Origin of the sequence: Corynebacterium sp. LaCa78, assembly GCF_046717505.1 — a bacterium.
GTDB lineage: Bacteria > Actinomycetota > Actinomycetes > Mycobacteriales > Mycobacteriaceae > Corynebacterium.
Genome location: NZ_CP177112.1, coordinates 740,906 through 969,245, shown reverse-complemented (window position 1 = coordinate 969,245; position 228,340 = coordinate 740,906). Strand labels below are relative to the sequence as shown.

Here is a 228,340-nt window from a genome sequence, read left to right as displayed (position 1 = left end):
CGAACGCAGCAAGCATCACGCCGATGCCGTAAATGAAAAATGGCCAGCGAAAACCCAAGAAGGACAGGCTGGCGCCGAGCACTGGGCCGGCGACATTGCCCAGCAGGAATGCCGTGGCATAGGTGGCGGAGCACTTACCGCGAATCGACGGTGGAGACAGGCGCACGATAAGGCCCATCGCGGAGACGGTAAACATGGTCGAGCCCAGCCCCGCCAATGCGCGCAGCACCACGATGTGCCAATACTCCTGGGCAATAGCAACCAGGCCCGTGGTCACGGCCACGGTCATCAGGCCCACCAAGTAGACGCGGCGCGAGCCGACGCGGTCCACCAACGAACCGGACACGGGCGCGAAGATCAGCCGGGAGGCGGCGAAGATGGAGACCACGAGACCTGCGGCGGCCATCGATACATCGAAACTGACCACGAACTGCGGCAAAAGCGGGGCGATAAGGCCATAACCTAAGGCGATAATGAACGCCGCCGTCACCATTACCCAGATTTCCCGCGGCACCTTGGGCTTTTCGTAGGGCGCCGGTTCGGCATTAGCACTCTTCATAGCACGTGCAACCTTATGCCTTTGAAGGTCTGAAAGCTATTTAGGCTACTTGTTCGAACATTCGTTTGCATTGTTCGAGTTCATGTCGGCCCTGCGGTTTAGAGTGAGTGCCATGCACAACGTAGATAAGAACTTTTCACACACAGTACCCAGTCAGCCCAGCGCCACGGCGACGGAAATCGCCGCCAACTTGGCCTATCACCACTATGAGACCGTCAGCTCAATTTCCGCCATTATGCACCACCCGCGGTCCTTGGCTCGTCCCACCCCGACGTGGCGTCCGCCCATAAAACAGCTGCCACCCACACCTGACGGCGCGGACTACAGCATGAGCATTACCCGCCACCGCGTGGGAGCACGAGTGAAGGCGCGGATCCGCGGGTTCGGTGAAAGCCGCGTCCCTGCCTACCTCATCACCATTCGCATCACCGATAACTTTGGGCAGGTCGTCGATCCCGCCACGGCGGAAGGGTGGGTACGCACGCTTGTCCCTGCTGAGTTAGCTGGCGCCGTCCATGAGATCTCTCGCGGGCCAAATGCCACCTACGTGTGGCTGGTGGATAGCGCCTTTAAGCCCGTCCACTCGCCGGAATCCTTGTTCGCGGGATTCCAGCAAGCCGCCTAGGGCTTAGTTGTTGTCGCCCTCTTCGTCGTCGGCGTCAGCATCGTCGTCTTCGGTGAAGGTGTCGAAGAACTCAAGGTCCTCATCGTCGTCATCATCGGCGTCTTCGCAGAAAATGTCGTAGACGTCTGGTTCCTCGAAATCGTCCTCATCAAAGTTGACGAGCTGGGCCTCCCAGTCCAGAGCCTGTTCCGAGACCAATCCGAGCACGTCAAAGAGGCGGTCGAAATCGGTGTAGGTGCCCAGTTCCAGGGCCTCAGCGGGGACTTCCACGATGGGGATGTCATCAGAATCGGTGTTGCCAAAGAGGGCAAGGCGCTCGTTCTCATCGAGGTCCTCGTCTTCCTCGTCCACCTGCCACATCTCCGTGACAGCCTCATCCTCGAGCTCTTCCATGTCTTCTTCATCGAAGTCGAAGGCCAAGAAGCGCACGATGGCAGAGGGCACGCCGTCGATGGTTTCTACCAATACGCGCAGCTCAGAATCGTTGCCTACTTCCGCGACCACCAGGTGCGGGTTGAGTTCATCCTGGTCAAACTCCAATTCCGCGATGCGCTCATCGGTGCCTTCCAAGAGGTCCCGCAAGACGGTGACAACCTGGTCGGTGGCGATGTGGCGGGAGACGGCTTCTACGGCGTCGTCGACGGAAAAGGCGACGGAGACTAAGACGGCCTCGAATTCTTCATCGTCTTCATCCACATCCGCCGCAGCGATGTACACGTTGGCGGCAGGCAAGAGAGGATCGATTTCAACAAACTGGATTTCCAAATCAGAGGTGATTGGAACGAACATGACGTCTTCGTTGACGCGGGACTCGATGCCCTCGGCGTCCAATGCGGAAGCGATATCTTCGAAAAAGCTCATGGTGGTGAAAATCCATCCTTCGGAAGCAGAGGTCTCCGCGGTGGGCAAGACGCCGCCCGCGGTCACTCTGGATTCTACCGCTAATCCCGCCTGTGTGGTTGGAAACCAAGGGAGCGCACGAGCTCTGGGCGCCCACTTCCCCACTCCACCATGTGGTAATCCTCCCACGCTTTGCGGCGACCGTCATTGGGGGCGTGCACGATATAGGCCTGTTCATCAAAAATCATGGTCGCGCGATCGCCGCCGTCATAGCGCGGCCACTGCGCCTTGGGGCTGCCGCCGTGGATGAACGCGGCCCAGTGATCTTGCATGGTGGAGGTCAATTCCTCCATCTCAGCGCGCGAGCCCCAGCCGGTTAGCAGGGAAGCGCGCGAGGATTGGGGATCGCCAAAGACATTGCCCAATTCCATCGAGTGCATGGCGCCTAGCCCCAGCCACTTTAAGACGGCAGAAGCGAAGTCGAAGCGGTACATCCAGGTATCGGCTACTTCAGAGTGGGCGCTGGCGATGCGGGTGGAGGGTGCCCAGAAGAGGGCATCGGCAAGCAGGTGCGCAAAGTCCTCCCGTCGGACCGCACCGCGATAGGCGGCGACGACCTCAGGGGCGTGGTGGGGATCGTAGGAGGCCAAGAGCCGGAGGGCGGCGCGCTCTCGGGCGCTTTGGCGCTGAAAGAGGAATTTGCCAAAGCTGGCTTCATCCGAATTCGTGCCAATCAACAACGGAATTTTGTGCTGATGGCCCTGCTCAAAGGCAGTGATGGGGTGCTCGGGCAAAAGTTCGCCGTCCACCGTGGACGCATAGCAGGAGTTTAAGTGCAGTAGCTCGCCGGCGCGCCACATCATGGATTGGCCGGAGCGCACCACATCCGCGCAGTCCTCCTGGCGCAGATCATCCACGCTCCCCCGGCGCGGCAAGCCCACCCGGCGCGCAAGTTCGCGGGCCCACAAGGTGGATTGAGCGCGGGAATGCACCAGCGCGATGGGTGGAGATTGGGCAATGGCGCGGTGGAAGAGCCCCTCGGCCGGCGGGCTGGTCATCAGCGCCAGCACCGCAGCACCACCCGCGGATTCGCCCATGAGGGTGACCGAGTCTGGGTCACCGCCAAAGGCAGCGATGTTATCTCGCACCCAATTAAGGGCCAGAATTTGATCCGCCACGGCGGGGTTAGCGCTGCACTCGCCGCCAAGGCTGCGCAGATCGAGATATCCCAGGGCGTTGAGGCGGAAGTTGATGGATACGTAGACCACGTTCATGCGGGTGGCGAGCTCAAACCCGCGCAACATAAGCATGTGGGACGAGCCCATGATGAAGCTGCCACCGTGCAGATACACCACGACGGGCAGCTTGTCCTCCGTGCGGGGGCGCACGATGTCGAGGTACAGGCAATCCTCGAAGCCGACGATGCGGTCGGTCCAGGAGTACGTGGGCTGCGGAGCGATTGGCCCGAATTGGTTGCAATCGCGCACGCCATCCCAGCGCGGTGCCGGGCGTGGGGCGCGGAAGCGGTTGTCGCCGGCCGTAGAGGCGCCGAAGGGAATGCCGCGCCACGTCCGCACCGGCCCGGCGCTAATGGGGCGATCTACTCGCAGGTCTTCCTCGATTACTCCGCGCACCCAGCCGGAGGTCGTGCGCACCGTGAGTTCATCCGCGTAGGCATTCTGTGCCCGCTCGTGGGCCTTACGGGCGCGCTCGTGTGCGCGCATGGCCCGCAAGCGCGCGGCAGCGGTGGACTCTTCGGAATAAAAGTCCCCAGTGTCACGTTGATCTTCCTGCGGGTAAGGCATACTCCCTACCTTAGGTAGATTGCACGCCGGCCGCGATCCGAATCGCACATGGCCGCCCCCTTCTTTCAAGGCCAGGGCTATGCTAGGTAAAAAATCAATTAATACTACTGCCCCAACAAATTAAGGATTGGTGTGGGAGAAGGCATGTCCATATTTAAAAAGTCCGCCCCAGATGACGCAGCTACTGACACATATGACATCGATCCGGAGCACAGCGGCCGATTTACCAAGGCGCTGCTGAACTCTTTGGACCGCGCCGTATCCGTGCAATCTGGTGTTATTTCCAAATACGTCAAGAGCCTCAAGAAGCACCACCCAGAAGCCACTGACCAAGAGTTGCAGGGCTTTATTAACAAGCACTTCATCAATATCACTTCCGGCACGGGCGCGGCCGCTGGTGCCTCCGCATCCGTGCCCGGCATCGGGCTATTTACGGGTGCTGCCACCATTGGTGCGGAATCCGTGGTCTTTCTTGAAGCCGCTGCGTGGTACATCCTGGCGTCCGCGTACCTGCGCGGCGACGATATCTCCTCGCCCGAGCGCCGCCGCGCCCTGGTGCTGGTGGTACTGACTGGCTCGAAGGGTTCCGCGGTGGTTGATACTTTCGTGGGGGACCTCGGCACGGTCACGGGGGCGCGTTCCGTAGCCTCCCTCTCCCGCTTTTCCGGTCCCACGCTATCTGGCATCAATGGCCGCCTGACCAAGGTATTTACCAAGCAAATCACCAAGCGCATGAAGTGGGCATGGGTGGGCAAGCTCATGCCTATGGGCATCGGCGCGGTCATTGGCACGAAGGCCAATCGCAAGCTGGCCAATCAGGTCATCGAACACGCCCGCCACCAGCTCTCCCCTCTTTCCCACACTGAGGCGGGTACCCAATGATCGTTTAGAGCGAATTCAGTACCCCTGACATAGTGAAGGTTAGGGATTGGCCCGTATCATATAGGCAGACACTTTGGCGGGTGATAAATGCGCTCGTACAAAGTCCGGACTAAAGTCGAATAAACGACCATTTTAAAGCAGAGAAATGAGGCGAAAACCTGCCGTGAGCACATCGAGCATCTTCGGCCCGAATGCGTGGCTGATAGACGAGCAGTTCCAGCAGTACTCCAAGGATCCTAGCTCCGTAGACAAGGAGTGGCGCGACTATTTCGAAGCAAACGGCGCGCCCAAGGCGCAGCCAGAAGCTGAGGCTCCATCTAAAGCATCTAAGCCACAGCCACAGAAGGCAAAGGCAGAGTCCACGTCCTCGGCCAAGAAGACCGAAGGCACTACCACCGCCCGCAAGCAAGAGGCCCGCGATACCAACGTGAAAGAGTCTGTATCTAAGGCCAAGGAAAAGTCCGCGAAGGCGAAGCATTCTGCGGGCAAGAATGCGCAGTCTCCGCTGAATGACCTAGAAGATTATAAGGGCGGCGACGAGCGCCAGCTCAAGGGCATGTTTAAGGCGATTGCTAAGAACATGGAAGAATCCCTCGAGATTCCTACCGCTACCACCGTGCGCGATATGCCGGTCAAGCTCATGTGGGAAAACCGCTCCATGATCAATGACCACCTGAAGCGCACCCGCGGTGGCAAGATCTCCTTTACCCACATTATCGGCTACGCCATGGTCAAGGCCGTGCAGCTGCACCCTGGCATGAACGTGCGCTACGAGGAAAAGGACGGCAAGCCCTTCGTCGTCCAACCTGAGCACATCAACCTGGGCCTGGCCATCGACCTCCCGCAGAAGGATGGCTCCCGCGCCCTCGTGGTCGCCGCCATCAAGGAGTGCGAGACCAAGTCTTTCGCCGAGTTCATTGAGGCTTACGAGGACATCGTTACCCGTTCCCGTAAGAACAAGCTCACCATGGATGACTTCTCTGGGGTCACCATTAACCTGACCAACCCAGGCGGCATCGGCACCCGCCACTCCATTGCTCGCCTGACCAAGGGGGCAGGCTCCATTATCGGCGTTGGTTCCATGGATTACCCGGCAGAATTCGCCGGCGCTTCCGCTGACCGCTTGGCTGACTTGGGCGTCGGCCGCCTGGTCACCTTGACCTCCACCTATGACCACCGCGTTATCCAGGGTGCAGAGTCCGGCGAGTTCCTGCGCACCATCGGCAAGCTCATTGTTGATGACGCCTTCTGGGACGAGCTCTTCGAGTCCATGGGCGTTCCTTATGAGCCCTTCCGCTGGGCACAGGACATCCCCAACTCTGGCGTGGACAAGAACACCCGCGTCATGCAGCTCATCGAGTCCTACCGCTCCCGCGGGCACTTGCTTGCCGATGTCAACCCGCTCGGCTGGTCCCAGCCCGGCCTGCCTAGCCCGGATCACCGCGACCTCGACATCGCTACGCACGGCCTGACCATCTGGGACTTGGACCGCGTCTTCAACGTCGGCGGCTTCGGTGGCAAGGAACAGATGACCTTGCGCGAGGTGCTTTCCCGCCTGCGCGCTGCTTATACCCTGAAGGTCGGCTCCGAATACACCCACATCCTGGACCGCGACGAGCGCAGCTGGATGCAGGACCGCCTCGAGGCCGGCATGCCAAAGCCGACCAATGCCGAGCAGAAGTACATCCTGCAGAAGGTCAACGCCGCCGAGGCATTCGAGAACTTCCTGCAGACCAAGTACGTGGGCCAGAAGCGCTTCTCCCTCGAGGGCTCTGAAACCCTTATCCCGCTTTTGGATTCCATCATCGATACCGCTGCGGGCCAGGGCCTCGACGAGGTTGTCATGGGCATGCCGCACCGCGGCCGTCTGAATGTGCTGTTCAATATCGTGGGCAAGCCGCTGGCAGATATCTTCGGCGAGTTCGACGGCAACTACAAGGGCGGCCAGCTCGGCGGCTCTGGTGACGTGAAGTACCACTTGGGCTCCGAGGGCGAGCACCTGCAGATGTTCGGCGATGGTGAAATCAAGGTCACCCTTGCAGCCAACCCGTCCCACCTCGAGGCTGTGGACCCAGTCATGGAGGGCATCGCCCGCGCCAAGCAAGACATCTTGGACAAGGGCAAGGACGGCTACTCCGTCGTTCCCGTCATGCTCCACGGCGATGCATCCTTCACCGGCCTCGGCGTCGTACAGGAGACCATCAACCTGTCCCAGCTGCGCGGCTTTACCAACGGCGGTACCATCCACATCGTGGTCAACAACCAGGTGGGCTTTACCACCACCCCGGATTCCGGCCGTTCCACCCACTACGTCACCGACTTGGCCAAGGGCTTTGACTGCCCGGTCTTCCACGTCAACGGTGATGACCCAGAGGCCGTTGTCTGGGTTGGCCAGATGGCCGCAGAATACCGCCGCCAGTTTGGCAAGGACGTCTTCATTGACCTCGTGGTCTACCGTCTGCGCGGCCACAACGAGGCCGATGACCCATCCATGACCCAGCCGCAGCTGTACTCGGTCATTGAGAACCACGAGCCTGTGCGCGAGCACTACACCAACGAGCTCATCGGCCGTGGCGACCTGTCTGCCGAGGACGCCGAGGCAGCGGCACGCGACTTCCACGACCAGATGGAGTCAGTATTCACCGAGCACAAGGAAGCCGAAAAGGCCGGCCCCAAGGAACAGACCGGTATTACCTCCTCGCAGGATCTCACCCGCGGCCTGGATACCTCCATCACCGCTGAAGAGATGGTCGAGCTTGGCGATGCCTACGGCAACCCACCCGAGGACTTCGAGTACCACAAGCGCGTGGCCAAGGTGGCCAAGGACCGTGCGAAGTCTGTTCGCGAAGGCGGCATCGACTGGGGCTGGGGCGAGCTGCTCGCCTTCGGTTCCTTGGCTAACCAGGGCAAGGTCGTGCGCCTGGCCGGTGAGGATTCCCGCCGCGGTACCTTCACCCAGCGCCACGCCGTGACCTTCGATCACCGCAATAGCAACGAGTACAACCCGCTCAACTCCCTGGCTGTGTCCAAGGACAACGGCGGTAAGTTCATGGTCTACAACTCCGCGCTTACCGAGTTCGCCGGCATGGGCTTCGAATACGGCTACACCGTGGGTAACCCCGACGCCCTCGTGGCGTGGGAGGCTCAGTTCGGTGACTTCGCCAACGGTGCCCAGACCATCATCGATGAGTACCTCTCTTCCGGTGAGGCCAAGTGGGGCCAGCTGTCAAGCCTGGTTCTCCTCCTGCCGCACGGCTACGAAGGCCAGGGCCCGGACCACTCCTCCGCCCGCATCGAGCGCTATCTGCAGCTGTGTGCGGAAGGTTCCATGACCGTGGCTCAGCCGTCCACCCCGGCTAACCACTTCCACTTGCTGCGCCGCCAGGCTTTGGGTGAAATGAAGCGCCCGCTGGTCGTCTTCACCCCGAAGTCCATGCTGCGCAACAAGGCCGCTACCTCCTCCGTTGAGGAGTTCACCGAGGTCAAGAAGTTCCGCTCTGTTATCAATGACCCCCACTTCGTGGACGTCAATAACAAGAAGGTCGGCGATACGGACAAGGTTAAGACCATCATGCTGGTCTCCGGCAAGCTCTACTGGGACTTGGAGAAGAAGCGCGAGGCTGACGGCCGCGATGACATCGCCATCGTCCGCGTGGAAATGCTCCACCCGATTCCGTTCAACCGCCTGAGCGAGGCATTCGAGATGTACCCGAACGCCACCCAGGTCCGGTTCGTACAGGACGAGCCCGCCAACCAAGGCCCATGGCCGTTCTACAACGAGCACCTGCGCAACCTCATTCCGGATATGCCGGAAATGGTCCGCGTTTCCCGCCGCGCCCAGTCCTCTACGGCTACGGGTAACGCCAAGGTGCACCAGATTGAGCAGAAGAACTTGCTTGAAGAGGCCTTCGACGTTTAATCGCTTTTAATCGCCGAAGCCGCACCTAGCGCAGTACAGCGCTGAATGCCCCAGTGAGGTTATTTCCTCACTGGGGCATTTTCATGCTTAATGCTATTTCATGGACGCTGTTGCCTTCGCCTCGCTAGGTTCGCTTCCAGCCAGCCGCCTACCCGCCCTTCGCGCTCACCGGCGAGGTGGAGGGGCATCGGCAAGCACCGCCCGTGAGCGTCAAGGGGCGCGGTGCAGCTATCGCAGAAATGGTGCGACGATTAGATTCACCAGTTCGCCTACCCCACCCTTCGCGATCACGAAGAGGCCGAACGCACGCTAAAGCGCGCCTGCCGGTGAGCGCGAAGGGCGGGTGGTGGGTAGAACGAACCGCACCGATACCTTAGGAACTGCTCAGATCCGAGCCGCCGGAGGAGCCGGAATCGCTTTCTTCATTGACAATGTCCATTCCGGAAGCTTCCATCCATTCGTGGACGACCTTCTTCAGCTCTTCGCCATCCTCTATCGCCTCCACCATGTCAGAGATATCTTTTTGTGTGATGAATTTGGTGACCGCGGCGACGGATTTTTCCTCTTCGCGGTCAAAGAGGCTATCGCTATAGATGACCACGAAGTTTTCTGGCAGCTCTGGTTGCGCATCCTCACAACCGTGAGCGCCGGAGGGCTCGACGGTGGCAAGTTGAGTGGGCAAGGTAGACATGAGTGCAATGTGGGTGCGGGCTAGGAAGTCCTCCCCGCCCGGCTCACTGTCTTCTTCTGCCTTTTTATATTCCGCCGAGATATCGCGCGCCTCACCGGGATTAAAGTGGCTTAAAAAGCTGCCAGTGCACCCAACGTAAAAATTGCCTTCCGGGTTTAGGGAACTGCCCTTGCCTCCATGTGTTTTGAAGGTTTCTTCTTTCTTCAGCTCGGCTATGCGTCCTTCCTCCAAGAGCGACTGCCGGAATACCTCGCCTAAGATGAGCTGATCTGTTTCTGCAGGGTCAACGACGATCTGCACCTGTTCCGGTTCGGATTGTGCCGCAGCGGGGCTGGTCTCGACCTTGTCGGAGCAGCCAGCAAGCAGCGCAGCGCCTACCACCGCGGTAACAGTAGCGCGGGCATATCGACGGGCGGGGCTGCGCTTCACTGAGGGTGCTCCTTCTAATTTTTCTAGTTCACCGATACAAACGGATGGATTTAAACGTCCCACAGAGTCTACCGTGCAGGCGTGTTTACCTGAGGTAGCGCCGTGACTAAGATGGCAAGAGTTATGTCTAGCTCTATTACCGAATCAGCCGTACGCGAGGCTCTTTCCCACGTACAGGATCCAGAAATCGGCCGCCCCATCACCGAACTCAATATGGTGAAATCGGTCGATATCGAAGGAAACGACGTCACCGTTGGCATTTATCTGACCATCGCGGGCTGCCCCATGAAGTCCACCATCGAGACCAATACCCGTGCCGCGGTCGAGGATATCGACGGCGTTGGCAAGGTCACCGTGACCATGGACGCGATGAGCGATGAGCAACGCCGCGAGCTGAAGCAAAAGCTACGCGGCGGCAAGGCCGAACCCGAGATTCCCTTTGCGAAGCCCGATTCGACGACCCGCGTATTTGCGGTGGCGTCGGGTAAGGGTGGCGTCGGCAAGTCCTCGATGACCGTCAACCTTGCCGCAGCGCTGGTGGATAAGGGCCTGAAGGTCGGCATTGTCGATGCCGATATTTACGGCCACTCCGTGCCCAGCCTGCTCGGCTCAACCGACGGCCCCACCGTGCTTGATGATGAAATGCTGCTGCCCCCCATCTCCCACGGCATTAAGCACATCTCGATTGGGCAGTTCGTGGAGGGTAACGCGCCCGTCGTCTGGCGCGGGCCCATGCTCCACCGCGCGCTGCAGCAGTTCTTGGCGGACGTATTCTGGGGCGACCTCGATGTCCTCCTCCTCGACCTGCCTCCGGGTACCGGCGATGTAGCGCTGTCCGTTGCGCAGCTCATCCCGAATGCGGAGCTGCTCATCGTCACCACGCCGCAGGCCGCTGCAGCAGAGGTAGCCGAGCGCGCCGGTTCCATCTCCCAACAAACGCGCCAGCGCGTGGCCGGCGTGATTGAGAACATGAGCGCCATGGTCATGCCGGATGGCTCCACCATGGATGTCTTTGGTGAAGGCGGCGGCCAGATCGTCGCAGACCGCCTCGGCGTCATCCTGGGCCACGAGGTGCCGCTGCTGGCGTCCGTACCGCTGGATCCGTCACTGCGCTCGAATAGCGACGCCGGCACACCCATCGTGCTCGAAGCACCCGACTCCCCTGCCGCAAAGGAAATCAGGGCAGTTGCTGATAAGCTCGCCATCCGGTCCGATTCCCTCGTGGGCAAGAGCCTCAACTTGGGCGTGAACTAAGAGCGCGTTGTATTAGGTAACGTCGCTCCACTCAGAGCCGCCGCCGGTGGAATCTTCCCCACCGCGCTGCGGCTTTTGTTGTTGCTGGGGCGGCTGCTGGGTGGTTTCGGTGGTATCGCCATATACCTCGGCATAGTTAAAGGTGGGCCGGGCGGGGCCATTGTTGTCCTGCGCGCGCTGTTCGGGTTCTTTCGGCGCGGTGCCGGATTTAATGTCTTCGGCCATCTTCTGGGGATTGAAGTCGTCCCAGGCGGAATCGTCGCCATCGAAAAGCGCCTTGGTAATAGCACCCTTCGGTCCTAACCGCGTCCACTGTGCAGCTTGGTTGAGCGGGCCACGGATATCGTCGAATTCCGCGGAGATGGACCCCATCTCGCCGTTGAGCTCGGCCTTCGCATTATTGATGGCCTTGCGGGCGGCGTAGATGGCCGCGCGCACGTCCTTGATGACTTCCGGCATGCGCTCCGGGCCGATGATGACGATGCCGAGGAGGACAATGACAATAATCTCGGGCCAGCCAATGGAAGAAAACACGGTTAAATCCTCGCCCTCCGTTTAGTTCTGTCCGCGCTGATTGTGTTTAATCGCGCGTACCACCGTCTCGACTTTATCCAGGAAATCCTGCTCCGGCCGGTGCGCCGGGGTCGACGCATCGGGGCCCGGGGCCACGCCTTCCGTAGCCATTCCCGCCAGCTTGGCCAATAAGGACTGCGGGGCCTTCACCGCGGAATCATCGCTGCAGTGACGCACCCACTCAGAGGCATGGCGCTGGTGGTGCACGTCGGCGCGGCATTCCGCGCAGTGGACCAGGTGGATGCGCACGCGGTGCATGGCTTTGGGCTCCATCTCCCCGTCCACGAAGGCAACGACGGCCTCTGGGCCGAGGTGGCCGATGGAATCGCTGCGCCGCGCCCGCGCCTTTGCCTTATCCCGGGCCTTCGCCTGCGCGGGGGTAAAGTCACCCCGCACGCTGAGCCTGGAGAGGGTGCGGCGTCCGCGCAGTGAGTCCATCGACACCCCTCCTCACGTTCATGCCACAGCCGGATTACTCACACTTAATCCCCCCCCTGCCACGCGGCAGGGGAGCTAACGATTCGATTCTAGCGCGTGCGCAACAAGATGCGCGCTTCCGCATTGGTCTGTGCCTCTTTTTCCAGCGCCGCACGCAGTTGGGAGCGGCCGCGGTGGATGCGTGAGCGCACCGTGCCCATCTTCACGCCGAGGGTTTCGGCGATTTCGTCATAGCTCATGCCTTCGATATCACACAGAACCACGGCGACACGGAAATCCGGCGCCAGGCTATCCAGCGCGGACTGCAGCACGGGATCCAGGTTGGCCACGGTATAGGCCTGCTCCGGGGTCATATCCGTACCCGGAACGCGCTCATAATCCTCAGGTAGGGACTCCATGCGGATCTTGGAGCGGTGGCGCACCATATCCAAAAAGAGGTTCGTGGTGATGCGGTGCAGCCAGCCGCCAAAGGTACCCGGTTGGTACTTATCCAAAGAGCGGAAGACACGCATAAAGGTCTCTTGGGTGAGATCCTCGGCATCCTGCTGGTCACCGGACAAGCGGTAAGCCAAGCGGTACACGCCATCGGCGTGCTCTGCCACCAATTCGGCCCACGAAGGCATGGTGGCTTCCCCAGCATCGAACGCCGCGGTACCGGTCAACTCCACGTTCGGATCGGTGGAGGCAACGGACTCGGCATCGCGCTTCGTTTCTGTCATGGGTGTCATTTTTCTATACTCGGCGCGGAAACTCCAGCTGCTGCGCTGATAATATCCTGTGAGTCCGTCACATACTTCCCACAGACCACAATTTCGCTGGCTAGGCGCGTTTTTGCCACCCTTTCGCGCAACTTTACCTATTGTCTTAATCGTGACTACTACCGCATATGACGCACTGCGCTCCTATATCGATTCCACCAGTGAGCCTTCGGCGGCTCTCCGCGGCGCCCGCGACCACGCCGAGGAATACGGCCTGCCCGTCCCGGATGAATCCACCGGCCAGCTTCTCACGACGCTGACGGCGACGTCTTCCGGTGTGGTAGACCGCCCCCAGGCCGTGGCGATTACCCCCGCCGCCTCCGTCGTGGGCCTCTACCTGTTCGCGGGCATGCCGGATAACGGCATCCTCACGTGCATCGACCCTGAGGCCGAGCATCAGCGCAGCGCCAAGGCCGCCTTCCGCGAGGCCGGCTACGCCCCCACCCGCGGTCGCTTCCTTCCCTCGCGCCCCCTCGACGTGCTCGGACGCCTGGCTACCGAGGCCTACCAGATCATTTACGCGGACGTCGCTGCCCTCGACCTCCCTGCCCTCATCAAGGCGGCCTGGCCCCTGCTGCACCAGCACGGCACGCTGGTGCTTGCCAATGCGCTTCTCGATGGCACCGTTGCCGACACCTCCCGCACCGACCGCGATACCGCCGCCGCGCGCGAAGCCGATGAATACCTCCGCGAGCTCGAAGGCGCCACCGTGACCCGGCTCCCACTGGGATCGGGGCTGACATTGGTGACGAAGCTTTAAGGGAGCATCGGCAAGCAAGGGCCCCTGCACGCGCTAAAAGATATCCGTATTCTGGGTGTACATGACAGCCGGACACTGGCCCATAAAGTTCGCGAAAGCACCGCGTGGCAGGTCAACGAGTTTCCTCCCCGGCGTAGCTGCCACCCCAACCCAAGCTTGTAACCCGCACCTGATTTAAGAGAGGAATGCCGTGACGACTCACCGCCCCGAACTCCACTTCATCCCCGATGCCGGCATCCTAGACGCGCCCGCCGGCGTCCTTCGTGATGGCGATACATGGCACATGTTCTACCAGTACCGCCCCACTCCCGATGCCCCGGCCCGCTGGGGACACACGTACTCGGAGGAAGTACCGTTTAACTGGCTGGACTGCGATGACGTCCTCGCGCCCGTCGGCGGCGAGCTCGCCCTCCGCGCGGGTTCCGTGGCCCAAGGTGAGGACGCCATCAACCTCTATTTCACCTCTGTGACCGCGACCGGCACCTCCATTCGCCTCGCGCGCTATTCCGGCATCGACGATGTCTGCGAGGTCTCCGATGACTCCTCAGCCCTCGACCCCAACGTCGTGCGCTTTGGCGAGGTGGCCGGCAATACCACCGACCACACCCGTTTCCGCTCGCCTTCCGTCGTGCCCGATTGGGCCACCGATGACCGCGAAGACGGCCACATGGGTTGGCTCATGCTGGCGCTATCCGGCCGCACCGAAACCCCGCAGCCGGTCATTCTAGAAAGCCACGACGGCATCTCATGGTCCCTGCGCGGCAGCCTCACCTTCGAGGGTGACCCAGGCTTCCTCGACGGCGAGGTGCCCGCCGATTCCCCCATTCCCCCAGTGGTTTCCCCGCGCATCGTGCGCCTGCGCGATGAAATCGACGAGGAAATCTACGACGTGCTTTTCGTCACCCTCGAGCGCGACGGCCGCGATGTCTCCGGCTACCTCGTGGGCCAGCTGGAAGATACCACCTTCACGGTGGTCTCCGGTTTCCGCCGCGTGGACTTCGGCCACGATTTCTCCCGCCCGCGCAATACCAACGCCACCGCAGGCACGATTCCTGAAGAAAGCCGCTACGAGCGCGCCGTCATCCTCGGCCTGCTCAACGGCAACGGCCGCGGCGATGACGCCACCCAGCACGCCTCTTGGGATGCCGAGGGCTGGTCGAATGCCCTCTCCCTGCCGCGCCAGGTCACGCTCGAGGGCGGCGTCTTGTACCAGGCACCGGCCACCGGCCTGCCCGAGGCGGTCAAGCTTTCGGATTACGCGCGCTCCTGGACCGGCGTCATGGAGGTTCCCACCGGCTCCAGCGTCACCATCACCCTTCGCGATGGCAACGGCAACCCCGCCGCCACCATCTGCCACTCCGGCGAGGAAATCAGCCTCGATCGTTCCATGAACAAGGCCTTCGATCACTTCTTCGCCGATTCCGCTCCCGCCACCGCCACGCTTGCCGATGGCGACTCCGACACCCTCACCATCATCCAAGACGGCTCCACGGTGGAGGTCTTCGTCGACGGCGGCCTCATCGCCATGGCCTCCCGCGTCTATTTCGACGGCGGCTGCTCCGGCATGGATGTCGAGACCACCGGCGACGCAGTCATCGAACAAGACTGGCAGCGCTCCGGTTCCAAGCTCTAATACTGCTACCCTCCCCCTGCCGCCACGCGCCTTTTGGCCAGCCTCTCGCCACCCGCCTTTCGGCGCCCGCCCTTCGCGCTCACCGGCGAGGCGTCGCGACATCGGCAAGCAGCTCCCCGTGAGCACCAAAGGAGGCAACGGTGGCTGGCTGACTCCACACCCACCCTTCGCGCTCACCGGCGAGCGACTCCGGCCATCAGAATGTGCTTGCCGTGAGCGCGAAGGGCGAGTATTCCTTCCATCTGTCCCTAGGACCGACCGCACGAGTCAAATGATGCCGTCCTTAGCCGCATTCTGCACCCTCGTTTTCCGTCAGCCACCGCCCTGCCGATGCCACCAGCTCTTCGCGCTCACGGGCAAGGTGGAGGGGTATCGGCAAGCTGTTCCCTGTGAGCGCCAAGGGAGGGTACGGTGACTGGCCTATTCCACACCCGCCCTTTGCGCTCACCGGAAACACAAATGAACCGCCCCGGGCGCTGCTGGTGAGCGCGAAGGGCGGTATGTATGCCGAAGGCGAGGTGAACCTGCGTTTATTAAACCGCGCGGAGGCGGTCTAGGCGAGCGCGGGCGGTGACCGTCAGCGTGGGAGGAAGGGCGGCCATTCGCTCGGCGAGCTCATCGGCGCTGATGTGGCGGGCGGACGGGCTCATTCCTACCTGTGCGGCGATGGCCGCTTTATCCAGGTGAATGGGGAAGGAAATATCGACCGGGTCGGCCGCTTGCTCGAGGTGGCCTTCTGCCTGCTCATACATGCGCTCGACCTTGCCCTCTTCCACGCCGAGGATGCCGAGGGGTTCGCGCAGCTCATCGAGGTGCCCCGCGCCCGGGGTCAGAACGATGACCTGGCCGCCGGGGGCGAGGACGCGCTGGAATTCGGATGGGTTGCGCGGGGCGAAGACCACGGAAATCGCGTCGATGGATTCATCGCGGATGGGAAGTTGCTGCCAGACATCGGCAACCACGGCGCCCACGCGCGGGTGGCACTTGGCCAAGTGCTTGGCTGCGTGCGGGGAAATATCGAGGCCGACGCCGCGCGCGCCGTCGATGGAGTCAAGCGTGTGGGCCAGATAGTAGCCGGTCCCGGCGCCGACCTCGAGGAGCGAAGCGGGCGTAGAGACAGACAGCGAGCTGGCATCGAGCGCGTCTTGCACCGCGCCGGTCACAGACTCGACGAAGGGCGCGAAGTGGCCCGTGGCCAGGTACGCCTCGCGGGCGTTGACCATGTCCATGTCATCGCCCTTGTGCTTCAGGCCAGCACCGGCCGCTAAGGTCACATACCCTTGCTTGGCCACATCAAAGGAATGGCCAGACTCCGAAACGAGGCGGGAAAAATCACCGGCGCCGGAAAGCGCCGTGCCGTCGTTTGGATCGGCCAGAATGTCGACGATATGAGAAAGCATGTATCCAGACTAGCTAGAAACCTCGGTCAACAAAGAACCGAGCTCCGCGGCCTCTTCTTTGTTCAGCTCAATAACGATGCGCCCGCCGCCGTCAGAAGGGATGCGCATGACGATCTTGCGGGATTCCACCACCGCTTCCATTTCGCCGCCAGTGGTACGTGGCTTCATTGCTGCCATAGTAGGGCTCCTTAACTATCTTCGTTTCTATCCAGCTTAGTCCCTTTTTGCCCGCTTTTCCGCGCAGCCGCTAATTCTTGCTCAAGTTGCGCGAGCAGATCATCGACCTGATCCTGGCGGTACCCGCGCGGGACGACCTCGAATTGCACGTCCTCAAAACGGCCCTGAGCTGCGGCGGCGCGGTTATTTTCCAGCACCTTCTGCGGCTCATCGGGCGGGTCCATCACGGTCCCGGGCCCAAATATCGAGCCCCACAGCCACGTTCCGATCACGATGAACGCAATGAGCACCACGATGAGCACAATCCAGGACAGCATGGCTTAAATCCTACCTAGCAGCGGCGGGCGCTGAGCAATTGGCGCTCCCACCCCGGCGCGCGAGAGCAGCGTGCGCGCCACGATATCCGCCATCGGTGCCAGCTCATGAAGCGGCCGGTTGCGGTGGACTCGAGTACCTAGGTCTACTTCTGTCAGCCCGCCGCGCTTGCCGATGTCCACCAGCAGCCCCGCTTCCACCCCATAACCTTCCACAAAAGGCACCTCTAGCGCGGCTGTGCGGCGGATCGCGTACTCGCCGCCCAGGGGCTGGTCGATGTGGGCTAGCTCTGGGAAGAACTGCCGGATGAGTGGCTTTGCGGTGAGTTCGGTCACGCGCCCGCCGCCGGTGGGTTGGCCGTTGAGGCTGCGGCGATAGCGGGCCTTGACCATGTTTACGCGGGGATCCTCAAAGGGCGCCGCGAGTGCTGTGACCATGCCGGGCGCAGCGGATTCTAGGTCGGCGTCGATAAAGACAACGATGTCCCCGCGCGCGGCGGCGACCCCGCGCCAGAGGGATTCGCCCTTGCCGGGACGCGGCGGTTCGGGCAGGATATCGCGCCAGTTGCGCACATCGGCGCCGGCTGCGCGCGCGACTGCGGCGGTGTCGTCGGTGGAGTCGGCGTCGATGACGAGCACTTCGAGGGGGTCACCGGCAAGGCAGGCGCGGATAACGCCGGCCACGGTGGATTCCTCGTTGAGCGCAGGGATGATGACGGAAACGCTCATGCGAGCCCGCGGGTGGTGTCAAGGGGCGCGGCCGTGCCCTGGATGGCGGCAGTCATGCGGATGACGTCGACAGTCTCAGCAACCTCGTGGACGCGGAAGGCGGCCACCCCGTGCGCTGCGGCCCAGGCTGTGGCGGCGAGCGTTCCGGCAACGCGGTCTCCTACCCCGCGCGCGAGGGTCTCACCCACGAAGTCCTTATTGGATAGCGCCATAAGCACGGGCCAGCCGGTGTCGACGATCTCGTCGATGCGCCGCAAGAGTTCAAGGCCGTGATAGGTGTTTTTGCCAAAGTCGTGCGTGGGATCGATGAAGGTGAGCTCTTCCGGGCAGCCAAGCCCCGCGGCTTTTTCCGCCAAGGCGGTGGTCTCAGCAATGACGTCAGCGACGACATCATCAAAGTGCACGCGGTGCGGGCGGGTGCGCGGGGTAATCCCGCCGGTATGCGAGCACACGTAGCCCACACGGTAGTGGCCGGCGACCTCGATAAGCTGCGGATCCCACCCGGCCCAGGTGTCATTGACCAGCCCCGCCCCGGCGGCGATGGCGGCCTCGGCGACCTCGCTGCGCCAAGTGTCGACGGAAATAAGTACCTCCGGGTGGCGCTCGTGCACGCGGGCGATGGTGGGCACGACGCGGTCGATTTCCTCCGCGCTATCCACCTCCTCGCCCGGTCCGGCCTTGACCCCGCCGATATCGATGATGGAGGCTCCCGCCGCAATGGCCTCATCGCAGCGCTTGAGGGCGGGGTCCATGTCAAAGGTGGCCCCCTTGTCATAAAAGGAATCCGGGGTGCGATTGACTATCGCCATCACGCGCGCGAGGCTCAACGCGGCTCCCTAATGCGCTTATCGCTCATGACCTTGTGACGCTCGATGATATGGGCGACGGCCTCATCGGGGTCATCGGTAAGCAGGAAAAGCTCTTGGTCATCTTCGTTGATGTACCCGCCGGCGGCGAGGGTATTTTTCATCCACTCCAGCAGGCCAGACCAATAATCGGTGCCCATGAGCACGATGGGATAGTTGGTGACCTTACCGGTCTGAACCATGCAGAGAACCTCGAAGAACTCATCCATGGTGCCCATGCCGCCGGGCAGGCAGACGAAGGCCTGCGAGTACTTCAAGAACATGGTCTTGCGGGCAAAGAAGTAGCGGAAGTTCAGGCCCAAGTCCACGTACTCGTTGAGGCCCTGCTCGTGCGGCAATTCGATGCCGAGTCCCACCGAGAGGCCATCGCCCTCGTGCGCGCCCTTATTCGCCGCCTCCATGATGCCGGGGCCGCCGCCGGTGATGACGGCGTAGGCGCACTCGGCGAGCTTGCGGCCGAGTTCTTCGGCCATCTGATAGCTCGCATCCTCAGGCTTGGTGCGCGCGGAGCCAAAGACCGTCACTGCCTTGGGCAGCTTGGCCAGCGCATCGAAGCCGGCGACGAATTCGCCTTGGATGCGCAGCACGCGCCACGGATCGGCGTGCTGCCACTCGTGGTCCGCGCCGGATTCCAGCAGGCGTTGGTCAAAGGTGGAGCCTTGTTCTCCCTCGCTGCGCAGCAAGAGCGGGCCGCGCAGGGTACGCATGTGGTCAGGGGTCATTTTTATCCCTTCAAGTAATTAAGCAGTGCGGTAGAAACTTCGGTGATTTGGGCCGTGGGCACCTGCTCGTCCTTCTTATGCGCAAAGCCCGGATCGCCGGCGCCGAAATTCACGGCGGGAATGCCCATCTCAGCAAAGCGCGAGACATCGGTCCAGCCGAACTTGGCGCGGACGTTGCCGCCGACGGCATCGACAAGCGCGCGTGCCGCAGGCTGCCCCAGGCCAGGCAGGGCGGCACCGGCGATGTCATCGATCTCTATGGTGACGTCCTCATGCTTGCCGATGACCCCCTTCATGCACTCCAACGCCTCCTCCGTACTGCGGTCCGGGGCGAAGCGGAAGTTGACGAACATCCATGCCTCGTCCGGCAAGGTATTGGTGGCCACGCCGGCCTCCAGGTGGACGATGTTCAGGCCCTCGCGGTAGGTGCAGCCATCGATGGTGACCTCGCGCGGCTCGTAGTCCGCAATGCGGGTCATGACGGGGGCGAGCTTGTGCGCGGCGTTGGAGCCGAGCCACGCGCGGGCCGAGTGCGCGCGGGTGCCATGCGCCGTCACGCGCAGACGAATCGTGCCTTGGCAACCGGCCTCGACCATGGCGCCGGAGGGCTCACCGAGGAGCGCAAAATCGCCCTGCAACCACTCGGGGTGATCCTTTTGCAAGTGGCCCAGCCCATTAAATTCAGTGGATACCTCTTCGCCCTCATAAGCAATGACGGTCAAATCATGCTGGAGTTCTTCCGATTCATGCAGGTGAGCAAAGGCGTTGAGGTATACTGCCATGCCGGATTTCATGTCCACGGTGCCGCAGCCGAACATGATCTCGCCACCATCTTCGGCGGTGTCCATGCGATGCGGTACGTTATCTGCCAATGGAACGGTATCGATGTGGCCTGCAAGAATCACGCGGGAATCCATCCCGCGGTTCGTGCGCGCACACACGGTATTGCCAAAGCGGGCGACCTCCACGTCTAGACCACGCAGGGCTTCTTCCACCGCATCCGCGATGGCCTCCTCGTGGTGGGAGGGGCTTGGGATATCGACGAGCGCCTTGGTCACTTCAATGGGGTCGGCATATAGATCTAAAGTCACAAGCCGCCATGGTAGCGCCCCGCTGGGTCCGTTGCATTGTGTAATGTTCACTTCACTGTAAAAAATAACCTCTCACAAGGTGGTAATTATGGCCGAAGCCACACAATTGAAATCGCGACACCTCACCATGATGGGCCTTGGCTCCGCGGTGGGTGCCGGTCTCTTCTTGGGCGTCGGATTGGGAATCCAAATCTCCGGCACCTCGGTGCTCATTTCTTATGCCGTCGCCGGCGTCCTCATCGCGCTCATCATGTGGATGCTCGGGGAAATCGCTGCGGCCCGCCCTTCCCTGGGTTCTTTTTCCACCTACGCCGGCCAGGCCTTCGGCCACTGGGCGCGCTTTACGATGGGCTGGATCTACTGGTTCATGCTCATCATGGTCATGGGCGCGGAAATCACCGGTGCCGCAGCAATCATCGGCAATTGGTTCGACATTGCACCGTGGATTCCCGCGCTTATCGCGGTGGCCTTCTTCGCCATAGTGAATTTCGCCGCCGTGCGCGGTTTTGGTGAATTCGAGTTCTGGTTTGCCATCATCAAGGTCGCCGTCATCATCGCCTTCCTCGTTGTCGGCATCCTCATGGCACTCGGCATCCTGCCCGGCATGGATCTCTCCCGCGCTGGAACCAACTTCACCGATAACTTCCTACCCAATGGCATGCCCGGCTTCGCAGCGGGCCTGCTGGCCGTGGCCTTCGCCTTCGGTGGAATCGAGCTGGTGACCATCGCCGCCGCCGAGTCCGAGGATCCAGCCCGCAACGTGGCAACCGCGGTGCGCGCCATCATTGTGCGCATCATGATCTTCTACATCGGCTCCATCGTGGTCATCACCATGGCCTTGCCGTTTAGCCAGATCCAAGATGCCGACGCCGCCGCCAATTCACCGTTCACCTTGGTGCTCGAGGCCGCCAAGATTCCTTTCGCCGCCGGCTTCATGGAGGCCATCATCGCGCTGGCCCTCCTGTCCGCCTTCAACGCGCAGATCTACGCCACCTCTCGCCTGGTCTTCGACATGGCCAAGGACCACTGCGCGCCAAAGTTCTTCCTCAAGACCAACCACTCCGGCTCCCCCATCAACGCCGTCATCTTGTCCATGATCTTCGCCTTCGCCTCGGTGGGCCTCCAGTTCTGGAACCCGCCGGGACTGCTGGCCTTCCTCTTCAACGCCGTCGGCGGCTGCCTCTTGGTGGTGTGGACCTTCATCGTCGCCTCCTTCCTCAAGCTGCACCCGCAGTTGAAGGCGAACGGCGAGCTCACGGACATCCGCGTGCCCGGCTACCCCTGGCTACCGTGGGCGACCGCCACCGCGCTGGCCGCGCTGACCATCTTCATGCTCTTTGACCCCTCCGCCCGCAACCAAGTCATCGCCGTCATCATCCTCTTTGCCGCGCTCGTCGCCTTGTCCTTCGTGGTTCCCGCGGACAAGCGCGAACAAGTTCGGCAGTAATTGCTAAGCTAGCCACCATGACTTCTGCATCCGCACGTGGCCTGGCAACCATTACCCACGACGGCACCGTCTTGGACGTTTGGTTCCCAGCAGTTCATACCGATAAGCAAGTAGAGACCACCGGCACGACGCGTCTGGAGGAGACTCCGCAGCAGTTCTCCGCCCTCGTCGGCCCCGATGAAGAGCGCGGCGTGGCTCGCGTGGCGGTGGAAACCACCATCGCTGACCTCGACGAGGCACCTACCGATACCTACAACGCCTACCTGCGCCTCCATCTGCTCTCCCACCGTGAGGTAAAACCGCACGGCCTCAACATGGACGGCATCTTCCGCCACCTCAACAACGTGGTCTGGACCAACTACGGCCCCTGCGCCGTCTCCGATTTCCAGATGGTGCGCGGCCGCCTCGCCTCCCGCGGCCCCGTCGTGGTCTACTCCGTGGATAAGTTCCCCCGCATGGTGGACTACGTTGTTCCCTCCGGTGTGCGCATCGGTGATGCCGATCGCGTCCGCTTGGGCGCCCACCTGGCAGAGGGCACCACGGTCATGCACGAGGGCTTCGTCAACTTCAACGCCGGCACCCTGGGCGCTTCCATGGTGGAAGGCCGCATTTCCGCGGGCGTCGTCGTGGGCGATGGCTCCGATATCGGCGGCGGCGCCTCCATCATGGGCACCCTGTCCGGCGGCGGCAAGGAAGTTATTTCCATCGGCGAGCGCTGCCTGCTCGGCGCCAACTCGGGTATTGGCATTTCGCTTGGCGATGACGCCGTTGTCGAAGCCGGCCTCTACGTCACCGCCGGCACCAAGGTCGCCGTCTTTGGCAAGGTGGCTGAGGCCTTGGGCGTCGGCAATGGCGAGGCCGTCAAGGGCTCCCAGCTCTCCGGCGCCTCCGGCCTGCTGCTGCGCCGCAATTCCGTCTCCGGTGCCGTCGAGGCCGTGGAGTGGAATGCCGAGGCCGTCGCGCTGAACGAGGACCTCCACAAGAACTAACGCCACCCCAATTCCCGTGCCCTGAGGCCGAGAAATACCATGGAGAAGTGTCTGATAACTCTTCTACCCTTGGTTCTGGCCTGAAGGTCCGCCACCTGACCATGATGGGGCTTGGCTCCACCATTGGCGCCGGTCTCTTTCTCGGCACGGGCGTCGGCATTTCCGCCGCCGGCCCAGCGGTGATCATCGCCTACGCGATCGCCGGCTTCCTCGCCATCCTCGTGATGCAAATGCTCGGAGAGATGGGAACGGTCATTCCCGCCTCCGGCTCCTTTTCCGAATACGCCGAGCACGGCATCGGCCGCTGGGCGGGCTTTACCCAAGGGTGGATCTACTGGTGCGCCACCGTCGCCGTCCTCGGCGCCGAAATCACCGGCGCCGCGGGCTTCATCGGCTCGTGGTTCGACGTCCCGCCCTGGATCCCCGCCGCCATCTGCGTCGCCGTCTTCGGCCTCGTCAACTTGCTGCGCGTGCGCACCTTCGGCGAGTTCGAGTACTGGTTCGCGCTCATCAAGGTCGTCGTCATCATCGCCTTCCTCATCATCGGCGTCCTCCTCATCTTCGGCCTCCTGCCCGGCCACACCTTCGTGGGCACATCCGTCTTCCTTGCCGATGGCTTCATGCCCAACGGCCTCGGCGGCGTCGCCGCCGGCCTGCTCGCCGTAGCCTTCGCTTTCGGCGGCATCGAGGTCGTCGCCATCGCGTCCGCCGAATCCGAAGATCCCGAAAAATCCCTGGTCAACGCCGTGCGCTCCACCATCTTGCGGATCTCCGTGTTCTACCTGGGCTCCGTCCTGGTCATCACGTTCCTGCTTCCCTATTCCAGCCTGGACGCCGCCTCCACCGCCGCCGAATCGCCGTTCACCATGGTCCTCGACCGCGCCGGCATTCCCGGTGCCGCCGGCATCATGGAGGTCATCATCGTCCTCGCGCTGCTATCCGCTTTCAACGCGCAAATCTTCGCCTCCTCCCGCATGATGCACTCGCTCGCCTCCCGCGGCGAGGCCCCGCGCATCTTCGCCGCCACCAATACCGAGGGTGTGCCCACCACCGCCATCGCCCTATCCGTCACACTTTCCGTGCTCATGGTCGTCCTCAACTACGCCGATACCGGCTGGTTGCTCACCTTCATGCTCAACGCCGCCGGCGCCTCCCTGCTCATCGTGTGGGTCTTCATCGCCGTCAGCCAGCTGCGCCTACGCCGCCAACTCGAGGCCCTGCATCCACTCCCCATCCGCATGTGGGCCTTCCCCTACCTCACCTGGTTCGCCCTCGCCCTCTTCGCGGCCATCGCGGTGCTCATGCTTACCGATGCCACCGCCCGCACCCAACTCCTCTCCGCTGCCGCCATGTTCACGGTGCTCGCCATCGCGGGTGTGCTCAATTCCAAGGTTCGCGGCATCGACCCGACCTCCACGCTCCCGCTGACCTAGCGGCCGCTCCCCGCCTCCGGCCCACCATCACTGCCTCACACCCCGTTACCCCGCCCGCACGCCCTACCGCTGACACCCGTCCCTGCCCTCACGCCCCATTACCCCGCCCTTCGCGCTCACCAGCGCTGGGCGGGGCACTGCGTTTTCACCTCCCGGTGAGCGCGACGGGTGTGGGACCGCCCCTCGCGGTCACGGGGATGAGGAAATGGACATCGGAAAGCGTGGGCGTGAGCGCAAAGGGCGGGCTGGGACCACACTCGCCCTTCGCGCTCACCAGGGGACGCTCCAGCGCATCTAAGTGGCCCCCGGTGAGCGCGAAGGGGACGTCGAGGGAGGCATGGAGGGAGTTATCCACAGGGCGGCGACGAAAATGGACCGTGGGACCGTGAAATGGGACGGTTATCCACAGGCTGGCGAAAGCCGTATGGACGGGGAGGCGGCTGCTTCTTTAGGTTGAAGCCATGGGGGCATGGACGACTGCGCAGTTGCGCGAGCAGGGGCTGGGCAAGGACGCGATTCGCCGGCGGGTGCGCGCGGGCAAGCTGCACCGCGTTCACCGGGGAATTTATACCGACGAGTGGTCGCCGCTGGCGGTGGCGAAGGCGCTAGTGCATGGGCTGAGCCGCATTCATTTTACGGGGAAGACCGCGCAGGAGATTCACCTTGACCGGCCGCTGACCTTTCCGCTGGAAGCGGAGGGGCCGCGGACGCTGAGGGGCAAGAATTTCCGTGTCTCGCATTCCCGGCTCAAGGCAACGAGCCTGGTCAAGGGGCTGCCGGTAGTGCAGGTCCTGTGGGCCGCTCGGAAGATTGCTAGGGCCTGTAGCCCGCTGCTGGAGGAGTTTTATCGCGGAGAGAAGGGGCCCGGCCGGCTGGAGCGGGACCGCAAGCGAATGGGCCGGACACCGCGCGCGTTGAAGGAGACGATTCGGATTTCGGCCATCGGCGCGGATAGCCCGCCGGAGCGAAAAGTCAGCCGCGCGCTGCGCGCAGAAGGCATTTTCCCTGTTCACAACGCCCTGGTGTGTGGGTACCGGTTCGACCTATTGATGGGCAAGCTCATCGTGGAAATCGACGGCTGGACCTACCACAGCCACAGCGTCGCGTTTCAGGCCGACCGCTCCAAGCAGAACGCCGCAACCGCGCACGGGTACACGGTTTTGCGCTTTACTGCCGATGACGTCACGCACCACCTTGACCAAGTCATTCTCCTCATCAAAGCCACCCGTGACCTGCTCAAAGGCCGCAAGCCACAGCTGCCTATATCCGCCACCCAGCCATATTGGCGCTGGCATCTGTGCGTCTAACCCTTGCCATAATGTAAAGTTTGCTTTACATTAGGTCATGTAAACACGACACGAGAGGTGATGTTGTGGCCGGACAACCCAACATGGTCCGCAAGTGGCGGCGCTGGCGCGAATGGTCGCAAGGCGAACTAGCAGAGCGCGTCGGCGTCTCCCGGCAAACTATCGCAAATATCGAACGCGGCAACTACTCCCCGTCCGTGCACCTCGCATTGGACATCTGCCACGAACTAAACAAAACAGTCGAAGAAATCTTTGGAGCTGAACAACATGATTAACGCCATCGCCAACATATCCCTCAACCAGATGGAGCGCGCCTCCACCGACGAGTTCGAACGTGACATCCTCACCAAGGCCTCCGCCATCACCCTCACCCCAATCACCTTCCTCGAGCTCATCGTCGCCGCCATCCTCGCCTGGTCCCTCCCCGGCCGCCTCAGCCTCCTCGCCCCCTCGCCATCGTCCCTTCCCTCGCCGGCACGTCCCTCAGCGCCGCCTGGATGCGCAGGCACATCGCCACCCCCACCGTCCACTCCAACTGGACTTTGACCGCCCTCTACCTCATCCCGATGTTCCTCTGCTTCGCCGGCATCGCCTACCACGCCTTCACGCTTTCCGATGTCCCTGCCGCCCCCCCTACCTCATCTGCTCGACCGTAGGCGCCGTCACGGCCGTCCTCATCTCCCCCGCACTCCGACGGAAACAAAACCGCCGCGACCAGTCCCGCCTCGACGCCGAGCTCGAGGACTAATGCTCACTCCCACCGCTATCACGCACTCCACCACCCGCCCTTCGCGCTCACCGCGGACGGCGGGTGGTTTCCGTTTTCTACGCCCCGTGAGCGCGAAGGGGTGCTAGCGTCAGCGGCTCCCGGCCTCCCCACCCTTGCCGCTCACGGGGAGGAGATTTCGCCGACGGCAACCGTTGGCGGTGAGCGCGAAGGGCGAGGCCTCCCGTGCCGCTCACCGGGGGCGAGCGCTGCGCACGAAGTCCACCTCCCCGTGAGCGCGAAGGGAAGGGTGCCTCACACGCACCTGCTTGGCGATGCCCCTCCCTGCCCTTGCCGCTCACCGGCGGGCACAAAAAGACCCCAGCGCCCCACGCTGGTGAGCGCGAAGGGCGGCTGGGGCGGCTGGGGCTGTGCGGATGGCAGGGCCGTGGCCGGCGGCGAAGGGCGGGTAGTTAAACCGGCGCGACCTCGTCGACGACGACTGGCTTATTGGGCTTGGAGCGGAACGTCCAGAGCTTGTTGATGATGAAGTTGATAGGCATCGCCACGACGATGGAAATGGCCTGCGCCCAATAGGACTTGGTGCGCAATCCGGTGGAGTTATCAAAGACATCGGTGGGCAGGCCCACGGGCGAGTTGGGGTTCATTAGCAGCGTCAGGATGACCTGGCTGACGATAAACGCTCCGATTCCCGCCAAAAGGAACGGGAAGAAACCGCGAATCCAGGACACTTTGGACACGGTCCGAAAGGTCCACATGCGGTTGAGCTGGTAGTTCCAGGTATTGGCCACGAGGAAGGAGATGGTGGCAAAGACGTGGTACCAGCGGATGTGGAATGCAGAACCGAAGAGGTTCATGAAGGGGTCCTCGGCAAAGATATCCGCCGCACCAAAGAGTTTCTGCGCGAGAAAATACACGAAGAGGTTAACCGCGGTACCCGAGCCGCCGACAAGACCGAACTTAAGGAATTGCCCAAAATTGGACGCAAAGCGCGCAACGCTGAGGTCTGCCATGGGCCGCCTTTCTTGCCGGAGGTTAGTAATTACCTGATTGTAGTTCCTAAGCCCCGCGAACTGAAAAACTGACGCTCCGAATGTGATAAAGGATCTCTAAAAGATATAGTTTCGTGCAGCAAGGAAAGCGGGCGCGAGAAATCGTAGAGGCTGAGCGGACGCGGCGTGGGATAGGTGTCATCGCCGATGAGCGGGCGCCCAAGATGGTTCAGTAGCACCCGCAGCTGGTGCGTATGCCCCGTCCGCGGCCACATGGTCACCTCCCGCCCCGCAGCGCGCACATACGTCGAGGTCGGCGTGCCATTATCAGCCACGAGCACCTGCCTGCTGCCCCGCGGCTTGTGCATAGGCAGCCTGATTTCCTCATCGCAGAAAAGCGGCTGCTTGACGATGCCCCTATACCTCTTCACCGCCCTCCCCTCCAGGAAGATGCGCTGGTAGGGCGCGCGGGTCGCGGGATTGCGCGAGCAGATGACAAGGCCTGCGGTGAGGCGGTCAAGGCGGTGGAGCGGCACGATTTCGTCTTCGCCGAAGTCCACGCGCAGGCGAGTTTGCAGGGTTTCGCGCTGCAAACGGCCATTCGTGGTGGTGGGAAGAAAGTGCGGTTTATCGGCAACAATGATGTTTTCATCCGCGTGGACGACGGTGTAGACATAGGGGATCGGTTCCTCCGGCGGGACGAAGGGGTGATACCACGCGGGAATGGGCCGCGAAAGTACCGTGTCCGCGGGAAGGAGGGTTCCCTCCGGAAAGGGTGAGTCCCCGGCACGGGCGGCCCAGTACTCGCCTTCTAAAGGAACGCGATCGCGCAAGACCACCTTGCGGGGAGAAATCCCCTCCCGCGCAGGCGGGCGAAACGCGCGAGGCGAGTTAGGCACTGGCGAGGCGTTCGACAGCGGCGCGCACCCGCTCGTCGGTACCGTTTAAGCCGATGCGCACGTGTTGCGCACCCGAGGGGCCGTAAAAGTCGCCAGGTGCAGCGAGGATGCCCAAGGAAGCCAACCAGTCGATGGTCTCGCGGCAGCCTTCGCCGCGGGTGGCCCAGAGATACAGGCCGGCATCCGAGTGGTCGATGGTAAAGCCCGCTTTGATAAGCGCCTGCATCAATTCGGCGCGGCGCGCGGCGTAGCGCTGGCGCTGGAGGGCTTCGGTGGGGTCATCGTCAAGCGCGGCAACCATGGCCGCCTGAATCGGGCCTGGCACGATGAGGCCGGCGTGCTTGCGCAGCTCCAAGAGCTCCGCGATGAGGTCGTTATCGCCGGCGAAGAATCCGGCGCGGTAGGAGGCCATATTCGCGGACTTGGACAGCGAATGCATGGAGATAAGGCCGGTGTTATCGCCGTCGGTCACGCGCGGATCCAAGATGGATACCGGCGGGTTGTCATCGTTCCAGCCCAAGCCCATGTAGCACTCGTCGGAGGCGATGATGGCGCCCGTCGAGCGGGCCCAAGCCACGATGCAGCGCAGCTCCTCTACCCCAGCGACGCGGCCGGTAGGATTGGACGGGGAGTTGATAAATACCAGGGAGGCGTCCTGGAAGTCGTCGTCGGCTCGCAGCGGAGTGGCCCCAGCGAGGAGGGCGCCGACCTCGTAGGTGGGATAGGCCACCGAGGGGAAGGCGACGGTCTCGCCGCGCATGCCCAACAGGGTGGGCAGCCACGCGATGGCCTCCTTCGTGCCCACCACGGGCAGGACGCGGTCCACGTCCATGTGATAGCGGCGGCGGAGAGCGGAGGCGATGGCTTCGCGCAGCTCGGGCGTGCCCTGCGTTTGCGGATAACCGGGGGTCTCGGCGGCAGAGGACAGCGCCAGCTGCACGCCAGGGGCGACCGGATCTACGGGGTTGCCTACCGAAAGGTCAACGATTCCATCTGGATGCGCCTGGGCCTTCTTCTTGGCGCCAGCCAGCGAGTCCCAGGGGAAATCTGGAAGCGATTGTCCTAGCGGTGTGCGGGCCATGAATTACTCCTGATTCTGTGGGGGCAGCGCGGCTACCATTGACGCATCGAAATCTTGCGGGCCGAGGGCTGCCGCTCCACCGGGAGAGCCCAAGTCATCGAAGAATGCTGCGTTGGCTTCGTTGTAATCGATCCACTCATCGGGAACGTCATCCTCGTAGAAGATGGCTTCTACCGGGCATGCGGGCTCGCAGGCGCCGCAGTCCACGCACTCATCTGGGTGGATGTAGAGCATGCGCTTGCCTTCGTAAATGCAATCGACGGGGCATTCCTCAACACAGCCGCGGTCCATTACATCAACGCAAGGTTGAGCGATTGTATAAGTCATGGAGAATCCTTGAATCTTCCTGATTTCATGGGTTTGGGGATGAAATATAGTATGTCACTTCTGCTTTAGGAAAGGCCAAACGCCGCCGCCGATTCCGGCCAAAAGCAGGAGCAAGCTGAGAATATTATTGCCGACGATGACATCACCGGTAATCGGAACCAGCAGCATAAGCGCGAAAAATCCCAGGCCCCACACTATGAGCGGGATGGCCACGATATAAGTTCGATCACTCCACAGCCGCGCCGTACGGGTTAGCACCACGTTAAAGGCGGCGGCGATGACGATGGTGATGGGAAACGCGATGCTCGCGCCATCAGCCAGGGGAATCCGGGCGGTAAGGTAAATGACCTCTAGGAACAGCGATAGCAGGGCGCCGAGGGAGAGCCAGATGAGGCCGGTGACCTGCTCACCGCGGCTAAAATCAGTGCGCATTACAGCTCCCCTAGGAGGTCGGTTGCGGGCTCGCCCCGGCCGAGTTGAAAGTATTCGGCGCGCAGCAACGGCATCAGTAATCTATTGGACAGGCAGTAGGCCCCTGGCACAGCGGCTGGGTCGTGCACGGCGGCCACGGCGGCCTCGGGGTTGGTGGCGGTGGTGGTGCCATCGGCCAGCCAGATTTGCGTGGCGTGGGCGCGCATGGCGGCGCGTTTGGCGTTTAGGGCAGCATCGTCAAGCGCGAAGGCCAGATCCGCGCCGGCGGTGGTGAAGTTATCCAGGTACGCGGCATCGGGCTTGCGCCAACCCGCGGGCGCGTCGAGCGTGTCCAGGCCGGCGTAATTGGCGGCGCGGTCAAAGATCGCCCACCAGATGCGCGTGCTTGCCGATGCCGCCTTCTCCACCACCCTATGCACCGCCACGTGGTCCGGGTGGTTATAGCCACCGTCTGGCCCATAGGTCAGGATGGCGTGCGGCTGGAGAACATCTAATTCCGCGCGGAGCAGGTCTACGGCCTCATCCAGGCGATTGACCAGCGCGCGGGGGTTGTCATGAGAAGGAGAACCCACCATGCCGGAATCGTGGAAGTGGCCGAATCCGCCCAGCTGTATGCCTTCTACTCCTAGGGCGGAGAGGGCACAGGCCAATTCGCGGGCACGGAAGCCACCGAGCTGGTGGTGCTCGGCCAGGCCTTGATAGGGCGCACCGATGACCTCGCCGTCCTCGCCAAGGGTAAGGGTGATGACCGTGACCTGCGCACCGCGCGCGGCCAGGGTGGCAAGGGTGCCGCCGGTAAAAAGCGTCTCATCATCAGGGTGCGCGTGCACCGCAACAACGCGGTAGCCCGCCAAGTCCTTAGTCCTCATCTTTCCTCCAAACCGGCGCTGTGACCAGCCCTTTATCCCAATCATCAATACTTTGGCCGGGGCCTACAATACCCTCCCCTAGCGCGTGCACACGCGTTTCATCTAAGAGCGGGACGTACAACACGTCCTGGGCATTGATCTCGCGGATTCGGCCCAGCGCGGTTGAGGGGCTGATTTTTCCGGAGAGAATGTCCATGCGCGTCTCGGCGGCGTTGTCGGGGCAGAATCCGGAGAGGTCCCCGGCGAGCGGCTGGTCTTCGGCGCAATTGAAGATACTCGCCGCAGAGAGCGAAGTTAGGGTGATATCCTCCCAGGTCACCACCGCATCCACCTTGCCTTCAGGAAGCAGCTTAGAGGTAATTGTGGTAAGCCTATCGGTGGTGACCTCAGCGGGGATGCCGTGGGCCTCGAGGACATCGTAAAGCGTATTTGCCGCAGCCAAAGCCGTGGGGCTGGTCGGATCGACGGCGAAGCGGATGGGCTTCTTGCTGGCGCGCTCGCGCAGCGCCGTCAGGTTTGCTTCCCCGGAGACCGGATTATGCCCGGCCTTCAGGTTAGAGGCGCGGCCGGTGGCCAGCCGGGCAACCTGCCCGGTATCGATAAGCGAGGCCAGACCGCGCCGCGCAGCCGCATCCTCTAACGCACCCTGCTCGGTGGACATGTGCAAGCGCAGCTGGCGCGGGCGGGTGACCGTCTTATCGCTTACGTGGCCCAGCAGTCCGAGCGCTTCCTGCGAGGTTTGGTCCGGGGTAAAGTCCGCGAACCCAATTTGACCGGAACGCAGCATATTCAGCGCCTGGGTGCTATCGCGTACCTCGCGCAGCTGGACGACATCGATGTGGGCGGGGTCAGCGCCCCAAAAGCGATCATTGCGGTTGAGCGTGATGACCCCGCGGCTGCGGTCCACGCTATCGACCGCGAAGCGGCCGGCGGAGGCAGGGATGTCATTGGCCAGCACCGAATCAAAATCGGCATTTTGCAGCAGGTGCGAGGGAAGGAGCTGGTTGAATAGCTGCTTCCAATCCTTAACCCGCTCGGCAAAATCCACCGTGACCACGCGGCCGCCATCGGATGTGGTCACCGCGGAAATGGCGCGGTAGCCCGCCGGGTCCTTGACGCCTGCGGTCGTGGTCATCTTCTTCCACAAGTAGTTGAAATCCGCACCGGAAATCGGGGTGCCGTCAGACCACTGCGCGGGAGAGGCAATAACGTAGCGCACCCGTTGGGCCACGCCCTCCGGCGCGGTGACCTCCGTGGCAGATTCCAGAACGTCTGTGTCCATGCGGCCCCAGTGGAATGTCGAGGGCAAGACCAGCTCCGCGATTTGATCCACGAGCTCGGAGTTATTGGCCACCAAGTGTGGGTTAAGGCCAGCGCGCAGTGGATCGACGCCGATGGAAATGGTGGGCCGCGAATCGTCTTCCTCCGCGCGCGGCGGACCATCGTCCGTCGCGGCCGTGGTTGATTCCGTTTCTTGGACGGTAGATTCCTGGTCGTCCGAATCTTCTACCACCGGCGGTGGGCCAGGATTGGCCGAACACCCGCTGACAAACGCGAGGCCGATGGCGGCAGTGGCAGCAAGTGCACGAGCCTTGAGACTATTTTTCATCGCGGACTACTTTAGTACCTACTTCCCGCCACACGAAGATTCTGCGCGCTAAACTCGGACAAAATCACTGTTGAAGGGATTACCCCACCATGCTTATCTGCCAAGAAATGTTCCTCCTGCTGACCAAGGACAACGGTAAAAAGGAGGCAGTGACCAATAACGAGACCGCCTTGAGCGCCGGCCTTTTTAGCGATTTACTCATGCATGACGCGGTTGGCATAAGTGCAAAGAATAAGGTGCACGCCACGGATAAAAAGCCAGAGCACCCAGTGCTTGCTTGGGCGTGGGATGGCCTGCACGAGCGCCGGACCAGCTCGGTCAAGACGCTACTGCAGGCGAGGTGGTTCTCCCCGCGCGAGAAGATTGCCCAGGATTTTAGGGACCACGGCCAATTGGAGATTGAGGATGCCGCGTGGTGGCAGCTGGGTGGCGACCGCTACATCATGACGGACACGGCGCTAGAAGATGAGGTGCGCGAGAGGCTCGCTGCGGTGCTTGATGGCACCCAAAACCCAAGCGTCAAAGACATGATTATCTTGGATATTCTCCGCGAGGTTAAAGGGGCCTATCCCCTGCTCAAGGAGGACGCGCCCGAAATGAAACGCCGAGAGATGCGCAACCGCATCAAAGAATTAAAACAACAGGTGGATTACGACGATGCCGCCGCCTCTGCGGTAAAAACCATACTGCAGGAGACGACGGCGATTATCACGGCGGTTGCGGCATCAACCGCAGCCACGACTTAGACCGAGGGCAGATTACTTCTTCATCTGCTTAGCGCGGGAGGCGGCGCGCTTGCGGTCGGTGGCGGAAAGCTCGAGCTTGCGCACGCGCAGCACGTCTGGAGCAACCTCGACGCACTCGTCGTTGCCACAGAATTCCAGCGCTTCTTCCAGCGAGAGCGTGTGGGCCTTGGCCAGGGTGACCGTGGCGTCTGCGGTGGCAGAGCGCATATTGGTCAGCTTCTTTTCCTTGGTGATGTTGATGTCAATATCCTCATCGCGGTTATTGGCACCCACCACCATGCCTTCGTAGGCCTCAGCACCTGGCTCGACGAAGAAGTTGCCGCGGTCAGCCAGCTGCATCAGTGCGTACTGGGTGATCTGGCCGGTGCGGTCAGCCACCAGGGAGCCGGTGGCGCGGGACTTGATTTCGCCGGCCCAGACATCGATGCCATCGGAGATGGAGTTGGCGATGCCGGCGCCACGGGTTTCGGTCATGAACTGGGTACGGAAGCCGATGAGGCCACGGGCGGGAACGCGGAAGATCATGCGCACCCAGTCGCCCTCGCGCACGTCCATGGACTGCATCTGGCCCTTGCGGGAAGCCAGCAGCTGGGTGATGGCGCCTTGGTGCTCCGACGGGGAGTCGATGGTGAGGATCTCGTAAGGCTCGTAGGTCTTGCCATCGATCTGCTGGGTAACAACCTGCGGCTTACCGATGGTCAGCTCGAAGCCCTCGCGGCGCATGGACTCGATGAGCACGGACAGAGCCATCTCGCCGCGACCCTGAACCTCCCAGGTATCTGGGCGCTCTGTGGGCAGCACGCGCAGGGAGACGTTACCGATAAGCTCCTGCTCCAAGCGGGCCTTGACCATGCGGGCGGTCAACTTGGTGCCGCCCCCGCGGCCTGCCATCGGCGAGGTGTTCACACCGATGGTCATGGAGATGGCCGGCTCGTCAACGGTGATGCGCGGCAGAGCCTCTGGGTTTTCCGGATCTGCGATGGTGTCACCAATCATGACATCGGAAATACCAGAGATGGCGACGATATCGCCGGCGATGGCCTCTTCGGCCGGCTGGCGCTCGAAGCCGACGGTGCGCAGTAGTTCGGCAACCTTGACGGTCTTGGTGTGCTGGTTGCCCTCATCATCGTAGTGGATCCAGGCCACCTGCTGGCCCTTCTTGATGCGGCCGGCGTAGATGCGCAGCAGCGCGATACGGCCGAGGAAGTCGGAGGCGTCAAGGTTGGTGACGTGCGCCTGCAGCGGGGCATCGACGGTAGCGGAAGGCTCTGGCAGGACGTTGTAGATGACATCGAAAAGCGCCTGCAAGTCCTTGCTATCGGGGACGTTGCCGTCGCCCGGGTTCTCGGTGGAGGCAACGCCGGCGCGGCCGGAGGCGTACAGAACCGGGAGATCGAGCAGCTCTTCAGCGGCGGCTGCGGCTTCCTCGTCCTCGAGGCCAGCTGCGATTTCCAGCAGCAGGTCCTGGGACTCGGTGACAACCTCGTCGATGCGGGCATCGGGGCGGTCGGTCTTGTTCACGCAGACGATGACCGGCAGTTTGGCCTCTAGCGCCTTGGTCAGGACGAAGCGGGTCTGTGGGAGGGGGCCCTCAGAGGCATCGACAAGCAGCACGACGCCGTCCACCATGGAAATGCCGCGCTCAACCTCGCCGCCAAAGTCGGCGTGGCCCGGGGTGTCGATGACGTTGATGATGAGGTCTGCGCCGTCCTTGCCCAGACCCTGGCGGCGGATGGCCGTGTTCTTGGCCAAAATGGTAATGCCGCGCTCGCGCTCCTGATCGTTGGAGTCCATGACGCGGTCCGTGTGCTCACCGTGTTCGCCAAAAGCACCGGACTGCTCCAGCATGCCGTTGACCAACGTGGTCTTGCCATGGTCAACGTGCGCGACAATGGCAACATTACGGAACTCGGTATTACTCACTAGTTGGGTTCTCCTTCGGAGGATCTACAAGCGCTGGTGCGCGAGAAATGTTCTTGAACGACGTCCTACGATACCCCCTAACAGGGCATAGTGCAGCATTGGGGAGCCAAGACGCGACCCAGGCAACCCCGTAACGTCACGCGCGCCTGAAACGACCTACTACTTGACACTTCCCAGCGGATCACTATCGTTACTAGAGTTATTACTGTTACTGCTGTGACTGGTGGGACTATACTGCTTCCCCTCCGCGAGACAATAAGGACCTGATACCGTGAGCCACGCCCGAACTTCCTGGCGCCTAAGCGGACGCACCGGCTACATCGCCGCTGCCACCGCCGCGCTTATTGGCCTCGCTTCTCCCCTGGTAGCGCCCGCACAGGCCTTCGCCCCGGATCTCTCATCGCTGGCACAACAACACATGCCCGCCAGCCCGTTGGATGAGCTCGGCCGCCCCACTCAGGAGACCCAAGACCGCGTGCGCGCCTTTGCCGCGCAGCCGTGGATCCCCGAAGAGGCCCGCAATGCTATCTTGTCTGCCTTGGACTTCTTTGCCGGCAACGGCGACGGTAGTGGCGGTGTCGCTATGCCGCAGGGCGATAATCCACACTTCCGGCAGTTTTATTGGCCTACCGTCTCCGCGCACTGCATCGGTGGCACCAACGCCGCCACAGGCTCTGCCATCGCGGTACCTGGCCCTACGGAAATTCCTGCCCCCGGCGCCGGCGAGGGCGAGACCGCCTTCCTCTTTACCGCCCTGGGCACCCCTCCGGCAGCACCGGACCAAGAAGGCATGAACGTGCAGTGGTTTAATATCAACACCCTGCAAAGCGGCATTACCCCGCTGCACAATAACGGTATCAATCAGGATGGTCCGACGACGCTGTCCGGCACGGCCCACACGGGCAAGGGCCTGGTCGTCGCGCTGCTCTCCGGTTCCGTGAATACCACCGAAGCGCGCTGCGATTTCGCCCCCACCGCCGCCTTCCTAGAGGTGAAGTAATGGCCGTTGATCTCCACCCAGTCAAGCGGGAGACCTTTAATACCGGGAACTTCACCAATACCGATCCCAAGGGCTACCTGCGCCAGGTCGATACCTACACCGAAACCGAGTTTGGCCTGTATATGGCACGCGGTGCCGATCACCCGCGCTTTGGCTACCTCGAATCCTGGCTGCTGCCCAGCCTGAACCTGCGCGCGAATATCTTCCACTTCCGCCCCGGCATCGAGGTGGAGCAGGACTTTTATATCGACGTCGCCGAGATCCAGCGCCAGGGCAACGAGTGGACCACCCGCGATCTCTACGTCGACCTGGTCACCACCACCGGCGAGCCGATTACCGTCCTCGACATCGACGAGCTCTCCGCGGCGACGTCCGCGGGCCTCATTTCCGCCGAGGACGCCGAGCTCGCCATCGACACCACCCTGGACGCGGTCGAGGGAATTACCCGCCACGGCGACGATGCAATGGCCTGGCTTGCCCACCACGGCATAGACTTGTCCTGGTCAGAAAACGTAACTTTAGCCCCCGAAGGATAAGCCATGGCCGGTGGCCTTTTCGCCCTGCTTGACGATGTCGCCCTCATAGCCCGCGCCGCCGCCTCCAGCGTCGACGATGTGGCCGCCTTAGGCGGCAAGACATCTATGAAGGCCATCGGCGTCGTCGTCGATGATGCCGCAGTAACCCCGCAATACGTCGAGGGAATTAAACCGCAGCGCGAGCTGCCGATGATCTGGCGCATCACCAAGGGCTCGCTTATCAACAAGCTCGTCATCATCTTGCCGATTGCGATGATCCTGTCTTGGATCGCCCCATGGGCGCTCACGCCCATCTTGATGTGCGGCGGTACCTATCTGTGTTTCGAAGGCGCGGAAAAGATCCTCTCCTTCTTCAACTCCTCCCCTAGCGATGCAACCGATACCGTCCAGCACAAGGGTCCAGAGGCCGAAGATAGCTTGGTGAAATCCGCCATTACCACCGACCTCATCCTGTCTGCTGAGATCATGGTGATTTCCTTAAATGAAGTCATCGATCAGCCCTTCTGGCTGCGTCTCGGCGCGCTTATCGCCGTTGGCATCATCTTGACCTTGAGCGTCTACGGCGCCGTGGGATTGCTGGTCAAGATGGATGACATCGGCTTGGCCTTAACCCGGCGCCGCGATGGCAACTCCCCGCTGGGCAATGCCTTGGTCAAGGGTATGCCGATCGTGCTGGACATCATCGGCGTCATCGGCACCGCCGCCATGTTATGGGTAGGCGGGCATATCGTCACCACAGGCCTGCACGAATTCGGGGTAGACCAACCGCATGGACTTATCGAGGCCGCCACTGAACACATCCACAACGGCGCGCTGAGCTGGCTCGCCGAAACCGGCTTGTCCATGGTGTGCGGGCTCATCCTCGGCCTTGTCATCGCCAGCATCGTCATGGCCGTTAAGGCCTCGACCGGCTCGCCCTCTGCCACCTCGGCAGCGCAGCACTAAATTACATAAACAGCATGAGCGATACCGCCATAATGGCCATGCCGGCAATAAGGCCGTAGATGGCGTAGTGGTGCTCGCCGGTTTCTTCCGCGGTGGGAAGCAGCTCATCCAGCGAAATAAACACCATGATGCCAGCCACTGCGGCAAAGCTAATGCCCATGGTGGCCGGCCCCAATACCGGTAAGAGCAGGCCAAATCCGATGAGCGCGCCGAGCGGCTCAGCAAGCCCAGAAAGCGTGGCCCACCAGAAGGCCTTCTTGCGCGAGCCGGTCGCCTCCCGCAACGGCACCGCGACGGCGATGCCTTCCGGAATATTGTGGATGGCAATCGCCACGGCCACCGGCACCGCAATCTCCTTGGACTCCAGGCCCGATAAGAAAGTGGCAAAGCCCTCCGGAAAATTGTGCAGGCCCAGCGCGACCGCGGTAAATACGCCCGTCTTCATCAACCTGCCGCGCCGGGCATCTTCTTCCGTCGTGCCGGGTTCGTGCGGGTTAATTTCTTCTGGCACCATTCGGTCAATAATCGCGATGACCGCAATACCGGCGAAGAAGGCCCCTACCGCGGCCCAGGTGCCGGGTTTCTCGCCCCCGAGGGCGTCGCTAAGCTGCTCTATACCCTCCCGCAGGATTTCCATGAAGGAAACATAGAGCATCACACCCGCCGAAAGGCCCAGGGCCGCGGCCATAAATGCGGGCCCTGGCTGGCGCTTTCCCACCGCCAGCGCCCCGCCAATGGAGGTGGACAGGCCCGAGAGCAGCACCAATCCAAAGGCGAAGGCGAACGTGGACAAGGTCATGGTCTGTGACTGTACCTAACTAAAATTATCGAGCCTTAATGAGCGGGCGGGGTCTGTGCATCGTCATCGGTGGAGCCAGAGACGAACTCGCCATCGGCCACCGAAGGATCATCATCCACGTAGCGGCCGGCTTCATAGTCATATCCGATGGCGTGGCCTTCCTCATCGGTACGCGCGTACCACTCGGTGACCTCGGCGGCGGTGGAATCGAATTCGCCGCCGGTGGCGTAATCGGAGTCTCCCGCAGTGGGCTCGACCGACAGGGCAAAGTTATCGCCGTATTCGCGCACGCCGTGAATGACCGCATTGGACACGGCTTGGTGCTCGTAATAGTGGCGGATGGAGGCCGGATCGTGGCGCAGTTCCCTAATCAGGGCAATACACATCAACACGATGATGACGGCAAAGGGAAGCGCCGTAATGGTGATGAGGTTTTGCAGGCCTTGCAGCGCGTTTTTGCCACCGGACATGAGGATGACCACGGCGATGCCCGCCATGCAAATCACCCAAAAGACAGTAACAGTGGCTTTCGGCTGTGGGTTGCCGCGCTGGGTGAGCTGGGAGTTGACCAGCGAGGCTGAGTCCGCAGTGGTGATGAAAAATACCACGAGCATGACAATGACCAGCGGGGCCATCCAATTGGATCCGGGGAAATGGTCCAAGACGTTAAAGAAGATGTCTTCGGCCGCCGGCATGGAATCGATTGTGCCATCGGGGGCGATATCGCCATCGCGGCGCTGCAGCCAAATGGTGGTGCCGCCCAAGATGGTAAAAGCGGCGATGATGATAGCGGAAGGAATAAACAGCACGCCAAGGACGAATTGGCGGATGGTGCGACCGCGGGAAATCTTGGCCACGAATACGCCGACGAACGGCGACCAGGATACCCACCACGCCCAGTAGAACGTGGTCCACGAGGATAGGAAGGAGACCATATCTTCGCCCTCGCCCATGTTGGCGGACAACATTTCGGGGGTGTTATCGAGGTACTCGATGATGACCGCGGGCATCATATTGGCCAGCAAGGCGGTTGGTCCGATGACGAAGAAGAAGATGGCGATGCCCAGCGCCAATGCCAGGTTGATATTGGATAGCCACCGCACGCCCTTAGCCACACCAGACACTGCGGAAAAGATGGTGCCGATGGACAGCACAATGATGATGACCAACGCCGCGGTATTGCCGGCGGTGGACCAGCCGCTGACGATTTCCACGCCGCGGCCGATCTGCAGCGCGCCAATTCCCAAAGTGGCCGCGGTGCCAAAGAGGGTGGCGATGATAGCCAGGCCATCGATAATGCGCGCCGGTGTGGAATCGGTGGAGCGGTTGCCAAAAAGCGGCATCAAGATAGAGCTCATCAGGGGTACGCGCCCGCGGCGGAAGGATACATAGGCCACGCACAGCCCGACGATGGCGTAGATGGCCCACGCATTAAGGCCCCAGTGCATGGCCGATTGGGCCAGCGCGCCAAGCACCGCTTCATCGCTGGCGGCCTCATAGGCACCTGGGCGCGGCGAGAGATAATGGGTAAGCGGTTCGTAGGGTCCGAAGAAGATAAGCCCGATGCCGATGCCCGCACCAAAGAGCATGGCGGCCCAGCTAATCGTGGAAAACTCCGGCTTTTCGCCATCCACGCCGAGTGGGATTTTCCCGTACTTGGAAAAGGCCAGAATCAGCAGCAGGAACATCAGGAAGGTGGCCAGCGCCGTAAAGATCCAGCCTAGGTTGCGCATAACCCAGTCCAGGGCCGTAGAGGAGGTATTAAAGACCTGTTCGGGGGCGAGCACTCCCCACACCACGAAGGCGATAACGAGCCCACCGACGACGCTCAGGATGGTCTTATCCACACCGTATTTAACCTTTTGGTCCTCGATGGATACGCCAGGGACCAAGGCGGGGTGGATATTGTGCGGGTAGATGATGTCGTGCAGGATGCGCTTGGCACCGCGCACGCGCTTTTGGCTTTCTTCCGTATTATTAACGTTTTCCAGCCCATTGGTGGTTCCGTTATCGGGCCGGGGCGATGAATTAGATGACAAAGCCCTACTCCTATTTCGTTATGCACTTTTCAACTTGAGGGAATCATTAATACGTTAACGAACATTGGCTAAAACCACCGACTAAGCGCTGTTTTACCCCCACATGCGTAAAATGAGATCCGTACGTTACGCCCCGCTTTAAAGCTTTGGAGTTACTTTTCCTATGGTGCCCTACCCGCTTGCGACCAGCTACTTCGGCGTCGAACACGTCGCCATCTTGGAACATGTCATCTCCGGCACGGTGCTGAGCATTCCTGGCGTGGGTAGTCAGCCTGCTCTTATCGATGTCTCTTTAGAGCCCGATACCTACTCCAACGGCTGGCGGGTGCGTTCGGAGTTTGGCTTCATCGGTTTTCTCGATGAGGTTGAGGCGGCCGAATACCCTGACCTGCACCGATTGAAGGCCTCACAGGCCACCCCGCAGACGGTGGCCACGGTCGGCATCGTTGACGGCGAACTCGAGGTCGCCGTCTCCCTCGGGCTGTGGCCGTGGCTGCTACCGGTCAATGACCAACCGGCCGAATCAGTACTTCTTGCCGGCGGCCATGGTGCAGTGATTGATACTGGGGCAGGCGATCTGACCGATGAGCAGCTATCTCACTTTGATACGCAGCAATTCTTTGTCACGCTCAAGGTCATCGATAACGCCGTCGTGGCCTCCTGTGGCGATACTGTGCTGGGACCGTGCGGGGCATTAAGCCAGCTGCCGGGCCTGCGCACCGCGTATGCGGCGGCGCAAGAGGCCGGTACTGTGTTGGCCGCCCGTGCCTATAGCGGCGGCGGGATGATCGCGATAGATATCCCGGTAGCGGATGCCACAGAAGCCGAATTATTCTCCCCTGCGGTACCGCCCCTGCGCGTGCCGTCCGGCCGCACCGTGCTGCCTAATGCCACCACTTCCCGTCCTACCACCCCAGCCCCGCCCGAGGAATGGGAGTTCGCGCTGGAGTCCGCCGACATTGCCGGCGATCTTCCCACCGGCTCCCGCCGCCCGGTCAGTCCCGATACCAATGTAGACACTGCGGTCACTGGTTCTGCCGAAGCCTCGCCCGCACCTCGTGCCCGCGACGAGGGCGAGGCTGCGGCACCGCCTGCTAGCAGCGGCTTGGCTGACTTGGTCTCGTCCATGCCGGGCTCACAGAACCTGAGCTGGCGCGCGCTTCCCGTAGCGGAGGAACCGGGCCGCTTTTCTTCCGAGTCCGCCCGCGTGCGCGCCCGGCGCGTGGCGCGCGAGCAGTCCCGCCCGCGCGGCGGAAACCACCGCAAATAGGTCGGCCGCCTCTGTTTAGCGCAGCGTGCGCTTGCCGCCCTCGCCGCGGCGGGTAATGCCGTGGGCATCGAGGTATTCCAGCAGAGGTATGGCCACCCGGCGGGTGGTCCCCAGCGCTTGCCGCGCGGCGGACAGGGTAAAGGGCTGCTCGAGTTCTTCTAGGAGCTCCCGTGCCTTGCCCGGTGCGTCCGGTAAGAGGATGATGCCGTCTTTGAGGCGTAGCAGGCGCCCGGCGCGCTCGGCGGCGGCCAGTTCTTTCTCGCTCAACCCCAGCTCTTTAAGTTCGTGCGCCTCTGGTGCCGCGAAGGGATCCTTATTTAACCTGCTCTCCAATTCGGCCACGGCGGTCTCGGCGGCGCCGAGATCCACGCTGTGGCCGGGCAGGCGGATAAGCCCTTCGGATTCCTCCGCGTGCGCGGCGGCTACCGCCAGGCGCAGGAGCGCGTTGTCCGTGAGCCCCAAGGCATCGAGTGCCGCCTTGCGGGGCATCCCGGGTGCGAGCGGGTTAGCCGCGGCGTGTTCCTGCAGCGCGGTAGTCAGCGCTTCTTTCCAGCGCGTTACCTGGCGGGCGGCAATCCACCACTGGTCGAAGTTAATGACGCCCTGCGGGGCGGCGTCGGTGTCATAACCATCGAATTCCAAGTCCACGCGCCGGGCATAGCCCACGCGCTGCAGGTAGGAGGAAGGATTGCGGAAGGAGCTTAACTCAGCCAGTGCGTTAGCCCGCTTGCGGGCGGCACCGCGGCGGTCTAACTCCGGCGGGCGCACGTCGATGACCTCCACGCCGGCGCTGACATGGCGGCCACCGGGGCTGCGGACAACCAAGCGATCCAGGAGGACTAGCGGCAGAGCGCGCGTTAGGCGCAGGCGGGCAAAATCCGCTGACAGCGGCCGCAGATGCGCTTCTATCCCGGCGGTGCCGCAGTGGACCACGAGGTTATCGGGCAGTTCATCAAGCGCGGTGCCAAAGGTGCGGTGGACGTCCACGGTATCGACGCCGCGCCACGCATCGGGGCTCAGCAGCAGGTCACCGCGGTGGATATCGGCGGCATCGACCCCGCGCAGGTTAACCGCGGCACGTGTTACGGGGCCCAAGGATTCCTGCGCGGTATTTTCGCTGTGCAGGCCGCGGATCTCCACGCGATTGGCGCCCTCTGCGGTGGAGAGCACCAGGGCATCGCCGGTGCGCAGCGTGCCAGCGCTCAGCGTCCCGGTCACCACGGTTCCCGCGCCCTTGACGCTAAAAGCGCGGTCGATCCACAGGCGCACAGGGGCATCGGTGTCGGGTGCGGGCACGCGGGCGACCAAATCATCGAGCGCCGCGCCCAGTTCCGCCAGGCCCTCGCCGGTGTGGGAGGAAACGGGGATGATGGGGGCATCGGCAAGCGGCGTGGCAGAAAACTGCGTGCGCACTTGGGCGGTGACCTCCGCGCGGCGCTTTTCATCGGCGCGGTCGCTGCGGGTCAGGGCGATAATGCCGTGCTCGATACCCAGCGCGTGCAGCGCGTCGCGGTGGTCGGTGGATTGGGCCTGCCAGCCCTCGTCCGCGGCGACCACGAAGAGCACCACGGAGGCAGGCCCCACCCCGGCGAGCATATTGCCAAAGAACTTTTCGTGGCCGGGGACATCGACAAAGGCCACGTCCGCACCGGAAGGCAGCGACGTCCACACAAAGCCTAAGTCAATGGTCAGCCCGCGGCGCTTTTCCTCAGCCCACCTATCCGGATCCATGTCCGTTAAGGCGCGCACCAGGCTGGACTTGCCGTGATCGACGTGGCCGGCGGTCGCGATGACGTACACCTACATCACCGCCCGGATGGCCGCGATGAGCTCCTTGTCCTGGGCCTCGGGCACGCAGCGCACGTCAATGAGGCAGCGGCCTTGGTGCTGGCGCGCCACCACCGGTGGGGTGTGCTGTCGCAGTTTTGGCGCAAGTTCCTCCGGCAGCGCCACCGCAACGCCGGGCAGCGGGTACTCGGGGGCTCCTCCCCCGCCCACGCGGCCAGCGTGCTCAACAATCTCGCCGCCCACCGCCGCGGCGATGGCCTCGGTGCGCGCGCGGTGGCGCGCCGGGTCAAGGTGGAGGGCCTGCTGCACCGCATTGGCGGGCGTTGTGATTGCAGCCTCCAGGGCATTAAGCCGCAGCTTATCTATGCGCACCGCCCGCGCCAACGGGTGCTTTTTCACCGCCGCAATCGCGTCCTTGGTGCCCAATAAAATGCCGGCCTGCGGCCCGCCCAAAAGCTTATCGCCCGAGGCGATGACGATATCCGCCCCGGCCTTGAGCTGCGCATGAATATCGGGCTCGTCTGGCAGCACCGGATCGTGGGTGAGCAAGCCCGAGCCGAGATCCACAATGAGGTGTGTACCCTGCTTCTTCGCCAGGCGCGCCAGCTCGCCCACGCCCACCGAGGAGCTAAACCCCTCAATCCGAAAATTGGACGGGTGCACCTTCACAATCGCACCGGTCTCCTCCCCCAGCGCGCCTTCATAATCGTGGAGGTGCGTCCGGTTGGTCGCGCCCACCTCGCGCAGGCGCGTCGCGGTGGATTCAATAAGTTCCGGCAGGCGGAACCCCGCACCGATTTCAATGAGCTCGCCGCGCGAGATGATGACCTCCTTGCCCGGCGCCAGCGCGGCCGTGGCCAGCAATAAGGCCGCCGCACCGTTATTGACCACCAGCGCATCCTCCGCGCCGGGGCACGCCGCCAAAAGCGCCTGGGTGGCACCGGCACCGCGCCGGGACGAGCGCCGCCCGGTGTCTAGATCCATTTCCACGTCGGTATATCCGGCCGCTGCCTGCAGCGCGTCGATCGCGGCATCAGGCAGCGGTGCGCGTCCCAAGTTCGTATGGATGATCACGCCGGTGGCGTTGATGACCGGCTGCAAGGAATGGGTGCTGTGGTCTGCCAAGCGCCGCGCTATTTCTTCCTCCACGCCGGCAACGGGCACGTCCCCGCGGCGGGCGGCGGACAGCACGCCTTGAATCATGGCGCGGATGGCATGTTCGGCGATTATCTCCCGCGCGCTTTCTACCGCGGGGAGCCGCAAGAGCTCATCCATGCGGGGTAAATTCCGGCGGGGATCACGGGCATTATTCGCGGGGCGACCAGCGTTATGGCTCGGCACTCGTTTTCCTCCTTGCGCGCTTTTGGCAGAGACGGACAGGAATCGAACCTGCCAGACCGAGATGCTCGGCCTCACCGGTTTTGAAGACCGGGGCGCCCACCAGGACACGTACGCCTCCGCCTGGCTACTTTACAGATCCCGCGCGCGGCCCACCGCCGCCGCCCCACCACTTTCCGACGGGTAAAATGACCAGCATGACGGAGCAGATTAATCTAACCTCTTTCGCAGCCGGTGGCGGCTGCGCCTGCAAGATTCCCGCCGGGGAATTGGAATCGGCGGTAGAAGGGCTCATCGGCAAGGCCGATCCCAACGTCTTGGTCGGCCTCGACGATGGCGATGATGCCGCAGCGGTCAAGATCGACAACGGCCTCGCCGTGATTTCTACCGCAGACTTTTTCACCCCCATGGTCAATGATCCCTATACCTGGGGCCAGATCGCCGCGGCCAATGCGCTATCTGATGTCTACGCCATGGGTGGCACCCCCATTACCGCCATCAACCTCGTGGGCTGGCCCAATGAGAAGCTCGGCTTGGACGTCCTGCGCGAGGTGCTGCGCGGCGGCATGGATAAGGCCACCGAGGCGGGCATTTCCATCACCGGCGGCCACTCCATTACCGCCCCCGAGCCCTTGTACGGCATGGCGGCGACGGGCATCGTCGATCCCGATAATCTCATGCGCAACGATGCCGCTGAGGCCGGGCTGCCCATTACGCTGACCAAGCCCATCGGCGTGGGCATTTTGAATAATAAGCACAAGGCCACCGGCGAGGTATCCCAGGCCGCCATCGATTCCATGACCGCGCTCAACCGCCAGGCCGCCCAGGATGCGGTCGCCGCCGGTGCGCGCGCGGCCACCGATGTCACCGGATTCGGGCTGCTCGGCCACCTGTACAAGATGTGCCGCGCCTCCGGGGTGTCGGCCGAGCTGGACTTTTCCGCCGTGCCCACCGTAGACGGTGCCACCGACGCTCTCGCGGAAGGCTTTATCCCAGGCGGTTCGCGCCGCAACCTGGATTGGGTGCGCCCACACCTGCAGCCCTCTTCCCTCTCGGAGGAAGAGCTAGTGCTGCTTGCCGATGCCCAAACCTCCGGCGGCCTCCTCATCATCGGCGAGGTCCCTGGCTACCCGGTCATCGGTCGCACTACGCCGCTTTCTAACGATGCCTACATCACCATTTCCTAAGATGAAACACCGTATTTTTAGCCTGCCCCTTGCCACCCTCGCCCTCGGCGCGGGCCTTGTCGCCTGCGCCGACGAGACCACCAACCGCAGCTGCTCGCCCATCGAATTATCGGAACTGCGCACTTCCCTGCCAGACACCCTCATAGGCGCTAACCAGGATCCCGATTCCACCAGCGAGGAGGATGATTCCTTTTCCGTGCTCTACGGCGGCGATTCGCCGGAAAAGATTAGCGTGCTGGGCACGAAATACGAGTCCGATAATGAGGCCGTATGCCCCGATGACCCAGATGCGGCGGCGGAGCGCTACTTGGAACTGGTCAATGAGGACATCGATAAGCAAAATGCCGCCCAAGGCCGCGCGGGAAATGAGTACAAGCCATTCGATTTCACCGCCGCGGACCGGCATTTTTATTGCTCGGCCTGGGAGGTCGAGGATGCCATCTCGACCACCTGCGTGACCACGGTCCATGACGCGGCGGTGAACTACTACCTCCACCGCGATTCCGAGTCCTTAGAGGCCGAGCAATCGCGCATGCAGGAAATCGGCGAAGAACTCGCCGATTCCTTTGCCAACCTCGACTAAGCCTGGCTCGCCCTCGCTAGCCTGCGCTGAGCACGTCGGTGGCAAGCCCCTGCTCGCGCCGGCGCCGCTCCGCGCGGCGTTTTTGCGGGCCCATCGTGGTGGCCGGGTTCTTGACTGCTTCCAGGCCCGCGTTGAGCACGCCAAAGCGCGTGCACGCGGATCCGGCAAGCAAGGCTAGGCCCGAGGCCACAGACACGGCGCGGGACTTCGTCGCCGCCGCCACCGCGCTGCCCACGCCGCCAGCGGCGATCAGGTATTCCGAGGCGCGCATGAGCTTTCCCGGCGTGCCGTGATGCAATTCCTCGCGGGGCTCCGGCTCCATGTTGTTTTCTAGCACCTTCGTCGCCGCGATATCGCTGGCTGCGGCCGCCATGCCCAAGGCCCGGGCGGGACCGGCGTATTTCACCGGGGTGGTCACCATGGCCAGGCCGGACGCCGCTGCCGAGGCAGAGGATACAAAGACATAGGGCAAGTGCCGCTTCATGTCATTCCATACCGGGTTGGACGTATTAGACAACAATACCGCCGTATATCCGGCCAGCGGGCCACCGAGCACACCGGTGACCACTCCGGCCGGAGTCGCGGCCTTCCCTAGGCTCGCGCGCAGCCACTTCGGCAGCGGCAGCTTCCGCTTGGTCGCGTCATCCACCTCTACCACGGCAGGAATGGCCGCCGCGGTGGAAAAGCCCGCGAGCAGCCACGATCCGAGCGACATCGGCGAGGTCACCTTGAATACGCGGAACATATTTAACGCGCGCTCCGGTCGGCCCAGATCCAAAATCAAAAAGACCGATCCAGCGGCCGCCGCGCCAAAGGCCGCTACCCGCGTGGCCCGGCGCAAGGGCGCGTTGCCCGCGGCCTGTGCACCGGTAGCCAAAAGGCCCGAACCGCCGGCAATGCCGCCCAAGAAGAAATACCCACCGATGGGCCACTCCCACGGCGGGGCCTTGACTACCGGCCTGCCGTAATAGGAAGAAAACTCGAAGTCTTCTGCCATCCGCTCCTCTTTGGAGCCATCCTGCGCACCCGCCCCCGGGCGCTTGCGCTTCTTCTTGCGCTTCGGCCCGTCGAAGTTGCGGTAGCGATTCGGCCGCTCCGGCTGCGGTGGCCGGTACTCATCAAAACCGCTCATTTGCGCCCTCCAATCAAAAAGGAACCCGCCACGGCCAGCGCCATCCCGCCGATGGCCTTCGCCGCGGTTTTATACATGCTCGGCAAATCCGCGGTGGGCACACGCGGATCCGGCGGCAAGCCATAGACCTCTGGCGAATCCAGCAATAAGAAGATAGAGCCGGTTCCGCCCACGCCATCGTTATCATTGGCGCCATAGAGCCGCGCCTCCGTCATGCCTTGTTCGTGCAGGACGCGCACGCGCTCCTTCGCCGCGGCCAGCATGTCCTCATAGGTACCGAATTGGATGGAATCGGTAGGACACGTCTTGGAGCACGCCGGCTGCTCGCCCTGTTTCAGGCGGTCATAGCACATGGTGCACTTCTGGGCGACGCCCACATTCTTAATCGGCATTGCCTCACCCGGCGTGTGGTCCGCGCCTTGGGGCTTGCGCTGCTTGAGCTTTTTCAGCACATTAATACCGGCGTGCGAATTATCCTGATAATCCACCGTCGCGGTCTTATCGTATTTCAGCGATACCCCGCCATCATCGCGGCGTTCGATGACGCCGAAGGGGCACCCCGCCACGCAGGTTCCGCAGCCATTGCACACGTCATCTTGGACGACCACAGTGCCAAACTCTGTGCGGAAGAGCGCGCCCGTGGGGCACACGTCCAAACACCCCGCATGCGTGCAGTGCTTGCAGACGTCCGAGGACATCAACCACCGGAACGTATCCGTATCCGGCGGAGTGGTATCGACTTCGTCCGGTGTGCCACCGATGGTAGGCATGCCAAGGGAAATAAGCTGTTTTCCCTCTTCGCGCGCCTTCTCAATGCGGTCATTGTTTTGCTCCACAAAGGCCACGTGCCGCCACGTATTAGCACCTAGCGCGCCGGTGTTGTCATAGGAATCACCGGTGACGTCATATCCTTCTACCGGGTTGCGGTTCCATTCCTTGCACGCGACCTCGCAGGCCTTGCAGCCGATGCACACAGACGTATCGGTGAAAAAGGCCATGCGGCGGTAGGAATCATAGCCGTGCCGGCCCGCGTCCTCGGTCAGTAGATTAGTCATTTACTTACCTTCTTCGCCATTACTCGCCGTATCGCCGTCACTACTTTCCGCCCCAGGCTGGCCATGCTTTTCGGGCTCCGGGTTATAGGTAAACGAGTCCGGAACCGACAACAAATCATTGCCAGAATCCACGCTTAACTGAGCCCGCTCCTGATACTGCTTGAGCAGCTTCAAGCGGCCTTCTCCCCTAGGTCGGCGGCCCGGCTGGATATCGCAGGCGCCGATCTTCGAGTTCTGAATAAACACATTCGGCTCGAGCGTAAGGCCCAAGAGATCGTTAACGCCGTCGCCTGCCACAGCGGTGGTCTCGGACTCGCCGTAGTGGAAGGGCAGGCCAATCTGGTGGAATTCTTCCCCATTGATCTTCAACATCTGCATGCGATCGGTGACCAAGACCTGCGCCTCAATCACACCGCGCGGCGAGATAATCGTCGCCCACTCGCCATTTTCCAGGCCGCGCTTTGCGGCCAAGTCCTTATCCACCTCGCAGAATAGGCCTGGCTGCAGCTCCGCCAAATAAGGCAGGCGGCGCGACATCGCACCCGAGGTATACATCTCTGTTAGGCGGTAAGTAGAAAATACGAACGGGAAAACCTCCGCACCAGGCATACCCGGTTCTGGGCGCTGCAGGTTATCCGGGCGCTTGATGGCCAAGCGCGTCGGCGATTGCTGCTGCTTATACAGCACGTTCGTAACCGGGGACTCCTGCGGCTCATAGTGGGTAGGCAAGGGGCCATCGGAAAGCCCGGAAGGCGCAAAGAGCCAACCGCGACCGTCCGCCTGCATGATGAAAGCGTCCGTGCCATCGAGGGCGTCTGGACCGACGGCATCGGCAGGTGCCTTGTACTCCGGCGACTTCGTCACAGGGAAGTCAGGGACGTCATCGCCTACCCACTTGCCCTGGGCCTCGTCCCACCACACGTACTTCTTGCGCTCGGACCACGGGGTGCCATCCGGCTTGGCCGAAGCGCGGTTATACAAAATGCGGCGGTTAGCAGGCCAAACCCAGCCCCACTCGGGCGCGACCTCGTTCTGCTCCGACCCCGGGACCTTGCGCGCGGACTGGTTAACGCCATCCTTGTACACGCCGGTGTAGATCCAGCAGCCGCCGGAAGTCGTGCCGTCATTCTTCATCTCCACGAAGGTGGGCAAAAGCTGGCCCTTCTTGGGACCATCCAAGTAGTAGCCGTTGATCTCTTTGAGGACGTCCTCAGAGTTCGGCTCGCCTTCCTCATTTTCCGCATAATCCCACGTCACCTTCTGGAGCGGGAGATCGCGCGGATCAGTGGAATCGCGCAGGCGTTCCTTGAGCTTCTTACCCAGCTGGTAGAAGAACCACAGCTCGCTCTTGGCATCGCCTGGCGGCGGTGCCGCTTGGAAACGCCACTGCAGCATGCGCTGCGTCTGGGTAAAGGTACCAGCCTTTTCCACGTGGGTGGCAGCGGGCATCAAGAAGACCTCGGTTTCGATGTCTTCCGTCTTCAGCTCGCCGTTTTTAATCTCCGGCGCGTCCTTCCAGAACGATGCGGTTTCGATTTCCTGGAAATCGCGCACGACCAGCCACTTCAGCGATGCCAAACCGCGGCGCTGCATGCCACCATTGGACTGCGCCACCGCCGGGTTCTGCCCGAAGACGAAGTAGCCATCTACCTGACCATTGAGCATGGCCTGCAGGGTTTCATAGGTAGAATGCGCGCCGAAAATGCGCGGCATGAGGTCATAGCCCCAGTTATTTTCCTTGGTCGCCGCATCTCCCCAGTAGGACTTCATCAAGGACACGGCGTAATTCTCGCCAATCTGCCAGAAGCCCTTTTGGGACTCATCCCGGATCTCATCCACAAATTCCGGCCACGTCTGCTTTTCCACGCTCGGCATGGGCAGGTAGCCAGGCAGGGAGTGGAAGAGCGTCGGAATATCGGTGGAGCCCTGAATGGAGGCGTGCCCGCGCAGGGCCATGATTCCCGAGCCCGGGCGACCCACATTGCCCATCAAAAGCTGCAGGATCGCAGCGGTGCGGATGAATTGCGCGCCCAAGGTGTGTTGGGTAAAGCCCAAGGCATAGGCGAAACACGTGGTGTGTTCCGGATCGGAATTCTGCGCAATGGAATCCGCCAGGTAGAAGAAGTCTTCCTGGGCGATGCCGCAGGTTTCTTCTACCAGCTCAGAGGTATAGCGCGCATAGTGGCGCTTGAGAATCTGGAAGACTGAATTCGGGTGCTCCAGAGTGTCATCGCGCTCGACATTCCAGGAGGAACCTTCCGGCTTTTGCACGTACTGCCACGAATCGGTCACGTACGTGCCGGTTTCTGGGTCATATCCAGAAAACAGTCCGTCCAGTTCCTCGGTGTCCTGGTAGTCCTCCGAGATAATCATCGGCGCATTGGTATATGCAACGACATAGTCGCGGAAGTACAGCTCATTTTGGAGCATATGGTTGATAACCGCGCCTAGCAGCACCACGTCGGTACCTCCGCGAATGCCAATGTGACGGTTGGAGAACGCAGAGGTACGCGTATAACGCGGGTCCACGTGAATAATGCGGGCACCACGCTTTTTGGCTTCTACGACCCACTGGAATCCCACTGGGTGGCACTCGGCCATATTCGAGCCCTCGATGACGATGCAATCAGCATTCGCCATATCCTGCAGCGGTTGGGTTGCGCCGCCGCGGCCAAACGAAGTTCCTAAACTAGGAACTGTGGCGGAGTGTCATATGCGCGCCTGGTTTTCGAGCTGCACCGCACCGGCAGCGGTAAAAAGCTTCTTAATGAGGTAGTTTTCCTCATTATCCAAGGTCGCGCCACCAAGTCCAGCGACACCCATCGTGCGGTTTAGAGTCCGCCCCGAGTCATCGGTGTCTTGCCAGCCCTTCCGGCGCGCCTCCAAGAAGCGATCCGCGATCATGTCCATCGCGGTGTCTTCATCCAGCTCCTGCCACTCGGTGGAGTGCGGTGCGCGGTACTTAATCTTGGTCAATCGCGTTGCGGAATTGACCAACTGCTCCGATGCCGAGCCCTTGGGGCACAAACGCCCGCGCGAAATCGGCGAATCCGGATCGCCCTCAATCTGGATGACTCGGTTATCTTTGACGTATACGCGCTGGGCGCAACCAACCGCGCAATATGGGCACACGGATTGCACCACGCGGTCAGCTTCTACCGTGCGCCCGTGCTTTTCCTTACTCTTGGTTGATTGCGTATTGATATCCCTGCCAAAGGGATCGCCGCTACGCAGCTGGCGCACAACCGGCCAGTTGAGAGGACTTAAGCGAGACATGACTTTAAATCTATATTTGGGCGGAAAATTTCTCTAGCAAGGTGACCCTAAGCGTTTTTCGCCACTGCGCCAATCGCGCGCTCCACGCCCTGAACGACCTCCGTAAGCTCCAGCATCGGGCTGTGTTCTTTAGCCTGTTCCTTAATAAACGGCACGTGGATAAAGCCTACCTTTACCTGCATATCTTTGAAATGGTGCAACAGGCCGTAGAGCAGATGGTTGCAGACGAATGTTCCCGCGGTAGTCGAGACCCGTGCCGGAATCTCCGCCTCCTGAATCGCTGTGACCATTGCCTTAACCGGCAGGGTAGAAAAGTACGCGGCAGGGCCACCTTCAACCACTGACTCATCGCTGGGCTGGTTACCAGCATTATCCGGAATGGAGGCATCCGCCAAGTTGATACCTACTCGTTCCGGAGTGATATGGCCGCGCCCAGCGGCTTGCCCCAGGCAGACCACCGCGTCCACGTCTTCTTCCTCGGCCACAGCAATCGCCTGCTTCAGTGCTTCACCGAACACTGTTGGCACAGGGTGCTTAATAATCTGCGCTCCGCCAATTTCGTCCGGCAGCTTATCCAGCGCGCGTTCCGTAGGGTTAATTTCTTCGCCACCAAAGGCATCAAAAGCAGTTACCAGAATCTTCATCGTTCCAGTATGGCAGCTGACGGTGCCCCGCTGCATTGATTCAGCGCTGTTCTCTTAGTTTCCTCGTGGTGCACCACCGACCTTCGCGCTCACGGGCGGCGGTCTTTAACGGGGCACCGTGCTCGCGGTGAGCGCGAAGGTGAAGTGAACGAATTCGAGCGGGCGAACAGTGTGTTCAATCGAAACCTTATGAATCGCCCCGCCGCCCTTCGCGCTCACGGGGAAGCGCTCAATCGGGCCATCCGACTTTCGCGGTGAGCGCGAAGGGCGGGTCTGCAGGATGAGGGAATAAAAGGCGGGGATGGAGGTCGCGGCTGAAGGCGAAAGCGAGAGTAGGTACTGAACTGCTTTGTCTGCAAAGCGGTCTTTGCGATTCCCCTGCTGCAAACGAGACCCTTTTTCTTTGCGGTTTGACGTGTGGAATAAAGTGAAACTAGTTGAAGTTGAACAGAACCGTACTCAACAAATAGTCAGACCTGTTCAGTTGATTTCTAAAGGACGTTCTATGACACAAAAAGTTTCCTCTCGCCCCAAGCTGCCTAGCTGGGCAACGGGGTTTGGCGCGCAAGTCATTGCGGGCCTTATCATCGGCCTTATCCTGGGACTGATTGCATCTGGAATGGATACCGATCCAGATAATCCAGGGTGGCTGACCAGCCTGCTCAGCGGAGTTGGTGGCGCCTATGTCCAACTATTGAAGGTCATGGTTCCGCCGCTCATCTTCGCCGCGGTAGTCACCTCGGTGGCCAACCTGCGCAAGGTTGCCAATGCAGCGTCACTGGCCATTTCTACGTTGGTGTGGTTCGCCATTACGGCGTTCTTCTCCGTCCTTGTGGGCATCGTCGTGGCATTAGTCTTGAAGCCCGGTGCTGGCACGAGCGTCGATGCATCCACTGCGGGGGATCCGTCTAGCGTTGGTTCGTGGACTGCCTTCTTCGAGCAGCTGCTCCCTGAAAACTTCATCGGGCTTACGGCCTCTGCTAGCGATGGCGAAGTTACCCTCAATTTCGGTGCGCTTCAGCTGCTGGTTATTTCCTTGGCCATTGGCATCGCCGCCGTACAGACCGGTAAGGCTGCCGATCCCTTCCTGCACTTTACGGAGTCCTTCCTCAAGGTCATCCAGAAGGTCCTGTGGTGGATTATCCGCCTGGCACCGATTGGTACCGCAGCGCTTATCGGTAAGGCCGTTGCTACCTACGGTTGGGACGCACTTGGCTCGCTGGGCAAGTTCGTCTTGGCAATGTATGTGGGTCTAGCCATCGTCTTCGCCGTGGTCTACCCTGCAGTGCTGAAGTTCAACAATATTCCGGTCAAGGGCTTCTACAAGCGCATCTGGCCGGTAACGTCCTTGGGCTTTGTCACCCGTTCTTCCATGGGTGTTATGCCCGCAACGCAACGCTTTAGCGAACGTGCCTTGGGCGTTCCCACCGAGTATGCGTCCTTTGCAGTGCCACTCGGCGCTACCACGAAGATGGATGGCTGCGCCTCCGTCTACCCCGCTGTTGCTGCGATCTTCGTCGCGCAATTCTACGGCGTAGACCTGGACTTCACGCAGTACCTACTCATCATCTTCGTCTCCGTCATTGGTTCCGCGGCTACCGCGGGTACCACTGGCGCGACGGTTATGCTCACGCTGACCCTGTCCACGCTGGGACTGCCGCTGGCTGGCGTCGGTTTGCTGCTGGCCGTTGAACCCATCATTGACATGGGCCGTACGGCGCTGAACGTCACGGGTCAGGCATTGTGCGCGACGGTCGTCGCCAAGCGCGCAGGCATCCAAAACCAAGAGGTGTGGGATGAAGCCGAAAACGGCGTCAAGCACATCATGGAGGAAGACTCCGACGAGGAAGTAAGCGTCAAGGCTTAATAAAACGCGAATAAAGGCCCCGGGCAGTACGCCTTGGACCTTTATTTATTGCCGGAATGGAAGTGGGCGGCGATGTGCAACGCCGGCCGGCTCCACGTGAATAAACACACTGCATCCGGGGAAAAGCTGGTCAAGGGCGACTTCGACGTCATCGGCAATCTCGTGCGAGTATAAAACGCTCCAGTTCGCCGGCACCTCCATGGTCAGGTAGACCATTCTTTGCCTGCCAGAGGCTACCGTGCGCCGGTCCGTGAAGGTCACGGACTTTTCTTTTTCCAGTTCAGCTAAAAGATCCCAAATTTGATCTTGCTCTTCTTGCGGAAGGGCCTCAGAAAGCAGGCTGCTGACAGAATCGCGCAAAATCTTAAATCCAGTCCACAAGATATTGATGCCAACGGCCAAGGCCACAAGCGCATCGAGCCACAACCAGCCCGTGAGATACACCGCAGCCATGCCCGCGAGGACGCCGGCGGAGGTCCACACATCCGTAATCAGGTGATGCCCATCCGCATTTAGCGTCGCAGACCGGTAGCGCTTACCCGCCTTGATCAAGGCTAGACCGACGCCCAGATTGAACAACGAGGACAAGAGCGACAGCGCTAAACCCCAACCGCCTTCTTCAACGGGCTGGGGAGTAAAAAGGCGTTGGACCGCGGTGTAGATGATGGCCCCTGCTGCGAGGAAGATCATCGCCCCTTCTACCAACGCGGAAATATACTCCGCCTTGCCGTGGCCAAAGTGGTGATTATCATCGGCAGGCTTAGCGGCAATGCGCAAAGCGCAATAGCCAGCGATGGCTGCCACGAGGTTCACGAGGGATTCGAGGGCATCAGAGAAGAAACCAACCGAGCCCGTCAGCCACGCCGCCAAGGATTTCAGGACAATTGTCGCCACCGCCGCGGCGATGGACAACATCATAAAGCGCTCTAAAATACGCTGCTCAGTACTTAAAGAAGACAAGGTCCACTACTCTCCCTTCGGCAACCAGAATCAGTCCGAAGGTCTCGTTCGCATCGATGCATCGATGCTGAGTGGCCGGGCTATTAAGCCAGTGTGTCGACCAGTCATCGCGGCGCGGGTGGGCACCGTAGGAACTACTCCCCTTCTGGGTTCATAGGTTAGCAGACGGCGAGAATCCTTAAACATTCAACCAAATCCTTGATCCGCCCTAGCGAGTTCAAAAATGCCGCTATAGACGAAAAATCTCCCTACGAACCAGGAGGTTTCTCACCATCTGGCGCGTAGGGAGTAATGAAGGCTCTAGCCTAATTTAGTGCTGGCCCTCGGCGAACTCTTCAACCAACTTCGCGTTGAATGCAGGCAGGTCATCCGGGGTACGGGAGGAGACCAAGCCCTGATCGCAGTGGACCTCTTCATCAACCCAGGTAGCACCTGCGTTGCGGAGATCGGTCTGCAGGGACGGGAAGGACGTCAAGGTGCGACCCTTGAGGGCCTCTGCATCGGCTAGAATCCAACCGCCGTGGCAGATGGCGCCCAAGGGGCGGTCCTCGCCCATGTGCTTGCGCACGATGCTAACGGCTGCCTCATCCAGGCGGATGAGGTCAGCGTTATTGGTGCCGCCAGGCAAGATGATGCCGTCGAAGGTCTCACCCTCGGAGTCCTTGGTCGTAGCATCAACGTTAATCTCGGTACCGTTCTTGCCCGTAATGGTGCCAGCCTTAGGCGCCAGAACCTTCACGGTAGCGCCGGCCTTCTGCACAGCCTCTAGCGGAGAGGTCAGCTCGGAGTCTTCAAAGTCATTCGTAGCAATGATTGCGATCGTCTTGTTTTCTAGCTCAGCCATTATTATGATCTCCTTATTGTTGTTGGGTACGCAAATAGGATAACTCTACATTCGCGCGCTCGCCACGTTTACTTTCGCAACCTGCAACAAGCTAGGATTTAGCCACCGATCTTGAAGTCACACACGTCGCCATCGTGCATGATGTAGTCCTTGCCTTCTTGACGGACCTTGCCGTTGGCGCGCGCCTCGGCCATGGAGCCGGCGGCAACGAGATCGTCGAAGGAGACGATTTCAGCCTTGATGAACTTCTTTTCAAAGTCGGTGTGGATAACTCCAGCGGCCTGGGGTGCGGCAGCGCCTTGCTTAATGGTCCACGCGCGGGCTTCCTTTTCACCAGCGGTGAGGTAGGTCTGCAGGCCCAAGGTGGAGAATCCGGCCTTGGCCAGGGTAGCCAAGCCGGGCTCTTCTTGGCCTACTGCCTCGAGCAACTCGCTTGCCTCGTCCTCATCCAGCTCCAAGAGCTCAGACTCGGTCTGTGCATCGAGGAAGACGCAATCTGCTGGGGCGACGAGCTGGCGCAGCTCTTCCTTCTTGGCGGCATCGGTAAGCACAGCCTCATCCGAGTTAAAGACATAGAGGAAGGGCTTAGCCGTCATCAGGTGCAGCTCGCGCACGAGGGAAAGATCAATCTCGCCGGTCTTGGCGGCGGCGAAGAGGGTGCGGTCATCCTCTAGGATTTCCTGCGCCTTCTTGGTGGCCTCCACCACAGGCGCCAAGTCCTTATTCTTCCGGGCATCCTTTTCTAGGCGCGGCAGGGCCTTCTCGATGGTCTGCAGATCCGCCAGAATCAGCTCTGTATTAATAACGGAAATGTCATTGCCGGGATCTACCTGGCCATCGACGTGGATGACATTGTCATCAGAAAAGGCGCGGACCACCTGGCAGATAGCGTCGGCCTCGCGGATATTGGCTAGGAAGGCGTTTCCCATACCCTCGCCCTGCGAGGCACCTGCGACGATGCCGGCAATATCCACGAAGGACACGGTTGCCGGCAAGATGCGCTCGGAGTTGAACATCTTAGCGAGGGTGTCCAAACGGGGATCCGGCAGCTCCACCAAGCCGACGTTGGGCTCGATGGTGGCGAATGGGTAATTAGCCGCCAAGATTTCGGAACGGGTCAGGGCATTAAACAAAGTGGACTTGCCCACATTGGGCAAGCCGACGATTCCTAGTGTAAGACTCACGGGGCTAATCCTAACGCACCTACCGCGTTATGAGGCAAGATGGTGGGGTGAGTTCTGATAAGCAACCAACACCCGAAAAGCCGCAGGCGAGCCCGGGCGATAAGATGGACGGTGACTTCGACACCAGCCAATTGGACGACGTATCGCCACATCCCCCGGGCAATCAGGTCGATCGCTCCGTCATTGCGGGCGAAATGGTGAAATCGACCTCCCTGTGGGCCGTGCGCCTGCTGATAATCGGCGTTTTCCTTTTTGCTGTATATCAGGTCCTGGGTAGCTTCTGGCAGGGCATCCTTCCAGTGCTCTTGGCTCTTATTATCTGTACCGTGCTTAACCCCATGGCGCGTTGGATGCGAACAAAGGGACTACCCGCGGGCCTGGCAGCGATTGTGACAATCCTGCTCTCTTCAGCCGCCGTCGGTGGGCTCATCGCCTCGGTGGCACCGGACTTCATGCGGCAATCCCAGTCGCTCTACTTACAAACGGTCTCGGGCATCCAGCAGCTCCAGGTTTGGGCCCAGGGCCCACCCTTGAACCTCGATAGCGACGATATGAGCACCTATATCGACGAGGCCGCAGGCTGGTTGCAGGAGCGTGCGGGCGTTATCGCCGGGTCTGTATTTACGGGCATCGGCAATGCCACCTCATTTTTCGTCACGGTGTTCATTGTCTTGGTGCTCACCTTCTTCTTCCTCAAGGACGGCACCAAATTCCTGCCGTGGCTGCGCGATGCCACCGGGCGACGTGCCGGCTGGCACCTCACGGAATTGCTCACGCGCGCCTGGAATACCCTGGGCGGATTCATTCGGGCACAGGCGGTGGTCTCGCTTATCGATGCCATCTTTATCGGCCTCGGCCTCGTGCTTATCGGCGTGCCCTTGGCGATGGCCCTGGCAATCATCACCTTCATCGCCGGCTTCATCCCGTTCGTCGGCGCCATTGTCTCCGGCGCGCTCGCGGTGGTTATCGCCTTAGTGTCTTTGGGCTTTACCCGAGCACTGTTGGTCTTGGGTCTCGTTCTTTTGGTCCAGCAACTTGAAGGAAATGTCCTCTCGCCGTGGCTGCAGGCGAAGGCCATGAACCTGCACCCAGTCATTGTTTTGGTCTCCGTCATCGTCGGCTCCGCGCTCTTTGGACTCATTGGTGGATTCTTGGCCGTGCCGACCGCCGCCATGATCGCGGTGGCTTATCGCTACGTGCAGGACATGATGAAGCTGCAGTCCGGCGAAAAGCACTCCTCCGAGCTCAACTACTCCACCGTCGCGGGCTACCTCATCGGCCGCTATACCGAAGAGCAAGCGCAGTACAAGCGCGAGCAATGGCGCAAGGTCCCAGAACACGCCAACCCCGATATCGCCGGCGCCGACGCGGCTTCCGATGGCGATCCCACCACGCTCGACGCCTCCGTCGACGTCGATTCCACCCCGGAGGACTATGACGAACCGAGCATGCGCTCCAACCTGCGCCGGGCGCGGGATGCCTTTGAAAATCTTTTGAACGGAGATTCGAAAAAATAGTGTGCTGTGTCGGCAGCACGTGTCATAGTGGATTCCATGACATCCACTTTGCCCGTGCTGCTGCTGTTTATCGGTCTCCTATTGGGCGCCGTTCTGGGATGGTTGGCCCACTCTCATTCCGCTTCCCGCTCCGCGCCGAGCGAGGAGCACCGGGCGCTGCAAGAATCCCAGCGCCGCCAGGCCGAGCTGCAACCGCTGGAAAAGGCCATGGATAGGCTTGGATTCCAGCTCCAAGAATTGGAAGAAGATCGCACCGCCCACTTGGCCTCCCTGTCCAGCCAAGTGCAGGCGGTGACCCGCACCTCGTCCCGGCTAACAGAGCGCACGGATCAGCTCGTTACGGCTCTACGCTCACCCAATGTGCGCGGGCGGTGGGGCGAGATTCAGCTAGAGCGCGTCGTCGAACTCGGCGGCATGAGACGGCACGTGGACTTCGATTCCCAAGTCTCTGCCCCCTTAAATGGCCGCATCGTGCGCCCAGATATGCTCATCAACTTGGCCGGTGGCAGGCATATCATCGTCGATGCCAAGGTTCCGTTCTCTTCATACCTCGATGCGCTAGAAACCGACGATCCAGAAGAACACGCCGGCTACCTGCGCCGCCACGCGCATCAGCTGCGCAGTCACATCCAGGCGCTATCCCACAAAGACTATATTGAGGCCTTCCAACCCACCCCGGAATTCGTGGTGCTCTTCGTACCCGCGGATCCTTTCCTCGATGCTGCGTTATCGGTCGATCCTGAGCTCATCGAGTTCGGTTTTGAACGCAACGTCGTCATCGCGACCCCGAGCTCACTCTTCGCGCTCTTGCGCACGGTAGCTATGGGGTGGCACCAGGAAGATATTTCCGCCAAGGCAAAAGAAGTCCAACGCTTGGGACGTGAGCTCTATTCGCGTCTCAATACCCTTTCGGAGCACTATGGCAAGGTGGGCCAAGGACTCGAAAAGGCAGTAGAAGCCTATAATTCCACGCTCTCCTCGCTTGATTCGCGCGTGGGCGTGACCGCCCGCAAGCTGCACGAAATGGAGATTCCCGGCCGTACGAACAGAGCGCCGCGCGAGCCCTCCCCCATTGATACGTGGCCGCGCGGGACAAATTCTTCTTAAAATCTAGGCAGTTTTACTGCGTGGATATAGCCATTGGCCCGCGCCAGACGGTAGGATTTTGCGACGTGTCACTAGCCAAACAACGAAAGCCTACCGCCGCGCAAAGCCTGAGCATGCCGAGCATCTCGCTGCTGAAGGGCCTTGGACTATTGGCGGCACTTTTGCTCACCGGCGCATTGATTTCCATTCTTGTCGGCTCCATAGGCTGGATGTACTTTGCCTTTCTCATCATCAGCTCCCTGCTCATAGCGCTCATCGTTGAGGAGCGAGGATTATTCCTGTCCATCGCGTCCATCCCCATTTTGTACGCGGTAACCGTGGTGACGGCGGGAATCTTCATCACCAAGTCCAATGCTCCGGAAGGCACCAGTTTTTCTAAAACGTCCCTGCTGACCTCCGTGTATCCGCTGGTCCAGAACTTCCTGTGGTTGCTTATCGCGGTTCTCGGCGCGACCGCAATCGGCGTCTTGCGCTGGATGCGCTTCCGCAAGGCCGCCCAACGCGCTGTGAATCAGCAAAAGGTCGCGCGGCGCGCGGACATGAAGCGGGATCGCCAGAACCGCGCTGAACGGCTTTCCGTGGCGGAACTCATGGCGCGCAATAGATCCGAAAACCCGCAGGCCCCCTCTCCACGCGCCTCCCGCCGCAGATCACACGCACAGGCGCAACCTCCGCGGAAGCCGCAGGACCGCATCCGTGGCCGCGACCGAGAAGAGCGCCGTCGCGAGCAACAGGCGGAACGCGAAAATCGCTTGCAACCGGATCCGCACCGGCGCGCAGGGGACGTGATACCACCGGCTCCCGAACCAGATCTCGCTTCCTCGACAAAAGACACTGCCAAGAAACAGCGTTGGGACGATAACCTCTACGAATAAACTAAACCGTGAGCCCCGGCACTCTTTAAGAGGCCACCAGGCTCACGGTTGTTGTCGTTTTAGGCGTTGCAGCGCTAGGTGCGGGCAGGACGCAGATCGCGCGGCAGCGCGAAAGTAATGGATTCGGTGGAGGTGGTCACTTGCTCCACGTCATTAAAGCCGCGCTCATCCAAGTATTCGAGCACCTCGCGCACAAGAAGTTCTGGCACGGAGGCGCCACAGGTCACGCCAACGGTCTCTACGCCGTCTAGCCACGATTCATCGATCTCGTCGGCAAAATCCACCAAGTGGGAGTCGCGTGAACCCGCCTCGAGCGCGACTTCTACGAGGCGCACGGAGTTGGACGAGTTCTTAGACCCCACCACGATCATAAGATCGCACTTCGGTGCAATGGCTTTGACGGACTCTTGCCGGTTTTGAGTGGCGTAGCAGATATCATCTGACGGCGGGTTTTCTAGGTGCGGAAAACGCTCGCGCAGCTTATTGACGATGACAACGGTCTCATCCACCGAGAGTGTGGTCTGCGAAAGCCAGATGAGTTTCTCATCCTGCAGGTAGTCTGGCAGCTTGTCCACGCCGTCGACGCCATCGACCAGATGCGTAACATCGGGGGCCTCGCCCGCGGTGCCTTCTACCTCCTCGTGGCCTTCGTGGCCCACGAGGAGGATGTGGTAACCATCGCGCTCGAAACGCTGGGCTTCCTTGTGCACCTTAGTCACCAAGGGGCAGGTAGCGTCCAAGGTCAATTGCTTGCGCTCCTGTGCCTGATTGCGCACCGCCGGGGAGATGCCGTGGGCGGAAAAGACGAGGTGAGCACCCTCCGGGGCCTCGGCGGCCTCTTCAACGAAGATGACTCCGCGCTTGGCCAAAGATTCAACGACATAACGGTTGTGGACGATTTGCTTGCGCACATAAATGGGTGCGCCGTATTTTTCTAGCGCCTTTTCTACGGTCTCGACGGCGCGGTCCACTCCAGCGCAGTAACCGCGCGGTGCCGCGAGGAGAACATTTTTACCATCAGTCATGCCTCCCAGAGTATCGAAAGGTAAAGCAAAACAATAGTAAGGGCTATCCAGCAGGGAAAGCGCCCATCTAGGCCACCCAAGCGGGGCGCCACGTGCCTTGAGCACCTACACTAAAGGGCACCGTATGGCGCTGTAGATGGAAAGGGTGGCTGCGTGAATCAACCGGCAAATACTCCAGAGACCCCGTGGCCCGTGGGCCAGGTCAATGACCAGGTGAAGGGATGGATCGAGCGCCTTGGATACCTGTGGGTGGAAGGCCAATTAACGCAGATCAATTACAAGCCCACCTGGAAGCTGTCCTACCTCACCCTGCGCGATGTGCAGCAGGAAAAGTCGGTGCAATTGACCTGCTCTTCCTCAATGCTGCACAACTTGCCCACGCCGCTAAAAGACGGCGACCGCGTCATCGTGCACGGCAAACCCGCCTTTTATGCCGGCCGCGGATCCTTTTCCCTGTGGACCACGGAGATTCGGCACGTGGGCATCGGCGATTTATTGGCGCGCATCGAAAAGCTGCGCGCGCAGCTTGCCGCAGAAGGCCTCTTTGATCCCGCGCGCAAGCGCCCGCTTCCCTACCTCCCGCAGAAAATCGGCCTGATTACCGGCCGCGGTTCTGCCGCCGAGCGCGATGTCGTGGCGGTAGCCCGCGACAGGTGGCCGGCCGTGCAATTCCGCGTCATTAATACCGCTGTTCAGGGGGCGAATACCGTCCCCGAGGTGATTTCCGCCTTGCAGGAGCTCGACGGCGATGCGGAGATCGATGTCATCATCATCGCCCGCGGTGGCGGTTCCGTCGAAGATCTCCTTCCCTTTTCTGAAGAAGCCCTGCAACGCGCCGTCGTGGCCGCCAGCACCCCGGTGGTCTCCGCGATTGGCCACGAGCCGGATAGTCCGGTGCTCGATAACGTCGCAGATCTGCGCGCGGCTACCCCGACGGACGCCGCCAAGCGCGTGGTCCCGTCGGTGGCAGAGGAACGCGCGGTCATCGCTGAGGCGCGATCCCGCATGGCGGCGGCCTTGCGCGGCTGGGTAGAACGCGAGCGCCGTGGATTGGATAATATCCGCTCGCGCCCAGTGCTGGCCGATCCGATGACGCCAATCCGCGCTCGGCGCGAAGAGGTCGAGCGCATGCGCACGAGCATGCGCCGCGAACTGCGGGTGCTCTTAGACCGTGAGACCCGGCACGTGGAGTCCCTTCGCGCGCGGGTTTCTGCTTTAGGTCCTTCGGCGACGCTTGCCCGTGGGTATTCTATTGTCCAGGTCTTGCCCAAAGATGGCAGCGATCCGGAGGTCGTTAGCTCTTATGAGCAATCACCGCCCGGCGCGCAATTGCGCATTCGCGTGGGCGATGGTTCCATCACCGCCGTGTCCATGGCCTCCCAGGCCGCCGATTAGCCAGAAATAGTAGGAGAATGCTGATGTCAGATGAAACCATTGGTTCCGGCCAGCCAGGCCAAGATGCCTTTACTCCCGTAGAGGAATTGAGCTACGAACAGGCGCGCGATGAGCTCATTGAAACTGTCAAGATTTTAGAGCTCGGCCAAATGGGCCTGGACGAGTCCCTGAAATACTGGGAGCGCGGCGAGGCGCTTGCTCGCACGTGCGAGTCCCACTTGGATGGCGCCTCCAAGCGGGTGGAGGATGCCCTTGAAAAGGCGGAACACAGCGAGCAGCAGGCTGAGGAGGGTGAAGAGTAATGCAGATTTATGGTTACCCGGGAAGGCGGATTGATTTCGTCTCCAAATCGGCATCGGCAGGCTCCATCATGGGCGGCGATTCCCGCGCGCTGGTAGAGGAATTTTTCGGGCCGGCGCATACCAGCACCCAGGTTTCGGCCACAGAAGAGGAATTGAGTTACTTTTCCCGGTCCATCGTGCTGCTGCTTGCCGATGCCAAAGTGGTCCAAGTCTCCATCTACCCGCGCCGTTCCCAGCGCGAGCGCGTGGACGTCTACCTAGAAAAGACGCGTTTGAGCGGGCTGGATGCCGCTGCCTTGGACGAAGCCACCGGTGACACTGAGGGAATCACAGTGGAAGCGGACGCCGAGGGGCTCAGCGAGGTTACTTTCCGCTTATAGGTTTGGCCTCGATAAAGGCCTCGGTGGCGGCGGCGAATTCTTCATCGGGGGCTGCACCGGAGATGATGAGGCGGGCATCGCCCAAGTCGGCGATCCACAAGCGGCGCACAGAATCGTCGTCACTTGCCAGCACGCGCACCTGATGGCCGGCTACCTCGCGCATTGAGTTCAGCCCGCGATAGTTAGCGTCGTATTTTTCGCCCGCCTCTTCTGCAGAAACCTGGGTTTGGGTGGATTCCACGTAGTTTCCATCCGCGGTAAGCCAGCTGACGACGGTGACTGTGTCGCCGCCTAGCTGCGAACGGCGGGCCGCATTGGCCTGCCAGCCTTCGGGCATCTGGGGATCTCGGATAGCACCAATACCGGCGCGAGCCTGCGTATCCAGGAAGGTCTCCTCGTCTACCTCTTGAACTGGGCCTTGCTCTGTTTCCGGATTCACCGAGCAAAGCCCCGTCGCGCCCACCACGAGCAACATCATGACCACCACTACGGAAAGGGACAAAATGATGTCGCGAGCGCCTTCGAAAATCTTCGGTCTTTGTTCTGCAGCCACGCGCCTTAGTATCGCATGAGCCACCGTGAAAGTGCCACATGCCTCCCGCGTGCGCACATTCGCGCCGATAATGCTGCCTAGAGAAAGGAAAAACCCCGCAAAAGGGGCCCCAAATCGGACCTATTGACGCCAAAAAGTGCCAGAATAGGACAAGTAGAACACTAATCGCGTGGGAATTACCCCCACGGTGAGAAAACATGGAAGGCAACCACTACACATGTCCGAAAATACTTCTTATTTGCCCGACCGTAACTTGGCCATGGAGCTGGTGCGCGTGACCGAAGCCGCCGCCTTGGCCTCTGGCCGCTGGGTTGGTCGTGGCATGAAGAATGAGGGCGATGGCGCGGCAGTCGATGCCATGCGCAAACTGATTAACTCCGTGGCGATGAAGGGCGTTGTCGTCATTGGTGAGGGCGAAAAGGATGAGGCCCCGATGCTCTTCAACGGTGAAGAGGTCGGCACGGGCGAAGGCGCGGCGATGGACATTGCTGTGGACCCGGTAGATGGCACGCGATTGATGGCCGAGGGCCGCCCCAATGCCATTTCCGTAATCGCCGCCGCAGAGCGCGGCACCATGTATGACCCATCTGCGGTCTTCTACATGGAAAAGATCGCCGTGGGCCCAGAAGCCGTCGGATCCATCGATATCAACCAGTCCGTGCAATGGAATATCGAGTCCGTGGCCAAGGCAAAGGGCCTGCGCACCGCCGATATCACCGTGGTGGTATTGGACCGCCCGCGCCACGAAAAGCTCATCCAGGAGATCCGCGAGGCAGGCGCAAAGGTGCGCCTCATTATGGATGGCGATGTGGCAGGTGCCATCGCCGCCTGCCAGGATTCCAACTCCATCGACATAATGATGGGCATTGGAGGTACCCCTGAGGGCATCATCACCGCCTGCGCCATGCGGTGCATGGGTGGCGAGATCCAGGGCAAGCTGTGGCCGAAGGATGAAGAAGAAGCAGAAAAGGCCCGCGCTGCCGGACACGACTTGGATAAGGTCTTGGGCACCAATGATTTGGTTTCGTCGAAGAACTGCTACTTCGCCGCTACCGGCGTGACCAATGGTGACATGCTGCGCGGTGTTTCCTACCGCAATAATGGTGCCTCCACCCGTTCGCTGGTCATGCGTTCCAAGTCCGGCACCATTCGCTACGTCGATTCCTTCCACAAGCTGGCTAAACTGCAGGAATACTCAGTGGTGGACTACTCGGACCCCACCAAGAACTAAACCTCACCCCCAAATGGCGGGGCAGGCTCGGGCTTTTCACCCACTGACTTTTAGCTTTTCGCCATACTGGGGGTAGGTGCACACAATCAATCAACCGAGGTGATTCTCATGACCGAATACCGTACCGAACATGACACTATGGGCGAGGTTAAAGTTCCCGCTGATGCCCTGTGGCGCGCACAGACCCAGCGCGCGGTAAACAATTTCCCTATTTCCGGCCGCGGCTTGGAAGATGCGCAGATTCGTGCGCTTGGCCTGCTCAAGGCTGCATGCGCACAGGTCAACAAGGACTCCGGCAGCCTGGATGCAGAAAAGGCAGACGCCATTATCGCCGCCGCACAGGAAATCGCGGATGGCAAGCACAACGATGCCTTCCCCATCGACGTATTCCAGACCGGCTCCGGCACCTCTTCCAATATGAACACCAACGAGGTCATCGCCTCCTTGGTGCATAAGCAAGGCGTAGAGGTTCACCCGAACGATGACGTCAACATGGGCCAGTCCTCCAATGACACCTTCCCCACCGCCACCCACGTGGCGGCTACGGAAGCGGCTGTCAATGACCTCATTCCGGGCCTAAAGGTCCTGCACGAGTCCTTGACTAAGAAGGCGAAGGAATTCGCGGACGTCGTCAAGGCCGGGCGCACCCACCTCATGGACGCCACCCCAATCACCTTGGGCCAGGAGTTCAGCGGCTACGCCCGCCAGGTGGAGCTCGGCATCGAGCGCATCGAGGCTACCCTCCCGCGCTTGGGAGAGCTCGCCATCGGTGGTACCGCCACCGGCACCGGCCTGAATACCTCCGCTGATTTCGGCGGCAAGGTGACCGAGGAGCTCAAGAAGCTCACCGGCGTTGAGAACCTGAAGGAAGCAGAAAACCACTTCGAGGCACAGGCTAACCGCGACGGCCTCGTAGAATTTTCCGGCGCCATGCGCTCGGTGGCCGTATCCTTCAACAAGATTGCCAATGACCTGCGTATGCTGGGCTCCGGCCCACTGACCGGCCTGGCAGAAATCCACCTGAAGGACCTGCAGCCTGGTTCCTCCATCATGCCGGGCAAGGTCAACCCGGTTATCCCTGAGGCGGTTACCATGGTGGCCGGCCAAGTTGTGGGCAATGACGCAGCCGTTGCCTTCGGCGGCGCGCAGGGACAGTTCGAGCTCAACGTCTTCATCCCGATGATGGCGCGCAACGTGCTCGAGTCCGCTCGCCTGCTGGCCAACTCCGCCCGCGTCTTTGCTGAGAAGTGCGTCGACCACATCGAGGCCAACGAGGAGCGAATGAAGCACTTCGCGGAGTCCTCCACCTCCATCGTGACCCCGCTGAACTCCGCCATCGGCTACGAGAATGCCGCCAAGGCCGCAAAACACGCCCTCAATGAGAAGATCACCGTCCGCCAGGCCGTAATCGACTTGGGCTTTGTTGACGGCGAGAACCTCACCGAGGAAGAGCTGGACAAGCGCTTGGACGTATTGAGCATGACCAACCGCGAGCGCGACAATATCTAACCTCAGCCGCCTTTAGCGCTGCAACCCCGCTCGGAAATCGCTTCTGAGCGGGGTTTTGCATGCCCGGGAACATGACCGGGTACGGGAAGTGCGCGCAAAGAAAAGGGGCATCGGCAAGCACATGCCGTGACTTGCGCCATAAATTCAGCGTACACATCTACAAAATCACTCATTTTGCACTTGGTGCAAGTTTGCACCGAGTGTAAAGTTGCATTCTGTGCAAGAAGAACTATCACTACGCGAGCAGAAACGCCTAGAAACACGGCTACGCATTGAGGATGCCGCCACCGAACTGGTGGATAAGCATTCCTTTGGCGAGGTCACTATTGAAGAGATCTGCGAACTAGCCGGTATTTCTCGGCGCACATTTTTTAATTATTTCGATTCGAAGGAATCCGCCGTGCTCGGGGCACCAAGCGCTGACTTCACCGCGGAAATGCGCGAGTATTTCCTCCACGAGCCCACCACCAACATCATGGAGCTCGTCCTTAACCTGGTGGAGCAGCACATGGAGGGCCATCACGTTAATCCCACGATTCGGGAGCGACGCAAGCGCATTGCTAATGACCCGGAGGCGGCCGCCGCCTCCATTAGTCGCAAGCGGGCGAAATCCATCGAGCTTATTGGACTCATTGAGGAGCGCCTTGACCGGGAACCGGAACTGCGCATCCTGGAGGGTCATTCCACGGCAACGGAGGCCATGGTCATCGCCGGTGTGGTCCGCGAGGCCCTGTGGCTTTCCATCGCCGCCCCCGATAGCGATTGCAGCGACGCCCTGAGTTCGCGTCTGAATGATTCACTGACTTTGATTAATGATGTTATGAAAGGAATCCGATGGTAGATACAGTCGAAAAGGCTCCTGCGCAGGGCCAGTCGCGGGCGGATAACCTGGGGCTCATCTTCTCTGCGCTGGTGCTCACCATGTTGATGAGCTCGCTGGGCCAGATGATTTTCTCTTCCGCTTTGCCAACGATTGTTGGTGAGCTTGGCGGCGTTGACCACATGAGCTGGGTCATCTCCGCATTCCTGGTCACCATGACCATCGCCATGCCGATTTCCGGCAAGCTGGGTGACATGCTGGGCCGCAAGTGGCTCTACATTGGCGGCATCGCCGTCTTCGTCGTGGGCTCCGCCATCGGCGGTTTCGCCGATTCCATGACGGTGCTCATCATCGCCCGCGCCGTGCAAGGCTTCGGCGCCGGGTTCATGATGATCTCCTCGCAGTCCATCATCGCCGAGGTCACCTCCTCCCGCGAGCGTGGCAAGTTCATGGGCATTATGGGCGGTGTCTTCGGCCTGTCCTCCGTCCTTGGCCCCGTCTTGGGCGGCTGGTTTACTGATGGCCCCGGCTGGCGCTGGGGCATGTGGATGAATATCCCGCTCGGCCTGCTGGCCATGGTGGTCTGCATCCTGGTGCTCAACCTGCGCGTGGGCCAGGCCGATATGAAGCGCTTTGACTGGCTCGGCGCCACCTTCATCGCCATTACCACCGCTTCCCTAATCCTCATGACCACCTGGGGCGGCACCGAGTACGACTGGGATTCCTCCATGATCCTCACCCTCGGCGCCATCACCCTCGTCGGCGCGATCATTACCACCATCGTGGAATTGCGCGCTGCCGAGCCGCTCATCCCGGTTCGCCTCTTCAAGAACCGCAACATGGCCCTAACCACCCTGTCCGGCGTCATCTTGGGTCTGGCCATGTTCGGCGTGCTGGGCTATATGCCCACCTACCTGCAGATGGTCCACACCCTATCGCCCACCAACGCTGGCCTGATGATGATTCCAATGATGGTTGGCCTTATCGGCACCTCCACCGGAGTTGGCTTCATCATCGCCCGCACCGGCCGCTACAAGATCTACCCCTCATCGGCCTAGCCATTACCGCAGGCGCCCTGTTCTGGATGTCCCGCCTCTCGGTAGACACCTCGCTCACACAGCTCGGCTTCGAGTTCCTCGCCTTCGGCATCGGCCTGGGCATGGTCATGCAGGTGCTCGTGCTCATCGTCCAGAACTCTTTCCCACTGTCTCAGGTGGGCACGGCCACCGCGGCGAATAACTTCTTCCGCCAGATCGGTTCTGCCCTGGGCGCTTCCCTGGTCGGTTCCATGTTCATCAACAACATGCAGGATGAGATGGCCAACCGCCTGCCGCGGGCCATCCAGCAGCTGGGCCCCGAGGGCGCGGCCTATGCTGAAAAGTTTAATAACGCCAATGGCAATGCCAATAGCCTCACCCCGGATATGGTTTCTTCCCTGCCAGAGCCCCTCGAGCAGGCGATCCTCAATTCCTATAACGATGGCCTCACCCCGGTCATCGCGCTGATGGTCCCGCTCGTCATCATCGCCCTGATCGTCCTGCTTCCCCTGCGCGAAGAGCGCCTGAAGGAGACGATCGATTAGGGGAGCTGCATGCGCTGCGCGATAGCCTGCTGCTTGCCGATGCCCCCATCGAGTCCGCCCTCGGCTACCCACCCGGCGGCCTCGCGAAGTAGAAAACGACTAAAGGCCGTAGCGGCCGAGATTATTAATTCCCTCGGCATCGCTACGGCCTTCGTGGTTACTAGGCACAGTGTATTTAGCGGTTCTTTTCCTCCGGCTTGGGGAGCAGGAGCTCGTAGACATCGGTATCGCGCCACTGACCGGCCAACTCGCCATAGGTCATCTTGGCCATGTGGGAGTAGGTGCCGACCTTTTCAAAGCCGCGGGACTTGTGCAGGCCCGCAGAGCCTTCATTTTCCGGGAAAATCCAGGAGTGGATGGCCCACTTGTGCAGATCCTTGCACACCTCAATGAGGCAATCGAGCAAGGCCCCGGCGATGCCACGGCCTTGGGCATCAGATCCCAAGTAGATGGAATCCTCCACCACGCCGTGGAAGACGGTGCGCGATGAAATCGGGGCGGCCGAAACCCACCCCAATACCTTGGAATCATCGTCCGCCTCAACGGCTACGTGCACCGAAGCCATGATTTTGGAGTTCGTAAACTCCTCATAGGTCAAGGAACGGGTCTCATAGGTGGCATGGCCGGTTTGCAGGCCCTGCTCGTAGATCTCCCGCATCTGCGGGTAATCGGCCGACGTGAAAGGCCGGATACGGAAATCCTTTTTCTTTTCGTCCGCAGACGTCTGCTTGGCGTTCTCGCTCATAGGCACCATTATTACTGGTCTTAGGTGATTTTTGCCATATAAATTTGATTAAATTCGCTGTCTGCGAACACGCTTTCATCTCTCCCTTAATCATTGCCCTCCAATAGATCCGTTACTAGCTCCGCAATGGCAGAGCGCTCCGATCGCTGAAGGGTAATGTGCGAGAAAAGCTCATGGCCCTTGAGCTTTTCGATGACCGCCTGTACCCCATCGTGGCGGCCCACCCGCAGGTTATCGCGCTGGGCAACGTCATGGGTGAGCACTACTCGCGAGCCTTCCCCCAAGCGCGAGAGCACGGTAAGCAAAACATTGCGCTCCAGCGACTGCGCCTCGTCCACGATAACGAAGGCATCGTGCAAAGAACGGCCGCGAATATGGGTTAGGGGCAGGACCTCGATGAGCCCGCGTTCGTGGATCTCCTCCAGCACGTTGTCAGAGACTAAGCCTTCCAAGGTGTCATAGACCGCTTGGGCCCACGGGTTCATCTTCTCTGACTCAGAGCCCGGCAGGTAACCCAGCGACTGCCCGCCGACGGCGTACATCGGCCGAAAGACCACGATGCGGCGATGTTCACCGCGCTCTAAGACCGCCTCCAAGCCGGCGCATAAGGCCAGCGCGGATTTGCCGGTGCCTGCCCTACCACCGATGGACACGATGCCGACTTCCGGATCCAACAGGAGATCGAGGGCGATGCGCTGTTCCGCCGAACGCCCCTGCAGGCCAAAGGCATTTCGATCGCCGCGCACCAGGCGCACCGCCCCGTCCGGCAGAATGCGGCCCAGGGCAGATTGCGCGCCGCCGACCAAGGTGATGCCGCAGTGCACCGGCAAGTCTTCCACTGGGGTGTCATCGTCCGTGACGACCCCATCGAGCAGCACTTCCCCATCGCTGTAGAGGGCATCGATGACATCCGTGGTGGTATAGGCGGTGGCCATACCGGAGTACCCGGTCAAAATGACGTCCTGAGCGTGATATTCATCGGCCTGCACGCCCACGGCGCCAGCCTTAACGCGCAGCGGCACGTCCTTGGTAACAAGAACCGTGTCCTTGCCTTCGTGTGCCAGGTTCAAGGCGCAGGCCAAGATGCGGTGGTCTCCTTCCGGCCCGCGGAATGCGGCCGGCAAGAGCGATTGGTCTTGGTGGTTGAGCTCTACCCGCAAGGTACCGCCGTCCACGTTGACCGGAACGGGCTGGTCGAGCGCCTCATAGGTAGCGCGCAGCTCTTCCAAAAAGCGAAGAGCTTGGCGGGCGAACCAGCCAAGCTCTGGGTGATGACGTTTTCCTTCCAATTCAGAGATAACCACGACGGGAAGGACGACCTCGTGTTCGGCAAATTTTCGCAGCGCCCACGGGTCAGATAATAAAACCGAGGTATCAAGCACGTAGGTCTTGGTAGCGACGTCATTTTCCGTGGTGCCTAGTGCAGTAGAAAGTACAGAGGGGCGAGTCATGATGGCAGGAATCTTCCTTTGTAAAGCGGTAGAAAGCTGTTCTTCCTTGTCTGCCCCCTAGAGCCGCTAGTGCTGCGAACTCTTAGGGGCTGCCACCCAACCTAAGCACCCAAGGTTGAAATCACATGGGTGGAAGATGAACTTTAAGAAAACGACAGATCCCTGCGGGAAAGCCGCAGGGATCGTGGCGAGAGGTAATCGACGCGCCGCGTGGGCAGGGCGCCGACTTTTAGCTTTTAGGCGTTGATATCGGCCGCGAAGGTGCCGTCTTCACCCTCAGTCCAGGAGATGGTGCCGTTGCTAAACTCCTGGGTCCAGCCGTTCGCCTCGACTGCGTCAGCCTCTGGCTTGGTAGGCAGGCCAACGGAGGAAGCGAGTCCACCCTCGTTTACCCAGGTTTCAGCAATCTTGCCGATGACCGGCTGCGCACCAGTCTCCTCAGAGTATGCCAAGTACTTGCCACCCTCGAAGGTAGCCAGGGTGCCTTCATCGGAGGACTCTATGCTCTGCACGTCGCCCCACTCGGCCTGCTTTTCCTCGATGGCAGCTGCAAGATCAGCGGGAACTTCTTCTTCGCCATGTGCAGTGGTGATGGTCTGGGTTTCGCCCTTGGCGCCCTCTGCATCACCGTCCTTGGAGCCGGTTGCCTCTTCGGCGGCGGAACCAGCGGCGTCGGTGGCATCGGATGCGGCAGAGCCGGCAGCATCCGAGGCGTCTGCGGCTACGGAGCCAGCGCTATCCTTAGCGTCATCGGCGGCGTCCTCTGCGTCCGAGCATGCAACGAGAGCAACGGAAAGGGTTGCGGCCGCGAAGCCACCTGCAATACGACGAGTCATCTTGCGCATTTCTGGATCTACCTTTCGATTTTCAGCTGAAAAATTAGTTCGTTGTAGGTTTAAGCCGCCATTGTGGCGAGCGCAGCCAACGGTATACCCCAAATGCACTTCCTTGCCACCGTGTGCAACGGGGTTAGCGCGGATCAACCCTCATATCATCGTCGTTTGCGCTGCTTAGGGCACTTCTTTTGTTTCTGTAACGGATTGTTAACAATCCTTCGAGACTGTTTGGCTTTAGCTTTTTCACGGGCGGTGCGCTTCGGCTTTTCCTGCCTGGAGGAGCGAGCGGTGCGGCCCTTAGCGATGCCCACAAAGTCCTGGATGGCCTCGCCATCCTCCGCCTTCCGCCAAACCAAGGCAATTTCCGTCACCGGCACGCCGCTATCCTTGAGCGCGAGCGGAACCACCTGTTTCTTGCTGAGGATTTTTAATAGCGGCAGCGGTGCGATGGCGATGCCCACATTGGCCGCGACCACCTGCAGGGCCTCTCGTACGGCGGCGATATCGACCTCGCCGGCATCGGTGAGGCGGTAGTTGAGGTGCTCATCGGAGACATCGGCAAGCGCAAGCGCCTCACCCACCTCCGCATAGACCGAGTCTTTTGGAACCGCAAGGCCGGGGGCCTCCTCATAAAGGCGCACCACGTGGAAAGAGTCATCCACCCGCGGATCCGGCAGGCGCGTTAGCGCCAGATCCACGTGACCTGCGAGCAATTCTGCCATGCTGTCATCCGCATCGACGGTGGATAAACCGCCGTGGGCAGTATTGTCCTGAAATCTCTGAAACCATTTTCCAGGTTCCGTACCGGTCACAAAGGCTAAGCGCAGCATGGAGCACAGTCTACTGAAAGTGCTACGGTTAAACCGTGAGTGAACAACATAACCAACAGCAACCGTCCGGTACCGCGATGCGCGCGCAGACCGCCGCTAAGAAGCTGAATATCTATCTGCCCGCCGCGCCTGAAGAATTTCAAAATAGCGCGGTCAGCCACGAGGAACTGCGTGAGCTGCAGCACAATCCCCCGCAGTGGCTGCAAACGCTGCGCCGCGAAGGCCCCCACCCCCGGCAAGAAGTTGCCCACAAACTGGGCATTTCCGTTACCGCGCTAAAGAAGAACGACATGGATAAGCCGCTGACCACCGCGGAAATCAGCGAGCTTTTGGAAAAGCAGCCGGAGTGGCTGCAGCAAGCCCGCGCCACGCTGGCGCAGGCTCGCGGCCACGACGTTCACAAGGACGCCGCAGAGGATGCTTTAGAAGATAAGGACTAAACCAGCTTCCAGTCCTCGAGGCCCTCATACAGCGGGTAGTCCTCCGCGATCTTGTCGACGCGCCGGCGAAGTGCCTCGACATCGGCGTTATTGCCCTGCGCCAAGGCGGTACCGATGACATCGGCAACCTCGGTGAAGGCTTCCGCATCGAGGCCACGGGTGGCCAGGGCGGAGGTGCCGATGCGCAGGCCCGAGGTGACCATCGGCGGACGAGGATCGTTCGGGACCGCATTGCGGTTGACGGTGATTCCTACCTGGTGCAGGAGGTCTTCTGCCTGCTGACCATCGAGCTGCGAGTTGCGCAGATCGACCAAGACGAGGTGGACATCGGTGCCGCCGGACACAACGTCCACGCCAGCTGCCTGAGTGTCTTCTGCCAAGAGGCGATCGGCCAGAATGCGGGCGCCCTCAAGGGTGCGCTCCTGCCGCTCCTTGAATTCCTCGCTGGCCGCAATCTTCATGGAAATGGCCTTTGCCGCCACCGCGTGCATCAGCGGTCCACCCTGCTGACCCGGGAAGACGTTGGAGTTCAGCTTCTTTGCGTACTCCTGCTTGGCCAAGATCATGCCGGAGCGCGGACCGCCCAAGGTCTTGTGCACGGTGGTGGAGACGATATCGGCGTGCTCGACAGGGTTCGGGTGCAGGCCCGCGGCAACCAAGCCCGCGAAGTGGGCCATATCAACCCACAGGTAAGCGCCCACCTCATCGGCGATTTCGCGGAAGGCCGCGAAATCCAGGGTGCGCGGGTAAGCGGACCAACCGCCGATGATAACCTTTGGCTTCTCCTTAAGTGCCTGCTCGCGCAGCTTATCCATGTCCACGCGCATGGTCTCTGGGTCCACGCCATAAGCTGCGACATCGTAAAGCTTGCCGGAGAAGTTCAGCTTCATGCCGTGGGTCAGGTGTCCACCGTGGGCCAAGGACAGGCCGAGGATCTTATCGCCCGGTTCCGCGATGCTGGACAGGACTGCGGCATTAGCCTGCGCGCCGGAGTGCGGCTGCACGTTGGCAAATTCCGCGTTGAAGAGCGCCTTCGCGCGGTCGCGGGCAAGATCCTCAACGACGTCGACGTGCTCGCAGCCGCCATAGTAACGACGCCCTGGGTAGCCCTCGGCGTACTTATTGGTCAGGACAGAGCCCTGTGCCTGCAAGACGGCGCGCGGCACGAAGTTTTCAGACGCGATCATTTCCAGGGTTTCGCGCTGGCGGGAAATTTCTCCCTGGATAGCACCGAAAACATCTGGGTCAAGATCGCGCAGGTCAGTATTAAAAGAAGCCATAAAAGACTAGTCCTCTTCTCGGTAGGAAGCAGTATGAACTATTACATATCATAACCTTTCGGCTACCTTACAGGGGGCAAATTTTTCATTCCCTTATCGCCGCGTGCGACAATTAAGTTATGGCGCGCAACCTGGATTCAAGCCCCTACCTCGACTTTGACCGTGAAACCTGGCGTGAACTCCGCAAATCCATGCCGCAGGTGCTGACAGAAAACGAGCTAGAAGAGCTACGCGGCATCGGCGACCGCATTGATTTGGACGAGGTGGCAGACGTCTACCTCCCCCTCTCCCGCCTTATCCACATGCAGGTCACCGCCCGGCAGCAGCTCACCGCCGCCACCGAGGCCTTCTTGGGCAACCCACCCACGCACGTGCCCTTCGTCATCGGCGTGGGCGGTTCCGTGGCCGTGGGTAAATCCACCACCGCCCGCCTCCTCCAAGTGCTCCTACAGCGATGGGACTCTCACCCGAAGGTGGACCTAGTGACCACGGACGGGTTTCTCTTTCCCACCCAAACGCTTAAAGACCGCGGACTGATGAAGCGCAAGGGTTTCCCCGAATCCTATGACCGCCGTGCACTTATGCGCTTTGTTACCGACGTCAAATCCGGAAAACCCGTGGTCAAAGCGCCGCTGTATTCGCATATTACCTATGACATCGTCAAAGATCGCTATCAAGAGGTCAATCAGCCGGATATCTTGATTTTGGAAGGCCTCAACGTCCTCCAGACCAGCCCCACCTTAACCATCGCGGATCTATTTGATTTCTCCGTCTACGTCGACGCCCGCACGGACGATATTGAACAGTGGTACATCGACCGCTTCCTCACGCTGCGCCACACCGAATTCCGCCGGCCCAATGCCCACTTCGCTGCTTATGCCGATATGAACGACGAGCAGGCGCGCGCCCAGGCCCGCGAGATTTGGCAATCCATTAACCTGCCAAACTTGGTGGAAAATATCCTACCCACCCGCGTGCGCGCATCGCTGGTATTGAAGAAGGGATCGCATCACCTGGTTGAACAGGTCCGCATGCGAAAAATCTAGCCGCTACTTACCAAAGCGGCGCGAACGCTGCGAATAATCACGCAGCGCGCGCAGGAAATCTACCTTCCGGAACGCCGGCCAATAGGTATCGGTGAACCAGATTTCTGAATAGGCCGCTTGCCACAGCAGGAATCCGGAAAGACGCTGCTCGCCGGAGGTGCGGATCACCAAGTCTGGGTCCGGCAGGCCCTTGGTATATAGGTGTTCCGTGATCGAGTCTGCGGTGACTCGGTCCGCCATCTCGGCAGCGCTGGTGCCCTTTTCAGCCTCGCTGCGCACCAGCTTCTGAACGGCATCAACGATTTCTTGGCGCCCACCGTAGCCCACAGCCACATTGACGATGACCCCTTGGTTATCCTTGGTTTCCTCGGCGGCATCGACCATGCGCTGTGTTACCGGCGCGGGCAACAACCCTAAGTTACCCACAAGACGAACCTGGCAATCCAGATCTCCCTGGGACAGATGCGTGACCACATCAGAGATGATGTCAAAAAGTAGCTGCACTTCCTGCTGGCTGCGCTTCAAGTTCTCCGTGGATAAGAGGTAGATGGTGACTACCTCAATATCGGTATCGCGGCACCACGCGATCATCTCTCCAATTTTCTTCGCCCCTTGGCGGTGGCCGTGGCTAATATCTGTAAACCCGGCTTCCCGCGCCCAGCGGCGGTTGCCGTCAGCCATGATCGCCACGTGCTTCGGCTGCGGTCTGCCCTTGATAAGCCGCACGAGGCGTGCTTCATACAAGGGGTACATCAGCCGCTTGAGAAATGTCACGTTGATTACTCCAGCCGCTTAGAAAATCGACTTCTTGCGGTTATCGTAAAGGCCAGCTTCCTTGAGCGCCGCATCCACTGCTTCTTCGTCGAATGGATCGATTCCGTGGTCTTCAGCGAACATGGTGCGCCGACGGAAGCGCGAATAGCGGCGGTGGAAGTTCCAGCCCGCTACCAGCACGGCAACGCCCAAGATGGCCAAGATGAGCAGTCCGATGGGCGAGGCTTTGCCAAACTCGGGCCCCATTGGCCCACCCTCAGCACCTTCTGTGCCTTGCGCAAGGACAGTGACATCGTGCGCAGCCAAGAAAAGGGAGTCATAGACGCTCATGCTTTAAGTCTCCTCGTTCTTTTCAATGCCCGCAAATAAATCATTTTCCGGCAGCGACGTCGATACTCGGGTCTTAGCTAATTCAAACTCTTCTGTAGGCCACAGACGCTGTTGAACCTCCACGGAGGTGGCCAAGAATGCGCCCGCAGGATCGATCTGCGTCGCGTGCGCCCGCAGCGCATCGTCGCGGTTTTGGAAGTAATCGGCGCACTCCACCTGCGTGGTAACGCGAGCCATGATATCGCCAAAAGCCGTATCCCAGCGCGCCAGCATAGGACCATACGGGCTGGGTTTGCCCTCCTCAAGGAGGAGATCGTGGAACATCTTCATGCGCTGGTACACAAAGCCATGCGAGTAGTACAGCTTCAGCGGCTCCCAGGGCTCGCCCAATTCTGGGTGGTAGTCAGGGTCACCGGCTTTTTCCCACGCAATCATAGATGCTCGGTGGACCATGAGGTGGTCTGGGTGCGGGTAGCCGCCATTTTCGTCATAGGTAATGATGACCTGCGGGCGGAACGAGCGAATAACGCGCACCATTTCCTGGGCCGCCGCATCATCACCCATCAGGGCAAAGCAGCCTTCCGGCAAAAGGTCTTCCATGCTCTTGCCTTCCTCAGGATCCGGCAGGCCGGAATCAACGTGGCCTAACCACTGGTGTTGGACCCCAAGCGCGCGGGCTGCCTTAGCCATTTCCTCGCGGCGTACCTCAGCCATGTTTTCCTTAACGCCAGGACGGTCCATAGCCGGGTTAATAATGTCACCGCGTTCACCACCGGTGCAGGTCAGCACCATTACATCCGCACCTTCTGCAGCGTAACGGGCCGTAGTCGCAGCACCCTTAGAGGATTCATCGTCCGGGTGTGCGTGGATTGCTAGGAGGCGAAAGTCGCTCACTGAAAATCCATCCCCTTTAAAACTAGCTTTTAGAACAGATCACTATCTTAGTAGATAATGGGAAAATGGTACTCCTCGGTTAAAGTAGGGCTATGACTTCCGCCGGAAATTCTCGCTCCGCCGCGCGCTACGGCTCGCGCGATAAATCACAAAAGAACTCTGGTAGCTGGACCAATAAGGCGCTGGTGTTGATTTTCGCCGCCATGCTCGTCACCCTTCTTTATTACGGTTTCCAGTATTTTCGGGAAAAAGAATCCGTCAATGCTCAGATCTCTATGGTCACCCAGGAGGTTCTCAGTGATGACACCACGCGCGTCTGGGTCGATGTGACCCGCAATCACACCGATGAAGACGCCTATTGCATCGTGCAGGCCTACGATTACTCCAAATCCGAGGTAGGCCGCCGCGAATTTGCCGTTCCCGCCGGCGGAAAAGAAACGCATCGCATTGCCGTCGATGTCCCCACCAATGCCCGCGCCGTCGCCGGTGGCGCCTATGGCTGCTCCGGCAATATCCCGGATTACCTGGATATGGACAACCCCGACTACGCGGAAAGTCGCTAGCTCCATGTGCTAGGATTTGTACAGCCTAGAACTGGGCATTTGCCTGGTTGCATACTTAACTTCGGTCCCGCCACCATCGCGGGGCTTTGACCACTATTCCACAGCACGGAAGGTTTTAGAATGGCTGAGCAGCAAAAGCAGTACATCACCCCAGAAACCAAGGCAAAGCTCGAGACCGAGCTGCAGGAGCTTATCGATCACCGCCCTGAGGTTGCAGCGGAAATCAATGAGCGCCGCGAAGAGGGCGACCTGAAAGAAAACGCCGGCTACGATGCCGCCCGCGAGATGCAGGACCAGGAAGAGGCCCGCATCAAGCAGATTTCTGAGCTGCTGGCTAACTCCACCACCGAGCGTGGCACCATGCAGGAGGGCGTTGCCTACACCGGCAGCGTCGTTCACGTGTACTACAACGGCAACAAGGACGATAAGGAAACCTTCCTCATCGGCACCCGCGCTGCTGCGACCGATAACAAGGACTTGGAGACCTACTCCGAGCAGTCCCCGCTGGGCGCCGCCATCATCGGCGCACAGGAGGGTGAAACCCGCGAGTACTCCGCACCAAATGGTAAGACCATCTCAGTAACCATCGAGTCGGCCGCCCCGTACGATTCCGCCAAGGCTGCCACCCCGCGCGAGTCCTAATTCCCTCCATCTACCCCACTACCGCCTTCACTACTCTGGAGAAAGAGCACATCCCCATGAAGAAATTCTCCCGTTTCGCTACCGCTGGATTAGTATTTGCCGCCGGCCTTTCCTTGGCCGCATGCCACCCGCCGAATCAGCAAGATTCTGAATCCGGCAAGATCGACAATGCATCGACCTTTACCGGCGAAGCACCGGCGCAGAAGGATGCCGAGACGTCCTCGTCTGCTGCCACCACCGAGACCGAAGTGGATCCGGAGGGCCTGCAAAACGGGGTCGAGGAACCTGAGCAGCAGCCAAAGGCCACCGCGACGCAACTGCCGCAATAAAAGAAGTGGGCTGAAGGATTATTTCCTTCAGCCCTTTTTCTTTCCACAATTCACTGGCTAGGATTCTCGCGCCCAATTGCCGATGACCCCAGGCACGACCGCCGGCGGCTCGCCCAACAGATCCCGCTTATTCGGATCGCGCTCCACCTGCGTGGTTACCGCCTTCACCCGGTTCTTGTCATTTCCCTGACCCCGCGTTCCCATCATCGGCGCAAGGGCGCGCATGCCAGCGGCCGGTCTCCCGGCACCGGTTTTAGCACCGGTACTATTGGCGGCGCCTCCCCCGCGCACCACAGCTTCACGCGCAGCGCCCCTTTCTAGGTGTCCGCGGCTACCGTTACCGCCGCTGCTATTGCCAGCAGCTTCACCTGCGGCCCGAGGAAGCGCGCCTCCCACGCCGCGGGCGCCGACACCCTCACCGGCACCGCCGCGCATTCCTACTCCGCCGCGCGCAGCAGTTCCGCCAGCTCCCAAACCTGGGGCGGAATTTACGAGTGCACCCATATTTCCACCTGCCCCAGAACCAGGCCTTCCGCCCGTACCGATGGCCCCGCTGCCGAGCCCGGCCAGCGAATTGAATCCGCCACCACGAAGCGCACCAGTGTTTCCACGTCCAGTTCGCCCGCCGACGCCAGGACCACCTGCTGCACCGGCAATACCGGTTCCTGTGCCGACCCCGGATCCGGCTCCGTTACCAGAACCAGTTCCACGTCCAACACCAAGCGGTGCTCCCATCCCGGTAGAACCGAGTCCGCCGCTACCGCTGCCAGCTCCAGCACCAATACCCGAGGTACCGGGAGCGGCACCTGCCGTTGGCATAGATCCTAAGTGGCCATGCGATGCCGTCGCCCCAGGAAGTGAGGCCCCACTGGTTGCGATATCGCGACCGCTGATATCTATACCGTCGCCCACGCCTAGCTCAGAAAGCGCCCTTCTGCCATCTGCATGCAATTGCTCCTGGAACGCGGCAGTTTCCTCAGGAGTCATGCCGACGGATTCCAAATCGTGGACCGTACCATTAGCCACGTCGAAGTTTCCCGGGCCCACATCGCCGCGAGCAATAGCTTCCTGAATTGCACGCGGCCAGACGACGTTGTCGGTGTTATATTTCTGGCCATCGCCCTCCACACCTGACAAGCCAGCATCTACGCCGCCGCCTCCGGATGCCGGCGACTGTTCCATCAGCGGATGTTGATTAGGCATGGCGTCGATGGCAAACCTCTGGAGATCCGGCTGCAGCTTTGCCAACGCCGCCTTCTCTGCAATTTTTCGCTTCGCTGGATCAGGGATTTTCATAATATCCATCGCCATGGCCATCGCCGAAGGCTGAATCATCATCAACCGCGAGTGGAACCCAGTAAGCTTTTCTCCCATTGCTGCGGCATTGGCCACAAAGTGTTTCCCGGAGGCTGCCACTTCCCTAATCTTCGCCGCCGCCCGCGACGTGGTTTCGCTGTCATTCTCACTTTCCAAGGAGCCTGCGGCTTCTTCAAGACCGCTCACGATCTCCCGAACCTCAGAACCTAACGACGCCCAACGCGCATTAGCTTCAGACACACTCCAAATCTGCGTTGACATCAAGTCCGTTGCCAACTTGGTAATCGACGTGCCGACGTTAACTACCGGAGGAGTAAAGGCGAAGGGGCTATACCCCGGCTCCGGCTGATCCATAATCGGCATTGATTCAACGCCAATCTCACCACCCGCATCAGCGATATCCATCGCCCTACTATTTGCAGTTTCTTGGGCTTCAAAGCCTCGAGCTTCTCGGGCAAGAGCCTGCGACAACCATTCGACTTGCGAGGCATAGTCCAGGAGCGTCCCTTTAGCCGACCCCGGGTCGGTGGTAAGTGTCCTTTCGTGCACACCCCCTACGTGATCAATTCCCGACACATTCGAAAAGCCCGAATTAAGAGGGCTATTTACTCGGTCCTTTAGTGACTGAGCTCGACGGTATAGATCAGATATTATGCTGGTATTTCGTTGTAGATTTTTGACACTAACAAGCATGTTTCCCCCAAAACACGACTATTGTTTGAGATTAGTAATGAGTTCAGCAACCAATTGACATCTCTTCATTGCACTTGACTGTGGTGTGACATCATTTATGCCGACGGTAATCGTTCCTCGGCTGGTAGAAAGATATCCATTACACTGGGAATCTTTAAAAAGCTCAGAGTTAAATAGGTGAATACCTTCGATATCTGCTGTTTCATCTTTTTGTCGAAGATCTTCATTTAACTCTAGCCCATCAATAGCAGTTGAATCGCTAGCTGCAGAGACTAGAATGCTTTCAGAAAAATTCCTCCCATTCGATGCAAAATTGCAAAAATAGTGCCCCGGCTCTTTTCGATAATCGAGTATTCGTGGTTCTAAACCAATTTCCTCCAGCCTGTCCGGCGGAATTTCCGTACATGGATCGAATAGCTCGAAATCTGGATCAGCAGGATCAAATTCTCCCGGTGGCGGTAGTGCCCCGGAATCCTCATCTCCCGTGGCGCCGGTCTCCCCCCGAAGACCGGCGCCGGCCCTCGAATGCTCGCCTTCGGGGTGTTCCGAATCCCCCGGATTGTCTTCCACATCATCCCCCTGGCTCCCGTTGGCATTACCCGCGCCATCGACCGAACTAGTGCCATCAGTTTCTGCCGTCATCGCGGCATCTTCTGATGCGCTCTTCGAGCCGACTTCCGCAGCGCAGCCACTCAGCGTGACCGAGCTGACTACCAGCGCTGCTACGGTTGCCTGACGTTTCACAACAATCCTTCGGTTACTCCTTTTAGACGAGCTGGAACGAGAAGAAAATAGAGGAGAGAACTCTCTACCTTCCGGTTTCCCGTTCCCGCCACATAGCATGCATGAATCGTGCAAGAATTTCTCGTTGAGAGCGCAAATTAGTCAATATTTAACTATCTCATTATCCTCATTCGCCACATTTAAATCTTTTCAAATGGTGAAATTAACTGCTCATTGACTGTCTTTGACCTGAAAGCCCGCTCCTACCCGCTTAAAACCTAAAGAACGGCTTAATACCCCCTGAATTACCCCAATAATTACACGCCCGTAAGCCAAAGGAAAACACAAAAATGGCCCGCACCGAAGTGCGGGCCGAAAGCGTAGAGAGGCTTAGTTGCGCTGAACGTAGCTCAACAGGCGAAGGATTTCGGTGTAGAGCCAGACCAAGGTCACGGCCAAGCCAAGGGCTACGCCCCATGCCTGCTTGGCAGGAGCGCCGGCACGGATAAGGCGGTCTGCTTGGTCAAAGTCGGTCAGGAAGGACAGAGCAGCCAAGACAATGCAGACCAAGGAGAAGATGATGGCGAGGGGGCCACCATCGCGCAGCGGGTTGAAGTCGAAGAAGATGGCGCCCAAGAAGTTAGCGAGAGCCATTACCGCGACACCTGCAATGAGGCCGACCAAAATCTTAGTGAACTTTGGAGTGACCTTTACTGCACCGGTCTTGTAGACAATGAGCATGCCGATGAACACGCCGATGGTGCCAACGATTGCCTGGCCGATCAGCGCCATGCCATTAGAACCACCGATGGTGCTGTTAGCGAAGACGAAGGAGAATCCACCAACGAAAAGGCCTTCGAATACCGCATAGATGAGGGTCGCAGCCGGGGAACCCCACTTACGACCAAAGGAGGCCACCAGTACGGTGATGAATCCGCCGATGCCGCCGACCAGCATAAGCATCATCGCGGTGCCTGGGTTCATGGTGCCTAGGTAGAAGTTGATAGCAGCGGCCACGATAATAACGCCGAGGGTGATGCCCGTCTTGGTGACGACGTCATCCACGGTCATGGGGCGAGGGGCTTCGCTCGCGTAGCCGGGGTTCTGCTGCTGGTTAGTTTCAGTCAGCGAGGTCATAACCGGATTGCTTGAACGCACGGTTGTCCTTTCTCAGTGATGTACGAATCATCTTTCTCATGGAGATCAACGTCATCACGCCCCACAAAGTTCCTCATTTAGAATAATTTGTTCAAGATTCCAAGAAATTTATTACTGAACAGGTCTCTCCTGACGCGCGACGCTATTTAGTACCGGTAGGGCGGTATCGAGTACCGACCGGTGCGGATATCGGGTACCGGGGGTAGTTTTTAGGCACTCTTTAGTGGACGGCCCACGCAGTGTGTACGCGTGGGTCGCGTTCACGTGGAAGGAGTGATGGTGGTGACGGATTACCGTGCCATCATGTTTGCCTTGGTTGCCGGGAATCGTTCCTGGAACCAGATTCGAGCCGATTTAGGGGTCTCGAAGTCGACGATTGATAAGGCCAGTCGCGTTGTAAGGGACCATCGACTCGATGCTCGTGGGATTGCTGGATTGTCGAATGCCCAGTTAGAGGAGCTATTTCCGGATAACCGGCGTCGCAACGATGCGGAGTTCCTCGCACCGGATTTCAAAAAGGTTGCTGAGCGGATGGTCTCTGGCAAGCGCGTGACGTTGAAAGTCGCGCACGCCAAGTACCTGGAGTTCCCTGTTGGTACTGGTCAGCGTCATTATTCGTATCGACAGTACTGTTCGCTGTTTGAGCATTATGTCGATGTTCATCAGCTGTCAGCGCCACTGAATCACGATCCCGGTGACGAGCTCATGGTGGACTGGTCGGGCGATGGAATGGTCGTTGTGGATCCTGTCTCAGGCCAGCGGGTTACCGCGCACTTGTTTGTAGCTTCATTGCCGCACTCAGGGATGATGCATGTATCGGCGTGGCCGGATCAAAAAATGCGGTCGTGGCTTTTAGCCCACCGTGCGGCTTTGGAGTATTTCGGTGGTTGTCCGCTGCGGTTGATCCCGGATAACGCGCTCACAGCCACGCAACAGATTTCCTGTGGGCTGCGGGGGCGTATCCCGGTTGCGGAGTATTCTACATTTGCCGATTTCTATCAGATAGGTATTACTGCGGCGAAAGGCTACCGGCCGCGGTATAAGGCGAATGTTGAAAAGGCCGTGGATATTGCCCAGCAATGGTGCGTGGAATACCTCGACGACCAGGAGTTCTACAGTTTCGACATGCTCAATAAGGCCCTCGAGGACCAAAGCGATTTCATCAACGATCGCCGTCCCTTCCGCGGGCAGGATATCTCTCGTCGCCAGTTGTTTGAAGACCATGAGCAACAGCTGCTGCGCCCATTGCCCGACCGGCGGTGGTCGTGGTCGCGGTGGAAGAAGTCCAAGGTCGCAATGAACTACCACATCCGGATCGCCAATCACTGGTATTCAGTGCCGTGGAAGCTAGCGGGCAAGTTCGTCGACGTGCAACTTTTTGATGACTATCTGGATGTCTTCTACGACGGTGAGATTGTTGCTTCACATCGTATTGCCCCTGCTAATTATGGCTACTCCACCTTGGATGAGCATGTCCCCGACAACCATAAGGACTTAAACACCCAGTGGAACCGGCAACGCTTGGAAGACTGGGCGAAAAGTATTGGGACCGCGACAGCACAGCTCATCGGCCAGATGTTTAACGCTCGTAAAGTCGAAGCCCAAGCATATTCTAGCGTTCTGGGCGTACTGAACCTATCGAAGGATTACTCCCGAATCGAACTCGAACAAGCCTGTGGTCAGCTGTTATCGCGCAAAGCAGTCCCCAGCGTCAACAAAGTAGCCCAAGAGCTCAAGGATCTAAAACAGGCCGCAGCACAGGCGTATTTGCCCACCGATGTACCACTGTCGACGGCCATCGACACTACGCGTGCGCACCGCCAACAGCCCACGGCGGACACGCCGGACTCTGTGTCGCATGTACGCGGGGCCGGGGCGTTTGCCTTCACTGATAAAGAATGGAAGGTATAGCCATGGCTCTTACCGATGAAGACTTCGAACTGCTCGGTTCTCTTCGCGGGATGCGTGTGTTTGCCACGACGCTGCAGGAGATCGTCAACGATCCCAGTCGTGACTTGGACTCCTTTGAAGACAAGATCAAAGAAGCTCTCGATGCTCTGGGGTTGCCCGCAAATCGTGGACACGTAGTAGAGCTACCTAGCGGTTAGGCAGCGATTTTTTCTTCGTTTCTGGTTTGGGTGATGTGATTTTCGAAATCGACAGGGCTGACCATCCCAAGGGCGGAGTGCCGGCGCCGACGGTTGTAGACTACTTCAATCCAGTAAGCCACAGCCTGACGCGCAGTATCGCGGGTTGCCCAGCGTTTCCGGTCGTAGAACTCGGTCTTAAGCGTCGACCAGAACGACTCGGCCATCGCGTTATCGAAACACACCCCAGTGCGCCCTACCGACTGAGCAACCCCTAGGTTGCGGCACACGTCCCAGAGCTGCTCGCTGGTAAATTGTGTTCCCCGGTCAGCGTGAAACACCAGCCCCTCAGGAACATCACTACGCAGTGTATGTGCCATCCGCAGCGCTCGTTCGACCAGGTATGTATCTTGCACGCTATCCATAGCCCAGCCCAGTACCCTGCGGGAATGACCGTCGCGAACTGCGCATAAGTACAACCAGCCCTCGCCGGTGCGCAGGTAGGTAATGTCCGACATCCATACTCGATTGAGCTCGCCGGCATCAAACATGCGCTTTACCAGGTCAGGAAGAGCAGATTTACGCTTAGATTGAATCGTTGTCACCGGCACAAAAGCACGCGGTGAAATCCCTTCAATGCCCATCAGACGCATCCGCTTGGCCACAGTCTTGCGATTCACACTGATCTGGTAGCGCTCACCTAGCTCTGCGGTGATCCGCGGAGCACCATAGACCTCATCGGAGTCTTTCCAAATCTGATGAATCTTGCGATCAACATCATCGTAAAATGATGCACGATCATCCTTACCGGTTAAGCGTTGCTGCTGTATATGGGTCCATTTGTAGTATCCAGACCGAGATACCTTCAACAAGCGCGCCATGCGCTTGATACTGAAATTCGCCTTCTCCTGCTGCATTAACTCGAACTTTTCTCTTCGCGTTGCCTTAAAGCGAAGAAGGCTGTCGCTTTTGACAAAAACTCATTATCCATCTTGGCTTCTGCCAGCTCACGACGCAGACGAGCATTCTCCGCACGAAGATCAGCCTCGCTTAATCCATCGGAAGATCCTTAGGCGTTGACGCTCATTTTTTACCCATCGGCCTAAAAGACCAGGTGCGACACCAATTTCTTTCGCTACATGAGCAATTGGGCGCTGCGATTCGATTACCAGGTTCGCGGCTTCGCGTCGATACTCAGGTGTGTATTTCTGGCGTTGTTGACTCACAATGAACATCCTCTCTTACGGACACAAGATCCGCACTAATCGGGTGTCCACTAAACGAGGGTAACCTCAGCTCAGGTAGCTGCACGTGATTCGAAAGTAATCGAAAAACTCGTCAAAGCCGCCAAGCTACCCAACGCGCTTGCGGCTTTGGAACGCTTTGAAGCACACAGCAACCGAGGGATCACTCCAGACCGTATTGAGCGGTTAGCTACCTGCGACTGGATTACCTACGGCAGAGATCTAACCATCGTGGGAGCTACCGGCACCGGCAAAAGCTTCCTCGCCCAAGGCCTAGCCGTGGCTGCGTGCCGGCATAAACTAACCGCACGCTACTTTAGACTCGCCGACTTAGCCGACGAGTTCGACGCCACAGCCGACGCTGCCTATGAGCGCAAAGCCCTCCTTGAGGAACTGACAAAGCCGGCTGTGTTGGTCATCGACGACTTCCTGGCCACGGACGTATCTGCCTTCGCCTTAGCCCAGGTATTCAACCTCCTGGTCAAGCGGGAGCATTCCTCAACCGTCATCGTCAGCCAGCACGAGCCGGAATACTGGTACAGCGTCTTTAGTGAAAACGCGATCGCCGACGCTGTCCTATCCCGACTTGCAAACAACGGCAGCAAACTCACCCTCATCGGTGAAGACATGCGCACCCGTGACGACTTCCAAGAAGAAAGGGGAACACTTAGCAAACAGCTCAAGCAACGTCAACGGTCCAAACGATAAGCGGGGGTAAAACCGGCTACCGGGCGGCTACCGCCACCCCGGTACCTGGTACCGCCTTACCGGTCCCTAAAACAAGCCCGCGTCACTCTCCTGTGACGTGTCCCGAATCTTGTTGCTAGGAACTTACTCTCATGTCGGGTGAGCCGCCGGAAAAGTCCTCGGCGTAGGACCAACAGATTGCAAAAGAGCATCTGCCTACGAGGCAGATCACCATGGTGATCTGCTCTGTTAGGGCGCTACCGCCCCTCATTCCTACTGCTCTTTTCTCGATCCTTCGCCGCCCATCATGCTCGGTCTGGTGCACCGAGGATTTACTATCCGTAGCTTCGATATAAGCTTAGAAGAGGCATCTTCTTCATGAGCTGATCCTCAAGTGCCTAGACAGTCATACTTCGGCCGAGAGTTAAGGAACACCTTGCGATTTACACTCATTTCCACTGCCACAGCAATCATCATGACGCTGGCGGGAGCTAGCGCATTTTTCATCCCTGCATTCATCGCAGTCGGAATTGCCATCGACGGCAACAACCGGAAAAACCGTACAGCCTAAAATTATTGACGCAGGTCCAGACAAGGAGCTGTGGACCGGCTGGGATTGGGCTGCACGCGTCTTTGACTCGCAGATTAGGTGCGAGAAAGGCATGCGAACAGGCTGGGCTCTCCCAGCCAGTTAAAACGCTAGGCCCAGCCATACTAAAAGTCTCGAGACACCATAGGAACGATGTCTCGAGACTTCAGAGCGTGCCCCCAGTGGGACTCGAACCCACACTGAATCGATTTTAAGTCGACTGCCTCTGCCGATTGGGCTATGGGGGCGGGCGCAAGGAATAGTGTAGGACACTATTCCTAAAAAGAGTTAATGAGGGGTCGATTCACTAACCAGACCAGCAATGATGCCGTCCAGGATGTCTTTTTCACTGATGAAGAAGCTGCGTGCATCGCTAGTGCGCTCGATGAGCTGCATGATTCCTTCAACTGCTACTGCCCCACCGCCGATGACATCGGCGCGGCCAGGGTGAATGACGGGATTCAGGGCGCGTTCCTCCGAAGGGATGCTGACGAGTTGCTTGAGCAGCACTCGCAGGGCATCAAAACGTAGCTCCGAGCCGTGGATCGCATCGGGGTCATAGCGCTCTAGGCCCTGGGCCAGGGCGGATAGCGTGGTAAACGTGCCCGCACAGCCCACAATGGTGCGCGCCTTGGACATGGGGACGATCTTTTCCACCTCGCCCATGCGCTCTGCCACGTATTCGGAGGCAATCTCGATTTCTGATTCCGTGGGCGGGTCGGTGCGCATGATGCGCTCTGTCAGGCGCACGCAGCCCATGTACGCAGAGTGCGAACCTAGAATCTCTTCATCTGCGGTGCCCACGACGAATTCGGTGGACCCGCCACCCAAGTCAATGACGCAGAAGGGACCGCGGTCCGGCTCCATATCGGCGACCGCGCCGTTGAAGGACAGGAGTGCTTCTTCTTCGCCGGATATAACCTCCGCCTTTGCGCCGGATTGGATCTGCCCCAAAAGCTCGGCGGTCATATCGAAAAATTCCTGCTGGTTCTTCGCATCGCGGGTGGCACTGGTTGCCACCATGCGCACGCGGGTAACCTTCTCGAACTTCATCTGGCGCACATAGCCCTCCAAGGCCACGCGGGCGCGCTCTAAGGCATCGGGCGCGATTTCACCCGTTGCATCCACGCCTTGGCCCAGACGAATGATTTCCATGGTGCGGGTGATATCGCGCACCTTGCCGTCTTCATCGATTTCAGAGATTAAAAGGCGAATGGAATTGGTACCGCAGTCAATGGCTGCCACGCGAGTCATGTCGTACTCCTATTCAGCGTTGGAAAAATCGAACTCCGCCAAGTCAATGCCCAGCTCTTCCACCGTGGGCCAATCCTGCGGAATCGCCGTACCGCGTAGCTTACCGTGGTCGGCCGCCATTGCCACGGCCTCGGTGCCGAGGCGGAAGTGCTGGGGGCCTTCGGCAAGCGCATAGGCGATGAGCACGTGCAGGCACTTCACCCGCTCGGGCATGCCGCCGCCAGAAAAATCTGTGCCCAAGTCCTCAATCTCATTGCGCTTGGCCAAGAAATGCTCATGGGCCTGGTGGTAGTCGGCAGCAAGCTCCTTATCCTCGGCCAGGCGGGACTCCATCCACTTCATCACGTGGGCGACCTCCAACCGGGAGGCTTCCGCGGTCAGGCGGGGATCGGTGAGGTAATACAGTGTGGGAAACGGGGTGCCATCCGGCAACTTGGGAGAAGTTTTAATCACGGCCGGTTGGCCATCCGGTGTGCGGAACGATACCTCCAGCACGCCGCGTGGGGTGCGGCCCAATTGCTCGGAAACGATGGCTAAATCTGCATCAGTGACGGTCATGCGAACAATTATCGCACATCGTCACTCTCCTCAGACGCTGGCTCAATTGGCAGGTGCTGCGACTCGCCCGCTGGGGCCTCTTCTTCCGGCGGCTGCGCCACCGAATCCCACAACACCTCAAACCACGGGCGCGAATCTTCCTGCGACTGACCATCGGTAGTGACCTGGTCATCGGGCTGAATATTAGGATCGAGGATGCGGTACGCGGTCTCACCCTGCTCTACCACGCCGAAGCGCCGCCGGGCTTCCTGCTTGATAAAGTCCTCTGATTTATATTTATCGATCTCTTCTAATAGAGCATCTTTTTCATCCTGCTTCGCCGCAATCGATTCATTCAGCCGAGCGATTTCGGAGCGGCCGTGGTAGTAATTGCGCAGCGGCACCGCGATGATGACGAGCACCACCAACACAAAAACAACGATGACGGTCATGCCAACGATGCTCATGCGATCGGGCTTGCGGTTCTTCTTTTCCTGCGCCCGCTGGGATTTGCGGATATCCGCAGCACGCGAGGCCACCGGAACCCTAGTGCGGCTCCGGCGGCGCTCCGTCTTCTTCTCACGTGCCATAGGGTTACTATCCTAGCGCCGCCACACCAGTAACACAGGCGTGGCACGCGCGGAATTTCATCAACTTTCTCAGGCGCTCGAGATGCTCAGAACGAGCAAGCCCCCACCGCACCTTTTCGGGGCACATCGGGGGCTAAATTCCTAGCGGCGTCTAGCTTCTAGACTAGACCGCTAGGCCTTAAGCGTTGAAACGCGGGAAGGCGGAGCGGCCGGCGTAGACGGCGGCATCGCCAAGCTCCTGCTCAATGCGCAGCAGCTGGTTGTACTTAGCCACGCGCTCGGAGCGGGCCGGGGCACCGGTCTTGATCTGGCCGCAGTTGAGGGCGACGGCCAAGTCCGCAATGGTGGTGTCCTCGGTCTCGCCGGAGCGGTGGGACATCATGGTGCGGTAGCCATTGCGGTGTGCAAGCTCTACGGCATCGAAGGTCTCGGTCAAGGTACCAATCTGGTTGACCTTTACCAGCAGCGCGTTGGCCGCCTTCTTATCGATGCCCTCCTGCAGGCGAGCCGGGTTGGTGACGAAGAAGTCATCGCCGACGATCTGGACCTTATCGCCAATAGCGGCGGTCAGGGTGGTGTAGCCTTCCCAGTCGTCTTCCTGCAGTGGGTCCTCGATGGACACGATGGGGTACTCGTTGATGAGCTCCTCGTAGACCTTGGACATCTCCTCGGCGGTGTGCTCGCCGCCTTCGAAGTGGTACTTGCCGTCCTCGTAGAACTCGGAGGAAGCGACGTCGAGGGCCAAGGCGACGTCCTTGCCCGGCTCGAAGCCGGCCTTCTTAATGGCCTCAACGATGACGTCGAGCGCAGCGCGGGTGGAATCGACGGAAGGAGCAAAGCCGCCCTCATCGCCCAAGCCGGTGGACAGGCCCTTGTCCTTCAGGACGGCCTTCAGGGAGTGGTACACGCCAGCACCGATGCTGAGGGCCTCGGTGAAGGTCTCCGCACCGATGGGGGCAATCATGAATTCCTGCACATCCACGCCGGAGTCAGCGTGGGAACCGCCGTTCAGGATGTTCATCATGGGAACGGGAAGAACGTGAGCGTTCGGGCCGCCAATGTAGCGGTAGAGCGGCAGCGCGGCGGACTCGGCGGCAGCCTTAGCGGTAGCGATGGACACACCGAGAATGGCATTGGCGCCAAGGCGGGACTTGTTATCCGTGCCGTCCAGCTTGATGAGCGCCTGGTCAATGAGGCGCTGGTCATCAGCCTCGAGGCCAGCGATTTCATCGCCGATTTCCTCGTTGATATTCTCTACGGCCTTCTGCACGCCCTTGCCTAGGTAGCGGTCGCCGCCGTCGCGCAGCTCGTGTGCCTCGTGCACACCGGTAGATGCGCCGGAGGGAACGCCGGCAACGCCGTGGGCGCCGTCGTCCAAGAAGACCTCGGCCTCTACGGTCGGGTTACCGCGGGAATCCAAGATTTCGCGTCCAAATGCGTGGATGATACCAGCCATGCTGTAACTCACTCCTTATAGATGATGTTCGTCGCTGAGCCAGTTAGTTCAGTTACATGCCCAATTGTTCCAGAAAACCGCCACGCGTGAGGCTAGCGAGCCGGTTGCGGGACCGAGTAGGCATTGGCCGCATGGGCTACCTTGTCCAGATATTCCCTGGACTGGTTGTAATTTAAGATGGCCTCTTCCCACTGATCCGGGTCATTGAGATCCCTATCACCAAAGCACAAGAGGTTCGCCGCGCCCAGGGCGGCATCGTCAATCTGGTTCGGGTCGGCCTTGCCATCGCCATTGGCGTCGCCGCCGGCGGACTCCCACGAGGTAGGGATGAACTGCAAGGGACCCACCGCGCGGTCAAATTCCGTATCCCCGTCGATTTCGCCGTTATCGGTATCCGGGGTGTGCGCGGTGTTATTCGAGCCATCCAGGGTGATGCCGACGATCGGCGGCTGCGGGTAGCCGTTGTCATCCAGCTTGGAGGACTTAAACCAGTTGCCGTTATAGGTACCGTGCCGAGTCTCTACAAAGCCCAAGCCTGCCAGGGTATTCCACCGCAAATTGCAGCCCGGGTGCTGCTGCCGGGCGATAAGTTCGGCGTTGCCATAGGCGCGCAGCGCCTGCGGCGGGATATCGGTAGCTTCCGCCAGATCCGATGCCCAGTGGGTGAGCTTATCGGCCGTGCGGCCCGGCGCGTTGACATCGATATTGGCCACCTCTTTTCCACCTACGGGCGGGGTGGCGTCTGGGACCGAAGAATCATCGGTGGAATTGGATACAATTAGCCCCATTACCAGCGCAATGATGATTACTACGGCTAGCCCGCAGCCCCCGATTGTTCGCAGCAGCCTGTTCATGAGTAGCCATCCTACTAAGTGAAATTCACCCCGCCGGATAACTACACGCGCCCGCCGCGCGTAAAAGTCCCTGCGACTTTCACCCCACTTTTACTCCCGCGATTTCCCCTCCGCCCAGAGGCGGTTTTGTTCTTCTACGCCCACTATTTCCGCCGTGCCATCAAAGAGATACGGCGCGCGGGAGCGCATCTTGCGCACGAAACTTGTGGCGACATCGTCAAGCGAGAAGGTAGAAATCTCGGCGTGAAAAAGCACCTGCAGGAAAACATCCCCAAGCTCTTTGAGCAATTCCTCCTCGGGTGCGTGCTGGCGCACGGCTGCTGCAAATTCCCCCGCCTCCTCTTCTAGGTACGGCAGGAGCGATTCATGGGTCTGCTCGCGCTCCCATTCGCCGATACGGCGGGCCGTTGCCATAGCGCTGCGCGCTTGCATCACGGCATCGTCAAGCGACTCGGCCCTAATGACCTGTTCCCCGGTGGCAATGCGCGCCTGGGTTTCCGGATCGTGTTCATCGGTGGTGACCAAGGTGCCGGTGGCATCATCGCCACTTAAGAGATCCGAGAAGTTCCACCGCACTGATACCGGTACTTCCCCGGTGAACTGAACGGGGCCATATAACTTGCCATAGGCGCGCATGGGGATCATGGTGGGCCAGCGTTCATCGAGCAACAGGACTGTCATAGCTACAAAGTCTATCCCGTGTGTTTTCTCAAGTTCCCTTTAACGGGGCAGGCGCGGTACTTTAGGCCAATGACCTCCAGCCAAAATAAGTCCCACTCGGTGTCATTGTGGACGCTTGTCGCGCTGATTATCGGATCCACCGTCGGCGCGGGCATATTTTCGCTACCCCAAAATATTTCCTCCGTGGCAGGCCCAGGTGCCATGCTCATCGGTTGGTTGGTGGCGGGTATCGGCATGCTGTCCGTTGCCTTCGTCTTCCAGATTTTGGCGTACCGAAAACCCCACCTTGATTCCGGCGTCTATTCTTATGTGCGCGCTGGCCTGGGTGATTTCATCGGCTTTACCTCAGGCTGGGGCTACTGGCTGGGCTCGGTGATGGCGCAGGTGGGTTATGCCACGCTGTTTTTCAATACGATTGGGCATTACCTGCCGCTTTTCGATGCCGACCACCAGTGGGCGTCCGCCATCGCCGTCTCCCTTCTATCGTGGGGAATCTTCGCCGTTTTGGCCCGCGGGGTGCAGCAGGCCGCATTCATGAACCTGGTGACGACGATTGCCAAGATCGTGCCCATCCTGGCCTTCATCGTCTTGGTCGCGTTCATCGGCTTTAGCTGGGATAAATTCACCCTGGATTTCTGGGGGCGAAATTCCAATGCCAGCGTCTTTGAGCAGGTCCAAGGCATCATGCTCTTTACTGTCTGGGTCTTTATCGGCGTAGAGGGCGCCTCCGTCTATTCCAAGCAGGCCGCTAAGCGCACGGATGTCGGCCGTGCTACCGTCATTGGCTTCTTCTCCGTGCTGGCGCTCTTAGTCTCCGTATCCACCTTGAGCTTTGGCGTGATGACCAAAGAGGAGCTGGCCGCGCTGCCGGATAACTCCATGGCTTCGGTGCTTACGGAGGTCGTCGGCCCTTGGGGCGGCGCGCTGATTTCCATCGGCCTGTGCCTCTCGGTCCTCGGTGCCTACGTTTCCTGGCAAATGCTGTGCGCTGAGCCCATCGTCATGATGGCCATCGATGGCCTCATTCCCCGCCGCATCGGCACCATCAATGTGGCCGGCGCCCCGTGGGTGGCGCAACTGATTTCCACCTCCGCAATCCAGATCTTCATCGTCGTCTTCTACGTCAATGAGGCGTCCTATGCCGCGATGGTGCAACTGGCCACCATCATGTACCTGCTACCCTATATCTTTTCCTCGCTGTATCTGCTACTGCTAGCGATACGTGGAAAGGGCGTTACCCACCCACACGCCGGAACGCGATTCGACCTGTCTGGGCCAGATATTCCCAAACGCGAAAACCGGCGCCACTTTGGCATCGCGCTAGTGGCCTTCGTGTACTCGTTGTGGCTAATTTACGCCGCCGACCCGGTTTATATTCTCTTCGGCGCCCTCGCCGTCGTGCCGGGACTTATCCCATATGTGCTCACCCGCCTCTCGCGCCGCGAGAAGCTTTTTAATGGATTTGAGTGGTCAATCGTCATCGTTGTGCTGGTTGCCGCTATCATCGCCGCGGTCGGCCTCACCCAAGGATCACTGGAACTCTAGTCTCCCTGCCCCACCAAAAAGGGCTACATCGGCGCGCTCGCCCGCCATCGCAAGTGGTCTTGGACACAGACAGTTTAGTACGGTAATTACACCCCACTAATTCTTGTGAATATCACTTTTGGAGCACTTGTGACTCAAACCAATGCGAGCGTTATGCCCTCTGCCACTCCTGCTGGTTCAGACCCCGCGGTAGACAAGGCCTGGGCGGAGCGGATTAAAGAGTTGGCGGAACAGCGCAATGCGGTGATCCTGGCGCATAATTACCAGATCCCGGAGATCCAGGACGTTGCCCACCACACCGGCGATTCCCTGGCGCTGTCCCGCAAGGCGGCAGAAACCGATGCAGATATCATCGTCTTTTGCGGCGTGCACTTCATGGCGGAATCCGCCAAAATCCTTTCGCCAAATAAGAAGGTCCTCATCCCCGATGAGCGCGCCGGGTGTTCCCTGGCAGATTCCATCACCGCAGATGAGCTGCGCGCATGGAAGGCCGAGCACCCCGATGCCCTAGTGGTCAGCTACGTCAACACCACCGCCGAGGTCAAGGCGCTGACCGATGTCTGCTGTACGTCCTCCAATGCCGTCGACGTGGTCAATTCGCTGCCGGCGGATAAAGAAATCCTCTTCTGCCCCGACCAGTTTTTGGGCGCCTACGTCAAGCGCGAGACCGGCCGGGAAAATATCCGCATTTGGGCCGGTGAGTGCCACGTGCACGCCGGCATTAGCGCCCAGCAGCTAGCCCAACAAACCCAAGATAACCCGGACGCGGACCTGTACATCCACCCGGAGTGCGGCTGCTCCAATTCCGCTTTGTACCTGGCCAACGAGGGCTTGGTGCCGCAAGAGCGCGTGCACATGCTCTCTACCGGGCAGATGATCACCCAGTCCCAGAAGCAGCCGCAGAACAAGGTGCTCGTTGCTACCGAGACCGGCATGCTGCACCAGCTGCGCCAGGCCGCGCCGGATATCGATTTCCAGGCCGTCAATGACCACGCCGAGTGCAAGTACATGAAGATGATCACCCCAGACGCCTTGGAGCGCTGCCTGGTGGAAGAAACCGATGAGGTCACGGTGCCAGAAGATATCGCGAATGCGGCGCGCAAGTCCCTCGAGGCCATGATTTCCATTGGCAATCCCGGCGGGGGCGAGTAAATGGACAACCTGCGCCTGCCGGATTGCTCCGCGCTCATTGCCACGGCCTTGGATGAGGATTTCGCTTACGGGCCCGATTACACCTCGCTTGCCACGGTGCCGGGTGAGAATCGTTGCACGGCGGAGTTCACCGCGCGCGAGGCCGGCGCCATCGCAGGCTTGGGCCTTATCGAGCAGGTCCTTGACGCGACCGCCCAGCGCTTGAGCCAGTGGGGCGTGGATACAGGCGCCGCGCTTGCCGATGCCCCGACCTCCACCATCACCCTCCACTCCACCGACGGCGACAGCGTTACCCCAGGCCAGGTCATCGCCACGGTGCAGGCCCCTACCCTCTTGGTGCTGGCAGCTGAGCGCACCATGCTCAATATGGTCTCGCACGCAAGCGCCATCGCGACGCAGACCCGGTGTTGGGTCGATGCCATCGCGACAACGGCGGAGGAAACGGGGACTCCGGATAGCATTAAGCAGGCCCAGGTGCGCGATACCCGCAAAACCCTGCCTGGCCTGCGGGCGCTGCAGAAATACGCCGTGCGCGCCGGCGGCGGGGCAAACCACCGCATGGGCTTGGGCGATGCCGCCATGATTAAGGACAATCACGTACTCGCCGTGGGCGGCAGCGTGGCCACGGCCCTGCGCCGCGTGCGCGAGCATGCCCCGGATATCCCCTGCGAGGTCGAGGTCGATACCTTGGACCAGCTCGAGGAGGTCCTCCCGTTGCACCCGGATATGGTGCTGCTGGATAACTTCGCGCTTGCCGATGTCCACACCGCCGTCCACCGCCGCCAAGCGCTCAGCCCAACCACGGCGCTAGAAGCCTCCGGCGGGTTGCAGCTTGAAAACGCCGGCGAGTACGGCACCTCGGGCGTGGACTATATCGCCGTCGGCGCCCTCACCCACTCGGTTCGCGTGCTGGATATCGGCTTGGACTTCTCCTAAGCGCCGAGGGGCTACGCGCCCTTCGGCTTCTCGCCCATCGGCTACTCGCCTACGCTGATGACCGACCCGGCGCCGGCTTCCTCGCCGGAGACGTTGATGGGTTGGACATCAAAAAGCGCGCTTAAGAAGTCCGCTGCCCACTGGATAAGCTCCTCATCGCGCAGCTTGGGCGAGGTGACATTGCGCCCGGCCTTGGGGAAGGGCACGTTGATGGCCTTGGCCGCAGCGCGGAAACTCGACCCCGGGTAGAGGCGCTTCAAACGGACCTGCTTGGAATCCGGCAGCTCCACCGGGTGGAATTTCACGCGGGTGCCCTGCACGGTAATGTCTGCCACCCCGGCGCGGCGGGCTTGGTGGCGCAGTCGCGCCACGGCGAGCAAGCGCTCGACCTCCTTGGGCAAGGTACCGAAGCGGTCTTCCATTTCCTCCCGCGCCGCCGTGAGATCCTTGTTGTCCTGCGAGGCCGCGAGCTTGCGGTAGACCTCAAGGCGCAGGCGCTCGGAGTCGATATAAGACTCTGGGATGTGCGCATCCACGGGGAGATCGATGCGGATTTCCTTCGGGCCTTCGTCTGTTACCGCAGGTGCCTCGCCGCGGGCCAGGGACTTGAAGGCCTCGACGGCCTCGCCGACCAAGCGCACGTAGAGGTCGAAGCCCACACCTGCGATGTGGCCGGATTGCTGGGCACCCAGCACGTTGCCGGCACCGCGCATCTCAAGGTCCTTCATGGCCACGGCCATGCCGGCGCCCAGATCGTTGTTCTGGGCGATGGTGGCCAGGCGGTCATAGGAGGTCTCGGTCAGCGTGGCGCCCTTGGGGTACAGGAAGTAGGCATAACCGCGCTCACGGGAGCGGCCCACGCGCCCGCGCAACTGGTGCAGCTGCGACAAGCCCATGTGGTGGGCATTTTCCACGATTAGTGTATTGGCATTGGCGATATCCAGGCCGGTTTCCACGATGGTGGTACAGACCAAAACGTCATACTCACGGTCCCAGAATCCCTGGACGGTCTTTTCCAGCACGTCCTCATTCATCTGACCGTGGGCGACGACGATGCGCGCTTCTGGCACCAAGTCGCGCAGTTCGCGCGCCTTCTTTTCAATATCGGAGACCTTATTGTGGATAAAGAAGGTCTGGCCATCGCGCAACAGCTCGCGCCGAATGGCTGCCGCGACCTGCTTGTCCTCGTAGGCACCAACATAGGTCAGCACCGGGTGGCGATCTTCTGGCGGGGTGAGGATCGTCGACATTTCGCGGATGCCGGCCATGGACATCTCCAGCGTGCGGGGAATCGGCGTCGCGGACATGGTAAGCACGTCGACGCTGGCTTTGAGCGCCTTGATGTGTTCCTTGTGCTCCACGCCAAAGCGCTGCTCCTCATCGACGACGATAAGGCCCAAGTTCTTCCAGTGCACGCCGGTTTGCAGCAGGCGGTGCGTGCCGACGACGATGTCAATCGAGCCATCGGCAAGCCCCTTAAAGATCTCCGTGGCTTCCTTCTTGGAGGTAAAGCGCGAGAGCACCGCTATCTTGACGGGGAAACCGGCCATGCGCTCGCTAAAGGTATCGTAGTGCTGCTGTGCCAGCAGTGTGGTCGGCACCAGCACGGCGACCTGGGTGCCATCTTGGACCGCCTTGAAGGCGGCGCGAATGGCGACCTCGGTCTTGCCATAGCCCACATCGCCGACGACCACGCGGTCCATCGGCACTGTGGATTCCATGTCCTCTTTCACCGCGTCGATGGCCAACATCTGGTCTTCGGTTTCGACGAAGGGGAAATTATCCTCCATCTCCGCCTGCCAGGGGTTATCGGGCGCGAACTGGTGGCCCGGAGCGGCCTGGCGCTTGGCATAGAGATCCACCAATTCGCCAGCGATCTCGCGCACGGCGGCGCGCGCTTTTTTCTTGGTGTTCTTCCAATCCGAGCCGCCCATCTTGGATAGGTGGGGCGATTCGCCGCCGGTGTACTTGCTGAGCAAGTCCAGCGAATCCATCGGCACCCACAGCTGGTCCGCCGGCTGCCCGCGCTTGGAGGGCGCATATTCCAGCACGATGTATTCGCGCCGGCTGGTCTCATCGCCGGATTGGATGGTGCGCTCGGCCATCTTCAAAAACTTGCCGATGCCGTGCGTTTCATGCACCACAAAATCGCCCTGCTTGAGCGCCAGCGGATCCACCTTATTGCGGCGCTTGGCCGGCCGCCGCTTAGCGTCTGCAATATCGCCAACGCGGTTGCCGGTCAGGTCCGTTTCCGTGACCACGACGAGCGGCAGCGCCTCAGCGTCTTTGAGCTTGCGCACCTTGGGAAAGACCAAACCGGCATGGCTGAGCGCCTGATACAAGGTGACCTCGCCCGCGCTGGGTTCCCAACCGGGGGTGGCCACCTTGGTGCGAATGCCCTGCTCGGCAAAGCGCTCCACCATGCGCTTGATGGCGCCCTGGGCAGGCGCGATAAACGCCGCGCGCCCGCCTGCGTTGGTATGCGCGAGCAGCTGGGCCATCATGGCGTCGATTTCTTTGATATCTCCGCGCGGGGTGGGCCCGGGCTCGAACTCGAGCGGCAGGGTTTCTTCCTCTGGCCCGGCCAGCATACCCGGTGGGGAAAATGTCCACAGTGGCTGCCCGGCCTCGCGAATGGAGACCTCCAAAGACTCAAAGGAGCGGTAGCTCGAACCTTCAGTATCGAGCCCTTCCGTGGACAAGGGGCCATCCGCGCCCATGGCGGCGGCCTCCCACCCGGCGGCGAGGAATTCCGCGTCGGTCTTTTCCAGGTCCTCCACGCGGCGCCTGATCTTTTCCGGTGCCACCATCACCACGTGCGTGGCGGCGGGAAGGAACTCGGAGAGGGTGATCAGTGGGGCATCGGAAAGCACGGGCAACACCGCCTCCATGCCCTCTGCCGGAATATGCTCGCTGACCTTGGTGAGCAGCTCCACCAGCGCTGGGTTTCCGGTATGCGTCGACGCCAGTTTGGCCGCGCGCTGCGCCACCGCATCCGTAATCGGCAGCTCGCGGGCGGTAAAGATATCCACGCGGCCGACCTCGATTTCCGGGATGGTGCGCTGGTCAGCGACAGAGAACTGGCGGATATCGGTAACCTCATCGCCCCAAAACTCCACGCGCACCGGGTAATCCAAGGTGGTGGGAAAGACATCGATAATGCCACCGCGGGTGGCAAACTCACCGCGCTTAGCCACCATGTCCACGTGCTTATACGCCCTAAATTCCAGGCTGCGCACCACATCATCAAAGTTATATTCGTGGTCTTCTTCCAGATGCACCGGGGCGCGGCCCTCGATGTCCTGCAGGATGGGCTGGGAGAGCCCGCGCGCGGCCGTGACAATAATGCGCAGGTCATCAATGTTGTGCAGCACCTGCGCGCGCTTGCCGATGATATCCACGCCCGGGCTCAGCCGCTCGTGCGGCAGCGTCTCCCACGACGGGAACATCGCGACTTTATCGCCCATCATCGCGGTAAGCTCCGCGGTGAGATCCTCCGCCTCGCGGCTGGTGGCCGTGACCGCCAGCACCGGCGCGTGGTGGGCCAAGGTGCCAAGAGCCCAAGGGCGCGCCTGATCAATACCCGTAATGTGCAGGTCCTGGCCCACATTGGCCACAAGCCCCTTGAGCTTCGGGTCCGTGGCCGCGACCTTAAGCAGACCTGCCAGCATTGGCGTCGCCATTTACTTCCTGCCTCCTAGCTTGGGCTTAATTTCCATACCGGACAAACCATTCCAGCATAGATTGACTATATGCGTAGCGACGACTTCCTTATCCGGTTTATCCGGGCTGCGCTCATCCAACCACCACTGCGCTGTGGTAGAGACCATGCCAACGAGGGCCTGCCCATAAATATTGGCTAACTCCGGATTAATACCGCGGTGCTCAAAAGCTTCGCCCAAGATATAGGCCACCTGCCCCACCGCGGCATTCAGCAGCGTGGAAAAACTGCGTTCCTCGCCCGGCTTCGAATCGCGCACCAAGATGATGAAACCATCGGTTTCTTCCTCAACGTAATTCAGCAGCGCCATTACGGCCTGCTCGATGCGCTCGCGCCAGCTGCCTTCTTCTAAAGAATCCTTAATGACTTTTTCCAGCGCCAGCATCTCCCGATCCACGACCACCGCATACAGGCCTTCTTTGCCCCCAAAATGCTCGTAGACCACCGGCTTCGATACGCCGGCGCGGGACGCAATCTCTTCAACGCTGGTGCCTTCAAACCCCAATTCCGCGAAGGCGGCGCGCCCAATGGAAATCAATTGCTCGCGGCGCTCGCGTCCGGTCATTCTCTGTCGAACCATGCCTTCTACCATATCCTTTGCCCCACCCCTACCTAGTAATTTGTTATTTACCCGGGGGCGTCAGGTACGCTATAGCTACAGCAATCGCTGTGGTTCCCCATGGTGTAATCGGCAACACTGCGGTTTTTGGTACCGCCATTCTAGGTTCGAGTCCTGGTGGGGAAGCATTTTCGCAGCCCTCTCTAAAGGCATAAACGCCGGCGAGAGGGATTTTTTAGTTTTCTCTTTGCAGTGGCCTCAGAAAAACAGTCACCAAGAGAATCGCCCAAACGCGAAAATCTACTAATCTCAGGGCTCGCTGTCTTTAGCGATCACATTCATCGGCGGCAAATTAGTGCTCCTTCTTCCCTCTCCCTAGGACCAATAGATCAACCCGCGGAAAGAGGCCCTGCGCAGGCTCATCGATGCCATCCCTCCACGTATTTATCCCCCTGTAGATCCTCAAGATACGCAGAGATTGACCTCCCTAAGTTTTAGAGGAAAAGTAAAACACACCTGACTCATTCCTGTGTGTTCCGACACAAAAGCTGAATATTTTATAAATAAGCATTAGTATGTTTCCGGTGTAAACACCCACCTTTTGAAAACAAAATTCCATCAAGGAGGAATCATGCTGCGCAAAGCATCCGTCGGACTTACCACCCTGGCCATCGCCACCACCACCGCAGTGGCACCGGCACTCGCTGAAGACACCACTCCCGAAACCACTGCAGCCGAGACCACCGCAGCGGTAGAAACCACCACCGAGACCGCCCCAGAGCAGGATGACAACGGCTCCTCCAAGCTCAACAAGGAGAACATCCACGACAAGCTGGACGAGCTCTCCAGCAAGCACCAAGATAACAAGCAGGATCTCGGCGACAAGCACGAAGAGCACAAGGAAAACTTCCACGCCAAGCTCGACGAGCTCTCCAGCAAAACTGATGACTTCAACGAAAAGGCCGAAAAGTTCATCAAGAACATTGACTTCAGCAAAATTCAAGACGCACTGAAGGTCATTGAAAAGATCATCGAAATCTCCGCTAAACTCGCCTAACTCAAACGATCTCCACAATTCCACCAATGCTCTGGGTGTATTCCAAACACCTAGAGCATTTCTCTTTTCTCAAATTCACCGAGCTAGTCCCCTCCTAAAGGGCAGAACCCCTCCAAGATTAAGGGACACCGGTCATAAGAAACCGTCCAGTGCGCCACGTGCGCATTGGACGGTCTCACTGGGTTCCCAAAAGAACCAATTATTGAGCGCCCTGTATAGCCACAAAGCTAATACAGAAGCGGGATGGGACCTGACCCCCCGACGTGTCCACTGTCCGGGGTCAGGCCCGTATAGACGCTGCCATGATCGGAGTGGAAAATCGCCCCGTCAAGGTTGCCTCGGACCCCGTGGGCCATCGTGAGAGCTTCTTCGACCAACTCCGTGCGCATGTGGTCGGCGATCGCGAAACCGGTCAACTGCCGCGAATAGCAGTCGATGACGGTGGCCAGGTACATATTCGACCCGTCCGCGATCGGCAGGTACGTGATATCGCCGACGTAGATGGTGTTCGGTTTCTCCGCGGTGAACCGGCGTTTCAGCAGGTCGGGCAACTTCGGAGCCCGTTTCGCAGACACGGTGGTCTTCACCCGGCGTTTTTTGGTGTAGCCGAACAGGCCCATCTGGCGCATCAACCTGGCGGTGCGCTTGTGATTGAAAAGGTCGTCGTTGGCTGGATCGGAATTGATGGCCGCCGTCACGCGTTTCGCCCCGTAACAACCGTTCTCGGCCGTGAACACGGCCTTGATCCTCGCTCCCAGCACCGCGTCGTCAAGGACGCGTCGCCGGCGGGCAGGAGCAGCTGATTTCCATTTGTAATACGAGGACCGGTTGATCTTCAAAACCTCACATAACCGCTTGACCTCGTAGAGGCCTCGGTTGTCATCAACGAACCGGAAGCGGTTCACCAGTTCGTCTCTTCCGCGAAATATTTGGCCGCCTTGCGGAGAATCTCTCGTTCCTCCCGGAGCTTGGCGTTTTCGCGTTCCAGCACGCGGATGCGTTCGGCGTCGGAGAGTCCTTCAGCAGGCGTGCGTGCGCTGTTGGCTGCGGCAATGGGGCTGGCGACTTTTTCACCGTTGGCGTTGGTTTTGGTGCCGGTGCCGAAGGCGTCGAGCCAGGTGCGCAGGGAGTTGCGGTTGACCCCGAGATCGGAGGCGATCGCGTTGAGCGTTGCTCCGGGGGTCGACTCGTACAACGAGACTGCGTCGCGCTTGAACTGCTCGGTGTAGGTCTTGCGTGGCATGGTGGAAAGGTACCTCACTTCCCAGCGAGATGCTGGTTTCAAGGTGTCCACCATCTGGGGGTCAGGTCCCCGTCACGCGTTTCGCCCCGTAACAACCGTTCTCGGCCGTGAACACGGCCTTGATCCTCGCTCCCAGCACCGCGTCGTCAAGGACGCGTCGCCGGCGGGCAGGAGCAGCTGATTTCCATTTGTAATACGAGGACCGGTTGATCTTCAAAACCTCACATAACCGCTTGACCTCGTAGAGGCCTCGGTTGTCATCAACGAACCGGAAGCGGTTCACCAGTTCGTCTCTTCCGCGAAATATTTGGCCGCCTTGCGGAGAATCTCTCGTTCCTCCCGGAGCTTGGCGTTTTCGCGTTCCAGCACGCGGATGCGTTCGGCGTCGGAGAGTCCTTCAGCAGGCGTGCGTGCGCTGTTGGCTGCGGCAATGGGGCTGGCGACTTTTTCACCGTTGGCGTTGGTCTTGGTGCCGGTGCCGAAGGCGTCGAGCCAGGTGCGCAGGGAGTTGCGGTTGACCCCGAGATCGGAGGCGATCGCGTTGAGCGTTGCTCCGGGGGTCGACTCGTACAACGAGACTGCGTCGCGCTTGAACTGCTCGGTGTAGGTCTTGCGTGGCATGGTGGAAAGGTACCTCACTTCCCAGCGAGATGCTGGTTTCAAGGTGTCCACCATCTGGGGGTCAGGTCCACTGACATGCGCAAAGCCACCGCCCCAATAGAACCGGACAAATAAAGCAAACAGCCGGGCCGACGAAGTCGGCCCGGCCCCAGTACCAACTACCCAGAACACGACAGTACCGGGTCCCCAGAACACCGGTACCAAAAACTCGCATCTGACAGTTTAGACCGCGCATCGCTTAAAAAGAAGAATTCAACTGCCAAGGTTCCTATATCACCCACTGACGCCTGAATATGCAGCAACTGTTCGGAAAAGGCGGGAAAGTACTTCCCGCCGCGAGTATTCGAACTATTCCGCCGTGATTTAGCTACTAAACGTCACGTGTCTCTTAACGGGAAGCAGTTGATTACTGTCACACAGGGTTAAACTGCCCTTTTACTTCTTGGCGTAGCGCATTCCTTCTATCACGTCGTCATTGTCAAAGATAATGGGTTGGCCGTATTCCAGATCGGGGCCGTCATCGTATTTATGCATCAGGTAATCATTAAGCTGCTGCATATCCTTCACCGTCACCGCCTGATAAGGCATGTCGAAGGCAAGCTTCTCCAAGAATAGGTAGCCATCCTCATACGGCACGGCAACGCCGGTATGCCCGATGAAAAGCGTGGCCGGTTCTGTCAAGGTATCGTGCGAGAATACCGACACCACTCGGGCATCTGTATCCGCAAACTCGATGCCGCGGTCTTTAAAATAAGCCTTGATATCGGCAATGTGCTGTCCGGGATCTTGCTCCATGGTAGTTTCCACATTCCCATAGAAGGCCTCAAACTTGGCGCGCTCGGCTTCATCAAAGATTTGATCCGGCGCGTTGTCTAGGGACTGTTGGTCTAGGAACAACAAGGAGTCATTGGGGTTGTCCTGGTCATCAACGGAAAAGAGCGAATCCGCCAGGGTAAAGGTATTGATGCGGCAATTGGTACCCACATAATCCGCATGGTGGTCATTCCACGCCTTTGAAATGGCCTCCACATCGTATTCTGGGTCCTGCTTCCTGTACTCCGCGAAGCCTTCGGTCACCATGCTGTCCGTCGGTACAGCAGTGTTGTATTCGTCTACCAGCTCAAAAAAGCCATCGATGCTTTGTTGTGGCACTCCGGCACCGGCAAGCGCAGTGCGGGCCACCTCTTGCGATTGCTTATCGACGAGATTGCTAATAGTCATCCCCGCCAGTAGCTGCGCCGCATCGGCATCTGCGGTCGGAATCTCCGTGTGCTGTTCGCTCGCCGCCTTTGACTGTGCGCCGGCACTGGAGGTCGACGCAGAGTCGGAACTATTCGCAGCCTGATTCGTCTCCCCACTATCTGGATTCGAGCAAGCCGCTAACAATAAACACGCTGTCACGGTAGGGACAGCCAGGTAGGAAAAGCGCATCATCACATGCTAGCGAAAAATGGCCCACACAAGATAGCCCCCTCGAAAAATCGGGTAGCAAGGACTCCCAACGCATCTCGGTTCACCACTTGTTTGTTCTTTGAGGAGAAGCCACCACTATCCAATCTCCAGCATGAGCAACAAAAGTATAAATCCTTCAGCCGGAGATATCCTCATCAAACATCTTCTGATCCACCTTAATGGCAACGGCGGCTCCAGCGCCCATGGCTTGCGGCATTTGGTCTGGGGAGCTTATGACATTTCCTGCAGCCCAAATACCCTCCAGTGACGTCATCCCAGAGTCCGCTTTAACCCAACCGTGTTCTACAGCGCATCCGGCTTGCTTAAGTAGTGAGTCATTAGGAACAAATTCGGGACCGGTAAAACAAGCTTCGTATTCCTTCTTTTTCTGCCCAACGTCAAGTACTACGCCGCCATCAAAGCGTTCAGATTCTCTAACCCCTTGCACCGAATTAGGTTCAATTGTGATTCCTAGCGATTCCATAAGGCGTTTTTCATCCTGGGAAAGCTCCAGCCCATGTGGATAGAAAGTCACTCGATCCGTCCACTTAGTGAGCAGCTTCGTTATACGGAAAGTAAATGGAGGGTTCTTCCCACCAATAACGACCAGGTTCTTATTTTTGGCCTCATAACCATGGCAATAAGGACAGTGAAAGACCCGGTTGCCCCACAACTGTTCAAGGCCAGGGATGTCCGGCAATTTGTCAGTGATACCTGTAGCTACGATTACATGGCTCGAGTAAATGGCGTCGCCGCTTTCCAATTCGGTTTTCCACCTATGCGAGTGGTCCTCAGCAGGCATAAGCGACTTCGCAGTTTCAGGGATGACCTCTCCGCCGAACGATTGAAATTCTTGGCGGCCACTTTCCAGCATTTGAACAGGCGATGCAGATTCGAATCCTAAAACTCCGTGGGAATGCTCGCTAAACCTATTGCGTGGCTGATCTGAGTCCACTAACGCGACAGACCGATTCGCGCGAGCCAAGGTAATAGCCGCAGAAGTGCCCGCGAATCCGCCACCAATAATTACTACGTCCACTCTCATAGAAATCTTTTCCTTACCCTACTTTAAGCCAAGGAAAGTCAAGGCAATCTACAATTTTCGTACACATAGGCGATTTTCCTTGCTCGCCTGCATACTTATGTCCGAACCAGTTGATTTAGTTAAACCATTGCTACTTCACACTACAGCCAGATGCTGGGGGTGTGCATCGGCAATAATCACTCATTATCTCTCTTCCGAAAGACCAAAGCGTTGGACAACTCTCCTTACTCGTCTCCCTCCCTTGAAACTCCTGCGCCACTTCCATCAGCAAACGTGGAAAAGCCGCTTTTAAAGCGGTGGTTGGTTCTGGCTATTGTTTATTGGGGCCGCCCTCGTGGTGTTTGTGGCCTTTATTTTTTCCATGCTGAAAATAAGCGAAGCCCAAGACACTGAGGCCGCTTTAGACAAATGCCGCGAGGATGTAACCCGCCGTGCCAAGTACCCCGGTGGAGTCAGTTTTCCAGAAGATATTGATATCCAGTCGGCAGATTCAATAACTGAATCGCCACGTACATACCACGCCTTCGGCCACGTTGATTTTCCCAATGGATTTGGCACTCCAGTCCGAGAGTTCTATTCCTGCAACATTGTCGTTGATTTGGGAGATATTCAAGACAGTACCGTCCGTTGCCAAGGATCCGCTGCGCTAATCGCTCTCGACCACTGCTGCGCTTTTGCAGCCAATGTCGGAAAACTTTCCTCTTTCCCTCTCTCACTCACTTTGAAAGGAACCCACACCATGTCCTCTCCATCCCCCTATTCCGATAATTCTCAACCGGCTGGTCAACCAGCAGCTGGGCAGCCGGCTTCTGAGCAGCCCCAAAAGAAAAAGGGCGGCTGCCTCAAGTGGGGCGCAATCATCATCGGTGTCCTCATCATTATCGCCATCATCGCCAATATGGGCGGTAGCGACGATAAAACCAGCGAAAGCTCTACGGACCAGACCACCCAGCAAGGCACTGTAGAGGCCGCCCCGGAGGAAGAAGCCCAAGAAATAAACGCGGACGACGATGCTCGCGATGAGCACGACAATCAGCCAGAAGAACGAAGCGAAGACCAAGATGTCCCGCGCGAATTCAAGAATGCTTTGAAGAGTGCCAAGGTGTACTCAGATACCATGCACATGTCCAAGCAGGGATTGTACGACCAGCTCAGCAGCGAGTACGGCGAACAATTCAGCCCGGAAGCCGCCCAGTACGCCATTGATAATTTGGAAGCGGACTACCACGATAATGCTCTTCAAACGGCCCGCGATTACGAAGAAACGATGAGCATGTCACCCAATGCTATCTATGACCAACTCGTCAGCGAATACGGTGAAAAATTCACCGCAGAAGAAGCACAGTACGCAGTGGATAATCTGTAGTCGTACCCCACAGGGTACTAGCGCAACTCCGCCGAGGGACCTTGCTCTTGCTTGAGGGCGACGCTTATAGTCGCCCTCACTAGCATTGCGGCAATGTTGCACTCGAAAGGATTCCTGCCATGACCGATCCACACTCCACGTCTACCCCGGAACCTGGTGATGACGATTCCCAGAAGCCATTGCCCCTAACCAAGGATCCGTTCCTTAGGTGGAGCGTTCTTGTCCTTATTATCCTTGTCATCATCGCCATCGTCACCAACCTGCCTTAAAGTCGGCCACGGTACGGTCCTACGCGCCGTCTAAACCGCTAGCGTTTGCGCCGACCGCGGCGAAAGCCTTTTAGCTCCGCCTTCTTCGCAATCGCGGCCACCTGTGCCGCGGTGTAGTTCACTGGCGCGACTCCGGCGCGGGGCAGGACCCATCCCCGCCAGTAGGAAATGATGGCCATGCCACTGCCGATGATTGGGGAAACCACCATCCCCATGGCGAATTGGTCATTGGATGCAAAGGTCACCATGACGATGCCTGTGACGATAGAAGGCACCGCATAGAGGGGGCTGCCGCCAAAAATGGACGGGATTTGTCCAGAGGCGACATCGCGGACCATTCCCCCGCCGACGGCGGTTAAGACACCTAAAAACACGCACGGGATCATGGGCATACCCGCAGCCAGTGCCTTCACACAACCGGTGGTAGACCACATACCCAAAATGATGGCATCGCCGTGCTCGCGGAAAATCTCCCACGCCTTTCCCTTCAGCTCCATGAGGAAGGCGGTCAGCGCCCCGGCACAGGCAAGGCCCAAGTACCAAGGATCTGAAATAGCGGCGGCAGGGCCATCATCGATAAGCATGTCGCGGATCATGCCGCCAGCCAGGCCGGAAAATAAGGCGAGGAAGATAAATCCCACGATGTCGAATTCGCGGCGGCGAGCAATCGTGCCACCGATGATGCCGTTCAAGGCCACTCCGATCAGATCGAAGGCCTGGTACATCGTGTTGATGAGGGGATCCACGTCATGCATAACAACTACTGAACATAGCCGATCGCAGCGGTTTCGCCCTTTCCAGGGGTAGGAAGCGAGTAAAGTTGATCGACGGTCTCTTCTGACCGGATTACAGTGTTATCCCGCTTTGTCTCGGTTATCTCGAAAGTTCTTTCATGTCTAACTCAAATGCTAGGTACTTCATCTGGTCCAATGGCCTGCAAAATTTAGGCGACCAGATCGTTGCTTCCAAAACGGTGCTGCCAGCGCTGTTTAATGCGGCAGGCGTCCCCGCCTTCTTTACCGGCCTGCTTACCCCTATCCGGGAATCTGGCTCCATGCTGCCGCAGGCCGCTCTTACCCCCTGGGTGACCACGCACCGCGCCCGCAAGCGCCTGTGGATGATCGGCTCGACCGGCCAAGCCATCTCCGCCGCCGTGATTGCCCTTGCCGCATTCTTTATCCGCGGCGCATGGCTGGGCGTGGTCGTGCTTCTCGCCCTGGCGGCGCTTTCCCTGTTCCGCGCGTTGTGTTCCATCGCCGGCAAGGACGTGCAGGCGCGCACGATTTCCAAGGGCCAGCGCGGCCGGGTCACCGGATCCGCAGCGGCCTTGGGCGGCGGGGCCACCCTGCTGGCCGGTGTCATCTTATTCCTCTTGGGGGATCTCACGATTTCCACTATGGGCATCGTTTTATTGGTCGGCGCTTCTACTTGGGGCATTGCCACGTGGGTATTTTCGCACGTGGAAGAGCCAGTGCCGGAGGGGGAACAATAAGGCATCGATAAGAGCTGGTGGTCAGATACCTGGAAGCTTTTTACTGGCGATGCCCAGTTCCGCAACTTCGTCATCGTTCGCGCTCTGTTGCTGGTCTCGGCGCTTTCTACCGCATTTATCATACTGCTGCACGATGACCTTTCCGGCATCTACGGCTTCGTGCTTGCCTCCGGCCTGGCTTCGCTCGTAGGCGGGCGCGTTTCTGGCATATTTTCGGATAGATCCTCCAAGAACACTATGGCGGCTGGTGCGGCCATTTCCTCCGTCATCATTCTGCTCATCGTGGCTAGTTCCCACTGGGCCCCAGACTCCGTGAATGCTTGGGTCATGCCTCTCGGCTTCTTTGCTGTCAACCTCGCGCATACGGCAGTCCGCGTGGCCCGAAAGACCTACGTGGTGGATATGGCGGGCGGCGATAAAAGGACGCAGTACGTGGGTGCCGCGAATACAATGATGGGCATCATTTTGCTCATCATGGGTGGTATTTCCTCCGTCATTGCTCTCGCGGGACCAGAAGCGGCGTTGATTTTCTTGGCGCTCGTTGGCTTTATTGGAGTGTGGCGCGCGGGCAGCCTTAAGGAGGTTTCTCGCACATAGTTGAAATAGGGACTATAAGATGAAGCCCGAAGAACTAATCAAACTCAACCCCCAGGAGTTTTGTTGACCGTGGAAGCAACTATTCCAAGTGCCGTCGTCGTCCTCGCGGCGGGTGCCGGCACGCGCATGAAATCCACAAAGCAAAAGACTTTGCACGAAATTGGCGGTCGCACGCTGCTTGGACACGCGCTGCACGCCGCGGCGGGAATCAATCCGGACCATCTCGTGACCGTCGTGGGCCACCAGCGCGAGCAGGTCTCACCCGTCGTAGAAAAGATTTCGAATGAGCTAGACCGTGAGATCGTGCAGGCCGTGCAGGATGAACAGCGCGGTACCGGCCATGCCGTGTCCTGCGGGATTTCCCCGATTTCTGATTTCGAAGGCACCATCATCGTTACCAATGGTGACGTGCCGCTTTTGACCCCAGAAACCATCGAGGGGCTGCGCGATACCCACACCGCTCAAGGCAATGCGGTCACGGTGTTATCCATGCGCCTTGCAGATCCCACCGGTTATGGCCGCATCATTCGCGACACGGATGGGTCTGTGTCCGCCATCGTGGAGCACAAGGATGCCACCGAAGAACAGCGCCTGGTTGATGAGGTCAATTCCGGTGTTTTCGCTTTCGATGCGGCAGCATTGCGCGATGCCCTGACCAAGCTTGATACCAATAATGCGCAGGGCGAGCTGTACATTACCGATGTCCTCGAAATCGCCCGCACCGCCGGGCATGGCGTGGGTGCGCACGTGGCCGCGGATCCACAGGAACTAGCCGGCGTCAATGACCGCGTGCAGCTGGCCGCTGCCGGCCGCGAGCTCAACCGCCGCATGGTGGAAAAGGCCATGCGCGGTGGCGCCACCATCGTCGATCCAGAGACCACCTGGATCGGCGTTAATGTCACCATCGGCACCGATGTCACCATCCACCCCGGCACTCAGCTATGGGGTGCGACGAGCATCGCCGATAATGCCGAGATCGGCCCGGATTCCACGTTGACGAATATGCAGATTGGTACAGGCGCTTCCGTGGTCCGCACACACGGCAGCGATTCCGTCATCGGCGTCAACGCCAAGATTGGGCCTTTTACCTTTATTCGCCCGAATACCATCGTGGGCGAAGACGGCAAGCTCGGCGGCTTCGTGGAGGCGAAAAATGCCGAGCTCGGCCGCGGTACCAAGGTGCCGCACCTTACCTATATTGGTGATGCCACCGTGGGCGAGGAATCCAATATCGGTGCGTCCTCTGTCTTCGTCAATTACGACGGTGTGAACAAGCACCACACCACCATTGGCAGCCACGTGCGCACCGGCTCGGATACGATGTTTATCGCTCCAGTCAATGTCGGTGATGGCGCGTACTCCGGTGCGGGTACAGTAATTAAAGACGATGTTCCCGCGGGAGCACTCGCAGTCTCCGGTGGCAAACAGCGCAATATCGAAGGCTGGGTTGAAAAGAAGCGTCCGGGCACCCCAGCGGCAGAAGCCGCAGCCCGTGCACAGGACAACGAAAAGTAAAGGGGCATATTCTCCTATGACTGGTAAGGTAACTGGTAGTAGCAAAAACATGAAGCTCTTTTCTGGGCGCGCACACCCAGAATTGGCAGAGGCAGTGGCAAAGGAACTTAACACCGATTTGGTTCCTACCACCGCCCGGGACTTCGCCAATGGCGAGATCTTCATCCGCTTCGAAGAATCCGTGCGCGGCGCTGACTGCTTCGTCATGCAATCGCATTCCCAGCCGCTCAATAAGTGGCTGATGGAACAGCTCATCATGATCGATGCGTTGAAGCGTGGTTCCGCCAAGCGCATCACCGCGATCTTGCCGTTCTACCCATATGCGCGTCAGGATAAAAAGCACTTGGGCCGCGAGCCCATCTCCGCCCGCCTGGTCGCAGATCTCCTGCAGGCAGCCGGTGCGGACCGCATCGTCTCGGTGGACCTACACACGGACCAGATTCAGGGCTTCTTCGACGGCCCAGTGGATCACATGCACGCCCAGCCCATCTTGACGGACTACATCAAGTCCAAGTACGCCACCGATAACATCGCCGTCGTCTCCCCCGATGCCGGCCGCGTGAAGGTCGCCGAAAAGTGGGCCCACGACCTGGGCGATGCCCCGCTGGCCTTCGTGCACAAGACCCGCTCGAATACCGAGGCCAATAAGACGGTCTCCAACCGCGTTGTGGGCGAAGTTGAGGGCAAGGACTGCGTGCTTCTCGATGACATGATTGACACCGGTGGCACCATCGCCGGCGCCGTGCGCGTGCTCAAGGAAGCGGGCGCAAAGAAGGTCATCATCGCCTGTACCCACGGCGTATTCTCTGACCCCGCCCGCGAGCGCCTGTCCGAGTGCGGTGCCGAGGAAGTCATCACCACCGATACCCTGCCGCAGTCCACCGAAGGCTGGTCCAACCTCAAGGTCCTGTCCATCGCCCCACTGCTGGCTCGAACCATCCACGAGATCTTCGAAAACGGTTCTGTAACTACCCTTTTCGACCGCGCATAAGCGTTCCACCGATCGCACTACACCTCACACCCCGCCCTTCGCGCTCACCGTGAACGGCGGGGTGTCGGTGTTTTCCATCCCCGTGAGCGCCAAGGGCGTCGCAGGTATACGCAAGCACTACCGCACTACCGCCTGCCGTTCTCCCCACCCTCCCCTCGCGCTCACCGCGCAACCCGAGCTACAGTCATACGCGCCGCCGGTGAGCGCGAAGGGCGCGACGGGCGGGACGGGCGCGAAGGAAGACTAACGGGGCGGGTTTTGGTTTCATCGACCGAGAGATGCTAATCTAACTCAGTCTCGGCGAGGGCGACTCAAAAATTGGGAAGCCGTTATCGACGCGATTGAAGTTAGAGCATGTTGCTTTTATTGACGCCTGCGATGACTCGTCCAAGACGTTCATCGGCAGGCTTTCGTCGTTTTTATAACTTCGATAGCCTCGCCGCACTACACCGACAAAGGAGATTGCATCATGGCAGAGCGCCCAATCATTAAAGCAGAACCACGTACCGTCTTTGGCAAGGGCTACGCCCGCCGCCTGCGCCGCGACTGGAAAGTTCCCGGCGTAATCTACGGTAGCGACCAGGAGCCAGTACACTTCGCAGTGCCCCTGCTGGACATCCAGTCCCTCGTTCGCAACAACGGTGTCAACGCCGTTTTGGAGCTCGAGATCGAGGGTGAGCAGTACCTGACCATGGTCAAGAACGTTGACCAGAACGTGCTCACCATGGACATCGACCACGTTGACCTGCTGCTGATTAAGCGCGGCGAGAAGGTCGAGGTTGAGGTTCCGATTACCCTGACCGGCGAGTCCGCACCGGGCACCATGCACATCCAGGACGCAGACGTCCTCATGGTTGAGGCTGACGTACTGAGCATTCCGGAAGAGATCGAGCTGTCCATCGAGGGCCTCGAGGACGGCGAGGTCATCACCGCCGCCGACATCACCATGCCGGAAGGCACTACCCTGGTGGCAGACCCAGAGACCGTTATCCTCTCCATCTCCCTGCCTGAGGTTGACGAGGAGCTCGAAGAGGCCGCTGAGGCTGCTGAGGAAGGCGGAGCCGACGCTGGTGCCGACTCCGTCGACGAAGAGGGCGAGTCCTCCAAATCCGACGATTCCGAGGAGTAATTTCTCACCCCCTCAAGCACACATCGCCGTGAGCATTGCTGCTCACGGCGATGTCGTGGTTTTATAGATGGTTTTATAAATCTTGTCCGGCAAGTTCACGAATTCTGGGCTTACTACTCAAGTTCATATTCAGTGCCGCATAGGTTTGTATTTCCAATAGAATTTCAATCTATGCGACAATAATGCAGTGACTCCACTACTCGTAGTAGGCCTTGGCAATCCTGGCCCGAAATATTCCGGCACGCGGCACAACATCGGCTTCGACGTTGCGGATGAGCTCGCCGGTGAATTAATGAGCAGCTTTTCGGTGCATAAGAAGACGAATACCGAGGTCGCGGAAGGAATGCTATCCGGCCGCAAGGTCATCTGCGCTAAACCACGGTCCTTTATGAACCTGTCTGGTGGGCCGATCAAGGCACTCGCCCAGTACTTCCATCTGGCACCCGCAGATATTGTGGTGGTGCACGATGAATTAGAGCTCGACTTCGGGACCGTGAAATTGCGCCAAGGCGGTGGCGATCACGGGCACAACGGTCTGCGCTCTACTACGAAGTCGCTCGGTACTAAGGACTATCAGCGTCTTTCCATCGGCATCGGAAGGCCGCCAGGCCGGATGGATCCGTCATCGTTTGTGCTCAAGCCGTGGTCCAAGCAAGAAAAGGTGGAGATCCCCAGCCTCTGCGCTGACGCGGTAGCAGAAATAAGGAGTGCGCTAGACTAGCTGGCATGAAATTGGCTACTCTTCGCACCGCGTTCGGCACCTCCGCAATCCGCATTGAAGGCGATAATGTGGGTGTGGAGCTGGACTACGAAGACGTAGGGGCGCTGCTGCGCAGCGAAGATTGGCGCAAGGCCGCACAACTATCTGGCGAGCCGATAGTCTTTGATCAGCATGATTTAGAAGCAGTCGTCCCAACGCCAGGAAAAATCATCTGCGTAGGACTTAATTACGCCAAGCATATCCGGGAAATGGGCCGCGACTTTCCCGAGCACCCCACGCTGTTTATCAAGTTCGCCGATGCCCTGACCGGCCCCTTCGATGACGTCTATATCCCCGAATACGCTACCCAGAAGCTGGACTATGAGGGTGAGCTTGCGGTGGTCATCGGCGAGCGCACGCACCGCGTAACCCGCGCGGATGCACTAGATTACGTGGCGGGGTATGCCATCATGAATGATTACACCCTGCGCGATTTTCAGCGCCAGACCAGCCAATTCCACGCAGGCAAGTCTTTTTACCGCACCGCAGGCTTTGGACCTTGGCTCACTACCCCTGATGAATGGGCGCCAGGTGGTAACGCGCGCCTTACCACCACGGTTAATGGCGAGGTGCGCCAGCAGGACAATACTGATGACCTCATCTTTTCCATCGCTGGCCTCATCGAATTCTGCTCGCAGCTCTATCCCCTCAACCCCGGTGATGTCATCGTGACCGGTACGCCCGAAGGCGTTGGTTTTGCCCGCGACCCGCAACAATTCCTCCAGGATGGCGATACGGTAGCCATCGACGTCGAAGGGCTCGGCCATATTTCTAATACCACTCGCTACGGCGAGCCCGGCCTCTAAGCCTGCTGCATATACCCCGCACAAGCTGTGGCTGGGTTCTCACTCCAACGAGGGCACACCAGTTTTCTAGATAGTGCCACCAAGCCGTTAAGCTGGAAGAATGAGCACCAAAAGCAGCACATCCCCTAAGAAGCTGAATAAGAAGGCCTACGAAAAAGAGCTCGAGCGGTTGCAAGCAGAGCTCGTCGATATGCAACAGTGGGTTGTTGAGACCGGCGCCCGCGTGGTCATCATCATGGAAGGCCGCGACGCCGCCGGCAAGGGTTCTGCCATTAAGCGCATCACGCAGTACCTCAACCCCCGCACCTGCCGCATCGAGGCGCTTCCGGCCCCGAACTCGCGCGAACAGGGCCAGTGGTATTTCCAGCGCTACGTAGAAAAGCTGCCCACCAAGGGCGAAATCGTCATCTTTGACCGCTCCTGGTACAACCGCGCCGGCGTTGAGCGCGTCATGGGCTTTTGCACCGACCAAGAATACGTCCGCTTCTTGCACCAGGCTCCCACCTTTGAGCAGATGCTTGTGGAAGACGGCATTATCCTGCGCAAATACTGGTTCTCTGTCTCTGATGAAGAGCAGATTAAGCGCTTTGAATCCCGCCGCAATGATCCGCTGCGCCGCTGGAAGCTCTCCCCCATGGATCTCCAATCCATTACTCGCTGGGAGGATTATTCCCGCGCCAAGGATGCCATGTTCATCCACACCGATACCCCGACCGCACCGTGGTACACCGTGGAGTCCGAGGATAAAAAGCGCTCGCGCATCAACGTCATTTCGCACTTGCTCAATACCATCCCTTACGAGAAGATCGAGCGCGAGCTGCCGGAGATCCCACACCGTCCCGATTCCGATGGCAAGACCTACGAGCGCCCAGACCGCGAAGAGTTCCGCTACGTACCGGATGTAGCTGCCAAGCTAGAGGCCTCGTCTACAAAGAAGGATAAGAAGAAAGGCAAGAAGAAGGACAAAAAGAAGTAGTCCCCCGAAGGCGTACTACTATGTCCTGCTATGAGCACTGACACCGTCGCCAAAGCACGCTTGGGAGATAAAATCCTCACCGCGGCGGCAGCGCTCATGGCGCTGTTTTATCTCATCGGGGCTTGGGCGGCTCCAGGAGCTATCGAGCTCATCCAAGCAGCGCTTTCGCTTTTATTCTTGCCCTTCATCTGGGTCTGGCGTACCAAACCGGTACTCAGCGCAGCCGGCTTTATCGTCCTCCTTGGTGCGTGGGCCGCGGCGTGGATAAGCCAGCTACCAGCGAACCTCGGGGTCACTCCATGGGCAATGACCGCGCCGATGGCCGTCTACGCTACCTCCCGCTACGTGGAACGCCGCTCAATTCCCCGCGCGGTGCTTACCGCCGCGTTCTTGGGTTCCTTTATATCGCCTGCGATGTGGCGCATTGACCCCGAGTCCTTTCTCTTATCTTTCCAGCTCGATCGCCGCTACATCACTTTGCTGGTGGTACATTGGGCGGTGCTCGGCAGCGCCTATTTCATCGCCGCACGCTATTTTGATTTGGATAGGCAACGCGAGCGCTTAGCCCAAGAACGGTTCCACCAAGCGCAGGAGGAAGAGCGCTTACTCATCGCGCGGGAATTGCACGATGTCTTGGCCCACTCCCTCACCCTGATCAAGGTCCAAGCTAATGCCGGGATTATCGCCGCGCGCACTGATACCACCGCCGCAGAGGACACTTTGAAGAGCATTCGCGATGGTGCGGATTCCGCGCTGGAGGAAGTGCGCGGCATCGTCACGGCGCTACGCAGCACGGGGCCTGCGGCTTTAGAACCCGCGCACCAGCTCGAGCACGTACAGGGCATCATCGACGGTTTTCGCACCGCTGGCCTGGAGGTTGACGCGGAATTGCCTGCCTCCTACGAGGTTTCCGCGCTGACTCAGCTGGCCCTGGTGCGCATTATTTCTGAAGGGCTGACCAATGCCCTGCGCCACCAAGGCCCCGGCACGCATGTGCAGCTAAAGCTCACGCTTTCCGATGCCGCACGGGTCACCCTCACCTCCACCGCTTCTTCCCCGACTCCCAGTGAGGTATCCGGCAGCGGCGTGGGTTTGGTGGGAGTTAAGGAACGCGCCCAAGCCTTGGGCGGGCACTTAACCAGCAGTGGCGATGCCCAGAAATTTACACTGGCTGCGGAACTACCATTACACAAGGACAACCATGCCTAAGATTCGCGTCATGCTTGCAGACGATCAAGCGATGCTCGTCGCTGCCTTATCGACCATCTTGAACGCGCAGGAAGATATTGAGGTGGTGGCTACCGCAGCCTCCGGAGGCGACGCCGTCTCCTTGGCACTTCGCCACCGCATTGATGTGGCCATTTTGGATATACGCATGCCTGGCATGGATGGAATCGCCGCAGCCCAAGCCATTCTCTCCCGCACCCCTGACTGCCGGATCATCATGCTCACCACGTTCAATGAAGAGGATCTGGTATCTCAATCTATTGCCGCGGGGGCGCATGGATTCTTGCTAAAAGATGCGGATCCAGAGGTGCTGGTAGAAGCCGTACGCGACGTTGCTAAGGGAGAGTCTGTCCTCGCCTCCCAGGTAACGGGCCCTGTTTTAGAGGGCTACCGCAAGGCGCTAACGCACAGCCAGCTTAGTCCGCACGAGCGCCAAGGACTTAGCCTAGTTACTCGGCGCGAGATGGAGGTTCTCTCGCTCATCGCGCGCGGTGCCACGAATCGCGAGATTGCCGGCCACATGTCTATCGCAGATACCACGGTAAAAACGCATGTCTCTGCGCTGATGTCCAAGCTAGCTGCACGCGACCGCGTGGCTTTGGTGCTGCTGGCGCACAAAGCTGGCATTGCTTAGCCTCCTACTGTGGTAGGACTACCCCGGCGCGAAGACCGTCTCGCAGGCGGAAGATTTCGATAGTTGCGCAGCTCATACTTTTGGTATGAGCTATGAGGTTGCTTTCGAACACATCACAAAGTCTTTTGGTTCCCAGGCAGTGCTGCGGGATATCAGTTTTCAGGTCTTACCTGGCCGCGTGCACGCTGTGCTCGGGAGAAATGGCGCCGGCAAGTCCACCTTGTTTTCCATTTTCCTCGGTCTGCTACCCGCCGATTCGGGAACGGTGCGCGTGGCCGGAAAACCATGGTCGCGGGAAGTTCTCGACCATGTTGGCGCCTCGGTTAACGGGCCGGCTTTCTATGGCCACCTGTCCGCCACGGATAACCTCCGCGTGCATACCCGTCTGCTCGGATTGCCCGATACTGAAATCGACCGTGTCTTGCACATTGCTGGTCTAGCCGGGGCTGGTTCTAAGAAGGCAAAGTCTTTTTCCACTGGGATGAAAGCCCGTTTGGCCTTAGCTCAGGCCTTGCTCGGCGATCCGGAAATCTTATTGCTAGATGAGCCGCAAAATGGACTCGATCCACAGGGCATCGCGGAGCTGCGAAAGCTCCTCCAGCAGCTCGCCGCCGCTGGCCATACCGTCGTGGTCAGCTCCCATCAACTCGGTGAGGTCCTTCACCTAGCCCACGACATCACTATCCTGTCCCAAGGCACCATCCGGTATTCCGGCTCCCTGCAGGAACTGGCCCCCAGCGGTGAACTGGAAGCCGAATTCTTCCGCCTGACTTCTGCAGATGGTGAGACCGATGAGTAACCAGTATCGACGGTATCTCTCAGCAGAACTATTGCGTTGCCGCGGCAGCGCCCTGCAGTGGTTACCCTTGCTCGCCCTGCCCCTAGTGATAATGACGGTATTCTTTTCTGCGTTCGCCTCCTCCGCTGAGGACGCTACCGGGGTTCTTGGCTGGCAGTCCATGTTTATCACCGGGATGTACGCGCCGCTCATTGCGCTTTTTGCTGGCGTTCCAGAGCGCCGCGAGGTGCTCAGCCGCGGCGGCGGCACCCTATGGCGCCGGATTCATCCTCGCTACGAGCACGCCTCCCGTTTCTTCATCGTCGTGGCAAGCCTCGCAGTCTTTCACCTTCTTAATTTCGGTCTGTCCTGGGCTGCGGTTGCAGCGCAAGGGCGTGCAGACCACCAGCTGCTTCTCATCACTGGGGCTTATTCTTTCCTCGGAGCCATCGGCATCGCAGGGCTTGCGACCGCATGCGCCCGCAGGCTGGGCTTTGCCGTCACGCTTATCCTCGCGGTTATCTGGCAGGTCATTAGTGTGCTTCCTCGCGTTGTCGAAGGGCAGCTATGGTGGGCCTTCCCACCCGCGTGGCCGCTGCGGTTACTGTTGCCTGCGCTACGTATCCACCAAAATTCGGTTCCGCTCGATCCTGGCGATCCACTCCTGCTGGAAAGTCCGCTTCCTGCACTGGCGTTATGCCTCATCCTCGCTGTAGCGGGGGCTTTGACCGCGACTATGACGCCTCGGCGAGTACGTCCGCTTTCCCGACGCCGCCGCGTGGCGATATCCACGGTCAGTACCGTCGCCACTCCGGCTCAGGGATGGCAGCCTGCGGCTGTCCCTCGTGCCGCTGCCCGCTCGCGCCGTGCCGATGCGCTGCGTGGCTTTCACCGGGCCATAATGACGCCAGTGGTCATTACGTGCTTGGTATTAAGCGCCTTAGCGCTGATCTTTATTGCCCTTATCTATCCACCACGTTATGTGCAGGGATTCTACGTATTTTTGCTTCTCCCTGTGGGTGCCGGTGTACTTCCTGTACTGGTCTGGCCGGGGTTCTCGGGCGCGTGGCCGATTGTTTATACAGAATCTCGCCACTGCTCTACTGCCCTTCTCCTGTGGTTACTGGGCATCATCGCAGCGGTGTGCACTTGTGCTTCGGTCGCGATTATCTTTGCCGGTGAAACCACCCTAGCTGTGCTCGCCCAACTGCCGCTGGCCATCGGCGTCGGGTACGTCCTCGCGGCGGTGTCGCTCATCGTCATCATCCGCTTTGGTATCTGGAGTTCGCTTGCTCTCACCATCATCGGCACCATTGTCTCCGTGACGGTAGGCGGCGATGTCCTCGCGAAGACTATCCTTTGGCTCATTGCCTTCCCAGCCTGGCCGATGAATGCGGATTCTCCCGACCGCTACGCCGCTGCGGCAATGATGACTCTGCTTTTCGCCGCCATTACTTCTTGGGCCGCCAAGCGGTTGCTGCGCACACGGGCACTTCGCCCCACCGCTTAAATAACTAAGGCCCGCAGGGACTCCGCGGGCCTTAAACTATGCAAGCTTAAAGCTCAGAGGGAGATACGCGCTTGGGCAGGACCACCGGGCGGGCATTAGAAAGCCCCTCCACCACGCGGATGACCTGGTTGGAGTAACCGAACTCGTTGTCGTACCAGACGTAGAGCACCAGGTGCTTGCCGGAAGCGATGGTGGCGATGCCATCGACGATGCCGGCATTAGTATTGCCCACGAAGTCGCTAGAGACGACCTCTGGGGAGGCGATGTAGGAAATCTGCTGGCGCAGATCAGAGTGCAGGGAGACGTTACGCAAGAAGTCATTGACCTCATCGCGGTCGACCTCTTGCTCCAGCTCCAAGTTAAGCACCGCCATGGACACATCCGGGGTAGGAACGCGGATGGCGTTACCGGTCAGCTTGCCTTCGAACTCCGGCAGAGCCTTGGCCACAGCCTTGGCGGCACCGGTGGCGGCAAGCACCATGTTCAGGCCAGCGGCGCGGCCGCGGCGCTCGCCCTTGTGGTAGTTATCAATGAGGTTTTGGTCATTGGTAAACGAGTGCGCGGTTTCCACGTGGCCGTGGGCCACGCCGTAGCGGTCATTGATCACCTTGAGCACCGGGGTAATGCCGTTGGTGGTGCACGATGCGGCGGAGAGGATCTTATCGTCATCGGTAATGGCGGAATCGTTGATGCCAAAGACGATGTTTTTGATATCGCCCTTGCCCGGCGCGGTCAGCAGCACGCGGGCCACGCCCTTGGCCTCTAGGTGCTGGGACAGGCCTTCCTTATCGCGCCAAACACCGGTGTTATCCACCAGCACGGCGTTGTTGATGCCGTATTCGGTGTAATCGATCGTGGCTGGGTCGTTGGCGTAGATCATCTGGATCTTGGTGCCATTGGCCCAGATAACCTGTTCTTCCTCGTCCACGCTGATGGTGCCGTTGAAGGCGCCGTGGACGGAATCGCGGCGCAGGAGGCTGGCGCGCTTGATAATGTCCCCTTCGCCCTTATTGCGCACCACAATCGCGCGCAGGCGCACGCCGCCGTAAGCGGCCTCGCGGGCAACAAGGATGCGGGCAAGGAGGCGGCCGATGCGGCCAAAGCCGTACAGCACGACATCGGTTGGGTCGATATCCTCGCCGGCACCGACGATTTCCGTGAGTTCATCTTCGAGGTAGCGGCGCAGGTCTTCTTCGCCTGACTCTTCAAAGCCCAGGAGGAGGCGTCCGACGTCGATGGACGCGGAGCTTAGGTTCATATCCGCTAACTCGGACAGGATGGGCAGGGTTTCTGCCGTGGAGAGCTGGCGCTGGGCAATGCGGCGTCCGTAGCGGTGGGACTTGATGATGTCGATATCGGTCTGCCCCACCAGCGGGCGGCCGAAGATGGTGGCGACGACGTTGTTATTGCGGTGCAGTTGGTGGATGAGGGGAATCATCTGTTGCGCCAATTCGAGGCGCTCGTTCCAGTCATCATGTCCAATATGTGCGTTCGCAGTCACGAGGCTCCATCCATTTCTATTTCGGGGGTGGCTAGAAATCTTCGCCCCAAATTTTAGCGTGTATCAGTGTTTGTTTTGGCATAGGGAGTCCAGAATGTCTGCGACACTACCCCCGCGGATTTTGGCGGCCGGCTCACCTACGAGGCAGTAGGCTACGGCGTCATCGTGCTGCGCTCGGCGTTCCTTGAGCACGGAATTAAGCATGGGATATACCGGAGGTACATCGGGGTGGGCGCGGGTGTAGTCGGTCTCTAAACCGCGGGCATGGCGCCCCGAAAAGGCGCGGGTGGAGACGGTGGCCCCGCCGCGCTGGAGAAGCTTACGGTTGTAGTCACTGGTTCCGGCTTCTTTACTCAGCAAAAAGGCAGAGCCGCACGACGCGGCGGCCACGCCGGGCAGGCTTAAAACCTGGGTTACCTCTCCTGCCGTGCGCAACCCGCCTGCGGCAATCAGCGAGATGTTTGGTGCGACCGTGTGGACGGCTTCGTGGACGGCGGCGATGAGATCTGGCAGAGGTCGATCATCGGGAAGCGCGGTGCGGTCCCACGTGCCGCGGTGCCCGCCGGCATAAGGGCCCTGTACGCACAGCGCGTCCACTCCCAGTTTGGCGGCGGCGCGGGCCTCATCGGGTGTGGTGACGGTGGTCCAAGCCTCGGCACCCGCGGCGTGGATGCGGGCAAGCTGCGCTGCATCAAAGGTGCCGAACATGGACCACACGACGCGCGCGCCGCCCTGCAACGCCAGCTCGAGCTTGTCGCGGAAGCCGAAGGAATAATCGGGATCCGGTAGCGAGGTGCCTTCGGCCGCGGCCAGGTCCGCGGCGGCGGCCAACTGCTCAGGAGTTAACGGATCCTGCGGGCAAAACAGGTTCGCCCCAAAGGGGATGCCGGCGCAGGCATCAATCTGGCTGCGGGCAGAATCCACGCTGGCAGACCCAAGCCCCAAGGTGCCAAAGGAGCCCGCCGCATGCGCGGCGCGCACCAGATCCACGGTGGTAGGCCCGCCCGCCATGGGCGCTGGCATTACGGTTCGGCGCAAAGATTGAATAACCTTGCTCATAGGAAACCACTGTACCAAGCTAGAAAGGCGCATTCGTGGCAGCTTTGACAGATATTATTGCCCGGATTTTCGGCGGTCCCTCGCCAGCGCAGCAGGGGCTGGATCCGTCCGAGTTAGAGGCAGACTGGCTCATTGTTGGCCTGGGCAATCCCGGCGCGAAGTACGCCGCCACGCGCCATAACGTGGGCTATATGGCCGTCGATGATGTGCTTGCCCAAGGCGGCGACGTGCTCGAGCCGGTGCGCGGGATGGACCTCGAGGTGGCCCCGCTGCGCTGGGGTGATACCCGCGCGCTGGCGGTGCGCACGACGACGTTTATGAACCTCTCCGGCGATCCGATTGCCCCGCTGGCGCAGGCTTTGGGCATTGCGGCAGACCACATCATCGTCATCCACGATGAGCTCGATCTGCCGGCCAATAAGATTCGTCTGAAGCAGGGTGGTAATGAAAATGGGCACAACGGGCTGAAGTCGCTCACGCACAACCTGGGCACGCGGGACTATGTGCGCGTGCGCATTGGCATCGCGCGCCCGCCCAAGGGCTCGTCGGTTCCGGATTATGTCTTAGCGCCTGTCGATGCCGGCCCCGGCTTCGATACCGCCATCGCCACCGCCGCCGAAGCTGCCCAGCTCATCGCCACGCAAGGGCTCGTACAAGCCCAAAACCGCATTCACTCACGCTAGGACTGGGAAAATTTCTCCAGCGCCTGCGGGCTGCCGGCGGCGACGATGAAGTCAGTTGGGGCGAGCTGGGTGGCATCGGCAAGCGGGGCCCAAGCACCCTCTGCCTGGCAGACCGAGACCAACTGCACGTGGTAGGTGCGCCAAACCTCGCCCAGATCGAGCGGGCGGCCTGTGACCGAGGAGGGCGCGGCCATCTGCGTCACGCCGTAGTACGGGGCGATCTCAGCAAAGTCGCGGAAGCGCCCGCCCAAGAGGTAGGCCACGCGGCGGCCTGTGTCCCGCTCCGGGCGGATGACGTGGTGGGCGCCAATCTGGCGCAGGATGCGCTCGTGGGCCTCCGAATTCGCCTTGGCCCAAATATCCTTGACCCCCAGCTCCACCAGGTTAGACACAGTGAGGATGGAGGCCTCCAGGTGCGAGCCAATGCCCACGATGACCCGCTCCACCTCGTCGATGCCCAGCTGGCGCAACGCCGCCGGATCGGTGGTATCGGCCGAGATGGCCTCGGTTAAATGCGGCGCTCGTTCGCGCACGATTTTCTCATCGGAATCGATACCGAGAACCTCTACCCCATGGCCCATGAGCTCGCTTGCCAGGGAACAACCAAACCGCCCCAAGCCAATGACGACGACCGGGGCGATGTCGAGGGTGGCGCGGGAGCGGCCCAACGCCTTAAAAATGCTAGCCAATGAAGGGCCTTTCTTCGGGGTAGCTGTAGCGGCGGCTTAAATTCTTTGCCGCCAGCGCTGCTACCAGGGTGGTTGGGCCAACGCGGCCCAGGTACATGATGAAGCACAGCACGATTTGTGAGGGTGCGGACAAGCTGGCGGTAATCCCAGTGGATAGGCCCACTGTGGCGAAGGCGGACATGACCTCGAAGGAGACCTGATCGCCGCTAAATTGCGGATCGAAAAAGCGCAGCGCCGCCACACCGAGGGTCACCACCAGCACGCCGGCGAAGCTCAATGCTAGCGCCTGCCGGGTAACGCTGTGGGGAAGGCTGCGGTGGTAGATCGAGGTCTTTTCCTTGCCCAAGAACTCCGCGGCCATGACGGCTAGCAGCACGCACGCGGTGGTGACCTTGATGCCGCCGGCGGTACCGGCAGAGCCGCCGCCGATGAACATCAACGTATCGGTGCCCATGAGCGTTACCGGGTGAACCTCACCGTAGTCGAAGGTATTAAATCCGGCCGTGCGCGGGGAGACGCTGGCAAAGAACGCGTTGAGGATTTTCTCGCCCCACGACATCGGCGCCAGCACGCCATTCCACTCCGTCAAAGCGAAAAATATCGTGCCGACTACAAGTAGCACGCCGGTGGCCGCCAAGGTCATGCGCGCCGTGATAGAAATGCGGCGCGTCGCCTCCGACCCGCGACGCACGTGGCGCACCAATTCCGCCCAGACCGGAAAACCCAGCCCGCCGCCGATGACCGCCCCGGCCAGCGGCAAGAGGATCCAGGCATCGCCCACAAAGGGCACGAGATTATCGCTATTGGTGCTAAACCCAGCGTTATTAAAGGCCGAGATGGCGTGGAAGATGCCCTCCCATAACGCCCGCGGGAAGGAATGCCCGTAGCCCACCATAAGCCGCGCGGTGACCGCCGCGGCGATAATGCTTTCTACCACCGCGGTAAAGGCGAAGGTAAAAATCAGGGTGCGGCGGATGCCACCGGCGAGGATGGGCCGGCTTTCATAGGCGCCGGTCTTGCGGGCCTTAAAACTAATCCGGCCGGTCAAAAGCAGGCCGGATAGCGAGGCCAGCGACATAATCCCCAAACCACCCAGTTGGATCAGGGCCAAGATGACGACCTGCCCGGCCGGGCTCCAGAAGCTGCCGGTATCGACCACGACCAGGCCGGTCAGTGAGACCGCGGAGGTCGCGGTAAAAAGGGCAGATAAAAACGAGGCGCGGGAATCTCCGGCCTCGGCGAACGGCAGTAAGAGCAGAACCGTTCCTATCAAGATGAGCAGTAGAAACCCGGTGGCGGTTAGCCGCGCTGGTCCCCACTGCCGCAGAAAAAGCAGGCGCTTCACAAGCCGGAAGTATAGACCTGTCCAGCCCCAAGCGGAACTGCTAGGCGGCCCCCAGTGGACAAATATCACGAACGAATGTCGCGGACGGATATCACGTCCGCGGCTAAAATCGGGCCTATGACTTCGCCGTACTCCGCAGCTAGGACCATCGTGATTACCGGGGCATCGTCAGGCATTGGTGCCGCGGCCGCCCGGCAAATTCACCGCACCCGCCCGCAGGATAACCTCGTCATCATCGGCCGCAATCCGGACAAGACCAAGGCCGTTGCTCAGGAAGTAGGCGGGCAGTATTTCCTCGCCGATTTCGAATCGCTGGCCCAGGTCCGCCAGCTGGCCGATGATCTGCAACAACTGGAGCGCATCGATGCCTTGGGCAATAATGGCGGCGGCATTTTCGATGGCCCCACCATGACCGCCGATGGTTTCGAGCGCACGTGGCAAGTCAACGTCGTCGCGCCGTTCCTGCTGACGTCGCTGCTGCAAGAAAAGCTGCGCGATAGTAACGCCACCGTGGTCAACACGGCGTCGTTAGCTAATATGCTGATCTCGAATTTCGATCCGGCAGATCCCAATACGCTGGAGCATTTCAGCCCAGAGCGCGCATACGGCAATGCCAAGCTGGCGGATATCTTGCTCGCCAGGTTTATCGATGCCCACGGCATCAACGCGGTGTCCTTTCACCCGGGCGTTTTAGCCACCGAGTTTGGCAAGTCCTCCAAGGGGCTTACGGGCAAGGTGTACTCCGGGGTCATCGGCAAAGCCTTTGGCACCGCAGAGGCCGGCGGCGAGAACTTGGCCTACTTCCTCACCGGCACCGAGGGCATCCATTTCCAGTCCGGGGAATATTACAATAATAGGCGTTCGCTGGGCCTGCAGCGCCCGATTGCGAAGAACACCTCCGTGGCCCACCGCGTCTTTGAGGATCTGGGCCGCCGCCTCAATGTGGAGTGGTAGCGCGCAAGCACTAGACTATGGCGCATGAGTTCTGTCGCTTTTGAGGCCTCGCGCCGCCGCACGTTCGCCGTTATCGCCCACCCGGATGCCGGTAAGTCCACGCTGACGGAGGCGCTGGCGCTGCACGCGCACGTGATTAATGAGGCCGGCGCGGTCCACGGCAAGGGCAACCGCAAGTCCACCGTGTCTGACTGGATGGACATGGAGAAAAACCGCGGTATCTCCGTGGCCTCGTCCGCGCTGCAGTTTGAATACGCCCCAGAGGGACACGAGGGCGAGCCTTATATGATCAACCTGGTTGATACCCCAGGTCACGCGGACTTTTCGGAGGATACCTACCGCGTGCTTACCGCGGTAGATGCCGCAGTGATGCTTATCGATGCCGCCAAGGGCCTCGAGCCACAGACCCTCAAGCTCTTCCGCGTCTGTAAGGCGCGCGGGCTGCCCATCGTCACGGTGATCAACAAGTGGGACCGCGTGGGCCGCGAGCCGCTCGAGCTCGTTGATGAGATCGTGAACGAAATCCAGCTGCAGCCCACCCCGCTGTACTGGCCAGTGGGCATCGCGGGCGATTTCCGCGGCCTAGCCCACATCAACGACGACGGCGAGGCCGATAATTACATCCACTTCATCCGCACCGCTGGTGGTTCCACCATCGCACCGGAGGAACACTACGATCCGGCGGCTGCAGAAGAAAAGGAAGAGGATGTGTGGGAAACCACGGTGGAAGAAGCCGAGCTGCTTGCAGCCGATGGCGCCCTGCACGATCAAGAGCTCTTTGAGCAGTGCGTGACTTCCCCACTCATCTTCGCCTCGGCCATGTTGAACTTCGGCGTCCACCAAATCCTGGATACCCTGTGCGCTATCGCCCCGGCCCCGCATTCCCGCGAATCCGATCCCAAGGCCGTGGAAGCGGCCACCAGCGCCATCGATGAGGTGCGCGAGGTCGCCGATGACTTTTCCGGCGTCGTCTTCAAGGTGCAGGCGGGCATGGACCAAAAGCACCGCGATAACCTGGCGTTTATGCGCGTGGTCTCCGGCGAATTCGAGCGCGGCATGCAGGTCAACCACGCCCAATCCGGGCGCAGCTTTTCCACCAAGTATGCGCTGACGGTCTTTGGCCGCACCCGCGATACCGTGGATACCGCTTACCCGGGCGATATCGTTGGCCTCGTCAACGCGGGCGCGCTGGCGCCCGGCGACACCATCTACTCCGGCAAAAAGGTGCAGTTTAAGCCCATGCCCCAATTCGCCCCGGAGGCCTTCCGCATCCTGCGCGCGAAATCGCTGGGCAAGTACAAGGCCTTCCGCAAGGGCTTGGAGCAGCTCTCGGCCGAGGGCGTGGTGCAGATCCTGCGCAACGATGAGCGCGGCGATGCCTCCCCGGTCATGGCTGCGGTCGGCCCCATGCAGTTCGAGGTCATGCAGGCCCGCATGGAATTCGAGTACAACGTCGAAACCGTCACCGAGCCCATCCCCTACTCCGTGGCGCGGCGCACCGATGCCGAATCCGCACCGGAGCTCGGCCGCCAGCGCGGCGTGGAGATCTTCACCCGCCAGGACGGCGAGCTCATCGCCCTCTTTGGCGATAAATGGAAGCTCGCCTTCATTGAAAAGGAACACCCAGAGCTCACCATGGAGACGTTGGTCGCGGATTAATAGAGCGGCTGCCCCGTCAGAGCAGCATGACGGGGATGACCAGGATCTTCATGAACTGCGCCACCACAATGGTGGAGGCATAGCCGGTAAGGATGCGGGAATCCGAGCTGGCGCCCGTGGCGTAATTGACCACCGCAGGCTGGCCAAAAAGCCCGGAAATGCCGCCTGAGGTGCGGGTTTCGGATTGCCCCATAAAGCGGCTGGCCACCGCGAAAATCCCGATGATGATAACGGCGATGATCGCGGCCAGCACCATGGACTTTAGCCCCATCCAGGAAAAGGCGGTGGAGACAAAGGCCTCTCCGGAGGACAGGCCCACCGAGGCCAAGAAGATGGCAAGGCCCCACTGCTGGAATGCCGTATTGATCGGGGAGGGAATCTGCCACGGAATGCGGCTGGTGCGGTGCAGGGCGCCAAGGACTAGGCCGGTGATGAGTGGGCCCAGCGCGAAACCGAGCTCGAAGGACGCGCCACCGGGCAGCGGGACGACGATGAGCGAAATGAGGTAGCCAATGGTCAGCCCACCGCCGAGTGCTACCCAGTTAAGCTGCGAGTATGCGGTCACGGAATCGCCAAAGTAATCGCGGACATCGCCCAGGCGGTCATGCTTGACCACGATCTCTAGGTCATCGCCAGATTCCAAGTGAGTCTCGTTGGTGGCAAGGAATTCCTCATCGCCGCGGCGCACCCGCACGATACGCGCGCCGTAGCGCGAAAAGAGGTTGAGCTCCTTGACCTTACGGCCCTCGATATCCCCGTTGGAGATGGCCACGGTCTCATTGACCAGGCGCTTATCCACAAACGGGGTTTGGGGCTGGCGCTTTCCCAGGGCATCGGTAAGCTCCTTGGCCTTTGCCTTGGTCACCAGTACGCGCAGGACATCACCGCGGTGCAGCTCCGGATTATCGCCTGGCACGTCGATATCGCGGCCGCGGCGGATGGTGGCAATGATGAAATGATCCGCGAATTTCTCGCGCAGCTCAGCATAGGAAATATCGCGGGTAACCTTAATCATCCGCGAGCGGAAAATCTTCTCCGCCGAGTGGTCTTGGTCGTTCTGTGCGGGCCAGCTATGCCGCAGGACGAATGCCACAAGGAGGATGGCCACGGCCACGCCGACCGGGTAAGCCAAGGAGTATCCCACGGCGGGCAGTTCCTCGCCGGATTGCTGCTGGGCCACGGCGAGCGATGCCGTGGACGTCGTCGCGCCAGAGAATACGCCGGTTACCGCCAGTGGCGATAGCCCCATGAGGCTGCCGATGCCCAGCGCTGCGGCCGCCGCGGCTATTACCGCCACCGTGGCGAGCAGCATGTGTTTTAGCTGGGTGGAAAAGCCCTTGAAGAAGGCCTCGCCGGCAGAGAGCCCCTGCATATAGATAAAGAGGCCCAAGCCCAGCTCCTGCAAGGAACTGAGGATATTGTCATCCAGATCAATAAAGGATCCGAAGGCTAAGCCGACAAAAAGGGTACCCGCCGCGCCGAAGCGCAGCGGGCCAAAGGGAATCATGCCAAGTAGCGTGCCGAGCACGATCATGAAGAAGATGCTCAGCCAAATATGGCCATCAAAAATCGCTAACACGCTGTGCAATCTTAGGAGCTTGGCGCGATTTAGCTAGCTGATAATGCTTGGCGCTTTGCACCGAATACCGCCATTAGTGCAGCGCACACGGTTATTATTCCTGATGCCGCCAAGAACCAGGAGGGCGATCTCACACCACCGTGCAGAGGTGAGCTAGTCCAGCAGGAATTCCTTCCACTTTGGCCACTCGGCATGGGTTTGTGCCTTGCCTGCCTGGTAATTCGCGCGCAGCTTATCCACGTTGCGTTCGGTGGAGGCCACCTGCATGTCTTCTGGGAAAAACAGCTGCGCCTTGCCCTGGCGCTCTAACTCGAGGAGCCGGTCCTTGGCCGCGTTATAGATGGGTGGGCGGCCAATGAGGGCATCGGCAATAGCGGGGTACTTGCGGAAGATGCGGCGGGTGATCGCCGGGCGCGCAACCTCAGGGCGGACATACCCGCGCGGCTTGGAGCCGATAAAGAGGAATTTCTCGTAGCCGGCTTCTTCCGCCTGCTCGATGGTAATGCCGCCGGATGAGCCCAGGGCACCGTCCACATAGGGTGAGCCACCGATGACGCGGATCGGCATAAGCAGCGGCAGCGTGGACGAGGCGCGCACCCGCACGTACAAGTCCTCTGGTTCCTTCACGTCCTCGCGGGTCCAATACACGGATTCGCCGGTATCGGCCCGCGCGGCGGCGAGCACCATATCCGCTGGGTGCTTGCGGTACGCGTCCCAGTCAAACGGCATATCTTTATCCGCGGAGCGCTCATAGATATATTCCGCGTTGAAATAGCCATTGCCGCGCACCAGCGAGCCCACGCCACCGAAGCTGGGGTTATTGACAAAATCCGTGAAGGATTCCTCCGCGCGCTTGGCATCGTGCGAGAGGTAATTGACCGTGTGGGAGGCGCCAGCTGAGACCCCGCCTACCCATCCAAAGGTGACGTTTTCCTGGATGAGTTTGACTATGCAGGCGGCGGTATAGGAATTGCGCATCCCGCCGCCTTCGATCACGAGGGCGGTGTTGCTGGCATCAATCATGGTCTCCCATAGTACGCGCGGCGATGTTACAGCGGTCAACCCGCTACCTGGCTGCGCGGCTAGACTTAAGGGCTATGGGATTATTGGATGCTCTTGCCAAGCTCACCGGGAATGGGGCGCCGCAGTTGGCGCGGCCCGATTCCGCGGCGACGACCGTGCAGGTGGACCGGCTGGATATTAGGACCGCCGGCCAGCTCATCATCATTATCACCGGCCGGCAGGGCGCGCGGGCCCTTGATGAGCTCGCCGCCTCGCGCGAGTCCGCGACCCTCATCTCCCCCACCACCACGGCGCATTTCCCCGCCGTGAAGACGGACGTGCTGCCGGTCAAAGACCCCAAGCACGGCTGGATCATCCCCATCACGCCAACGCTGGCGGGCGCGCTTTCCCAGGCCGAGCTTGCGGGTGCTCCGCTTGCCGATGCCCCAGCTTCCAGCGAGTACGAGCTATCCCCCAGCCTCGCGGTGGTGGTGGAATAATGCCCATCTATTCCTTTCAAGGCAAGCGCCCGCGCATCCACCGCAGCGCCTGGATCGCGCCGAATGCCACGATCATTGGTGACGTGGAAATCGGCCCGGATTCTTCCGTGTTTTATGGCTGCGTGCTGCGCGGTGATGTCGGCCCCATCCGTATTGGCAGCCGGTGCAATATTCAGGACAATAGCGTTGTCCACGTGGAGCGGGCGGCGCCGTGCGTCCTTGAAGACGATGTCACGGTAGGCCACATGGCCATGCTCCACGGCACCCATGTGGGCGCTGGCAGCCTGGTGGGCATGTCCGCTACCCTACTGTCTCACTCCACCATCGGGCCCGGTTCGCTCATCGCCGCCGGCGCGGTGGTGCGCGAGGGCGCGGATATCCCGGCGCGTTCCTTGGCCGCCGGCGTCCCGGCTACCGTGCGCCGCGCGCTTTCCGCCGAGCAATCCGCGGCGTTTATCCCGCACGCCGCGCGCTACGTGGACATAGCTAAGCAGCAATCCGGCACCGAACTGACGCTGGATGATGTTTACTTTGACTAGCGCATCCTTATAGGTTCACGACACCCATGATGATGAGGAAGGCGGCGACGACATAGCCGCTGATGAGCGCGACCCGCGTGCTGTTTTCGCGCGCCGCCGCAAAGACTCGGCCCGCAGCTGAGTCTGGGTGGGCGCGCACCACGGCAATAAAGAGTCCGCACACCACCGGCAGGGAAAGAGCCAGGGTGGCGTACCACAGCAGGCCGCCGTATTGGGCGGCGAGCGACAGATCCTCGGTGGCCAAGAACATAAGGCCGAAATAAAACGGCACGGAGGTCAGCGATTGGACCACGCCCATCACAAAGCCGATGAGCACGGTGACGAAAGAGGGCGTGCGCAGCGGCTGCAGCATGCGCCCGATCAAGGCATTGGGTTTTCCTTGGGAATGCCAGGCGGCGAAGGCCAGGGCGATACCGACGATGATGAGGATGCCGCCGGCAATCGGTGACTCCAAGATGGCCGCGATCTGCTCGCGCACGCCCAACAGGACGAACATGACCACGGCAGCGGCGGTAAGAACTCCCAACCAATCGCCCAGGATGACCAGGCCTGCGATCCAGCGGTACTTCCCGCGCGGGAGCATGATGCCGATGGCCACAAGGATGCCAATGAGCAAGGCATTGACCGAATCCAAGAGGGCGAAACTTACCGCGTGAATCATGCGCGATAGTCTACCTATCCTTCCCGCCACCCTGTGCTCTCTGGCCGCGCGTGGGTTATAGGTCACACTAAAGAGCTACTATGCCCATCTGCACCTTATTTTGCGCCATATGTGCAGGATTGCATAGACTATGCACGATTTTAGAAGCAGCGCCCACCTCTCTCACTCGTAAAGGAGATCGCCCATGTCCAGATTCCTCTACCGGCTGGGAAGCTGGTCCTACCGCACGGTATGGCCCTTCCTCGCCTTCTGGCTCATCGTCCTGGTGGCAATGGTCGTCCTCACCGCCGGCTTTGCCAAGACCCCGAACCCCAACTTCGCCATGCCGGAGATGGACTCCACCACCACTCAAGAAGAGATGATGGAGCACTTCGATCAAGACACCGATGCCATGAGTGCCCCGGAGGGCACCGTGGTCATCCAGGCCCCTGAGGGCAAGGAGCTGAGCGATGATGCCGTTGCCGGGGACATCGACAAGCTGCTCCAGGACCTCAAGGACACCGGTGCGCTGAAGAACGAGGATGAGCTGGTCAGCCCGGTCCTCACCGCCGCCGGCATGGAAAAGCAGATGGGCGAGCAGATGCGGGCCCAGGGCATGCCCGAAGAGCAGGTTGCGAAGAACCTGCAGCAGCTGTCCCCGCTGAGCGAGGATAAGACCACCGGCACCGTCACCATCGCCTTCGATGCCAAGGACGTCATGGACATCAATGATGAAGATATGGCTGCGGTCACGGATGTCCTGCACCAGCACGACGGCGAAGGCCTTTCCGTTAAGTACCAGGGCAATGCCTTCGCGATGGCCGATGCCGGCATGAATGGCAGCGCCGAACTCATCGGCATGGTGGTTGCCGCCATCGTGCTGCTGGTGACCTTCGGCTCCTTCGTAGCTGCCGGCATGCCGCTAATTTCCGCCGTCATCGGCGTGGGCATTGGCATCCTCGGCGTGCAGCTGGCCACCATCTTTACCGATACCGTCTCCGATATGACCCCGACGCTGGCCTCCATGATCGGCCTGGCCGTGGGCATCGACTATGCCCTATTCATTGTCAACCGCTTCCGCAATGAACTCATCACCTCCTCCGGCCTGAATAACCTGACGCCCAAGGAACTGGCCAAGGAGCTGAAGAAGATGGAGAAGGGCACCCGCGCCCACGCCATGGGCATGGCGCTGGGCACCGCCGGCGGCTCCGTCGTCTTTGCCGGTACCACCGTGGTCATCGCGCTGGCAGCCCTGACCATTATCGGCATCCCATTCCTGTCCACCATGGCTATCGCCGCCGCGGGCACCGTGGTCATCGCCGTGCTAGTGGCCAATACCTTTATCCCCGCGGTGCTGGGCCTGCTGGGCACCAAGATCTTCGCCGGGCGCGTGCCCGGCCCCAAGGTTCCAGATCCCGAGGACGAGAAGCCAACCATGGGCCTGCGCTGGGTCCGCCGCGTGCGCGCCCACCCGTGGCTGCACCTTGGCGTGGGCGTTATCGTGCTTGCCATCCTCGCCATTCCCTTTGCGAATATGCGCCTGGCCATGCCCACCGATGGCTCCGCCAAACCTGGCACCCCGCAGCGCGAGGCCTACGAGATGTCCGCAGAGGCCTTTGGCCCCGGCCGCAATGCCCCAATGATCGCCTTTGTGAACGTGGAGGGCGTCTCCGAGCAAGACCGCATGCCGGCCTTCCAAGATCTGCTCCACAAGTTCAACGACACCGAAGGCGTGGACAACGCCCAAATCGTCCAAACCACGGATAACGGTGATGCCGCCCAGATCATGATTACGCCGACGACAGGTGCAACCGATGAGGAAACCACCGAGACCTTGGAGCGCCTGCGCGAGTACCAGGGCGAGTTTTCTAAGGACGGCGGCTCCTACGGCATTACCGGCATCACCCCGATCTTCGACGATATTTCTGAGCGCCTCAATAGCGTTCTTGTTCCCTATGTGGCCATCGTCTTAGGCCTTGCCTTCATCGTGTTGATGCTGGTCTTCCGCTCCATCTGGGTTCCGCTCATTGCCGCCGCGGGCTACGGGCTGTCAGTGGCCGCCACCTTCGGAATCACCGTTGGAATCTGGCAAGAGGGCATGTTCGGCCTCGTCAACGATCCGCAGCCGCTGCTGTCCTTCCTGCCCATCATGCTCATCGGCCTGACCTTTGGCCTGGCCATGGACTACCAGGTCTTCTTGGTCACCCGCATGCGCGAGGGTTACGTCAGCGGCAAGACCGCCGCCAACGCGACCTCGAATGGCTTTAAGCACGGCGCGCGCGTGGTCACGGCAGCAGCGCTCATCATGATTTCGGTCTTTGCGGCGTTTATCCTGATGGACGAGCCATTCATTAAGACCATGGGCTTTGCCCTGGCTATGGGCGTGCTTATCGATGCCTTCGTTATCCGCATGATGGTCATCCCCGCCACCATGTTCCTCCTAGGAGACAAGGCGTGGTGGTTCCCCAAGTGGTTGAATAAGATCGTGCCTAATATGGATATCGAGGGCGAGGCCCTGCACAAGGAACGCGAGGCGCTCCTGCACTTCCAGCACGACAAGGTAGGAAAGGTTCATCGTGACTAGTTTGCGCGAATCCAAGAAGCGAGCAACGCGCCAGGCCATGTCCGATGCCGCGGCCCGCCTCGCCTTGGACGGCGGCGCTGAGGCAGTCACGGTCTCCAATATCACCAGCGCCGTCGGGGTCTCCCCGCGCACGTTCCACAATTATTTTTCCTCGGTGGCCGATTCCCTCTTGCACTACACCGCGGATGTCCTCGAGGCATTCGCGGCGGATATTCCCACCGCCTTTCCCGGCGAGCCCATCTCTTCGGTCTTGGAATTAACGCTCATTGATGCCCTCGACAACGAATACATGGAGCTGCGCTCGCTGCACAGTCTGTTCAAAATCGGTGAGGCGATGGAAAACCTCAGCCACACCGCTGAGGAAAAGAAGAAATTCGATAGCGTCACTCACAGGATCATCGCTGCTTTTCAAGAGCGCTACCCCGAATATTCGACCTTCGAGCTCACCGTCATCTTGAACGCGTGCGGCAGCACCGGCAATGCCTGCCAGCAAGAGCTGAAAAGGCGCTGCGAAGGTGGCAAGCCCCCTAACAAGCAGGAACGCGATGAGTTGGTGCACCACGCCTTTGCCACCCTGCGCGGCCTTGCCTGAGGTTTCAGTATCCTCGTAAGCAATTATGGATACTTCGAATTCGCTTGCCCAGGCCACCCGCGATGCCTGCTTTATTCAGGCGGGCCTTGATGCCGCCTTCCGGGCCCGCCTGGGCGATACCACCGATGTGGAATTTAATTTCCTCACCCCCTCGACGGATGCCGAGGGCCGCCTTAACCACAATCAGCCTGTGGAGATCCGCTGCAGCTCATCCTCCGGCGTCAAAGACTTCCAGGGCACGCGCATCGCCGTCATCGATCGCGCCGGCTCGCCCACCTGGCGGTGGGCGATGCAGGCGGAAACCGATCTGCCGCAGGGCGGGGATGACCCGGCTAAGTTTATCCCCCTCGCCCGCCTCCTGGCAGGCAATGCCCCGGTGCTGCGGGCGCGGCAAGGCGATCATGAGGCGATCATCGCCGTGGATTTCCATCCGCGGCTCGACTTTCCCACCAGCATTGCCGCGGGGCTTCGCCGCAGCTCGCCAGATACTGATGAGCGGCGCGCGGTGCACGAACTCGCCCACCACTTGGGCATTACGGTCGCGGAATCTGCCGCGGATGCTGCTACGGAGACCGCCGAGCATTTCTCCGAGGGAACGACGCTGCATTTTTCTAGCGCACTGGGCGCACCCCAAATCACGGCCATCGAGCCGGGCATGAAGGCTACTCGCATCATCGAGGATGCCTTTTATTACGGCATGGAGCACCAGCTGTACTTCCAGGGCAATTTCCCCGAGGCCACGGTGCACCTCGATCTGGACGGTGCCACGGCGAAGATCCGCCACTCTGGCGGGAAAGACGAGGCCACGGCGGTGCTCATCGCCACCATTTCGGAGGATCAATTCCTGTGGTCCTGGGCCGATCCCGCGGTCAAGGACACCGCGGCCGCGCACTCGGCAGCCAACCTGTACCGCTTCGGCATCGATCACCGGGTACCGGCGTTGATCCGGCCCGCGCTGCCGCTGGACTACGCGCGCGCCCGGCAGGTACCGCAGCTAGCCCTGCCCATCCTGGGCATGTGGACGCTGGTGGGCACCACGCTTGCCGATGGCCGCGTCGGCCTCGCCCTCCTCGATTCCGAGGCGCTGCATCTGCCGCAGCCCACGTCAGCGGCCACGGAAGCAACGCTCGCGGCGACCCCGCCCCGAGAGATCAACGAGGCGCAGGCCCGATCGGCCTACGCCTCCTTCCGTGGGATTAACCTTTAGCTAATACGTCGCGGATAGCGTCTACATCCACCTCCGCGACGCTTGCGGGGTTAAATGCCGCGTCATTGGATTTATCCACCAATACCGCGCGCACGCCATCGGAAAAGTCATCGCGGCGATACATATAAGCGCCGAGTTTCTTTTCCAGCTCGAGGGCATCGCGAATGCTCGAGCACTGCGCCTCTGCCCGGTAGAGCTCCAGCGCGGCCACGATGGAGGTTGGGCAGGCCTGCGCGATGAGCTTTTCTACCAGCTCCTTTAGTTCCGGGTATTCCTTAGCGGCCGCGGTGATGTCCTGCCAGGAATCGTGGCGGAAGCTAGCCTCGATTCCCTCGATGAGCTCTGCAAGTGGGGCCTCGTCTTCCGGCTGCACGGAGTGCTGTTCCAGCGCGGCATCAATGCCTTTGTCAATGACGTCGTTAGCAAACGCATCGCCGTCTTTGACGTAGTCAGTGGCCAGCCCGCTCCATACGAGGTCTGCGGCGTACATGCGGTAGCCGGTAATGCCCCAGAACTTCGCGAGTTCTGGCGAGGCCTTGCCGCGCGTACCCACGGCATTTTGGGAGGCATAGGCCATACCCACATCCGTGACGTAGCCAATATTCATCTCGGGCATGGAGGCGAAGGTCTTGTCCGTGACCACGCAGTGCGAGCCGTGCGCGGATACGCCAAGCCCGCCGCCCATAGCGATGCCATCGACCAGCGCGATGACCGGCTTGGGGTATTCCGCAATATCCCCGTTGAGGGTGTATTCCGAGGCAAAGAAGTCATCCACCTCGTCGTAGTTGCCGTCGACGATGCCATCGCGGGCCAAGCGGACATCGCCGCCCGCGCAATAGGCCTTGGGGTTGGTAGAGGTCAAAAGGACCTGCTCTACCTCGTCATCGGCACGCCACTTATCCAAGGCAGCGGCGATGAGATCGATCATTTCTGGGCTCAGGGAGTTGAGAGCCTTTGGGCGGTTGAGCTCAATGACTCCGGTATGGTTGCGGATTGAGGACACGATAGGTGCATCATTAGTCATATCCTCTATTGTGACACACAACTCATATACCTAGCTACCGTTTGCGACTTCACAGATAGGTCTTAATTTTGCTTCCACAGCTTATCGCCCTAGACATGGACGGCACCCTGCTCGATGGAAACGGCGACTTGCCGCCAGGATTCACGGCGACCAGCCAGCGCGCAACCGAGCTTGGCGTCACCCTCGTTCCGGCATCTGGGCGCCAGATCGCCACCCTGCAACAGATGTTTCCCCATGAAGAGACCTTTATTGCAGAAAATGGCTCCGTGGTCGTGCACAATAACGAGCTGCTGAGCACAACTCCCCTGCCGTCATCGGCCGTCCGCGCTGCGGTGGCAGCGCTCGACGCGGTAACCCAACCCCACACCGTGGTGCTGTGCACGCCGGCTACGGCGTTTGTGGAAAGGGGCATCGACGGCCAAGCCTCCGCCGAGATCTCCAAATACTATAAATCCATCAGCTGGGTGGATGACCTGCACGATCTGCTCGATGAGGAGATCATCAAAATCGCGGCCTTCTGCGCCGATGGTAGCGAGAAACACCTCCACGATCCGCTGCGCGAGGCTGTGCCCGAACATAATATTGCGGTATCTGGGGCGGTGTGGCTCGATGTGATGGCGGCCGGGGTCAATAAGGGCGTGGCGCTAGAAACCATGGCGTCGCTGCTAGGTATCCCCCAATCTCGCACCGCAGCGTTTGGAGACTTCCTCAACGATTTCGAACTACTCCAGGCCGCTGGAACCGCCATTGCCATGGACAATGCGCACCCTAAACTCAAGGCCATCGCAGATACCATCGCCCCACCCAATACCGAGTATGGGGTGCTGACAGTGCTTAATCAGCTTTTTGCCAGCAAACAGGATTAGACTCTTTTCTTTCAGCATCTATCCGTAAGATATTGCCAATTTCCCGCGCCACGCCGTGCTCTCTACTTTGAGTAATGGCGCTGCTCGCGGTCTAAAATTGGCCGATTAGTACATTTTCGTAGTGCAATGGGAGTTCATGTGAATCGTTTTCTGCGCTCGCTGCTGGGGAAGAAAGATTCCGAGCGTAATGAGGCCACGCCGCCCACGACGCGGCAATCAGATGGGCCTACAGGTGATTCCTCCACTGGGGCTTCCACGCCTGAATCCGGTATCCCTACGGGGCCGGATCCACATGCCCGCAATAATCACGAGGGGCGCACGGAACACCAGCCGCCCACCTCGAACGCACAGGACGGCACTAAATCCTCGCAGACACAGCCCACGGATCCTACCCGTGGGTTCGCTCGCCAATCCCGCCAGGTGGGTAACCCCACGCCTCAAGACAAAAAGCCTTCCCGAAACCAGGGCGCACAGACCCCCAAATCCGCTGCGGCCAAAGGCTCTGCCCAAGACAAGCAGAATAATTCTGCCCAGAAGAAGACCGGAGCAAAGCCACACCAGCAGGTAAAGCCGGCCACGCCCAAGAATCCACAGAAACCGCAGCAATCAGCCGCCGAAACGAAGGAATTTCCCGCCAGCCCCGCCGGTACTTCCCGCGCGTCCGGGACCTCTGGCGCCTCTCGAACGTCCACTCCCGCCGGTTCCAAGAATTCTTCCCGCTCCAATAACTCCGCTGGCACTCCTCGGCCTTCCGACGCCAACCGGTCCACCGGCTCTGCGAAATCCTCCGACTCCACCCGGACTTCTGGCGCTACTCGGTCCACCGAAACCGATCGGCCCACCGGCACCGGCTCCGCGAAGCCTTCCGACAATACTAAGAACTCCGCGCAGGGAACCGCGGAATTTCCTGCCCAGCAGTCGTGGCCTGCCCAAAGGCCAGAGCAGCGCAAGCCCGAACAACACAAGCCTGAGCAAAGCAAAGCCCAGCCGCGCAAGCCGGAGCAGCGTAAGCCAGAGCAACGAACATCTGGGCAGCAACAACCTGTTCAGCGTGAGCAGGAGCAGCGTCAGCAGGAACAGCGCCAACCGGAGCAGCAGGCATCCGGAGCCGGGCGTCAGAAAGCAGAGCAGCGCAAGCCTGCGCAAAAGTCTGCCTCTGCGCAAGAACAAAAATCAGGGATTCCTGCTGGGCAAAAGGCCGCCGCTATGGGGGCTTCTCAGCCCCAGCGCATTCCTGCCGAAGAGAACGCGCGAGAACAACAGCCTGCAGCCGATCACTTTGCAGAGAAGTCATCTTCGCAGGGCAAGCAGGGCGCCAATAAATCGAAATATGCCTTGCAGAATCAACAAAACGACTCTGAAGTACTCGCAATACCGCCAGAGGATAAAAACGTGCGCAAGAAGCGGCACGCGCGGCTACGCCAAGTCAAGGGCCTTGATGGCCTGCGCGGCCTAGCCGTTGTCGCTGTGGTCTTATACCACTTTTTCGGTGACGCCCTACCCGGCGGCTACTTGGGCGTGGACATGTTCTTTGTCCTCTCTGGCTTCCTTATTACATCGCTCCTCGTGCGCGAATACCGCACATCCGGGACGATTAGCCTGAAGGACTTTTGGGTCCGACGCTTTAGGCGCATCCTGCCGGCTGCCGTCACCGTGCTCGTTTTCTGTACGGCAATCGTTGCGTGGGTTGGCGGAGATTTGGCCGTCGGCCTGCGTCAGCAATTCTTCGGCACCCTGTTCTTTGTCAATAACTGGACGCAGATTGCCACCTCGCAATCCTATTTTGCTGATAACGAGATCCAGGTATTCGCCCACTACTGGTCACTCGCCGTAGAAGAGCAGTTCTACCTCATTTGGCCGCTGCTCATGCTGGGTATTTTCCGCATCTCATCGCGCCAGCCGCGCCGCCTTCCAGTCGTGGTCTCCAGCGTGCTGGGGCTTGCCTCTTTCGCGGCCATGTGGTTTATCTTCACCCCAGGCGAAGACCCCACCCGCGTGTACTACGGCACGGATACCCACGCATTCGGCCTGTTGACCGGTGCAGTCCTCTCCTTGTTAATGACCTCTACGAAGTCCGATCCCAACGCGGATTCCTGGGCCACCACCGGCAAGGTAGAAACCCGCGCCGCCGGCATCATTGGCTTCTTGGCGCTTATCGGCTACGTTGCGCAGCTATTCCTCATGCCTGACGACGCCGAATTTACCTACCGCGGCGGCCTTTTCCTTACCAGCATCCTTGGTGCCCTCATGGTGTGGGGCGTCATCCACGAGTATGGCCCGATGACGCCGCTGTTTAGGACCAAGGTCATGCGATGGTTCGGTCAGCGTTCCTTCTCGCTGTACCTCTGGCACTGGCCGGTCATCATGATCTTGGAGGCGCTATTCCACGGCAATCAGAACTCTGAGGACTCCTGGATTCTAGGCTTGATCGCCATCCCCATCTCCCTGATCCTCTCAGAGATCTCTTATCAATTCATCGAGAACCCTTTCCGCCGCGGCGGATACAAGAAGACGTGGAAGAGCTACTGGGCCTCGCGCCCGAGCTTCAGCGAACTCAAGGATGGCTTTGGCAAGGCCATGTGGCCAGTGGTCCCATTCTTGGTTGTCGCCTCTCTGGTTGGTGTTGTCTACGGCGTGGTCAATTCCAGCGACAAGACCGAGTTGGAGCAGCAACTCAACCAGCTCCAGCAGCAAAACGAAAGCAATAACCCACCTCCACCGGAGGTATCCGCTCCGTCGACAGCATCGACTGAAGACGATAAAGACGGGGCGAAGGAAAAGGATGACGCCAAGACCCGCCCCATCCCGAAGGGAACGGACATTACCGCGATCGGTGATTCGGTGATGCTGGCGGCTAGTGATGCCCTCAGCCAACGGTTCCCTGGCATTTATATCGATGCCCAGGAATCCCGCCACTACACGGTGGGTATCCAAATCCTTCAGCAAATGAAGGATGCCGGTACGTTGCGCGATACCGTATTCTTGGGATTCGGTACCAACGGCGCCGCCCAGCCAAATCAAATCAGCCAGGCCATGGACATCATCGGCAAAGACCATACCGTGGTAATGGTGGTTCCCTACGGTGACCGCGAGTGGATGGCGCAGTCCCAGCAGGACGTCATCGACGCCGCCAAGGAATACGACAATGCCTATATCGCTGACTGGTGTGGCTACGCCGAAAATAATCCGGACATGCTCTACTCCGATGGCGTCCACCCGCTTCCCGAAGGCGCCACCGGCTATTCCGACGCCTTCTACGACGCTCTGAAGCAATATTCCAAATACGACAAAAGCGTGTCCTCACAATGCCAGGCTTAACAGAGAGCGCGGCGGTAGGCAGTTAGCGCATGTGCGCCGGCTTCCTACCCTGGCCCCTTCCTCGCCCGCCCTTCGCGCTCGCGGGGTGGTTCGATCTCACCGGGCGGGTTCCCCGCCCGTGACCGTGAAGAGCGGGGTTAAAAGTTCTGACTCGTAGGTGAACGCATAAATGAAGACCGCACCCATAGTTCACATGAGTGCGGTCTTTAGTATTAGGCAGCGAGATTAATCGACGGCGAACTCGCCCATCTTGTCCCAACCGGTGCGTCCATCGATGTGGACGTTGATGATGTCTGGGGTCTCTACGAGGTACTTGGGGAATTCGTCGCAGGCGCGCTTGAAGTGCTCGCCCTGAACGTGCTCTACGTCCTTACCATCAGCGTAGGACTCGAGCAGCAGGAAGCGCTGAGAATCTTCCGGATCGCGGTACCACTTGAAGTCGATGCAGCCAGACTCGGCGTTGCAAGCCTCGGTGTACCAGTTGATCTCATCAAGGAAGGTATCGGCGTATTCAGGCTTTACGCGGAACTGTACGTTAATCAAAATCATGCCCCCGATTCTACCAATGATGTGTCCACTACGTCATGGCTGCTCTGCCATGCGCGCGGACCTCGGAAGAATCGGGGGCAGGTTCCGCGGAAGCTAAGAACTAGTTGAGGAAGTACTCCGCGATGTAGATGAACTCGCCATCAAAGGCGGTAGCGACGCCATAACCGTACTCGGGTCCGGGGGTTACTTCGAGGCCTCGGTTGAACCAGTTGAGGCGCTCTTGGGCTTGCTCTTCGGACAGACGGTAGACGTTGCCCTGCCCTTCTTCAGTGTGGGTCACGCCGCTTGCCACATCGCCGTAGTACTTTAGCTCACCATTTGCACCCTGGTTTGCCCATTCCTGCGCGATAGCGCTTGCGGTCTCATCCGGGTGGTGGCCAGCCTGGGCTAGGTGATCAGCGGTGGCTACCTGCAAGTCAGCGGCAACCTGCGGGGCTTCGAAGGCCTCAGGCTCCGGTGCGGCTTCAGCCGTAGGCGCTTCTTCCGCTGCTACTTCTGGTTCAGCTTCGGGTGCGGCCTTTAGAAAGCTGGGCAAAGTAACGTTGTACTTTTCAGCAAGGGTAGACACCTGCTGAACCTGCGGGACCGCGTTAAGCTCCGCAGAAGCCACTGCCGTGGTGCCAGACAGGGCGAGTACGGTGGTCAGGACTGCTGCGGTGGCGCTTCGAATCGGCTTCATAATTTTCAGCCTGTCATAACTTTTCAGAGGGCGAAAGCATATCGCCGGTTCCACCGCACTTCGATATGGCTTTGTTATAGAAACGGCGCTCGGTGAGTTCTCGGCTACCTCGCGGTAGTGAAGAAGCCTCCAGGAGGCCTAATAAATACCTACATCGAGTTCATCGAATTGCCGCTGCAGCTCCTCCGAATCAATGGAGCGGGCAACATCGGGCCCGGCGATGGCCGCAAAGCCATCGAGGACAGAGTTCCCGTAATTATGGCCCACACCATCGGGAACATCCTTGGCTCCGGGTAGATCCGCGGCAACTTGCAGGTAGGTAATAATAGGCATCCACTGCATCACGCGTTCACGGGAATAGGGGGTATCTTCTTTCATCCAATCCGGCTCTTTGAAGGCCAATTCGGGCGACCACCAGCTCACTGGATCGGAAGGATGCTGAATATACAGCATGCGGGTCCTGCCCCACTCCTCTTCCGGAACGCGTCCCCAGCGGCGGACTTGGTCCACCTCGTTGGCAAAGCGAACCACGAGGCCACCGGCGTAGACCGGCGAGATTTCCGTGGACCCGGGATCGCGGCGCTCCACAAACTGCGAGCGCAACTGGTTAAAGTGCGGCGGGCCAGTCAATAAGATGCCATCGACGGAATTGGCAATATCGCGCACGCCGGAAAAGGCTGCCTCGATGCCGGTTGTGCCTAAGGACTCGCCGTAGAGGTAGAGCTTGGGTCGGTCATCTTCTGGCAGTGAATTCCACCAGTCCACGATGGGGTTGATGAACTCTTCCCCGGCGCGCTCTACTTGGCCGCCGCCGCCAAGGAAGTGGAATACAGACGGCATGGCGGAATACTGTGCTGCGGCAATGGCGGTATCCCCTCCATAGAGTAGTTCGAAGGCTTGCGCGGAATAGGACGATACCCAGCCGGTGCCGGTAGGCATGGTCAACAGGAGGGCCTTGCGGTCTTGGGCGTGGGTGCGCTCGAGTTCATCGATAAGCAGCTGCGCCCGCCCTTCATTAGAGTCGCGGTTACCCAGGCCGGCGTAGGCACGGATGGGTTCTTTGGCAGGTTTCCCGGTCACCTGTTCTAGCTCGGCCTTATGCGCGCCGGAGCTGAGAAACCGGGAGCCTTGCAGGCCGACGCCGTTCCAGTCGACATCGGAAGTAGGCGATCCGGAGCGCTCACTCAGGGTGGGGCGCTGAGTGTCCGGATCGGGGTCGGCGTTCTGGGCGGTAAATACCCTATCGCCCAAGCCCACGATGGCACCGGGAATGATGTTTTCAACGGTGTAGATAGCGATAACCGCAATGATAAGTACTGCCCCGAGGCGGCGGTACGTGGAGCGGAACCGCTGCGGGAAGCGCCGCGCTAACCAGCGCACCAGAAAGATAATGGAGCGCAGGATGAGCAGGAAGACGGTAAATACCGCCAGCGCCAGGGGCACCACCAGCAGGTAGCTAGACATGGACGGCGCGGGCACGGAATATACGCTCGCGAGCTCGTGCTGCCAGCGCACGGCGATAATGACGAAACCGACCAGCCAGGCTATGAACGCACCTGTGGCGATGCGCGCGAGCAACCGGTAGTGCTTTGGCTCCCATGCGGAGGCGGCAAGCCAGGGATACTTATCCGCCCATTTGCTCACGACGAAGCGGTACCACACCAGCTTCACGCCGATGCCCACCACGTAGCCGAACCCGGCGGCAAGGCCCGAAATCAGGCCTTGATAGGGCCAATCGCGGGGCAAAATGGACGGAGTAAGGCCCAGCGTAGACAGAATGGCGGCGCCGATAATGCCCCACGGATCGAGGTGGCGGACAATATCGGCGATGCGAGCTTCTACTGCTCGAGCTTCTCCCCTAACTCCAGCCATTCCATCTCCAAATCCTCATAGGTGCTGCGATTGTCCTTTAATTCCGTATCGAGGCGAGTCATCGCTTCGGTATCGACTTCTTCTGCCGCCGCGGCCAATTTCTCATTGATCTGCGCGGCGGATTTTTCCAGCTTCTGCATCTTCCGCTCAAGCGCGTTCATCTTCTTGGTGATTTCGCGCTCTTGCTGGGAAGAAAGCTTCTTTTCCGGCTTCGGCGCCGGCGCGCCCGTCTTCTTTTCTCCCAGGTTTATAACCCCTGTGTTCTTGCCGGCCTCAATTTCTTCGCGCTTGCGCAGATACTCGTCGATGCCACCGGGAAGGTTCGTCAGGTTGCCATCCCCAAACAGCGCATACGTATTATCCGCAATGCGCTCGATCAGGTAGCGATCGTGCGAAATGACCACCAGGGTACCCGGCCACGAATCGAGCAGGGATTCCAGTTCCTGGAGCGTATCGATGTCCAGGTCGTTGGTGGGCTCATCGAGGAGTAAAACATTGGGTTCTGCCATGAGCACGCGGGTGAGCTGGAGGCGGCGGCGCTCGCCACCGGAAAGATCACCGACCGGGGTGCGCTGGCGCTTGGCGGAAAAGCCGAGGCGCTCGGCCAGCTGAGAGGCGCTGAGCTCCTTTTTGCCTAGCTGCACGTAGGTGGCAACATCCTCGACGGCATCGAGAAGCCGGCGCTGCGGATCCAAGTCATCGAGTTCCTGGCGCAGCCAGCCCAAGCGCACGGTTTGGCCCTCGATGCGCTTTCCGGCCGCAAGCTCGTATTCGCCAGCCAGTGTGCGCAGCAGCGTGGTCTTTCCGGAGCCATTAACACCCACGAGGCCGATGCGCTCGCCTGGGGCCAGGCGCCAGGTGAGGTGATCGACCAAGGTGCGGCCATCCGGGGACTTCACCGTGGCATCTTCTAGCTCGATGACCACCCGGCCCTGACGCTGCTTGGAAAAGGACATGAGCTCGACTTTGTTGCGCGGCTCGGGGACATCAGAAATAAGCGCTTCCGCAGCCTCAATCCGGTAGCGCGGTTTTGAGGTACGCGCCGGTGCCCCGCGGCGCAACCACGCCAATTCCTTGCGGGCTAAGTTTTTGCGGCGCTGTTCCATCGCATCGGCCTGGCGGGCGCGCTCGGCGCGGGCAAACGTCCAGTCGTTGTATCCGCCCTCATATGCATCGACCGTGCCGTCGTGCACCTCCCACGTCCAGGTGGCGATGGTATCGAGGAACCAGCGATCGTGGGTGACCACGATGACGGCGAGGTTGCGCTTGAGCAGGTGATCCGCCAGCCACTGGACGCCTTCCACGTCAAGGTGGTTCGTGGGCTCATCGAGCACCACCAGATCTAAATCCTGCACCAACGCGGCCGCGAGGTTCACGCGGCGGCGCTCGCCACCGGACAGGGAGCTCACGGGAGTATCCAGCCCTAGGTCCACGATGCCGAGGCCACCGAGCACATCGCGCACCTTGGCATTGGAGGCCCATTCGTAGGTCTCGAGCTCGAGGGGCTCAATGATCGCCTGAGCGATGGTGAGCTCTTCGGGCAGATCAAAGCGCTGCGTCACCACGGCCATGCGCAGATCCGAGGTGTGGGAAACGCGGCCGGAATCCGGCGGCTCGATGCCGGTGAGCACTTCCAGCAGGGTGGTCTTACCGCCGCCGTTAACGCCCACGATGCCGATGCGATCCCCGGTTTGCACGCCGAGGGATACCCCATCAAGGAGGCTTTTTAAGCCATAAGACTTGGTGACTTGCTCGAGGTTAATCAGGTTTGCCATAACAGGGACTCATCTTAATACCTCCCTACCGCCACCCCCGCATTCCCAAACATGTTGCTACCGAATTTCACTTGCAATACTCTGCGTGTGTATGAAGAAGCACACACTTACCCTCTGCACTATCCTCTCTGCCTCAGCGCTCACCATCGCTTCCTGCTCGGCGCCGGAAGAAGACACCGACGCCCAAAACACCAGCGAATCCACCACCGCGGAAAGCCACGAACATGACCATGACCACGATCATGACCATGACCACGATCACGAGGGCCACTCCCACGACGGCATGGAGGCAGAAGAAGGACAGACCGAGGTAGCCCAGCTTCCCACGCGCATCGTCTTCTCCCACGCTGATGGTCTGACCACCTACGATGCCAAATCTGGAGACGTCCTCGATGAAGAAGAGATGAATGCCTTCCTTCGCCTCAATGACGCCGGCAACGACCGCCACGTCATGGTAACCAAGGGCGATAACTTCCTCACCTACGACACCGGCCTCATCACCAAGGCCCACGGTGACCACAACCACTACTACACCGCGGATCCGAAGCTGGGCGATGACAAGATTAAGGCGCCCCACGCTGGCCACGTAGTCCACCACGATGGTTTTACCGCCCTATTTTCTGATGGCGATGGCGTAGCCAAGATTTATAAGACCGAGGACATCGGCTCCAAGGACGCCAAGCCCGTCAACACCGTCAAGACGGGCGAGGCGCACCACGGCGTGGCCGTCCCGCTTGAGGATGGCTCCGTGGTCATCACCAAGGGTACCGAGGACGAGCGCCACACCATCCAGCACCTGGACAAGGACGGCAAGGTCTTGGATGAGACCACCAAGTGCCCCGGCGTCCACGGCGAAGCAGCCGCTGGAAATGGAAAGCTCTTCTTTGGCTGCGAAGACGGCCCCGTAGTCTTTGACGGCTCCAAGTTCCACAAGGTGGACGTCTCCGATTACGCCGGTGCCGATGGCTACCAGCGCTCCGGAAACGCCGCGGGTTCTGAGGAATCGAACGTCATCCTGGCCGATAATAAGACCGACAAGGACGCCGAGTCCGAGCACCCCACCTCCGTGACCCTGATCAATACCGAGGACTACTCCGCCAAGAAGGTGGACTTGAACGGTTCCTACTGGTTCCGCTCGCTGGCGCGCGGCCCAATGGGCGAGGCCCTGGTGCTGACCACCGATGGCAAGCTCAATGTCATCGACCCAGACTCCGGCGAAATCACCAAGCAGATCGACGCGATTTCCAAGTGGAAGGAAAACGAGGAATGGCAGCAGCCGGGCCCGATCCTGAAGGCCGCCAATGGATATGCCTACATCACGGATGCGCAGAAGAAGGAGCTCGTCGTCATCGACCTCTTGCGCGGTAAGGAAACCGACCGCTACGAGCTGGACTTTGAGCCCACCGAAATGGCCGTGCTCTAAAAATCCAGCACTCTAGTGCTCGTGCTTGGCGATGCCCCTACTCGCCCTAAGCTAGAGCACTTCCGCACCCGCAGCCGGGCCCTGGGCTACAACGCCCTTGGTGCCCGGTATTTCTATGCTGACCTGCGCTGCGACTTCCTCCGCATCTTCCTTCGAAGCACATAAGAAGGCGCAGGTGGGCCCGCTGCCGGAGACGATGCCATTGAGCGCACCCGCATCCATGCCTGCCTCCAAGGTCTTGCGGAGATCTGGGCGCAGGGATAGCGCGGCGGGCTGCAGGTCGTTGTGCAGGTGCGCCGCCACGCGGTGGGCATCGCCGGAGATAAGCGCCTGGGAAATCTCCGTCGTATCAAGCGCCGGCGCGGTTACCCGCCCTGCATCACGCAATTCATCGAGTTTGCTGAACACACTTGGTGTTGAGAGCCCACGGTCAGAAGCGATCAGCGCCCAGTGATAGGTGCCCCTGGTCATCATGGAGGTCAACTGCTCCCCGCGCCCAGTACCAAGCGCTGTGCCGCCCAGCAAGGTAAACGGCACATCGGAGCCGAGGGCGGCGCCCAAGGCATTCAGAATGTGATCTCCTACCGAATCAATCCCGTAATAACGGCCGTAGCAGCGCTCCGCAAGGCGCAGCGCCGCCGCGGCATCCGCGGAACCGCCGGCCATGCCGCCGGCGGTGGGAATCGCCTTGTGAATCTCAAGGCCCACCTCTGGAATCTTGATGCCGCCGCGGGTGACATACAGGTGCTGCATGATGCGGTCTACCGCAGCCCAGGCCAGGTTCGTATCGTCCTCGGGCACGCCCGCCGCGTGCGGACCGGATACCTTGAGGTACTGCACGCGGGGCTTATCCACTTCGGCATTGCCTAAATCAGTCAGCGTTACCGTATCGTGCAGGCTCAAAGACTGAAAGACCGTGACCAGCTCGTGAAAGCCATCCTCCCGCGGTTCCGCCACGCCAAGGTGCACATTGACCTTGGCATGCGCATGCGCGGTATAGGTAATCGGCTCGTTTCCGTGTGGTGCGCTCACTATAGTCCTGCCAATCGTACAAAGTCTGCAACAGCGAGCTTTTCCCCGCGCTGCTTCGGATCGATTCCGGCCGCGCGCAAGGCCTCCTCGGCGGCCGCGCCGGAGCCATAGTGGCCCGATAGCGCGGCGCGGAGGGTCTTGCGGCGTTGGGCAAAGGCGGCATCGACAAGCGGCCAGACCGCAGCGCGCGCGGCATCGTCAACCGGCCAAGGCGGGGTATCGAAGACATCGATGCGCACCAAGCCGGAGGCGATATTGGGCGCGGGCCAAAAGACATTCTTACCAATGGTCCCCGCTTGGCTCACCGCGCCATAAAAGCCGGCCTTCACAGAAGGCACGCCGTAGATCTTGCTGCCGGGCTCCGCAGCGAGGCGCTGCGCCACCTCCAGCTGCACCATGACGAGCACGCGGCGAATGGAGGGAAAGGTTTCCAAAAAGTGCAGGAGCACCGGCACCGCCACGTTATAGGGCAGGTTGGCCACCAGCGCCGTAGGTGCCGCGACATCTTCGCTGGTCACGCGCAGCGCGTCCTTTTCCACCACGCGCAGGCGCTTAGCGTAGTCCGCCGCTCGCTCGCCCACCGTTTCCGGCAGCTGCGCCGCCAGGCGCGGATCAATCTCCACCGCGGTGAGATCCTCAACGGTCTCCACCAACCCGAGGGTCAGCGACCCCAACCCAGGGCCGACCTCCACGACGCGGTCTGTGGGTTCCAGGTCCGCCGCCGCGATGATGCGGCGGATGGTATTGGGGTCGTGGAGAAAATTCTGCCCCAACTTCTTGGTGGGCGTGATATCCAGTTTCTCCGCTAAAGCTCGGATTTCTACTGGGCCTAAAAGCGCGGCGCCCGGGGAATCAGTCATGTTTTCTAACCTAGTAGAAGAATGCAGAAAATCGCACCCCGCGCCGTAATGACGCGGGGTGCAGAGTGCGCGGTGCTGTGCGTGCTTTTAGCGCAGCCCCAACTTAGAGGTACATGCAGGCCATGCGCCCCAGCCCTGGGAAGCCTGTACCTTCTGTGCCACGGCGATCTGCTGCTCGCGGGTGGCCTGCCATGCCTCGGGCGCGTATTCGGTGCCCCCAAAGCCAGCCCACGTGGAAGGCGTGAATTGCAGGCCGCCGGAGAAACCATTTCCGGTATTGATGGACCAGTTACCGGTGGACTCGCACTGCGCGATGGAATCCCATACGGAGCCATCGGCCACGGCGGGGGCTGACGCACCCGAGTTACCGCCTTGCGGCTCCGGCTCCGCCTGCTTGGTGCCGCGGGCGATGGTCGCAGGCTTTGGCCCTACAACGACCTCGTCCTTGATGACCTCTTCGGATTCCTTCTTGCCATTATTCAGGGTTACCTTGCGGGTGATCTCGCGCTTGCCCTTTTCGCCCTGTTCGCGCACCTCTTCGGCGCCGGCTTCCAGTTCGGGGTCATCCACGAAATGCGGCTCGGCGTCGAATTCCTCAGTGACATCCTCGGTCTGAATGTCGATGCGTTCTACCTTGATAGACATGCCCTCGGTGACCTTTTCTTCCTTGGCTGGGAAGACGCGGTCATCCTCATCGAGCTTAATACCGCGCTCCTTGAGGACATCGCCCACGGTCTTGGCGGCAATCTTGGTGTAGGTATTCTTGCCACCATCGTTGATCTTGATGATCTTGGGGGAAACGACCTCTAGATCCATGCCGTCTTTGAGCTGCGCATCTTTATCCACGTCATCCTCGCCAGACTTCACGGCGGCTCCCGGGTTTACTCCCTGCAGGTTATTGAGCAAATCAGACACGGTGAGATCGGTGGTAGAAAGCTGCTGCTGTTCACCATCGATGGACACGGCGACCGGCTTGGCGGTGCGCACGGAGATTTCATCACCATCGGCCACGGACTCAGATGGTGCGGGCGAGACGATATCTTCTTCGCCCACCTGGACGCCGGCGGCCTGCAGGGCGCCGTCCACGTCCTCGGCAAAGGTGGCCAGCTCTACCTTGTCGCCGTTGACTTCTACGACCAAGTCTTTCTGCGCGGCAATCGCCACGACACCGCCGACGGCGAGGGTGCTCAAGACGCCACCCGTTGCCAGGCGCAGGGGCAGGGAACGTGAATTATTGATGCGCTTAATGTGGTGAGGTGCCATGTGTAGTTAATCTCCGGTGGTGCTGTCTATCCAGTATCACAATTGTTGCCGCTGGCTAAGGAAAACCAGCGGCGATGCCGCGCTGCTCCACTGTGAACCGGCGCGGCGGGAAGGTAGAGGCGTAAAGCCTCAACGAACAATCAATAACAATACGATAACGAGTAGGGAAAGTCGAGAAGCGGTGCGCCACAGTTATAACGGGCGAAAACAGTTGTCACATCCAGCACCCATACCACCAGCGACCAGCGGATTTAATTTTGTGACAATCCTCACTGTCCTGTCATGCTAATTCCATACACACGGTCAAAAGTCTCATTGACCTCCGCCGCCAATGCCTGAGTGGTTTGGTGGCGGGCCCGTGCAATGCAGTCATAGGTGTGCCCGATGAGGGACGGCTCATTGCGCTGCCCGCGGAACGGCTCTGGAGTCATAAACGGCGCATCGGTTTCCACCAGCAATTGCCCCGCCGGGGCCAGCGCGGCCGCCTGGCGTAGTTCCGCATTCCGCTTGAAGGTGACGTTGCCAGCAAAGGACAAAACGTAGCCGCGCTCTAATGCTTCTTCCGCCACCCGCAACGGTGAGGAGAAGCAGTGGAGCATGACGGTCTCAGGCGTGGGGGCATCGGCAAGAATGCGCAGCAAGTCTTGATCCGCCTCGCGGTTATGGATCATGAGCGTCTTGCCGGTGCGCACCGCCAGATCGATATGCCAGCGTAGGGATTCTTCCTGCTGGACCAAGCTCGCGGTGGTCTCCGGTTCGTGGTGGACCCAATAGGCGTCCATGCCGGTCTCCCCCACCGCCACGCACCGCGGATCCGCCACCATCTCCTCCAACGCGGCTTTGGTGGGCGCGTCTAGTTCATTCGCCCGCACCGGGTGGATGGCGCAGGCGGCATACACGTTGGGAAAAGCATGCGCGGTCGCAAGGGCCGCCTCGGACTCGCGGCGGTCATCGCCAACCGTCACCAGGCGGGATACCCCAGCAGCGCGGGCGCGGTTGACCAGCACCTCATCGGTATCTTTATGCGAGAAAAGGTGGGTATGTGCATCGCTGAGGCCGCTGAGCCCTGGGGCCGGAATGGGAGTAGGACGTGGCTTCTTTTTAGACATACCCGCAATTGTAATATTGGCAGCTATGTTGATCAGACCAGCGGACCTGAGCGATGTCCCCGCCATGACCGATACCCTCAACTGGGCCATCGAGCACACCGATGTCATCTTTAACTCCACCCCAGTCACCGTGGCTGAACGCGAAGAACACCTGCGCCACATCCAGGAACTGGACTGTCCCTTCCTCGTTGCCGAAACCGACGAGGGCGAATACTTGGGCTGGGCGCTCTATCACCCCTACCACGATCCCCGCATCTGGCAGGGCTGCTATGAAACCACGATTTACCTTTCCCCCAATGCCCAGGGCCAAGGCGTGGGCACCGCCCTTATGCGCGAGCTGGTAGACCGCGCCCGGGCGGATGACAAGGTACATTCGCTGCTCGCCCTAATCGTGTCCACTAATACGGCATCATTAAAGTTGCATGAAAAGTTCGGGTTTGAAAACGTGGGAACTCTCAAAGAGGTAACCTACAAATTCGATCACTGGCTTAGCCTCACTCACTTAGAACTTCTGGTGTAAAGGACTTTTAATGCATATTCGCCCCGCTGAGCTTGCCGATGCCCTTTCCATTTCCGCCATCTACAACGCCGCCTCCGCCGCTAAACCGGCCAATAACCTCATTACCTGGCAAGAAGAGGTTGCAGACCGCGAGGATTGGCTGAAGGACATGTCCAAGGCGGGCTCGCCTGTGCTTGTCGCCGTAGACGATGATGAAATCATCGGCTGGGCCGCCTACTTTCAATTCGTCACGCCCGCCATCTACTACGGCACCGTCGAAGATTCCGTGTACATCTCCCCCTCAGCCCAGGGCAAGGGCGTGGGCTCTGAGCTTCTCGATGCCCTCATGGACATCGCCGCCGACGATCCCTATATCGAGACCATGATTACCTACATCGTCGATACCAATGCCGGTTCCATCGCGCTGCACAAGAAGTTTGGGTTTAAAGAAACCGGCCGCATGCCCAATATCCACACCAAGCACGGCGTACGCCTAGGCCTGGTTCACCTGCAGCGCGATTTCCAGCACTAGGCAGAACTTTTAGGCATAGCAAAAGCGCGGTGGCCTCCCCTTTTTCATAGGGATTGGCCACCGCGCCTTCGTATCTACGCTGGGGTTACCGAGCTAGTTCATCACCGGCGCCCATTCCGGGCCGGTCTCGCCGAGCTCTGGATCCAGCTTGGAAATAAGCGGCTTCGGCTTTGCCAAGGTCGTACCCGATGCCACCTGGATGCGCTCCCACTTGGCCTGCTGCTGGGTGTAGTCACCCATAATCACCGGATATTCGTGGTTTTCTGGCGGAAGGCCCGCACCCACGAGCTCAACCGGGATATCGTCCTTAACCTCGCGCACCTCAGGCTGCGCGGCCCATTCGCCGGTGCGGCCCAAGGTCTCGTGCACCTTCTGCGCGGTAAACGGCAGGAACGGGGTGAGCATGACGTTGCAGTCAGACACGACTTGCAGGGCGGTCCACAAAACGGTGGCCAGGCGCTCGCGCTGGGTTTCATCCTTGGCCAGCTTCCACGGCTCTTGGGAGGCAATATATGCATTCGCCTCGCCCACCACGTGCATGATGGAGACGATGGCCTGTTTGAACTTGGATTGCTCCAGCAGGTTACCGGCGGTGGTAAAGGTCTCCTCCGCCAGCTGCAAGATGGCCTCGTCGCGCTCCTCCAGGGCCGCCGGAACCGGAACCTCGCCGAAGTTCTTGTGCGCCATGGACACGGTGCGGTTGACCAGGTTGCCCCAGCCATTGGCCAGCTCATTATTGACGCGGCGCACGAATTCATCCCACGTAAAGTCCGCGTCGTTGTTTTCCGGGCCAGCCACGGCGATGAAGTAACGCAGCGGATCCGGGCCAAACTCCGCCAGGAAGTCCTTAACGTAGATCACCACGCCCTTGGACGAGGAGAACTTGGAGCCGGACATCGTCAAGTATTCCGAGGACACGATTTCCGTGGGCAGGTCCAGCTCGCCGTACTGGTGCAGCTCGCCGCCCTTCGAGCCCTTGCCCGCATAGCCCAACAATTCCGCCGGCCAGATCTGCGAGTGGAAGGTGATATTGTCCTTGCCCTGGAAGTAGTAGTGGCGGGTTTCTGGGTCCTGCCAGAATTCCTTCCACGCCTCCGGCTGGCCGGTGCGGTGCGCCCACTCGATGGAGGCGGACAAGTAGCCCACGACGGCATCGAACCACACGTACAGCTTCTTCGCGTTATTGTCCTGCCAGCCATCCACCGGAATGGGAATGCCCCAGTCGATATCGCGGGTCATGGTGCGCGGGCGCATATCCTCCAGCAGGTTGAGGGAGAACTTCAGCACGTTCGGGCGCCAATCTTCGCGGGTAGAAAGCCACTTTTGCAGCTCGTCCTTAAGCGATGGCAGATCCAGCAGGAAGTGCTCAGTCTCTACGAACTGCGGGGTTTCGCCGTTGATCTTGGATACCGGGTCAATGAGGTCTACCGGATCCAGCTGGTTGCCGCAGTTATCGCACTGGTCACCGCGGGCGCCATCCGCGCCGCAGATGGGGCACGTGCCCTCGATATAGCGGTCCGGCAGCGTGCGGCCGGTGGATGGAGAAATTGCCCCCTTGGTGGTCTCTTTCAGCATGTAGCCGTTCTCATTGAGCCCCTTGAACAGCTCCTGCACCACCGAGTAGTGGTTGCGGGTGGTGGTGCGGGTAAAAAGGTCGTACGACAAGCCGAGGTTGGCCAGATCGTTGACAATCTGGCGGTTATAGCGGTCCGCGAGTTCGCGGACGGATACGCCTTCCTTATCGGCCTGGACCAGCAACGGGGTGCCGTGCTCATCCGTGCCGGAGACCATGAGTACGTTGCGGCCACGCATTCGCTGGAACCGGGCGAATACGTCAGAGGGAACGCCAAAACCAGCCACGTGACCGATGTGGCGCGGGCCATTGGCGTATGGCCAGGCAACATTTACTACTAAAGACTCAGTCATGGAGTCCAGTTTATCGAAGCACCTGCACGAACACACGTTGAGGGCACATTACCTCTACCACCGAAAAGCGCCCGCCTCCCTCCCAAGTATGGGAAAGCGGCGGGCGCTGCTACCGAAGGCGGTAGATGGTCTATCTACTTGCGCTTCATCGGGTTCTTCAAACGCTCGTTGCGGCGCTTCTTGAGCACCTGCGTGCGCTGGTAGTCGCGGTGCAAGCGGCGCTCGCGGGCCATCTTGCGCTGGAACTGCTGCGCCTCGCGGTACTCGAGGTAAATGATGTCCTGGCTCAAGTCCTTGTAAATGGCGAACATCAGGCCAATGACGATGAACAAGAACGGCAGCGCCGCCACGATGGTGACATTCTGCAGGTTGGACAGTGCGTCCTCATTGACCAAGAGCAGGGTCAAACCAACGGCTGCGGTCAGGGCACCCCACAGGGCGGATAGCCACGGCTTCGCGGTTGCGGCACCATTCTGGGTCATCGAACCCATCACCGTGGAAGCGGAGTCTGCGGAGGTAATGAAGAAGGTGGACAGCAAGATGACGGCGACGACGCCGGCAATGAAGCCACCGGGCAGGTTGTGCAGGAGGTTAAACAGCTCTACTTCGGCGGATTCGCCGGTGATGGATTCGCCGTTTTGCTCCATGTGGATTGCGGTGCCACCGAAGATGGCGAACCACAGGGTGGAAACGCCCGCTGGGATGAGCAGGACGCCCAAGCAGAACTCGCGGACGGAACGGCCGCGGGAAATGCGTGCCAAGAACATGCCCACGAATGGGGACCAGGAGACCCACCATGCCCAGTAGAAGATGGTGTAGCTAGACAGCCACTCGCCGGCGGTGCCGTTTTCGGACTCGGCGGTACGGCCGATCATCTCGGTGAAGTAGTTGAAGTAATTACCGATGGATCCTGGAATCTGGTTCAGGATGGTCACGGTTGGGCCCAAGATGAAGACGAAGATAGCCAGCACCGCAGCCAAGACCATGTTGGCATTGGACACGTACTGAATGCCCTTGCCCACACCGGAGAGCGCGGACAGCAAGAAGGCCAAGGTCAGGACCAACACAATACCGATAACCACAGACTGGGTTGGGTTATCGATGATGCCGGAGGCTTCCAGGCCGGCCTGAATCTGCAGCGCGCCAAGCCCCAGGGAGCAGGCGGTGCCGAAGACAGTGGCGAAGATGGACAGGATGTCAATGAACTTGCCCAATCCGCCGTTGGCGCGGCGCTCGCCGATGAGCGGCACGAAGGCCTGGCTCAACAGCTGCTTGCGACCGATGCGGTAGGTCGAGTACGCGATGGCCAAACCAACAATGGCGTAGACAGCCCAGGGGTGCAGCGTCCAGTGGAACATGGCATAGGCCATGGACGAGCCCACGTTTTCCGTTCCTTGGCCAGGCGTACCGTCGCGGTAGTTCGCCAGCGGCTCGGAAGCACCGTAGAACATCAGGCCGATGCCCATACCGGCAGCGAACATCATGGCGATCCACGAAGGCGTGGAAAACTCCGGTTCCTCATTGATGTGGCCCAACCTAATGGAGCCGAACTTAGAGAACGCGATGAAGATAACGAAGGCCACGAAGACAGTGCCGAAGAGCACGTAGGCCCAACCGAACTTATCGACGACCCACGTCAGGGCCGCGGAAGAAAAGTCCGCGAAGTTATCCGGTGCGGCCAGGCCCCAGATAACGATGGCGGCAACGAGCACACCCGCAATCCCCATGATGGTCCAGTCAATCGGGATATTATCGCGGTCTGCGGCGATTTCGATTTCCGGATCATCATACTCTTCGGGGTGGAACCCCTCAGAGTTGAGCATGTCCTGGATCTGGCTCGTCGCCGTTTGCTCGTCCAGTGCCTCTTCTACCGTTTGATAATCCTCAATCGGCTGTTCACTCGAAGCAGCAGAAGTGGTCCCAGCCGGCGCTTCGCCGGGCCCCTTCCCCTCTTCGGGCACACCAGCGCCGTTATTTTCAGTATTAGTCATGCTCTCTAGACTGGTGGCGCGACCCCAATTTTTCAAACCGTTTTGCTATCAAAACCCCAGCTTACATACATTTTTGAGCATTTCCTTAAGACTTCCTACATGCTTATAGGCTGCATATCCCCACGTAGACAGGTTTTAGGCGCCACACGCCCGGGAAAGATAACGATTCGATAACATATATAGAAGCGTGAAACCACCAGTTAGCACGAGTAATTGTGACGTTTTATACGCTACATAGAAATGACCTGAGGACGGCTCAACAAGAGCTCAATTAGCGGGCGCTCAGCGGGCATCCAACGCGGCATCATAAAGCTCCCGATTGGACACCCCAGTCCCCTTGGCAGCCTGCTTGCACGCGTCTTTCAAGCGCATGCCGGCCCCGGCAAGCTCCAAGGCTTGCGGGACCAGGTCTGCGGCGGTCACAGCAGCGCCGGTTCCGCCTTCGATCACCACGGTAATCTCGCCCTTCACGCCCTCGCTTGCCCATTCGGCCAGCTCTGCTAGGCAACCGCGGCGCACCTCCTCGTACGTCTTGGTCAGCTCGCGGCATACCGCGGCGGGGCGATCGGCGCCGAGGACCTGGGCGGCATCGGCAAGCGTATCGGCGATGCGGTGGGGAGATTCAAAAAATACGATGGCGCGCTTTTCATTGCGCAGCGATTCCAGCCACGCCTTTCGCGGGCCGGGCTTGCGCGGCGGGAATGCATCGAAGAGGAAGTGGCCCACGCCCAAGCCAGACAAGGCAAGCGCCGTGGGCACCGCCGAAGGACCCGGAAAACACGTCACGGGGATATCGCGCTCGGCGGCCGCGGCCACCAGTGACAGACCGGGATCGGAGATGATTGGCATGCCGGCATCGGTGACCACGAGGACGGTGCCGTGCTGGGCGGCATCGATAAGCTGCTGCGCACGCGCCTGCTCATTGTGGTCGAAGTTGGACACCACAGAGCCGGAAATTTCGATGCCCAGGGCCTGCGCCAGGTTGCGCACGCGGCGGGTATCTTCGGCGGCGATGACATCCGCATGCGCCAATGCCTGCATCAGGCGCGCAGAGGCATCAGCGACATTCCCCAAGGGCGTGGCGGCGAGGATAACGCCGCGCGGAAGTGGTTCCAGACCTAAAGCTGACATGCCTCTAGCATTCCACATTCTCCTATGCGCCCGCGCGAAGGCTCGTGGCCTAAACTCTTCTTCGTGACTATTGCTACCGCTGCCCCCGCTAGCTCACCGCGCACCCCGCATAACCGCGTGATCCCGCCGGCACCGCGTACCTATACGTGGGGCAAGGCCGATTGGATTAGCACCGGCATCATCGCCGTTCTCGCGCTGATTACCCGGTTTGTGGGGCTTACCGCGCCGGTATCCCAAGGCACGCCCGTCTTCGATGAAAAGCACTATGTCCCCCAAGCCTGGGACATGGTCAAAAGCTGGGATAACTTATTCATCGGCGGCATCGAGACCAACCCAGGCTTTGGGCTCGTGGTTCACCCGCCGCTGGGCAAACAGATCATTGCCATTTCAGAATGGGTCTTTGGTTATACCCCGCTGGGCTGGCGCTTGATGACGGCTCTCTTCGGCGTCGCCACCGTCCTGATGACCATGGCTCTGGCTCGCCGGCTGTCCTTTTCCTGGCAGGTGGCCACCTTTGCCGGCATTTTGGCCGTCTGCGATGGCGTCCTCTTGGTCTCCGCGAAGTTTGGCATGCTGGATATCTTCCAGGTCTTTTTCATCGTCGCCGCAGCCTGGGCACTGGCCCGCGATCATCAACAAATGCGCGAGCGTCTGCACAACGCCCTGCTGAGCGACGGGATGGGCACCTCCCCCTTCGGGCCGCGTTTTGGCTTCCGGTGGTGGCGCTTTACCGCCGGCGTCTTCTTAGGACTGTCGCTCGCCGTGAAGTGGTCCGGGCTGTACTACATCATGTTCTTCGGCCTGCTCTGTGTCTTTAGTGACCTCGCATTGCGCCGCAAGTACGGCGTTCGCCGCTATATTGTGGGCACGCTCATTCGCGATACTCCCGCGGCACTAGCCTCCCTAGTTGCCGTCCCAGTAATGATTTATGTGTGGAGCTGGCGCGCATGGTTCGCCTCAGAAACCGCGGTCTACCGGCACGCCAAGGTGGATGGGACCATCGGGGAAGACTCCTGGCTCATGCACTTACCAGAATCTGTGGCCGGCTGGTTTTATTACCACTTATCCGTATTGGATTTTCACGCCAGCTTGACCTCTTCCGGTGGCCACCACCACCCGTGGGATTCCAAGCCGTGGGCATGGCTGGCCGGGGCCCGGCCCATTCTGTACTACTCCAGCACGGACCTGGAATGCAGCGGCGGTGGCGAATGCCGCAAGATGCTCTACCTCTTTGGCACCCCGGCGATCTGGTGGCTGGTGGTCCCCGCGGTACTTTGGGGGATGTGGTCGCTTATCATCCGCCGCAACCGCGCCTTCCTCATTCCCCTCGTGGGCTTCGCGGCCGGATTCCTGCCGTGGCTCGCGGCCTTTGACCGGCAGATGTACTTCTTTTATGCCACCGCGTTTATCCCCTTTGTCATCGTGCTGCTTGCCCTCATACTGGGCCAAATGGTCGGGCGCGGTAAGCCCATCAAGTGGCAGTGGATAACGCGCATCGCTGGCGGGCCGATGCGGCGGGGAACATTTGCCGCCGCCTGCTACCTCGCGCTGGTGGTCGCGATGTTCTTCTACTTCGCGCCCATCTTGTACGGCTTCATCATCCCGGAATCGTGGTACCAATCCATGATGTGGTTGCCCAGCTGGAAATAGCTCGCAGAACCTCGTTCGCCTTAGTGCGGCTGCGCGTTCAGGGATTTCCACCACGCGCGCACCAGGTAGCCCTTCTCGGCCGCCCACGCCCAGCCCAGGCTCATGGTCGATAGCGCGGTAGCGATGAGCAAATAGACCTGCTCCATGGTGACGGTACCCAGCGCAATATCGCGCACGCCAAAGCCAAAAAGAAACGCAAACATCGTGGCGGATACCGGGAACAGCCCGGTCACAGAGGCTGGGCGCCACGCGCTCCACAGCAGTCCGCACGCCATGCCAAAGCGCACGGCCGCGCCCTCCATCAGCAGGTTGGCGCGCTCCGGGTCGGCTGCCGGATCCAGCACCGAGCCCTCTGCGCCCATGGGCACTAGGCCGGAGGCGCGTACCACCTGCACGATGGCCCACACCGCAAAGACAAGCCCCATGGCCACCAAGGCGATGCGCGCCACCGTGAGGTTGGCCTGCCTGGCGCTCGAGGCCCGCTTCCACTCCGGTTCTACACCTGCGAGGATCACCTCTGACAGATCGGTCGGTGGCGCCATGCCGGAGTCCGCCGGTTCCACGAAGCTTAAGGAGCGCGATAGCGCCGCTGCCTTATCGCGAAAGGCCCGGCACTCCGCGCAGTGTTCTAGGTGGGCGTCGATGACATCGGCGGAAAGCTCCGCGTCTTCCCCATCCAGTTGGGCGGAAATCGCCGCTTGTACTTGGCTATGCGTCAACATTGCTTAACGCCCTATCCAAGCTCGCCCGGCCAGAACCAAAAATGACGATCATCAGCAGGGACATGCACAGCACCAAGGGGTACTCGATGCCGCCGTCGCCAGCAAAAAGGCCATTGCCCCAGTGCACGAAGTACAGCGCGCCCACCATATCCACGGCCAGCGCCGCCGCGGCAAAAGTGGTCAACAAACCGATGACGAGGAAGGCGCCACCTACCATTTCCCCGATTGCGGCGGCATAACCGGCAATCTGTGGCTGCGGGATGCCGAGGGCGGAAAACTGCCCTACCGTCTCATCCATTCCGTCCATGAACATCTTGTCCACGCCGTGCGCGATAAAAATGAGTCCGAGAACCAACCGAAAAAGCAGCAATGCGGCATCGCGAACGGCAGGTCTATTCATGGTCAATAGACTACATCGAATGCCTACCCCAACGCGAAGACGCCACCGCTCCACCCGCTGAGCTCGCAATTTCACCATCTAGCGAGGTACGCGCTGCGCCTCATCCGCAATCGCTGCTTCAATGGGAAAGACAAGGAAAATAGGCACTACATACCAACAGGAGAACCTCCCATGGACACTGAAACCACTACCGAAGAACGCACCCCGCTGGCCTATGACGCGCACGGGGTAGCCCGCACGCCGTGGGCCGTGACGTCGTCGCTGCTAACGGATTATTACGACACCGAATGGGGCCTTCCCATTAGGGACGAGGACGGGCTATTTGAGCGCTTGAGCTTGGAGTCCTTCCAGTCTGGGCTGTCCTGGGCCGTGGTATTAAAAAAGCGCCCCGCCTTCCGCGAGGCCTTTTGCCACTTTGATCCGGACAAGGTTGCGGAATTCGGCGAGGCCGAGGTGGAGCACTTGCTTGCCGATGCCTCCATTATCCGCAACGAGACCAAGATCCGCGCCACCATCAATAACGCGAAGGCCACCATTAAACTGCGCGAAAACGGCGGCCTAGCGGATTTCATTTGGAGCTTTCAGCCTGCAGAAAATACCTACCCCGAGGTTATGGAGGATATCCCGAAGAAGAGCCCCGAGTCGCAGGCCATGTCGCGTGAATTGAAGAAGGCCGGTTTTAAGTTCGTAGGGCCGGTGACCTGCTTTGCCCTCATGGAGGCCATCGGCATGGTCGATACCCACCTCTTGGGCTCCCACCGCCGGGCTACCTCCGGCGTATGGCCGGAAGAAACCGAAAAACTCCCCGGAAGCGAGGGAGAAGCTGTCTAATTAACCCGCGCGGCGAGCGGCCAGGTCATCGCGGCGCCCTACCCCATCGGGCCCGGCGTGCGGGCCATCAAAGTCACCGTCTTCATCATCGCTGTAGCTTAAGGGAAGGTGCTCAAAGTCGGGGCTTTCATCGTCGATTTCGACGACGACCGCACCCGGCCGGCGCAGGTTGCGGGGGATCTTTAGCGCCTCATCATCGGTATTGTGAACGCCCAACCGCGCCCGGCGCAGGTGCTTTACCCGGCGGCGCAACAGTGCTTGTTCTTGGCGGACTTGCGCGCGCAGCGCCACCAAATAGGTGCCGGTCAGGACACCGACGATGCCTGCCAGCCACCAGGTCCATCCACCGGCCACAATCCCCAAGGCCACGGTGAGGACCACGGCGATGGCTAGGCCAATGAGCGTGCGCTGGCGGCGCTGGTAGCGCGTAGCGGACTTCTCCTTATCCGCCACTGGGTCCCATCCACCGCGGCCAAGGCGGCGCTGAGCAAAAGCTACCTCGTCCTCAGAAAGGTCTGTATTCAGCGCCGCGTCCTCGGAGCCCTGGGCACCGTACTCATCGGCTCCGGCCGATTCCTCGGCTGCACCGTCGTTGTCTGCCTCTTCCGAATCGGTCTCTGCGGTGTCCGTTTCTTCGGCATCGATAACTGGGGCGGGATCGACCGCACCTGGGTACATCAGGTCTACCGGGGAAGTATAGGTCTCGTCGTAGTCGTACGCGTCCTCGGCAATGTCTTCGGTCGCCGGCGCGGTGAAGGACTCGGTGGAATCGGCAGCCACATTCCTGCGGCGGCGCTTGCGCTTTGCACCACCTTCTTCGCCAACGCGCTCATCATCTTCGAGCAAGACATCATCGGCATCGTCTGCGTCCGCATCCGCATCATCGGAAGCGGTGGCCGTGCGCGCGCCATCGGCGTCAGCGGTGGAACCATTTGATTCAGCGGCAGCGGCCGGAGCCGCGGATTCCTCAATGACTTCACCCTCGATGGTCTCTGCCTGCCCCTCTGCCTGGGTGACCTGCTCGTCGCGCGCGTCAGCCTCGTCCTCGTCGGCGGAGCGGTATGCACGGCCACCTACGCCAAAGGGTTGCGCTCGGGCGCGGCGGGCCGCGCCAGCAATGGTCCGCGACTGCGCTCGGGAAGCGCGGTCCTCTGCTTCGTCATCGATCAGCACGTCATCGACGTCTGCCTCGCTGTCCGGGTCCTCAGCGGCAGCGGATACAACCTCGTAGTCGTGGTCTTCATCCGAGCCGCTGCGGTGGACATCATCGGCCCGCAAGCGCGGGCGGCGGCGGCCGGCGACATTGCCGGAATCGCCGGAAAAGAGCACGCGGGTATCCTCAAAGGCCTCGCCGGTATGGCTCATCGGGCGATTGCTCCTGCCCAATAGCCACGGCGCGAGCACGAAGAGCCACACCACGATGATTGCAATAACTGGCACAGCTGTGGACACGACTTAAGGACCTTCCCTTGGGGTGCAGATGATTACTCCACTCTAATCACCAAAACCGCACTTTAGGGGCCACAGAAGCTGTAAATTACAATGTTGTTACTTATGTGAAAATTGAGAAAGCATTACTTGGATTTAGGGATGATTTTCACACCAAACGCCTAGCTTGGTGCAGCCGCTCAACCGCCGTGGATGAGAAGTCTTCCTTGACTAAGGCCACGAAATGGTGATCCCGCCAGGCGCCATCTATATGCAGGTTGCGGCGCAAATACCCCTCGGAGCGAAAGCCGTTGGCACCTAGCACGCGCCCGGAGGCGGGGTTTTGTTCCAGGTAAGTGGCGGTCACTCGGTGCAGGCCTACCCGCCCAAAGGCGTGATCCACGCCCAGGGCGGTGGCCGCGGTGGCAACGCCAGCGCCCTGCACAGCGGAATAAACCCAATAGCCGATCCAACAATCTCGAATACTGCCGTGTTGAATATTGCCGAGCGTTACCTGGCCGGCAAACTTTCCCTCGAGCTCGATAGCCAGGGGGATCACCTGCGCATCGCGCGCGGAGTTGCGCAGAAAAATGAGGTAATTCCACCAGGCCTGCGAGCTGTGGGCCTCTGCCCAAGTGGTCGCTTGGGTCGGCTCCACCGGCCGGAGCAAAGCTTCGTCCTCAATGCGCTGGCGCCGCCACTCGGGACCATCCGAGCGCAGCAAGGGGCGCAGCCGCAACCGCCCACCAGACGGCAGCGCCCCCGAGGGAGGAAGCTGCACCGTCGGCGTCGCCTCCGGCCAACCGGGGTGCAGATCATCGGTCGGCCCGGTGACTGGATGGCGCAGCTTGGCTGCGGCGGTACCGAAGGGGTCAAGCATTAGCTGCGCTGGGTGAGGAATAAGACGTCAACAACATCGCCCGGGCGGATCTCGGTGACTTCCTCTGGCACTCGAATCATTGCATTGGCCTCAGAGAGTCCTGCCAGAAGGTGGGCTGGCGCGCCGGTCGCACCTCCAAGACCCTCGACCAGGTAATCGGCGGTTTCGGCATCGCGCATCAAGCGGGCACGGATGAAACCACGGCGCCCTGGGCGGGAATCAATGTGGTTCAGTGCGCGGGCCCGGACCACCCGGCGGTGGGCATTGCGCTTGCCCAGGGCCAGGCGAATCAAGGGGCGAATGTAAATTTCGAAAATAACCAGCGACGATACCGGGTTCGAGGGAAGGAGGAACGTAGGGATGCGCTCATCTCCTACCAGCCCAAAGCCTTGCACGGATCCTGGGTGCATGGCCACGCGGGAAGTATCGATATCGCCGATTTCTGCCAGGATCTCCCGGATCTGTTCGGCACCGGCACCACCAACGGCACCGGTGATGACGAGCGCCTCGCTGCGCGTGATGTGGGTTTCTAGCACTTCCCGGATGCGGCGGGGTTCGCCTTCGGCAATGCCCACGCGGACCACGTCCGCCCCCGCTTCTTTTGCGGCGGCGGCCAAGGAGTAGGAGTTCACGTCAAAGACTTGGCCCAGGCCCGGTTCCTTGTCCACATCGACGAGCTCGCGACCGAAGGACACGATGGTCACGCGGGGCTGCGGATAAACCAGCACCTTGGAGCGCCCCACGGCGGCCAGCAGGCCAATCTGCGCCGGGCCAAGGACGGTGCCAGAGGATACGGCGACATCGCCGGGCTGGATATCGTCGCCCACGCGGCGGACGAAATCGCCCGAGCGCACCGTCCGGTGCGCCGTGATGCGCTTGCGGCCGCGGTCGGTCCACTCGAGGGGCAGGACGGCATCGGCAAGCGTGGGCAAGGGCGCGCCCGTATAGACCCGCACGGCCTGCTTGGGCTGCAGGCGCAGCGGCTGCTTCGAACCGGCCGGAACCTCACCGACGACGGGCAAGGAACGCTCGACCTCGGGTTGGGCGGGCTGCGCGGCGGCGTCCTCGGCCTGCTCGGCAGACCCCTCCCCTTCGCTGCTTTCCTGGTCCTGATTCTTCGGGCGGCGCACCTTCAGCCCTCGCTCGCCGCCGATATCAACCGCGCGAACTGCGTACCCATCGATGGCTGCCTGGGGAAAGCCCGGTAGAGGCTGATAGGCCTGCACCTGCTCGGCGCACATTAACCCCAGCGCATTAGAAATGCTCATCCGCACCGGCTCCGGGGTCGTCGCCGCATCAGTAACCAGCGCCAACTGGTCATCAACTGAACGCATACGGTCTCTGCCCGCCCTTTCTTCTTGCCCTTTTACCTTGCTGCCCTCAACGCACGTGCGCACGGCAAGATAGTTAGTTCAGGCCTTGCTCCGCCTCGAAATCGGACATAATTTGTTTAATAGCTTTATACAGCGCTGGGCCGTATTTTTCATCGCGCAGACCAAAGTCCACGTTGGCCGGGATATAGCCACCGGGGTTACCCAAATCGTGGCGCTTGCCCTCGTGGACCACCACGTGGACGGGCTCGCCTTCCTCAATGAGCAGCTCGATGGCATCGGTCAGCTGCAATTCGCCACCCTTGCCCGGTTCGATCCGGCGCAGCGCATCAAAGATCTTCCGGTCCAACAGGTAGCGCCCGGTAGCCACCAGGTTGGACGGCGCGTCCTCCGGGTCCGGCTTTTCTACCATGCCGATAACCTTTTTCACGCCCGGCACGTCAGTATCTTCTACGTCGAATACGCCGTAGTTAAACGTCTGCTCCTGCGGCACCGCAAAGGCACACAGCACGCTACCGCCGAGCTCGGCGCGAACGCGCGCCATATCCGCCATGACGGTGGCCGGCAACACGATGTCATCCGGCAGCATGACGGCAAAGGAGTCCTCGTCATCTGCCAAGACTTCTTCCGCCAGCCCCACGGCGTGGCCCAAGCCCAAGGGCTTTTCTTGCTCCACCGCGATGGGCTCAATGAGCTGGTGGGCGCGGTTGACCTTAGCTACCTGCTCATCCTTGCCGCGGGAATCTAGGGTTTCTACCAGATCCGGAAATTCCGCAAAATGGCGCATTACTTCTTGTTTTTCGGGTGCGGTAATGACCGCAAGCCTGCGCGCGCCCACAGAGGCTGCCTCCTCAGCAATCAATTCGATGCCGGGAGTATCCACAACGGGCAGCAATTCTTTGGGGACGGTTTTCGTGGCGGGCAGAAAGCGGGTGCCCATGCCAGCCGCTGGAACTACAACCGTGGTGATTCCGGTGGCGGAATCTTCGCGTTCATTAGCCATGAATCTTAGGGTACAACGGCGCACTATTTTCCTGTGTAGCGCTACGCCACGGACGCTATTATTTATTTATGCCTTCTTCCAGCGATATCAAAGAGCAACTGCGCACCCGCCTGCTTCGCGCGCGCCGCGGCCTCACCGCCGAGAAGCGCACGGAATGGTCCGCTGCCCTGCGCGAGCAGCTAGAACCTGAGCTTGCCGGCATTTCGAGCGTTGCCGCCTATTGGCCGTTGGGCACGGAGCCTGGCGGGGCGGACTTCATCCCCTGGCTTTCCCGCCGCGTCGACCGCGTATTATTGCCTATCACCTGCGACAACGGCGTTTTAAACTGGGCAGAATACAAGGGCGCGCACAGCATGCAGCCTGGCCAGCTGGGCATTTCCGAACCCGCCGGCCCGCGCTTTGATAGCCGCGTGCTGTGCGGTTGCGATCTGATTTTGGCTCCCGCCATGGCCATCGATGCCGCCGGAAACCGCTTGGGTAAGGGCGGCGGATACTACGACCGCGCGCTTTCCCTGGTGCCGCGCAACCACCCCGCGGTACTCGCCATGGTCTATCCCACTGAATTCCTCGACTCCATTCCAGCCGCGGCCCACGATCGCCGCGTTGAGGCCGTGGTTACCGCCGCAGGAATCCACCGCTTTCCTTCTTAAATGGGGAACCACACAGGCGGTAGCGCAGTCTAATTGTGCATGGCTTATTCCCCGTCCCCGCGAATCTCACAGTTCTTCCGCACCCTGCGCACCCCTGGCCACCGCCGCGGCGTGCTCGTGCGCCGCGCCATCGCGTTGGCACTGCTAATCGCCGCGCTGGCCTCCGCAGTCTCTCGCGCGAAGGAACTGCCGCAGGTACTGGTCTTTAGCCGCGATTTACCCGCCGGCGCGGAGCTTTCCGCCGCCGATGTCTCGCTCGAGCGCCTGCCTTCTTCCTCCATTCCTAGCAGCGCGCTTGCCGATGCCCCCTCCGATCTCGCCGGCCGCATCATCACCGCCGCCGCGGGCAAGGGCGAGGTCGTCACCAGCCAGCGGCTCCTCGGCCAAGAATTGGTGTCTAGCCTCGTCGCGAACTCGGGATCTGCCGATTCTAAGGGAGGCGGCTCCGGCCGCATGATCCCAGTCAAACTTGCCGATCCAGACATCATCCCCCACCTGCACCACGGCGATACCGTCGATATCGTCACGGCAAGCGATGCCACCAATTCAGAACCCGTTACCGCCCGCGTCATTGCCTCCGGCGCCCGGGTCGTATCCACCACTACCGCAGAGGGCGAGATTTCTTCTGCCACCGTCTTGCTCGCACTGCCTAATGAACACGCCAATGACGTGGCCGCCGCCTCTTTAAACCAACCGCTGACCGTGGTTATCGTCGGCGATCGCGCTCAACCCCATGCCGTTAATGAGGCAGATTCTGCTACTTAACGACCGCCTGAACCTTTTGCGTACTGGTGGTATTTATTCCTGCGCCGATTCCGCGATTTCAACAGCTTGGCCGATGTAATTAGCTGGATTTGTCAGGGACTCAAGGTCCAGCTTTTCCGTAAGGCCCGCGAGCTTCGGGTGGGCTGCGCAAAACTCTTCCAGGCAGGTGCCGTTCTCTCTATTGTCTCGGGCGAATTCCTGAAGAACATCGTGTGCGGCGCTGTGACCAATATGCGGTGCCAGCTCCATCATGATTCCCTCAGTCATCAACGAAACACCCGCGCTTTTTACGTTGTCCTCTAATGCCTGGGCATCAAAACGCAAACGAGGAAAGAGCTGGTCCAGCTTTTCCAACGCTCCATCGACGGCAACAAAGATTTGTGGAATCAGGTTGCGGTGGATCTCGGATTGGCGGTGGTCGCGTTCAAAGGTGGCCGGTGCTTGCGTCAGCATGTTTGCCGCCATGCCACAAGCCATGCTGGCTCCCACGGAAATTTTCATTGTGGCAAAGGGATTGAGTTTTTGCGGCATGGTAGACGATCCAGAGGTATGCGCATCCATGTCCTCGCGGGCCTCGACCAGATCGGATTGCTGCATAGCAAAGAGATCCTCTGCAATCTTGGCCAAACTTTGCCCCAAGGTAGCCACGGTCGACGCAAGCTCTGTCATCGTATCCGAGCTCGCATGCCAGGAAACCGGTTGATAAACCAGTTCCAATTCTTTGGCAAGGCGCCGACTTAACTCAGGTCCTTGTTCTCCAAAGGACGCCAGCGTGCCTACAGCACCGGTAAATTGAATCTGTTCCGTGCGCTCTCGCATCGCTTCCAAGCGTTCCCGGCTCCGGCGCAGCTCCGCGTTCCACCGCGCAAAGCGTGTACCCAGTGTCGTCGGCAGTGCATACTGTCCATTGGTACGCGCGACCATTAACGTTCGGGCGTGCTCGTGAGCGAGGTTGGCGGTAGCAGCGATAACGGCGTTCAGGCGTTCCAGTATCAGGTCGGTAGCTGCTTTGATCTGCAGGGCCCGCGCGGTATCCAAAATATCTTGAGTGGTCGCCCCGAAATGGACCCAACCACGCTGGTCTTCCGGAATCGCGTCCCGCAATGCATCGAGGACAGCAACCGAAGGATTGCCAACCCCGCCGCTTTGGGCCTTTTCTATCAGCTCATCACTGGCGACTGCATTATCTGAGATCGCCTCGGCAGCCTCCTGCGGGATAATTCCCATGTGTCCCTGCGTCCGCGCCATTGCCGCTTCAACAGCGAAAATTTTCCGGATAAGTTGTGCTTCTTCCCAGTGGGCTTCCATGTCCGCTGTGACATGGCCCTTCTTCTGAAAAGACGAGTTCAGTGCGCCGATTCCCATGATAAATTCCTTCTTCTTAGAGGTTTAGGTTGTAATCCCAGAACGTGCTTAGAGCAAGACCAGGCTGGATACGATCATCACGACGAAGCCAACTCCCATTGGAAGCAGCGTGCGGCGAATAAGCTCGGTGGTAGAAATTCCCACGCCACCAGCAACGGAAATGATTACTCCGGAGACCGGAGACACCGCGCGAAACAAGCCGCTGGCAAATTCCATTGGGGTAATCACTGCCGCTGCCGAAGCGCCGAGTCCGCGGCTGACATCTGGCACCAAGCTGGCAAAGGAAGAAAATGCGCCGACACCGGAACCGGTCAGGAACGTCACCAAACCCACAATCAAGGTGAATAGGAGGGTGATGACGATTGCGCCTGCACCGAGTTGCTGTCCTCCATCGATCAGCATGGAAATGGCGCCTGTGGCCGTTAAACCGGTGGCAAAGATTTGTGCCGCGATAATCAATGCGACGATGCCACCGAACATCTTTCCCATGCCCGTAAAAAAGGATGTGGCTTGTTCGGTCGCGGTGGAAAAAGAACGGTGGCGAATGATTTCGCACAGCAAGGCTATGAGCCAGACGATTACGAATGCTCCAACCGTGGTTAGCTCGATGCTGTCATTAACCAAGGGGCTAAAGATCACCAACAAGATAATGGGCAGTGCGAGAAATACCCCGTACCACTTCGGGCCAGCCTCACCAGAACCATCGCCCATGGTGTCGGTTTCCTTGTACTCTTCCAACTCCCGCTTATCGTAATGCTGCTGCACGAAGTAGTGAGTTATCGCAATTGCAATGGCAGTGGGAATGGCCACGATCAGCTGATACTGGACGAAGTAGACGACTGGGGATAAATCAATGGTTCGCGCCGACAGCACCGAAGTTCCCGATGCCGGCCCCATTGGCAACGCGGAGGCTGACACGATGACCGCGCCTGCTGCGGCGGGGCTAACCCCTACTGCCTTCAACACTGGCAGCAATAGCACTAGAAGCAAAATAGCGAGCCCGGCAGCGCTGGGGATAAACATAAAAAGCACCACGCCGAGGAAATACGTGAGAATTAGCGTGATGTAGGGGTGCTTGAACTTTGCGATTGGAGCGGCTAGCACCTCAACCAGTGCCTGCGAGGCGCCGATCTTATTCATATATGCTGAGAAGCCACCGGCCGCCATAATAATGAGGCCGACGCCTGTTAATTGGCTACCAGCAACTTGTTCGAATATGCCGATGATGTCCAACCACCGGGAGCCGGTGGAGTCTTCCTCATCTAAAACTCCGTAGCCAGCTTTGGCCGCAGTGGAAACTGCAATGAGAATAAACCCGGCAAGCAATAAAATAATGACTGGCTTATGACCTTTAACAAGGAAGTAGCCTGCACCAATGGTAACTGCCAAGGCAAATAGAGCGAGTGCGATATTCATGCTGGGATCCCTTCTGCCCACGCATTAGAATACTGTTATTTTTACAAACAATATTTTTACATTCTACTTTCACACTAACACTGAATACCTATATCGCAACCGGTGTGCATTAGTTAACAAGGCAACATTAGTGCCGCCTCCGCCCCTCCGAGTTGTCAATACTTTTAGCTTGAACTAAACTCCCTGCTTGCTCATGGTTCACACCCATCCTTACCTACCCCCAGAAAGGTTCGTCTTCTCCCATGCTTAAGGGCTTTAAAGACTTCATTATGCGCGGCAACGTGGTCGAACTTGCCACCGCAGTCATCATCGGTTCCGCATTCACGGCGATCGTCACTTCCGTGACGGATTCCATCATCCAGCCGATCATTAACTCCCTCGGCTCCGCCGAGGTCGATGGCTTGGGCTTCCAAATCACCGATAATAAGTCCACCCTCGTAGACTTTGGCGCCGTCATTACCGCCGCGATTAACTTCCTGATCATCGCCGCAGTGGTCTACTTCCTCATTGTCATGCCGCTGAACAAGCTCACTGAAGCTGCTAAGCGCCGCCAGGGTGTGGACCCAGAGGCCCCGGCACCAACCTCGGAAGAACTCTTGGCAGAAATCCGCGATCTTCTGCAGGCGCAGAACGCTGATGCTGTCACCACCGCAGATAAGGCGCTTAGGGATGCTACTGCAGCCGAGAACACCGATAACTCCACTGCTTCTGAGGGCAAGCACAGCCGCCACGACGACTAATCCTTGCTAAAGACACAGCTGAGCCCGTGCCCACCTTCGCAATGAGGGAGGACACGGGCTTTTGTTAAGACTGCATTAGCATTTCCAAGCTCGCGAATAGGATGCGCGGGCTACCCGCCGTGGTGCGGCGGCTGGTTCTCGCGGTAAAACTCTTCGCCGCGCTCGGCTGCTTGAGCTCCGTCGCCTTCTGCCGCGGCATCATCGAGAGTGACGATGCGCTGTGCATCGGCACCTTCTCCACTAGCTAATTCCTGCTCTACCGGGCGATCCGCGCTGCGGTCATATTCCGGCGCATCTGACTGCCTGAATACACGCCTGCGCTGGCGGCGTGGTTGAGAGGTCATGGCAGTATCTCCCCCCTTTCCTTCGCGTTATTGCACGCTGGATTCTTGCAATTGATCCACAAGGTGGTGGACCAGCGGGGTCAACGTGGCCATGCCGTCGCGCACGGCAGCGCGCGATGGTGCGAGGTTGACCACGACGGTGGAACCAGAAACGCCCGAAATGCCGCGGGATGCACACGCATCGACCGCGCCGCAAGCCTGACCAGAAGAGCGCAAGGCCTGGGCCACGCCCGGCACCATCTTGTCGATGACCCCAGTAGTAGCTTCCGGGGTCTTATCGCGCGGGCCTACTCCGGTTCCTCCGACGGTGAGCACGAGATCCACACCGCCGACGACGCCAGTTTCGATGGCTTGCCGGATCTTGGATTTCTTCGAACGCACGACCACCGAACCATCGATGCGGAAATTCGCCTCTGCCAAAAGCTCAGTAACCAGTTTGGCGGTGCTATCTGAATTTTCGCCGGGGTGATCCGTGACGATCACGACGAGCGCGCGGCGCGGCGCCGCCACCCGGTCCTCCTTCTCGCTGGCCAAGAGGTAGGCGTCATCCGGCTCCGCCACATCCCGCAAAGCGTCTGTGGAAGCCGAATTCTCCAACCTAGTGGAGTCGGTCAAGTCTTGCTGGGAGTCTGCCATTTTTCTCCTTCAAAGAAACGTCGGGGCGCAATGCGGACACGGCGCGGGCTGCGTTTTAATCTACTCGCCCGTCAGGGTTACCTCTACCTGACGAGTATCATCCGAATTTCCATCGGATACTTCCAAGGTGACGGTCGCACCGAAGTCTTGGGAACGCGCGGCAGCGATAAGCGCATCGGCGTTTTCAATCAGCCGGTCATTGACGCGGGTGACGATATCTCCCTGCTTCAAACCTGCTTGTTCCGCCGGGCTCCCCGGCTCGACCTCGGCAATGCGCGCGCCATTTCCGTCATCGCGCGCCAAGACCTTAACCCCCAAGGTGGGGTGAGTTACCTGTCCTTTATTGATGAGCTCATCCGCCATCCGCTTAGCAAAGTTGGAAGGGATGGCAAACCCGAGGCCGATAGAGCCGCCCTCGCCCGTGGCTTTATCAGACAACGAGGCAATCATCGAGTTCATACCAACGATATTGCCGTCCATATCCACCAAAGGACCGCCGGAATTGCCGGGGTTAACGGCGGCGTCAGTCTGGATGGCATCGATAAGCGAAGACTCGCCACCCTCCTGGGACGCACGCACCGGACGGTTCTTTGCGGATACGATGCCAGAAGTCACCGTGGCATTGAGTCCAAGCGGCGAACCGACGGCGACTACCTCTTGGCCAACCGCTACCGCATCCGAGTCGCCGAATTGGAGGTGCGGCAGGTCTTGCACGTCCTTGATCTTGATGACGGCGACATCCGTATTGGCATCGGAAGCCACGAGATCGGCTTCGTGCTTGCTACCATCGTTCAAGGTCACCTGCATGATGCCACCCTGTTCCGCACCGGCGATGACGTGGTGGTTGGTCAACACGTAACCATCGGGAGAAATGATCGAGCCAGAGCCTTCCGCAGCCGAGGTCCGAGTAGCGGTCTGAATGGATACCACGGCCGGCAAAACCTTGGAGGAAACCGCTTCCACCGAACCTTCCTCTGGTTCCTTACCCATGCTATTGGCGGCCGGTTGGCTGTGAAGAGCCTCGTTAACCACGGACGTACCGCTGCTGGACTGGTTCTTACCCACGACCACACCGGTAATGGAGCCTGCTGCAATTGCCGCTACCGCTGCGATTGCGGTCGCGGCGCCAAGTCCGATCTTCTTTTTCTCCTTAGGCTGCGGCGGCAAAGGCGTTACCCCAGGCACGGGCGGCTGGCCGGGTTGGTTGTTCACAGGCCCTTGCTGGGAATCATCGCCCTGCTGACTAGAGAAGCTGGATGTTTCATCCTGCCCCCGGGTAGCACTCGGCTGAGCGCCACCAAAGAGGCGATTGCTGGGCGGGGTGTGCTGCCCGTATGCGGAAGCTTGTGCATCCTGCTCGTTGATGCGCGGCTGGTTCCAGCCCTGGGAATAGGTTCCGTTGGAATATGCGGATCCAGAATTCTGCTGCCCACCGCGCGGCTGGTTATACGGCGCCTGCCCATTGTTCATGCCGTAGGGTTCCTGCGGGACACCGTGCGACTGACCATTATTGCCGCGGTTGTCATCATTCCTCATGTTCATAGGAACACTATGCCTCGCTTCGCTTAGTCACAACTTAAACTACTCTGCCAACGTACTAGAAGTTCCTGTGAAGTTACTGTAGACAATAAGCTGCCCAAACTCGCCGCACACATCACCCCCTTCACGCTCGTACACGCCTTCACAATCGCCGCACTACGCACCTTTCATGCTGGGGCGCGAACCGCCACGAGCACAATCGCAGAGAAAAACTGATCCACCATCGGGTTAGTGCGCTTTTATATTAATTTTAGGATTAGCCTGGCCTTAACTTGAAGTGGATTTCCTTGGTCTTTAAGACCCGAAGAGTAGACAGCACTGGCACAGCCCAAGTCTCCCCCATCGCTTGGCGCCGCCCAGGCCGGAAGGCGCTTTTTAATATCCCTTTCCCGGGCCTAAAACATCACAACCCCCTCGCAGTCGCTAATAAGCAACCGGGAGGGGGTGGGATTGAAAGCAGGCTTAGAACTGCTCTACGTCAACCAGGCCGAGCTTAGCGGCCTTGACCAGACGGCGCGGGATGCGCACGGTCTGACCATCGATGGTGACTTCCTGGAGGGCGACGTTGTCAGCCTTCCACTGGGAACGACGTGCGTGGGTGTTCGCACGGGACTTCTTAAACTTAGGAGTTGCCATTTTCTCTTCTTCTCCTTACGCGTTCTTCTTCTTGCGGCGAGCCATGGCACCGAAGCGCTGGTTGAAGCGCTCGACACGGCCAGCGGTATCCATAACGCGCTGTGCACCAGTCCAGAACGGGTGGGACTCAGCAGTAACGTCAACGACGATGAGCGGGTACTCGTTGCCGTCTTCCCACTCAACGGTGCGAGAAGAGGTAGCGGTGGACTTGGTCAAAAAGGAGTGACCGGTACCAGCATCGCGGAAGACCACTGGGTGATAATCCGGGTGGATGTCTTTCTTCATAGATATTCCCTCAGGGTTGGACTACGGGTCGGTTCCGCACACTGAATAATGACGGTACGGATCGTGCCCGAGTTGGGATGTACAGTTACAGCTCGCCCGGCGGCACTAAGCGCGCCGACCGATAACCTGAATTATCCTACATTCCACCGTCATATATACGAAATTGCTCACCTGCGGCAACCACAGTCGCCACAGGCGCACATCTACGCCCCACTCGTTATAGTAAGCTTTCGAACTTCCCCAATGCGTTAGGCAGTGCTGCTTGATTATCGACGCAAAGACGACGGCTTTATGCGCTAGGCTATCGCGGCAGCGATTAGGTATATCGTGAGTAAGGCTGTAAGATTTGCTCTTGCTGTTGTCAAAATATACGTATTACGCCCCGTCTACTGGTTTTTGACGACGATGCCGCACCTGCTCACACCTCACTTTTTGAGCACTGCCACCCTCACACGGCAGTCGGCACGTAGTCGTTTATAGCCACGATGTGGGCGGCTAGGAGAAAGAAGACCCATGTCGGCTATTTGCCAGGTAACGGGCCGCAAGCCGGAATTCGGCAAGCAGGTCTCGCACTCGCACCGCCGCACTTCGCGCCGTTGGAACCCCAACGTGCAGCGTCGTCGCTACTACCTGCCCTCTGAGGGCCGTACCATTACTCTGAATGTTTCCACCAAGGGTATGAAGATCATTGACCGCGACGGCATCGAGTCCGTTGTTGCCAAGATCCGCGCACGTGGGGAGAAGATTTAAGTATGGCACGTAACGATATTCGCCCAATCATCAAGCTGAAGTCCACTGCGGGCACCGGTTACACCTACGTGACCCGTAAGAACAAGCGCAATAACCCGGATCGCATCTCCCTGAAGAAGTTCGATCCGATCGCCCGCAAGCACGTCGAATTCCGCGAGGAGCGATAATTCATGGCTAAGAAGTCCAAGATCGCTAAGAACGAGCAGCGCAAGGAAATCGTCGCCCGCTACGCGGAGCGTCGCGCTGAGCTCAAGAAGATCATCAAGAACCCGAACACCCCGGATGAGGAGCGTTTGGAGGCTCAGTTCGAGCTGAACCGCCAGCCCCGTGACGCTTCCCCAGCCCGCGTTCGTAACCGCGACGCAGCCGATGGCCGTCCGCGCGGTTACCTCCGCAAGTTCGGCCTGTCCCGTGTCCGTATGCGCGGCATGGCTCACCGTGGTGAGCTGCCGGGCGTTCGCAAGTCCAGCTGGTAAAGGGGTAATTGCACAATGGCTAATAAGCGCAATAACCAAAAGAAGTTCCGTATGGAGCAGAGCCGTCGCCCGAAGAAGAACCCTTTGAAGGCTGAGGGCATTGAGAAGGTGGACTACAAGGACACCAAGACTCTGCGTCTATTCATCTCGGATCGCCACAAGATCCGTTCCCGTCGCGTCACCGGCTTGACCCCGCAGCAGCAGCGTCAGGTTGCTACCGCAGTCAAGAACGCACGCGAAATGGCTCTCCTGCCGTTCACCACCCGCTAAACAGTAGCTGGGTATCAACAGCGCACTTTTGCCGCTGGCAAGTGTGACACGGTAAAAGAACCATAAACTTTCGCCGCCTACCTTTCGAGGTGAGGCGGCGAAAGTCGTTTTGGGGTCTTTTCGAGCGCTACACCGCAAGCGCGCTCCACCTCGCGGCAACACCACCCGCACAGCTCCTCCACGCACGCCTCCAGTCCCGGACGCGACGCACCCGCCGCACGCTCCCCCAAGCGCTACTGTGCTATTGCATAAGTGTTACATTTATAGCAATCCTGCGCCGCACAACTTTTAGATGCGCACCGCTTTGCAATGAGTGAAAGGCAGTGACTGTATGGCCCTGCATCAATCCCTTCTCGATCTTTCGGAGCTTGCTCCCCATTGCCAGTCCCGGGCAACCGCTCGCGGCTTATTGGCGGAGGCACAAGATGTCTTGCGCAATGCGGTAGCACACCAGGACGATGAGATTGAATTAGCCAATTGGTTTTCGCGGCTGCTGACAGATATCGTGCGCGCACCGGGCGTGGACGCGGATATCCGGTTAACCGGCGCGGCCGCGCGCGGTGATCAGCTGCCCAGCATGTCCATCGAGTGGATGGGAGAAGACGGCGATTTGGAGTCCGTTTTTCGCGATGTCGGGCTAGAGGTACATCAAGCAGCCGATTCCATGGCAGCGCGCGTCGATGCCGGCCTGCCTTTAGGCCGCGGCGGCGAGCAGGCCTTATTGGAGGAGGCCTTGGCCCAGCGCCCGCCGCTTCTGCAGCGCGTTGGCGGTTTGCCCGATCGCAGCGCGGCCGTGGATATCAAGTCCATGCTGTTATCCCCCATCGCCGCGATTGCGCGCTGGGCGGCACCGGGACCGCGCCCCACGGTCGATCGCCTCGCCATTGGCCAAGAGCGCGGGATGCTCACAACAGAGGACACAGAGACCTTGGACCTTGCATGGCGCACGGGCTATTCGGTAGAAATGCGGCGCTGGTTCGATAATGTGCACGGCCGCGAATCCATTCTGCAAGACCTGCCACCGCTGGAGCGCACGGCCTACGGAACGGCCTGCCGCATGGTGTCTGCGACCTTCGAGTCCATCTCCCGACGCACCGCGGATGGCGCGAATTAGAATCGCCACAAAGTTCTTCTGCCACGCATGCGGTCCGCGCCAGCGGGCTACAGGGCTGTAGAGTTGTTGAGTAAAAGCATTTTCTGCTGAGAGAAAGGAGGCGTCCGCCGCATGTCAGGAAACGTCGGTAGGCCGCGTAAACATAGCCCCCGCCGCAGAGGCAATAGCGCCCGGGAAGAGATTTTGGACGCCTCCTCAGAGTTATTTACCACCCAGGGCTTTGCCACAACGTCGACTCACCAAATCGCGGACGCGGTGGGCATACGTCAGGCATCGCTGTACTACCACTTTCCCTCCAAGACGGAGATTTTCCTCGCGCTGCTTAATTCCACCATTGAGCCTTCGCTGGAGCTAGCCGATGAGCTGGTGGATTCTGATGCCGAGCCGGAGCAGCGCCTGTGGTCCTTGGTCGCCGCGGAATCGCGCCTTTTGCTCACCAGTGGTTGGAACGTCGGCCGGTTGTACCAGTTGCCGGTGGCCAATTCGCCGGAGTTTTCGGAGTACCACAGCTCTCGCGAACGGCTGCAGAGCCACTTCCGTACCACCGCCGCTGCCATTGTGGGAGACGCGGACCCGCGTATCGAATTGCCTTTCCACATCGCACTATCTGTCATCGAGATGCGCCCCAATGATGGCACGCCTCCCTATGCAGCGGCCCAGTCGGTTCCGGAGACCGCTGCCATGCTTGCCGATGCCGCCCTTGCAGTCCTCGGCGCCACCGTCCCCGAGAACGCGGAAGCCATGACGCTGGAGTTACTAAAGAACCGCAATGACTCGATCTCTGCGGCTGCGGCGGCTGCTGCAGACCGCAAGAAGAAAAAGTCTCGCTAACCACTTCCTTGTGGAATCGTTAACCACTAACCAGTGGTTAACGTTGCCAGGAATCGGTAAAGTCCGCCGTTGCGGCCAACCCGCCGCCCTCGCGCACGCTAATCCCGCTGGGGGTTACAACGATGGTCGAGGGCGAGGCATCCACGTAGTAGTTACCGCCGTCTTGGCCAATGATGGATCCGGTAAATTCGCCGCCGAAGATGGTGGACCGGTAGGTCAGCGTTCCTCCCGTGTTTTCGCAGACAATGGCCCTCCCGTCTGGGCCTTTACCGGCGAAGACGACGCGCTCAAAACGGTGACAATCGGCGTAGGTATTAATATCGGTCCAGCCGTATTCACCCAGGCCGTCGATGAAGTCGCCTCCGCCGCCATTAGTGGTCTTCGGCGGCTGTGCCTGTTCTTGTTCGGTCTCGGTCACCGTGACCACGGGTGGTTCTTTGTCTTGGGTTTCCGGGGACTTTGTTGCCGTCGAGGTTTCTTCGGTGGAAGTCTCCGTCGTGCTTTCGACGGTGGTCATACCGCCATCGCCGGAAAAGTCGGGCTGATTCCCATCCGTGCTACTGCTACAGGCGCTTAAAACGATGCCCGCGGTCGCTACTACGCCGAGGTGCAATCCCCAACGCACACGAAAAGTTAATTGAAAGTGCGGCATGATAAGTCCTTTCTCATAAGCCGGAAGTGGGGCTAACAAGCTGGGGTGGGCCAGGCAATATCGGCCTTGGAAAGATCGAGCGCCATGCCCGAAAGTATTGGTTGGGCGGAGGCGTATTGACCATCGGGGGCCGAGGCGATGAGCGCTACCGCCACCTCTCGGCCGCCGATGGTGGCAAGACCCATCTGCCGCACATCATAGCCGCCCGCGGTATCTGGGCCCCAGCCACCTTTAAGGGCGGCACCCTCTAGGTTGCGCAGGCCATAGCTTTGGGCGGGGTCGGGAGTAGACATCGCGGTGAGGATGGGCTCGGCACCGTTGACGCAGCGCAGCTTCGCCATGAACGCGGCTTGGTCGCCCACGCTCCACTGCGTTTGCCCGAAGGCGCTAAATTCCGGGCGGGTGACCTGGCTTTGTACCTGGGTGGTGGTATCGCCGGCCTCAGCTAATACCTGTTGCGCGGCCTGGGCGGCTTGTGCGCCGCCGCCGAGTGCGTCCCAGGCGGATTGCGCCGCTTCATTATTGGAATAGGTAATCGCAGATGTCACCACATCCGGGCCGATAAGCCCTGCGCGATGGGCGGCGATGAGCACCGGCACCTTGGAGGTGGACCAGGCGGTTTCGGGCGCGGTGCGCCCGGCGGCAACGGTGGTGTTGCCATCCGATACCGCGATGCCTACATTCCCGTAGTTGGCGGCGATGCGGTCGAGTTCGCGCTGCAGGTCGCCGGCCGACGCCAACTCACCGTCACCAGCTCCGGCTCCAGCATTGGCATCGGCTGGGGCATCTGGCTGGGCATCGGCCGGCGTAGCCTCGGCCTTCTCTGCGGCATCGCGAGGGCTATCCGCCCTATCCGCTGCGCTCTCCGTAGAGCGCGACGTTTCCTGCTTGGCGATGTCCGGCTCTGATTCCGTCTCCTGCTCGCCCTGCCCGCACGCGCTAAGGCACAGCGCCCCGGCCATAACTAGGCCGCCGAGCGCCATGCGCCTCGGGGCGGTACGCCTCGGTGCGGTGTGGGTTGGTGCGAGCATGATCAGAATCCTTAGGTGTCAGGCGCTATCGCTAGTGCGCGAAGTGGCGCGTTCCGGTGAGATACATCGTAACACCAGCGGCCTTAGCTGCCTCGATAACTTCTTCATCGCGGATGGAGCCGCCGGGCTGGACAACGGCTTTGACGCCGGCATCGAGAAGCACTTGCAAGCCGTCGGCGAAGGGGAAGAAGGCATCGGAGGCGGCGAAGGAGCCTTGGGTGCGGTTGGTGGCATCAGCAAGCGTATTGGCGCGCTCGACCGCAAGCTTGGCGGAATCCACGCGGTTAACTTGGCCCATGCCCACGCCGACGGTCGCGTTGTCCTTAGCCAGCAAAATGGCATTGGACTTGACCGCGCGCACCGTGCGCCAGGCGAATTCGAGCTGGGCCAAGTCCTCGTCGCTCAGGGCCTCGCCCGCTGCCAGAGTCCAGTTTTCGGGCTTATCACCCTCGGCCTGGTAAGTATCCGGCTCTTGGCGCAGCACACCGCCGGAGATGTACTTGCGCTCCTCGCCTTGTTCCTCTGGCTCGGCCAAAAGAACGCGCAGGTTCTTCTTGGACTGCAGAATCTCCAGCGCCTTATCTTCATAGGCGGGTGCGACGATAACCTCGGTGAAAATGCCCTTGACCTGCTCGGCCATCTCTACGCTGACCTCGCGGTTGACGGCAATAACCCCGCCGAATGCGGACATCAGGTCGCAGGCGTGCGCCGCGCGGTGGGCCGCAGCGATGGACTCGTCCGATACGGCGATGCCACAGGGGTTGGTGTGCTTGATAATCGCCACACAGGGGCGCTCGTGGTCCCAGGCCGCGCGCCACGCAGCGTCGGCGTCCTGGTAGTTGTTGTAGCTCATTTCCTTGCCGTTGAGCTGCTGGGCATTGGCCAGACCCTTGGTGCCAATCCGGGTGACGGTGGCGGCCTGGTGGGAATTCTCGCCGTAGCGCAGCGAGGTGGTCTCCTCGCCATCGCTGAGCTGGCCCACGAACCATGCGGAGACCGCCGCATCGTAGTTAGCGGTGTGAAGGAAGGCATCGCGGGCGAGCCCACGGCGCTGGTCAAGGCTAAATCCACCCTCCTCAACGGCCTGGGTCACCTCGCCATAGCGCGCCGGATCCACGACCACGGCAACGGACGGGTGATTCTTGGCGGCCGCGCGCACCATGGACGGTCCACCGATGTCGATCTGCTCCACGCATCCATCGAAGTCCGCGCCGGAGGCTACCGTTTCCTGGAAGGGATACAGGTTGACCACGACGAGCTGGAAGGGCTCTACCTCAAGCTCGTTGAGCTGCGCCAGGTGGTCTTCCTTGCGGGTATCGGCCAGGATCCCGGCGTGCACGCGCGGGTGGAGCGTCTTCACACGGCCTTCCAGGCACTCGGGGAAACCGGTGAGCTTTTCTACCGGGGTGACCTCGATTCCCAGGTCAGCAATCTTCTTGGCGGTGGAGCCGGTAGAGACGATCTCTACGCCCGCCTTATCGAGTGCGCGGGCCAGATCCTCCAGCCCCGTCTTGTCGTACACGCTAATGAGTGCGCGTTTTACCTGCTTGCGGTCTTCGCTCATGAGGAGGATTAAGCCTTTCGAAAAGTCTTAGTCTGCGAGTTGAATAAAAAGTTCCTCGCCGCGGGGCTGCGCCGCGCGCAGCACGTCGACGATGAGTTCGCGCTCTACCTTCTTAATGCGTTCGTGGAGACTTCCTTCATCATCGTCTGCCCGCACGGCCACCGGCCGCTGCGCAATGATGGAGCCGGTATCCACGCCCGCGTCCACGAAATGGACGGTAGAGCCTGTGACCTTCACGCCATACTCCAACGCATCGCGCACCCCGTGCGCGCCCTTAAACGCAGGCAATAACGCCGGGTGGGTATTGATGGTGCGGCCTTCGAAGCGGCGGAGGAACCCTTCCCCCAAAATCTTCATAAAGCCTGCGGAAACAACAATGTCTGGCTGCGCAGCATCTACTGCATCAGCCAGACATGTATTCCATTCGGCACGGTCCGCGCCCATTTCCACGATCTCGGTATCGATATCGCGTTCTCGGGCGCGTTCAATACCTCGACATGGTTTATCCGCCACCACTTTCACCACACGGTAGCGCTCATCCTGGGCATCCAAGATGGCTTGCAAAAGCGAGCCCGTCCCAGAGACAAGCACAACAACTCGTAGGCGATCAGTGGCAGCAGTAGCGCGTGGTGGCATCGGTGAAGTCACGCGCTATAGCCTAGTCCCTCCTACCGCTTTCAGTAGAATCTGCCGCTTCCGATTGTGCTGCTTCGCCGCCTTCTGCCGCGCCTGTGTCGCTCTCTTCGGATTCTTCCACGAGTTCGCCCTCCAAGATCTCGGGGTCTGCATCCTCGGCCGGGGCTGCCGCTTCACGCTCGCCGCTTGCCGATGCCCCCTCGTCCTCACCATCTCCCGCGGTACTCTCCGCGTCATCGCCGTCGTCGCTGTCTTCGACGACCTCCCCTTCGATGACCTCGTCGGCGTTGTCTGCGGTTGCCGTGGATTCTGCGGCAGCGTCTTCGTCGTCGGCTGCGTCGTCCGCGTCATTCGCTGCTGACTCGGAGCCCTCACCGTCGCCAGATTCCGAATTATCCTCGTCCTCGTCCGTTTCGATCTCGTTCGGATCGGCATCAGCATCGTCGCCGTCAGCCTCGTCGGTTTCGGCCTTGTCTGCATCAGACTGCTCTGCGTCAGCGGTGCCCTCGGAAGCGGTATCTTCTGCCGACTCTGCAGCATCTTCTGAATCCTCTTCGGAGGCCTCCGCCGCCGACGACTCCGCTTCAGCTGCGCGGGTATCCCGCCAGTTCATAAGCGCAAAGGCTGCCGCAACGGCCAAGCCCACGACGGCGATCCACAGCGCGGCGAGGCCAGCAGCGGTCCACAGGTGCGGGCCGGTGTGACCGTAGTAGCCAAGCGTGCCGCTAACCAGATAGCACGCGAAAAACATGATGACCGCGGTAGCCACCGTGGCCGCGAGCACCTTCTGGAAGGACGGGCGTTTTTTATACAGGGACATCGTCGCCGCGATGAGGGGAACCACCATGAAGACGACCGCCCAGCCGGGCGAGGATGCCGGGATGCCACCGGTAATAGGCAGCGGCGGCAGCGGAACAAGGTGGGTGCTAAAGAGGCTGACCTGTGCCTCCCCCGCCGAAAACTCCGAACCAACAAGCACTGCCCCGGTGCTGACGATGGCGTTGGGAATATACAGCAAGCTCAACAGGATGAGGGTGAAAACGCCCAGCCCAGAGATGGACGGATATTCATCCATCATCTCCCCTTGGCGCGAGAAGTTCACGATGAAGACGAGCACGAAGACCACGGTCGCGCCAATGGCGAGGTAGGCGAGATAGCGCAAGGCGATAAGGGCGGCATCAACAAGCAGCGGCGGGGCACCATAGCGCTTGGCCAAGGCGCGCCACAGGCGGGTACCCATGCCGGCCGCCATCGCCGCTAGGTGCACCACGATGACCCGGGCAAGCGCAGCAGCGAGGTTCGGCGGGGATACATCGAAGACCTTGCCGGCATCCCACAGCATCACCCAGGCGATGCAGGTCAGTACCACTGGCACGCCAACCACACAGGCGACAAGAATAGCCAGGTCCTTCACGCTGACTTTGTGTTTTACCGCGGCACGCACGCGCACCGCCACCACCGTGGCGAGGATAAGCGCGGGCAAGGCTGGGAGGAACGACAGATCCACCCCGGCCGCAGATACCGGCGCGAGGTTAAAGACCATCCACGCTTCCGCCACGATGGTGGGCAGCCACGCGAGCGGTGAGCCGAAAAGCAAAAGCGTGCCGAATGCGAGCGCCACAATAATAAGGACAACAATAATATTCGGCAGCGCCGCCGACATGAATAATTGGCGGATGCGCCCGGCCTTCGTCAGCGGGGCCGGCGTGCGACGGGCCTTCGCCTTCGACCCGGCTTTGCGAGCGACGCGTTCTGCAGAATTATGTGGCTTCTGCGTCGCGGTGGCGTGCGGTGCACGAGGGGCGCGCTCTGTCTGCACTGTCCGGCCCCGCGCCTGGCTACGCGGGCGAGGCGTTGACCGAGATTGGGGGCTGGTGTTTTTGTTCATCGGCGTCCACTTTGCCACCTTTTGCGCGCGGTAGCGGGGTGGCGCGACGAGGCGCCTCCAAAATCACCGTGGACTTCTTCAGTAACTACTGTAGACATATATATGGAATAAAGTTTTCCCCCTTATTCCCCACTGGTCACAGTAATTTCACACTGGGACGCTTCCGCAACCGGCCCCTCAGGTGCACTATTACAGCCTCGGGGCTACCGCGAGGGTTTGGCTTTGAGAGATTTATATCGCACTATGCGTAAAATTCTCCAGAAGTTGCCTGCATGTAGGCTTATTCCAAACCGGCGCGAGAAAAAATTCACTTTTGGCTTGCTGTTATCTTTTTGAGACGCTACTGTTACATCTCGTTGGTAACAAGAAGGTCACAATCTCGTAACTAGCCTAAAGACGCTGTAACGCTCTTTTTGAAGATTGTGAAAGACACGAAAGAAGATTTAATGCGAAGCAAAGTTCAGCGTGGCGCCGGTCGCCATCGCAAGATTGTCACCTCGCAGACCACCAAGGGTCGTATCGCTGTCATGACCGTTGCAGCCGGTGCCGTGTCCACCGCCGGCGTAGGCGGCGCAGCTGCCGCTAACGTTGAGTCCGACAACACTGCGGCTACCACCACCAAGACGCAGTCTGTTGACTACAAGCTTGCCGCTGATACTTCCGAGGTTAACAACGCCCCAGAAGGCTCCTCCGATGCTGCACCACAGATCCTCAACGTGGCTGAGGCAAAGCCGGTCACCAACTTGGTTGACCAGCTGAGCAAGTCCATCCAAGCTTCCGCTGACCGCGCCGCCGAGGACCTTGCCGCTCGCGCCCCTTCCATTGCTCGCCCCGCTGAAGGCGCCTTCACCTCTGGCTTCGGCCCGCGCTGGGGTTCGTTCCACTCGGGTGTTGACATCGCCAATGCCATTGGAACCCCCATCCTCTCCATCATGGACGGCACCGTTATCGATTCCGGCCCAGCCTCCGGCTACGGCCAGTGGATTCGTATCCTCCACGATGACGGCACCATGACCGTCTACGGCCACATGCAGACCCTCGACGTTGCCGTGGGCGAGCACGTGCACGCAGGCCAGAAGATCGCCGGCATGGGGTCCATGGGCTTCTCCACCGGTTCCCACCTCCACTTCGAGGTTCACCCGAACTCCGGTGACGCCGTTGACCCACAGGCATGGCTGGCCGAGCGAGGCATTCAGCTCTAAGAGCCTTCTTTCCTTCTTGTTAAAGCGCCGCAGATATCCTCTGCGGCGCTTTTACTATGCCTTCCGCCTCGGCACCTCCGCTAGCTCGCAATCACAATCATTCAACGCAGCGTTGCGGCTGCAGGGTCTGGGACCCGAATCCGCCAACACACCGCAAAGCGCCGAAAAGTATTCCTGCAATTTACCTATATGCCATGTGGCCGCAAGATGCGGCCCTTAAGCTGTCAGCTGTCTTTTTATCAAGCTCTCCAGCAAGGAATACCTTTATATGCGTACACGCACTCTCTCCCTCTTCACCGCCCTTAGCTGTGCCCTCGCACCCGCACCAGCTCTAGCTTCCGAAAGTGCTACCTACTACTCCACCAAGCAGCATTACCAACCACAGGGCTCAAGCTACGCCCAAGCCCCCAGTGGGTTTCACCAGATTTACACCTCAACGGTAGATCGCCACGGATCCCGCGGGCTATCAAGCTTTAAATACGATGACCTCGCGCAGCAGATGCTGGAGTATGCCCAACAACGCGATCAGCTCACCGAGCTCGGTACAAAGCTCATCCCGCAAGTAGAGGCCATGATAGCGGTAAACCGAGAGCTATCCGGTGGCCCTGGCCAAGAGGCCGGTTATGGAAATCTAACGGAAGTGGGACGAGAAGAGCTCAGGGGCATCGGCAAGCGCAATGCACAGCGCAATGCGGAACTACTGGGATCGATTGCTAACGATGACCTCAAGGTGAGCTTTACTTCCTCAGGAGAGGACCGTGCCAATGACTCTGGGTGGAATTTCGGGGAAGGTCTACTGGAACAATCCCCGGCACTGGCCGAGCAGTTGGGCGATGAAATGACAGATGGCCACGTTAACATCGCCGCACGCCCTGACTTGATGTACGCACACAAGGATAAAAAAGCTGCATCCTATGAGCGCTATACAGAGTGGAAGGACTCTCAGGCCTTACAGGAAAAAGTACAGCAGGCCTACGCCAAGCCAGAGTCGCAGCAGGCTGCACGCAGCTTGCTGGCTAAGATTTTTGCGCCAGAGTTTATCGACGGTTTAGCAGATGGTTCCGTGCACTTTTCCGCCCGAGAAAAGGACGATAAATCCGTTGAGGGCATCGTCGATGCTGCCTTACAGTTCTACAACCTTTACATCATCGCTCCAGCTCTAGAGCATGAGGAAAAGGCCCCAGCGGAGGGCTGGATCTTTGATAAGTACATGGACGATACCAGCGGACCAACCTTCGCGTACCTGCTTGACGTAGAAGACTTCTATGAGAAAGGCCCGACTATCAAGGGGCAGACGGTTGCCTACGACAACTATGAACCACTGCTTGAAGAGATGATTAGAAACGTTCAGGACCGCGCTGCTGGCGGCGACGTAGCGGCTAATTATCGCTTCGGTCACGCCGAGACCATCATCCCGCTTGCCGCGCTACTGAAGCTGCCAGGGTCCGAGCAGGGGATCCCGGAAGATGATTTATATAGCTGGGATAACTCCGCATGGCGTGGTGATTCTGTCTCACCGATGGGCGCGAATATCCAATGGGACGCATTCCAAAATGATCGCGGCGAGACCCTCGTGCGAATGCTCTACAACGAAAAGGAAATCCCGTTCCACGATGGCTGTGAGCCTATTTCCGCTGACTCAACGTTTTATACCATCGAGGAACTGGCCGAGTGCCTGCCCTTAAACTCCACCTCAGATCACTCTCAAGCCCACCTTATTAACGCTGAAGACGCTGCAGATCACCAAGCACCGGTTGATGATTCCCTCTCTTCCAAGCCGCAGTCCTGGGGGATCATCGATGCCATTGCGGGCGCACTGGCCATCGGTATAGGAATCGGTGCGGCCAACGCTTTCGGGCCACAAATTCAACAGCTACTGCAGAAATTTAGCAGCCAGCTCCCCTTCTAGTGCCGTTCGAGAGGCCCCTGCCCGACAGGGGCTCAAAACGCTTTCAGCCGAGTCCAGTACAGGGCCTTGTCGCAGGTGAATGGCAGTTTTCCACCCCGACACCGACAAGCTCAGCCCGCCACCCCCACTAGCCACCCCCAGAGCTTAAACCAGTACTTCAAACCCGCAACTTTAGCCACTTTCGTAACACGCGCAACAAGCTGGCATGTTCGAAACTTTTCGAACAATCATGGTTTCTACCAGCATTTTTCCAGATTGCGCGACACCCATGGGCAGGCTAACTTTTAACTCGTTGCCACAAGCGAACGCCAAATGGGGTATTTCCATTCCCTCGGCGTGTCGCACAGGGCAGTTGAAAGACGCCAAACCTTCAAGGTTTGCTCGCCTCGAGACCATGCACAGCCATGAAAAGGACTTAAACTTATGAAGCGCATGAACCGCGCACGCAGGAATGTAGCGCTAAGCATCATCACGCTTGGCACCGTTTTTGCTACCGGCACCTCCGCTTTTGCTGCTGATCCAGTGGCCAGCGTGGACGTTTCGAACGGCTCCTCTGAGCCACAAGCCACCAACGTTGATAACGCGGGCGTGATCGACGCCGCCGTCGGCCTCGCGAATACCGCCGTTGGTGTACTCAACGGCGATGCCACCCCGAAACTTAGCCAGAATGACTCCGGCGGGGTCAACATCGTCTTAGACCCCTCCTCCGTTCCTGGTCTGGGAGAAGCCTTCACTCCCGAGGGAGACCGCTCCGGGCTTACCCCTGAGCGTGGCAAGGACGCCGCTGGTAATACGGTGGTCTTCCCCACCTCCGGCACCTTAACCTCGGGCTTCGGTATGCGCTGGGGCGCGATGCACAACGGCATCGACGTCGCTAACCCAGTCGGCACCCCAATCCACTCCGTCATGGACGGCACGGTCATTAACTCCGGTCCGGCACAAGGCTTTGGCAACTGGATTCGCATCCAGCACGTCGATGGCAGCATCTCTGTCTACGGCCACATGCCCGCCAACTCGCTGCGCGTGAACGTGGGCGACCACGTTTCTGCGGGCGACCACATCGCGGACATCGGCAGTGAGGGACGCTCCACCGGCCCGCACCTGCACTTCGAAATTCACCCAGGCGGCGGCGCAGCCGTTGACCCAGTGGGCTGGTTCGACGAGCGCGGGATTTCGGTCTAAAGCTTTTCCATCGGCACACCGCCGATGAGCATGAGCCGCACCTTGCCGGAGGAACCGAAGTCCACGGTCACCGTGGCGCGGGCACCGGAACCGGCCGTTTCAATCACGGTTCCGAGCCCGTACTTCGCGTGGTTAACCCGGTCTCCCACAGCAAGGTTGAGGTTCTTATTCTTCGGCATGGAATTGGCTGCAGGCTGGCGAGTGCGTTGCGAAGGGGAAGACGTAGCGCGCTGGCCAAACCCAGCACCCCCACTACCGGCATAGCCACCACTAGAACCGCGGCGATAGCTCCGGCCATATTGATAGTCATCGGCTCCCCAGGAACCGGTGAGGTCACTATCGGAATCCTCTCGCCGCCAGTCGATGAGATCCTCTGGGATCTCGGCGAGGAAGCGACTGGCGGGATTGGTTACCGGATTGCCCCACGCAGAGCGCAAGATGGCGCGCGTGAGGTACAACTTTTCGCGGGCACGCGTGATACCCACATACGCCAAGCGGCGCTCTTCGCTCAATTCCTTCGGGTTACCCAGTGAGCGCATGTGCGGGAATTGGCCGTCCTCCCAGCCAGCGACAAAGACGACGGGAAACTCCAAGCCCTTGGCCGTATGCAGGGTCATCATGGTCACTACCCCAGTCTCAGAATCCGGAATCTGATCCGCATCTGCGACCAGGGAGACCTTTTCCAAAAAGGCCTGCAACGAGCCCGGCGCGGCTTCGCCTTCTTCTAATAGCTCATTGGGATCGACCGCATCCGCCCCGGCAGCGGCCAGCTGGTTGGCGGCCTCCGAGGTAAATTCGCGGGCCACGGATACCAGCTCATTGAGGTTATCGAGGCGCGCGCCATCCTGCGGGTCGTTGGAGTTTTCTAACTCCGCCTTATAACCGGTGGCATCCAGGATGGCGGTGAGCAGTTCGCCCAAATCGGGCTGGCCGGTCACCTCATCGCGCATGCCTGGGATTTGTGCGCGGATGCTGTCCATCATGTCATTGAATTTGGTAACGGCATTTACGGCGCGGGTGCCAAGACCGGGGACGTCGCCCCGGGGGACATCGGCAAGCGCCTTGCCAAAGCTTATCCCCTGGTTTTCCGCGTGCAGGGCAATCTGGCCCTGGGCCTTATCGCCAATGGCGCGCTTGGGGACGTTGATGATGCGGCGCAGGCTCACCGTATCGTCCGGGTTATCCATAATGCGCAGGTAGGCCACCATATCGCGGATTTCGCGGCGTTCGTAAAAGCGCGTTCCGCCAACGACCTTATAGGGGATGCCGGAACGAATGAAGATATCCTCCAGCGCGCGGGAGGCATTATTGGTCCGGTACATCACGGCGATATCGGAATAGCTGTGGCCCTTATCCGCCAGCGCATCAATCTCTGCGGCGATAAAGCGGGCTTCATCGTGTTCGTTATCCGCCACATAGCCCACGATGGATTCGCCATCGCCATGCGCGGTCCACAGGTTTTTCTCCCGACGGTTCTCGTTTTTCGCAATCACGGCATTGGCCGCGTTCAAGATGGTCTGCGTGGAGCGGTAGTTTTGCTCCAATAAGATGGTGTGCGCCTGCGGGTAGTCGCGCTCGAATTCCTCGATATTGCGGATGGTGGCGCCGCGGAAGGCATAAATGGACTGATCGGAATCGCCCACCACGCACAGCTCTGGGGCATCGGGACCTAGCTCGCCCTTGCCCACGAGCGCCGCTACCAGCGCGTACTGGGCGTGGTTGGTGTCCTGGTACTCATCAATAAGCACGTGCTTAAACCGTCGACGATAAAACTCCACCACCTGCTTGTGCTCGGTGAAAATGCGCACTACTTCCCCAATAAGATCGTCGAAGTCCACCGCATTGGCCGCGCGCAGGCGGCGCTGGTACTCGGCGTAGACATCCGCCACGGTGGTTTCAAAGGGGTTCTTGGTCTGCTGCGCTTTGTCGGCCGCCTCGACCGGGCCCACGAGCTCGTTTTTGTGGTTAGAGATCTGGTTTGCCAGCACGCGCGGGGTGTATTTCTTCAGATCCAGCTGCATGTCCTTGGCAATCATGGATAAAAGCCGGCGGGCATCGTCGCCATCATAAATGGTGAAGTTGGTATTAAGGCCCGGCACGAGCTGCGCGTTCTGGCGCAGGATGCGCACGCAGATGGAGTGGAAGGTGGACACCCACATGCGCTCGGCTACCGAACCCACTAAGGAGCCCACGCGCTCCTTCATCTCCGCGGCGGCCTTATTGGTAAAGGTAATGGCGAGAATTTCCCACGGGTTTACCCCGCGGTGGCGCATGAGGTACGCGATGCGGCGGGTAAGCACCGCGGTCTTGCCGGAACCCGCGCCGGCAACGATCAGCAGGGGCCTGTCGGTATGGGTGACCGCCTCTAATTGCTGCGGGTTCAGGCCTTGGGTTAAAGGATCGGATTCCGCGGGCCTGGGCGTGCTGCCAAAAGGGTTCTGCTGTTCGGGTTGGCTAGGGGCAAAGCCGCCGCGGGAGGAGGCACCAGATGCGGGTTCGCGCGGGGTGAAAGAAGGGCTAAATGGAGAGTTATTCGTCATAATGCCTACCAACCTACTAGCCCCACCGGACATGGCCCGTATTTGCGGCATACACTGCGCTTTCCAAAACCCTGACCAAGTAGCACGATGGCACCGCGAAGTGGCACAATAAAGGACCATGACCGCTGAAGATAATGAATCCATCGTTGACAATGGCTTGGATATCCGCACGCCCACCGGCACGGATGATCCCCTATCTGATGCGGAAATCCAGCAGTATCGCGAGGAAATCAACCGCCTGGATCAGATCATCTTGGATGCCGTCAAGCGCCGCACCGAGGTCTCCCGCGCGGTGGGCCGCACCCGCATGAGCTCCGGCGGCACGCGCTTGGTGCACACCCGCGAGATCGCCATCCTCAATGAGTTCCGCGCGGAACTTGGCGAGGAAGGCCCCACCATCGCCTCTGCCCTGCTGCGCATGGGGCGCGGACGCCTAGGCTGAATCCACTATAAAAGACCCGGATTAATTACGATCTCATCCATACTATGCAGTACGCTTTCGGGGCATGAATGCAGTACTCATCGCCGTCATTATCATGCTCGCGCTCGCCCTCCTGCGGGTGCACGTGGTGGTGGCGCTTTTCATCGGCGCGATAGTCGGCGGCCTCCTATCCGGCATGGGCCTGGATGCCACCATGGTCGCCTTCCAGGACGGGCTCGGCGGCGGCGCCAAGATTGCCTTGAGTTATGCCCTCTTGGGCGCCTTTGCGATGGGTGTTGCCTCCGCCGGGCTGCCGCAGATCCTGGCCAACTTTCTCATCGCCAAGCTCGGCGGCACCGGCGAATTAGACCCCAAGGCCGCGGCCACCACCAAGTGGATGCTCATTCTTGGCCTTATCGCCATGGCCGTGATGAGCCAAAACCTCATCCCCGTCCACATCGCCTTCATCCCGCTGCTGGTCCCGCCGCTATTGGCGGTGATGAATAAGCTCAAGCTGGATCGACGCCTTATCACCACGTGCCTGACCTTCGGCCTTATCACCACCTACATGTTCATTCCGGTGGGCTTCGGGTCCATCTATTTGAACGATATCCTGCTCTTCAATATCGAAGAGGCTGGCCTGGATACCTCCGATATCAATATTATGCAGGTCATGGCCATTCCCGCCCTGGGCATGCTCACCGGCCTGCTCATCGCCATCTTTATCAGCTACCGCGCCCCGCGCGAGTACGAGGACCGGCCTATTGCCGCCGAAGAGCACCAGGAAACACCCTCGACGTATAAAATCTGGGTCTCCATCCTGGCGATTATTGCCACCTTCGCCGTCCAAATCATCATGCAGACGCTCGATTTCGAATCCGATGGCCTGCTCGTCGGCGCCCTGACCGGCCTGGGTATCTTGCTCATTTCCGGCGCGGTGGATTGGAAGCACGCCGATGACGTTTTTACCAACGGCATGAAAATGATGGCGCTTATCGGCTTTATCATGATCACCGCGCAGGGCTTTGCCTCCGTCATGACGGCCACGGAGGAGGTCGGCCCGCTTGTCGATGCCACCGCCAGCCTCTTTGGCACCAATAAGTTCCTCTCCGCAGGCGCCATGCTCTTGGTGGGCCTGGTGGTCACCATGGGCATCGGCTCATCCTTTTCCACCCTGCCGATTATCTCCGTTATCTACGTTCCCCTGTGCGCCTCGCTCGGCTTTAGCCCCGCGGCCACGGTAGCGCTCATTGGTACGGCAGGCGCGCTTGGCGATGCCGGCTCCCCCGCCTCCGATTCCACCCTCGGCCCCACCGCGGGCCTCGGCGCCGATGGCCAACACGACCACATCCGCGACTCCGTCATCCCCACGTTTATCCACTTCAATATCCCACTTCTGATCGCCGGCTGGGCGGGCGCTCTCATCCTCTAAATGCCACATTTTCACGGTGCCGTTGGCACTCATTCTCGACTACGGTGGGAGGGGTACACATTGCCAATGCGCTCGTCGCCAGAAAGGCCAATTGCCATGGATATCACCGCATCGTCCCAGTGGAAAGACCTGGTCAAGGTTTATGAAGAAAAGCAGGACCTGCGCCTGCGCGAACTCTTCGCCGCAGATGCAAACCGCGCCGAGAACTACACCTTCGACGCCGCCGGCCTGCACGTGGATTTATCCAAAAACCTCATCGATGAAGACGTCCTCCAGCACTTGGTTGAGGTAGCCCGCGCCGCCGACGTGGAAGGCCGCCGCGATGCCATGTTTGCAGGCGAGCACCTCAACAACACTGAGGATCGCGCCGTCCTGCACACTGCCTTGCGCCTGCCGGTAGAAGATGACTTGCACGTCGATGGCCAAGATGTCGCCGCCGATGTCCACGAGGTTTTGGGCCGCATGCGCGATTTCGCCACCGCCCTGCGCTCCGGTTCCTGGTTGGGGCATACCGGCCACACCATTAAAAAGGTAGTCAATATCGGCATTGGCGGTTCCGATCTCGGCCCCGCCATGGCCGCACAGGCCCTGCGTTCCTATGAAGTAGCCGGCATTTCCGCGGAGTTCGTCTCCAACGTGGATCCCGCCGATATGGCCGCCACCTTGGATGGGCTCGATGCCGGCTCCACCCTCTTTATCGTCTCCTCCAAGACCTTTACCACCCAGGAAACCCTGACCAATGCCCACGCGGCCCGCCGCTGGCTCATCGAGCAATTCAATGGCGATGAATCCGCCGTAGCCAAGCACTTCGTGGCCGTATCTACCAATGCGGAGCAGGTGGAAAAATTCGGCATCAATACGGACAACATGTTCCCGTTCTGGAATTGGGTGGGCGGGCGCTACTCCCTCGATTCCGCCATTGGCCTGTCCTTGATGTGCACCATTGGCCCGATGGATTTCATGCGCTTTTTGGAAGGCCTCCACGCCATGGATGAGCACTTCCGCACCGCCCCGCTAGAGCGCAATGTGCCCGTACTCATGGGCCTGCTGGGCATCTGGTACACCAATTTCTTTGGCGCTCAAACCCACGCCGTCCTGCCGTACTCGCAGGACCTCGGCCGCTTCCCGGCCTACCTGCAACAGCTAACCATGGAATCCAATGGCAAGTCCGTGCGCCGCGATGGCACCGCGGTCACCACTGGACAGACCGGCGAAATCTACTGGGGCGAGCCGGGCACCAATGGCCAGCACGCCTTCTACCAGCTCATGCACCAGGGAACACGCCTCATCCCGGCGGACTTCATCGGCTTTGCCCGCCCCAAGGAAGACTTCCCCACCGCAGACGGCACCGGCTCGATGCATGACCTGCTCATGGGCAATTTCTTCGCCCAAACCAAAGTGCTGGCCTTTGGCAAGACGGCCGAAGAAATCGCCGCCGAGGGCGTTGAGGAAGACCTCGTGCCGCACAAGGTAATGCCGGGCAACCGGCCCACCACCACGATTATGGCCGAGGAGCTTACCCCCTCCACCCTGGGCGCGCTCATCGCGCTCTACGAGCACATCGTCTTTACCCAAGGCATCATCTGGGATATCAACTCCTTCGACCAATGGGGCGTGGAGCAGGGCAAGCAACAGGCCAATGATTTGGCCCCTGCCGTCTCCGGCAGCCAAGAGGTAGATTCCGGCGACCAGTCCACCGATAAGCTCATCGGCTGGTACCGCGCCAACCGTTAGCTCCGGCCCGCGCCCGAGTCATGCGCCCCGCGCCTCGGGCTCTAGCGTAAAGGTGTCCACAACAACCGCGTTCTTAAAAAATCTGCCCGCAAATTCAGACAAACGCGGTTGTTGTGGACACTTTCGTGCCTAAGCACCACAGATCGCTAAAGCGCCCAGCCGCGAAGCAACATGTCGCTTCGGGCTAGGCGCTCTCAGGCTTGGTGAATTTACAGCTTCACCATGGGCTGCCAGCCGGCCGGGATTTTCTTCGAGCTGACGACCTTGCGGCCGAACGGGAAGCAGGTCACTGGAATCATCTTGAGATTGGCCCAGGCAACGGGGATACCGATGATGGTAATCGCCTGGATGACGGCGGTAACGACGTGGCCAATGGACAGCCACAGGCCTGCAATGACGAACCAGATGACATTGGAGATGGCAGACATCCCGCCGGTGCCCTTGCGGGGCTCCACCACGGAGCGGCCGAACGGCCACAGCGCGAACTGGCCCATGCGGAACGAGGCCACGCCCGCCGGAATCGTCACGATGAAGATGCAGGCGATGATGCCGAAGAGAAAGTAGCCCAGCGCAAGAACGATGCCGCCGGAGAGTAACCAGATGATATTAAATACGAGATTTAGTAGTGATCGCATGCCCGCTAGCTTAGCGCGAAAAGCGTAAAGGAACCTTAGAGCGGCTGGCAGTGCGGGCAGAACCAGATGATGCGCTCTAATTCTCCCTCATCCCCGCCGCGGTCAACGCCGCCCAGGGAATCTTTCTGAATAATGGTGCCGCATCGCCGACAGCGCTTGCGGTTGCGCCCAAAGACATAGGTGGTCTCCCCGGCGCGGCGCACACCGGTGGTCACGCGGATGGGCGAGTTCCGGTTGGCCCACATAATGCGCTTGCCGATGTCCAGTACCTGTTCCACATCCACCTCTGCCACCGAGGTGGCCGGGTGAACGCCGGCGAGGAAGCAGATTTCGGCGCGGTATTCATTGCCAATGCCCGCCACGACCTTCTGGTCCAAAAGCGCCGTGCCGATGCTGCGCTCGGGTCGCGCGCGCAAACGGCGCACCGCTTCCTCGCGGTCCCAGTCGGGGTCCAAGATATCCGGTCCAAGGTGGTTGATGCGGCTAAAGTACTGATCCGCGTCGAAGATATCGACAAAACCCAGCCAGTGGCCCACGAGTTCAATATCGCGCGGTGAATGGGCCAATTGCAGCACGATGCGCGCGCTATGGCCGGGCTTGCGCCAGCGGTCGCCGGCGTAGTGGATGGCCCAGGTGCCCTCCATCTTTAGGTGGGTGTGCACGATGGTCTGATCGAATTGCATGAAGAGGTGCTTGCCATAGGGCCACACGCGCTCGCAGATGGTGCCGGTGAGGTTTACGGTGGCGTGCTGCGGCACGCGCACGGAACAGCCGGTAACCTCGCGCCCAGTCATAAACTGCAGGCGACGCGAAAGTTGTAGGACGGAATCGCCTTCGGGCATGGGGGCTGGCCTCCTTCCGTGGGCCTCAGACACTGTGGCCCCACCAAAATACACCTGCGGGCGCGTAGCGCTAGCGACGGTACCCGCCGCGCGGGCGGAAACCACCGGAGTTGCGGGGTGGCGGAGGCGGGGGCGGATCATCGAAGCTGAGCTCCTCGATGGCCTCAGAGGCACGTCGGCCCCCGCGAAGGCCACCCCGCGAGTCGTCGGGTGAACTACCCTGCGCCCCGTGGCGCGGGACGCGCGGCGGCGCGGCGCGACCGGCAATGCGCACGCCCTTAGGGGTGATTCCGGCGCCCAGCGAGCGCAGGATGCTAGCGGTCGGGGTGTGATGGATGGGGTTGCCATTGCACTTTTCAATCACCAGCGGCGACATGTGCCCGGCGGCGATGAGTTCTGTGAGCGCGGAAAGGAGCCGGGCGTAGACGTCGGTGGTCTCGATTCCATCGGGCAGGGCGTCGATGAACGTGGTCAGGGTCTTGCCGCCGCGGGTGAGGTGGGCAATGGGGAGGCCATCGCAGAGCACGACCAGTGCTCCGGCGGAGCGGGCGGGCCCGCCGGGAGCTTTGCCACCCGCATCATCGCGCTGCGGCCACGGCAGCGCCGCGCCGTAGGGGTTGGCGGGATCCACGGCGGCGAGCACGAAGGTCTCTGGATCGGTGGTGCCGGACGGCCAGCCGGTGACATCGGGGGAATCCGCCAGGCCGCGCAGGCGATCGATAATGGCCGGGGTGGAAAATTGCGCGGCACCGAGATCTTCGATGACATAGCCGCGCATGGCCTTGCCGGATTCCTCAAAGCCGGACAGGACCTTATAGGCCAGCGCGAAGCCGCCGAGGACGTCCTCTGCCACCACGGAACCGCGGGTGACCACACCGTAGCGATCCAGCCAGGCCTCGCCGTGCGCCACAGAGCGCGAGGTGGCGTCCTGGGCGGCGGGCACCGCCAGCGACCAGCGGCCGAGCATATCGGGTGGGGTCTGGCCGGCGCCGCCAGTGGCGTTCTGGGTCTGGGCGAACGAGGTGCGGCCCATGCGCAGCCGCGAGCGCGTGGGGCGCCGCTTGGAGCGGTGGGCGGTAGCACCGCGGCCAGCGCGGGAGGCACCGCGCCCGCCTGACGATAAGCGCGTGCGGATGGGCGCGAAGGAATCCGGGCTGGCCAGCCCCATTTCCACCAGCCCCCAGAGGGCCTCGCGGGTTTCCTCGGCGGTACCAGGGACCTCGGCGGCAATATCGGAAAAGAGGAAGCCGCCGCCGCGCTCGAGCACGCTTAAAATGGCCCGCTGCAGCATGCTCACGCCCTCCGGATCGGTTTCAGGGGCGAGCTGGGCGGCGTAATCGGTGGGCAGCAGCATCACCCAGGGGTCGGCGGCACCGGCCTTTCCGGCACCGAGGATCATCACCTCACCATTGGCGGTCAGTTCATCCAGCATGCGAGGCGAAAAATCCCCCACGCGGGCAGGCAGAATAATGGATTCCCATGCAGAAGCCGGCAGGCGCACCCCGGCGAGCTGCTCGATAGCGGAGAATACGCCATCGGCACCGCGGAGTGCCGGACGCTTCCCGGCAGGCGCGATGCCGTGCCATTCCGGGAGGAAGCGGGCGAAGGCGGCGCCAGAGACCGGCTCGGTATCCGCGCGCGCGGCTGCAAGCGAGCGCGAGCGAATGGTCTTTAGTACCTCGGCGGCGCAGTACTCTTGCTCCTCTATTCCCTGCCGGTAGTGGCCCTCCACAATCGAATCCAGGCCGGCCAGGGTGGTGTGTGCTGCGGATACGGAAATGCCGAAGGCGGCGGTTAGGTCCGCGAGCACGAACGGGCCGCGGGTGCGCGCCCAGCGGCTGACGAGCTGTGGGAGGGCATCGGCAAGCGTGGCGACCTGGGCGGGGATGCCGGGAGGAATGGGGACGCCGAGGGCATCGCGAAGCAGCGCCGCGTCCTGGGACTGGGCAAGGTGCTCGCGCCCGCCGATGCGCACCCGCATTATACGCGTGCCTAGGCTATCCAGGGCGGTAAAGGGAACGTCGGTATGCTCGCCCAGCTCCTCGACCGGGATGGGGCCCAGCATGCGCAGGAGATCCGCAACCTCCTCGGTGGTGCGCGCCCGGCGCGAGGGTGCGGTGCGTTGCAGCTGAGTATGGACCTCGTCGATGATCGCGGGATCCAGAAGCTCGCGCAGCTCCACCGTGCCCAGTAGCTTGGCCAAGAGCGCCGGGTCAAGGGCGAGGGCCGCCGCCCGCTTTTCCGCCAGCGGGGAATCGCCCTCGTACATGAAGGCGCCGGTGTAATTAAACAGCAGCGAGGAGGCAAAGGGTGAGGGCTGATCCGTGGTGACCTCCGCGATGCGCACGCGGCGGTGCCCCAGATCGCGCATGACCTCCTGCAGCGCCGGCACATCGTAGACGTCCTGGACGCACTCGCGCACCGTTTCCAAAATAATGGGAAAGGACGGGTACTTGCGGGCGACATCCAAGAGCTGCTCGGCGCGCTGGCGCTGCTGCCATAGCGGGGCGCGCTTGCCGGGATTGCGGCGGGGCAAGAGCAGCGCGCGGGCCGCGCACTCGCGGAAACGGGAGGCAAAAAGGGCGGAATTGCCCACCTGCTCGGCCACGACATCGGCAATATCGTCGGCGTCAAAGGCAAAAATCGTGCCATCGGGATCGGCCTCACCCTCGGGCAGGCGCAGCACGATGCCATCATCGCCGGCCACCGCCTGCGGGTCCATGCCGGTGCGCTCCCCCACCCGCGCGCCCACTGCCAGGGCCCAGGCGGAGTTGACCGGCCGGCCAAAGGGCGTGTGCAGGACCACGCGCCAGTCCCCCAGCTCATCCTTGAAACGCTCGAGCACGAGCGTCTTTTCATCCGGAATAATCCCGGTGGCCTCCTGCTGTTCGCGCAGGTAGGACAAGATATTGCTGCGGGCATTCTCATCGGCATCCGCGAAAATGCCCGGGTCCGTATTTACCTCGCGGCGGTACTCGCCCAAAGCCTGGCCCAGCTCATAGGGGCGCCCGGCGCCATCGCCATTCCAAAACGGCAGCCGGCCCGTATGCCCCGGCGCGGGCGTGACCAGAACTTGATCGCGGGTGATCTCCTCGATGCGCCAGCTGGTCGCGCCCAGGGTGAAGACATCGCCCACGCGGGATTCATAAACCATCTCTTCATCAAGCTCGCCCACTCGCCGCGGGGCCTTGCCGGATTCGCCACCGCTATAGAGGAAGACGCCGAACATTCCCCTATCCGGGATGGTGCCGCCGCTGGTCACGGCCACGCGCTGCGCCCCCGGCCGCGGGGTCATCACGCCGGAGACGCGGTCATAGACCACGCGGGGTTTCAGCTCCGCAAAATCCGTGGACGGGTAGACGCCGCTGACCAGATCGATGACGGAATCATAAACCTCGCGGGCCAGCTCGCGGTAGGGATGGCTGCGCTTGACGATGTCATACCAGTCATCCGCGCTTAAGCCCTCCTCGCCCGCCGCGGCCACCGCCGCCACGGTCTGCTGCGCAAGCACGTCCAGCGGGTTGCGCGGGGTATGCATCTTCTCGATCATGCCGCCGCGCATGCGGGCGACCGTCAGCGTGGACTGCACCAGGTCCGCGCGGTGCTTGGGATAAAACGCGCCGTGCGAGACCGCGCCCACATGGTGCCCGGCGCGGCCCACGCGCTGCAGGCCCGAGGCCACCGAGGGCGGCGATTCCACCTGCACCACCAAATCCACCGCGCCCATGTCGATGCCCAGCTCCAGCGAGCTCGTGGCCACCACGGCTTTCAGCGTTCCTTCCTTCAGCATCGTTTCCGTCATGGCGCGCTCATCCTTGGACACCGAGCCGTGGTGGGCCCGCGCGATGACCGCCGGCGCCTTGCCCGCAACATGCGAGTGCGCCATCAGCTGGGCGGGATCGCGCCGGGTTTCCGGCGAGAGCGAATCCGGATCATATTCCTGAGCGTATAGCTCGTTAAGCCGGCTGGTCAGGCGCTCGGCGCTGCGCCGCGAATTCACAAAGACCAGCGTGGAGCGATGCGCCATGATGTCCGCGTAGAGATCCTGGGTAATAAACGGCCAGATGGAGTTCGCGGTGGGCAGCGCGGTGTCTTCTTCCCCGCCGAAGTTCTCCATGCCGAATTCTTCCCCGCCGTCGCCGCTGCCTTCCGGCCCGCCGGTAATGCCGATGGCATCATCGACGGTGAGCTCCCCAATGGTCGAGCCCGCCTCCGGCGTGGGAAGATCCGACATATCCTCTACCGGGACGCGCACGTCCAGGTCCCACTTCTTGTGGGCCTCCGGCGCCACAATTTCCACCGGGCGATTGCCGCCTAAGAAATCCGAGACGGCCGAAAGCGGGCGCACCGTGGCGGAAAGCCCAATGCGCTGAACATCGCCCGCAATTTCTTGTAGGCGCTCCAGCGTCAGGGCGAGGTGCGCGCCGCGCTTGGTGCCGGCCAGCGCGTGGATTTCATCGATGATGACGGTATCGACGGTTTTCAAAATCCCCGCCGCCTTTGACGTCAGCATCAAATACGCCGATTCCGGGGTGGTAATGAGGATATCCGGCGGCTTGCGCACCTGCCGGGAGCGCTCTGCCGAGGGCGTATCGCCCGAGCGCACGCCCACGGAAATATTCGGCACCTCCAACCCCAGCTTTTCCGCGGTGCGCGCTATGCCGGTCAGCGGGGCCCGCAAGTTATTTTCCACGTCCACGCCCAGCGCTTTGAGCGGCGAGATATACAGCACCCGCACCCCGGTAGCGGAGCCGGAAGCATTGCCTACCGGCAGGGCCAATTGGCCTTCGCGTTCCACCAGGTTATTCAGCGCCCATAAAAACGCCGCGAGCGTCTTACCAGAACCAGTGGGGGCAACCATCAGGGCGTGATCCCCGCGGGAAATCTTGTCCCAGGCCTGGGCTTGTACCGCGGTGGGAGCGGCAAAAACGTCCTGGAACCACTGCGCCACTTGGGGGCGAAAGCGCTCGAGGATGTTTTCTGGCATGACCACACTCTAGTCCCCGTTGTAATGTGGGCACCATGACCGTCGAGATTTCTGATTCCCGCCTGACCAATTCGCTCGCCCAAGGCTGCGGCGAGATTTTAAAGGGGGTGCGCAATGGTGGCCTGCTGCGGGGCCTTTCGCTTGGCGATGCCGGCGATGACGCCGCCCAAGAATGGATCGCCCGCGTATTAGAACAGCACCGGCCCGGCGATGGCGTGCTTTCTGAAGAGGCCTCCGATGATCTCGCCCGGCTAAAAAAGAAGCGCGTCTGGATCGTGGACCCACTTGACGGCACCAAGGAATTTGCCACCGGCCGCCAGGACTGGGCGGTACACATCGCCCTCGTTGAGGACGGCACCCCAGTCCACGCCGCGGTGGGACTGCCAGACTACGGCGTAACCTTCAAGTCCTCCGATGTGCGCGCCGTCGACGGCCCACTGTCTAAGAAATTCGTCATCTCCCGCAACCGCCCGCCCAAGGTGGCCGGCTATATCGCAGAACAGATGGGCTACGAAACCGAGGGCGTCGGCTCCGCCGGCGCTAAGGCCATGCACGTGCTGCTTGGTGATTATGACGGTTATATTCACGCCGGCGGCCAATACGAATGGGATCAAGCCGCCCCAGTAGGCGTTGCCTTGGCAGCCGGCTTGCATTGTTCCCGCCTCGATGGCAGCCCCATCACCTTCAATAATGAGGACACCTTCATCCCCGATCTGCTCATCTGCCGCCCCGAGCTGAAAGACGAGATTCTAGAGCACGCCGCGGCCTTTGCCGAGGAGAATGGCGGCTTCTAAACTGGTGCCTATGACTGAGACTCCTTATGAGGATCTCCTCCGCCGCGTCCTCGAAGAAGGCACGGCCAAAGGCGATCGCACCGGCACCGGAACGCGCTCCATTTTCGGCGCGCAGCTGCGCTATAACCTGGCAGAATCCTTCCCGCTGCTAACCACAAAGAAGGTCTACTTCCGCGGGGTCATCGGCGAGCTGCTGTGGTTCCTGCGCGGCGATTCCAATGTGAAATTCCTGCAGGATAATAACGTGCGCATCTGGAACGAGTGGGCCGATGAGAATGGCGATTTGGGCCCGGTCTACGGCGTGCAGTGGCGCTCTTGGCCCACCCCGGATGGGAGCCACATCGACCAAATCCAACAGGCGCTTGACACCCTGAAGAATAACCCGGATTCGCGCCGCAACTTGGTCTCTGCATGGAATGTATCGGAGCTCGACCAGATGGCACTTATGCCCTGCCACCTGCTCTTCCAGCTCTACGTGGCCAATGACACGCTGTCGTTGCAGGTCTACCAGCGCTCGGCGGATATGTTCTTGGGCGTGCCCTTTAATATCGCCTCCTATGCGGCGCTGACCCACATGTTTGCCCAGCAGGCCGGCCTCAAGGTGGGCGATCTCATCTGGACCGGCGGCGATTGCCACATCTACAACAACCACGTGGAGCAAGTCCAAGAGCAGCTTTCCCGCGAGCCGCGCGAATACCCGCAGCTCAAACTCAACAAGGCGAAGGACCTCTTCTCCTATGACTTCGCCGATTTTGAGGTGCAGGGCTACGACCCGCACCCGGCCATCAAGGCGCAGGTGTCGGTCTAATGCTCGGCGCGATCTGGGCGCAGTCCCTGGACGGCATCATCGGCGATGGCGCGCAGATGCCCTGGCATGTGCCGGAAGATCTCAAGCACTTCAAGGACGTCACCATGGGCGCGCCGGTGATCATGGGCCGCAAGACCTGGGAGTCCCTCAACCCCAAGTTCCGTCCCCTGCCCGGCCGGGAGAATTACGTGCTCTCCTCGCGCGCGCCCGGCACGTGGTCAACTGGTGCTACGGTGGGCAGGACGATGCCCGCGCTTGCCGATGCCTGGGTCATCGGCGGTGGCCAAATCTACACCGCCGCCCTGGACCAGGTGGACCGCATCGAGGTCACTCTCATGGGCGTAAACATCGGCGATATCTATGGCGAGGATGCCGTCTTTGCCCCGGATATCCCCGATACGTTTGGCTTGGCCTACAGCACGGATTGGCTCACCTCTGACAAAGGGCATTTAGAGCTTCCCGAGCAGCCGGCCAGCGAGCTACCCATGAAGTACCGCTTTTTAACTTACGATAGAAAGGACGCAGCCTAATGACTGTACAAGCACCCAAAACCAATGCCGATGTCACCATCTTCTACGCCGACTGGTGTCCATTTTGTGCCAAGCTCATTAAGAACTTGGACCGCACCGAAACCCCATACGAGCTCGTGGACGTAGAAGGCGATAACGCCGACGACATCAACGAGTGGATCAAGTCCGTCAACGACGGCAACCGCATTATCCCCACCGTCTTGTACTCCGACGGCACCCACGAGACCAACCCGCCTGCATCCTCCGTGCGCAATAAGCAGGAAGAACTGGCAGGCGCCTAAACCTCATAGCTAAGGCTGCGAGCCCGACCCGGGCTACTCGCCCACCCACACAAACGGCCGCGCACGCAGCCTTTTGGGGCGCACTCGCGCCCCACTGCTATGATGATCCGAGTTGCATACGCAACATCCCCGCCCCAGTAGCTCAGGGGATAGAGCACGGCTCTCCTAAAGCCGGTGTCGGAAGTTCGAATCTTCTCTGGGGCACGAAGCGATCTGCTTTAAGGTAACCAACACTATTGGTATCGACTCTTTAAACCATGGTGTCAGGCCGGTCTGCACCCCGCCGGGGTAGACAATTTGCTTCAATGCGTGGTCCCAATTTTGGAGAAATGACCCTATGAGTACATCCTTTCCCAGTGTGGAAATCACCGCGCATTCCCAAAAAGGAAATAGCCATGCAACAAACGAAGATTCGTGGGGTAGCTATAAAAATTTAGTTTGGGTCATCGATGGAGCTTCGAATCCCAAAACCATCTCTGACGAGGTCGTTAGCTTTGTCAATGCTCTCAATACCCAACTCAAAAATTGTGCCGCTAACAATCCTCATGCTTCTTTAGCTACCATCCTCGCAGCATCCATCTCTGCGACAGCACAGACTGAAAACGTTCGTGCAAGTGCGACCGTAGCGCTGTGCCGATTCAATGAAAAAGATTTCGATTACCTCGTCCTTGGCGATGCTGGAATCGTTTTTGCGGATGCAGATTCTGACATCAAATTGCTCCAAGACACGCGCCTACAAGAATGCGCCGTTGTGGAACGGCAACGATACCGTGAGCTTTTAAAAGCAGGCTCTGCCCAAGGTGAAATTGAAAAGGCTCATCTCGCTCTTGTTGAAGCCGAGTCTAAGCTGCGCAACACCACAGGAGGGTTCTGGGTAGCCGAAACGGAACCAAATGCGGCATGTCATGCTCTACAGGGACGCATCAAGAATGCCCAGTACCCAGTCATTCTAGGAACCGACGGGTTTATAGGGCTCGCTAAACCATCCGTACTTTTTTCACAGGCCCGTCAAGCTGAGGGTCTCCCATATAAGCTTGCAGAAATGACTGAAGCATTACTCCCACAATCTGGGAAAATTGATGATGCTACCGTAATCACAGTAAATCTTCCGACCACGTATGACCGAGTGAAATGATTGGATTCGCGACAGCTAACGTTGCTCTAACTTGGTTATCCCACTTTATTGCGCTTTCCTCAATTGCTACCGCGGGTTATCAGTGGCTCACGCGTTTTAGTTCTCGCAAGAGGGTGCAGAAGTTCTTCGGCGCCTCCAATATCACGATCGTCATTCCCATGCGGCTCTTGGAAAAGCGGAGGGTTATTGCGGAGCCTGATTTTGTAGCAGCTTCCCTTCTGGCAGAGTTTTTGAAAGCGGCAAAGATGGATGTGACATTCGATTACGTCAATCCAGACGGCTCCATCGATCTGTCCACCGAAGGATTGGTCGTTATCTGCGGACCCAAAAATTCTTCCCTAGTCGCGAAAGCAATGGACCACGATCCTTCCCTTCGCTTTCACGAAAGCGAAGGACATTGGAAGATCAGCGAAAGGCAAGGCTCCCAGGAGTTCCAGTCACTACTTGACCACGGTGAAACGGAAAGCGACACGGCGTATGTAGCACGTGCGCCACGGCGGCCAGGTTCCCGGCAAACATTTGTGTCAATCGCGGGTATCCATGCGCAAGGATCAGCAATCGCGGTTGCACACCTGACGGATAAACACAAATTCAAAAAGCTAGCCCAAAACGTTGGCGGAGACCTATTTTCGATGGTCGTTTCCGGGGATTTCTCCGATGAACCGTTGCGACCTAACGAAACCCATCAACTAGCGCTGTATACGCACGGGCCTCCTCAGGTGCATGCACCAACTGGGATAATTTCAACGAAAAGCTCGGCTCAGGGGCCCGAAAATGAGTAATGATGACTGCTTGGCCCCACGATCAATCAAGGGCGCTGCACCAGAAGAAGCCGGGATGACAAACGCACCCCTCGTCGGCCTATTCTTGAGCTAATTCAGAACTAAGCTAAAATTACCACCGTTAATTTTGCAGGTTGGCGGGTGTTTTGCACCACGCTCACACACACCATACGCCGTACAGAAAGGTACTCAGATGATTACCACTATTCTTGCTGGGCTATTGGCTGCAGGCACTGGTTTAACCGGACCCAGCACTCCAACCACAGAAGCTTCCCCTGCAGCCCAACACCAAGGACATGCGTCCACGGCTACTCCTGACCGCGATACTTCTGACGTGCAGGCGCTTATCGATGATGCCCAAGACCAAGCCGGCTACGAGTTCATTACTGTGCGCTACGAAGGAGAATTCGCGCATATCGCTTTGGATCCCGAAACCTACAATCCGGATAGCGATAGGGCGACATTTGAAGCAGTGTCCCAGTTGCTCACTGAGAAGGGTTATGAGGTCACTGCAGTTCTCTAAACCGTAAGCCCTTACTGCCCCGCAGGGGCTTTATCCTCTGTTTTGTTGCTGTTTTGTGCTACAGCACGGCGCACTCGAAGTGCACCAACAAAGCCCAGCGCAAGGAATGCGGTAGCGGCCACGAGCGACCACTGCGCGGGGTTGGTCATGCCTTCGCTTAAGGCCTGCACCACTGCCCCAGTCTGTTCACCGAATGGGCCATTTCCACCTTGCTCGCGCAATTGCGCGATGCTCGAGCCTGCGTGTCGATTTGGGGTAGTTGGTACCGTGAGTCCGCGTAGTTGGTGCCAGGGTTGCGCGTACCTGGTACTGCAAGGGTTTTCTTTCATAGTTGATGTTGGCGACACCACGATTCGTTGGTGTCACATCAACTTCTACTTGGAAAGAAGCTCATTGTTGTGGCTAACTTCAAACAAATTCTTACGATATGCCTTGACGGTGCTAGCTATACGCAGATCGCACATACATTGGGGTGGGGCCTAACCCCCGACGTGTCCATTTTCCGGGGGTCAGGCCCTCACTCGTAAGCCGTCTCAACAACGGCTACCGAATCCGCATAGGAGACTTTGACATGCGCAAAGCTACATCCCCAATAGGACCGGACAAATAGAGCAAAAGCCGGGCCGACTCAGTCGGGCCGCCCCGGTACCAACTACCCAGAACACGGCAGTACCGAGTCCCCAGAACACCGGTACCAAAAACTCGCATCTGACACCTGCGGATTGACGGATAGCTTCGGCAATGCTGTCGGCGCCGGGCCCGGTGATTGCGGCATCGTCAAGCGCCTTCGGCAGTGTGAGCGCTAGGGCGGCCGATAAGACCGAACCGGATACGGCGGTGCCCAGTGAGGAACCAATCTGGCGCACGGTGCTCTGTGATGCGGAGGCTTGCCCGGAGTCATCGACGGGAATATCCCGCAGCACCGTGCCGGTCAGCTGCGCGGAGGCGAACCCAGGGCCCGAACCCCGGAAAGTGGACACGGGGATTTAATCAAGATGCGATAGTAAGTGTAGCTGATCCGGCGGCTTCGAAGGCGTTCGGCGAGCGATAGCCGCACCACGAGTGCAAGCGCTTGGTGTTGTAGTGCGTGCACCACCGGAACACGTCCCGACGACATACGATCTGACTTGGGAAAACGGACTCGTCCTGGAGGACTTCCCGTTTCAGCGTGGCGTTGAACGACTCCGCCAACGAGTTGTCCGCGCTCGTCCCGATTGCTCCCATCGACTGGGTGACACCGAATCGTTCACACAGCTTCCGGTATTGCCCAGAGGTATAGACGCTGCCATGATCGGAGTGAAAAATCGCCCCGTCAAGGTTGCCTCGGACCCCGTGGGCCATCGTGAGAGCTTCTTCGACCAACTCCGTGCGCATGTGGTCGGCGATCGCGAAACCGGTCAACTGCCGCGAATAGCAGTCGATGACGGTGGCCAGGTACATATTCGACCCGTCCGCGATCGGCAGGTACGTGATATCGCCGACGTAGATGGTGTTCGGTTTCTCCGCGGTGAACCGGCGTTTCAGCAGGTCGGGCAACTTCGGAGCCCGTTTCGCAGACACGGTGGTCTTCACCCGGCGTTTTTTGGTGTAGCCGAACAGGCCCATCTGGCGCATCAACCTGGCGGTGCGCTTGTGATTGAAAAGGTCGTCGTTGGCTGGATCGGAATTGATGGCCGCCGTCACGCGTTTCGCCCCGTAACAACCGTTCTCGGCCGTGAACACGGCCTTGATCCTCGCTCCCAGCACCGCGTCGTCAAGGACGCGTCGCCGGCGGGCAGGAGCAGCTGATTTCCATTTGTAATACGAGGACCGGTTGATCTTCAAAACCTCACATAACCGCTTGACCTCGTAGAGGCCTCGGTTGTCATCAACGAACCGGAAGCGGTTCACCAGTTCGTCTCTTCCGCGAAATATTTGGCCGCCTTGCGGAGAATCTCTCGTTCCTCCCGGAGCTTGGCGTTTTCGCGTTCCAGCACGCGGATGCGTTCGGCGTCGGAGAGTCCTTCAGCAGGCGTGCGTGCGCTGTTGGCTGCGGCAATGGGGCTGGCGACTTTTTCACCGTTGGCGTTGGTTTTGGTGCCGGTGCCGAAGGCGTCGAGCCAGGTGCGCAGGGAGTTGCGGTTGACCCCGAGATCGGAGGCGATCGCGTTGAGCGTTGCTCCGGGGGTCGACTCGTACAACGAGACTGCGTCGCGCTTGAACTGCTCAGTGTAGGTCTTGCGTGGCATGGTGGAAAGGTACCTCACTTCCCCAGCGAGATGCTGGTTTCAAGGTGTCCACCATCTGGGGGTCAGGTCCCCAAGCCCTAAACCGTATAGGGTCAGCGGGGCGGCGATGATCCAACCATTCGTGTCCGGCCCCATAAGCAGGACGAGGATTAGGACACCGACGACTTCCAAACCGAGCCCGATGAGCACGGTGCCAGGCGCCCCGAACCGGGCCGCGACGTGGCGGGCTGCCGCACCGGAGAAGAATGCACCGATTGCCATGGCGGCCAGCAAAAGGTCCGCCGACATCGTGCTTAGATCCAATGCATTAATCAGGTACAGCGGCAGCACGAAAATGATGGCGAGCTCACCGATTGCTACCGCGCCTGCGGTGATATTGCCCCACGAGAACGTGGAATAAGAAAACAATCCAAGGTTCAACAGCGCCGAGCGTTGACCCCGCTCGCGGTGCTTTTCCCACCGAATAAACAGCGCGAACCCCACAGCCGAAATCGCGAGCGCCACCGGCAAGCGGTCCGACCGCTGCTTCGCCGGAAATCACCGCGCTCCGCCCACCAAAGGCTGCGGCGCGGTACTTGCCGCGAAACACGGCATTAACGGTCGAAAGCACGGACGACATGATGAACGCAGCACCGATTTCCTGTACTGCGCACGCGGAGATCAGCGTGGCGGCGGAGGTAGAAAATCCCGCCAATACGCTGCCTGCCACAAATATTGTCAAGCCGATGAGGAAGGCGCGCTTGCGTCCCCAGGTATCAGCGATCTTGCCCGTTGACAGCAGCAGCGCAGCTAATAGCACCGCATAGAGTCTATTGACCCACTGCGCCTGCGTCAGGTTAAGCTGCAGGTCAGTGATGATCGAGGGCAATGCCACGCCGACGATAGTGCCATCTAGAACAATGACACCCAGCCCGACGGAAAGAACCGCCAAGCTTATCCAATCGCGGCGAGTAGGCGCCGTAACGATTTCTTGTGCGCTGTGCTCTCGCTCATAGTTAGGCGTTCACCGAAGCATTGGCGCTGCCTGCATCTGGCTCCTTGATGGCCCGGCCCAAATTCACGAGAAAGACCGTCAGCCCCACCGTGATAAAGATGTGGCCCAGCCCGGCGATGCCCGAAATCATCTCATTGGATTCCTTGCCCAACACCGTCAATATGCCGTGTGAAATTTGCATGCCGACGGTGAGTACCACGCCTACGTTGTAGAGCCAGAAGAACGAGTTGAACAGCTGGTGGTGCCGCGACAGTGCAAAGACCTTTTCCAACGCCAAGAAGATAAGGAATAGCATGAAGCCTAGCGCCAGCAAGTGGGTGTGAGCCACGCTTAGCTGCGTATATTCGCCTTCCGGGAAATCTTGTAGCTTCGTAAACTCCCGATAAAACAAGCCGGCGACCAAGCCCAAGACGAGGTAGAAAATCGCTGCCCTGTACAAAGCCTTCATATCATTACTCCTTCCCAGTCATCGCTGTGACTGGATAGCCGAGGGGATCAAGTTCTCTAAATACATATCTTGCCCCGACTTGTCCGGCTTTGAATCGCAGAGGCGGTTGAAACTTCAATCAACCAGTAGGTTGATTGGAGGCTTGTTCCCCTCGTGTCCACCAATCAGGGGTCGGGTCCCTTTTCTCGCTCGCGGGAGTTGACGTTGACAGCGGTGGTACTGCTCAGATGATCGTTGCTGCATGGGGTACGCTCTCCAGCCGGCCCGCGGCCGTGAAACTCGGCCAAGAAAACTCCAAGGAGCAGCTCAAGCGCTCTAAGCGGTTCAAGGCAGAAGCAACGCGTGCAATTTTTAGCGGCATCGAACAGCGCAAGCAGCGCGATGCTCTAGTGTCCAGCGATAAAAACGTGCTGGATAGCTTGGTGGATGCCTTGGCCAATATTATGGCCTCCGCAAAAGAAACTGGCCAGCTAGAAAGCTAAAATCCCAGGTTCACACACCGCAGCAAAAGCCCTAGGCCTCCAGTCTTCTGTGGAGGCCTGGGGCGCTGGTGCGTTGGAGCCTTAAATAGCCTTCTCGCCTCGCTCGCCGGTGCGAACGCGGATGACGTCTTCGACGGGTGCGATCCAAATCTTGCCGTCGCCGATTTCGCCGGTGCAGGCGGCGTCGACGATGGCATCGACAATCGCTTCGGCGTCATCGTCTGCCACGATGAGCTCGATTTTGGCCTTGGGCACAAAGGAGGTGGCGAATTGGGCACCGCGGTAGATTTCCTTGTTACCGCGTTGCTGGCCAAAGCCTTCGATTTCGGTGACCGTCATGCCCGGTGAGCCGAGTTTTTGTAGTGCTTGCTGGATATCATCAAGCGTAAAGGGCTTGACCACGGCTGTTACGAGTTTCATTGTTGCTCCTAGGTATCGCTGGGCGTTTTAGTTGCGGCTGGTGGTACCGCGCATAGCGCGGCCGCCAATGTCATAGCCGGTCTCACGGTGACCACCAAAGTCAATGCCGTCGGTTTCAATCTGGTCGGTCACGCGCCAGCCGATGGTCGCCTTCAAAATCACCGCAATGATGGCGGTAATGACTGCGGCGAAAGCCACGGCGATTGCGGCGATGAGGATCTGTACGATGAGCAGCTTCCAGCCCTCGGCGCCGCCACCGGTGAAGATGCCGCGGTCATTGGCAAAGAAAGCAACCGCCACGGTGCCCCACAGGCCGGCGACCAGGTGGACGCCCACGACGTCGAGAGAGTCATCGAAGCCGAAGCGGAACTTCAGGCCCACGCCCAGGCAGCCCAGCATGCCGCCGAGGGCACCCATGATGAGCGAGGTCACTGGGTTCAGGTCGCCCGCAGCTGGGGTAATGGTGACAAGTCCTGCGACCACACCGGAGGCTGCACCCAGGGAGGTGCAGTAGTTATCGCGCAGCTTTTCCACGAGCAACCAGCCCAGGATTGCCGCAGCCGTTGCGGCGGTGGTGTTGACCCAGGCCAGGCCGGCGAGGCCATCGGCTGCGAAGGCGGAACCACCGTTGAAGCCGAACCAACCAAACCACAGCAGGCCGGCACCGAGCATGACCATGGGCAGGTTGTGGGGGCGCTGCACGCTCTTCGGGAAGCCTTGGCGCTTGCCCACGACAATCGCGAGGACCAGTGCGGCCGTACCGGCGGAAATGTGGACGACGGTACCACCGGCAAAGTCAATGGGGGCCACAAGCGCTTCCCCGCCTTCGCTGCCAAAGATCCAGCTGGTGACGCTGCTTTCGCCCTCACCCAGGATGCCGCCGCCCCAGACCATGTGAGCCAGCGGGAAGTAGACAAAGGTTGCCCACAGGCCGCTGAATACCATCCAGGTACCGAACTTCACACGGCCGGCGAGTGCACCGGAGATAATCGCGGTGGAAATAACGGCGAAGGTGAGCTGGAAGCCGATATCAATGATATTGGCGTAGCCTTCCGCGCCTTCGAGGTATTCACCATTGGCATCAAAGATGGAATCCTTCAGCCCGAAGAACTCGAAGGGGTTGGCAACGATGCCGCCCCAGGACTCCGTGCCGTAGCTCATCGACCAGCCCCAGAGGACATAAATGATGCTGACTACCGCTAGTGAGCCGAAGGACATCAACATCATATTGAGCACGCCGCGGCGCTCTGTCATGCCTCCGTAAAAAAGTGCCAGGGCTGGGGTCATGAGAAGCACGAGAGCCGCGCTCATGAGCATCCAGCTCGCATTGCCTGCGATCACCGAATCCATTGTTTCTCCTTGTAGGGTTCCTTCATTGCTTTTCATAACGGTAGTACTACAGGTATACAAATATCTATTGAGCTATAGGTTAACCCCCAATGTGGGGCTACTTCGAGCTTGTCACCTCGTGGTTTCCCGCTTTTTAGCGCTAACCGCTGCCCACTCGAGCGAGGCTCCTTGGCCACACCTCCACGACATCCGCCCAGGAGCTCAAAGAATTTACTGTGCGTTCACACCTATCCCAAGTTGCCTTAACTTCGGCGCAGTTAGATAGACGTTCCTGTTAACTACTCTCTCTGGAGGACCTTCCCCAATGAAGCCGAAGCACTCTTCTCTCGCTGCCCTAGCCCTTGCTTCAACCGTTCTTCTTAGTTCGTGCGGTGAGCCTGCGACCGACAATGACGATACGCAGGTCGCAAGCGATTCAACCACTATTACCGTCTATACCTCCGAGCCGGAAGAGAAGGTCGATGAAATCAATGCGGCCTTCAATGAAGAAAACCCCGATATCGAGGTCAAGGTATACCGCGCTGGTACCGGCGATTTGAACGCGCGCATTTCTTCGGAGAAGCAATCTGGCGACATTGAAGCAGATGTTTTCTGGGCGGCCGATGCTCCTACCTTTGAAAATTACGCCGAGGACGGTGACCTCATCGAGCTTGCCGATGTCGATTCCGACGACATCATCGACGAGGCCAAGGACGACGAGAATTTTTATGTCGGCACGCGCATCATCCCTACGGTCATTGCTTATAACACCGATGAAATCGCAGAAGTTGATGCCCCGACCTCGTGGGCAGATCTCACCGATCCGAAGTACAAGGACAAACTCGTCATGCCTAACCCGGCGGTCTCTGGTGCGGCGGCCTTCAATGCCTCAGCATGGAAGAACAATTCAGACCTCGGTGAAGCGTGGATCGAAGACCTAGGCAAGAATTCCCCGATGATCGCAGAGTCCAATGGCCCTACTTCCCAAGAAATCGCCTCCGGTTCTAGGCCCGTCGGCGTGGTCGTCGATTACTTAGTCCGCGACCTCGCGGATAAGGGATCCCCGGTTGCCCTCGCCTACCCCACCGAGGGATCACCGTATATTTCTGAGCCCGCGGGCGTATTCAAAGACTCCAAGGAACAAGAAGCAGCACAAAAATACATCAACTTCTTGCTTTCGAAGAAGGCACAAGAAATTGCCGTCGATCAGTCGTACCTCCCGGTGCGCGAAGACGTGGGAACCCCAGCAGCCACCCCTGAACTCGCAGACATTGAGTTGATGGACCAAGACCTAGAAAAAATCACCAAGGATAAAGACGCCGCCGTCGAGGTTTTCCAGAAGGCAGTTTCTTCCTAGTTCTTGATGGCTCCCTTGTTGAAAAATCCCTCCGTATCCGCGCTGCGCGTTGGCGTGTGGCTCATTGCCATCGGCCTGTTCATCGCGCCTTTAGCCCTTGTTGTCTCCCTTGCACTGGGCGGAAACCAAATTCCCGTCCTGCTAGAGCAAGGTCTCGGCATCGCCACATGGAATTCGCTTTTTACCACGGCGCTTTCGGCGCTCGCCGCCGTCATCATCGGCACCGTTATAGCCATCGCGCTAGACCGCACGGATATCTACGGTTCTTCGGTGCTGCGCCTATTCCTGCTTTCCCCGCTCTTGGTTCCACCATTTATCGGAGCGATCGCCTGGATTCAACTCTTCGGCCCGAATCAGGGATTAAATAAGCTCTTTGGGTTCGAAATATGGAATATCTACGGCGCAGACGGGGTCATAGCGCTGATGACTATCCACTCTTTTCCCACGGCATACGTCATCATTTCTTCAAGCCTGCGCTCCATCTCCCCTGATTTTGAACTGGCCGCCCGGGTATCGGGCGCTTCCGTGGTGACAGTTCTGCGCACGGTCACCCTTCCGCTCCTGCGCCCTGCATTGTTGTCCGCGTTTACCCTCACGGCAATTGCTAATCTGGCTGACTTTGGGATTCCCGCCATTATCGGCTCACCTGCTCGGTTCGAAACCCTTGCGACGATGATTTACCGCTTCATTGATTCCGGCACCGTATCCAATCCTTTGCAGGTGGTCTCTACCATCGGCGTTGTCCTCTTATTCTTGGGAATCGGCGCCGTCATTTTGGACTATCTCACCTCCCTGAAAAACTCGTCTTCTACCCATAACTCCGGAAGCCCGGCGCGCTTTGCGCTGCATTCAGCGCGTTGGCCGGTCACGATCATCATGTGGGTGTGCGGACTCGCCATTTCCATTGGCCCGATCCTCGGTTTGGCCTACCGCGCGTTGCTGCCAGCCCCTGGGGTTCCATTTACTCTTGAAACCATTTCGCTGGCGAACTTTAGCGCTGCTTTATCCAACCCGCGCGTTATCGACGGCCTAACCAATTCCGCATTTTTGTCGATAACCGCCGCGATAATCTGCGGGATTCTCGGCTGGGTCATCGGAATTCTAGTGACTCGGACCCAGGCGCGGGGAAATACGCTTTTAACACTTTCTGCGCTGCTACCGAGCGCGCTGCCTGGGCTCATCATCGGCGTCGCCTGGCTGATTGCCGGGCGCTATACCGGGCTGTATAACACCATTTGGATAATCCTTATCGCCTATGTCTGCGCTTTTACCGCACTCGTTGTCCAATCCGTGCGTGCACCGCTCATTAGCACCCCGGTCACCGTGGAAGAAGCAGCGCGTATTTCTGGCGCCACACCGCTTAAGGCGCTATTTACTACCACCGGCGCGATGACCATTCCGGCGGCCATCTCCGGCGCGGTACTGGTCGCGGTGACCGCGATTCGAGAACTTACTATTTCCGTACTCCTCGTCGCCCCCGGAACCACAACACTGGGTGTCCAAGTATTCAATCTGCAACAGGCAGGAGATTATAACCAGGCATCAGCACTCGCCCTGCTCTTCGCGCTGCTGGGCATCATTGCCCTCGCACTGACTATCCGCGCTCCTAAGGTAAGGACATAATAATGGCGAAAATTGCAGCTTCCCACCTCACGGTCACTTTTCCAGATGGAACCACCGGCCTGCGCGATATCAGCCTCTCCATCGAACCCGGAGAACTCATCGCGCTCGTTGGCCCGTCAGGCTCCGGTAAAACCACGCTTTTGCGCACCATCGCTGGTTTTATTTCTCCATCGTCAGGTGAGCTTTACATAGATGGCCGGCAGATGACTGATATTCCGCCGGAGAAACGCGGCATCGGCATGGTCTTCCAACAGCACGCGATCTGGCCGCACATGTCTGTGAAGGACAACGTTGGCTACCCGCTGCGCCAGGCAAAAGTAGCTAAGGCAGAGCGCGAAGTGCGCATTTCTGAGACCTTAGCTCTCGTGGGCCTGCCGGGATTCGAGGAGCGTATACCGGACAGCCTTTCTGGCGGGCAGCGCCAGCGCGTTGCTTTGGCCCGGGCGATCGTCGCTAATCCCACAGTTTTATTGCTGGATGAGGCTCTTTCGGCCCTCGATGAACCACTGCGCGATAATTTGCGCCGCGAATTGGTAGCCCTGACACAAAAACAACGCCTAACCACGGTGCACGTCACCCACGATCGCGCCGAGGCGCTGGCAATTGCAGATAGAGTCGTGGTTCTAGACGGCGGCGAAATCCAGCAGATTGCTACCCCGCAACAATTACTGGAAAATCCCGCTAACCCGGTGGTCGCGGGATTTATTTCGGATGCCACGATTGTCCAGGCCTCTATTTCAGGTGACAGCGTCGAGTGCCCTGCTCTTGGCATCTCTTGGCCATTGAGCGAAGTAACCGTGCGAGGCGAAGGCACTAAAGCCGCCATCTTGCCGCGCCACGCCAAAATCGTGGAGGAAGACCAACCAGGTGCCACGGTTCCAGCGGTAGTTGACTCAGCCATTTTCGAAGCCGGGCACTACTCCGTTACCGCCTCCCATGAATCTGGGGTCACGTTCCGGACTACCGCAGCTCATAAACCAGCCCTTGGACAATCGGTGCGTATCCGCTTCTCGCCGCCCTTGATTTATTAATTCACCGCATCGCGCGAGCTTTTGCCTGTTCAGCACTTGTCCAGCACCCCCTTTTACTGCAACGGTTGCACCCGCTTTCCGGCGGGCCTAATGTGCTTCCACGCTGGACTTTAAGTTTTCCACTATCGGACTTTCAGCCCACTCGTTTCAATTAAGCACCACCAACAAGGAACGCGTATATGTCCGACTCCGCATCCCCCTCCCCCACTCCCGTGGAAGAACAGTCGTCTCTTTCTCTAGAGCAGCAGACAGAGCAGTTGCCCGCTGAGGTTTCGAAGAAGCGCCGCTTTAGCGATGGCTGGAAACTCTTTGTGTGCATCGTCATCGTTCTCGTCGGTGGGTTGGGCTCATCCCTGGTACAAACCGATGGCGGCAAAATTCAGGTCACTGACCTCAAAATCGCCGGCAAGCACGGCGCTACGGTCACCGCAGATCTCTTCCGGCCGAAGGACGCGACGCCGGAGAATAAAGCGCCGATGGTCATCGTCTCGCCCGGTTTCCAGCGCACTAAGGAAACCCAGGTCTCCAACTCGTTGGAATTGGCCCGGCGCGGCTTTGTCACCCTGGTGGTTGACCCGTATAACCAGGGCGAGTCCAGCTCGCAACACCCAGACGATAGTGATTCCGCCGTGGTGACCGCCATTGATTACGTCACAGACCACCTGGATACGTTTAATTACGTCGATGAGGATCGCATCGGCATTACCGGCCACTCCGCCGGTGGTACTGCGGTGCGCACCGCAGCCAATAAGTACGGCAAGAAGGTAGACGATGCCCTCGAAGCTGCCAAGGACCCGAATAGCGAAGGCGGCACCACCATCACAGATGGCGAGCGCAAGCGCGCCGAGGACCTAGATAAGATCTCCGCGGTCTTTATCTCTGGCTGGCTCAAGAACTTAAACGATAAGAAGTTTGCCCACGTGCACTCAAATATGGCGCTGGGCTATGCCCGCTTCGATGAAGGCGGCTACCGAAATATCAACGGCGATGGCGATCTGCGCGATGCCCCAGAGGCTCTGTCCATGGTCAACTCTGGGCTCAAGAAACAAGACCAGGTGGACCACATTGAGATCGGCCGGGGCTACGGGGACATCGACAAGGGCACGTACCGCGTTGCCTATAACGATGAAACGCTGCACCCGCTGCAGCCGCTCACACCTAGTGCCATCGGCAGCATTCTCGAGTTCTTCGATGACACCCTGGATGCCCCAGTGAAGATGGATTCCGGCAACCAGACGTGGTGGCTGAAAGAAGTCTTTAACCTCATTTCCCTCATCGGCGGCATCGCCATGCTCTTCCCGCTGACCCGAATGCTCCTGCGCACCCGCTACTTTGCGCCAGTAGCCCAGGCGCTCCCAACCGTACCGAAGCGTCCGCGGGGCAAAGAAGCCGCGAAGTTCTGGGGCTTTTTCGTGTTAACCGCAGCCATCGCCTTTTTCACGTTCATGCCGCTGGCGAACCTTTCGCAGGACGTCTTCTACGATGCCGCGAATAAGGTCAGCACCTGGTTCTTCCCGGCGCGCATGGTCAACTCGGTGGTCTTGTGGGCCATCGTCAACGGCATCGTCGGGCTTATCTTGTTCTATATCACCCGGGATAAGTCCACCTATGCCCGCGGCGAGCGCGCCCGCGCGTGGGGCATCACGATGAGCTGGCGCACCTTTGGGCGCACGCTACTGCTGGCCTTCATCTTGCTCTTTGTGTACTTCTCCGTGCTATCCATTGTGTATCTTGCCTTCCACAATGATTACCGTTTCTTGGTCGTGGCCTCGCGCCCGCTGACGCTGCGCTGGTTCCTGGTGGCGCTGATGTACGTACCTGCGATGTTCATCTTCTATCTGGCCAACTCCATTCGCGCCGGCGTGGGCACGCGTTATAGCGATACGCCCAAGTGGCAGACCTACCTCATCGCGGCGCTGGCGAACTCTGTCGGCTTGGCGATGATCTTCGTTATCCAATATTCCGTCTTCGCCGCCACCGGCACGGTGCACTGGACCGATGACTGGCTGTATGTGAACATGCTGCAGTCCATCTTGCCCATGATGATCCTGCTGCCCATCTTGAACAAGATGTTTTATGCCAATACCGGCCGCGTATGGCTCGGCCCCCTGGTTATCGCGCCCATCTTTATCACCATGTCCTTGGGCGGCAGCGTGGCCTATATCCCGAGCCTGGCTTAAGCTCTAAGCCATGAGTGAAATCATCAAGCAGTATTCCGTTGACCTTAACCGCGTAGAAAATTCGGTGTACCGGGCCACCAATGCGGATGGGGCCAGCATCGAATTTGGCCGCGGGGAGGGCCTGTTGTCGCCGGTAGAGCTCCTGCTGGCCGCCGTCGCTGGGTGCACCGCGGTGGATGTGGATGTCGTAACCTCCCGGCGCACCGAGCCGGAGTCTTTCCAGGTGCGCGCAGAGGGCGACCGCGTGGATGAGGATGGCGCTTCGCGGCTTTCCGATGTCCGCGTTTCCTTCGACCTCGCCTTCCCCTCCACCCCAGATGGCGATAAGGCCCGCGCGCTCGTGGATAACCTGATCCGCATCTCCCACGAGAAGGATTGCACGGTATCGCGCACCGTAGAACACGCCACGAACGTGGAATTTAGCAACGAGTCAAAATAAACACGATTCCCCCACCGTCTCCTGCTATGGTGCATTTGTTAACTATTGTGACTAATGCAATCACCGCAGGAGTTATTCATGTCGCCGTCTCTATCTCGTCGCGGCCTCTTGAAGGCAAGCGCCCTTGCCCTTACCGCCGGCGCCATTGGTGCGGCCGCACCCTCTGCCGCCGCCCTCGGCCCGGTGCGCGGCACCATTATCGATTTTTCCTCCGGCATCCCCTCCCCCGCCGCCATCAAGCGTGCGGGCCATATCGGTGCCATTCGCTACGTTTCCAATAAGCGCCCCGGCGCGGCCTGGATGACCGGCAAGCCGGTCACACTCCAAGAGACTGCCGCCAATGCCGCCGCCGGCCTACCCACGGCTTCGGTCTATCAATTCGGCCGCGCCGAAACCGCCGATTGGAAGCAGGGCGCGGCGGGCGCCGCCATCCACGCCCCGCAGGCCATTTCGCTGCACAAGGCCGCCGGTGGACCCACGCACCGCCCCATTTATATCGCCATCGACGATAACCCCACCCGCGAGCACTACACCCAGTTCATCCGGCCATACCTGCAAGCGTTTTCCAAGGCCCTGTCCGTGGCCGGCTACCAGACCGGCGTCTACGGCAACTACAACACCATCGAGTGGGCCAGCCGCGATGGGATTGGCACGTTCTACTGGATGCACGACTGGGGCTCCAACGGGAAAATCCATCCCAAGACCACCATTCACCAGCTTCCGCAGTCGCGCCAGCAGACCATCGAGAACGTCATCGTCGATGTCAACGAGGTCTACGCCAGCGACTGGGGTCAATGGACGCCCGGGTCCAAGCAGCCAGGCATCCAGGATCTCAGCTCCACCCTGGACAAGGCCATCCCGAATATGCCGGAGCTGCCGCAGGTCACCGCGGATGGGGTGAGCTTTAAGGGGTCATCGCTAAGCAACGAGCAAATCCGCGGGCTTGCCGATGCCGCCCAGGACATCGCCAAGGCCATTAAGTAGGCCTATTTCCCCTTGGGCTCGGAGGACTTCTTTTCGTCCTTTTTGTCCTTGTCCTTCTTCTCGCTCGAGGTCGGCTTCTTTGAGGTTGTCTCGATGGGCGGGACGTCCTCGCCGTCCTTGTACTTCAGAAACCGCTCGGTGGCCTTGCCCAGGTTCTCACCATTGATCTCACTCTTGACGTAGTCCGTGAGGTCATCGGCAGAGCCATTAATGGAGGCCGCGGCGACGAAGTTTTTACCAAAGGACACCGAGGAATTGATGGACTTATCGTTGGACCAGCCCCACTTGCTGCCCACGACATTAGAAAGCTTCGCGGTGCCATAATCCTGGTCATAACCATCTTCTGAGACTGGATCCGCGTGCGACATCGCCACCAGCACGGGATGGGTTTCATCGCGCTTGATGAGCTGCGAGATAAAGCTGGCCACGTCATAGGTGGAGGTTTCCGAATAGCCCCAGGTCTCGCCCGCCTTGGTGGATTCCAGATCGTATTCCTTGGCAATCTTATCGATGGAATCCGGGTACTTCTTAAACAGCTCCTCGGCGCTCTTATCAGAAGAGCTGGCGATCATGCCGAGCGCCTCGTACTTGTCTTCGTACTCACCCTGTTCAATGACGTAGGTGGCGATGTAGAGCTTGATGAGGCTAAGCGCCGGGCGGGGATCGTGTTCTGCCGCAGAGCCCATATACATGCCATCGTGCAGGCGAATATAGCTAATGGAATGGTCCTCATCCCCCTTGAGGAACTCATTGATGCGCGGGGGCACCTTTGCCGCCCTATGCGCGGTAATCGTGGTGTCTTCGGCTTTGGCGGTGCTATCTCGCTCGCTATTGCTGCACCCAGCAACCGTAGAGCAGGCAAGCATGCACACGGCAAGGGCGGCACCAGCCTTTACTGATGCCGCCGCGTTGAGAGAGGACGGATTAAACACGTCGAACCATATTACCGGTAATTGCTACCTTTCGGGCAATTAGTGCTGGACTGGGGCCTCGACGCCCACACCGGTCAAGGAACGAACCTCCATCTCTGCCGCCAACTCGTCCAAGTTGTCCGGCTTGGTCACGATGGATACGAACCAACCGACGAAGAAGGACAGCGGGATACTGACCAGACCCGGCGAGGTCAGCGGGAAGATCGCCCAGTCCGCGTTCGGGAACATGGCGCTTTCGGTGCCGGATACCGCTGGAGAGAAGAAGATGAGGACCAAGCAGGAGACAACACCGGTATACATGGAGGCCACGGCACCCGCGGTGTTGAAGCGGCGCCAGTACAGCGAGTACAGGATGGTCGGCAGGTTAGCCGATGCCGCCACTGCGAAGGCCAGGGAGACCAGGAAGGCCACGTTCTGGGTCATCGCCAAGATGCCCAAGATAATGGAGACGATACCCAGCACCACCACGGTAGCCTGCGAGACGCGCACCTGCTCTGCCTCGGTGGACTCACCGTTGCGAATAACCGCGTGGTAGATATCGTGCGCAATGGAGGCGGAGGCGGTAATCGCCAGGCCCGCCACCACGGCGAGCACGGTAGCAAAGGCCACGGCGGAAATAATGGCCATGAAGATGGAGCCACCGATTTCCAGTGCCAGCAGCGGTGCCGCGGCGTTCGCGCCACCCGGTGCGTTCAGGATGCGGTCCGGGCCAACCAGTGCGGCTGCACCGTAGCCCAGAATCAGGGTCATCAGGTAGAAGGCACCGATGATAACGATGGCCCAGGTCACGGAGCGACGAGCCTCAACGGCGGTGGGCACGGTGTAGAAGCGCATCAGAACGTGTGGCAAGCCGCCCACACCCAGCACGAGGGACATACCCAAGGAGATGAAGTCCAGCTTAGCGGCGGTAGAGCCACCGTACTTCAGGCCCGGCTCCATGATTTCCTTAGCCTCATAGCCCTTTTCATGGAGGTAATCAGACGACGCGTGCATATCAATAGCGGTGCTGAACATGTTGCTGAAGCCACCGCGCAGTGAGACAAACACCATGATGCACATGATGACCACACCGGTCACCAGCAAGACGGCCTTAATCATCTGCACGTAGGTCGTGCCCTTCATGCCGCCGACCAAGACATAGAGGATCATCAGCACGCCGACGATGCCAACGACGACTGCCTGCCACTTAAAGTCATGGATGTTCAGCAGCACGGCCACCAGCGAACCGGCGCCGGCCATCTGGGCAATGAGGTAGAATAGCGTCACGAAGAGCGTGGCAATGGACGCGGCCACGCGCACCGGCTTTTGCTTCAGGCGGAAGGACAAAACGTCCGCCATGGTAAAGCGGCCCACGTTACGCATCGGCTCGGCCACGAGCATCAGGGCCACGAGCCAGGCGACGAAGAAGCCGACGGAGTACAAAAATCCGTCGTAGCCGTTAAGCGCCACCGCACCGACGATGCCGAGGAAGGATGCCGCAGAAAGGTAGTCACCGGAGATAGCCAAGCCATTCTGGCGGCCGGAGAACGAGCCACCACCGGTATAGAAGTCAGACGCCTTCTTCGTGGACTTGCCGGCGCGCAACACGACGGCCATGGTAACCACGAGGAAGATGCCGAAGATGGAGATATTCAGAATCGGGTTACCGGCAGAAGTTTCTTGTGCAAGGTAAGTGGTAGTCATTTACTTGGCCTCCAACTTCTCGCGAATAGCAACCGATTTAGGCTGAATATTCTTATTGGCGTATTTCACGTAAATCCAGGTAATGATGAACGTGGTCAGGAACTGGGCCAGGCCGAAGACGAGGCCGACGTTCCAGCCGCCATCGCCAAGCTCAATGGCCATAAAATCAGGCGCAAACACGGCGGTGAGCACGTAGACGATGTACCACACGAAAAACGCGACGGTCATGGGAAAAGTGAAACTACGATAAGCGCTGCGCAACTCGCCAAACTCTTCGCTATCGCGCATTTCTATGTAGTCGGCTGCCGTAAGCTCACGACGCTCGACTGGAGCAGTTGTATCACTCATAGAAGGGTTGTCTCCTTGGGTGAGAGAGGTTCTGTACAAACGAGGCGCAATGTGTTGTTCATCACTACCCGCGTTGATATGTAAGATACAGAACAATCTTTGCAAAGCAGTAAATATTGCCAATACATCCCACAAAAACTCCCCCCTTTTAGCCCGATAGGTTCCGGTGAACTGGGCTAATATTCTATGCAAATCACCCCCTCCATCCCAGGTTTAACGCGTTCGCAAATTTTGTTAACCAGACGTTAACTAATCAGTGAAGGCGGCGCGAAAGGAACCACCTATCAGCGAGGTGAGTGCCTTAACCAGCACGTACTCGCCCACTCAGCCATCCTGCACAGCAAAAGCCACCGACGACGCCGTCGCCGGTGGCTCCTTCGCCCGAGAGTGCTTTCTTAGCCCTCCGCGCCCGGGAATTCACGGGGATCATTAAACATGCGGCCAAAACCTTCTTGACCTTCCAAGGAGTCAATCGCCGTGATTTCATCCTTGCCCAGCTCCAGCTCCGCGGCGGCCAGGTTCTCCTTGAGCCGCTCACTGCGGGCAGACTTCGGAATAACGGAAATGCCCTTGGCCATCAGGTACGCCAGTACTACCTGCCCCTCGGTAGCCTCATGCGCGGCGGCAATCTTTTCAATCTCCGGGTTATTAAGCACCACACCGCGCGCCAGCGGAGACCACGCCTCGGTCACGATGCCGTGCTTGTGGTGGAACTCGCGCAGCTCCGGCTGGGTGAACCCAGGGTGCAGCTCCACTTGGTTGAGCACCGGGGTAATGCCGGTCTTGTCAATAAGGTCCTCGAGGACCTCTTCGTAGAAATTAGCGACACCGATGGAAGCGATTTGCCCCATCCCCTGCAGGCGGGCAATGGATTCGAAAGTCTCCACATACAGCCCACCCTGTCGCCACGGCCAGTGGATGAGGTACAGGTCCAAGTAATCCAGCTTCAGCTTCTCCATGGATTCCTGGAAGGCCTGTTCCGCCTTCTGCGCGCCGTGGTGAGAGTGCCAGACCTTGGAGGTAATAAACAGGTCCTCGCGGGTGACGTCGCCCGCGTCAATGGCTTGTTTGAGCGCAGTACCCAATGCCTCTTCGTTCTTGTACAGCGTCGCCGTATCAAAGTGGCGGTAGCCCAAGTCAATGGCTTCGCGGACTACGCGAATGCACTCATCGTCATTGAGTTTGTAGGTGCCCAGTCCAAGCTGGGGCATCTCGCGGTCATCATTGAATGAAATAGTTGGCACAGTCATAATTCCCATTGTGCCCCAGTTTCTCGTCTTATGCGGCCCCTTGCGGGAACTGACTGCCACTACACAACGAAAAACCGGCTCCCTTTAAGGAGAGCCGGTTCAACGATTTTTAGCGCAGCTTAGTCGGCGCGGATGAGGTCAATGATAAAGACCAAGGTGCGGCCGGACAGCGGGTGCGCACCGCCGGCGGGGCCGTAGGCCTTTTCCGGCGGGATGATGAGTTGACGGCGACCGCCTACCTTCATTCCCGGGATGCCCTCTTGCCAGCCGGCAATGAGACCGGTCAGTGGGAACTCGATGGACTGGCCACGGTCCCACGAGGAATCGAATTCTTGGTTGGTCTCATATTCGGCGCCAACGTAGTGGACCTCCACTACGCCACCAGGCTTGGCTTCAGCGCCATCGCCTACGACGATGTCCTCGATGACGAGGTCGGTCGGCGCTGGGCCAGACTGGGCTTCAATAACAGGTTTATCCATGGGGATTAGTCTCCTTGGGAAATCTAGTTTGTTCGTGCGGTCGCAATGAAACCGAACCGAGCTGCACCAATTATAGTGCTCAAGCCCGATTCGGTTGAATTGGGGCGACCAAAAGCGCTATTTAGCGCTCGCTGCGAGGGGTAACCTTGCGCAGGGTTTCACCGGTGTAAATCTGGCGAGGACGGTTGATCTTGGTGTTCATCTCCAGCTGCTCGCGGTACTGAGCGATCCAGCCCGGCAGGCGGCCGATGGCGAAGAGGACGGTGAAGAAGTCCGTCGGGAAGCCCATGGCGCGGTAGATGAGGCCGGTGTAGAAGTCCACGTTCGGGTAGAGCTTGCGGGAGACGAAGTAGTCATCGTTCAACGCAATCTCTTCCAGCTTCATGGCCAGGTCCAGCATCGGGTCGCCGCCCAGGTGATCGATGATCTCGTGTGCGGTTTCCTTGACGATGGCCGCGCGTGGGTCGTAGTTCTTGTACACGCGGTGGCCGAAGCCCATCAGGCGAACACCCTTTTCCTTGTTCTTCACGCGGTTCATGAAGTCGGTAGCGTCGCCGCCGTTGTTCTTCTCGATGTCCTCGAGCATCTCCAGCACGGCCTGGTTAGCGCCGCCGTGCAGCGGACCGGACAGGGCGTTGATGCCGCCAGCGATGGAGACGAACATGTTGGCCTGTGCGGAACCAATCATGCGGACGGTGGAGGTGGAGCAGTTCTGCTCGTGGTCAGCGTGCAAAATGAGCAGCTTGTCCAGCGCCTTGGAGACAACCGGGTCAACCTCGTACTCCTCGGTGGGGTAACCGAACATCATGCGCAGGAAGTTCTCGCGCGCGTTCAGGTTGTTATCCGGGTACATATAAGGCTTGCCCTGGGATGCGCGGTAAGCGTAAGCGGCCAGCATCGGCACCTTAGCCAGCAGGCGAACGGTGGCCTTGTCCAGCTGCTCCTCATCCAGCGGGTCCAGCTGGTCCTGGTAGTAGCTGGAGAGAATGTTCACGGAGGACGCAAGCACGGCCATCGGGTGTGCATCGCGCGGGAAGATGTTGAACTGCGCCTTAAAGTCCTCATCCAAGAGGGTGTGGTGGCGGATGGCGTTATTGAACTCCGACAGTTCCTGCTCGTCCGGCAGGTGGCCCTTAATCAGCAGGTAGGAAACCTCATTGAAGGTGGCGTTATTTGCCAATTCCGCAATATCGTAGCCGCGGTAGCGAAGGATGCCCTCCTCACCGTTAATAAAGGTAATCTTGGACTCGGTGGAGCCGGTGGAGGTGTAGCCGGGGTCGAAGGTAACAAGCCCGGTTTCCTTGCGGAGCTTGGAGATATCGAAGCCGGAATCGCCCTCAGTGGACTGCTTGATGTCCATCTCGTACTCGTTGCCGGCGTGCTTGAGTACTACCTTGTTTTCTTCAGTAGACACGGAATTTCCTTTCCCTGTTAAAGAGTTCTTTAAGGCACTAACTTATTCAAGTCAGCCTTATACCTATTCACACTCTAGCAAACTTTGTGATACTGCCAACAAGTTTACGGGCATCAAAATACCTGCCATCCAACCGGAACTGTTCTACACTAGCGGCATGAGTACTCCAGAAATCACACTGCCAACAGATCTCTTGCCTTCCGATGGCCGCTTTGGCTGCGGACCCTCCAAGGTGCGCCCCGCCCAGATCGAGGCTATTGACCCCGCTATCGTGGGCACCTCGCACCGCCAGCCGGCGGTGAAAAACCTCGTCGGTTCCGTACGCGAGGGCTTAAGCGATCTCTTCTCGCTCCCTGAGGGATACGAAATTGTCCTGTCCCTGGGCGGCGCCACCGCCTTTTGGGATTCAGCTACCTTCGGCCTCATCGAGCGTCAGTCGGCCCACCTTACCTTCGGCGAGTTCTCCACCAAGTTTGCCAAGGCCTCTTCCAAGGCCCCGTGGCTCGATGCCCCAGCGCTCACCGAATCCCCCGTCGGCACCGCCCCGGATCCGCGCGAGCTTGCCGCCGATGCCGATGTCGCCGCCTGGGCCCACAATGAGACCTCGACCGGTGCGATGACGGAGGTTGTCCGCCCCCACCCCCACAACGACCAGCAGCTCGTGCTTGTCGATGCCACCTCTGGCGCCGGCGGCCTCCCCGTCAATATCGCAGAGACCGACGTGTACTACTTCTCGCCGCAGAAGTGCTTTGCTTCCGACGGCGGACTCTGGCTCGCCGCCATGTCCCCAGCCGCGCTGGAGCGCATCGAAAAGATCAATAACTCCGACCGTTTCATTCCGGAGTTTTTGAACCTGCAGACCGCGGTGAATAACTCCCGCAAGAACCAGACCTATAACACCCCGGCGATCGCCACCCTGCTCATGCTGGATAACCAGATTCAGTGGATGAATGACAATGGCGGCCTCGACGGCATGGTCAAGCGCACCACCGAATCCTCCTCCACGCTGTACAACTGGGCCGAATCCTGCCCAGAGGCCACTCCGTTTGTTAGCGAACCGGCAGCGCGCTCGCTAGTCGTGGGTACCATCGACTTCGACGACTCCGTCGATGCCGCCCACCTTGCCGCCACCCTGCGCGCCAACGGCATCCTCGATGTCGAGCCGTACCGCAAGCTGGGCCGCAACCAGCTGCGCGTGGGCATGTTCCCGGCGATTGAGCCTGGGGACATCGCCAAGCTCACGCAGTGCATCGACTACGTGCTGGATGCCAACTAAGTGATCAACATGCCCCGCCGCCTCGCATGGCGCGGGGCCTTTTCGCGTTATAGTTGACTGCATCACAGATCCGTCCTTCCGTCGATAGGCA

General features: G+C 59.8%; 212 protein-coding genes, 3 tRNA genes and 6 pseudogenes (1 of these 221 only partly in view). 102 read left to right on the top strand and 119 right to left on the bottom strand.

The window, feature by feature from the left end; all coding sequences use genetic code 11:
• Positions 1-559 carry the 5' end (the start) of an MFS transporter gene (locus tag ACLI1O_RS04755; protein WP_284850464.1) on the bottom strand. Its footprint begins 680 nt before the window's first position, so the window shows 559 of its 1,239 coding nt (coding positions 1-559); it begins with the start codon at positions 557-559; the stop codon falls past the left edge of the window.
• Positions 560-671: 112 nt separating this feature from the next.
• On the opposite strand from ACLI1O_RS04755, the gene ACLI1O_RS04750 reads away from it, so the two are divergent.
• Complete coding sequence (locus ACLI1O_RS04750; RefSeq protein WP_411706985.1) at positions 672-1,184, top strand: hypothetical protein; 513 nt, start codon at positions 672-674, stop codon at positions 1,182-1,184.
• A gap of 3 nt (positions 1,185-1,187) precedes the next feature.
• Here ACLI1O_RS04750 and ACLI1O_RS04745 read toward each other — a convergent pair whose 3' ends face one another.
• Positions 1,188-2,045 (bottom strand): DNA primase, encoded by an 858-nt coding sequence (locus ACLI1O_RS04745; RefSeq protein WP_411707040.1) that lies wholly within the window; start codon positions 2,043-2,045, stop codon positions 1,188-1,190.
• 80 nt (positions 2,046-2,125) lie between these two features.
• On the bottom strand, positions 2,126-3,829 hold the full coding sequence (locus ACLI1O_RS04740; protein WP_411706984.1) for a carboxylesterase/lipase family protein: 1,704 nt from the start codon (positions 3,827-3,829) through the stop codon (positions 2,126-2,128).
• 144 nt (positions 3,830-3,973) lie between these two features.
• Here ACLI1O_RS04740 and ACLI1O_RS04735 point away from each other — a divergent pair, with 144 nt between their 5' ends.
• Positions 3,974-4,711: a hypothetical protein gene (locus ACLI1O_RS04735; RefSeq protein ID WP_411706983.1), complete on the top strand. Its 738-nt coding sequence runs from the start codon at positions 3,974-3,976 to the stop codon at positions 4,709-4,711.
• Between the two features lie 163 nt (positions 4,712-4,874).
• The gene (locus ACLI1O_RS04730) at positions 4,875-8,630 is read left to right on the top strand and encodes a multifunctional oxoglutarate decarboxylase/oxoglutarate dehydrogenase thiamine pyrophosphate-binding subunit/dihydrolipoyllysine-residue succinyltransferase subunit (protein WP_410757528.1); all 3,756 of its coding nucleotides are present in this window, start codon (positions 4,875-4,877) and stop codon (positions 8,628-8,630) included.
• A gap of 373 nt (positions 8,631-9,003) precedes the next feature.
• On the opposite strand, the gene ACLI1O_RS04725 is transcribed toward ACLI1O_RS04730, so the two are convergent.
• On the bottom strand, positions 9,004-9,750 hold the full coding sequence (locus ACLI1O_RS04725; protein ID WP_284850365.1) for a hypothetical protein: 747 nt from the start codon (positions 9,748-9,750) through the stop codon (positions 9,004-9,006).
• Between the two features lie 123 nt (positions 9,751-9,873).
• On the opposite strand from ACLI1O_RS04725, the gene ACLI1O_RS04720 reads away from it, so the two are divergent.
• Complete coding sequence (locus tag ACLI1O_RS04720) at positions 9,874-11,004, top strand: Mrp/NBP35 family ATP-binding protein (protein WP_284782512.1); 1,131 nt, start codon at positions 9,874-9,876, stop codon at positions 11,002-11,004.
• Positions 11,005-11,016: 12 nt separating this feature from the next.
• Here the strand turns inward: ACLI1O_RS04720 and ACLI1O_RS04715 are convergent, their stop codons facing one another.
• The 3 genes from ACLI1O_RS04715 to sigE all read right to left on the bottom strand — a co-directional run bounded on the left by ACLI1O_RS04715 (position 11,017) and on the right by sigE (position 12,734).
• Positions 11,017-11,538, bottom strand: coding sequence for a twin-arginine translocase TatA/TatE family subunit (locus tag ACLI1O_RS04715; protein ID WP_284769894.1), 522 nt, complete (start codon positions 11,536-11,538; stop codon positions 11,017-11,019).
• Between the two features lie 21 nt (positions 11,539-11,559).
• Positions 11,560-12,015, bottom strand: a complete 456-nt coding sequence (locus tag ACLI1O_RS04710) for an anti-sigma factor family protein (protein ID WP_284769895.1) — start codon at positions 12,013-12,015, stop codon at positions 11,560-11,562.
• Positions 12,016-12,104: 89 nt separating this feature from the next.
• Positions 12,105-12,734: an RNA polymerase sigma factor SigE gene (gene sigE / locus ACLI1O_RS04705; protein WP_005280118.1), complete on the bottom strand. Its 630-nt coding sequence runs from the start codon at positions 12,732-12,734 to the stop codon at positions 12,105-12,107.
• A 151-nt stretch (positions 12,735-12,885) separates the two neighbouring features.
• On the opposite strand from sigE, the gene ACLI1O_RS04700 reads away from it, so the two are divergent.
• Positions 12,886-13,533: an O-methyltransferase gene (locus ACLI1O_RS04700; protein WP_239267876.1), complete on the top strand. Its 648-nt coding sequence runs from the start codon at positions 12,886-12,888 to the stop codon at positions 13,531-13,533.
• Between the two features lie 190 nt (positions 13,534-13,723).
• Positions 13,724-15,166: a GH32 C-terminal domain-containing protein gene (locus tag ACLI1O_RS04695; protein ID WP_239267878.1), complete on the top strand. Its 1,443-nt coding sequence runs from the start codon at positions 13,724-13,726 to the stop codon at positions 15,164-15,166.
• A 533-nt stretch (positions 15,167-15,699) separates the two neighbouring features.
• Here ACLI1O_RS04695 and ACLI1O_RS04690 read toward each other — a convergent pair.
• Genes ACLI1O_RS04690 through dapE form a run of 7 tightly spaced genes read right to left on the bottom strand, consistent with a single transcriptional unit; the run spans position 15,700 to position 20,465 of the window.
• Positions 15,700-16,566, bottom strand: coding sequence for a methyltransferase domain-containing protein (locus tag ACLI1O_RS04690; protein ID WP_411706982.1), 867 nt, complete (start codon positions 16,564-16,566; stop codon positions 15,700-15,702).
• A 9-nt stretch (positions 16,567-16,575) separates the two neighbouring features.
• Positions 16,576-16,743 (bottom strand): DUF3117 domain-containing protein, encoded by a 168-nt coding sequence (locus ACLI1O_RS04685; RefSeq protein WP_005280113.1) that lies wholly within the window; start codon positions 16,741-16,743, stop codon positions 16,576-16,578.
• Between the two features lie 11 nt (positions 16,744-16,754).
• Positions 16,755-17,060, bottom strand: coding sequence for a DivIVA domain-containing protein (locus tag ACLI1O_RS04680; RefSeq protein ID WP_284782508.1), 306 nt, complete (start codon positions 17,058-17,060; stop codon positions 16,755-16,757).
• Positions 17,061-17,063: 3 nt separating this feature from the next.
• Positions 17,064-17,786, bottom strand: coding sequence for a glucosyl-3-phosphoglycerate synthase (locus ACLI1O_RS04675; protein ID WP_284784674.1), 723 nt, complete (start codon positions 17,784-17,786; stop codon positions 17,064-17,066).
• Positions 17,783-18,595: a dihydropteroate synthase gene (folP, locus tag ACLI1O_RS04670; RefSeq protein ID WP_284850368.1), complete on the bottom strand. Its 813-nt coding sequence runs from the start codon at positions 18,593-18,595 to the stop codon at positions 17,783-17,785. The genes ACLI1O_RS04675 and folP overlap by 4 nt, the downstream gene beginning before the upstream one ends.
• Positions 18,596-18,609: 14 nt before the next feature.
• A complete protein-coding gene (locus tag ACLI1O_RS04665) occupies positions 18,610-19,374 on the bottom strand; it encodes a TIGR00730 family Rossman fold protein (RefSeq protein WP_239267886.1) in 765 nt (254 codons plus the stop codon).
• Positions 19,375-19,376: 2 nt separating this feature from the next.
• On the bottom strand, positions 19,377-20,465 hold the full coding sequence (gene dapE / locus ACLI1O_RS04660; RefSeq protein WP_411706981.1) for a succinyl-diaminopimelate desuccinylase: 1,089 nt from the start codon (positions 20,463-20,465) through the stop codon (positions 19,377-19,379).
• A gap of 88 nt (positions 20,466-20,553) precedes the next feature.
• Here dapE and ACLI1O_RS04655 point away from each other — a divergent pair, with 88 nt between their 5' ends.
• The 3 genes from ACLI1O_RS04655 to ACLI1O_RS04645 all read left to right on the top strand — a co-directional run bounded on the left by ACLI1O_RS04655 (position 20,554) and on the right by ACLI1O_RS04645 (position 24,334).
• Complete coding sequence (locus tag ACLI1O_RS04655; RefSeq protein WP_411706980.1) at positions 20,554-21,912, top strand: amino acid permease; 1,359 nt, start codon at positions 20,554-20,556, stop codon at positions 21,910-21,912.
• 17 nt (positions 21,913-21,929) lie between these two features.
• Positions 21,930-22,901, top strand: a complete 972-nt coding sequence (gene dapD / locus ACLI1O_RS04650; protein WP_349838827.1) for a 2,3,4,5-tetrahydropyridine-2,6-dicarboxylate N-succinyltransferase — start codon at positions 21,930-21,932, stop codon at positions 22,899-22,901.
• 101 nt (positions 22,902-23,002) lie between these two features.
• A complete protein-coding gene (locus ACLI1O_RS04645) occupies positions 23,003-24,334 on the top strand; it encodes an amino acid permease (RefSeq protein ID WP_411707039.1) in 1,332 nt (443 codons plus the stop codon).
• 145 nt (positions 24,335-24,479) lie between these two features.
• On the opposite strand, the gene ACLI1O_RS04640 is transcribed toward ACLI1O_RS04645, so the two are convergent.
• Positions 24,480-24,689 carry a hypothetical protein gene (locus tag ACLI1O_RS04640; protein ID WP_284771517.1) on the bottom strand — a complete coding sequence of 70 codons (210 nt, stop codon included), beginning with the start codon at positions 24,687-24,689 and terminating at the stop codon, positions 24,480-24,482.
• 106 nt (positions 24,690-24,795) lie between these two features.
• Between ACLI1O_RS04640 and ACLI1O_RS04635 the strand changes: the two genes are divergently transcribed.
• From ACLI1O_RS04635 to ACLI1O_RS04625, 3 genes are all read left to right on the top strand, one after another.
• Positions 24,796-25,641 (top strand): type IV toxin-antitoxin system AbiEi family antitoxin domain-containing protein, encoded by an 846-nt coding sequence (locus ACLI1O_RS04635; protein WP_239267896.1) that lies wholly within the window; start codon positions 24,796-24,798, stop codon positions 25,639-25,641.
• Between the two features lie 65 nt (positions 25,642-25,706).
• Entirely contained in the window at positions 25,707-25,916 is a 210-nt protein-coding gene (locus ACLI1O_RS04630; RefSeq protein WP_023017728.1) for a helix-turn-helix transcriptional regulator, read from the top strand.
• Complete coding sequence (locus ACLI1O_RS04625; RefSeq protein ID WP_239267898.1) at positions 25,909-26,187, top strand: hypothetical protein; 279 nt, start codon at positions 25,909-25,911, stop codon at positions 26,185-26,187. The genes ACLI1O_RS04630 and ACLI1O_RS04625 overlap by 8 nt, the downstream gene beginning before the upstream one ends.
• Before the next feature lie 633 nt (positions 26,188-26,820).
• Here the strand turns inward: ACLI1O_RS04625 and ACLI1O_RS04620 are convergent.
• Genes ACLI1O_RS04620 through ACLI1O_RS04590 form a run of 7 tightly spaced genes read right to left on the bottom strand, consistent with a single transcriptional unit; the run spans position 26,821 to position 32,577 of the window.
• Positions 26,821-27,381, bottom strand: coding sequence for a GtrA family protein (locus ACLI1O_RS04620; protein ID WP_005280100.1), 561 nt, complete (start codon positions 27,379-27,381; stop codon positions 26,821-26,823).
• Between the two features lie 29 nt (positions 27,382-27,410).
• On the bottom strand, positions 27,411-28,199 hold the full coding sequence (locus tag ACLI1O_RS04615; RefSeq protein WP_239267986.1) for a pseudouridine synthase: 789 nt from the start codon (positions 28,197-28,199) through the stop codon (positions 27,411-27,413).
• A gap of 52 nt (positions 28,200-28,251) precedes the next feature.
• Entirely contained in the window at positions 28,252-29,340 is a 1,089-nt protein-coding gene (gene dapC / locus ACLI1O_RS04610; protein WP_239275754.1) for a succinyldiaminopimelate transaminase, read from the bottom strand.
• 3 nt (positions 29,341-29,343) lie between these two features.
• The gene (fdxA, locus tag ACLI1O_RS04605) at positions 29,344-29,667 is read right to left on the bottom strand and encodes a ferredoxin (RefSeq protein WP_284769911.1); all 324 of its coding nucleotides are present in this window, start codon (positions 29,665-29,667) and stop codon (positions 29,344-29,346) included.
• Positions 29,668-29,721: 54 nt separating this feature from the next.
• A complete protein-coding gene (locus ACLI1O_RS04600) occupies positions 29,722-30,099 on the bottom strand; it encodes a hypothetical protein (RefSeq protein WP_239267902.1) in 378 nt (125 codons plus the stop codon).
• Positions 30,099-30,968, bottom strand: coding sequence for a PIG-L family deacetylase (locus tag ACLI1O_RS04595; RefSeq protein WP_239267904.1), 870 nt, complete (start codon positions 30,966-30,968; stop codon positions 30,099-30,101). Before ACLI1O_RS04595 ends, ACLI1O_RS04600 begins: the two co-directional genes overlap by 1 nt.
• Entirely contained in the window at positions 30,958-32,577 is a 1,620-nt protein-coding gene (locus ACLI1O_RS04590) for an ABC transporter family substrate-binding protein (RefSeq protein WP_239267906.1), read from the bottom strand. The genes ACLI1O_RS04595 and ACLI1O_RS04590 overlap by 11 nt, the downstream gene beginning before the upstream one ends.
• 89 nt (positions 32,578-32,666) lie before the next feature.
• Here ACLI1O_RS04590 and ACLI1O_RS04585 point away from each other — a divergent pair, with 89 nt between their 5' ends.
• Complete coding sequence (locus ACLI1O_RS04585; RefSeq protein WP_239267908.1) at positions 32,667-33,323, top strand: GPP34 family phosphoprotein; 657 nt, start codon at positions 32,667-32,669, stop codon at positions 33,321-33,323.
• A 12-nt stretch (positions 33,324-33,335) separates the two neighbouring features.
• Here ACLI1O_RS04585 and typA read toward each other — a convergent pair whose 3' ends face one another.
• Positions 33,336-35,246 (bottom strand): translational GTPase TypA, encoded by a 1,911-nt coding sequence (typA, locus tag ACLI1O_RS04580; RefSeq protein ID WP_239267910.1) that lies wholly within the window; start codon positions 35,244-35,246, stop codon positions 33,336-33,338.
• 271 nt (positions 35,247-35,517) lie between these two features.
• Here typA and ACLI1O_RS04575 point away from each other — a divergent pair, with 271 nt between their 5' ends.
• From ACLI1O_RS04575 to ACLI1O_RS04565, 3 genes are read left to right on the top strand one after another with little or no spacing between them, the layout of a single operon-like run.
• Positions 35,518-36,246: a hypothetical protein gene (locus tag ACLI1O_RS04575; protein WP_239267912.1), complete on the top strand. Its 729-nt coding sequence runs from the start codon at positions 35,518-35,520 to the stop codon at positions 36,244-36,246.
• Positions 36,246-36,782, top strand: coding sequence for a DUF402 domain-containing protein (locus tag ACLI1O_RS04570; protein ID WP_239267914.1), 537 nt, complete (start codon positions 36,246-36,248; stop codon positions 36,780-36,782). The genes ACLI1O_RS04575 and ACLI1O_RS04570 overlap by 1 nt, the downstream gene beginning before the upstream one ends.
• A gap of 3 nt (positions 36,783-36,785) precedes the next feature.
• Entirely contained in the window at positions 36,786-37,727 is a 942-nt protein-coding gene (locus ACLI1O_RS04565; protein WP_239275750.1) for a DUF808 domain-containing protein, read from the top strand.
• A gap of 1 nt (position 37,728) precedes the next feature.
• Here ACLI1O_RS04565 and zupT read toward each other — a convergent pair whose 3' ends face one another.
• Both zupT and ACLI1O_RS04555 read right to left on the bottom strand, forming a co-directional pair.
• Positions 37,729-38,526, bottom strand: coding sequence for a zinc transporter ZupT (gene zupT, locus ACLI1O_RS04560; RefSeq protein WP_411706979.1), 798 nt, complete (start codon positions 38,524-38,526; stop codon positions 37,729-37,731).
• A 35-nt stretch (positions 38,527-38,561) separates the two neighbouring features.
• Entirely contained in the window at positions 38,562-40,478 is a 1,917-nt protein-coding gene (locus ACLI1O_RS04555) for a BCCT family transporter (protein WP_370657776.1), read from the bottom strand.
• Positions 40,479-40,728: 250 nt separating this feature from the next.
• On the opposite strand from ACLI1O_RS04555, the gene ACLI1O_RS04550 reads away from it, so the two are divergent.
• The gene (locus tag ACLI1O_RS04550; protein ID WP_239267919.1) at positions 40,729-41,835 is read left to right on the top strand and encodes a hypothetical protein; all 1,107 of its coding nucleotides are present in this window, start codon (positions 40,729-40,731) and stop codon (positions 41,833-41,835) included.
• Positions 41,836-41,850: 15 nt separating this feature from the next.
• On the opposite strand, the gene selB is transcribed toward ACLI1O_RS04550, so the two are convergent.
• The 3 genes from selB to ACLI1O_RS04535 form a co-directional block, all read right to left on the bottom strand.
• A complete protein-coding gene (gene selB, locus ACLI1O_RS04545) occupies positions 41,851-43,635 on the bottom strand; it encodes a selenocysteine-specific translation elongation factor (protein WP_239267922.1) in 1,785 nt (594 codons plus the stop codon).
• Complete coding sequence (gene selA, locus ACLI1O_RS04540; RefSeq protein WP_284849459.1) at positions 43,636-44,964, bottom strand: L-seryl-tRNA(Sec) selenium transferase; 1,329 nt, start codon at positions 44,962-44,964, stop codon at positions 43,636-43,638.
• Positions 44,965-44,987: 23 nt separating this feature from the next.
• Positions 44,988-45,082: transfer RNA gene (locus ACLI1O_RS04535), tRNA-Sec, on the bottom strand.
• 76 nt (positions 45,083-45,158) lie between these two features.
• Between ACLI1O_RS04535 and selD the strand changes: the two genes are divergently transcribed.
• Both selD and ACLI1O_RS04525 read left to right on the top strand, forming a co-directional pair.
• Positions 45,159-46,148, top strand: a complete 990-nt coding sequence (selD, locus tag ACLI1O_RS04530) for a selenide, water dikinase SelD (protein ID WP_284771512.1) — start codon at positions 45,159-45,161, stop codon at positions 46,146-46,148.
• Between the two features lies 1 nt (position 46,149).
• The gene (locus ACLI1O_RS04525) at positions 46,150-46,731 is read left to right on the top strand and encodes a hypothetical protein (protein ID WP_284771511.1); all 582 of its coding nucleotides are present in this window, start codon (positions 46,150-46,152) and stop codon (positions 46,729-46,731) included.
• A 16-nt stretch (positions 46,732-46,747) separates the two neighbouring features.
• Here ACLI1O_RS04525 and nrfD read toward each other — a convergent pair whose 3' ends face one another.
• The 4 genes from nrfD to pcp are packed head-to-tail and all read right to left on the bottom strand — an operon-like array spanning position 46,748 to position 52,838.
• Positions 46,748-47,863, bottom strand: coding sequence for an NrfD/PsrC family molybdoenzyme membrane anchor subunit (nrfD, locus tag ACLI1O_RS04520; protein ID WP_284771510.1), 1,116 nt, complete (start codon positions 47,861-47,863; stop codon positions 46,748-46,750).
• Entirely contained in the window at positions 47,860-48,918 is a 1,059-nt protein-coding gene (locus tag ACLI1O_RS04515; RefSeq protein ID WP_284771509.1) for a 4Fe-4S dicluster domain-containing protein, read from the bottom strand. Before ACLI1O_RS04515 ends, nrfD begins: the two co-directional genes overlap by 4 nt.
• Positions 48,919-52,194, bottom strand: coding sequence for a formate dehydrogenase-N subunit alpha (fdnG, locus tag ACLI1O_RS04510; RefSeq protein WP_284771508.1), 3,276 nt, complete (start codon positions 52,192-52,194; stop codon positions 48,919-48,921).
• A 47-nt stretch (positions 52,195-52,241) separates the two neighbouring features.
• The gene (gene pcp, locus ACLI1O_RS04505; protein ID WP_284771507.1) at positions 52,242-52,838 is read right to left on the bottom strand and encodes a pyroglutamyl-peptidase I; all 597 of its coding nucleotides are present in this window, start codon (positions 52,836-52,838) and stop codon (positions 52,242-52,244) included.
• A 505-nt stretch (positions 52,839-53,343) separates the two neighbouring features.
• Between pcp and ACLI1O_RS04500 the strand changes: the two genes are divergently transcribed.
• Positions 53,344-54,705: a dicarboxylate/amino acid:cation symporter gene (locus ACLI1O_RS04500; protein ID WP_411706978.1), complete on the top strand. Its 1,362-nt coding sequence runs from the start codon at positions 53,344-53,346 to the stop codon at positions 54,703-54,705.
• Between the two features lie 45 nt (positions 54,706-54,750).
• Here ACLI1O_RS04500 and ACLI1O_RS04495 read toward each other — a convergent pair whose 3' ends face one another.
• From ACLI1O_RS04495 to ychF, 3 genes are all read right to left on the bottom strand, one after another.
• Positions 54,751-55,623 carry a cation diffusion facilitator family transporter gene (locus tag ACLI1O_RS04495; protein WP_284771579.1) on the bottom strand — a complete coding sequence of 291 codons (873 nt, stop codon included), beginning with the start codon at positions 55,621-55,623 and terminating at the stop codon, positions 54,751-54,753.
• 352 nt (positions 55,624-55,975) lie between these two features.
• Positions 55,976-56,509, bottom strand: a complete 534-nt coding sequence (locus tag ACLI1O_RS04490; RefSeq protein ID WP_005282146.1) for a type 1 glutamine amidotransferase domain-containing protein — start codon at positions 56,507-56,509, stop codon at positions 55,976-55,978.
• Positions 56,510-56,607: 98 nt separating this feature from the next.
• Positions 56,608-57,693: a redox-regulated ATPase YchF gene (gene ychF / locus ACLI1O_RS04485; protein WP_284771505.1), complete on the bottom strand. Its 1,086-nt coding sequence runs from the start codon at positions 57,691-57,693 to the stop codon at positions 56,608-56,610.
• 29 nt (positions 57,694-57,722) lie between these two features.
• Between ychF and ACLI1O_RS04480 the strand changes: the two genes are divergently transcribed.
• From ACLI1O_RS04480 to ACLI1O_RS04470, 3 genes are all read left to right on the top strand, one after another.
• Complete coding sequence (locus ACLI1O_RS04480; protein ID WP_284782469.1) at positions 57,723-59,210, top strand: AI-2E family transporter; 1,488 nt, start codon at positions 57,723-57,725, stop codon at positions 59,208-59,210.
• A gap of 36 nt (positions 59,211-59,246) precedes the next feature.
• On the top strand, positions 59,247-60,317 hold the full coding sequence (locus tag ACLI1O_RS04475) for a DNA recombination protein RmuC (protein ID WP_411706977.1): 1,071 nt from the start codon (positions 59,247-59,249) through the stop codon (positions 60,315-60,317).
• A 65-nt stretch (positions 60,318-60,382) separates the two neighbouring features.
• Positions 60,383-61,192 (top strand): DUF6542 domain-containing protein, encoded by an 810-nt coding sequence (locus ACLI1O_RS04470; RefSeq protein WP_239267939.1) that lies wholly within the window; start codon positions 60,383-60,385, stop codon positions 61,190-61,192.
• A 74-nt stretch (positions 61,193-61,266) separates the two neighbouring features.
• On the opposite strand, the gene ACLI1O_RS04465 is transcribed toward ACLI1O_RS04470, so the two are convergent.
• A complete protein-coding gene (locus tag ACLI1O_RS04465) occupies positions 61,267-62,217 on the bottom strand; it encodes a 4-hydroxy-3-methylbut-2-enyl diphosphate reductase (RefSeq protein ID WP_239267941.1) in 951 nt (316 codons plus the stop codon).
• Between the two features lie 153 nt (positions 62,218-62,370).
• On the opposite strand from ACLI1O_RS04465, the gene xseA reads away from it, so the two are divergent.
• From xseA to ACLI1O_RS04450, 3 genes are read left to right on the top strand one after another with little or no spacing between them, the layout of a single operon-like run.
• Positions 62,371-63,612 (top strand): exodeoxyribonuclease VII large subunit, encoded by a 1,242-nt coding sequence (gene xseA, locus ACLI1O_RS04460; RefSeq protein ID WP_239267942.1) that lies wholly within the window; start codon positions 62,371-62,373, stop codon positions 63,610-63,612.
• Positions 63,613-63,635: 23 nt separating this feature from the next.
• Entirely contained in the window at positions 63,636-63,914 is a 279-nt protein-coding gene (locus tag ACLI1O_RS04455) for an exodeoxyribonuclease VII small subunit (RefSeq protein ID WP_023026190.1), read from the top strand.
• Positions 63,914-64,294, top strand: a complete 381-nt coding sequence (locus ACLI1O_RS04450) for a hypothetical protein (RefSeq protein ID WP_239267944.1) — start codon at positions 63,914-63,916, stop codon at positions 64,292-64,294. Before ACLI1O_RS04455 ends, ACLI1O_RS04450 begins: the two co-directional genes overlap by 1 nt.
• On the opposite strand, the gene ACLI1O_RS04445 is transcribed toward ACLI1O_RS04450, so the two are convergent.
• The gene (locus ACLI1O_RS04445; protein WP_239267945.1) at positions 64,278-64,847 is read right to left on the bottom strand and encodes a DUF4245 domain-containing protein; all 570 of its coding nucleotides are present in this window, start codon (positions 64,845-64,847) and stop codon (positions 64,278-64,280) included. The genes ACLI1O_RS04450 and ACLI1O_RS04445 overlap by 17 nt on opposite strands.
• Positions 64,848-65,064: 217 nt before the next feature.
• Here ACLI1O_RS04445 and glpX point away from each other — a divergent pair, with 217 nt between their 5' ends.
• The 4 genes and pseudogenes from glpX to ACLI1O_RS04425 all read left to right on the top strand — a co-directional run bounded on the left by glpX (position 65,065) and on the right by ACLI1O_RS04425 (position 69,989).
• Positions 65,065-66,078 carry a class II fructose-bisphosphatase gene (gene glpX / locus ACLI1O_RS04440; RefSeq protein ID WP_239267947.1) on the top strand — a complete coding sequence of 338 codons (1,014 nt, stop codon included), beginning with the start codon at positions 65,065-65,067 and terminating at the stop codon, positions 66,076-66,078.
• 108 nt (positions 66,079-66,186) lie between these two features.
• Complete coding sequence (locus ACLI1O_RS04435; RefSeq protein ID WP_239267949.1) at positions 66,187-67,587, top strand: class II fumarate hydratase; 1,401 nt, start codon at positions 66,187-66,189, stop codon at positions 67,585-67,587.
• Between the two features lie 217 nt (positions 67,588-67,804).
• Positions 67,805-68,428: a TetR/AcrR family transcriptional regulator gene (locus ACLI1O_RS04430; protein WP_239267951.1), complete on the top strand. Its 624-nt coding sequence runs from the start codon at positions 67,805-67,807 to the stop codon at positions 68,426-68,428.
• A pseudogene (locus ACLI1O_RS04425) lies at positions 68,422-69,989 on the top strand (MDR family MFS transporter). Before ACLI1O_RS04430 ends, ACLI1O_RS04425 begins: the two are co-directional and overlap by 7 nt.
• Here ACLI1O_RS04425 and ACLI1O_RS04420 read toward each other — a convergent pair.
• From ACLI1O_RS04420 to ACLI1O_RS04400, 5 genes are all read right to left on the bottom strand, one after another.
• The gene (locus ACLI1O_RS04420) at positions 69,986-70,129 is read right to left on the bottom strand and encodes a hypothetical protein (protein WP_239267955.1); all 144 of its coding nucleotides are present in this window, start codon (positions 70,127-70,129) and stop codon (positions 69,986-69,988) included. The pseudogene ACLI1O_RS04425 and the gene ACLI1O_RS04420 sit on opposite strands and share 4 nt — an antisense overlap.
• 35 nt (positions 70,130-70,164) lie before the next feature.
• On the bottom strand, positions 70,165-70,743 hold the full coding sequence (locus ACLI1O_RS04415) for a GNAT family N-acetyltransferase (RefSeq protein ID WP_005280037.1): 579 nt from the start codon (positions 70,741-70,743) through the stop codon (positions 70,165-70,167).
• A gap of 77 nt (positions 70,744-70,820) precedes the next feature.
• Positions 70,821-72,185 carry a PhoH family protein gene (locus tag ACLI1O_RS04410; RefSeq protein ID WP_239267957.1) on the bottom strand — a complete coding sequence of 455 codons (1,365 nt, stop codon included), beginning with the start codon at positions 72,183-72,185 and terminating at the stop codon, positions 70,821-70,823.
• Positions 72,186-72,421: 236 nt separating this feature from the next.
• Positions 72,422-73,030, bottom strand: a complete 609-nt coding sequence (locus tag ACLI1O_RS04405) for an LGFP repeat-containing protein (RefSeq protein ID WP_239267958.1) — start codon at positions 73,028-73,030, stop codon at positions 72,422-72,424.
• Positions 73,031-73,176: 146 nt separating this feature from the next.
• Positions 73,177-73,851, bottom strand: a complete 675-nt coding sequence (locus ACLI1O_RS04400; protein ID WP_239275742.1) for a LysR family transcriptional regulator substrate-binding protein — start codon at positions 73,849-73,851, stop codon at positions 73,177-73,179.
• Between the two features lie 77 nt (positions 73,852-73,928).
• Between ACLI1O_RS04400 and ACLI1O_RS04395 the strand changes: the two genes are divergently transcribed.
• Positions 73,929-74,291, top strand: coding sequence for a DUF5997 family protein (locus tag ACLI1O_RS04395; protein ID WP_239267993.1), 363 nt, complete (start codon positions 73,929-73,931; stop codon positions 74,289-74,291).
• Here the strand turns inward: ACLI1O_RS04395 and glyA are convergent.
• Positions 74,288-75,571, bottom strand: coding sequence for a serine hydroxymethyltransferase (gene glyA, locus ACLI1O_RS04390; protein ID WP_005282107.1), 1,284 nt, complete (start codon positions 75,569-75,571; stop codon positions 74,288-74,290). The two genes, ACLI1O_RS04395 and glyA, sit on opposite strands and share 4 nt — an antisense overlap.
• A gap of 119 nt (positions 75,572-75,690) precedes the next feature.
• Between glyA and coaA the strand changes: the two genes are divergently transcribed.
• Positions 75,691-76,617 (top strand): type I pantothenate kinase, encoded by a 927-nt coding sequence (gene coaA, locus ACLI1O_RS04385; protein ID WP_239267962.1) that lies wholly within the window; start codon positions 75,691-75,693, stop codon positions 76,615-76,617.
• Positions 76,618-76,620: 3 nt separating this feature from the next.
• Here coaA and ACLI1O_RS04380 read toward each other — a convergent pair whose 3' ends face one another.
• The 3 genes from ACLI1O_RS04380 to mca are packed head-to-tail and all read right to left on the bottom strand — an operon-like array spanning position 76,621 to position 78,615.
• On the bottom strand, positions 76,621-77,391 hold the full coding sequence (locus ACLI1O_RS04380) for an isoprenyl transferase (RefSeq protein ID WP_284771501.1): 771 nt from the start codon (positions 77,389-77,391) through the stop codon (positions 76,621-76,623).
• A gap of 18 nt (positions 77,392-77,409) precedes the next feature.
• Complete coding sequence (locus ACLI1O_RS04375; protein ID WP_239267964.1) at positions 77,410-77,721, bottom strand: hypothetical protein; 312 nt, start codon at positions 77,719-77,721, stop codon at positions 77,410-77,412.
• 3 nt (positions 77,722-77,724) lie between these two features.
• Positions 77,725-78,615: a mycothiol conjugate amidase Mca gene (gene mca / locus ACLI1O_RS04370; protein ID WP_239267966.1), complete on the bottom strand. Its 891-nt coding sequence runs from the start codon at positions 78,613-78,615 to the stop codon at positions 77,725-77,727.
• A 92-nt stretch (positions 78,616-78,707) separates the two neighbouring features.
• Between mca and ACLI1O_RS04365 the strand changes: the two genes are divergently transcribed.
• The 3 genes from ACLI1O_RS04365 to ACLI1O_RS04355 all read left to right on the top strand — a co-directional run bounded on the left by ACLI1O_RS04365 (position 78,708) and on the right by ACLI1O_RS04355 (position 80,149).
• Positions 78,708-79,178, top strand: a complete 471-nt coding sequence (locus tag ACLI1O_RS04365) for a DUF4307 domain-containing protein (RefSeq protein WP_239267968.1) — start codon at positions 78,708-78,710, stop codon at positions 79,176-79,178.
• A gap of 120 nt (positions 79,179-79,298) precedes the next feature.
• Entirely contained in the window at positions 79,299-79,820 is a 522-nt protein-coding gene (greA, locus tag ACLI1O_RS04360) for a transcription elongation factor GreA (RefSeq protein WP_005280026.1), read from the top strand.
• Positions 79,821-79,876: 56 nt separating this feature from the next.
• On the top strand, positions 79,877-80,149 hold the full coding sequence (locus tag ACLI1O_RS04355) for a thiamine biosynthesis protein X (protein WP_239267970.1): 273 nt from the start codon (positions 79,877-79,879) through the stop codon (positions 80,147-80,149).
• 57 nt (positions 80,150-80,206) lie between these two features.
• Here ACLI1O_RS04355 and ACLI1O_RS04350 read toward each other — a convergent pair whose 3' ends face one another.
• From ACLI1O_RS04350 to ACLI1O_RS04340, 3 genes are all read right to left on the bottom strand, one after another.
• A complete protein-coding gene (locus ACLI1O_RS04350; RefSeq protein WP_239267972.1) occupies positions 80,207-81,871 on the bottom strand; it encodes a hypothetical protein in 1,665 nt (554 codons plus the stop codon).
• 306 nt (positions 81,872-82,177) lie between these two features.
• The gene (locus tag ACLI1O_RS04345) at positions 82,178-82,903 is read right to left on the bottom strand and encodes a DUF3558 domain-containing protein (protein WP_239267974.1); all 726 of its coding nucleotides are present in this window, start codon (positions 82,901-82,903) and stop codon (positions 82,178-82,180) included.
• 369 nt (positions 82,904-83,272) lie between these two features.
• Positions 83,273-84,019 carry a Bax inhibitor-1/YccA family membrane protein gene (locus tag ACLI1O_RS04340; RefSeq protein WP_255716968.1) on the bottom strand — a complete coding sequence of 249 codons (747 nt, stop codon included), beginning with the start codon at positions 84,017-84,019 and terminating at the stop codon, positions 83,273-83,275.
• A 297-nt stretch (positions 84,020-84,316) separates the two neighbouring features.
• Here ACLI1O_RS04340 and istA point away from each other — a divergent pair, with 297 nt between their 5' ends.
• Positions 84,317-85,951 carry an IS21 family transposase gene (gene istA / locus ACLI1O_RS04335; RefSeq protein WP_239270169.1) on the top strand — a complete coding sequence of 545 codons (1,635 nt, stop codon included), beginning with the start codon at positions 84,317-84,319 and terminating at the stop codon, positions 85,949-85,951.
• A 2-nt stretch (positions 85,952-85,953) separates the two neighbouring features.
• On the top strand, positions 85,954-86,148 hold the full coding sequence (locus tag ACLI1O_RS04330; RefSeq protein WP_284849815.1) for a hypothetical protein: 195 nt from the start codon (positions 85,954-85,956) through the stop codon (positions 86,146-86,148).
• On the opposite strand, the pseudogene ACLI1O_RS04325 reads toward ACLI1O_RS04330, so the two are convergent.
• Positions 86,145-87,362, bottom strand: a pseudogene (locus tag ACLI1O_RS04325) (IS3 family transposase). The gene ACLI1O_RS04330 and the pseudogene ACLI1O_RS04325 sit on opposite strands and share 4 nt — an antisense overlap.
• A 69-nt stretch (positions 87,363-87,431) precedes the next feature.
• On the opposite strand from ACLI1O_RS04325, the pseudogene ACLI1O_RS04320 reads away from it, so the two are divergent.
• Both ACLI1O_RS04320 and ACLI1O_RS04315 read left to right on the top strand, forming a co-directional pair.
• Positions 87,432-88,079, top strand: a pseudogene (locus tag ACLI1O_RS04320) (ATP-binding protein); the annotation flags it as partial.
• 415 nt (positions 88,080-88,494) lie between these two features.
• Entirely contained in the window at positions 88,495-88,629 is a 135-nt protein-coding gene (locus tag ACLI1O_RS04315) for a hypothetical protein (RefSeq protein ID WP_284831898.1), read from the top strand.
• A gap of 192 nt (positions 88,630-88,821) precedes the next feature.
• On the opposite strand, the gene ACLI1O_RS04310 is transcribed toward ACLI1O_RS04315, so the two are convergent.
• The 7 genes from ACLI1O_RS04310 to ACLI1O_RS04280 form a co-directional block, all read right to left on the bottom strand.
• Positions 88,822-88,895 (bottom strand) — tRNA-Leu (locus ACLI1O_RS04310).
• Positions 88,896-88,935: 40 nt separating this feature from the next.
• Positions 88,936-89,901, bottom strand: a complete 966-nt coding sequence (locus tag ACLI1O_RS04305) for a Ppx/GppA phosphatase family protein (protein WP_005280018.1) — start codon at positions 89,899-89,901, stop codon at positions 88,936-88,938.
• A 9-nt stretch (positions 89,902-89,910) separates the two neighbouring features.
• Positions 89,911-90,459, bottom strand: a complete 549-nt coding sequence (locus ACLI1O_RS04300) for a DUF501 domain-containing protein (protein ID WP_023026136.1) — start codon at positions 90,457-90,459, stop codon at positions 89,911-89,913.
• Between the two features lie 8 nt (positions 90,460-90,467).
• Positions 90,468-91,028 carry a septum formation initiator family protein gene (locus ACLI1O_RS04295; protein WP_411706976.1) on the bottom strand — a complete coding sequence of 187 codons (561 nt, stop codon included), beginning with the start codon at positions 91,026-91,028 and terminating at the stop codon, positions 90,468-90,470.
• A gap of 178 nt (positions 91,029-91,206) precedes the next feature.
• The gene (eno, locus tag ACLI1O_RS04290) at positions 91,207-92,484 is read right to left on the bottom strand and encodes a phosphopyruvate hydratase (protein WP_023026132.1); all 1,278 of its coding nucleotides are present in this window, start codon (positions 92,482-92,484) and stop codon (positions 91,207-91,209) included.
• Between the two features lie 92 nt (positions 92,485-92,576).
• The gene (locus ACLI1O_RS04285) at positions 92,577-93,338 is read right to left on the bottom strand and encodes a lytic transglycosylase domain-containing protein (RefSeq protein WP_239270115.1); all 762 of its coding nucleotides are present in this window, start codon (positions 93,336-93,338) and stop codon (positions 92,577-92,579) included.
• A 90-nt stretch (positions 93,339-93,428) separates the two neighbouring features.
• Positions 93,429-94,019 (bottom strand): MazG nucleotide pyrophosphohydrolase domain-containing protein, encoded by a 591-nt coding sequence (locus tag ACLI1O_RS04280; protein WP_239270116.1) that lies wholly within the window; start codon positions 94,017-94,019, stop codon positions 93,429-93,431.
• A gap of 69 nt (positions 94,020-94,088) precedes the next feature.
• Here ACLI1O_RS04280 and ACLI1O_RS04275 point away from each other — a divergent pair, with 69 nt between their 5' ends.
• The 3 genes from ACLI1O_RS04275 (at position 94,089) to nadC (ending at position 97,652) form a co-directional block, all read left to right on the top strand.
• On the top strand, positions 94,089-95,564 hold the full coding sequence (locus tag ACLI1O_RS04275) for an amino acid permease (RefSeq protein WP_239270117.1): 1,476 nt from the start codon (positions 94,089-94,091) through the stop codon (positions 95,562-95,564).
• A gap of 129 nt (positions 95,565-95,693) precedes the next feature.
• Positions 95,694-96,716 (top strand): quinolinate synthase NadA, encoded by a 1,023-nt coding sequence (nadA, locus tag ACLI1O_RS04270; protein ID WP_370657804.1) that lies wholly within the window; start codon positions 95,694-95,696, stop codon positions 96,714-96,716.
• Positions 96,717-97,652, top strand: a complete 936-nt coding sequence (gene nadC / locus ACLI1O_RS04265; RefSeq protein ID WP_239270118.1) for a carboxylating nicotinate-nucleotide diphosphorylase — start codon at positions 96,717-96,719, stop codon at positions 97,650-97,652. It abuts the gene before it with no gap.
• A 41-nt stretch (positions 97,653-97,693) separates the two neighbouring features.
• On the opposite strand, the gene mfd is transcribed toward nadC, so the two are convergent.
• Together mfd and ACLI1O_RS04255 are read right to left on the bottom strand one after the other, a co-directional pair.
• Positions 97,694-101,335: a transcription-repair coupling factor gene (gene mfd, locus ACLI1O_RS04260; protein ID WP_239270119.1), complete on the bottom strand. Its 3,642-nt coding sequence runs from the start codon at positions 101,333-101,335 to the stop codon at positions 97,694-97,696.
• Positions 101,336-101,953, bottom strand: a complete 618-nt coding sequence (locus ACLI1O_RS04255) for a TetR/AcrR family transcriptional regulator (RefSeq protein WP_005282075.1) — start codon at positions 101,951-101,953, stop codon at positions 101,336-101,338.
• Between the two features lie 610 nt (positions 101,954-102,563).
• Between ACLI1O_RS04255 and ACLI1O_RS04250 the strand changes: the two genes are divergently transcribed.
• Positions 102,564-102,989 (top strand): hypothetical protein, encoded by a 426-nt coding sequence (locus ACLI1O_RS04250; protein ID WP_239275864.1) that lies wholly within the window; start codon positions 102,564-102,566, stop codon positions 102,987-102,989.
• A gap of 287 nt (positions 102,990-103,276) precedes the next feature.
• On the opposite strand, the pseudogene ACLI1O_RS04245 reads toward ACLI1O_RS04250, so the two are convergent.
• The 4 genes and pseudogenes from ACLI1O_RS04245 to ACLI1O_RS04230 form a co-directional block, all read right to left on the bottom strand.
• A pseudogene (locus ACLI1O_RS04245) lies at positions 103,277-104,232 on the bottom strand (IS3 family transposase); the annotation flags it as partial.
• A 70-nt stretch (positions 104,233-104,302) separates the two neighbouring features.
• Positions 104,303-104,853 (bottom strand): annotated as a pseudogene (locus ACLI1O_RS04240) (transposase); the annotation flags it as partial.
• A 435-nt stretch (positions 104,854-105,288) separates the two neighbouring features.
• On the bottom strand, positions 105,289-106,074 hold the full coding sequence (locus ACLI1O_RS04235) for a DUF4300 family protein (RefSeq protein WP_239269133.1): 786 nt from the start codon (positions 106,072-106,074) through the stop codon (positions 105,289-105,291).
• Between the two features lie 367 nt (positions 106,075-106,441).
• Positions 106,442-107,350, bottom strand: a complete 909-nt coding sequence (locus ACLI1O_RS04230; RefSeq protein WP_239269134.1) for an NAD(P)/FAD-dependent oxidoreductase — start codon at positions 107,348-107,350, stop codon at positions 106,442-106,444.
• 739 nt (positions 107,351-108,089) lie between these two features.
• On the opposite strand from ACLI1O_RS04230, the gene ACLI1O_RS04225 reads away from it, so the two are divergent.
• Positions 108,090-108,716, top strand: a complete 627-nt coding sequence (locus ACLI1O_RS04225; protein ID WP_239269135.1) for an Ltp family lipoprotein — start codon at positions 108,090-108,092, stop codon at positions 108,714-108,716.
• A gap of 119 nt (positions 108,717-108,835) precedes the next feature.
• A complete protein-coding gene (locus ACLI1O_RS04220; protein ID WP_239269136.1) occupies positions 108,836-108,985 on the top strand; it encodes a hypothetical protein in 150 nt (49 codons plus the stop codon).
• 38 nt (positions 108,986-109,023) lie between these two features.
• On the opposite strand, the gene ACLI1O_RS04215 is transcribed toward ACLI1O_RS04220, so the two are convergent.
• Positions 109,024-109,740, bottom strand: a complete 717-nt coding sequence (locus ACLI1O_RS04215; RefSeq protein WP_239269137.1) for a trimeric intracellular cation channel family protein — start codon at positions 109,738-109,740, stop codon at positions 109,024-109,026.
• 137 nt (positions 109,741-109,877) lie between these two features.
• Here ACLI1O_RS04215 and ACLI1O_RS04210 point away from each other — a divergent pair.
• The 11 genes and pseudogenes from ACLI1O_RS04210 to ACLI1O_RS04160 all read left to right on the top strand — a co-directional run bounded on the left by ACLI1O_RS04210 (position 109,878) and on the right by ACLI1O_RS04160 (position 121,400).
• A pseudogene (locus ACLI1O_RS04210) lies at positions 109,878-111,074 on the top strand (MFS transporter).
• A gap of 69 nt (positions 111,075-111,143) precedes the next feature.
• The gene (gene glmU / locus ACLI1O_RS04205; protein ID WP_284771799.1) at positions 111,144-112,589 is read left to right on the top strand and encodes a bifunctional UDP-N-acetylglucosamine diphosphorylase/glucosamine-1-phosphate N-acetyltransferase GlmU; all 1,446 of its coding nucleotides are present in this window, start codon (positions 111,144-111,146) and stop codon (positions 112,587-112,589) included.
• Between the two features lie 16 nt (positions 112,590-112,605).
• Positions 112,606-113,580 carry a ribose-phosphate diphosphokinase gene (locus ACLI1O_RS04200; RefSeq protein ID WP_005279993.1) on the top strand — a complete coding sequence of 325 codons (975 nt, stop codon included), beginning with the start codon at positions 112,606-112,608 and terminating at the stop codon, positions 113,578-113,580.
• Between the two features lie 469 nt (positions 113,581-114,049).
• Entirely contained in the window at positions 114,050-114,709 is a 660-nt protein-coding gene (locus ACLI1O_RS04195) for a 50S ribosomal protein L25/general stress protein Ctc (RefSeq protein ID WP_239269139.1), read from the top strand.
• 187 nt (positions 114,710-114,896) lie between these two features.
• Positions 114,897-115,430 carry an aminoacyl-tRNA hydrolase gene (gene pth, locus ACLI1O_RS04190; RefSeq protein ID WP_239269140.1) on the top strand — a complete coding sequence of 178 codons (534 nt, stop codon included), beginning with the start codon at positions 114,897-114,899 and terminating at the stop codon, positions 115,428-115,430.
• A 5-nt stretch (positions 115,431-115,435) separates the two neighbouring features.
• Positions 115,436-116,275: a fumarylacetoacetate hydrolase family protein gene (locus tag ACLI1O_RS04185; protein ID WP_302518755.1), complete on the top strand. Its 840-nt coding sequence runs from the start codon at positions 115,436-115,438 to the stop codon at positions 116,273-116,275.
• A 100-nt stretch (positions 116,276-116,375) separates the two neighbouring features.
• Positions 116,376-117,251 carry a polyphosphate kinase 2 gene (gene ppk2 / locus ACLI1O_RS04180; RefSeq protein WP_239269142.1) on the top strand — a complete coding sequence of 292 codons (876 nt, stop codon included), beginning with the start codon at positions 116,376-116,378 and terminating at the stop codon, positions 117,249-117,251.
• A gap of 30 nt (positions 117,252-117,281) precedes the next feature.
• Positions 117,282-118,460 carry a sensor histidine kinase gene (locus ACLI1O_RS04175; protein ID WP_239269143.1) on the top strand — a complete coding sequence of 393 codons (1,179 nt, stop codon included), beginning with the start codon at positions 117,282-117,284 and terminating at the stop codon, positions 118,458-118,460.
• Complete coding sequence (locus ACLI1O_RS04170; RefSeq protein ID WP_239269144.1) at positions 118,453-119,112, top strand: response regulator transcription factor; 660 nt, start codon at positions 118,453-118,455, stop codon at positions 119,110-119,112. The genes ACLI1O_RS04175 and ACLI1O_RS04170 overlap by 8 nt, the downstream gene beginning before the upstream one ends.
• Positions 119,113-119,197: 85 nt before the next feature.
• Positions 119,198-119,911, top strand: a complete 714-nt coding sequence (locus ACLI1O_RS04165) for an ATP-binding cassette domain-containing protein (RefSeq protein WP_239269145.1) — start codon at positions 119,198-119,200, stop codon at positions 119,909-119,911.
• 91 nt (positions 119,912-120,002) lie between these two features.
• Positions 120,003-121,400 carry a hypothetical protein gene (locus tag ACLI1O_RS04160; protein ID WP_284869790.1) on the top strand — a complete coding sequence of 466 codons (1,398 nt, stop codon included), beginning with the start codon at positions 120,003-120,005 and terminating at the stop codon, positions 121,398-121,400.
• Between the two features lie 46 nt (positions 121,401-121,446).
• On the opposite strand, the gene ACLI1O_RS04155 is transcribed toward ACLI1O_RS04160, so the two are convergent.
• A complete protein-coding gene (locus ACLI1O_RS04155; RefSeq protein ID WP_239269147.1) occupies positions 121,447-122,901 on the bottom strand; it encodes a glyceraldehyde-3-phosphate dehydrogenase in 1,455 nt (484 codons plus the stop codon).
• Positions 122,902-122,964: 63 nt separating this feature from the next.
• Positions 122,965-123,960 carry a nitronate monooxygenase gene (locus tag ACLI1O_RS04150; protein ID WP_239269148.1) on the bottom strand — a complete coding sequence of 332 codons (996 nt, stop codon included), beginning with the start codon at positions 123,958-123,960 and terminating at the stop codon, positions 122,965-122,967.
• 35 nt (positions 123,961-123,995) lie between these two features.
• Between ACLI1O_RS04150 and pth (ACLI1O_RS04145) the strand changes: the two genes are divergently transcribed.
• On the top strand, positions 123,996-124,643 hold the full coding sequence (gene pth, locus ACLI1O_RS04145; protein ID WP_239269149.1) for an aminoacyl-tRNA hydrolase: 648 nt from the start codon (positions 123,996-123,998) through the stop codon (positions 124,641-124,643).
• Here the strand turns inward: pth (ACLI1O_RS04145) and ACLI1O_RS04140 are convergent.
• A complete protein-coding gene (locus ACLI1O_RS04140; RefSeq protein WP_239269150.1) occupies positions 124,640-125,332 on the bottom strand; it encodes a potassium channel family protein in 693 nt (230 codons plus the stop codon). The genes pth (ACLI1O_RS04145) and ACLI1O_RS04140 overlap by 4 nt on opposite strands.
• A complete protein-coding gene (locus tag ACLI1O_RS04135; protein ID WP_239269151.1) occupies positions 125,325-126,677 on the bottom strand; it encodes a TrkH family potassium uptake protein in 1,353 nt (450 codons plus the stop codon). The genes ACLI1O_RS04140 and ACLI1O_RS04135 overlap by 8 nt, the downstream gene beginning before the upstream one ends.
• 117 nt (positions 126,678-126,794) lie before the next feature.
• Here ACLI1O_RS04135 and ACLI1O_RS04130 point away from each other — a divergent pair, with 117 nt between their 5' ends.
• Together ACLI1O_RS04130 and ACLI1O_RS04125 are read left to right on the top strand one after the other, a co-directional pair.
• A complete protein-coding gene (locus ACLI1O_RS04130) occupies positions 126,795-127,631 on the top strand; it encodes an SDR family NAD(P)-dependent oxidoreductase (RefSeq protein WP_239269152.1) in 837 nt (278 codons plus the stop codon).
• A gap of 24 nt (positions 127,632-127,655) precedes the next feature.
• Entirely contained in the window at positions 127,656-129,290 is a 1,635-nt protein-coding gene (locus ACLI1O_RS04125; protein WP_239269153.1) for a peptide chain release factor 3, read from the top strand.
• Positions 129,291-129,306: 16 nt separating this feature from the next.
• On the opposite strand, the gene ACLI1O_RS04120 is transcribed toward ACLI1O_RS04125, so the two are convergent.
• Together ACLI1O_RS04120 and ACLI1O_RS04115 are read right to left on the bottom strand one after the other, a co-directional pair.
• Positions 129,307-130,869, bottom strand: a complete 1,563-nt coding sequence (locus ACLI1O_RS04120) for a TrkA C-terminal domain-containing protein (protein ID WP_239269154.1) — start codon at positions 130,867-130,869, stop codon at positions 129,307-129,309.
• Positions 130,870-131,022: 153 nt separating this feature from the next.
• Positions 131,023-131,892, bottom strand: coding sequence for a patatin family protein (locus ACLI1O_RS04115; RefSeq protein WP_239269155.1), 870 nt, complete (start codon positions 131,890-131,892; stop codon positions 131,023-131,025).
• A 74-nt stretch (positions 131,893-131,966) separates the two neighbouring features.
• Between ACLI1O_RS04115 and ACLI1O_RS04110 the strand changes: the two genes are divergently transcribed.
• Together ACLI1O_RS04110 and ACLI1O_RS04105 are read left to right on the top strand one after the other, a co-directional pair.
• Positions 131,967-132,371 carry a hypothetical protein gene (locus tag ACLI1O_RS04110; RefSeq protein ID WP_239269156.1) on the top strand — a complete coding sequence of 135 codons (405 nt, stop codon included), beginning with the start codon at positions 131,967-131,969 and terminating at the stop codon, positions 132,369-132,371.
• Positions 132,371-132,910, top strand: a complete 540-nt coding sequence (locus tag ACLI1O_RS04105) for a gamma carbonic anhydrase family protein (RefSeq protein ID WP_239269157.1) — start codon at positions 132,371-132,373, stop codon at positions 132,908-132,910. Before ACLI1O_RS04110 ends, ACLI1O_RS04105 begins: the two co-directional genes overlap by 1 nt.
• Positions 132,911-132,917: 7 nt before the next feature.
• Here the strand turns inward: ACLI1O_RS04105 and ACLI1O_RS04100 are convergent, their stop codons facing one another.
• Entirely contained in the window at positions 132,918-133,571 is a 654-nt protein-coding gene (locus ACLI1O_RS04100; protein WP_239269158.1) for a hypothetical protein, read from the bottom strand.
• A gap of 184 nt (positions 133,572-133,755) precedes the next feature.
• On the opposite strand from ACLI1O_RS04100, the gene ACLI1O_RS04095 reads away from it, so the two are divergent.
• Genes ACLI1O_RS04095 through ACLI1O_RS04085 form a run of 3 tightly spaced genes read left to right on the top strand, consistent with a single transcriptional unit; the run spans position 133,756 to position 137,933 of the window.
• Positions 133,756-136,134: an MMPL family transporter gene (locus ACLI1O_RS04095; RefSeq protein ID WP_239269159.1), complete on the top strand. Its 2,379-nt coding sequence runs from the start codon at positions 133,756-133,758 to the stop codon at positions 136,132-136,134.
• The gene (locus ACLI1O_RS04090) at positions 136,127-136,726 is read left to right on the top strand and encodes a TetR/AcrR family transcriptional regulator (protein WP_239269160.1); all 600 of its coding nucleotides are present in this window, start codon (positions 136,127-136,129) and stop codon (positions 136,724-136,726) included. The genes ACLI1O_RS04095 and ACLI1O_RS04090 overlap by 8 nt, the downstream gene beginning before the upstream one ends.
• A 25-nt stretch (positions 136,727-136,751) precedes the next feature.
• Positions 136,752-137,933, top strand: a complete 1,182-nt coding sequence (locus tag ACLI1O_RS04085) for a DUF6882 domain-containing protein (RefSeq protein ID WP_239269161.1) — start codon at positions 136,752-136,754, stop codon at positions 137,931-137,933.
• Here ACLI1O_RS04085 and ACLI1O_RS04080 read toward each other — a convergent pair.
• Entirely contained in the window at positions 137,923-138,957 is a 1,035-nt protein-coding gene (locus ACLI1O_RS04080; protein ID WP_239269162.1) for a 3-hydroxyisobutyryl-CoA hydrolase, read from the bottom strand. The genes ACLI1O_RS04085 and ACLI1O_RS04080 overlap by 11 nt on opposite strands.
• Positions 138,958-139,025: 68 nt before the next feature.
• On the opposite strand from ACLI1O_RS04080, the gene ACLI1O_RS04075 reads away from it, so the two are divergent.
• Positions 139,026-139,823 carry an HAD family hydrolase gene (locus ACLI1O_RS04075; RefSeq protein WP_239269163.1) on the top strand — a complete coding sequence of 266 codons (798 nt, stop codon included), beginning with the start codon at positions 139,026-139,028 and terminating at the stop codon, positions 139,821-139,823.
• 138 nt (positions 139,824-139,961) lie between these two features.
• A complete protein-coding gene (locus ACLI1O_RS04070; RefSeq protein WP_284849633.1) occupies positions 139,962-143,141 on the top strand; it encodes an acyltransferase family protein in 3,180 nt (1,059 codons plus the stop codon).
• Between the two features lie 225 nt (positions 143,142-143,366).
• Here ACLI1O_RS04070 and ACLI1O_RS04065 read toward each other — a convergent pair whose 3' ends face one another.
• The 4 genes from ACLI1O_RS04065 to ACLI1O_RS04050 form a co-directional block, all read right to left on the bottom strand.
• Complete coding sequence (locus tag ACLI1O_RS04065) at positions 143,367-143,690, bottom strand: putative quinol monooxygenase (protein ID WP_239269165.1); 324 nt, start codon at positions 143,688-143,690, stop codon at positions 143,367-143,369.
• A gap of 100 nt (positions 143,691-143,790) precedes the next feature.
• On the bottom strand, positions 143,791-144,369 hold the full coding sequence (locus ACLI1O_RS04060) for a hypothetical protein (RefSeq protein ID WP_239269166.1): 579 nt from the start codon (positions 144,367-144,369) through the stop codon (positions 143,791-143,793).
• Positions 144,370-144,507: 138 nt separating this feature from the next.
• Positions 144,508-146,241, bottom strand: a complete 1,734-nt coding sequence (locus ACLI1O_RS04055; RefSeq protein ID WP_239269167.1) for an alpha/beta-hydrolase family protein — start codon at positions 146,239-146,241, stop codon at positions 144,508-144,510.
• Positions 146,208-148,016 (bottom strand): ABC-F family ATP-binding cassette domain-containing protein, encoded by a 1,809-nt coding sequence (locus tag ACLI1O_RS04050; protein WP_239269168.1) that lies wholly within the window; start codon positions 148,014-148,016, stop codon positions 146,208-146,210. The genes ACLI1O_RS04055 and ACLI1O_RS04050 overlap by 34 nt, the downstream gene beginning before the upstream one ends.
• A 91-nt stretch (positions 148,017-148,107) precedes the next feature.
• Between ACLI1O_RS04050 and ACLI1O_RS04045 the strand changes: the two genes are divergently transcribed.
• On the top strand, positions 148,108-149,439 hold the full coding sequence (locus ACLI1O_RS04045) for a hypothetical protein (protein WP_239269169.1): 1,332 nt from the start codon (positions 148,108-148,110) through the stop codon (positions 149,437-149,439).
• A 51-nt stretch (positions 149,440-149,490) separates the two neighbouring features.
• On the opposite strand, the gene ACLI1O_RS04040 is transcribed toward ACLI1O_RS04045, so the two are convergent.
• The 4 genes from ACLI1O_RS04040 to ACLI1O_RS04025 all read right to left on the bottom strand — a co-directional run bounded on the left by ACLI1O_RS04040 (position 149,491) and on the right by ACLI1O_RS04025 (position 153,703).
• Positions 149,491-150,471 (bottom strand): 4-(cytidine 5'-diphospho)-2-C-methyl-D-erythritol kinase, encoded by a 981-nt coding sequence (locus ACLI1O_RS04040; RefSeq protein WP_239269170.1) that lies wholly within the window; start codon positions 150,469-150,471, stop codon positions 149,491-149,493.
• On the bottom strand, positions 150,471-151,331 hold the full coding sequence (gene rsmA / locus ACLI1O_RS04035; protein ID WP_239269171.1) for a 16S rRNA (adenine(1518)-N(6)/adenine(1519)-N(6))-dimethyltransferase RsmA: 861 nt from the start codon (positions 151,329-151,331) through the stop codon (positions 150,471-150,473). The genes ACLI1O_RS04040 and rsmA overlap by 1 nt, the downstream gene beginning before the upstream one ends.
• A gap of 87 nt (positions 151,332-151,418) precedes the next feature.
• Positions 151,419-152,594: a transglycosylase family protein gene (locus tag ACLI1O_RS04030; RefSeq protein ID WP_239269172.1), complete on the bottom strand. Its 1,176-nt coding sequence runs from the start codon at positions 152,592-152,594 to the stop codon at positions 151,419-151,421.
• Between the two features lie 269 nt (positions 152,595-152,863).
• Positions 152,864-153,703 (bottom strand): TatD family hydrolase, encoded by an 840-nt coding sequence (locus ACLI1O_RS04025; protein ID WP_239269173.1) that lies wholly within the window; start codon positions 153,701-153,703, stop codon positions 152,864-152,866.
• A 25-nt stretch (positions 153,704-153,728) separates the two neighbouring features.
• Here ACLI1O_RS04025 and ACLI1O_RS04020 point away from each other — a divergent pair, with 25 nt between their 5' ends.
• Complete coding sequence (locus ACLI1O_RS04020; RefSeq protein WP_239269174.1) at positions 153,729-154,223, top strand: GNAT family N-acetyltransferase; 495 nt, start codon at positions 153,729-153,731, stop codon at positions 154,221-154,223.
• Between the two features lie 10 nt (positions 154,224-154,233).
• A complete protein-coding gene (locus ACLI1O_RS04015) occupies positions 154,234-154,734 on the top strand; it encodes a GNAT family N-acetyltransferase (RefSeq protein ID WP_239269175.1) in 501 nt (166 codons plus the stop codon).
• A 93-nt stretch (positions 154,735-154,827) separates the two neighbouring features.
• Here the strand turns inward: ACLI1O_RS04015 and metG are convergent, their stop codons facing one another.
• The 3 genes from metG to rsmI form a co-directional block, all read right to left on the bottom strand.
• On the bottom strand, positions 154,828-156,660 hold the full coding sequence (gene metG, locus ACLI1O_RS04010) for a methionine--tRNA ligase (RefSeq protein ID WP_411706975.1): 1,833 nt from the start codon (positions 156,658-156,660) through the stop codon (positions 154,828-154,830).
• A gap of 134 nt (positions 156,661-156,794) precedes the next feature.
• A complete protein-coding gene (locus ACLI1O_RS04005; protein ID WP_284849635.1) occupies positions 156,795-158,651 on the bottom strand; it encodes a BCCT family transporter in 1,857 nt (618 codons plus the stop codon).
• A gap of 282 nt (positions 158,652-158,933) precedes the next feature.
• Positions 158,934-159,782, bottom strand: coding sequence for a 16S rRNA (cytidine(1402)-2'-O)-methyltransferase (gene rsmI / locus ACLI1O_RS04000; protein ID WP_239269176.1), 849 nt, complete (start codon positions 159,780-159,782; stop codon positions 158,934-158,936).
• A gap of 24 nt (positions 159,783-159,806) precedes the next feature.
• Here rsmI and ACLI1O_RS03995 point away from each other — a divergent pair, with 24 nt between their 5' ends.
• Positions 159,807-161,432, top strand: coding sequence for a dolichyl-phosphate-mannose--protein mannosyltransferase (locus tag ACLI1O_RS03995; protein ID WP_239269177.1), 1,626 nt, complete (start codon positions 159,807-159,809; stop codon positions 161,430-161,432).
• Positions 161,433-161,452: 20 nt separating this feature from the next.
• Here ACLI1O_RS03995 and ACLI1O_RS03990 read toward each other — a convergent pair whose 3' ends face one another.
• Positions 161,453-162,154, bottom strand: a complete 702-nt coding sequence (locus ACLI1O_RS03990; RefSeq protein ID WP_239269178.1) for a zf-HC2 domain-containing protein — start codon at positions 162,152-162,154, stop codon at positions 161,453-161,455.
• On the bottom strand, positions 162,141-162,554 hold the full coding sequence (locus ACLI1O_RS03985) for a DoxX family protein (RefSeq protein ID WP_239269179.1): 414 nt from the start codon (positions 162,552-162,554) through the stop codon (positions 162,141-162,143). The genes ACLI1O_RS03990 and ACLI1O_RS03985 overlap by 14 nt, the downstream gene beginning before the upstream one ends.
• Positions 162,555-162,725: 171 nt before the next feature.
• Between ACLI1O_RS03985 and ACLI1O_RS03980 the strand changes: the two genes are divergently transcribed.
• A complete protein-coding gene (locus ACLI1O_RS03980) occupies positions 162,726-163,385 on the top strand; it encodes a DNA-3-methyladenine glycosylase I (protein ID WP_239269180.1) in 660 nt (219 codons plus the stop codon).
• Here ACLI1O_RS03980 and glpR read toward each other — a convergent pair whose 3' ends face one another.
• The 4 genes from glpR to ACLI1O_RS03960 all read right to left on the bottom strand — a co-directional run bounded on the left by glpR (position 163,386) and on the right by ACLI1O_RS03960 (position 168,027).
• On the bottom strand, positions 163,386-164,825 hold the full coding sequence (gene glpR / locus ACLI1O_RS03975) for a gephyrin-like molybdotransferase receptor GlpR (protein WP_370657790.1): 1,440 nt from the start codon (positions 164,823-164,825) through the stop codon (positions 163,386-163,388).
• 157 nt (positions 164,826-164,982) lie between these two features.
• Positions 164,983-165,693, bottom strand: a complete 711-nt coding sequence (locus ACLI1O_RS03970; protein WP_239269182.1) for a GNAT family N-acetyltransferase — start codon at positions 165,691-165,693, stop codon at positions 164,983-164,985.
• Positions 165,693-167,027: a gephyrin-like molybdotransferase Glp gene (gene glp, locus ACLI1O_RS03965; RefSeq protein ID WP_239269183.1), complete on the bottom strand. Its 1,335-nt coding sequence runs from the start codon at positions 167,025-167,027 to the stop codon at positions 165,693-165,695. The genes ACLI1O_RS03970 and glp overlap by 1 nt, the downstream gene beginning before the upstream one ends.
• A gap of 73 nt (positions 167,028-167,100) precedes the next feature.
• The gene (locus ACLI1O_RS03960; RefSeq protein WP_239269184.1) at positions 167,101-168,027 is read right to left on the bottom strand and encodes a UTP--glucose-1-phosphate uridylyltransferase; all 927 of its coding nucleotides are present in this window, start codon (positions 168,025-168,027) and stop codon (positions 167,101-167,103) included.
• Positions 168,028-168,095: 68 nt separating this feature from the next.
• Here ACLI1O_RS03960 and ACLI1O_RS03955 point away from each other — a divergent pair, with 68 nt between their 5' ends.
• Together ACLI1O_RS03955 and ACLI1O_RS03950 are read left to right on the top strand one after the other, a co-directional pair.
• The gene (locus ACLI1O_RS03955; protein ID WP_239275449.1) at positions 168,096-168,677 is read left to right on the top strand and encodes a 5-formyltetrahydrofolate cyclo-ligase; all 582 of its coding nucleotides are present in this window, start codon (positions 168,096-168,098) and stop codon (positions 168,675-168,677) included.
• A gap of 39 nt (positions 168,678-168,716) precedes the next feature.
• A complete protein-coding gene (locus ACLI1O_RS03950; RefSeq protein WP_239269186.1) occupies positions 168,717-169,442 on the top strand; it encodes an SAF domain-containing protein in 726 nt (241 codons plus the stop codon).
• Positions 169,443-169,475: 33 nt separating this feature from the next.
• Here ACLI1O_RS03950 and ACLI1O_RS03945 read toward each other — a convergent pair whose 3' ends face one another.
• A complete protein-coding gene (locus tag ACLI1O_RS03945; protein WP_239269187.1) occupies positions 169,476-170,807 on the bottom strand; it encodes a lyase family protein in 1,332 nt (443 codons plus the stop codon).
• A 48-nt stretch (positions 170,808-170,855) separates the two neighbouring features.
• Positions 170,856-172,223 (bottom strand): C4-dicarboxylate transporter DcuC, encoded by a 1,368-nt coding sequence (gene dcuC, locus ACLI1O_RS03940; protein WP_239269188.1) that lies wholly within the window; start codon positions 172,221-172,223, stop codon positions 170,856-170,858.
• 242 nt (positions 172,224-172,465) lie between these two features.
• On the opposite strand from dcuC, the gene mscL reads away from it, so the two are divergent.
• Positions 172,466-172,963 (top strand): large-conductance mechanosensitive channel protein MscL, encoded by a 498-nt coding sequence (gene mscL / locus ACLI1O_RS03935; protein ID WP_239269189.1) that lies wholly within the window; start codon positions 172,466-172,468, stop codon positions 172,961-172,963.
• Positions 172,964-173,073: 110 nt separating this feature from the next.
• Here mscL and ACLI1O_RS03930 read toward each other — a convergent pair whose 3' ends face one another.
• The 5 genes from ACLI1O_RS03930 to ACLI1O_RS03910 all read right to left on the bottom strand — a co-directional run bounded on the left by ACLI1O_RS03930 (position 173,074) and on the right by ACLI1O_RS03910 (position 176,403).
• Positions 173,074-173,307 (bottom strand): hypothetical protein, encoded by a 234-nt coding sequence (locus tag ACLI1O_RS03930; protein WP_239269190.1) that lies wholly within the window; start codon positions 173,305-173,307, stop codon positions 173,074-173,076.
• 27 nt (positions 173,308-173,334) lie between these two features.
• On the bottom strand, positions 173,335-173,943 hold the full coding sequence (locus ACLI1O_RS03925) for a molybdenum cofactor biosynthesis protein B (RefSeq protein ID WP_239269191.1): 609 nt from the start codon (positions 173,941-173,943) through the stop codon (positions 173,335-173,337).
• 60 nt (positions 173,944-174,003) lie between these two features.
• On the bottom strand, positions 174,004-175,485 hold the full coding sequence (locus tag ACLI1O_RS03920; RefSeq protein WP_239269192.1) for a S1C family serine protease: 1,482 nt from the start codon (positions 175,483-175,485) through the stop codon (positions 174,004-174,006).
• 459 nt (positions 175,486-175,944) lie between these two features.
• Positions 175,945-176,118: a 50S ribosomal protein L32 gene (rpmF, locus tag ACLI1O_RS03915; protein ID WP_005279913.1), complete on the bottom strand. Its 174-nt coding sequence runs from the start codon at positions 176,116-176,118 to the stop codon at positions 175,945-175,947.
• Between the two features lie 15 nt (positions 176,119-176,133).
• Positions 176,134-176,403, bottom strand: coding sequence for a type B 50S ribosomal protein L31 (locus ACLI1O_RS03910; protein ID WP_005279912.1), 270 nt, complete (start codon positions 176,401-176,403; stop codon positions 176,134-176,136).
• A gap of 513 nt (positions 176,404-176,916) precedes the next feature.
• Between ACLI1O_RS03910 and rpmB the strand changes: the two genes are divergently transcribed.
• The 6 genes from rpmB to ACLI1O_RS03880 all read left to right on the top strand — a co-directional run bounded on the left by rpmB (position 176,917) and on the right by ACLI1O_RS03880 (position 179,844).
• Positions 176,917-177,153, top strand: a complete 237-nt coding sequence (gene rpmB / locus ACLI1O_RS03905) for a 50S ribosomal protein L28 (RefSeq protein WP_005279911.1) — start codon at positions 176,917-176,919, stop codon at positions 177,151-177,153.
• 2 nt (positions 177,154-177,155) lie between these two features.
• The gene (rpmG, locus tag ACLI1O_RS03900) at positions 177,156-177,320 is read left to right on the top strand and encodes a 50S ribosomal protein L33 (protein ID WP_023025964.1); all 165 of its coding nucleotides are present in this window, start codon (positions 177,156-177,158) and stop codon (positions 177,318-177,320) included.
• 3 nt (positions 177,321-177,323) lie between these two features.
• Positions 177,324-177,629, top strand: a complete 306-nt coding sequence (gene rpsN, locus ACLI1O_RS03895; protein ID WP_005279906.1) for a 30S ribosomal protein S14 — start codon at positions 177,324-177,326, stop codon at positions 177,627-177,629.
• 15 nt (positions 177,630-177,644) lie between these two features.
• Entirely contained in the window at positions 177,645-177,899 is a 255-nt protein-coding gene (gene rpsR / locus ACLI1O_RS03890; RefSeq protein WP_005279904.1) for a 30S ribosomal protein S18, read from the top strand.
• Positions 177,900-178,230: 331 nt separating this feature from the next.
• On the top strand, positions 178,231-179,013 hold the full coding sequence (locus tag ACLI1O_RS03885) for a putative nucleotidyltransferase substrate binding domain-containing protein (RefSeq protein WP_239269193.1): 783 nt from the start codon (positions 178,231-178,233) through the stop codon (positions 179,011-179,013).
• Between the two features lie 111 nt (positions 179,014-179,124).
• Positions 179,125-179,844, top strand: a complete 720-nt coding sequence (locus ACLI1O_RS03880) for a TetR/AcrR family transcriptional regulator (RefSeq protein ID WP_239269194.1) — start codon at positions 179,125-179,127, stop codon at positions 179,842-179,844.
• Positions 179,845-179,881: 37 nt separating this feature from the next.
• Here ACLI1O_RS03880 and ACLI1O_RS03875 read toward each other — a convergent pair whose 3' ends face one another.
• Genes ACLI1O_RS03875 through ACLI1O_RS03855 form a run of 5 tightly spaced genes read right to left on the bottom strand, consistent with a single transcriptional unit; the run spans position 179,882 to position 185,546 of the window.
• Positions 179,882-180,496: a hypothetical protein gene (locus ACLI1O_RS03875; protein ID WP_239269195.1), complete on the bottom strand. Its 615-nt coding sequence runs from the start codon at positions 180,494-180,496 to the stop codon at positions 179,882-179,884.
• 32 nt (positions 180,497-180,528) lie between these two features.
• Positions 180,529-181,527, bottom strand: a complete 999-nt coding sequence (locus tag ACLI1O_RS03870; RefSeq protein WP_239269196.1) for a hypothetical protein — start codon at positions 181,525-181,527, stop codon at positions 180,529-180,531.
• 31 nt (positions 181,528-181,558) lie between these two features.
• Positions 181,559-183,091 carry a bifunctional phosphoribosylaminoimidazolecarboxamide formyltransferase/IMP cyclohydrolase gene (purH, locus tag ACLI1O_RS03865; RefSeq protein ID WP_239269197.1) on the bottom strand — a complete coding sequence of 511 codons (1,533 nt, stop codon included), beginning with the start codon at positions 183,089-183,091 and terminating at the stop codon, positions 181,559-181,561.
• A 27-nt stretch (positions 183,092-183,118) separates the two neighbouring features.
• Positions 183,119-183,727: a phosphoribosylglycinamide formyltransferase gene (gene purN / locus ACLI1O_RS03860; protein WP_239269241.1), complete on the bottom strand. Its 609-nt coding sequence runs from the start codon at positions 183,725-183,727 to the stop codon at positions 183,119-183,121.
• A 22-nt stretch (positions 183,728-183,749) separates the two neighbouring features.
• Complete coding sequence (locus ACLI1O_RS03855) at positions 183,750-185,546, bottom strand: DUF6350 family protein (protein WP_239269198.1); 1,797 nt, start codon at positions 185,544-185,546, stop codon at positions 183,750-183,752.
• Between the two features lie 515 nt (positions 185,547-186,061).
• Between ACLI1O_RS03855 and ACLI1O_RS03850 the strand changes: the two genes are divergently transcribed.
• From ACLI1O_RS03850 to ACLI1O_RS03840, 3 genes are all read left to right on the top strand, one after another.
• Positions 186,062-186,817 carry a M23 family metallopeptidase gene (locus tag ACLI1O_RS03850; RefSeq protein WP_239269199.1) on the top strand — a complete coding sequence of 252 codons (756 nt, stop codon included), beginning with the start codon at positions 186,062-186,064 and terminating at the stop codon, positions 186,815-186,817.
• 268 nt (positions 186,818-187,085) lie between these two features.
• Positions 187,086-188,726 carry a histidine-type phosphatase gene (locus tag ACLI1O_RS03845; protein ID WP_239269200.1) on the top strand — a complete coding sequence of 547 codons (1,641 nt, stop codon included), beginning with the start codon at positions 187,086-187,088 and terminating at the stop codon, positions 188,724-188,726.
• A 423-nt stretch (positions 188,727-189,149) separates the two neighbouring features.
• On the top strand, positions 189,150-189,908 hold the full coding sequence (locus ACLI1O_RS03840; protein ID WP_239269201.1) for a M23 family metallopeptidase: 759 nt from the start codon (positions 189,150-189,152) through the stop codon (positions 189,906-189,908).
• On the opposite strand, the gene pcrA is transcribed toward ACLI1O_RS03840, so the two are convergent.
• Complete coding sequence (pcrA, locus tag ACLI1O_RS03835; protein WP_239269202.1) at positions 189,905-192,448, bottom strand: DNA helicase PcrA; 2,544 nt, start codon at positions 192,446-192,448, stop codon at positions 189,905-189,907. The genes ACLI1O_RS03840 and pcrA overlap by 4 nt on opposite strands.
• 118 nt (positions 192,449-192,566) lie before the next feature.
• Between pcrA and ACLI1O_RS03830 the strand changes: the two genes are divergently transcribed.
• From ACLI1O_RS03830 to pgi, 3 genes are all read left to right on the top strand, one after another.
• Entirely contained in the window at positions 192,567-192,890 is a 324-nt protein-coding gene (locus tag ACLI1O_RS03830; RefSeq protein ID WP_005279891.1) for a chorismate mutase, read from the top strand.
• Positions 192,891-192,954: 64 nt separating this feature from the next.
• The gene (locus tag ACLI1O_RS03825) at positions 192,955-194,301 is read left to right on the top strand and encodes a Na+/H+ antiporter family protein (protein WP_239269203.1); all 1,347 of its coding nucleotides are present in this window, start codon (positions 192,955-192,957) and stop codon (positions 194,299-194,301) included.
• Between the two features lie 96 nt (positions 194,302-194,397).
• Positions 194,398-196,035, top strand: a complete 1,638-nt coding sequence (gene pgi, locus ACLI1O_RS03820; RefSeq protein WP_239269204.1) for a glucose-6-phosphate isomerase — start codon at positions 194,398-194,400, stop codon at positions 196,033-196,035.
• 209 nt (positions 196,036-196,244) lie between these two features.
• On the opposite strand, the gene ACLI1O_RS03815 is transcribed toward pgi, so the two are convergent.
• From ACLI1O_RS03815 to ACLI1O_RS03805, 3 genes are all read right to left on the bottom strand, one after another.
• Positions 196,245-196,670 carry a YccF domain-containing protein gene (locus ACLI1O_RS03815; RefSeq protein WP_239269205.1) on the bottom strand — a complete coding sequence of 142 codons (426 nt, stop codon included), beginning with the start codon at positions 196,668-196,670 and terminating at the stop codon, positions 196,245-196,247.
• A 35-nt stretch (positions 196,671-196,705) separates the two neighbouring features.
• Positions 196,706-197,512 carry a DNA-formamidopyrimidine glycosylase family protein gene (locus ACLI1O_RS03810; RefSeq protein ID WP_239269206.1) on the bottom strand — a complete coding sequence of 269 codons (807 nt, stop codon included), beginning with the start codon at positions 197,510-197,512 and terminating at the stop codon, positions 196,706-196,708.
• 70 nt (positions 197,513-197,582) lie between these two features.
• Positions 197,583-202,499: a DEAD/DEAH box helicase gene (locus ACLI1O_RS03805; RefSeq protein ID WP_239269207.1), complete on the bottom strand. Its 4,917-nt coding sequence runs from the start codon at positions 202,497-202,499 to the stop codon at positions 197,583-197,585.
• Between the two features lie 35 nt (positions 202,500-202,534).
• Here ACLI1O_RS03805 and ACLI1O_RS03800 point away from each other — a divergent pair, with 35 nt between their 5' ends.
• The 8 genes from ACLI1O_RS03800 to ACLI1O_RS03765 all read left to right on the top strand — a co-directional run bounded on the left by ACLI1O_RS03800 (position 202,535) and on the right by ACLI1O_RS03765 (position 207,352).
• Positions 202,535-203,293 (top strand): 3'(2'),5'-bisphosphate nucleotidase CysQ, encoded by a 759-nt coding sequence (locus ACLI1O_RS03800; RefSeq protein WP_239269208.1) that lies wholly within the window; start codon positions 202,535-202,537, stop codon positions 203,291-203,293.
• 1 nt (position 203,294) lies between these two features.
• Entirely contained in the window at positions 203,295-204,101 is an 807-nt protein-coding gene (locus tag ACLI1O_RS03795) for a thymidylate synthase (protein WP_239269242.1), read from the top strand.
• On the top strand, positions 204,101-204,631 hold the full coding sequence (locus ACLI1O_RS03790) for a dihydrofolate reductase (protein ID WP_023017603.1): 531 nt from the start codon (positions 204,101-204,103) through the stop codon (positions 204,629-204,631). Before ACLI1O_RS03795 ends, ACLI1O_RS03790 begins: the two co-directional genes overlap by 1 nt.
• A complete protein-coding gene (locus tag ACLI1O_RS03785; protein ID WP_239269209.1) occupies positions 204,631-204,912 on the top strand; it encodes a glutaredoxin domain-containing protein in 282 nt (93 codons plus the stop codon). The genes ACLI1O_RS03790 and ACLI1O_RS03785 overlap by 1 nt, the downstream gene beginning before the upstream one ends.
• Positions 204,913-205,043: 131 nt before the next feature.
• Positions 205,044-205,116, top strand: a tRNA-Arg gene (locus tag ACLI1O_RS03780).
• 133 nt (positions 205,117-205,249) lie between these two features.
• Entirely contained in the window at positions 205,250-206,047 is a 798-nt protein-coding gene (locus ACLI1O_RS03775; RefSeq protein WP_239269210.1) for a protein phosphatase 2C domain-containing protein, read from the top strand.
• Positions 206,044-206,829: a hypothetical protein gene (locus ACLI1O_RS03770; RefSeq protein ID WP_239275443.1), complete on the top strand. Its 786-nt coding sequence runs from the start codon at positions 206,044-206,046 to the stop codon at positions 206,827-206,829. Before ACLI1O_RS03775 ends, ACLI1O_RS03770 begins: the two co-directional genes overlap by 4 nt.
• Before the next feature lie 193 nt (positions 206,830-207,022).
• Positions 207,023-207,352 carry a malonyl-CoA-ACP transacylase gene (locus ACLI1O_RS03765; RefSeq protein ID WP_239269212.1) on the top strand — a complete coding sequence of 110 codons (330 nt, stop codon included), beginning with the start codon at positions 207,023-207,025 and terminating at the stop codon, positions 207,350-207,352.
• A gap of 11 nt (positions 207,353-207,363) precedes the next feature.
• Here the strand turns inward: ACLI1O_RS03765 and ACLI1O_RS03760 are convergent, their stop codons facing one another.
• From ACLI1O_RS03760 to ACLI1O_RS03735, 6 genes are all read right to left on the bottom strand, one after another.
• Positions 207,364-207,573 (bottom strand): hypothetical protein, encoded by a 210-nt coding sequence (locus ACLI1O_RS03760; protein WP_239269213.1) that lies wholly within the window; start codon positions 207,571-207,573, stop codon positions 207,364-207,366.
• 360 nt (positions 207,574-207,933) lie between these two features.
• Positions 207,934-208,332 (bottom strand): hypothetical protein, encoded by a 399-nt coding sequence (locus ACLI1O_RS03755; RefSeq protein ID WP_411706974.1) that lies wholly within the window; start codon positions 208,330-208,332, stop codon positions 207,934-207,936.
• A gap of 10 nt (positions 208,333-208,342) precedes the next feature.
• A protein-coding gene (locus ACLI1O_RS03750) for an IS3 family transposase (protein ID WP_411701846.1) occupies positions 208,343-209,580 on the bottom strand; the annotation gives its coding sequence in 2 pieces (ribosomal slippage) (positions 208,343-209,253 and positions 209,253-209,580; 1,239 coding nt in all).
• A 39-nt stretch (positions 209,581-209,619) separates the two neighbouring features.
• The gene (locus ACLI1O_RS03745) at positions 209,620-210,000 is read right to left on the bottom strand and encodes a hypothetical protein (protein ID WP_411706973.1); all 381 of its coding nucleotides are present in this window, start codon (positions 209,998-210,000) and stop codon (positions 209,620-209,622) included.
• Positions 209,927-210,511, bottom strand: a complete 585-nt coding sequence (locus ACLI1O_RS03740; RefSeq protein ID WP_284849641.1) for an MFS transporter — start codon at positions 210,509-210,511, stop codon at positions 209,927-209,929. The genes ACLI1O_RS03745 and ACLI1O_RS03740 overlap by 74 nt, the downstream gene beginning before the upstream one ends.
• 64 nt (positions 210,512-210,575) lie before the next feature.
• Positions 210,576-211,022, bottom strand: coding sequence for a DUF2871 domain-containing protein (locus ACLI1O_RS03735; RefSeq protein WP_239275441.1), 447 nt, complete (start codon positions 211,020-211,022; stop codon positions 210,576-210,578).
• Positions 211,023-211,249: 227 nt separating this feature from the next.
• On the opposite strand from ACLI1O_RS03735, the gene ACLI1O_RS03730 reads away from it, so the two are divergent.
• Positions 211,250-211,504 (top strand): hypothetical protein, encoded by a 255-nt coding sequence (locus ACLI1O_RS03730; RefSeq protein ID WP_411706972.1) that lies wholly within the window; start codon positions 211,250-211,252, stop codon positions 211,502-211,504.
• A gap of 81 nt (positions 211,505-211,585) precedes the next feature.
• Here the strand turns inward: ACLI1O_RS03730 and ACLI1O_RS03725 are convergent, their stop codons facing one another.
• Complete coding sequence (locus ACLI1O_RS03725; RefSeq protein ID WP_023025886.1) at positions 211,586-211,924, bottom strand: P-II family nitrogen regulator; 339 nt, start codon at positions 211,922-211,924, stop codon at positions 211,586-211,588.
• A gap of 27 nt (positions 211,925-211,951) precedes the next feature.
• Positions 211,952-213,274 carry an ammonium transporter gene (locus ACLI1O_RS03720; RefSeq protein ID WP_239269216.1) on the bottom strand — a complete coding sequence of 441 codons (1,323 nt, stop codon included), beginning with the start codon at positions 213,272-213,274 and terminating at the stop codon, positions 211,952-211,954.
• A gap of 304 nt (positions 213,275-213,578) precedes the next feature.
• On the opposite strand from ACLI1O_RS03720, the gene ACLI1O_RS03715 reads away from it, so the two are divergent.
• The 6 genes from ACLI1O_RS03715 (at position 213,579) to ACLI1O_RS03690 (ending at position 220,867) form a co-directional block, all read left to right on the top strand.
• Positions 213,579-214,610: an ABC transporter substrate-binding protein gene (locus ACLI1O_RS03715; protein WP_239269217.1), complete on the top strand. Its 1,032-nt coding sequence runs from the start codon at positions 213,579-213,581 to the stop codon at positions 214,608-214,610.
• Positions 214,611-214,628: 18 nt separating this feature from the next.
• Entirely contained in the window at positions 214,629-216,233 is a 1,605-nt protein-coding gene (locus ACLI1O_RS03710; protein WP_370657791.1) for an ABC transporter permease, read from the top strand.
• A 2-nt stretch (positions 216,234-216,235) separates the two neighbouring features.
• Entirely contained in the window at positions 216,236-217,264 is a 1,029-nt protein-coding gene (locus ACLI1O_RS03705; RefSeq protein ID WP_239269219.1) for an ABC transporter ATP-binding protein, read from the top strand.
• A gap of 179 nt (positions 217,265-217,443) precedes the next feature.
• A complete protein-coding gene (locus tag ACLI1O_RS03700) occupies positions 217,444-219,444 on the top strand; it encodes a prolyl oligopeptidase family serine peptidase (protein WP_239269220.1) in 2,001 nt (666 codons plus the stop codon).
• Positions 219,445-219,454: 10 nt separating this feature from the next.
• Positions 219,455-219,883 (top strand): OsmC family protein, encoded by a 429-nt coding sequence (locus ACLI1O_RS03695; protein WP_239269221.1) that lies wholly within the window; start codon positions 219,455-219,457, stop codon positions 219,881-219,883.
• 78 nt (positions 219,884-219,961) lie between these two features.
• The gene (locus ACLI1O_RS03690) at positions 219,962-220,867 is read left to right on the top strand and encodes a DUF1906 domain-containing protein (protein WP_239269222.1); all 906 of its coding nucleotides are present in this window, start codon (positions 219,962-219,964) and stop codon (positions 220,865-220,867) included.
• Positions 220,868-220,869: 2 nt separating this feature from the next.
• Here ACLI1O_RS03690 and ACLI1O_RS03685 read toward each other — a convergent pair whose 3' ends face one another.
• The 6 genes from ACLI1O_RS03685 to ACLI1O_RS03660 form a co-directional block, all read right to left on the bottom strand.
• On the bottom strand, positions 220,870-221,799 hold the full coding sequence (locus ACLI1O_RS03685; protein ID WP_239269223.1) for a hypothetical protein: 930 nt from the start codon (positions 221,797-221,799) through the stop codon (positions 220,870-220,872).
• Positions 221,800-221,838: 39 nt separating this feature from the next.
• Positions 221,839-223,482, bottom strand: a complete 1,644-nt coding sequence (locus ACLI1O_RS03680) for a cation acetate symporter (RefSeq protein ID WP_239269224.1) — start codon at positions 223,480-223,482, stop codon at positions 221,839-221,841.
• Entirely contained in the window at positions 223,483-223,830 is a 348-nt protein-coding gene (locus tag ACLI1O_RS03675) for a DUF485 domain-containing protein (RefSeq protein WP_005279845.1), read from the bottom strand.
• A 395-nt stretch (positions 223,831-224,225) separates the two neighbouring features.
• The gene (locus ACLI1O_RS03670; RefSeq protein WP_239269225.1) at positions 224,226-225,089 is read right to left on the bottom strand and encodes an aldo/keto reductase; all 864 of its coding nucleotides are present in this window, start codon (positions 225,087-225,089) and stop codon (positions 224,226-224,228) included.
• Positions 225,090-225,199: 110 nt separating this feature from the next.
• Entirely contained in the window at positions 225,200-225,559 is a 360-nt protein-coding gene (locus ACLI1O_RS03665; protein WP_023025863.1) for an FKBP-type peptidyl-prolyl cis-trans isomerase, read from the bottom strand.
• Positions 225,560-225,680: 121 nt separating this feature from the next.
• Entirely contained in the window at positions 225,681-226,973 is a 1,293-nt protein-coding gene (locus ACLI1O_RS03660; RefSeq protein ID WP_239269226.1) for a citrate synthase, read from the bottom strand.
• Positions 226,974-227,130: 157 nt separating this feature from the next.
• Here ACLI1O_RS03660 and serC point away from each other — a divergent pair, with 157 nt between their 5' ends.
• Positions 227,131-228,249 (top strand): phosphoserine transaminase, encoded by a 1,119-nt coding sequence (serC, locus tag ACLI1O_RS03655; protein ID WP_411706971.1) that lies wholly within the window; start codon positions 227,131-227,133, stop codon positions 228,247-228,249.
• Positions 228,250-228,340: the final 91 nt, after the last annotated feature.

What these genes read in the sequence shown, in the direction of transcription:
- ACLI1O_RS04750 (WP_411706985.1), top strand. Translation starts at nt 672, where the DNA reads ATGCACAACGTAGATAAGAACTTTTCACACACAGTACCCAGTCAGCCC.
- ACLI1O_RS04745 (WP_411707040.1), bottom strand. Translation starts at nt 2,045, where the DNA reads ATGAGCTTTTTCGAAGATATCGCTTCCGCATTGGACGCCGAGGGCATC.
- ACLI1O_RS04740 (WP_411706984.1), bottom strand. Translation starts at nt 3,829, where the DNA reads ATGCCTTACCCGCAGGAAGATCAACGTGACACTGGGGACTTTTATTCC.
- ACLI1O_RS04735 (WP_411706983.1), top strand. Translation starts at nt 3,974, where the DNA reads ATGTCCATATTTAAAAAGTCCGCCCCAGATGACGCAGCTACTGACACA.
- ACLI1O_RS04720 (WP_284782512.1), top strand. Translation starts at nt 9,874, where the DNA reads ATGTCTAGCTCTATTACCGAATCAGCCGTACGCGAGGCTCTTTCCCAC.
- ACLI1O_RS04710 (WP_284769895.1), bottom strand. Translation starts at nt 12,015, where the DNA reads ATGGACTCACTGCGCGGACGCCGCACCCTCTCCAGGCTCAGCGTGCGG.
- sigE (WP_005280118.1), bottom strand. Translation starts at nt 12,734, where the DNA reads ATGACAGAAACGAAGCGCGATGCCGAGTCCGTTGCCTCCACCGATCCG.
- ACLI1O_RS04690 (WP_411706982.1), bottom strand. Translation starts at nt 16,566, where the DNA reads ATGCTTTCTCATATCGTCGACATTCTGGCCGATCCAAACGACGGCACG.
- ACLI1O_RS04685 (WP_005280113.1), bottom strand. Translation starts at nt 16,743, where the DNA reads ATGGCAGCAATGAAGCCACGTACCACTGGCGGCGAAATGGAAGCGGTG.
- ACLI1O_RS04680 (WP_284782508.1), bottom strand. Translation starts at nt 17,060, where the DNA reads ATGCTGTCCTGGATTGTGCTCATCGTGGTGCTCATTGCGTTCATCGTG.
- ACLI1O_RS04675 (WP_284784674.1), bottom strand. Translation starts at nt 17,786, where the DNA reads ATGAGCGTTTCCGTCATCATCCCTGCGCTCAACGAGGAATCCACCGTG.
- folP (WP_284850368.1), bottom strand. Translation starts at nt 18,595, where the DNA reads ATGGCGATAGTCAATCGCACCCCGGATTCCTTTTATGACAAGGGGGCC.
- ACLI1O_RS04665 (WP_239267886.1), bottom strand. Translation starts at nt 19,374, where the DNA reads ATGACCCCTGACCACATGCGTACCCTGCGCGGCCCGCTCTTGCTGCGC.
- ACLI1O_RS04655 (WP_411706980.1), top strand. Translation starts at nt 20,554, where the DNA reads ATGGCCGAAGCCACACAATTGAAATCGCGACACCTCACCATGATGGGC.
- dapD (WP_349838827.1), top strand. Translation starts at nt 21,930, where the DNA reads ATGACTTCTGCATCCGCACGTGGCCTGGCAACCATTACCCACGACGGC.
- ACLI1O_RS04645 (WP_411707039.1), top strand. Translation starts at nt 23,003, where the DNA reads ATGATGGGGCTTGGCTCCACCATTGGCGCCGGTCTCTTTCTCGGCACG.
- ACLI1O_RS04635 (WP_239267896.1), top strand. Translation starts at nt 24,796, where the DNA reads ATGGGGGCATGGACGACTGCGCAGTTGCGCGAGCAGGGGCTGGGCAAG.
- ACLI1O_RS04625 (WP_239267898.1), top strand. Translation starts at nt 25,909, where the DNA reads ATGATTAACGCCATCGCCAACATATCCCTCAACCAGATGGAGCGCGCC.
- ACLI1O_RS04620 (WP_005280100.1), bottom strand. Translation starts at nt 27,381, where the DNA reads ATGGCAGACCTCAGCGTTGCGCGCTTTGCGTCCAATTTTGGGCAATTC.
- dapC (WP_239275754.1), bottom strand. Translation starts at nt 29,340, where the DNA reads ATGGCCCGCACACCGCTAGGACAATCGCTTCCAGATTTCCCCTGGGAC.
- fdxA (WP_284769911.1), bottom strand. Translation starts at nt 29,667, where the DNA reads ATGACTTATACAATCGCTCAACCTTGCGTTGATGTAATGGACCGCGGC.
- ACLI1O_RS04600 (WP_239267902.1), bottom strand. Translation starts at nt 30,099, where the DNA reads ATGCGCACTGATTTTAGCCGCGGTGAGCAGGTCACCGGCCTCATCTGG.
- ACLI1O_RS04595 (WP_239267904.1), bottom strand. Translation starts at nt 30,968, where the DNA reads ATGAGGACTAAGGACTTGGCGGGCTACCGCGTTGTTGCGGTGCACGCG.
- ACLI1O_RS04590 (WP_239267906.1), bottom strand. Translation starts at nt 32,577, where the DNA reads ATGAAAAATAGTCTCAAGGCTCGTGCACTTGCTGCCACTGCCGCCATC.
- ACLI1O_RS04585 (WP_239267908.1), top strand. Translation starts at nt 32,667, where the DNA reads ATGCTTATCTGCCAAGAAATGTTCCTCCTGCTGACCAAGGACAACGGT.
- ACLI1O_RS04570 (WP_239267914.1), top strand. Translation starts at nt 36,246, where the DNA reads ATGGCCGTTGATCTCCACCCAGTCAAGCGGGAGACCTTTAATACCGGG.
- ACLI1O_RS04565 (WP_239275750.1), top strand. Translation starts at nt 36,786, where the DNA reads ATGGCCGGTGGCCTTTTCGCCCTGCTTGACGATGTCGCCCTCATAGCC.
- zupT (WP_411706979.1), bottom strand. Translation starts at nt 38,526, where the DNA reads ATGACCTTGTCCACGTTCGCCTTCGCCTTTGGATTGGTGCTGCTCTCG.
- ACLI1O_RS04550 (WP_239267919.1), top strand. Translation starts at nt 40,729, where the DNA reads ATGGTGCCCTACCCGCTTGCGACCAGCTACTTCGGCGTCGAACACGTC.
- selD (WP_284771512.1), top strand. Translation starts at nt 45,159, where the DNA reads ATGACGGAGCAGATTAATCTAACCTCTTTCGCAGCCGGTGGCGGCTGC.
- ACLI1O_RS04525 (WP_284771511.1), top strand. Translation starts at nt 46,150, where the DNA reads ATGAAACACCGTATTTTTAGCCTGCCCCTTGCCACCCTCGCCCTCGGC.
- nrfD (WP_284771510.1), bottom strand. Translation starts at nt 47,863, where the DNA reads ATGAGCGGTTTTGATGAGTACCGGCCACCGCAGCCGGAGCGGCCGAAT.
- ACLI1O_RS04515 (WP_284771509.1), bottom strand. Translation starts at nt 48,918, where the DNA reads ATGACTAATCTACTGACCGAGGACGCGGGCCGGCACGGCTATGATTCC.
- pcp (WP_284771507.1), bottom strand. Translation starts at nt 52,838, where the DNA reads ATGAAGATTCTGGTAACTGCTTTTGATGCCTTTGGTGGCGAAGAAATT.
- ACLI1O_RS04500 (WP_411706978.1), top strand. Translation starts at nt 53,344, where the DNA reads ATGACACAAAAAGTTTCCTCTCGCCCCAAGCTGCCTAGCTGGGCAACG.
- ACLI1O_RS04495 (WP_284771579.1), bottom strand. Translation starts at nt 55,623, where the DNA reads ATGATGTTGTCCATCGCCGCGGCGGTGGCGACAATTGTCCTGAAATCC.
- ACLI1O_RS04490 (WP_005282146.1), bottom strand. Translation starts at nt 56,509, where the DNA reads ATGGCTGAGCTAGAAAACAAGACGATCGCAATCATTGCTACGAATGAC.
- ACLI1O_RS04480 (WP_284782469.1), top strand. Translation starts at nt 57,723, where the DNA reads ATGAGGCAAGATGGTGGGGTGAGTTCTGATAAGCAACCAACACCCGAA.
- ACLI1O_RS04475 (WP_411706977.1), top strand. Translation starts at nt 59,247, where the DNA reads ATGACATCCACTTTGCCCGTGCTGCTGCTGTTTATCGGTCTCCTATTG.
- ACLI1O_RS04465 (WP_239267941.1), bottom strand. Translation starts at nt 62,217, where the DNA reads ATGACTGATGGTAAAAATGTTCTCCTCGCGGCACCGCGCGGTTACTGC.
- ACLI1O_RS04455 (WP_023026190.1), top strand. Translation starts at nt 63,636, where the DNA reads ATGTCAGATGAAACCATTGGTTCCGGCCAGCCAGGCCAAGATGCCTTT.
- ACLI1O_RS04450 (WP_239267944.1), top strand. Translation starts at nt 63,914, where the DNA reads ATGCAGATTTATGGTTACCCGGGAAGGCGGATTGATTTCGTCTCCAAA.
- glpX (WP_239267947.1), top strand. Translation starts at nt 65,065, where the DNA reads ATGTCCGAAAATACTTCTTATTTGCCCGACCGTAACTTGGCCATGGAG.
- ACLI1O_RS04435 (WP_239267949.1), top strand. Translation starts at nt 66,187, where the DNA reads ATGACCGAATACCGTACCGAACATGACACTATGGGCGAGGTTAAAGTT.
- ACLI1O_RS04420 (WP_239267955.1), bottom strand. Translation starts at nt 70,129, where the DNA reads ATGCCGAGGGAATTAATAATCTCGGCCGCTACGGCCTTTAGTCGTTTT.
- ACLI1O_RS04415 (WP_005280037.1), bottom strand. Translation starts at nt 70,743, where the DNA reads ATGGTGCCTATGAGCGAGAACGCCAAGCAGACGTCTGCGGACGAAAAG.
- ACLI1O_RS04410 (WP_239267957.1), bottom strand. Translation starts at nt 72,185, where the DNA reads ATGACTCGCCCCTCTGTACTTTCTACTGCACTAGGCACCACGGAAAAT.
- ACLI1O_RS04405 (WP_239267958.1), bottom strand. Translation starts at nt 73,030, where the DNA reads ATGCGCAAGATGACTCGTCGTATTGCAGGTGGCTTCGCGGCCGCAACC.
- ACLI1O_RS04400 (WP_239275742.1), bottom strand. Translation starts at nt 73,851, where the DNA reads ATGCTGCGCTTAGCCTTTGTGACCGGTACGGAACCTGGAAAATGGTTT.
- ACLI1O_RS04395 (WP_239267993.1), top strand. Translation starts at nt 73,929, where the DNA reads ATGCGCGCGCAGACCGCCGCTAAGAAGCTGAATATCTATCTGCCCGCC.
- glyA (WP_005282107.1), bottom strand. Translation starts at nt 75,571, where the DNA reads ATGGCTTCTTTTAATACTGACCTGCGCGATCTTGACCCAGATGTTTTC.
- coaA (WP_239267962.1), top strand. Translation starts at nt 75,691, where the DNA reads ATGGCGCGCAACCTGGATTCAAGCCCCTACCTCGACTTTGACCGTGAA.
- ACLI1O_RS04375 (WP_239267964.1), bottom strand. Translation starts at nt 77,721, where the DNA reads ATGAGCGTCTATGACTCCCTTTTCTTGGCTGCGCACGATGTCACTGTC.
- ACLI1O_RS04365 (WP_239267968.1), top strand. Translation starts at nt 78,708, where the DNA reads ATGACTTCCGCCGGAAATTCTCGCTCCGCCGCGCGCTACGGCTCGCGC.
- greA (WP_005280026.1), top strand. Translation starts at nt 79,299, where the DNA reads ATGGCTGAGCAGCAAAAGCAGTACATCACCCCAGAAACCAAGGCAAAG.
- ACLI1O_RS04355 (WP_239267970.1), top strand. Translation starts at nt 79,877, where the DNA reads ATGAAGAAATTCTCCCGTTTCGCTACCGCTGGATTAGTATTTGCCGCC.
- ACLI1O_RS04350 (WP_239267972.1), bottom strand. Translation starts at nt 81,871, where the DNA reads ATGGATATCGCTGATGCGGGTGGTGAGATTGGCGTTGAATCAATGCCG.
- ACLI1O_RS04340 (WP_255716968.1), bottom strand. Translation starts at nt 84,019, where the DNA reads ATGACCTCGCTGACTGAAACTAACCAGCAGCAGAACCCCGGCTACGCG.
- istA (WP_239270169.1), top strand. Translation starts at nt 84,317, where the DNA reads ATGGTGGTGACGGATTACCGTGCCATCATGTTTGCCTTGGTTGCCGGG.
- ACLI1O_RS04330 (WP_284849815.1), top strand. Translation starts at nt 85,954, where the DNA reads ATGGCTCTTACCGATGAAGACTTCGAACTGCTCGGTTCTCTTCGCGGG.
- ACLI1O_RS04305 (WP_005280018.1), bottom strand. Translation starts at nt 89,901, where the DNA reads ATGACTCGCGTGGCAGCCATTGACTGCGGTACCAATTCCATTCGCCTT.
- ACLI1O_RS04300 (WP_023026136.1), bottom strand. Translation starts at nt 90,459, where the DNA reads ATGACCGTCACTGATGCAGATTTAGCCATCGTTTCCGAGCAATTGGGC.
- ACLI1O_RS04295 (WP_411706976.1), bottom strand. Translation starts at nt 91,028, where the DNA reads ATGGCACGTGAGAAGAAGACGGAGCGCCGCCGGAGCCGCACTAGGGTT.
- eno (WP_023026132.1), bottom strand. Translation starts at nt 92,484, where the DNA reads ATGGCTGGTATCATCCACGCATTTGGACGCGAAATCTTGGATTCCCGC.
- ACLI1O_RS04285 (WP_239270115.1), bottom strand. Translation starts at nt 93,338, where the DNA reads ATGAACAGGCTGCTGCGAACAATCGGGGGCTGCGGGCTAGCCGTAGTA.
- ACLI1O_RS04280 (WP_239270116.1), bottom strand. Translation starts at nt 94,019, where the DNA reads ATGACAGTCCTGTTGCTCGATGAACGCTGGCCCACCATGATCCCCATG.
- ACLI1O_RS04275 (WP_239270117.1), top strand. Translation starts at nt 94,089, where the DNA reads ATGACCTCCAGCCAAAATAAGTCCCACTCGGTGTCATTGTGGACGCTT.
- nadC (WP_239270118.1), top strand. Translation starts at nt 96,717, where the DNA reads ATGGACAACCTGCGCCTGCCGGATTGCTCCGCGCTCATTGCCACGGCC.
- mfd (WP_239270119.1), bottom strand. Translation starts at nt 101,335, where the DNA reads ATGGCGACGCCAATGCTGGCAGGTCTGCTTAAGGTCGCGGCCACGGAC.
- ACLI1O_RS04255 (WP_005282075.1), bottom strand. Translation starts at nt 101,953, where the DNA reads ATGGTTCGACAGAGAATGACCGGACGCGAGCGCCGCGAGCAATTGATT.
- ACLI1O_RS04250 (WP_239275864.1), top strand. Translation starts at nt 102,564, where the DNA reads ATGCTGCGCAAAGCATCCGTCGGACTTACCACCCTGGCCATCGCCACC.
- ACLI1O_RS04235 (WP_239269133.1), bottom strand. Translation starts at nt 106,074, where the DNA reads ATGACTATTAGCAATCTCGTCGATAAGCAATCGCAAGAGGTGGCCCGC.
- ACLI1O_RS04230 (WP_239269134.1), bottom strand. Translation starts at nt 107,350, where the DNA reads ATGAGAGTGGACGTAGTAATTATTGGTGGCGGATTCGCGGGCACTTCT.
- ACLI1O_RS04225 (WP_239269135.1), top strand. Translation starts at nt 108,090, where the DNA reads ATGTCCTCTCCATCCCCCTATTCCGATAATTCTCAACCGGCTGGTCAA.
- ACLI1O_RS04220 (WP_239269136.1), top strand. Translation starts at nt 108,836, where the DNA reads ATGACCGATCCACACTCCACGTCTACCCCGGAACCTGGTGATGACGAT.
- ACLI1O_RS04215 (WP_239269137.1), bottom strand. Translation starts at nt 109,740, where the DNA reads ATGCATGACGTGGATCCCCTCATCAACACGATGTACCAGGCCTTCGAT.
- ACLI1O_RS04200 (WP_005279993.1), top strand. Translation starts at nt 112,606, where the DNA reads ATGACTGGTAAGGTAACTGGTAGTAGCAAAAACATGAAGCTCTTTTCT.
- ACLI1O_RS04195 (WP_239269139.1), top strand. Translation starts at nt 114,050, where the DNA reads ATGGCAGAGCGCCCAATCATTAAAGCAGAACCACGTACCGTCTTTGGC.
- ACLI1O_RS04185 (WP_302518755.1), top strand. Translation starts at nt 115,436, where the DNA reads ATGAAATTGGCTACTCTTCGCACCGCGTTCGGCACCTCCGCAATCCGC.
- ppk2 (WP_239269142.1), top strand. Translation starts at nt 116,376, where the DNA reads ATGAGCACCAAAAGCAGCACATCCCCTAAGAAGCTGAATAAGAAGGCC.
- ACLI1O_RS04175 (WP_239269143.1), top strand. Translation starts at nt 117,282, where the DNA reads ATGAGCACTGACACCGTCGCCAAAGCACGCTTGGGAGATAAAATCCTC.
- ACLI1O_RS04170 (WP_239269144.1), top strand. Translation starts at nt 118,453, where the DNA reads ATGCCTAAGATTCGCGTCATGCTTGCAGACGATCAAGCGATGCTCGTC.
- ACLI1O_RS04165 (WP_239269145.1), top strand. Translation starts at nt 119,198, where the DNA reads ATGAGCTATGAGGTTGCTTTCGAACACATCACAAAGTCTTTTGGTTCC.
- ACLI1O_RS04160 (WP_284869790.1), top strand. Translation starts at nt 120,003, where the DNA reads ATGACGGTATTCTTTTCTGCGTTCGCCTCCTCCGCTGAGGACGCTACC.
- ACLI1O_RS04150 (WP_239269148.1), bottom strand. Translation starts at nt 123,960, where the DNA reads ATGAGCAAGGTTATTCAATCTTTGCGCCGAACCGTAATGCCAGCGCCC.
- ACLI1O_RS04130 (WP_239269152.1), top strand. Translation starts at nt 126,795, where the DNA reads ATGACTTCGCCGTACTCCGCAGCTAGGACCATCGTGATTACCGGGGCA.
- ACLI1O_RS04125 (WP_239269153.1), top strand. Translation starts at nt 127,656, where the DNA reads ATGAGTTCTGTCGCTTTTGAGGCCTCGCGCCGCCGCACGTTCGCCGTT.
- ACLI1O_RS04115 (WP_239269155.1), bottom strand. Translation starts at nt 131,892, where the DNA reads ATGATTGATGCCAGCAACACCGCCCTCGTGATCGAAGGCGGCGGGATG.
- ACLI1O_RS04110 (WP_239269156.1), top strand. Translation starts at nt 131,967, where the DNA reads ATGGGATTATTGGATGCTCTTGCCAAGCTCACCGGGAATGGGGCGCCG.
- ACLI1O_RS04105 (WP_239269157.1), top strand. Translation starts at nt 132,371, where the DNA reads ATGCCCATCTATTCCTTTCAAGGCAAGCGCCCGCGCATCCACCGCAGC.
- ACLI1O_RS04100 (WP_239269158.1), bottom strand. Translation starts at nt 133,571, where the DNA reads ATGATTCACGCGGTAAGTTTCGCCCTCTTGGATTCGGTCAATGCCTTG.
- ACLI1O_RS04095 (WP_239269159.1), top strand. Translation starts at nt 133,756, where the DNA reads ATGTCCAGATTCCTCTACCGGCTGGGAAGCTGGTCCTACCGCACGGTA.
- ACLI1O_RS04085 (WP_239269161.1), top strand. Translation starts at nt 136,752, where the DNA reads ATGGATACTTCGAATTCGCTTGCCCAGGCCACCCGCGATGCCTGCTTT.
- ACLI1O_RS04080 (WP_239269162.1), bottom strand. Translation starts at nt 138,957, where the DNA reads ATGACTAATGATGCACCTATCGTGTCCTCAATCCGCAACCATACCGGA.
- ACLI1O_RS04065 (WP_239269165.1), bottom strand. Translation starts at nt 143,690, where the DNA reads ATGATTTTGATTAACGTACAGTTCCGCGTAAAGCCTGAATACGCCGAT.
- ACLI1O_RS04060 (WP_239269166.1), bottom strand. Translation starts at nt 144,369, where the DNA reads ATGAAGCCGATTCGAAGCGCCACCGCAGCAGTCCTGACCACCGTACTC.
- ACLI1O_RS04055 (WP_239269167.1), bottom strand. Translation starts at nt 146,241, where the DNA reads ATGGCTGGAGTTAGGGGAGAAGCTCGAGCAGTAGAAGCTCGCATCGCC.
- ACLI1O_RS04050 (WP_239269168.1), bottom strand. Translation starts at nt 148,016, where the DNA reads ATGGCAAACCTGATTAACCTCGAGCAAGTCACCAAGTCTTATGGCTTA.
- ACLI1O_RS04045 (WP_239269169.1), top strand. Translation starts at nt 148,108, where the DNA reads ATGAAGAAGCACACACTTACCCTCTGCACTATCCTCTCTGCCTCAGCG.
- rsmA (WP_239269171.1), bottom strand. Translation starts at nt 151,331, where the DNA reads ATGACTGATTCCCCGGGCGCCGCGCTTTTAGGCCCAGTAGAAATCCGA.
- ACLI1O_RS04030 (WP_239269172.1), bottom strand. Translation starts at nt 152,594, where the DNA reads ATGGCACCTCACCACATTAAGCGCATCAATAATTCACGTTCCCTGCCC.
- ACLI1O_RS04025 (WP_239269173.1), bottom strand. Translation starts at nt 153,703, where the DNA reads ATGTCTAAAAAGAAGCCACGTCCTACTCCCATTCCGGCCCCAGGGCTC.
- ACLI1O_RS04020 (WP_239269174.1), top strand. Translation starts at nt 153,729, where the DNA reads ATGTTGATCAGACCAGCGGACCTGAGCGATGTCCCCGCCATGACCGAT.
- ACLI1O_RS04015 (WP_239269175.1), top strand. Translation starts at nt 154,234, where the DNA reads ATGCATATTCGCCCCGCTGAGCTTGCCGATGCCCTTTCCATTTCCGCC.
- metG (WP_411706975.1), bottom strand. Translation starts at nt 156,660, where the DNA reads ATGACTGAGTCTTTAGTAGTAAATGTTGCCTGGCCATACGCCAATGGC.
- ACLI1O_RS04005 (WP_284849635.1), bottom strand. Translation starts at nt 158,651, where the DNA reads ATGACTAATACTGAAAATAACGGCGCTGGTGTGCCCGAAGAGGGGAAG.
- rsmI (WP_239269176.1), bottom strand. Translation starts at nt 159,782, where the DNA reads ATGTCAGCTTTAGGTCTGGAACCACTTCCGCGCGGCGTTATCCTCGCC.
- ACLI1O_RS03995 (WP_239269177.1), top strand. Translation starts at nt 159,807, where the DNA reads ATGCGCCCGCGCGAAGGCTCGTGGCCTAAACTCTTCTTCGTGACTATT.
- ACLI1O_RS03990 (WP_239269178.1), bottom strand. Translation starts at nt 162,154, where the DNA reads ATGTTGACGCATAGCCAAGTACAAGCGGCGATTTCCGCCCAACTGGAT.
- ACLI1O_RS03985 (WP_239269179.1), bottom strand. Translation starts at nt 162,554, where the DNA reads ATGAATAGACCTGCCGTTCGCGATGCCGCATTGCTGCTTTTTCGGTTG.
- ACLI1O_RS03980 (WP_239269180.1), top strand. Translation starts at nt 162,726, where the DNA reads ATGGACACTGAAACCACTACCGAAGAACGCACCCCGCTGGCCTATGAC.
- ACLI1O_RS03970 (WP_239269182.1), bottom strand. Translation starts at nt 165,693, where the DNA reads ATGCTTGACCCCTTCGGTACCGCCGCAGCCAAGCTGCGCCATCCAGTC.
- glp (WP_239269183.1), bottom strand. Translation starts at nt 167,027, where the DNA reads ATGCGTTCAGTTGATGACCAGTTGGCGCTGGTTACTGATGCGGCGACG.
- ACLI1O_RS03960 (WP_239269184.1), bottom strand. Translation starts at nt 168,027, where the DNA reads ATGGCTAATGAACGCGAAGATTCCGCCACCGGAATCACCACGGTTGTA.
- ACLI1O_RS03955 (WP_239275449.1), top strand. Translation starts at nt 168,096, where the DNA reads ATGCCTTCTTCCAGCGATATCAAAGAGCAACTGCGCACCCGCCTGCTT.
- ACLI1O_RS03950 (WP_239269186.1), top strand. Translation starts at nt 168,717, where the DNA reads ATGGCTTATTCCCCGTCCCCGCGAATCTCACAGTTCTTCCGCACCCTG.
- ACLI1O_RS03945 (WP_239269187.1), bottom strand. Translation starts at nt 170,807, where the DNA reads ATGGGAATCGGCGCACTGAACTCGTCTTTTCAGAAGAAGGGCCATGTC.
- dcuC (WP_239269188.1), bottom strand. Translation starts at nt 172,223, where the DNA reads ATGAATATCGCACTCGCTCTATTTGCCTTGGCAGTTACCATTGGTGCA.
- mscL (WP_239269189.1), top strand. Translation starts at nt 172,466, where the DNA reads ATGCTTAAGGGCTTTAAAGACTTCATTATGCGCGGCAACGTGGTCGAA.
- ACLI1O_RS03930 (WP_239269190.1), bottom strand. Translation starts at nt 173,307, where the DNA reads ATGACCTCTCAACCACGCCGCCAGCGCAGGCGTGTATTCAGGCAGTCA.
- ACLI1O_RS03925 (WP_239269191.1), bottom strand. Translation starts at nt 173,943, where the DNA reads ATGGCAGACTCCCAGCAAGACTTGACCGACTCCACTAGGTTGGAGAAT.
- ACLI1O_RS03920 (WP_239269192.1), bottom strand. Translation starts at nt 175,485, where the DNA reads ATGAACATGAGGAATGATGACAACCGCGGCAATAATGGTCAGTCGCAC.
- rpmF (WP_005279913.1), bottom strand. Translation starts at nt 176,118, where the DNA reads ATGGCAACTCCTAAGTTTAAGAAGTCCCGTGCGAACACCCACGCACGT.
- ACLI1O_RS03910 (WP_005279912.1), bottom strand. Translation starts at nt 176,403, where the DNA reads ATGAAGAAAGACATCCACCCGGATTATCACCCAGTGGTCTTCCGCGAT.
- rpmB (WP_005279911.1), top strand. Translation starts at nt 176,917, where the DNA reads ATGTCGGCTATTTGCCAGGTAACGGGCCGCAAGCCGGAATTCGGCAAG.
- rpmG (WP_023025964.1), top strand. Translation starts at nt 177,156, where the DNA reads ATGGCACGTAACGATATTCGCCCAATCATCAAGCTGAAGTCCACTGCG.
- rpsN (WP_005279906.1), top strand. Translation starts at nt 177,324, where the DNA reads ATGGCTAAGAAGTCCAAGATCGCTAAGAACGAGCAGCGCAAGGAAATC.
- rpsR (WP_005279904.1), top strand. Translation starts at nt 177,645, where the DNA reads ATGGCTAATAAGCGCAATAACCAAAAGAAGTTCCGTATGGAGCAGAGC.
- ACLI1O_RS03885 (WP_239269193.1), top strand. Translation starts at nt 178,231, where the DNA reads ATGGCCCTGCATCAATCCCTTCTCGATCTTTCGGAGCTTGCTCCCCAT.
- ACLI1O_RS03880 (WP_239269194.1), top strand. Translation starts at nt 179,125, where the DNA reads ATGTCAGGAAACGTCGGTAGGCCGCGTAAACATAGCCCCCGCCGCAGA.
- ACLI1O_RS03875 (WP_239269195.1), bottom strand. Translation starts at nt 180,496, where the DNA reads ATGCCGCACTTTCAATTAACTTTTCGTGTGCGTTGGGGATTGCACCTC.
- ACLI1O_RS03870 (WP_239269196.1), bottom strand. Translation starts at nt 181,527, where the DNA reads ATGCTCGCACCAACCCACACCGCACCGAGGCGTACCGCCCCGAGGCGC.
- purH (WP_239269197.1), bottom strand. Translation starts at nt 183,091, where the DNA reads ATGAGCGAAGACCGCAAGCAGGTAAAACGCGCACTCATTAGCGTGTAC.
- purN (WP_239269241.1), bottom strand. Translation starts at nt 183,727, where the DNA reads ATGCCACCACGCGCTACTGCTGCCACTGATCGCCTACGAGTTGTTGTG.
- ACLI1O_RS03850 (WP_239269199.1), top strand. Translation starts at nt 186,062, where the DNA reads ATGCGAAGCAAAGTTCAGCGTGGCGCCGGTCGCCATCGCAAGATTGTC.
- ACLI1O_RS03845 (WP_239269200.1), top strand. Translation starts at nt 187,086, where the DNA reads ATGCGTACACGCACTCTCTCCCTCTTCACCGCCCTTAGCTGTGCCCTC.
- ACLI1O_RS03840 (WP_239269201.1), top strand. Translation starts at nt 189,150, where the DNA reads ATGAAGCGCATGAACCGCGCACGCAGGAATGTAGCGCTAAGCATCATC.
- pcrA (WP_239269202.1), bottom strand. Translation starts at nt 192,448, where the DNA reads ATGACGAATAACTCTCCATTTAGCCCTTCTTTCACCCCGCGCGAACCC.
- ACLI1O_RS03830 (WP_005279891.1), top strand. Translation starts at nt 192,567, where the DNA reads ATGACCGCTGAAGATAATGAATCCATCGTTGACAATGGCTTGGATATC.
- ACLI1O_RS03825 (WP_239269203.1), top strand. Translation starts at nt 192,955, where the DNA reads ATGAATGCAGTACTCATCGCCGTCATTATCATGCTCGCGCTCGCCCTC.
- pgi (WP_239269204.1), top strand. Translation starts at nt 194,398, where the DNA reads ATGGATATCACCGCATCGTCCCAGTGGAAAGACCTGGTCAAGGTTTAT.
- ACLI1O_RS03815 (WP_239269205.1), bottom strand. Translation starts at nt 196,670, where the DNA reads ATGCGATCACTACTAAATCTCGTATTTAATATCATCTGGTTACTCTCC.
- ACLI1O_RS03810 (WP_239269206.1), bottom strand. Translation starts at nt 197,512, where the DNA reads ATGCCCGAAGGCGATTCCGTCCTACAACTTTCGCGTCGCCTGCAGTTT.
- ACLI1O_RS03805 (WP_239269207.1), bottom strand. Translation starts at nt 202,499, where the DNA reads ATGCCAGAAAACATCCTCGAGCGCTTTCGCCCCCAAGTGGCGCAGTGG.
- ACLI1O_RS03800 (WP_239269208.1), top strand. Translation starts at nt 202,535, where the DNA reads ATGACCGTCGAGATTTCTGATTCCCGCCTGACCAATTCGCTCGCCCAA.
- ACLI1O_RS03790 (WP_023017603.1), top strand. Translation starts at nt 204,101, where the DNA reads ATGCTCGGCGCGATCTGGGCGCAGTCCCTGGACGGCATCATCGGCGAT.
- ACLI1O_RS03785 (WP_239269209.1), top strand. Translation starts at nt 204,631, where the DNA reads ATGACTGTACAAGCACCCAAAACCAATGCCGATGTCACCATCTTCTAC.
- ACLI1O_RS03775 (WP_239269210.1), top strand. Translation starts at nt 205,250, where the DNA reads ATGAGTACATCCTTTCCCAGTGTGGAAATCACCGCGCATTCCCAAAAA.
- ACLI1O_RS03770 (WP_239275443.1), top strand. Translation starts at nt 206,044, where the DNA reads ATGATTGGATTCGCGACAGCTAACGTTGCTCTAACTTGGTTATCCCAC.
- ACLI1O_RS03765 (WP_239269212.1), top strand. Translation starts at nt 207,023, where the DNA reads ATGATTACCACTATTCTTGCTGGGCTATTGGCTGCAGGCACTGGTTTA.
- ACLI1O_RS03735 (WP_239275441.1), bottom strand. Translation starts at nt 211,022, where the DNA reads ATGAAGGCTTTGTACAGGGCAGCGATTTTCTACCTCGTCTTGGGCTTG.
- ACLI1O_RS03730 (WP_411706972.1), top strand. Translation starts at nt 211,250, where the DNA reads ATGATCGTTGCTGCATGGGGTACGCTCTCCAGCCGGCCCGCGGCCGTG.
- ACLI1O_RS03725 (WP_023025886.1), bottom strand. Translation starts at nt 211,924, where the DNA reads ATGAAACTCGTAACAGCCGTGGTCAAGCCCTTTACGCTTGATGATATC.
- ACLI1O_RS03720 (WP_239269216.1), bottom strand. Translation starts at nt 213,274, where the DNA reads ATGGATTCGGTGATCGCAGGCAATGCGAGCTGGATGCTCATGAGCGCG.
- ACLI1O_RS03715 (WP_239269217.1), top strand. Translation starts at nt 213,579, where the DNA reads ATGAAGCCGAAGCACTCTTCTCTCGCTGCCCTAGCCCTTGCTTCAACC.
- ACLI1O_RS03705 (WP_239269219.1), top strand. Translation starts at nt 216,236, where the DNA reads ATGGCGAAAATTGCAGCTTCCCACCTCACGGTCACTTTTCCAGATGGA.
- ACLI1O_RS03700 (WP_239269220.1), top strand. Translation starts at nt 217,444, where the DNA reads ATGTCCGACTCCGCATCCCCCTCCCCCACTCCCGTGGAAGAACAGTCG.
- ACLI1O_RS03695 (WP_239269221.1), top strand. Translation starts at nt 219,455, where the DNA reads ATGAGTGAAATCATCAAGCAGTATTCCGTTGACCTTAACCGCGTAGAA.
- ACLI1O_RS03690 (WP_239269222.1), top strand. Translation starts at nt 219,962, where the DNA reads ATGTCGCCGTCTCTATCTCGTCGCGGCCTCTTGAAGGCAAGCGCCCTT.
- ACLI1O_RS03680 (WP_239269224.1), bottom strand. Translation starts at nt 223,482, where the DNA reads ATGACTACCACTTACCTTGCACAAGAAACTTCTGCCGGTAACCCGATT.
- ACLI1O_RS03675 (WP_005279845.1), bottom strand. Translation starts at nt 223,830, where the DNA reads ATGAGTGATACAACTGCTCCAGTCGAGCGTCGTGAGCTTACGGCAGCC.
- ACLI1O_RS03670 (WP_239269225.1), bottom strand. Translation starts at nt 225,089, where the DNA reads ATGGGAATTATGACTGTGCCAACTATTTCATTCAATGATGACCGCGAG.
- ACLI1O_RS03665 (WP_023025863.1), bottom strand. Translation starts at nt 225,559, where the DNA reads ATGGATAAACCTGTTATTGAAGCCCAGTCTGGCCCAGCGCCGACCGAC.
- serC (WP_411706971.1), top strand. Translation starts at nt 227,131, where the DNA reads ATGAGTACTCCAGAAATCACACTGCCAACAGATCTCTTGCCTTCCGAT.